Origin of the sequence: Streptomyces sp. NPDC096012, from assembly GCF_040426375.1 — a bacterium.
GTDB lineage: Bacteria > Actinomycetota > Actinomycetes > Streptomycetales > Streptomycetaceae > Streptomyces.
Map to the genome: position 1 here is coordinate 112,735 of NZ_JBEOTD010000004.1, position 181,295 is coordinate 294,029.

144 protein-coding genes, 3 tRNA genes and 4 pseudogenes (1 of these 151 running past the window's edge) are annotated in these 181,295 nt (G+C 73.1%); 70 read left to right on the forward strand and 81 right to left on the reverse strand.

Going from position 1 to position 181,295, the window contains the following annotated elements; all coding sequences use genetic code 11:
- Positions 1-278, reverse strand: partial view of a pirin family protein gene (locus tag ABVB68_RS06360; RefSeq protein WP_353600046.1) — the beginning only. 376 nt of this gene lie to the left of the window's left edge; only the first 278 of its 654 coding nucleotides appear in the window; it begins with the start codon at positions 276-278; its stop codon lies beyond the left edge, outside the window.
- 152 nt (positions 279-430) lie between these two features.
- On the opposite strand from ABVB68_RS06360, the gene ABVB68_RS06365 reads away from it, so the two are divergent.
- The 5 genes from ABVB68_RS06365 (at position 431) to ABVB68_RS06385 (ending at position 5,429) form a co-directional block, all read left to right on the forward strand.
- Entirely contained in the window at positions 431-1,636 is a 1,206-nt protein-coding gene (locus ABVB68_RS06365) for a PucR family transcriptional regulator (protein ID WP_353599867.1), read from the forward strand.
- 89 nt (positions 1,637-1,725) lie between these two features.
- Entirely contained in the window at positions 1,726-2,652 is a 927-nt protein-coding gene (locus ABVB68_RS06370; protein ID WP_353599868.1) for an ACP S-malonyltransferase, read from the forward strand.
- Positions 2,653-2,662: 10 nt separating this feature from the next.
- Positions 2,663-3,694, forward strand: coding sequence for a ketoacyl-ACP synthase III (locus ABVB68_RS06375; protein ID WP_353599869.1), 1,032 nt, complete (start codon positions 2,663-2,665; stop codon positions 3,692-3,694).
- A 105-nt stretch (positions 3,695-3,799) separates the two neighbouring features.
- Positions 3,800-4,048 (forward strand): acyl carrier protein, encoded by a 249-nt coding sequence (locus tag ABVB68_RS06380; protein ID WP_353599870.1) that lies wholly within the window; start codon positions 3,800-3,802, stop codon positions 4,046-4,048.
- Between the two features lie 85 nt (positions 4,049-4,133).
- On the forward strand, positions 4,134-5,429 hold the full coding sequence (locus tag ABVB68_RS06385) for a beta-ketoacyl-[acyl-carrier-protein] synthase family protein (protein ID WP_353599871.1): 1,296 nt from the start codon (positions 4,134-4,136) through the stop codon (positions 5,427-5,429).
- 517 nt (positions 5,430-5,946) lie between these two features.
- Here ABVB68_RS06385 and ABVB68_RS06390 read toward each other — a convergent pair.
- A complete protein-coding gene (locus ABVB68_RS06390; protein ID WP_353599872.1) occupies positions 5,947-6,441 on the reverse strand; it encodes a DUF3145 domain-containing protein in 495 nt (164 codons plus the stop codon).
- A gap of 268 nt (positions 6,442-6,709) precedes the next feature.
- Here ABVB68_RS06390 and ABVB68_RS06395 point away from each other — a divergent pair, with 268 nt between their 5' ends.
- A complete protein-coding gene (locus ABVB68_RS06395) occupies positions 6,710-7,600 on the forward strand; it encodes an SGNH/GDSL hydrolase family protein (RefSeq protein WP_353599873.1) in 891 nt (296 codons plus the stop codon).
- A 201-nt stretch (positions 7,601-7,801) separates the two neighbouring features.
- Positions 7,802-8,782 carry an aldose epimerase family protein gene (locus tag ABVB68_RS06400; RefSeq protein WP_353599874.1) on the forward strand — a complete coding sequence of 327 codons (981 nt, stop codon included), beginning with the start codon at positions 7,802-7,804 and terminating at the stop codon, positions 8,780-8,782.
- Positions 8,783-8,932: 150 nt separating this feature from the next.
- Here ABVB68_RS06400 and ABVB68_RS06405 read toward each other — a convergent pair whose 3' ends face one another.
- Both ABVB68_RS06405 and ABVB68_RS36865 read right to left on the reverse strand, forming a co-directional pair.
- A complete protein-coding gene (locus ABVB68_RS06405; RefSeq protein WP_353599875.1) occupies positions 8,933-10,159 on the reverse strand; it encodes a tetratricopeptide repeat protein in 1,227 nt (408 codons plus the stop codon).
- 184 nt (positions 10,160-10,343) lie between these two features.
- Positions 10,344-10,847, reverse strand: coding sequence for a fibronectin type III-like domain-contianing protein (locus tag ABVB68_RS36865; protein ID WP_503006025.1), 504 nt, complete (start codon positions 10,845-10,847; stop codon positions 10,344-10,346).
- Positions 10,848-11,052: 205 nt separating this feature from the next.
- On the opposite strand from ABVB68_RS36865, the gene ABVB68_RS06415 reads away from it, so the two are divergent.
- Positions 11,053-12,354 (forward strand): pyroglutamyl-peptidase I, encoded by a 1,302-nt coding sequence (locus tag ABVB68_RS06415; RefSeq protein WP_353599876.1) that lies wholly within the window; start codon positions 11,053-11,055, stop codon positions 12,352-12,354.
- A 116-nt stretch (positions 12,355-12,470) separates the two neighbouring features.
- Here ABVB68_RS06415 and ABVB68_RS06420 read toward each other — a convergent pair whose 3' ends face one another.
- Together ABVB68_RS06420 and ABVB68_RS06425 are read right to left on the reverse strand one after the other, a co-directional pair.
- Positions 12,471-13,283, reverse strand: a complete 813-nt coding sequence (locus ABVB68_RS06420; RefSeq protein ID WP_353599877.1) for an EI24 domain-containing protein — start codon at positions 13,281-13,283, stop codon at positions 12,471-12,473.
- Positions 13,284-13,642: 359 nt separating this feature from the next.
- Positions 13,643-14,080, reverse strand: coding sequence for a MarR family winged helix-turn-helix transcriptional regulator (locus ABVB68_RS06425; protein WP_353599878.1), 438 nt, complete (start codon positions 14,078-14,080; stop codon positions 13,643-13,645).
- A gap of 91 nt (positions 14,081-14,171) precedes the next feature.
- On the opposite strand from ABVB68_RS06425, the gene ABVB68_RS06430 reads away from it, so the two are divergent.
- Together ABVB68_RS06430 and ABVB68_RS06435 are read left to right on the forward strand one after the other, a co-directional pair.
- Positions 14,172-15,194, forward strand: coding sequence for an NADP-dependent oxidoreductase (locus ABVB68_RS06430; RefSeq protein WP_353599879.1), 1,023 nt, complete (start codon positions 14,172-14,174; stop codon positions 15,192-15,194).
- A gap of 99 nt (positions 15,195-15,293) precedes the next feature.
- On the forward strand, positions 15,294-15,713 hold the full coding sequence (locus tag ABVB68_RS06435; protein WP_353599880.1) for an organic hydroperoxide resistance protein: 420 nt from the start codon (positions 15,294-15,296) through the stop codon (positions 15,711-15,713).
- 87 nt (positions 15,714-15,800) lie between these two features.
- On the opposite strand, the gene ABVB68_RS06440 is transcribed toward ABVB68_RS06435, so the two are convergent.
- Both ABVB68_RS06440 and ABVB68_RS06445 read right to left on the reverse strand, forming a co-directional pair.
- Positions 15,801-16,955 (reverse strand): serine hydrolase domain-containing protein, encoded by a 1,155-nt coding sequence (locus tag ABVB68_RS06440; protein ID WP_353599882.1) that lies wholly within the window; start codon positions 16,953-16,955, stop codon positions 15,801-15,803.
- 184 nt (positions 16,956-17,139) lie between these two features.
- On the reverse strand, positions 17,140-18,378 hold the full coding sequence (locus ABVB68_RS06445; RefSeq protein WP_503006026.1) for an SCO2400 family protein: 1,239 nt from the start codon (positions 18,376-18,378) through the stop codon (positions 17,140-17,142).
- A gap of 201 nt (positions 18,379-18,579) precedes the next feature.
- Here ABVB68_RS06445 and ABVB68_RS06450 point away from each other — a divergent pair, with 201 nt between their 5' ends.
- From ABVB68_RS06450 to ABVB68_RS06480, 7 genes are all read left to right on the forward strand, one after another.
- Positions 18,580-19,737, forward strand: coding sequence for a mandelate racemase/muconate lactonizing enzyme family protein (locus tag ABVB68_RS06450; protein WP_353599884.1), 1,158 nt, complete (start codon positions 18,580-18,582; stop codon positions 19,735-19,737).
- A complete protein-coding gene (locus ABVB68_RS06455) occupies positions 19,734-20,738 on the forward strand; it encodes a zinc-dependent alcohol dehydrogenase (RefSeq protein WP_353599885.1) in 1,005 nt (334 codons plus the stop codon). The genes ABVB68_RS06450 and ABVB68_RS06455 overlap by 4 nt, the downstream gene beginning before the upstream one ends.
- Before the next feature lie 239 nt (positions 20,739-20,977).
- The gene (locus ABVB68_RS06460; RefSeq protein ID WP_353599886.1) at positions 20,978-21,946 is read left to right on the forward strand and encodes a hypothetical protein; all 969 of its coding nucleotides are present in this window, start codon (positions 20,978-20,980) and stop codon (positions 21,944-21,946) included.
- 38 nt (positions 21,947-21,984) lie between these two features.
- The gene (chvE, locus tag ABVB68_RS06465) at positions 21,985-23,094 is read left to right on the forward strand and encodes a multiple monosaccharide ABC transporter substrate-binding protein (RefSeq protein WP_353599887.1); all 1,110 of its coding nucleotides are present in this window, start codon (positions 21,985-21,987) and stop codon (positions 23,092-23,094) included.
- A gap of 44 nt (positions 23,095-23,138) precedes the next feature.
- Positions 23,139-24,689, forward strand: coding sequence for a multiple monosaccharide ABC transporter ATP-binding protein (mmsA, locus tag ABVB68_RS06470; RefSeq protein ID WP_353599888.1), 1,551 nt, complete (start codon positions 23,139-23,141; stop codon positions 24,687-24,689).
- Positions 24,686-25,930 carry a multiple monosaccharide ABC transporter permease gene (mmsB, locus tag ABVB68_RS06475; protein ID WP_353599889.1) on the forward strand — a complete coding sequence of 415 codons (1,245 nt, stop codon included), beginning with the start codon at positions 24,686-24,688 and terminating at the stop codon, positions 25,928-25,930. The genes mmsA and mmsB overlap by 4 nt, the downstream gene beginning before the upstream one ends.
- 179 nt (positions 25,931-26,109) lie before the next feature.
- Positions 26,110-27,936 carry a pyridoxal phosphate-dependent aminotransferase gene (locus ABVB68_RS06480; RefSeq protein ID WP_353599890.1) on the forward strand — a complete coding sequence of 609 codons (1,827 nt, stop codon included), beginning with the start codon at positions 26,110-26,112 and terminating at the stop codon, positions 27,934-27,936.
- A gap of 120 nt (positions 27,937-28,056) precedes the next feature.
- Here the strand turns inward: ABVB68_RS06480 and ABVB68_RS06485 are convergent, their stop codons facing one another.
- Complete coding sequence (locus ABVB68_RS06485) at positions 28,057-28,707, reverse strand: DUF4360 domain-containing protein (RefSeq protein ID WP_353599891.1); 651 nt, start codon at positions 28,705-28,707, stop codon at positions 28,057-28,059.
- Positions 28,708-28,953: 246 nt separating this feature from the next.
- Positions 28,954-29,412: an RrF2 family transcriptional regulator gene (locus ABVB68_RS06490; protein WP_353599892.1), complete on the reverse strand. Its 459-nt coding sequence runs from the start codon at positions 29,410-29,412 to the stop codon at positions 28,954-28,956.
- Positions 29,413-29,487: 75 nt separating this feature from the next.
- On the opposite strand from ABVB68_RS06490, the gene ABVB68_RS06495 reads away from it, so the two are divergent.
- The 3 genes from ABVB68_RS06495 to ABVB68_RS06505 all read left to right on the forward strand — a co-directional run bounded on the left by ABVB68_RS06495 (position 29,488) and on the right by ABVB68_RS06505 (position 34,401).
- Positions 29,488-32,493: a glycoside hydrolase family 35 protein gene (locus ABVB68_RS06495; RefSeq protein WP_353599893.1), complete on the forward strand. Its 3,006-nt coding sequence runs from the start codon at positions 29,488-29,490 to the stop codon at positions 32,491-32,493.
- A gap of 85 nt (positions 32,494-32,578) precedes the next feature.
- Complete coding sequence (locus ABVB68_RS06500; RefSeq protein WP_353599894.1) at positions 32,579-33,181, forward strand: toxin-antitoxin system, toxin component family protein; 603 nt, start codon at positions 32,579-32,581, stop codon at positions 33,179-33,181.
- Entirely contained in the window at positions 33,178-34,401 is a 1,224-nt protein-coding gene (locus ABVB68_RS06505) for an MAB_1171c family putative transporter (protein WP_353599895.1), read from the forward strand. The genes ABVB68_RS06500 and ABVB68_RS06505 overlap by 4 nt, the downstream gene beginning before the upstream one ends.
- Positions 34,402-34,427: 26 nt before the next feature.
- Here the strand turns inward: ABVB68_RS06505 and ABVB68_RS06510 are convergent, their stop codons facing one another.
- Positions 34,428-35,273: an SMP-30/gluconolactonase/LRE family protein gene (locus ABVB68_RS06510; RefSeq protein WP_353599896.1), complete on the reverse strand. Its 846-nt coding sequence runs from the start codon at positions 35,271-35,273 to the stop codon at positions 34,428-34,430.
- Entirely contained in the window at positions 35,270-36,043 is a 774-nt protein-coding gene (locus ABVB68_RS06515) for an IclR family transcriptional regulator (protein WP_353599897.1), read from the reverse strand. Before ABVB68_RS06515 ends, ABVB68_RS06510 begins: the two co-directional genes overlap by 4 nt.
- A gap of 117 nt (positions 36,044-36,160) precedes the next feature.
- On the opposite strand from ABVB68_RS06515, the gene ABVB68_RS06520 reads away from it, so the two are divergent.
- Positions 36,161-36,727 carry a hypothetical protein gene (locus ABVB68_RS06520; RefSeq protein WP_503006027.1) on the forward strand — a complete coding sequence of 189 codons (567 nt, stop codon included), beginning with the start codon at positions 36,161-36,163 and terminating at the stop codon, positions 36,725-36,727.
- A gap of 233 nt (positions 36,728-36,960) precedes the next feature.
- Here the strand turns inward: ABVB68_RS06520 and ABVB68_RS06525 are convergent, their stop codons facing one another.
- The gene (locus ABVB68_RS06525) at positions 36,961-37,839 is read right to left on the reverse strand and encodes an ATP-grasp domain-containing protein (RefSeq protein WP_353599899.1); all 879 of its coding nucleotides are present in this window, start codon (positions 37,837-37,839) and stop codon (positions 36,961-36,963) included.
- A 131-nt stretch (positions 37,840-37,970) separates the two neighbouring features.
- Between ABVB68_RS06525 and ABVB68_RS06530 the strand changes: the two genes are divergently transcribed.
- The 3 genes from ABVB68_RS06530 to ABVB68_RS06540 all read left to right on the forward strand — a co-directional run bounded on the left by ABVB68_RS06530 (position 37,971) and on the right by ABVB68_RS06540 (position 42,382).
- Entirely contained in the window at positions 37,971-39,005 is a 1,035-nt protein-coding gene (locus ABVB68_RS06530) for a protein phosphatase 2C domain-containing protein (RefSeq protein ID WP_353599900.1), read from the forward strand.
- A 196-nt stretch (positions 39,006-39,201) separates the two neighbouring features.
- Positions 39,202-40,647: an acyl-CoA synthetase gene (locus ABVB68_RS06535; RefSeq protein ID WP_353599901.1), complete on the forward strand. Its 1,446-nt coding sequence runs from the start codon at positions 39,202-39,204 to the stop codon at positions 40,645-40,647.
- A complete protein-coding gene (locus ABVB68_RS06540) occupies positions 40,640-42,382 on the forward strand; it encodes a carboxyl transferase domain-containing protein (RefSeq protein ID WP_353599902.1) in 1,743 nt (580 codons plus the stop codon). Before ABVB68_RS06535 ends, ABVB68_RS06540 begins: the two co-directional genes overlap by 8 nt.
- Here ABVB68_RS06540 and ABVB68_RS06545 read toward each other — a convergent pair.
- The gene (locus tag ABVB68_RS06545) at positions 42,357-45,989 is read right to left on the reverse strand and encodes a S8 family serine peptidase (RefSeq protein WP_353599903.1); all 3,633 of its coding nucleotides are present in this window, start codon (positions 45,987-45,989) and stop codon (positions 42,357-42,359) included. The genes ABVB68_RS06540 and ABVB68_RS06545 overlap by 26 nt on opposite strands.
- Positions 45,990-46,215: 226 nt before the next feature.
- Between ABVB68_RS06545 and ABVB68_RS06550 the strand changes: the two genes are divergently transcribed.
- From ABVB68_RS06550 to ABVB68_RS06570, 5 genes are all read left to right on the forward strand, one after another.
- Positions 46,216-46,707 carry a CU044_2847 family protein gene (locus tag ABVB68_RS06550; RefSeq protein WP_353599904.1) on the forward strand — a complete coding sequence of 164 codons (492 nt, stop codon included), beginning with the start codon at positions 46,216-46,218 and terminating at the stop codon, positions 46,705-46,707.
- On the forward strand, positions 46,707-48,740 hold the full coding sequence (locus ABVB68_RS06555; protein WP_353600047.1) for a VMAP-C domain-containing protein: 2,034 nt from the start codon (positions 46,707-46,709) through the stop codon (positions 48,738-48,740). Before ABVB68_RS06550 ends, ABVB68_RS06555 begins: the two co-directional genes overlap by 1 nt.
- Positions 48,741-48,836: 96 nt before the next feature.
- Positions 48,837-49,904, forward strand: coding sequence for an AAA family ATPase (locus tag ABVB68_RS06560; protein ID WP_353599905.1), 1,068 nt, complete (start codon positions 48,837-48,839; stop codon positions 49,902-49,904).
- The gene (locus ABVB68_RS06565) at positions 49,894-53,847 is read left to right on the forward strand and encodes an SAV_2336 N-terminal domain-related protein (protein WP_353599906.1); all 3,954 of its coding nucleotides are present in this window, start codon (positions 49,894-49,896) and stop codon (positions 53,845-53,847) included. The genes ABVB68_RS06560 and ABVB68_RS06565 overlap by 11 nt, the downstream gene beginning before the upstream one ends.
- Before the next feature lie 156 nt (positions 53,848-54,003).
- Complete coding sequence (locus ABVB68_RS06570) at positions 54,004-55,041, forward strand: rod shape-determining protein (RefSeq protein ID WP_353599907.1); 1,038 nt, start codon at positions 54,004-54,006, stop codon at positions 55,039-55,041.
- Positions 55,042-55,347: 306 nt separating this feature from the next.
- Here ABVB68_RS06570 and ABVB68_RS06575 read toward each other — a convergent pair whose 3' ends face one another.
- The 9 genes from ABVB68_RS06575 to ABVB68_RS06615 all read right to left on the reverse strand — a co-directional run bounded on the left by ABVB68_RS06575 (position 55,348) and on the right by ABVB68_RS06615 (position 64,426).
- The gene (locus tag ABVB68_RS06575; RefSeq protein WP_353599908.1) at positions 55,348-56,574 is read right to left on the reverse strand and encodes a cytochrome P450 family protein; all 1,227 of its coding nucleotides are present in this window, start codon (positions 56,572-56,574) and stop codon (positions 55,348-55,350) included.
- 12 nt (positions 56,575-56,586) lie between these two features.
- A complete protein-coding gene (locus tag ABVB68_RS06580; protein WP_353599909.1) occupies positions 56,587-57,807 on the reverse strand; it encodes a cytochrome P450 in 1,221 nt (406 codons plus the stop codon).
- Positions 57,804-58,433, reverse strand: a complete 630-nt coding sequence (locus tag ABVB68_RS06585; RefSeq protein WP_353599910.1) for a GTP-binding protein — start codon at positions 58,431-58,433, stop codon at positions 57,804-57,806. Before ABVB68_RS06585 ends, ABVB68_RS06580 begins: the two co-directional genes overlap by 4 nt.
- A complete protein-coding gene (locus ABVB68_RS06590; protein ID WP_353599911.1) occupies positions 58,411-58,764 on the reverse strand; it encodes a DUF742 domain-containing protein in 354 nt (117 codons plus the stop codon). The genes ABVB68_RS06585 and ABVB68_RS06590 overlap by 23 nt, the downstream gene beginning before the upstream one ends.
- Complete coding sequence (locus tag ABVB68_RS06595) at positions 58,761-59,183, reverse strand: roadblock/LC7 domain-containing protein (protein ID WP_353599912.1); 423 nt, start codon at positions 59,181-59,183, stop codon at positions 58,761-58,763. Before ABVB68_RS06595 ends, ABVB68_RS06590 begins: the two co-directional genes overlap by 4 nt.
- Before the next feature lie 2 nt (positions 59,184-59,185).
- The gene (locus ABVB68_RS06600) at positions 59,186-60,583 is read right to left on the reverse strand and encodes an ATP-binding protein (RefSeq protein WP_353599913.1); all 1,398 of its coding nucleotides are present in this window, start codon (positions 60,581-60,583) and stop codon (positions 59,186-59,188) included.
- 513 nt (positions 60,584-61,096) lie between these two features.
- Positions 61,097-63,037 (reverse strand): HEXXH motif domain-containing protein, encoded by a 1,941-nt coding sequence (locus ABVB68_RS06605; RefSeq protein WP_353599914.1) that lies wholly within the window; start codon positions 63,035-63,037, stop codon positions 61,097-61,099.
- Positions 63,038-63,059: 22 nt separating this feature from the next.
- Positions 63,060-63,239 (reverse strand): hypothetical protein, encoded by a 180-nt coding sequence (locus ABVB68_RS06610; RefSeq protein WP_353599915.1) that lies wholly within the window; start codon positions 63,237-63,239, stop codon positions 63,060-63,062.
- Between the two features lie 86 nt (positions 63,240-63,325).
- Positions 63,326-64,426, reverse strand: a complete 1,101-nt coding sequence (locus tag ABVB68_RS06615) for an effector-associated domain 2-containing protein (protein WP_353599916.1) — start codon at positions 64,424-64,426, stop codon at positions 63,326-63,328.
- Positions 64,427-64,760: 334 nt separating this feature from the next.
- Here ABVB68_RS06615 and ABVB68_RS06620 point away from each other — a divergent pair, with 334 nt between their 5' ends.
- Positions 64,761-66,089, forward strand: coding sequence for a cation:proton antiporter (locus tag ABVB68_RS06620; RefSeq protein ID WP_353599917.1), 1,329 nt, complete (start codon positions 64,761-64,763; stop codon positions 66,087-66,089).
- 162 nt (positions 66,090-66,251) lie between these two features.
- Here the strand turns inward: ABVB68_RS06620 and fxsT are convergent, their stop codons facing one another.
- The 6 genes from fxsT to ABVB68_RS06650 form a co-directional block, all read right to left on the reverse strand.
- The gene (gene fxsT / locus ABVB68_RS06625; protein ID WP_353599918.1) at positions 66,252-70,793 is read right to left on the reverse strand and encodes an FxSxx-COOH system tetratricopeptide repeat protein; all 4,542 of its coding nucleotides are present in this window, start codon (positions 70,791-70,793) and stop codon (positions 66,252-66,254) included.
- The gene (locus ABVB68_RS06630; RefSeq protein WP_353599919.1) at positions 70,793-71,923 is read right to left on the reverse strand and encodes an AAA family ATPase; all 1,131 of its coding nucleotides are present in this window, start codon (positions 71,921-71,923) and stop codon (positions 70,793-70,795) included. Before ABVB68_RS06630 ends, fxsT begins: the two co-directional genes overlap by 1 nt.
- Positions 71,920-73,374, reverse strand: coding sequence for a VMAP-C domain-containing protein (locus ABVB68_RS06635; RefSeq protein WP_353599920.1), 1,455 nt, complete (start codon positions 73,372-73,374; stop codon positions 71,920-71,922). Before ABVB68_RS06635 ends, ABVB68_RS06630 begins: the two co-directional genes overlap by 4 nt.
- A 408-nt stretch (positions 73,375-73,782) precedes the next feature.
- Positions 73,783-73,859, reverse strand: a tRNA-Ile gene (locus ABVB68_RS06640).
- A gap of 176 nt (positions 73,860-74,035) precedes the next feature.
- Positions 74,036-74,108, reverse strand: a tRNA-Asn gene (locus ABVB68_RS06645).
- Between the two features lie 6 nt (positions 74,109-74,114).
- Positions 74,115-74,187, reverse strand: a tRNA-Asn gene (locus ABVB68_RS06650).
- Positions 74,188-74,347: 160 nt separating this feature from the next.
- On the opposite strand from ABVB68_RS06650, the gene ABVB68_RS06655 reads away from it, so the two are divergent.
- From ABVB68_RS06655 to ABVB68_RS06670, 4 genes are all read left to right on the forward strand, one after another.
- On the forward strand, positions 74,348-74,653 hold the full coding sequence (locus ABVB68_RS06655; protein ID WP_353599921.1) for a YtxH domain-containing protein: 306 nt from the start codon (positions 74,348-74,350) through the stop codon (positions 74,651-74,653).
- Positions 74,654-74,715: 62 nt separating this feature from the next.
- Positions 74,716-76,170: an FGGY family carbohydrate kinase gene (locus ABVB68_RS06660; protein ID WP_353599922.1), complete on the forward strand. Its 1,455-nt coding sequence runs from the start codon at positions 74,716-74,718 to the stop codon at positions 76,168-76,170.
- Between the two features lie 180 nt (positions 76,171-76,350).
- Positions 76,351-78,084 carry an ABC transporter ATP-binding protein gene (locus ABVB68_RS06665; protein ID WP_353599923.1) on the forward strand — a complete coding sequence of 578 codons (1,734 nt, stop codon included), beginning with the start codon at positions 76,351-76,353 and terminating at the stop codon, positions 78,082-78,084.
- Positions 78,084-80,012, forward strand: a complete 1,929-nt coding sequence (locus ABVB68_RS06670; RefSeq protein ID WP_353599924.1) for an ABC transporter ATP-binding protein — start codon at positions 78,084-78,086, stop codon at positions 80,010-80,012. The genes ABVB68_RS06665 and ABVB68_RS06670 overlap by 1 nt, the downstream gene beginning before the upstream one ends.
- A 38-nt stretch (positions 80,013-80,050) precedes the next feature.
- Here the strand turns inward: ABVB68_RS06670 and ABVB68_RS06675 are convergent.
- The 5 genes and pseudogenes from ABVB68_RS06675 to ABVB68_RS06695 all read right to left on the reverse strand — a co-directional run bounded on the left by ABVB68_RS06675 (position 80,051) and on the right by ABVB68_RS06695 (position 87,499).
- A pseudogene (locus ABVB68_RS06675) lies at positions 80,051-81,260 on the reverse strand (RNA polymerase sigma factor).
- A 385-nt stretch (positions 81,261-81,645) separates the two neighbouring features.
- The gene (gene dnaG, locus ABVB68_RS06680) at positions 81,646-83,541 is read right to left on the reverse strand and encodes a DNA primase (protein WP_353599925.1); all 1,896 of its coding nucleotides are present in this window, start codon (positions 83,539-83,541) and stop codon (positions 81,646-81,648) included.
- A gap of 115 nt (positions 83,542-83,656) precedes the next feature.
- On the reverse strand, positions 83,657-84,919 hold the full coding sequence (locus ABVB68_RS06685) for an NAD(P)/FAD-dependent oxidoreductase (protein WP_353599926.1): 1,263 nt from the start codon (positions 84,917-84,919) through the stop codon (positions 83,657-83,659).
- 104 nt (positions 84,920-85,023) lie between these two features.
- On the reverse strand, positions 85,024-86,298 hold the full coding sequence (locus tag ABVB68_RS06690) for a deoxyguanosinetriphosphate triphosphohydrolase (RefSeq protein ID WP_353599927.1): 1,275 nt from the start codon (positions 86,296-86,298) through the stop codon (positions 85,024-85,026).
- Between the two features lie 277 nt (positions 86,299-86,575).
- Entirely contained in the window at positions 86,576-87,499 is a 924-nt protein-coding gene (locus ABVB68_RS06695) for a sirohydrochlorin chelatase (protein ID WP_353599928.1), read from the reverse strand.
- A gap of 158 nt (positions 87,500-87,657) precedes the next feature.
- Here ABVB68_RS06695 and ABVB68_RS06700 point away from each other — a divergent pair, with 158 nt between their 5' ends.
- Both ABVB68_RS06700 and ABVB68_RS06705 read left to right on the forward strand, forming a co-directional pair.
- The gene (locus ABVB68_RS06700) at positions 87,658-88,338 is read left to right on the forward strand and encodes a SanA/YdcF family protein (RefSeq protein WP_353599929.1); all 681 of its coding nucleotides are present in this window, start codon (positions 87,658-87,660) and stop codon (positions 88,336-88,338) included.
- Between the two features lie 362 nt (positions 88,339-88,700).
- On the forward strand, positions 88,701-89,531 hold the full coding sequence (locus ABVB68_RS06705) for an arylamine N-acetyltransferase family protein (protein ID WP_353599930.1): 831 nt from the start codon (positions 88,701-88,703) through the stop codon (positions 89,529-89,531).
- A gap of 227 nt (positions 89,532-89,758) precedes the next feature.
- Here ABVB68_RS06705 and ABVB68_RS06710 read toward each other — a convergent pair whose 3' ends face one another.
- Positions 89,759-90,187, reverse strand: coding sequence for a gamma-glutamylcyclotransferase family protein (locus ABVB68_RS06710; RefSeq protein WP_353599931.1), 429 nt, complete (start codon positions 90,185-90,187; stop codon positions 89,759-89,761).
- 139 nt (positions 90,188-90,326) lie between these two features.
- On the opposite strand from ABVB68_RS06710, the gene ABVB68_RS06715 reads away from it, so the two are divergent.
- The 3 genes from ABVB68_RS06715 (at position 90,327) to ABVB68_RS06725 (ending at position 93,958) form a co-directional block, all read left to right on the forward strand.
- Positions 90,327-91,976, forward strand: a complete 1,650-nt coding sequence (locus ABVB68_RS06715; protein WP_353599932.1) for a M4 family metallopeptidase — start codon at positions 90,327-90,329, stop codon at positions 91,974-91,976.
- A 671-nt stretch (positions 91,977-92,647) separates the two neighbouring features.
- A complete protein-coding gene (locus ABVB68_RS06720) occupies positions 92,648-93,214 on the forward strand; it encodes a GVDTG sorting domain-containing protein (RefSeq protein WP_353599933.1) in 567 nt (188 codons plus the stop codon).
- A 117-nt stretch (positions 93,215-93,331) separates the two neighbouring features.
- Complete coding sequence (locus tag ABVB68_RS06725; protein WP_353599934.1) at positions 93,332-93,958, forward strand: class F sortase; 627 nt, start codon at positions 93,332-93,334, stop codon at positions 93,956-93,958.
- 245 nt (positions 93,959-94,203) lie between these two features.
- Here ABVB68_RS06725 and ABVB68_RS06730 read toward each other — a convergent pair whose 3' ends face one another.
- Complete coding sequence (locus tag ABVB68_RS06730; RefSeq protein WP_353599935.1) at positions 94,204-94,986, reverse strand: sulfite exporter TauE/SafE family protein; 783 nt, start codon at positions 94,984-94,986, stop codon at positions 94,204-94,206.
- Between the two features lie 285 nt (positions 94,987-95,271).
- Here ABVB68_RS06730 and nirB point away from each other — a divergent pair, with 285 nt between their 5' ends.
- A complete protein-coding gene (gene nirB, locus ABVB68_RS06735) occupies positions 95,272-97,890 on the forward strand; it encodes a nitrite reductase large subunit NirB (protein ID WP_353599936.1) in 2,619 nt (872 codons plus the stop codon).
- The gene (gene nirD / locus ABVB68_RS06740) at positions 97,887-98,294 is read left to right on the forward strand and encodes a nitrite reductase small subunit NirD (RefSeq protein ID WP_353599937.1); all 408 of its coding nucleotides are present in this window, start codon (positions 97,887-97,889) and stop codon (positions 98,292-98,294) included. Before nirB ends, nirD begins: the two co-directional genes overlap by 4 nt.
- On the opposite strand, the gene ABVB68_RS06745 is transcribed toward nirD, so the two are convergent.
- The 7 genes from ABVB68_RS06745 to ABVB68_RS06775 form a co-directional block, all read right to left on the reverse strand.
- Positions 98,291-99,124 (reverse strand): carbohydrate ABC transporter permease, encoded by an 834-nt coding sequence (locus ABVB68_RS06745; protein WP_353599938.1) that lies wholly within the window; start codon positions 99,122-99,124, stop codon positions 98,291-98,293. The two genes, nirD and ABVB68_RS06745, sit on opposite strands and share 4 nt — an antisense overlap.
- On the reverse strand, positions 99,117-100,019 hold the full coding sequence (locus tag ABVB68_RS06750) for a carbohydrate ABC transporter permease (protein ID WP_353599939.1): 903 nt from the start codon (positions 100,017-100,019) through the stop codon (positions 99,117-99,119). The genes ABVB68_RS06745 and ABVB68_RS06750 overlap by 8 nt, the downstream gene beginning before the upstream one ends.
- Positions 100,016-101,263 (reverse strand): ABC transporter substrate-binding protein, encoded by a 1,248-nt coding sequence (locus tag ABVB68_RS06755; RefSeq protein WP_353599940.1) that lies wholly within the window; start codon positions 101,261-101,263, stop codon positions 100,016-100,018. Before ABVB68_RS06755 ends, ABVB68_RS06750 begins: the two co-directional genes overlap by 4 nt.
- 335 nt (positions 101,264-101,598) lie before the next feature.
- Positions 101,599-101,988 (reverse strand): VOC family protein, encoded by a 390-nt coding sequence (locus ABVB68_RS06760; protein ID WP_353599941.1) that lies wholly within the window; start codon positions 101,986-101,988, stop codon positions 101,599-101,601.
- Positions 101,989-102,232: 244 nt separating this feature from the next.
- Positions 102,233-103,894 (reverse strand): alkaline phosphatase family protein, encoded by a 1,662-nt coding sequence (locus ABVB68_RS06765; RefSeq protein WP_353599942.1) that lies wholly within the window; start codon positions 103,892-103,894, stop codon positions 102,233-102,235.
- Between the two features lie 466 nt (positions 103,895-104,360).
- A complete protein-coding gene (locus ABVB68_RS06770; RefSeq protein ID WP_353599943.1) occupies positions 104,361-105,113 on the reverse strand; it encodes an alpha/beta fold hydrolase in 753 nt (250 codons plus the stop codon).
- A 60-nt stretch (positions 105,114-105,173) separates the two neighbouring features.
- Positions 105,174-105,971: an alpha/beta fold hydrolase gene (locus ABVB68_RS06775; RefSeq protein WP_353599944.1), complete on the reverse strand. Its 798-nt coding sequence runs from the start codon at positions 105,969-105,971 to the stop codon at positions 105,174-105,176.
- Between ABVB68_RS06775 and ABVB68_RS06780 the strand changes: the two genes are divergently transcribed.
- The gene (locus ABVB68_RS06780; RefSeq protein ID WP_353599945.1) at positions 105,885-106,670 is read left to right on the forward strand and encodes a tyrosine-type recombinase/integrase; all 786 of its coding nucleotides are present in this window, start codon (positions 105,885-105,887) and stop codon (positions 106,668-106,670) included. The two genes, ABVB68_RS06775 and ABVB68_RS06780, sit on opposite strands and share 87 nt — an antisense overlap.
- 3 nt (positions 106,671-106,673) lie before the next feature.
- Here ABVB68_RS06780 and ABVB68_RS06785 read toward each other — a convergent pair.
- The 4 genes and pseudogenes from ABVB68_RS06785 to ABVB68_RS06800 all read right to left on the reverse strand — a co-directional run.
- A pseudogene (locus ABVB68_RS06785) lies at positions 106,674-106,958 on the reverse strand (hypothetical protein); the annotation flags it as partial.
- Between the two features lie 252 nt (positions 106,959-107,210).
- Positions 107,211-107,837 carry a hypothetical protein gene (locus ABVB68_RS06790; RefSeq protein WP_353599946.1) on the reverse strand — a complete coding sequence of 209 codons (627 nt, stop codon included), beginning with the start codon at positions 107,835-107,837 and terminating at the stop codon, positions 107,211-107,213.
- 703 nt (positions 107,838-108,540) lie between these two features.
- The gene (gene ppdK, locus ABVB68_RS06795) at positions 108,541-111,261 is read right to left on the reverse strand and encodes a pyruvate, phosphate dikinase (protein ID WP_353599947.1); all 2,721 of its coding nucleotides are present in this window, start codon (positions 111,259-111,261) and stop codon (positions 108,541-108,543) included.
- A gap of 451 nt (positions 111,262-111,712) precedes the next feature.
- Positions 111,713-112,933 (reverse strand): ROK family transcriptional regulator, encoded by a 1,221-nt coding sequence (locus tag ABVB68_RS06800; protein ID WP_353599948.1) that lies wholly within the window; start codon positions 112,931-112,933, stop codon positions 111,713-111,715.
- A gap of 123 nt (positions 112,934-113,056) precedes the next feature.
- On the opposite strand from ABVB68_RS06800, the gene ABVB68_RS06805 reads away from it, so the two are divergent.
- From ABVB68_RS06805 to ABVB68_RS06815, 3 genes are all read left to right on the forward strand, one after another.
- Positions 113,057-114,853 (forward strand): MGH1-like glycoside hydrolase domain-containing protein, encoded by a 1,797-nt coding sequence (locus tag ABVB68_RS06805; protein WP_353599949.1) that lies wholly within the window; start codon positions 113,057-113,059, stop codon positions 114,851-114,853.
- The gene (locus ABVB68_RS06810) at positions 114,850-116,787 is read left to right on the forward strand and encodes an amylo-alpha-1,6-glucosidase (RefSeq protein ID WP_353599950.1); all 1,938 of its coding nucleotides are present in this window, start codon (positions 114,850-114,852) and stop codon (positions 116,785-116,787) included. The genes ABVB68_RS06805 and ABVB68_RS06810 overlap by 4 nt, the downstream gene beginning before the upstream one ends.
- A 331-nt stretch (positions 116,788-117,118) precedes the next feature.
- Positions 117,119-118,825, forward strand: a complete 1,707-nt coding sequence (locus tag ABVB68_RS06815) for an LTA synthase family protein (RefSeq protein ID WP_503006031.1) — start codon at positions 117,119-117,121, stop codon at positions 118,823-118,825.
- On the opposite strand, the gene dusB is transcribed toward ABVB68_RS06815, so the two are convergent.
- Complete coding sequence (dusB, locus tag ABVB68_RS06820) at positions 118,826-119,959, reverse strand: tRNA dihydrouridine synthase DusB (RefSeq protein WP_353599951.1); 1,134 nt, start codon at positions 119,957-119,959, stop codon at positions 118,826-118,828.
- A gap of 275 nt (positions 119,960-120,234) precedes the next feature.
- On the opposite strand from dusB, the gene ABVB68_RS06825 reads away from it, so the two are divergent.
- The gene (locus tag ABVB68_RS06825) at positions 120,235-121,686 is read left to right on the forward strand and encodes an MFS transporter (protein ID WP_353599952.1); all 1,452 of its coding nucleotides are present in this window, start codon (positions 120,235-120,237) and stop codon (positions 121,684-121,686) included.
- 217 nt (positions 121,687-121,903) lie between these two features.
- On the opposite strand, the gene ABVB68_RS06830 is transcribed toward ABVB68_RS06825, so the two are convergent.
- Positions 121,904-122,779, reverse strand: a complete 876-nt coding sequence (locus tag ABVB68_RS06830) for a helix-turn-helix transcriptional regulator (RefSeq protein ID WP_353599953.1) — start codon at positions 122,777-122,779, stop codon at positions 121,904-121,906.
- Between the two features lie 120 nt (positions 122,780-122,899).
- Between ABVB68_RS06830 and ABVB68_RS06835 the strand changes: the two genes are divergently transcribed.
- From ABVB68_RS06835 to ABVB68_RS06845, 3 genes are all read left to right on the forward strand, one after another.
- Positions 122,900-124,324 carry an MFS transporter gene (locus ABVB68_RS06835; RefSeq protein WP_353599954.1) on the forward strand — a complete coding sequence of 475 codons (1,425 nt, stop codon included), beginning with the start codon at positions 122,900-122,902 and terminating at the stop codon, positions 124,322-124,324.
- Positions 124,325-124,398: 74 nt separating this feature from the next.
- Complete coding sequence (locus tag ABVB68_RS06840; protein WP_353600050.1) at positions 124,399-124,656, forward strand: hypothetical protein; 258 nt, start codon at positions 124,399-124,401, stop codon at positions 124,654-124,656.
- A gap of 133 nt (positions 124,657-124,789) precedes the next feature.
- Positions 124,790-125,188: a hypothetical protein gene (locus tag ABVB68_RS06845; RefSeq protein WP_353599955.1), complete on the forward strand. Its 399-nt coding sequence runs from the start codon at positions 124,790-124,792 to the stop codon at positions 125,186-125,188.
- Here the strand turns inward: ABVB68_RS06845 and ABVB68_RS06850 are convergent.
- Together ABVB68_RS06850 and ABVB68_RS06855 are read right to left on the reverse strand one after the other, a co-directional pair.
- Positions 125,169-125,765 carry a TetR/AcrR family transcriptional regulator gene (locus ABVB68_RS06850; protein WP_353599956.1) on the reverse strand — a complete coding sequence of 199 codons (597 nt, stop codon included), beginning with the start codon at positions 125,763-125,765 and terminating at the stop codon, positions 125,169-125,171. The genes ABVB68_RS06845 and ABVB68_RS06850 overlap by 20 nt on opposite strands.
- 26 nt (positions 125,766-125,791) lie before the next feature.
- Positions 125,792-126,802 (reverse strand): aldo/keto reductase, encoded by a 1,011-nt coding sequence (locus ABVB68_RS06855; protein WP_353599957.1) that lies wholly within the window; start codon positions 126,800-126,802, stop codon positions 125,792-125,794.
- Positions 126,803-126,968: 166 nt separating this feature from the next.
- Between ABVB68_RS06855 and ABVB68_RS06860 the strand changes: the two genes are divergently transcribed.
- Positions 126,969-128,021, forward strand: a complete 1,053-nt coding sequence (locus ABVB68_RS06860; protein ID WP_353599958.1) for a chitinase — start codon at positions 126,969-126,971, stop codon at positions 128,019-128,021.
- Positions 128,022-128,186: 165 nt separating this feature from the next.
- Here ABVB68_RS06860 and ABVB68_RS06865 read toward each other — a convergent pair whose 3' ends face one another.
- Positions 128,187-129,569: a glycine--tRNA ligase gene (locus ABVB68_RS06865; RefSeq protein WP_353599959.1), complete on the reverse strand. Its 1,383-nt coding sequence runs from the start codon at positions 129,567-129,569 to the stop codon at positions 128,187-128,189.
- 161 nt (positions 129,570-129,730) lie between these two features.
- Here ABVB68_RS06865 and ABVB68_RS06870 point away from each other — a divergent pair, with 161 nt between their 5' ends.
- The 4 genes from ABVB68_RS06870 to ABVB68_RS06885 all read left to right on the forward strand — a co-directional run bounded on the left by ABVB68_RS06870 (position 129,731) and on the right by ABVB68_RS06885 (position 132,849).
- Positions 129,731-130,687 (forward strand): metal ABC transporter substrate-binding protein, encoded by a 957-nt coding sequence (locus ABVB68_RS06870; protein WP_353599960.1) that lies wholly within the window; start codon positions 129,731-129,733, stop codon positions 130,685-130,687.
- Positions 130,688-130,707: 20 nt separating this feature from the next.
- Positions 130,708-131,475: a metal ABC transporter ATP-binding protein gene (locus ABVB68_RS06875; RefSeq protein WP_353599961.1), complete on the forward strand. Its 768-nt coding sequence runs from the start codon at positions 130,708-130,710 to the stop codon at positions 131,473-131,475.
- Complete coding sequence (locus ABVB68_RS06880) at positions 131,475-132,377, forward strand: metal ABC transporter permease (protein WP_353599962.1); 903 nt, start codon at positions 131,475-131,477, stop codon at positions 132,375-132,377. The genes ABVB68_RS06875 and ABVB68_RS06880 overlap by 1 nt, the downstream gene beginning before the upstream one ends.
- Positions 132,378-132,438: 61 nt before the next feature.
- The gene (locus ABVB68_RS06885; RefSeq protein WP_353599963.1) at positions 132,439-132,849 is read left to right on the forward strand and encodes a Fur family transcriptional regulator; all 411 of its coding nucleotides are present in this window, start codon (positions 132,439-132,441) and stop codon (positions 132,847-132,849) included.
- Positions 132,850-133,308: 459 nt separating this feature from the next.
- Here the strand turns inward: ABVB68_RS06885 and ABVB68_RS06890 are convergent, their stop codons facing one another.
- From ABVB68_RS06890 to ABVB68_RS06905, 4 genes are all read right to left on the reverse strand, one after another.
- Positions 133,309-134,157, reverse strand: a complete 849-nt coding sequence (locus ABVB68_RS06890) for an isoprenyl transferase (RefSeq protein ID WP_353599964.1) — start codon at positions 134,155-134,157, stop codon at positions 133,309-133,311.
- A gap of 36 nt (positions 134,158-134,193) precedes the next feature.
- On the reverse strand, positions 134,194-134,943 hold the full coding sequence (gene recO, locus ABVB68_RS06895; protein WP_353599965.1) for a DNA repair protein RecO: 750 nt from the start codon (positions 134,941-134,943) through the stop codon (positions 134,194-134,196).
- Between the two features lie 49 nt (positions 134,944-134,992).
- Positions 134,993-135,208: a hypothetical protein gene (locus ABVB68_RS06900; RefSeq protein WP_353599966.1), complete on the reverse strand. Its 216-nt coding sequence runs from the start codon at positions 135,206-135,208 to the stop codon at positions 134,993-134,995.
- A 345-nt stretch (positions 135,209-135,553) separates the two neighbouring features.
- Positions 135,554-138,184, reverse strand: coding sequence for a type 1 periplasmic-binding domain-containing protein (locus ABVB68_RS06905; protein ID WP_353599967.1), 2,631 nt, complete (start codon positions 138,182-138,184; stop codon positions 135,554-135,556).
- A 277-nt stretch (positions 138,185-138,461) separates the two neighbouring features.
- Here ABVB68_RS06905 and ABVB68_RS06910 point away from each other — a divergent pair, with 277 nt between their 5' ends.
- From ABVB68_RS06910 to ABVB68_RS06930, 5 genes are read left to right on the forward strand one after another with little or no spacing between them, the layout of a single operon-like run.
- Complete coding sequence (locus tag ABVB68_RS06910) at positions 138,462-140,087, forward strand: ABC transporter substrate-binding protein (protein ID WP_353599968.1); 1,626 nt, start codon at positions 138,462-138,464, stop codon at positions 140,085-140,087.
- 4 nt (positions 140,088-140,091) lie between these two features.
- The gene (locus ABVB68_RS06915; protein WP_353599969.1) at positions 140,092-141,048 is read left to right on the forward strand and encodes an ABC transporter permease; all 957 of its coding nucleotides are present in this window, start codon (positions 140,092-140,094) and stop codon (positions 141,046-141,048) included.
- Positions 141,048-143,027 carry a dipeptide/oligopeptide/nickel ABC transporter permease/ATP-binding protein gene (locus tag ABVB68_RS06920; RefSeq protein WP_353599970.1) on the forward strand — a complete coding sequence of 660 codons (1,980 nt, stop codon included), beginning with the start codon at positions 141,048-141,050 and terminating at the stop codon, positions 143,025-143,027. The genes ABVB68_RS06915 and ABVB68_RS06920 overlap by 1 nt, the downstream gene beginning before the upstream one ends.
- The gene (locus ABVB68_RS06925; protein ID WP_353599971.1) at positions 143,024-144,022 is read left to right on the forward strand and encodes an oligopeptide/dipeptide ABC transporter ATP-binding protein; all 999 of its coding nucleotides are present in this window, start codon (positions 143,024-143,026) and stop codon (positions 144,020-144,022) included. The genes ABVB68_RS06920 and ABVB68_RS06925 overlap by 4 nt, the downstream gene beginning before the upstream one ends.
- On the forward strand, positions 144,023-144,949 hold the full coding sequence (locus ABVB68_RS06930) for a dihydrodipicolinate synthase family protein (protein WP_353599972.1): 927 nt from the start codon (positions 144,023-144,025) through the stop codon (positions 144,947-144,949). It begins immediately after the preceding gene.
- On the opposite strand, the gene ABVB68_RS06935 is transcribed toward ABVB68_RS06930, so the two are convergent.
- The 3 genes from ABVB68_RS06935 to leuA form a co-directional block, all read right to left on the reverse strand.
- Positions 144,946-146,142, reverse strand: a complete 1,197-nt coding sequence (locus ABVB68_RS06935) for a sialidase family protein (protein ID WP_353599973.1) — start codon at positions 146,140-146,142, stop codon at positions 144,946-144,948. The two genes, ABVB68_RS06930 and ABVB68_RS06935, sit on opposite strands and share 4 nt — an antisense overlap.
- Positions 146,143-146,645: 503 nt before the next feature.
- Entirely contained in the window at positions 146,646-147,341 is a 696-nt protein-coding gene (locus ABVB68_RS06940) for a tellurite resistance TerB family protein (protein WP_353599974.1), read from the reverse strand.
- A gap of 183 nt (positions 147,342-147,524) precedes the next feature.
- Entirely contained in the window at positions 147,525-149,246 is a 1,722-nt protein-coding gene (leuA, locus tag ABVB68_RS06945) for a 2-isopropylmalate synthase (protein WP_353599975.1), read from the reverse strand.
- 321 nt (positions 149,247-149,567) lie between these two features.
- Between leuA and ABVB68_RS06950 the strand changes: the two genes are divergently transcribed.
- Both ABVB68_RS06950 and ABVB68_RS06955 read left to right on the forward strand, forming a co-directional pair.
- Complete coding sequence (locus ABVB68_RS06950) at positions 149,568-150,638, forward strand: M4 family metallopeptidase (protein WP_353599976.1); 1,071 nt, start codon at positions 149,568-149,570, stop codon at positions 150,636-150,638.
- A 21-nt stretch (positions 150,639-150,659) separates the two neighbouring features.
- On the forward strand, positions 150,660-150,926 hold the full coding sequence (locus ABVB68_RS06955; protein WP_353599977.1) for a protealysin inhibitor emfourin: 267 nt from the start codon (positions 150,660-150,662) through the stop codon (positions 150,924-150,926).
- Here ABVB68_RS06955 and ABVB68_RS06960 read toward each other — a convergent pair.
- Positions 150,923-151,468: a GNAT family N-acetyltransferase gene (locus ABVB68_RS06960; RefSeq protein ID WP_353599978.1), complete on the reverse strand. Its 546-nt coding sequence runs from the start codon at positions 151,466-151,468 to the stop codon at positions 150,923-150,925. The genes ABVB68_RS06955 and ABVB68_RS06960 overlap by 4 nt on opposite strands.
- A gap of 81 nt (positions 151,469-151,549) precedes the next feature.
- Here ABVB68_RS06960 and ABVB68_RS06965 point away from each other — a divergent pair, with 81 nt between their 5' ends.
- Together ABVB68_RS06965 and ABVB68_RS06970 are read left to right on the forward strand one after the other, a co-directional pair.
- Positions 151,550-152,863 carry a GH1 family beta-glucosidase gene (locus tag ABVB68_RS06965; protein WP_353599979.1) on the forward strand — a complete coding sequence of 438 codons (1,314 nt, stop codon included), beginning with the start codon at positions 151,550-151,552 and terminating at the stop codon, positions 152,861-152,863.
- On the forward strand, positions 152,860-154,113 hold the full coding sequence (locus ABVB68_RS06970; protein ID WP_353599980.1) for an MFS transporter: 1,254 nt from the start codon (positions 152,860-152,862) through the stop codon (positions 154,111-154,113). Before ABVB68_RS06965 ends, ABVB68_RS06970 begins: the two co-directional genes overlap by 4 nt.
- Positions 154,114-154,162: 49 nt before the next feature.
- Here ABVB68_RS06970 and ABVB68_RS06975 read toward each other — a convergent pair whose 3' ends face one another.
- Complete coding sequence (locus ABVB68_RS06975; protein ID WP_503006028.1) at positions 154,163-154,330, reverse strand: hypothetical protein; 168 nt, start codon at positions 154,328-154,330, stop codon at positions 154,163-154,165.
- Positions 154,331-154,348: 18 nt separating this feature from the next.
- Here ABVB68_RS06975 and ABVB68_RS06980 point away from each other — a divergent pair.
- Positions 154,349-154,450, forward strand: a pseudogene (locus ABVB68_RS06980) (transcriptional regulator); the annotation flags it as partial.
- On the opposite strand, the gene era reads toward ABVB68_RS06980, so the two are convergent.
- Positions 154,447-155,400, reverse strand: coding sequence for a GTPase Era (era, locus tag ABVB68_RS06985; RefSeq protein WP_353599981.1), 954 nt, complete (start codon positions 155,398-155,400; stop codon positions 154,447-154,449). The pseudogene ABVB68_RS06980 and the gene era sit on opposite strands and share 4 nt — an antisense overlap.
- Positions 155,401-155,575: 175 nt before the next feature.
- Here era and ABVB68_RS06990 point away from each other — a divergent pair, with 175 nt between their 5' ends.
- Together ABVB68_RS06990 and ABVB68_RS06995 are read left to right on the forward strand one after the other, a co-directional pair.
- Positions 155,576-156,886: an ammonium transporter gene (locus ABVB68_RS06990; protein ID WP_353599982.1), complete on the forward strand. Its 1,311-nt coding sequence runs from the start codon at positions 155,576-155,578 to the stop codon at positions 156,884-156,886.
- Positions 156,883-157,221: a P-II family nitrogen regulator gene (locus ABVB68_RS06995; RefSeq protein ID WP_353599983.1), complete on the forward strand. Its 339-nt coding sequence runs from the start codon at positions 156,883-156,885 to the stop codon at positions 157,219-157,221. Before ABVB68_RS06990 ends, ABVB68_RS06995 begins: the two co-directional genes overlap by 4 nt.
- On the opposite strand, the gene ABVB68_RS07000 is transcribed toward ABVB68_RS06995, so the two are convergent.
- Both ABVB68_RS07000 and ABVB68_RS07005 read right to left on the reverse strand, forming a co-directional pair.
- Positions 157,115-158,140, reverse strand: a complete 1,026-nt coding sequence (locus tag ABVB68_RS07000) for a WxL protein peptidoglycan domain-containing protein (protein ID WP_353599984.1) — start codon at positions 158,138-158,140, stop codon at positions 157,115-157,117. The genes ABVB68_RS06995 and ABVB68_RS07000 overlap by 107 nt on opposite strands.
- Before the next feature lie 95 nt (positions 158,141-158,235).
- Positions 158,236-159,564, reverse strand: a complete 1,329-nt coding sequence (locus ABVB68_RS07005; RefSeq protein ID WP_353599985.1) for a beta-xylosidase — start codon at positions 159,562-159,564, stop codon at positions 158,236-158,238.
- An 88-nt stretch (positions 159,565-159,652) separates the two neighbouring features.
- On the opposite strand from ABVB68_RS07005, the gene ABVB68_RS07010 reads away from it, so the two are divergent.
- Positions 159,653-159,967, forward strand: a complete 315-nt coding sequence (locus ABVB68_RS07010) for a hypothetical protein (protein ID WP_353599986.1) — start codon at positions 159,653-159,655, stop codon at positions 159,965-159,967.
- On the opposite strand, the gene ABVB68_RS07015 is transcribed toward ABVB68_RS07010, so the two are convergent.
- The 7 genes from ABVB68_RS07015 to ABVB68_RS07045 form a co-directional block, all read right to left on the reverse strand.
- A complete protein-coding gene (locus ABVB68_RS07015; protein ID WP_353599987.1) occupies positions 159,948-160,301 on the reverse strand; it encodes a cytidine deaminase-like protein in 354 nt (117 codons plus the stop codon). The two genes, ABVB68_RS07010 and ABVB68_RS07015, sit on opposite strands and share 20 nt — an antisense overlap.
- Positions 160,302-160,364: 63 nt before the next feature.
- Complete coding sequence (locus ABVB68_RS07020; RefSeq protein ID WP_353599988.1) at positions 160,365-161,384, reverse strand: S66 family peptidase; 1,020 nt, start codon at positions 161,382-161,384, stop codon at positions 160,365-160,367.
- A gap of 157 nt (positions 161,385-161,541) precedes the next feature.
- Positions 161,542-161,901 (reverse strand): MmcQ/YjbR family DNA-binding protein, encoded by a 360-nt coding sequence (locus ABVB68_RS07025; protein WP_353599989.1) that lies wholly within the window; start codon positions 161,899-161,901, stop codon positions 161,542-161,544.
- Positions 161,898-163,199: a hemolysin family protein gene (locus ABVB68_RS07030; RefSeq protein ID WP_353599990.1), complete on the reverse strand. Its 1,302-nt coding sequence runs from the start codon at positions 163,197-163,199 to the stop codon at positions 161,898-161,900. Before ABVB68_RS07030 ends, ABVB68_RS07025 begins: the two co-directional genes overlap by 4 nt.
- A gap of 9 nt (positions 163,200-163,208) precedes the next feature.
- The gene (gene ybeY, locus ABVB68_RS07035) at positions 163,209-163,706 is read right to left on the reverse strand and encodes an rRNA maturation RNase YbeY (protein WP_353599991.1); all 498 of its coding nucleotides are present in this window, start codon (positions 163,704-163,706) and stop codon (positions 163,209-163,211) included.
- A gap of 15 nt (positions 163,707-163,721) precedes the next feature.
- Positions 163,722-164,792, reverse strand: a complete 1,071-nt coding sequence (locus ABVB68_RS07040; protein ID WP_353599992.1) for a PhoH family protein — start codon at positions 164,790-164,792, stop codon at positions 163,722-163,724.
- A gap of 427 nt (positions 164,793-165,219) precedes the next feature.
- Positions 165,220-166,368, reverse strand: a complete 1,149-nt coding sequence (locus ABVB68_RS07045) for a carbohydrate kinase family protein (RefSeq protein ID WP_353599993.1) — start codon at positions 166,366-166,368, stop codon at positions 165,220-165,222.
- A 642-nt stretch (positions 166,369-167,010) separates the two neighbouring features.
- Here ABVB68_RS07045 and ABVB68_RS07050 point away from each other — a divergent pair.
- Positions 167,011-168,276, forward strand: a complete 1,266-nt coding sequence (locus ABVB68_RS07050; RefSeq protein ID WP_353599994.1) for an MFS transporter — start codon at positions 167,011-167,013, stop codon at positions 168,274-168,276.
- Here the strand turns inward: ABVB68_RS07050 and ABVB68_RS07055 are convergent.
- From ABVB68_RS07055 to hrcA, 10 genes and pseudogenes are all read right to left on the reverse strand, one after another.
- On the reverse strand, positions 168,228-169,232 hold the full coding sequence (locus ABVB68_RS07055; RefSeq protein WP_353599995.1) for an adenosine deaminase: 1,005 nt from the start codon (positions 169,230-169,232) through the stop codon (positions 168,228-168,230). The two genes, ABVB68_RS07050 and ABVB68_RS07055, sit on opposite strands and share 49 nt — an antisense overlap.
- Positions 169,233-169,270: 38 nt before the next feature.
- Positions 169,271-170,176, reverse strand: a complete 906-nt coding sequence (locus ABVB68_RS07060) for a ribonuclease Z (RefSeq protein WP_353599996.1) — start codon at positions 170,174-170,176, stop codon at positions 169,271-169,273.
- A gap of 6 nt (positions 170,177-170,182) precedes the next feature.
- The gene (locus ABVB68_RS07065; RefSeq protein ID WP_353599997.1) at positions 170,183-170,536 is read right to left on the reverse strand and encodes a histidine triad nucleotide-binding protein; all 354 of its coding nucleotides are present in this window, start codon (positions 170,534-170,536) and stop codon (positions 170,183-170,185) included.
- A gap of 41 nt (positions 170,537-170,577) precedes the next feature.
- A pseudogene (locus ABVB68_RS07070) lies at positions 170,578-173,768 on the reverse strand (S41 family peptidase).
- A gap of 118 nt (positions 173,769-173,886) precedes the next feature.
- Positions 173,887-174,354, reverse strand: a complete 468-nt coding sequence (locus tag ABVB68_RS07075) for a hypothetical protein (protein WP_353600051.1) — start codon at positions 174,352-174,354, stop codon at positions 173,887-173,889.
- 208 nt (positions 174,355-174,562) lie between these two features.
- A complete protein-coding gene (locus ABVB68_RS07080) occupies positions 174,563-174,955 on the reverse strand; it encodes a VOC family protein (RefSeq protein ID WP_353599998.1) in 393 nt (130 codons plus the stop codon).
- 19 nt (positions 174,956-174,974) lie between these two features.
- Entirely contained in the window at positions 174,975-175,715 is a 741-nt protein-coding gene (locus ABVB68_RS07085; protein ID WP_353599999.1) for a 16S rRNA (uracil(1498)-N(3))-methyltransferase, read from the reverse strand.
- The gene (locus ABVB68_RS07090; protein ID WP_353600000.1) at positions 175,712-176,800 is read right to left on the reverse strand and encodes a nitronate monooxygenase; all 1,089 of its coding nucleotides are present in this window, start codon (positions 176,798-176,800) and stop codon (positions 175,712-175,714) included. Before ABVB68_RS07090 ends, ABVB68_RS07085 begins: the two co-directional genes overlap by 4 nt.
- A 100-nt stretch (positions 176,801-176,900) precedes the next feature.
- The gene (gene dnaJ / locus ABVB68_RS07095; RefSeq protein ID WP_353600001.1) at positions 176,901-178,037 is read right to left on the reverse strand and encodes a molecular chaperone DnaJ; all 1,137 of its coding nucleotides are present in this window, start codon (positions 178,035-178,037) and stop codon (positions 176,901-176,903) included.
- Positions 178,038-179,054, reverse strand: a complete 1,017-nt coding sequence (hrcA, locus tag ABVB68_RS07100; RefSeq protein ID WP_353600002.1) for a heat-inducible transcriptional repressor HrcA — start codon at positions 179,052-179,054, stop codon at positions 178,038-178,040.
- Between the two features lie 173 nt (positions 179,055-179,227).
- Here hrcA and ABVB68_RS07105 point away from each other — a divergent pair, with 173 nt between their 5' ends.
- Positions 179,228-179,962, forward strand: a complete 735-nt coding sequence (locus tag ABVB68_RS07105) for an MBL fold metallo-hydrolase (protein WP_353600003.1) — start codon at positions 179,228-179,230, stop codon at positions 179,960-179,962.
- Between the two features lie 97 nt (positions 179,963-180,059).
- Positions 180,060-180,866 carry a DUF3097 domain-containing protein gene (locus ABVB68_RS07110; protein WP_353600004.1) on the forward strand — a complete coding sequence of 269 codons (807 nt, stop codon included), beginning with the start codon at positions 180,060-180,062 and terminating at the stop codon, positions 180,864-180,866.
- Positions 180,867-181,295: the final 429 nt, after the last annotated feature.

Here is a 181,295-nt window from a genome sequence, read left to right on the forward strand (position 1 = left end):
TGCTGGAGGTCTCCGGGCCGGACGGTCGTCTCGTGGCCGGTGGAATCCCGGTGGGTCAGCTCGCCCTCCACCACCCAGGTCACGATCTCGGTGTGGCTGTGCGGGTGTTCGTCGAAGCCGGCACCGGGGGCGAGCCGCTCCTCGTTGCAGGCGATCACCGCTCCGAAGCGCAGGTTGTCCGGGTCGTAGTGCGGGCCGAAGGAGAAGGCGTGGCGGGAGTCGATGCCGCTCTCCCGGTCCCCTCCGCGATAGCGCTCACCGGCGCGCCGTACGTCCATCACGACGCCAACGGTAGCCCCCGGACCCACGGCCGACAGCACCCCCGGCACCGCCGGCGCGGTGCCGTCGCGCCCCGGCGACAGGGGGCGGCGGTGGCCGGGGGGTGACCCGGCGGCACAGGGGGACGGCCCGATAAGGCAGTCTTGTCCACGTGCCCGAACCCGAATCCCACAGCAGCGATCCCGCAGCGCACGGCGTCCACCAGCACTCCGCGACCCTGAAGCGGCTGGAGAAGTCCTCCGGCAGCCTCGCCGCCCAGGCCATCGCGCGCATGGACGAGACCCTGCCGTGGTACCGGGCCATGCCACCGGAGAACCGTTCCTGGATCGGGCTCGTGGCCCAGGCGGGCATCGCGGCCTTCACCGAGTGGTTCCGGCGCCCGGACGCCCCGCAGGCGATCTCCACGGACGTGTTCGGAACCGCGCCGCGCGAGCTGACCCGGGCCATCACGCTGCGGCAGACCGTGGAGATGGTGCGCACCACCATCGAGGTCATGGAGAGCGCCATCGACGAGGTGGCCGCGCCCGGCGACGAGCGCGTGCTCCGGGAGGCGCTGCTGGTGTACGCCCGGGAGATCGCCTTCGCCACCGCCCAGGTGTACGCGCAGGCCGCCGAGGCACGCGGTGCCTGGGACGCGCGGCTGGAGTCGCTGGTGGTGAACGCGGTGCTCAGCGGCGAGGCCGACGAGGGGGCGGTCAGCCGGGCCGCCGCGCTCGGCTGGAACTCGCCCGAGCACGTCTGCGTGGTGCTCGGGACCGCGCCCGAAGGGGACAGTGAACTGACCGTCGAGGCCATCCGGCGGGCCGCCCGGCACGCCAAGCTCCAGGTGCTGACCGGGGTGCTCGGGGCCCGGCTCGTGGTGATCGCCGGGGGCAGCGACAACCCGCTCGCCGTGGCCAGGTCGCTGATCGGGCCGTTCGCCGCCGGACCGGTCGTGGCCGGGCCCGTCGTACCGGATCTGCTGGCCGCCACGCGGTCCGCGCAGGCCGCCGCCGCGGGGCTGAAGGCGTGTTCCGCCTGGCAGGACGCGCCGCGGCCGGTCCTGGCGGACGATCTGCTGCCGGAGCGCGCCATGGCGGGCGATCCGGGCGCCCGGGAGCAGCTGGTGGAGGAGATCTACAGACCGCTGGAGGAAGCGGGCTCGGCACTGCTGGAAACATTGAGTGTCTACCTCGAGCAGGCGAGCAGCCTGGAAGGCGCGGCACGGATGCTCTTCGTTCACCCGAACACCGTGCGCTACCGGCTCCGACGTGTGACTGATGTCACCGGATGGTCGCCCTCCGATGTACGATCCGCCTTCACACTGCGGATCGCGCTCATCCTGGGGCGTCTGGCCGACGGCGAGGCTCAACCGTAGGGTTTTGTCGAGGGCCCACAAAAGCCCTCCCCGTTCTTCGTCCCTGTCCCCACGGGCGGCCGTGGCCGTCCCCAAGAGAGAGTGTGAGAGTGCTCGTACTCGTCGCTCCCGGCCAGGGCGCCCAGACGCCCGGCTTCCTGACTCCCTGGCTCGAACTGCCCGGTGCCGCGGACCGCGTGGCCGCGTGGTCGGACGCCATCGGCCTGGACCTCGCCCGCTACGGCACCGAGGCCGACGCCGACGCCATCCGGGACACCGCGGTGGCCCAGCCGCTGCTGGTCGCCGCCGGCATCCTGTCCGCCGCGGCACTCGGTGACATCTCCGACATCGGTCCCGGCGCGGTCGCCGGGCACAGCGTCGGCGAGATCACCGCCGCCGCCTTCGCCGGTGTCCTGGACGAGACCGCCGCCCTGCGCCTGGTCCGCAAGCGGGGTCTGGCCATGGCCGACGCCGCCGCGATCACCGCGACCGGCATGTCGGCGCTGCTCGGCGGCGACCCCGAGACGTCGGTAGCGCACCTGGAGAAGCTCGGCCTGACCCCGGCGAACATCAACGGTGCGGGCCAGATCGTCGCCGCCGGCACGCTGGAGCAGCTGGCCGCGCTGAACGAGGACAAGCCCGAGGGTGTCCGCAAGGTCGTCCCGCTGAAGGTCGCGGGCGCCTTCCACACCTCTCACATGGCGCCCGCCGTCGAGACGCTGGCCAAGGCCGCCGAGGAGCTGGCACCGGCCGACCCGAAGGTCACCTACGTCTCCAACAGGGACGGCCGGCCCGTCGCCACCGGCGCCGAAGTGCTGGAGCGCCTGGTCGGCCAGGTCGCCAACCCCGTGCGCTGGGATCTGTGCATGGAGACCTTCAAGGAGCTGGGCGTCACCGCGCTCGTCGAGGTGTGCCCCGGCGGCACCCTGACCGGCCTGGCCAAGCGGGCGCTTCCCGGAGTGCAGACGCTGGCCCTCAAGACCCCTGACGATCTCGACGCGGCCCGCGCGCTCATCTCCGAGCACGCAGGTGCCTAAGGAGCCGTACATGGCGAAGATCAGGCCCAGCAAGGGCGCCCCGTACGCGCGCATCCTCGGTGTCGGCGGTTACCGGCCGACCCGGGTGGTGCCCAACGAGGTGATCCTCGAGACGATCGACTCGTCCGACGAGTGGATCCGCTCGCGCTCCGGCATCGAGACCCGGCACTGGGCGGGACCCGAGGAGACGGTGGCCGCGATGGCCGTCGAGGCCTCCGGCAAGGCGATCGCGGACGCCGGCATCGACGCCGAGCAGATCGGTGCCGTGGTCGTCTCGACCGTCTCGCACTTCAGCCAGACCCCGGCCGTCGCCACCGAGATCGCCGACAAGCTGGGCACGAACAAGGCGGCCGCCTTCGACATCTCGGCCGGCTGCGCGGGCTTCGGCTACGGCCTGACCCTCGCCAAGGGCATGGTGGTGGAAGGTTCCGCCGAGTACGTGCTCGTCATCGGTGTGGAGCGGCTGAGCGACCTGACCGACCTGGAGGACCGGGCCACGGCCTTCCTGTTCGGCGACGGCGCCGGCGCGGTCGTGGTCGGACCCGCCCAGGAGCCGGCCATCGGCCCCACCGTGTGGGGTTCCGAGGGCGACAAGTCCGGGACGATCAAGCAGACCGTCCCGTGGGACCGCTTCCGGCTCGGCGACCTCGCCGAACTGCCCCTGGACAGCGCGGGGAACGTCAAGTTCCCCGCGATCACGCAGGAAGGCCAGGCGGTGTTCCGCTGGGCCGTGTTCGAGATGGCGAAGGTCGCCCAGCAGGCGCTGGACGCGGCCGGAATCACCGCGGACGAACTGGACGTCTTCATCCCGCACCAGGCCAACGTGCGGATCATCGACTCGATGGTGAAGACACTGAAGCTGCCGGAGCACGTCATGGTCGCCCGTGACATCCGCACCACCGGCAACACCTCGGCCGCCTCGATCCCGCTCGCGATGGAGCGGCTCCTGGCGACCGGGGAGGCGAAGAGTGGCGACACCGCGCTCGTCATCGGATTCGGGGCGGGTCTCGTCTACGCCGCCACGGTCGTTACCCTCCCCTAGGCACTCCGTGCCGGATCATGCGATCCGGTGCGGCAGCAGCACCGCCTGCCGCTCGCGCGGCGGGCGCCGTAAAACCGTCTGGATTATCGAGAAGGAGCGCCTCACATGGCCGCCACTCAGGAAGAGATCGTCGCCGGTCTCGCCGAGATCGTGAACGAGATCGCCGGGATCCCCACCGAGGACGTCCAGCTGGACAAGTCCTTCACCGACGACCTGGACGTCGACTCGCTGTCCATGGTCGAGGTCGTCGTCGCCGCCGAAGAGCGCTTCGACGTGAAGATCCCGGACGACGACGTCAAGAACCTCAAGACCGTCGGTGACGCCACCGACTACATCCTGAAGAACCAGGCCTGAGCCACCCCTTAGGCCCCAGGCTGCAAGGCCCCGCCACCCGGCGGTGGCGCCGTCGAATCCCGTATCCGTTGGAGAAAGAATTCCCGTGAGCCCGACCAATCGCACCGTGGTCGTCACCGGTATCGGCGCAACCACACCGCTGGGTGGCGACGCAGTTTCCACTTGGGAGGGTCTGATCGCCGGCAAGTCCGGCGTCAAGCCCCTGGAGCAGGACTGGGCGGCCGAGCAGGCCGTCCGTATCGCGGCCCCGGTCGCCGTGGAGCCTTCCGAGGTCATTCCGCGGCCGCAGGCCCGCAGGCTGGACCGCTCGGCGCAGTTCGCCCTGATCGCGGCTCAGGAGGCCTGGAGGGACGCGGGCTTCACCGGCAAGGCCGGCGAGGCGGCGGCCGACGGCTCCGCACCGGGCGCCAGTGTCGACCCGGACCGGCTGGGTGCCGTCATCGCCTCCGGCATCGGTGGCGTCACGACGCTGCTCGACCAGTACGACGTGCTCAAGGAGAAGGGCGTACGCCGCGTCTCCCCGCACACCGTCCCCATGCTGATGCCCAACGGCCCGTCGGCCAACGTGGGCCTGCTCGTGGGCGCCCGGGCGGGCGTGCACACGCCGGTCTCCGCGTGCGCCTCGGGCGCCGAGGCCATCGGCTACGCCATCGAGATGATCCGTACCGGTCGCGCCGACGTCGTCGTCGCCGGCGGTACCGAGGCGGCCATCCACCCGCTGCCGATCGCCGCGTTCGGCAACATGATGGCGATGTCCAAGAACAACGACGACCCGCAGGGCGCCTCGCGTCCCTACGACGTCGACCGCGACGGCTTCGTCCTCGGCGAGGGCGCCGGAGTGCTCGTCCTGGAGTCCGCGGAGCACGCCGCCAAGCGCGGTGCCCGCGTCTACGCGGAGGCCGTCGGGCAGGGCATCTCCGCCGACAGCCACGACATCGTGCAGCCGGAGCCCGAGGGCCGCGGCATCTCGCACGCGCTGCAGAACCTGCTGGACAACACCGGCCTGAACCCGGCCGAGATCGTCCACGTCAACGCGCACGCCACCTCGACGCCGGCCGGTGACGTCGCCGAGCTGAAGGCGCTGCGGAAGGTGCTGGGCGACGACGCCGACCACATCGCGGTGTCCGCGACCAAGTCCATGACGGGGCATCTGCTCGGTGGCGCGGGCGGTGTGGAGTCGGTGGCGACCGTGCTCGCGCTGTACCACCGGGTGGCGCCGCCGACCATCAACATCGAGAACCTCGACCCCGAGGCCGAGGCGAATGCGGACGTGGTCCGCGACGAGGCGCGCAAGCTGCCGGTCGAGGGCCGGATCGCCGCGCTGAACGACTCGTTCGGCTTCGGCGGGCACAACGTGGTCCTGGCGTTCAGGACCGTCTGAGTGCGGATGCGCTGACGGCCCGGTCTCCTTGGCGGAGACCGGGCCGTCGCCGTTTTCTGGGGTTGGCCGCTGCCGGTGCGGGGCGCTTGTGGCCGGGTGCGGGTGCGCTGCGGCGGGTGGCCGCCGGTGCGGGGCGCTTGTGGCCGGTCGCCGCCGAGTGCGGGTCCGTTGTGGCCGGTCGCCGCCGGGTGCGGGTGCGCTGTGGCGGATGGCTGCCGGTGCGGGTCGCTTGTGGCCGGTCGCCGCCGAGTGCGGGTGCGTTGTGGCCGGTCGCCGCCGGGTGCGGGTGCGCTGTGGCGGATGGCTGCCGGGTGCGGGTGCGTTGTGGCCGGTCGCGCCGTTCCCCGCGCCCCTGTCGGGGCCGCTGTCCCGCCCCCGCTGTCGCGTCGTTCCCTACGCCCCTGTAGGGGCCGCTGTCCCGCCTCTGTCGCGCCGTTCCCCGCTGTCGGGGCCGCTGTGTCCCGCTCCCTCTGGCGCGCGGTTGCCCTTGCTCCTTGAGGGCGCTGGGGGCCGGGAGTCAGACCACCTGGTGGAGCCAGCGGACCGGGGCGCCCTCGCCCGCGTACCTGAACGGTTCCAGTTCGTCGTCCCAGGGCTTGCCGAGGAGCTTGGCGATCTCCGCCTCCAGGTCCGTCTCGCCGCCCTGAGAGCGCGTCAGGGCCGCGCGGAGCCGGTCCTCGGGGATGAGGATGTCGCCGTGGATGCCGGTGACGGCGTGGAAGATGCCGAGGTCGGGGGTGCAGCTGTAGCGCTCGCCCTCGGCCGTCGGACAGGGTTCGGCGGTGACCTCGAAGCGCAGCAGGTGCCAGCCGCGCAGCGCCGAGGCGAGTTTGGAGGCCGTACCGGCCTCGCCCTGCCAGGAGAACTCCGAGCGCCAGGTGCCGGGGGCCGCGGGCTGCCGGATCCAGTCGAGGCTGACGCGCGTGCCGAGCACCCCTGCGACGGCCCACTCGACGTGCGGGCACAGCGCGCGCGGCGCGGAGTGCACGTACAGAACTCCACGTGTCGTCACCGGGACCTCCGGACAGAGCGGGACATCTTGCGGACTGGCCGGGTGGCAGTACCACGACGACCACCCTGATGGCGAGGCTACCCTGCGGCGGGGCAAGGAGTGTGACGTACCGTCGGTCCCGGCGCCAGGAAACCCCCGCCATTCACCCAGGGGGACGCTTGTACGGGGGTCAGCCGTTCCGCCGGACCCGGCCGGGAACCCTCGCGCGTTGTTATGTGGGGGGAGCGCCGAGGAAGCACCGGAGCCACGACGAGGGGATCACCAGGGGATGCGGAAGCGAAGCCGCCGTACACGGACGCTGCCGGCCGTCGTGGCGGCCGCCGTGCTGGGCCTCGCCGGATGCGACGCCGGCGGGGGTCCGCCCGCGCCGGAGGCGAGCAGGGCGCGGGCCGCGAAGCCCGCCCCGGTGTGGGACCGCAGCCCGGACTCGATCGCCGCGGTCGGCGACTCCATCACGCGCGGCTTCGACGCGTGCGCGGTGCTGTCGGACTGCCCCGAGGTGTCGTGGGCGACGGGCAGCGACTCCGAGGTGGACAGCCTGGCGGTGCGGCTGCTGGGGGTGACCGGCGCGGCGGAGCGCAGCTGGAACTACGCGGTGACCGGCGCCCGGATGGCCGATCTGCCGGAGCAGATGGCCCAGGCGGCCGTGCGCGGCCCGGATCTGGTGACGGTGATGGTCGGGGCGAACGACGCCTGCCGGCGGTCGGTGTCGGCGATGACGTCGGTCGCCGACTTCCGCGCGGACTTCGAGGAGGCGCTGGCCACGCTGCGTTCCTCGCTGCCCAGGACGCAGGTGTACGTGGCGAGCGTGCCGAACCTCAAACGGCTGTGGTCCGAGGGCCGGTCGAACGCGCTGGGCAAGGAGGTGTGGAAGCTGGGCATCTGCCCGTCGATGCTGGGCGAGGCGGACGACCTGACCAGCGCGGCCACCGCGCGCCGGGACCGGGTGCAGCAGCGGGTGGTGGAGTACAACAAGGTGCTGAAGGAGGTCTGCGCCAAGGACCGCCGCTGCCGCTTCGACGGCAACGCGGTCTACGACTACGACTTCGGCACCGATCAGCTCAGCCACTGGGACTGGTTCCACCCGAGCCGGGACGGCCAGGCCCGGCTCGCGTCGATCGCGTACCGGACGATCACCGCACCGGACCCGGTTGCCTAGGTCCTGTCTGACCATTCGCGTCGTCGCCCGAAGGGCGGCCGCGCGGCGTCAGGTGCGTGCTCTCGGCGTGCCGGCCCCAGGCCCTCGTACTGGACGTACTCGGGTCTGGGGCCGGTGCGGCGAGAGTGCGTGCATGGCGTCGCGCGGCAGACGCGAATGGTCGGACAGGGCCTAGGGTGCCGATCGCCTAGGGTTTTCCACATGAGCGAACTTTTCGGCACACTTTCCGACGGCACCGAGGTCCACCGCTGGGCGCTGGAACGCGCGGGGACCCGGGTGGAGGTCTTGACCTACGGCGGGATCGTGCGGTCGGTGGAGGTCCCGGACCGGGCGGGGCGCAGGGCGAACGTGGTGCTGGGGTTCGCCGGTCTGGACGGCTATCTCGCGCATCCCGAGCCGCACTTCGGCGCCCTGATCGGCCGGTACGCCAACCGGATCGCGGGCGCCCGCTTCACCCTGGACGACCGGGTCTACGCGCTGGAGCCGAACGACGGGCACAACTCCCTGCACGGCGGCACCCGCGGCTTCGGCAACCGGGTGTGGGCGGCCGAGCCGATCGAGCACGGGGTGCGGCTGAGCCGGGTGAGCGCGCACGGCGAGGAGGGCTTCCCGGGGCGGCTGGAGGTGTCGGCGGAGTACACGCTGGACGCGTCGGGCGCGCTGCGGATCGCCTACGAGGCGGTGACGGACGCCCCGACGGTGGTCAACCTGACCAATCACAGCTACTTCAACCTCGCCGGCCATGACGCGGGCCAGGCCGGTGGGCACGAACTGCGGCTCGCCGCGTCCCGCTTCACCCCGGTCGACGCGGACCTGATCCCGACCGGGTCGCTGGAGGACGTGTCCGGCTCGCGCTTCGACTTCCGCGAGGCCCGCAAGGTCGGCTCGGGCTACGACCACAACTTCGTGCTGGACAAGGGGGTCACCGAGATGCCGCAGGAGGTGGCCGAGCTGCACGAGCCGGCGTCCGGGCGGACCCTGACCGTGGCGACGACCGAGCCGGGCGTGCAGCTCTACACGGCCGACCACCTCTCGGCCCCCTTCGCCCCGGGCGACGGCATCGCCCTGGAGACCCAGCACTTCCCCGACTCCCCCAACCGGCCGCGGTTCCCCCGCACGGAACTGCGGCCGGGCGAGACGTACCGCTCTCAGACGGTGTACGGCTTCGGCGTCCGCGACTGAGCGGGTACGGCTGCGGCGGCACGGCCACGGCGGCGGGAGCCGGGGCCGTACGGCTGCAGCGGCCGGAGCCGGGGCCGTACGGCTGCGGCCGCCGGAGCCGGGGCTGTACGGCCGCGGCCGCCGGCGCCGTTGCCGGGGCGCTGTCCCGGCCTACTGCGGGTCGTCGGAGAGCACGGGCTCCAGGAGCTTGCGGCGCCGTCCCCAGCGCTTGTTCTCCGCGGGGTTGTCCGCCTGTGCCGCCGGCGCGTCGTCCGCGGGTACGAGCGTGACGACCTCCGGGTGCGCGGTGAACTCCGACGACGACTGGGCGGCGCAGGCCGTGGGGACGGGGACGTCCACGACGAGCGGCACCAGCCGCTCGCTGTGACCCCTGCCGTCGCCCCTGGCGTCGGGCTGGACCTTGGGCTCGCCCGGGTTCCGGCCCTTGCGCACCCGCCACAGGCCCCGGGACTGCAGAGCGGTGCCGAGGTTGTTCAGGACCCGGCCCTCGTCGTCGCCGAGTTCGGTGAAGCGGGCGGCGGCCTGCTGGTGGGCGTCGATGGCCTCGTCGAACCGGCGTACCTGCTGCAACGCCATGCCCAGGTTGTTCAGGGCGCGTCCTTCGCCCTCGCCGTCACCGAGTTCCGTGAAGCGGGCGGCGGCCTGCTGATGCGCCTCGATGGCCTCGTCGAAACGGCGCACCTGCTGCAACGCCGTACCCAGATTGTTCAGCGCCCGGCCCTCACCGTCATGGTCACCCAGCTCCGCGAACCGCACGGAGGCCTGCTGGTGCGCCTCGATCGCCTCGTCGAAACGGCGCACCTGCTGCAACGCCGTACCCAGATTGTTCAGCGCCCGGCCCTCACCGTCATGGTCACCCAGCTCCGCGAACCGGGCGGAGGCCTGCTGGTGGGCGTCGATGGCCTCGTCGAACCGGCGCACCTGCTGCAACGCGGTGCCCAGATTGTTCAGCGCCTGAGCCTCGCGGTGCCGGTCCCCCAGCTCCGCGAAACAGCAGGCGGCCTGCTGGTGCGCCTCGATCGCCTCGCCGAACCGGCGCACCTGCTGCAACGCAGTACCCAGATTGTTCAGCGCCTGACCCTCGCGGTGCCGGTCCCCCAGCTCCGCGAAACAGCAGGCGGCCTGCTGGTGCGCCTCGATCGCCTCGTCGAACCGCTGGACCTGCTGCAGCGCCGTGCCCAGGTTGTTCAGCGCCTGGCCTTCGCCATGGTGCTCCGCCAGCTCGCGGCAGGTGACGAGGTCCTGCTGGTGGGCCGCGATGGCGTCGTCGAACCGCTGGACCTGCTGAAGGGCGACCCCGAGGCTGTTCAGTGCCCGGCTCTCGCCATGACGCTCACCCAGCTCGCGGCAAATTATCAGATCCTGCTGATAGCTCATGGTGTTCTCCTGGGGGTAGCGCCGTCCGTGACGACATCCCCAGCAATCCGCCGGACGGGCGGCCCCGCAACCGGTCCGGCACGGCCGGCACCCAACCGAATGGCACATTCGCCTGTCTGGCGGACCCGCGCGGGCACGGCGGGCTCCCTCGCCCCCGGGGAGGCCGTGAGCCCCGGTCCAGGGGTCAGGTCCCGGACCGGGGCTGCTCGGGGGGACTTGTCCCGGATCCGACGTTAATCGGCGCGGTGAGCCCGCGGTCGGCGATCGAGCGTCCGGCGGCGATCTCGTACGAACCCTTCACACACGCCCACGTCTTCGCCGTCCCGTCCCGGACCCCGAAAGCGCGGCGCGCGAGCTGGACGGTGACCTCCACGCTCTCGCCGGAGCCGGCCCGGGCGGACGCGAAGCAGGCCCGCCGTACGCCGGGCGTTCGCCGGGGCGGACTCGGCAGACACGAAACAGGCCGGCCTACGCGCCGGGCGTTCGCCGGGCCGGACTCGGCGGACGCGAAGCAGGCCTGCCGTACGCCGGGCGTTCGCCGGGGCCCGCCTCGGCGGACACGAAACAGGACGGCCTGCACGTCGGGCGTTCGCCGGAGCCGGACTCGGCGGACACGAAACAAGCCGACCTGCACGCCAAGCGTTCGCCGGAGCCGGACTCTGCGGACACGAAACAGGACGGCCTGCACGCCGGGCGCCCGGTGCCGGTCCGGCCCGGAGCGCGTCGGACAACCAGGTTGTGCACGGCGGAGCGGTCGGTTGCTGCGGCCGCGGGACGAGCCAGGCCGGCCGAGGGGCCGCCGGGTGCACCATGGCGCCGGCAGCCTGCGTCACGCGATACTGCCGCCGTCCACCGCACCACGCGCCCCACAGCGACGGAAGGACCCACCCACCTTGACACCCCTACGCACCGGGCTGGGCGTTCTCGCCCTGGCCCTGCTGGCCGGCCTGTCCGCCCCCGCCGCCACGGCCTCCGCCACTCCGGGGGCCACGGCGGCCTCCTCCCCCACCGTCGAGGAACAGCGCCTCGGCGGTGCCGTACCGCGGGAGATCCTGCGCCGCTCCGGATTCGACGGCGTCGCACCGGAGTTCGGCCGCGAACTGGCACACGCGCACTCCTACGCGCAGGCCCGGCACCTCGTCGACCGGGAGGGATCCACGCTGTGGCGGCGGGCCGTGGACCGGGCACAGGGAAGGGGCCCGGCGGGCGGTGACCTGAGCCGGGACGACGACCGGCCGCTGTACTGGGCCCGGCTGGGGATGACGCGTGAGGTGCGCACCTGGGAACCGGCGTTCGGCCTCGGTGACCGGCAGCGGGCCGCGCTCTTGGACCGGCTGGAGCGGACCTCGCGGGGGCAGACCGACATCCGCTACCCGGCGAAGGGACACCCGAGGCGGGTCCTGGTCACCGGGTTCGACCCGTTCACCCTGGACCGGGACATCCGCATATCCAACCCGTCCGGGGCCAGTGCGCTCGCGCTCGACGGCACGGTGATCCGGACGGCCCGGGGCCCGGCGCGCATCGAGACGGCGGTGTTCCCGGTGCGCTGGCAGGACTTCGCGGACGGCGCGGTGGAGCGGGCGCTGCGGCCGCACCTGCCGGAGACCGACCTCTTCACGACCGTGAGCCAGGGCCGCGTCGGCCGGTTCGACATCGAGCGCACCAACGGTGCCTGGCGGGGCGGCTTCCCGGACAACGACGGCGTCTCCCGGACGGAGACCGTGCCGGTCGCCGACCCGGCCGCACAGCCCCAGTGGACGACGACGACCCTGCCGTACGCCGCCGTGGTGGCCGCGCACACGGGGCGCTTCCCGGTCTACGACCACACCGAGGTGACCGAGATACCCGCGGGCGGCTCCTCCCCCGTCGTGCGGCCGGACGGCCCGACGCCCGGCTCGACGGCCCGGGCCGGAGGCGGCGGCGACTACCTCTCCAACGAGATCGCCTACCGGGCCACGCTGCTGCGGGACCGCCTCGGCCTGCACGACACCCTGCCCGGCGGGCATCTGCACACGCCCGTGCTGCAGTTCGGCGCCGGGAACACGGACCCGGCGACGGGGACCGTGACCGATCCCGGGTTCGTACGCAACCGGCTGGACATCATCGACCAGGTGCGGTCGATCGTGACCGTGGCGGCCGGCGCGCCGGACACGCGCGCCGCGGACCCCGCCGGGAGGCGGCGGACGCACGGCTGACCACGGCGGGAGGCCGCGGCGCACGGCTGACCACGGCGGGAGGCCGCGGCGCACGGCTGAGCACGGCGGGAGGCTGCGGGAGCACGGCTGAGCACGGCGGGAGGCGCGTGTCCGGGTCAGCGGGTGGCGTCCTCCGTGCCGGGCACCGTGCCGGGCGCGGCGGGCGCGGGCTCGCCGTCGGCGTTCTCCTCGCCCAGCAGGTCGCGGGCGAGGAGCGTGGCGCCCGCGACCGCGCCCGGCATCAGGAACACCGCGACGAACGGCACCAGGAAGGCCAGGCCCAGAGGCGTTCCAAAGCCCCAGACCAGGCTCTTGCGGGAGCGGAGCAGGGCGAGCCGGGCGCGCAGCTCCACGCCCCGGCGCTGCAGGGCGACGCCGGCCAGTTCCTCGGTGAGGAAGAAGCCGGTGACGAGGAAGCCGAGCACGGGTACGACGGTCTGCCCGACGAACGGCAGGAATCCGAGGGCGAACAGCAGCACGCCCCACAGAGCGGCCCGAAGCAGGACGCGCAGGCTGTCGCGGGCCGAGATCCACAGTTCGCGCCAGAGCGGCAGCCCGGACCGCGGGGCGCTGCCGTCGGGCGAGACGTCGGCGTCGACGCGTTCCGAGAGGTTCTCGTAGAAGGGCTGGCCGATCAGCAGGGTGACGGCGGTGAAGGTGAGCACCGCCAGGAGCAGCCCGAGGGCGAACAGGACGGCCGTCAGGAAACCGCGGAACAGCCCCTGCCAGGGGCTGGACCAGTCGTCGGCGAACGGGGTGGACCAGGCGACCGCGTCGTCGCCCCACACGGCGAGCGCGACCAGCGCCGCCGCGTAGAGGACCAGCGTGATCAGGCCGGGCAGCAGGCCCAGGCCGTAACTGCGGCCGTGCCGGGAGACCCAGCGCTGGCCCTTCAGCAGATAACCGAACCCCACCCCGAGATCGCGCATGACGCAGACTTTACCCAAGGGCGGTTCCACGACCGCGGGCACCGACGGCCTCGGCGGCGCGGCCGCAGTCGCCGAGCCGGAGCCGCAGGTGCGGGCGCGGTCGCGGGCGCCGAGCCGAAGCCGCGGTCGCGACGGCCGGGCCACAGCCAAGGCGGTCGCGGTGGCCCGGCGGCCCGGAGCCGCAGGTGCGGCCGCGGTCGCGCTGGCCGGGCCGACCGGAGCCAGAGGTGCGGGCGCGGGCGCCGAGCCGCGGGTGCGGGTGCGGGCGCCGAGCCGCGGGTGCGGGTGCGGGCGCCGAGCCGCGGGTGCGGGTGCGGGCGCCGAGCCGCGGGTGCGGGTGCGGGCGCCGAGCCGGAGGCTCAGACGCCGAGCATCCGGCGCAGCAGGTCGCGCAGGGAGCGCCGCTCGTCCACGGAGAGCCCGGCGAGGGGCTCACGGGCGAAGTGCAGGCCCTCGCGCAGGTCCCGGGCGACCCGCAGGCCCTCCTCGGTGGCGGCGGCCACCTTCACCCGGCGGTCGGCCGGGTCGGGGCGGCGCTCCACCAGGCCGCGGGTCTCCAGGCGGTCCACTATCCCTGTGACGTTCGAGGGCTCGCACTTGAGCTTGTGGGCCAGCTTGCGCATCGGCAGCGGCTCCAGCGAGAGCAGGCTGAGGAGCCGGGCCTGCGGGCCGGTCAGCGTGTGCTCGCCCGCCGCCTTCTCGTAGTCCGCGTAGAAACGGGCCACGACGTCACCGATCAGCTCGACGACCTCCATGGTGAGGGCGTCGGCGGGGTGTGGCTTCGATGGGGTGGACATACTCACCAGAATACCCGGTTACTTGACATCCTGAAATATTCAGGTGCAGGGTTGTTTCAGGTACTGAAATATCTGAGGAAGGCCACGCACCATGTCCGAGTCCCCCGCACTCCCCTCCGTAAGCCGCGAGTGGCACCTGCGCAGCCGTCCGGTCGGCTGGCCGAAGCCCGAGGACTTCGCCCTGGTCGAGGCGCCGGTCCCGACCCCGGGCGAGGGTCAGATCCTGGTCCGTAACACCTACCTCTCCGTCGACCCCTACATGCGCGGGAGGATGTCGGCCGCGAAGTCGTACGCCGAGCCGTTCGAGCTGGGCAAGGTCATGCAGGGCGGCGCGGTCGGCGAGGTCGTCGCCTCCAACGCCGAGGGCATCGCGGTCGGCGACCACGTGCTGCACTTCTTCGGCTGGCGCGAGTACGCGGCCCTGGACGCGAAGCACGCCGTCAAGGTCGACCCGCAGGCCGCGCCGGAGTCCACGTACCTCGGCGTGCTCGGCATGACCGGTCTGACCGCCTACGCCGGACTGCTGCGCACCGCCTCCTTCAAGGAGGGCGACGTCGTCTTCGTCTCCGGCGCCGCGGGTGCCGTGGGCAGCCAGGTCGGGCAGCTCGCCAAGCTCAAGGGCGCCTCGCGGGTCATCGGCTCGGCCGGTTCCGACGAGAAGGTCAAGCTGCTGGTGGACGAGTACGGCTTCGACGCCGCGTTCAACTACAAGAACGGCGCGGTGAGCGAGCAGCTGCGGGAGGCGGCGCCCGACGGCATCGACGTCTACTTCGACAACGTCGGAGGCGACCACCTGGAGGCCGCCATCGGCTCGCTCAACCAGGGCGGCCGGATCGCCGTCTGCGGCATGATCTCGGTCTACAACGACACCGAGCCCGCCCCCGGCCCGCGCAACCTGGCGCGCCTGATCCAGACCCGCGGCCGCATCGAGGGCTTCCTGGTCGGCGACCACTACGACCTGCAGCCCCAGTTCGTCCAGGAGGTCGGCCCCTGGGTCGCCTCGGGCGCGCTGAAGTACCGCGAGACGGTCGTCGAGGGCATCGAGAACAACGTGGAGGCGTTCCTCGGGGTCCTGCGCGGCGACAACACCGGCAAGATGATCGTCAAGCTCTGAGCCTCTGGCCTTGACTTTCCGGCATGCGGTAGCTTCTTTCCGAAATCCGCCGTCGATCGTGGGCGCGAGTCGCGGCGGACCGAGGAAGAGGACAACCGCATGCCCATTCAGCAGTCCGACGTCCTGTACACCGCCGTCGCCACCGCCGAGAACGGCCGCGACGGCCGCGTCGCCACCGACGACGGCACGCTCGACGTCGTCGTGAACCCGCCGAAGGAGATGGGCGGCAGCGGCGCCGGAACCAACCCGGAGCAGCTGTTCGCCGCCGGCTACAGCGCCTGCTTCCAGGGCGCGCTCGCCGTGGTCGCCCGGCAGGAGGGCGCCGACGTCTCCGGCTCGACCGTCACCGCGAAGGTCGGCATCGGCAGGAACGAGGACGGTTTCGGGATCATCGTGGAGATCTCGGCGGACATTCCCGGTGTCGACCGGGCCGCCGCGCGGGCGCTGGTGGACAAGGCCCACCAGGTCTGCCCGTACTCGAAGGCGACACGCGGCAACATCACCGTGACGCTGGTCTGAGGTCGGTCGTTGCGTACAACGGCAGCCGCATCCCTGGACGTGGGATGCGGCTGCTGTGCGTGCGCGTGGCGACGTGACAGGGCGAGGTCACTTCACCGCCGCGCGGTGCAGGGCCGCCGCCAGCCTGTTGTTCTCCGGGGCCGCGCCGCCCGGGAACGCGAAGCGGCGGCGGGTGTAGCCGTAGGCGAGGCCGCTGCGCGGGTCGGCGAACGCCTGCACGCCGTTCACGCCGCTGTGCCCGAACGCGCCGGCGCCGAGGAACGGGTGCCAGGTGTCGGCGGTCGCCTGGAAGCCCAGGCCGAAGGACTTGTGGGCGCGACCCACCAGGTCGTGGCCGACGGAGTGGATCTGCCCGAACTCCGCGACCGTGTCCTCCTTGAGCAGCGGGGCCTTGCCGTCGACCTCGCTGATGGCCGCCGCGTACATCCCCGCCAGGCCGCGCGCGGAGGCGACCCCGCCGACGGACGCGGGACCCCGGGCGCGGATCAGCCGCTCGTTGGCCAGGCCCTCCAGATCGGTAGGCTCCGCGCCGTGCCGGTTGAAGGCGATCGCGGCCAGGGTGTGCGGGCCGGTCGGCAGCTCGTCGAGGAGCGCCTGCTGCGCGGGGGTCGGCAGCATCGGCCGGACGGTGCGGAAGCGCGGCTCCAGGTCGGCCGGCAGGCCCAGGTGGAAGCCGAGTCCGTAGGGCGCGCGGATCCGCTCCTCGTACAGCTCCTGCAGGGTACGGCCGGTCGCCCGCCGCACCACCTCGCCGGTCAGCGCGCCGATGACCAGGGCGTGGTAGCCGAAGGCCAGGCCGGGGCGCCAGAACGGCCGCTGGTCGGCGAGGCGTTCGGCGATCGACCGGTCGTCGGCCAGTTCCTCGAGGGTGAAGCCGGTGTCGGTGCCGATCAGACCCGCGCGGTGCGCCAGCAGCTCCCGCAGGGTCAGCGCGCCCTTGCCCTCGGCGGCGAACTCCGGCCAGTAGTAGGTGACCTTCCGGTCCAGCTCCAGCGTGCCGTCCTGCACGAGCATCGCCGCGACCAGGTGGGCCGCACCCTTCGTGGCCGAGTACACGCCGTAGAGCGAGTCGCCCGCCGCACCCTCGCCCGCCCACAGGTCCGCGACCCGGCGGCCGTGGACGTAGGCGCACAACTGGCCCTCGTAGTCGTCCCGTTCCGCGGCGACGAAGGCGGCGAACTCCTCGCGCACCGCCTCGAAGCCCTCGGCGACCGTGCCGTGGACGGTGATCTCCCGCGTCATCCGCTCTCCTCAACCGATCCGCTGCTCGCTGCTCCCCCTCGGTACGGCACCCGTCCCCGCTTCGAGCCTTCCCGAGATCGGTACGGCGGGACGCACCCGTTCGACTCAACCGTCACGAGGGCCCGAGGGTGTCGGCGATGCCCCGGATGGCGCAGGGGACGGCGCGGGAGACCCGGCGGCACGGTCAGGTGCACCACCACAGGAAGCGGTTGCAGGTCCTGGTGGGCGAGGGTTTCGGGGCGGGCTCGGAGACGGTGGCGGTCGGGGTCGGAGCGGGGGCCGGATCGCTCGTGCCCGGGGAGGCGGGGGCGGTGGCGGTCGCACCGGCGCCCGAGCTGGCCGGCGCCTGCGGCCGGCCGGTGTCCTCCGCGGACGGGGAGGCGGAGTCCTTCGCCCCGGGGGACCCGGAGGCGGACGCGGAGGCGGACGCGGAGGCGTCCGGCGAGGCGGAGGCACCGCGCGAGGCGCCGTCGGCGCCGTTCGCACCCTCGAGCGGGGCGGCCGTACGGCCCGGTGCCGCGGGGGACGAACCGCCGTTCGCCGCGGTGTCGCCGGACGCGGCCGGCGGATCGCTGGAGAAGGGCGAGAAGGGCGCGTCCTTGCCCAGTTCGGCGAGGCTGAGGCCGCCCGTGGCCAGCACGAAGCCCGCGGCGACCAGCAGGGCACGGCGACGGCGCCGCCGGTGCGCGGCGGCCTTGCGGTCACGCCTGCTGGAGTCGGCGTCGGCGGGGCCCACGGTGACGTCGTCGAGCGCCGCGACGGTGTCGCGCGCCCTGCGGTCGGGTCTGCCGGAGCCGGTCTCGGCGGGGCCCGCGGTGTCGCGCGCCTTGCGCCGGGCCGCCCGGCCACCGCCCTCGTGCCCGCCGTCCCGCGGCTCCGGCTCCGCCGCGTCCTCCGCCCCGGCCGCGTGCTCCGGTTCCTCGGTGGCCGCGGGCTCCTCCGGCTCCCAGGACGCCCGGGGCCCGTTCGGCTCATGCTCCGGAAGGGCGCCGTACTGCTGGGTGCCGCCGTACTCCGGGGTGCCGCCGTAGCCCTGAGCGACGTCGTACCCCTGAGCGGCGGCATGGTGGCCCTGAGCGGCGTGGTGCCCCTGCGCGGTGTCGTACCCCTGCGCGGCCTCGTACCCCTGGGCGGCGTGGTGCCCCTGCACGGTGTCGTACCCCTGCGCGGCCTCGTACCCCTGGGCGGCGTGGTGCCCCTGCGCGGTGCCGTACCCCTGGGCGGCCTCGTACCCCTGGGCGGTGTCGTAGCCCTGGGCGGCGTGGTGCCCCTGCGCGGGACCCTGTCCGCCGTAGGTCTCGCCGGCGCTCGCGTAGGCGGGCGGTGCCGGTGCGGGCACGACCGGCCCTGGGGCCGGTGCGCCGCAGCCCGGGCAGGCGAGGGCGCCGTTGAGGTGCCGTCGGCACGGGTGGCAGAAGTCCATGACGCGGGAAGACTAAGGTCCGCGCCGGTCACGTTCCTAGGCAGCCCTGTGAAGGTTTGGTGGGGGAGCGCAATATTTCCCACAAGCCGCCCCGAAACCGTTACCCGCCCGACCCATTGACACCCTCACCGCCCCCTCCTTACTGTCACGCCAACATTTCGAACGTGTGACGAAATCTCGAACAGCTGAGAGGCAACCGCCGTGCGCATCACCGGAATCAGCACACACGTGGTCGGGACCCCGTGGCGCAACCTGACCTATGTCCGGGTGCACACCGACGAGGGGATCACGGGAGTCGGCGAGACCCGGATGCTCGGGCGCACCGACGCGCTGATCGGCTACCTGCGGGAGGCCGAGACCAACCACGTGCGCGGCTCGGATCCGTTCGCCGTGGAGGATCTCGTGCGCCGGATGAAATACGGCGACTACGGCCGCGCCGGTGAGATCGTCATGTCCGGCATCGCGGTCGTCGAGATGGCGTGCTGGGACATCAAGGGCAAGGCGCTCGGCGTGCCGGTCTGGCAGCTGCTCGGCGGGAAGGTCACCGACCGCGTCAAGGCGTACGCCAACGGGTGGTACACGACCGAGCGAACGCCGGAGGCCTACCACAAGGCCGCCCAGGGGGTGATGGAGCGCGGCTACCGGGCGCTGAAGATCGATCCGTTCGGCACCGGGCACTTCGAACTCGACCACGCGCAGACCCGGTACGCCGTCTCGCTCATCGAGGCCGTGCGCGACGCGATCGGCCCGGACGCCGAGCTGATGCTGGAGATGCACGGCCGCTTCTCCCCCGCCACCGCGGTCCGCCTCGCCCGGGAACTCGCCCCCTTCGAGCCCGCCTGGCTGGAGGAGCCCGTGCCGCCGGAGAACCTCAAGGCGCTGCAGAAGGTCGCCGCCAAGGTCGACGTCCCGATCGCCACCGGTGAACGCGTGCACGACCGGATCGAGTTCCGCGAGCTGTTCGAGAACCAGGCCGCGGACATCCTCCAGCCCGACGTCGGCCACATCGGCGGCATCTGGGAGACCCGCAAGCTGGCCGCGACCGCCGAGGCCCACTACATGCTCGTCGCCCCGCACAACGTGGGCGGGCCGGTGCTGACCGCCGCCTCGCTCCAAGTCGGCTTCACCACCCCGAACTTCAAGATCCTCGAACACTTCAACGACTTCGCGGACGCCGAGATCAAGAAGGTGGTCAAGGGCGCTCCCCAGGTCGTCGACGGGTACTTCCAGCTGTCGCACGAGCCCGGTCTGGGTGTCGAACTGGACGTCGACGCGGCCGCGGAGTTCCCGCAGCAACAGGCCCGGTTCGACCTGTGGGCCGAGGGCTGGGAGCAGCGCAGGCCGAAGGGGACCGTGTGAGCTTCCAGGTGGTGGTCGAGGCGCCCGGGGCGCACCGGGTCGAGGCCCACACGCCCCGGCGGCCCGGTCCCGGCGAGGCGCTGGTCACCGTGCACGCGGCCGGCATCTGCGGCAGCGACCGCGAGGTGTACGGGGGCAACCGGCCCGAGGGGTACGTGCGCTACCCGCTCGTCCCCGGCCACGAGTGGTCCGGCACGGTCGGGGCGGTGGGCGCCGGAGTGCCCGCGACCCTCGTCGGCCGCAAGGTCGTCGGTGAGGGCTTCCGCAACTGCCAGGTGTGCGAGCGCTGTCACGCGGGCGACACCACCCTGTGCACGGACGGCTACGAGGAGACCGGCTTCACCCGGCCGGGTGCCATGGCCGCCACGCTCACGCTGCCCGCGCGGCTGCTGCACGTCCTGCCGGACGACGCCGACCTGACCGCCGCCGCGCTGCTGGAGCCGGCCGCCTGCGTCGCCGCCGCCGCGCTCAAGGCGGGCGCCCGGCCGGGCGAGCGGGTCGCGGTGGTCGGCACCGGCACGCTGGGGATGCTCGCGGTGCAGTTCCTGAAGGCCGTCTCGCCGGCGGAGCTGCTGGTCGTGGGCGTCCGGGACGACCGGGAGGCGCTGGCCCGGCGGTTCGGGGCCACCGGCTTCCGCACCACGGACCAGGAGGCACCCGGCGACTTCGACGTCGTCGTCGAGGCCGCCGGCTCCGCGACGGCCGCGCGCACCGCCGCCGCGCTGCTCCGGCGCGGTGGACGCCTGGTCCTGACCGGCATCCCGGCGCCGGGCGCGGACGGGCTCGACCCGGCCGACCTCGTCGTACGGCAGCTGGAGACGCACACCGTCTTCGGGGCGCCGCCACCGGCCTGGGCGTACGCCGTGCGGATGTTCGGCGCCGGGTTGCTCGATCCGCTGCCGCTGGTCACGCACGAGCTGCCGCTGACCGAGTTCCCGCGGGCCATCGAGCTGGTGGGGAACGGGGATCCGGGGGTGGGCAAGGTGCTGCTCCGCCCCTGACCGTACGCCGGCCGGGCCGCCACCCGACGGCGCCCCGGCCGGCCCGCCCCCGGGCCCTCCCGCCGCCCCGGGCCCGCTCCTCCGGTCCGCTCCCTTCCCTCCGCCCGGAGGCCGCTCCGTCACCCCACGCGCCCCACGCCCCCTCAAGCCTCCGTTCCACCCTCCCCCGCGCCCCATCCCACGCCCCCCTGCCCAGGGGCGCGAACCTTGTCCGAGATATCGAACGTGAAGGACTGCTCGTGACCGAAGCCCACGCCCCGGCGGCCCGCAGGCCGGGCGAGCACGTGCTCGCCGCACTCGGCCTGGGGGCGCCCGCCCCGGACCCGGCCGACGCCTCCGCCCACAGCTTCCCGGGCGGCGGCCGCTGGCGCACCGAGGTCCCCTCCTGCGAGGGTCCCGAAGCGCTGGCGGTCGTGCTGGAGGAGGCCTCCCGCCTCGATGTGCCGATCCACCGGATCAGCCAGGGCAGCGGCGTGTGGATGCTCACCGACGCCGAGATCACCGAGATGGTCGGGGCCGCCGGCGAACGCGTCGTGGAACTCTGCCTGTTCACCGGCCCGCGCGGCACCTGGGACACCGGCGGTGCGGTGCGGTCCGACTCACGGGGGGCCGGGCTGCGCGCACGCGGTCACGACGCCGTGGCCGGCTGCGTCGAGGACGCCGTCCGCGCCACCGAACTGGGCGTCAAGTGCCTTCTGGTCGCCGACGAGGGCGTGCTGTGGACCCTGCACCGGGCCCGGACGGAAGGCATCCTCCCGGCCGACACCACGCTCAAGGTCTCGGCACTGATCGGCCCGGTCAACCCGGCCTCGTACGCCGTCTTCGAGCGGCTCGGCGCCGACTCCGTCAACGTGCCGAGCGATCTGACGCCCGATCACCTCACGGAGATCCGGCGGGTCTCGGGCGCCCCCATGGATCTGTACATCGAGGCCCCCGACGACCTCGGCGGCTACGTGCGGATGTACGAGGTGGCCGAGCTGATCCGGCGCGGCGCGCCGCTCTACCTGAAGTTCGGTCTGTCCAAGGCGCCCGGCATCTACCCGTGGGGCGCCCATCTCAGGGACCTGACCCTGGACACCGCCCGGGAGCGGGTACGGCGCGGCCGGCTCGCCCTGGACCTGCTCGCCCGGCACGGCGCGGACGGCGGCATGGCGCCGCTCGGCTCGCGGCTGCCCGGCCCGCTGAACCGCTTCCCCAGCAACGCGTGACCCCCAGCCCACGACGAACCGACCAAGGACTGATCACCATGCGCAACCACAGAACCGCAATCGCCGGGACGGCCGCGGCCGCCTCGCTCGCCCTGGCCCTGACCGCCTGCGGGCAGAGCGGCGCGGGCGGCAGCAAGGAGAAACAGGGCGACGCCAAGGGCGGCACCATCGGCGTCGCGATGCCGACCAAGTCCTCCGAACGCTGGATCAGCGACGGCGCCAACGTCGTCAAGGACCTCCAGGCCAAGGGCTACAAGACCAAGCTGGTCTACGGCGAGGACGACCCCGAGCAGCAGGTCTCGCAGATCGAGAACCTGATCACCCAGGGCGTCAAGGGCCTGATCGTCGCGGCGATCGACAACAAGTCCCTCGACCACGTCCTGCAGGAGGCCGCGGACGCCCACATCCCGGTCATCTCCTACGACCGTCTGATCCTCGGCACCCGGAACGTCGACTACTACGCGTCCTTCGACAACGAGAAGGTCGGCAGGCTGCAGGGCACCTACATCGTGCACAAGCTCGGCCTGGACAGCGGCAAGAAGGGGCCGTTCTCCATCGAGCTGTTCGCCGGCTCCAACGACGACAACAACACGCGCTACTTCTTCGAGGGCGCGATGAGCGTGCTGAAGCCGTACCTGGACGACAAACGGCTGGTCGTCCGCTCCGGGCAGACCGCGCTCAACAAGGTCACCACCCTGCGCTGGGACGGCGCCACCGCCCAGCGGCGCATGGACGACATCCTCACCTCCTCGTACAAGAGCGAACGGGTCGACGCCGTCCTCTCCCCCTACGACGGCATCTCCATCGGCGTCCTGTCCGCGCTGAAGTCGGACGGCTACGGCTCGGGGAACAAGCCGCTCCCGGTGATCACCGGTCAGGACGCGGAGCTGGCCTCCGTGAAGTCGATCATCGCGGGTGAGCAGACGCAGACCGTCTACAAGGACCTCCGCAAGCTCGCCGAGGTCGCCTCCACGATGCTGGACGACGTCCTCAACGGCAGGAAGCCGAAGGTCAACGACGTGAAGTCGTACGACAACGGCGCCAAGGTCGTCCCCTCCTACCTGCTCCAGCCGGTCAGCGTCGACAGGTCCAACTACGAAGAGGTCCTGGTCAAGGGCGGCTACTACACCGACGCCCAGCTCAGGTGACCCGACCGAACCGACCGACCCCACACCGACCGGAAGGCACGACCATGGCGGGACCCGTCCTGGAAATGCGCTCGATCGTCAAGACCTTTCCCGGTGTCACGGCGCTCTCCGACGTCACGCTGACGGTACGTCAGGGTGAGGTCCACGCCATCTGCGGCGAGAACGGCGCCGGGAAGTCCACCCTGATGAAGGTGCTCTCCGGCGTCCACCCGTACGGCAGTTACGAGGGCGAGATCCTCTTCGAGTCGGCGGTCTGCCGATTCAAGGACATCCGGGCCAGCGAGCAGCACGGCATCGTCATCATCCACCAGGAGCTGGCGCTGGTGCCGTACCTCTCCATCGCCGAGAACATCTTCCTCGGCAACGAGCACGCCACGCGCGGCCTCATCGACTGGGACGGCACCCTCGGGCACGCCGCCGAGCTGCTGCGCCGGGTCGGTCTGACCGACCACCCGCAGACCCGGGTGGCCGACATCGGCGTGGGCAGGCAGCAGCTCGTGGAGATCGCCAAGGCGCTGTCGAAGAAGGTGAAGCTGCTCATCCTGGACGAGCCGACCGCGGCCCTGAACGACGAGGACAGCGGCAAACTCCTCGACCTGATACTGGAGTTGAAGGCCCAGGGCATCACCTCGATCATCATCTCGCACAAGCTGGGCGAGATCCGCCGGGTCGCCGACTCGGTGACGATCCTGCGCGACGGACGCTCCATCGAGACCCTCGACGTGACCGACCCGGGGACCACCGAGGACCGGATCATCAGCGGCATGGTCGGCCGCGACCTCGACCACCGCTTCCCCGAGCGCACCGCGCACCGGACGGACGAGGCGGCGCCCCCGGCGCTGGAGATCCGCGACTGGAGCGTGCACCACCCGATCGACCGGCAGCGCAGGGTGGTCGACGGCGCGTCGATCAGGGTGCGCCGCGGGGAGATCGTCGGCATCGCGGGCCTCATGGGCGCCGGCCGCACCGAACTCGCCATGAGCGTCTTCGGCCGCTCCTACGGCCGTTACGCGGGCGGCACGGTGCTCAAGGACGGCGAGGAGATCCGCACCAGGACCGTCGCGGAGGCGATCGGGCACGGCATCGCCTACGTCACCGAGGACCGCAAGCACTACGGCCTCAACCTGATCGACACCGTCAACCGGAACATCTCGCTGACGGCCCTGCACAAGGTCGCGCGGCGGGGCGTCGTCGACGAGCACGAGGAGCGGCAGGTCGCCGAGCGGTTCCGCACGTCGATGAACATCAAGGCGCCGACCGTCTTCGAGCCGGTGGGCAGGTTGTCGGGCGGCAACCAGCAGAAGGTCGTCCTCAGCAAGTGGATCTTCGCGGAGCCCGACGTGCTGATCCTGGACGAGCCCACGCGGGGCATCGACGTCGGCGCCAAGTACGAGATCTACACGGTCATCGACAAGCTGGCGGCCGAGGGCAGGGCGGTCGTCTTCATCTCCTCCGAACTGCCCGAGCTGCTCGGCATGTGCGACCGCGTCTACACGATGGCGGCGGGCCGGGTGACCGGCGAGTTCTCCCGGGCCGAGGCCTCTCAGGAATCGCTGATGCGCCAGATGACGAAGGACAAGGAGGTGACCCGATGAGCACGGACGTGTCCGCCAGGACCCCGGCACCGGCGCCCCCGGGCAGGGGCGGTGAGGCGGCCCCCGGCGCTCTGCTGCGGCTGGTGCTGGCCGGGCTGCGCACCAACATGCGGCAGTACGGCATGCTGATCGCGCTCGGCCTGATCGTGGCCCTGTTCGCGGTGTGGACCGGGGGCGACCTGCTGCTGCCCCACAACGTCTCCAACCTGGTGCTGCAGAACAGCCACATCCTGATCCTCGCGATCGGCATGATGCTGGTGATCATCGCGGGCCACATCGATCTGTCGGTCGGCTCGCTGACGGCGTTCGTCGGCGCGTTCGCGGCCGTCCTGACGGTCCAGCACGGTGTCGGCTGGCCGCTCGCCGTGGTGCTGTGCCTGCTGGTGGGCGCGGTGGCCGGTGCGGTGCAGGGCTACATGATCGCCTACTTCGGCATACCGTCGTTCATCGTCACCCTCGCCGGCATGCTGATCTTCCGCGGTCTGACGGAGATCTTCCTGCAGGGGCAGACCCTCGGGCCGTTCCCGCGCGGTCTGCAGAAGATGGGCAACGGCTTCCTGCCGGAGGTCGGCCCCAGCACCAACTACCACAACCTCACGCTGCTGCTGGGCCTCGTCCTGATCGTCTTCTCGGTCCTGCAGGAGGTCCGCGACCGCAGGCGCCAGCGGAAGTTCTCACTCGACGTGCCCCCCAGGAGCCTGTTCCTGCTCAAGCTCGTCGCCCTCACCTCGGCGATCCTCGTCGTCACGCTGCTGCTGGCCAGCTACAAGGGCGCCCCGATCGTGCTGCTCGTCCTCGGCGTGCTGGTCGTCGGCTACGGCTACCTGATGCGCAACTCGGTGTTCGGCCGGCACATCTACGCGATCGGCGGCAACCTGCCGGCCGCCAAGCTGTCCGGCGTCAAGGACAAGAAGGTCACCTTCCTGGTCTTCCTGAACATGGGCGTGCTCGCGGCCCTGGCGGGACTGGTGGTCGCCGCCCGCCTCAACGCGTCCTCGCCGAAGGCCGGGCTCAACTTCGAACTGGAGGCCATCGCCTCGTCGTTCATCGGCGGCGCCTCCATGAGCGGCGGTGTGGGCACCGTCCTCGGCGCGATCATCGGCGGTCTCGTCCTCGGCGTGCTGAACAACGGCATGAACCTGCTCAGCGTCGGCACCGACTGGCAGCAGGTCATCAAGGGCCTGGCCCTGCTGGTGGCGGTCGGGTTCGACGTGTGGAACAAGCGCAAGTCCGGCTCCTAGTCCGGATCGGGCCCCGCCGGAGCCGCGGCGGGGCCCGTTCCAGCCGTACCGGACGAGGATGCACGCGTGCGGGGCGTGAACCGGCTCACACGGGGGGTGAGTTGAACGGCACTGCCGTCCCTCCCGTATCCAAGGGCGGCCTGTGCTCCCCCGCACGGGCCGCCTGAACGGAGGTCCCCTTGGCCGGCAACGTCACCTCGTTGTTCCGCGGCACCGCCGCGCACAGCCCCTCGATGGCGGCGCTGGCCCGGGAGGGCGGCGACGGGACCGGCCCGGTGGACTTCTGCATCCCCTGCAACCCCTACTTCCCCACCGCGGCCATGTTCGACGAGATGTCGGCCCGGCTGCGCGAGATCGTCACGTACTACCCCAGCGGCGCCGAGACCATCACCGCGGAGCTGTGCAGTCTGCTGCAGCTGCCGCCGAGCTGTGTGGCGATGGGCAACGGCTCCACGGAACTGATCACCTGGCTGGACCACCTCCTCGTCCGGGAGTCCCTGGCGATCCCGGTGCCCACCTTCGGCCGCTGGACCGACCAGCCGATGGAGACCGGCAAGCGGGTCGACATGTTCCCGCTGCAGGAGGCGAGCGGCTTCGCCCTGGACCTCGCCCAGTACACCCAGTTCATTCGCGCCCGCGGCACGCGCGTGGCCGTGATCTGCAACCCGAACAACCCCGACGGCGGATACGTGCGCAAGCAGTCGGTGGTCCAGTTCATGGACGCCATGGCCGATCTGGACCTGGTGATCGTCGACGAGTCCTTCCTGGAGTTCGCCGACGCGGAGGCCGAGCCGAGCGTCGTGCAGGAGGCGATGCTCCGCCCGAACGTCGTGGTCCTGCGCAGCCTGGGCAAGAACTTCGGCCTGCACGGCATACGCTTCGGCTACCTGGTCGCCAACCCGGCGCTCGCGGGCAGGGTCCGCTCGATGCTGCCCAAGTGGAACCTCAACTCCTTCGCCGAGCACGTGGTGTTCATGCTGAAGGAGCACGGCGCCGAGTACGCGCAGAGTCTGCTGCAGGTGCGCCGCGACCGGCTGGAGATGGCCAGCCACCTCTCGGCGCTCCCCGGGCTCACGATCTACCCGTCCCAGGGCAACTTCCTGTTCGTCCGCCTTCCCGTCGGGGCCGAGGGCACCGTGGTCCGTGACCGGCTGCTCACCGGGCACCGGATCCTGGTCCGCGAGTGCGGCAACAAGATCGGCTCCTCCAGCCGCTTCCTGAGACTCGTGGTGCGCCCCCAGGTCGACGTGCGTCGCCTGGTGTCCGGCCTGGAGCAGGTGCTCTACGGGTCCAGGAGGGGAACCGCCGTACCCGGGCCGGGCGCCGGGACCAGCTACAGCTCGGGTACGGCGGCGATCGACCGGCTGATGAGCGAGACCAACGGGGCCGGTCTGCGCGGGCTCGACGCCCAGGCCGTCGCCGCGGCCGCTCCCGCTCCGGCCGTCGGCACCGGCATGCCGCTCCCCGCCGCCGTACCGCCCGGCGCCGGGATGCCGATGCCGGCGGCTGCCCGGCCGGCCCCGGCCCCCGCTCCGGCACCCATGCAGACGCCTGCGCCTGCGCCGGTGCCCGCGCCCATGCAGGTGCCGGAACCGATGCGGGAACCGATGCGGGTGCCCGCGCCTGCGCCCATGCAGGTGCCGGAACCGATGCGGGTGCCCGCGCCCGCGCCCATGCAGGTGCCGGAACCGATGCGGGTGCCCGCGCCGATGCCGGTCCAGCAGCCGATGAGTCCGGCGCCCGCACCGCAACCGGCCACGCGGCCGGGCCCGGTGCCGACGCCCGCCGTGCCGGCACCGCCCCCATTGCCGGTGCCGGCACCCGCGGCCGCCGTCACGCCCACCCCGCCCGGCGTCCCGGCCCGCGGCGGTCTCACCGCGGCCCAGGTGCGGGGCATGACGGCCCCCGCCCCCGCCCCCGCCACCGGCCTGACCCCGGCCCCGGCGACGGGCTGGCCGAACGCCCAGAGCTGGCCGAACGCGGCGGGAATGGGACAGGCCGGCTAGGGCCTGTCCGGCCCTTCCCGTCCGCCGCGCTCCGGGCGGCGACGCGAACGGCCGGACAGGCCCCAGCGCCTCGTGCGACGCCGGCCCAGGGGCGGTCGGCGTCGCACGGCCGGTGGAGCACTACTGCTTGGGACACTGCTTCCACGCCAGGTGGTAGACCGTGCTGATGTCTCCGTCGGTGGAGTCCATCGTCATGAAGCTGACCTTGCCGGGGTTGGCGCTGCCCGCGTTCACCCTCAGTTCGGTGTTGATGTTGAAGTTGCGCAGCACACCGCAGGGCGCCCAGACCAGTTGGGCCCAGTCGGTGCTGTCGGTGGCCTGCCAGTCGTCGTTGTAGGCGCCGGTGAAGGGGTGGGTTCTCGGCACGGTGCTCGAGGAGCCCTGGAAGTAGTACGAGGCCTTCTGCGCGGCGGTCGCGCCGGGCTGGAGCGAGAGGAAGCCCCGGTAGTCCGCCTTGGCGACGGCGTAGGTGAAGCCCTGCGGGACATGGACCACCAGGTTGAGCTGGCAGTTCTTGCGGAAGGCGGTGGGGTCGGAGTTGCCGCCGGCCTGGGCCAGGTAGTCGCTGTACGTCACCGTGAAGGCGGTGTTGTCCGGCGACACCGCCACGGCGGCCGTACCCGCCGGGCAGCCGGAGCCGTTCACCGTCGCCACGTCGATGACGATCTTGTCCGGGGGCGGGTCGTCGAACACGGAGGACGGGTTCTGGGTGGGTAGCGCGGTGGTGAGGAGAGCGGCTACGGCGCCGCTCAGGAGGAGTCCACCAGCCATGGTTTCTCCCGGTTGAGTGGGTGGGGGGTTGGTCCTCCGGCCCTCCGTTCGACTGCGAAGAAACCGTGTGAAACCTGTGAAGGAGGGGGAGGCGAGGGAATCGTAGGAAGGCCCGCCCCGGCCCGACAGGGTCAACTCAGGCCATTCACACCGGGGTTTTCACGGGCCCGTCGGCCTACACACCGTCTCCGGGCCCTCCCCGGCCCGACACACCGCCTCCGGCTCCTGCTCGACCCGACACACCGTCTAGGGGTTCTCCCAGGCCGCCGGTTCCGCCGCCAGGGCACGGACCGGCCCGGGCAGCGCGTCCGCCGCGAGGTCGGCGAGGGTGACGCCCTCCAGGATCCGGCGGACGTTGGCGCGCAGGGCGATCCACAGGGGCAGCAGCGGCCGGGCCGTGCCGGTGTAGGCGAGGCCGGTGGGGCGTTCGCCGCGGACCGAGACGATGGGGCCGTCGACACCCCGGATGACGTCGGCGACCGTGATCGCCGCCGCGTCCCGGGCGAGCCGGTAACCGCCGCCCCCGCCACGCCGGCTGTCGACGATCCCGGCCCGCCGCAGGTCGCCCAGGATTCCTTCCAGGAACTTGTGGGGAATGTCCTGAACCGCGGCGATCTCCTCCGCCTTCACGGGGCCGCCACCCTGCCGTACGGCGAGCTCCAGAACCGCCCGTACCGCGTAATCCGCCCGCGCCGAGATCCTCATGCGTCCATTGTGGGGCGTACCTCCGTGGACAATGGCCGCACCCGCGCCCCGTAAGATCGCCCGGGAGGATGCACCTTGGCGCTCAGCAGACGTAACTTCAGTGCCCTGGCCGGTTCGGCCGCGCTCGGCCTCGCGCTGGGCGGCAGCGGCGGCCCCGGGGCGCCTTCGGCGTACGCGGGCGGTGGTGTGCCGACCGGACCGGCGCCCGCCCCGCCCGGCGCCGACGGCAGGCGGCACACCGTCGGGTACGACCGGCACTCCCTGATCGTGGACGGCAGACGGCTGGTGGTGTGGTCCGGCGAGCTGCATCCCTTCCGGCTGCCGAGCCCTTCCCTGTGGCGGGACGTGCTGCAGAAGATGCGGGCCCACGGCTACAACGCCGTCAGCATCTACGTGGCCTGGAACTACCACTCCCCCGCGCCCGGCCGGTACGACTTCACCGGCGTCCGGGATCTGGACCTGTTCCTGCGCACGGCCGCCGAGACGGGGCTCTACGTCATCCTGCGGCCCGGTCCGTACATCAACGCCGAGGTCGACGGCGGCGGCTTCCCGGGCTGGCTGACCGCCACGAAGGGCGCCGCCCGCACCGCCGACCCGACCTACCTGTCGTACGTGGACGAGTGGTTCACGCAGGTCGACCGGATCGCCCGGAAGCACCTGTTCACGCACGGCACCGGTACGGTCCTGCTCTACCAGATCGAGAACGAGTACGACTCCCACGTCACCGAGGCCACCGGCCGCGCCTACATGTCCCACCTGTACCGGAAGGTGCGCGCCGACGGCATCGACGTTCCGCTGTTCCACAACGACAAGGGCCGCAACGGCTACTGGGTGCCCGGGTCCTTCGACACCGGCGGGGAGCGGGGCGGCTGGCTGTACGGGTTCGACGGCTACCCGTCGCCGTCCAAGACCCCGCCGGACTGGGGGCACTACGGGCCCGGCGGGATGAAGGGCGGGGCCACCGCCTCGCCGTCCACGCCCGGGTTCGTGCCGGAGTTCGGCGGCGGCTGGTTCGACCCCTGGGGCGGGGCGGAGTTCGACGGCAAGGGGTACGCCGAGTCGCGGCGCACCCGGGACGCGGCCTACGAGCGCCGCTTCTACCTGACGAACCTCGCCAACGGCATCACCCTGCACAACGTGTACATGACCTTCGGCGGGACGTCGTGGGGCTGGCTGCCCGCACCGGTCGTGTACACCTCCTACGACTACGGCGCCGCCATCGACGAGGGCCGGGGTGTCACCGCCAAGATCGCGCCGATGCACCAGCTCGGGCATCTGCTGCAGCGCGTGCCCGACTTCGCCCGGCTGGACCGTGCGGCGGAGGTGAAGGCGGCGGGCCTGAAGGTGTACCACCTGGTCAACCCGGACACCGGCGCCCATGTGTACATCGCCCGCAACGACGGCCCGGACGACGTCACCACCGAGCTGCCGACCGACGCCGGCGACCTGCGGATCACCGTGCCCGGCAAGGACGCCAGGCTGCTGACCACCGGCCTGTCCCTGGGCCGGCGGACCCTGAAGTACTCCACCGCCCAACCCGTCATGTGCCTGACGGCCGGGCGGCGCGACATCGCGCTGTTCTCGGGGCGGCACGGCGACATGGCGGACCTGGTGCTGAAGTGCCCGGTCGAGCCGAGCGTCCAGCGGCTGGACCCGGAGGCCGCCTGGGTCTACGACCGGGACGAACTGCGGGTGAACGCGCCCCTCGGCGAGGGCGGGCTGACCCGGGTCCTGGTGCAGAAGGGCGAGAGCGAGACCCCGCTGCTGCTGCTCTTCGCCGACGACGACACCGCGGTGCGGATGTTCCCCTACGACACCCCGTCCGGGACCCTGCTGGTGTACGGACCGAAGCTGCTGCGCCACGCCGAGGTGCGGGGTTCGAAGGTCATCCTGACGGGCGACGTCACCGAGGCGACGGCGGTCGAGGTGTGGGGTCCGCGCGGGGTCGACACCCTGGTGTGGAACGGGCGCGTCCTGCCCACCCGGGTCACCGGCTCCGGCAGCCTGATGAGCACCGGCCCGCTGCCGGCCGTCCCCGAGGTGCGGCTGCCCGGGCTGGGCGGCTGGCGGATGCGGAGGGAGAACCCGGAGGCGAGCCCGAGCTTCGACGACTCGGCGTGGCAGGTCGCCGGCAGGACGTCGTCGTACAGCACCACGCCGGTGCCGGACGGCGGGCCGGTGCTGTTCGCCGACGACTACGGCTTCCACTACGGGGACGTCTGGTACCGGGGGACCTTCACCGACTCCAGCGGCCTCGAGGAGATCGCGCTCGCCTACAGCGCCGGCACGCAGGGCCTGCTGATGGCGTGGCTGGACGGCGAACCGCTGGGCACGCACCGGATGCCGGTGCCGGACAAGTCCACCGTCCGCCGGGGCAGCTGGACGGCCACGGCCGTCCTGCCGGTACGGCGGCGCCTGCGCTCGCCCGGCCGGCACGTGCTGTCGGTGCTGGTCCGGCGCATGCAGCACGACCAGGACGGCAAGGCCCTCGACACCCACAAGGCGGCCCGCGGACTGACGGCGGCCTCCTTCACGGGGGTGGCCCCGGACGTCACCTGGCGCATCCAGGGCGAGGCGGCCGTGGACCCGGTGCGCGGCCCGATGAACAACGGCGGCCTGTACGGGGAGCGGGAGGGCTGGCACCTGCCCGGCTTCCCGGACCGGGACTGGGAGGCGGTCACCTTCCCGCGGAGCCCGCGGTACCAGGGGGTGACGTGGTACCGGACCACCTTCCGGCTGTCGGTGCCGGCCGACATCGACGCCTCGATCGGCCTGACCCTGGAGGACGACCCGTACCGCGCCTACCGGGCGCAGATCTTCCTCAACGGCTGGAACATGGGCCAGTACATCAACAACGTCGGCCCGCAGCACACCTTCGTCCTGCCCAACGGCATCCTGCGCACCCGGGGCACCAACACCCTGGCACTGGCGGTCCTCTCGGAGTTCACCACCCTGTCCGGACCCGGCAGGGTGGGCCTGACCCTGCTGGGCAGCGCGGCCGGCGGGGTACCGGTGACCCCGGTGCCCTCCCCCGGCCACCGAGCCCCCACCGGACCCACGCGCCCTGTGGTGCCCCGTTGAACGAGCGCCACGGGACCACATGACGCGGACACTTCCGGGCGCGTACGCTCGGACCGGCCGCAGACCGCGGTGGGAAGGGAGACCGATGAGCTTCGGGGGTGCGCGGGAACGGGCGGCACGCCTGGTCGTACGGCTGCGGCGCTCCCGCTCGGGCCCGGCGATGCGCTCCCTGGCCGCCGACCTCGCCGCGGCGGTCCGGGCCCGGTCCGCTTCGCCCGACGGTGTACGGCAGTTGGGCCGGGCGCTGTGCGAGGAGATGAGTGCGCTGCGCGGCGGCCGGCCGGTGGAGCTGCGTTTCGAGCGGTTCCCGGACGAGATCGAGGTCACCGGACTCTGCGTGGAGTTCGCCGACTTCGACCTGGTCATCGTCGAGGAGCGGGCCGAAGCCGTACAGCAACTGGTCATCCTCGGACACGAGCTGTGGCATCTGCACGCCGGGCACCGCCACCACCACCAGGCCGGGGCCGCGGCGGTCCGCGCCCTCGCCGAGACGCCCGGCTGGCGGGACATGGCGCTGACGGTGGCCGCCCGCAACGGCTCCCGTGAGGCCGACGAGGCCGAGGCGGACGACTTCGGGCACCGTCTGGCCACCCTGTTCCGTTCCCATGTGACCGGCTCGGGCGACGCCCCGCCGAGTCCCGCGCAACGCATCCTCGGGTACCGCGGACGGGGAGTGGCCGCGCGGTGACCGGGCTGGCCCTCGAACCCTCGGCCTTACTGGACCGGTTCTACATCTCCTTCTGGATCCCCGCCGCGCTGCTCACCGTCGCCCTGGCCATCAAGCTGCCCTCCATCATCCGGCTGTGGCGGGACCCGCTGATGCGCGCGGTCGGCGGACTGCTGCTGCTGGCCTGCGCGGTGTTCGTGTTCTGCACGCCGTCCATGATCGCCCGGGTGAACCGGCTGACCGGCGTGCCCAACTTCTCGGCGCCGCTGTGCTATTCGCTCATCACCGCGCTGTCCGGTGCCTGCCTGCTGCTGATCGTCACCTGGCGCAACGGCCGGGCCGACCGCTCGGCGGCCAACCGGCACGTACGGCGCCGGGTGGTCCGGGCGTACGTGGGCGTGATCATCGCGCTGTGGGGGCTGTTCCTGCTCGCCGACGTGCCCGTGGAGCGCATCCGGGACCTGGACACGTACTACGCCGAGACGCCCTTCATACGCGAGGAGATCCTGCTCTACCTCGTCGCACACGGCGCGGCCTGCCTGATCGCCTCCCGCCTCATCTGGAACTGGGCCCACGCCGACGGGCTGGACGCCTGGCTGCGCTGGGGGCTGAAGCTGCTGGGCGCCGGGTGCGTGCTGAACCTGGTCTTCAGCGGGTCGAAGCTGACCGCCGTCGTCGCGCACTGGTGCGGGCGCGACCTGGACTGGCTGAGCACGAACCTGGCGCCGCCGGTCGCCTCGCTGGCGGCCATCCTGGTCGCGGCCGGCTTCATCCTGCCGCACGCCGGCCAGTACCTGCACGACCGCTGGCGGGTGCGGCGCGCCCACCGCGAACTGGGCCGGCTCTACCGGCTGATGCGGGCCGCGAGCGGCGACCGGGTGCCGTTCGTGCTGCGGGCCACGCCGGAGCTGCGGCTGACCCGGCGCGAGACGTTCATCCGGGACGCGCTGCTGCAACTGGCCCGGCACATCGACCCGGGCCTCGGGCTGCGCTCCTACGAGGCCGCGCTCGCCCTCGGCCATCCGCCGGAGCGGGCGCGGGCGCTGGCCGCCGCGGTGGGCATCCTGGACGCGCTGGACGGAGCCGGCGCCCGGACGCCGGAGCCGGCGTCCGGACCCGACCTCGCGAGCCTGCTCCAGGAGATCACCGCCATCTCCCGCGCGCTGGGCCGCGTCGAGGACCTCACGGCGGTCCGGTCCCTGGCCACGCTGGAGAAGGACACGGCGGCGGGGGTCCCGTAGGCGGATGCCTGCCGGCCCGGTCCCGGTCAGCCGCCGAACGCCGGCTGGGGGAGGCCCAGGCCCGCGCCGGGCAGGACCAGCAGGGCGCCGTCGAGGGGGCGCGGGGCCGCAAGGCCGGTGCGGGCCGTCGTCACGTACAGGTCGGTGAGGCCGGCGCCGCCGAACGCGCAGGCCGTCGTGCGCCGTGCCGGCAGGGTGATCACCCGGTCGAGTTCGCCGGCGGGCGTGTAGCGGCGCACCGCTCCCCCATCCCACAGCGCCACCCACACGCACCCGTCCGCGTCGACCGTGAGGCCGTCCGGGAAGCCCGCGCCCTCCTCGATGACGGCGAACGGGCGGCGGTTGCGCACACCGCCCTCGTCGTGGTCGAAGACGTCCACGCGGCCCGTCGGGGTGTCGACGTAGTACATGAGGCGGCCGTCCGGACTCCAGCCGGTGCCGTTGCTGACCGTGACGTCCGGCAGGACCGTGCACACGGCACCGTCCCCGGTCAGCCGGGACAGCGTGCCGCCACCCGCCGCCTCGTCGTAGCGCATCGTGCCCGCCCAGAGGGAGCCGTCCGGGGCCACCGCCGCGTCGTTGGCGCGGCGGCCGGCGACCGGCTCGCGGTGCAGCCAGCGGAAGGTGCCGTCGGGGTCCAGCAGGCCGACGCCGTCGCGGAGGTTGAGCACCAGGCCGCCGCCCGCCCGGGGCTTGGCCGCGCCGACGTGCTGCTCGGTCGTGCGGACCGTGCGCCGGCCCGTGCCGGGGTCGTAGGTGTGCACGCGCATGCCCAGGACGTCGAGCCAGATCAGCCGGCCGGACGCCGGGTCCCAGGTGGGGCCCTCGCCCAGCGTCGCCCCGGCCCGTACCGCCACCTCGTACGCCGTCATGCCGCGCTCCGGTGGCCCAGCCGCTCCGACAGCTCGGCCGCGCCCCGCACCGCGAGCCGCTCCAGCTCCGCCCGCCGCTCCTCGCTCCAGCGGATCATGGGCACGGAGATGGACAGGGCGGCGACGACCTGGCCGGTGCGGTCGCGGACCGGCGCGGCCACGCAGGAGACGTCCGGGTTGGACTCGCGGTTCTCCACCGCGACGCCCCGCTGCCGGATCCCCGCCAGGGCCTCGCGCAGCGCGGCGGGGTCGGTGATGCTGTTCGGGGTCATCGCGGTCAGCTCCGCGCCGTCCGGCACGCGTGCGGCCAGCTCCCGCTCCGGGAGCGCGGCGAGCAGCATCTTGCCGACGGAGGTGCAGTGGGCGGGGAGCCGCCGGCCGGCCGCGGAGACCATGCGCACGGCGTGCGTGGAGTCGACCTTGGCGATGTAGATGACGTCGGTGCCCTCGAGGATGGCCACGTGCACCGTCTCGTCGCAGGTCTCGGCGACCGAGCGGGCCACCTGCTGGCCCTCCGCGGCGAGGTCGAGCTGCTCGGCGTAACGGCTGCCGAGCTGGTACGGGCGTACGCCGAGCCGATAGCGTCCGGGCTGTCCGGGCACCTGCACGATGTACGAGCGTGCGGCGAGCGTGGTGACCAGCTCGTGCACGGTGGTGCGCGGCAGCTGCAGCCTGCGCACGATGTCGGGGGCGGAGAGCGTCCCGTCCCCGTCGAGGAACAGCTCGAGGATGTCGAGAGCCCGGGTCACGGCAGGTACGAGGCGTCCCACGACCGACCCCCTCCTTTGTTCGAAATATCAACAACCGATCGGTATGGCGAACACAGGCTAGTCAGGGAAGGTCGCGCGGGGCAATGGCGGGAACCGGCCCCCACCGCGGCGGGCACCATGGGTGCCATGCAACTCGACTTCCAGCTGGTGCTGCTGCGGCGCATGGCCGACCACAATCCGGACCTGGTGGAGGGGGCCCGCCGCCGGCTCGGGGCGTCGATCGCGGACATGCGGGAGGCCAACAGGCGCTGGCAGGCCATGGTCCGTTCGCCGCGGTCGCGGTCCGCCGCCGCCCGGTACCGTTCGGTGCTCGGCGAGCCGGAGTCCGTCGTACCGCGCCGCCTCGGTGACGTGCCCTGCGAGGCGCGCCGCTGGAGGCTGCCCCTCTGGCCCGACCTGCGTTTCGAGGTGCTCGTCGGGCCCGACGGGGCGGTGTGGAACGAGTGGCTGGTGCGGGCACCGGACGCGCCGCCGCCCGCCCTGGCCACCCTGGAGGACCTCGTCCCCTGGTCCTGCACGGCGGACGAGGCCGCCCGCGCCTTCGCCCCGGCCCGCCCGCTGGAGGGGACGGCGCCCACCCGGTGGGGGCTCGCCTTCACGGCCCCCGGCCGGGACGGCGTACCGCACGAGGTGGTCGCCGAGTTCACCTGGGGACTGCTCCAGCGCACGACGGTGGTCACCTGACCGCCCTCCGGCGGCCGGCCGTGCCGGGCGTGCCGGGCGTGCCGGGCGTGCCGGGCGTGCCGGGCGTGCCGGGCGAAGACGAGAACGCCCGTGGGCGCCGTTCCCCGGCACGCACCGTGGCCGCCGGCCACGGCCTGCCGAGCCCGCCCGCCCACACGGCGTCAGCGGCGTGCGTACCACGACCGGTCCCTCCCGCGGCCGGTGCTGACCGGTGGACCTCCCCGGTCACGGCCCTAACCGCGGGCGGCCCTCGCCAGGATGGCCTCGGTCGCGCGGGGCAGGGAGGCCGGGTGGAGCTGGAGGAACCAGTTCGGCTCGACCAGTTCCAGCTCCATCAGCCGGGGTTCGCCGTCCTCCCCGTCGACGAGGTCCACGCGCGCGTACAGCAGCCCGCTGCCACCGCCGGGTACGGCCGCCAGGGCCCGCTCGGCCACGGCGAGTTCGGCGTCCGTGGGCTGCCAGGGCCGCAGGTCCGGGTGGGCCACCTTGTCGGCGTCGTAGGGCGTGCCCGGGGTGAGGACGGCGCCCTTGCGGCTGGCGTGCAGCAGGCCGCCGCCGAAGAACTGCAGGGCGCGCTCCCCGCTGACGTCGATGCCCCGCACGTAGGGCTGCACCATCGCGGTGAACCCCTCCGCGTGCATCCGCGCGAGCTGCCGCAGCGCGGTGTCGTGCTCGGCGGGGGTGTAGCGGGCGGCGAACCGGGCGCCCGCGCCGGAGGTGGGCTTGACGACGTACTCGTGGCCTTCGGGCAGGTCGGCGGGGTTACCCGGGGCGATGTAACGGGTGGGGACGGTGGGCACGCCGGCCGCCGCGAGGTCGCCCAGGTACCGCTTGTCGGTGTTCCAGCGCACCACCGGGGCCGGGTTGGCGATCCGGGTCAGCGCGCCGACCCGCTCCACCCAGGCGGTGAACTCCCCGGCCCGCCAGCTGTAGTCCCAGGTGGAGTGGATGACGACCAGGTCGTAGCCGGCCCAGTCCGCGTCCGGGTCGTCCCAGTGGCGGGGCTCCGCCTCCGCGCCCGCGGCCCTCAGGGCCCGCACCAGCACCGGCAGACCGGTGTGCCTGCCCGGCTCGGCTCCGGGGTCGTACGTGGCGAGGGCGATGCGGGGCACGGCGGACTCCCTGTCGTACGGCGGTTCGATCACCGGCGAGGCTAACAACCGCCACCGGAACCGGGACAGGGCGGTTGACCTTCACCTTCGGTGAAGCCCCAGCATCGGGGGCGGACGAGGAGGAGCGCGGGATGCACAGCGAGTTCCTGACCATCGGGGCGTTCGCCAGGGCCAGCCGGCTGTCGCCGAAGGCGCTGCGGCTGTACGACGAGCTGGAGTTGCTGCGGCCCGCCAGGGTCGACCCCGGCACCGGGTACCGCTACTACACCGCCGCGCAGCTGCGGCAGGCCAGGCTCGTGGCCTGGCTGCGGCGGCTGGAGATGCCGCTCGCACAGATCCGCGCCGTGTGCGCGCTGGAGGCGGTGGACGCCGCGCGGGCGATCGGGGCGTACTGGGCGCGCGTGGAGGCGGAGACCGCCGTACGGCGGGACCTGGCCGCGTTCCTCGTCGACCAGCTGACCGGAGAGTCGAGAAGGGACCGCGTCATCATGATCGAACTGCGTCACTCCGCCCATTCCGACCGCGGGCGGGTCCGCCCGGCCAACCAGGACGCCGTGTACGCGGGCCGCAGGCTGCTGGTGGTGGCCGACGGTTTCGGCCCGGCGGGAGCGCCCGCGAGCAGCGCCGCGGTGGAGGCGCTGCGGTACCTGGACGAGGGCGAGGAGCCGGGCGGGGACGGTGTGCTGCACCTGCTGGAGGACGCGGTGCGCTCGGCCGGTGAGGCCGTACGGGACGTGGCGGGCGACGAGGCCGGCACCACGCTGACGGCACTGCTCAGCACGGGCGCGCAGGTGGCCCTCGTCCACCTCGGGGACTCGCGGGCGTACCTGCTGCGGGACGGGGAGCTGGTGCGGATCACGCGCGACCACCGGGTGTCGGCCCGCTCGCTGAGGCTGGTCAAGGCGCTGACCGGCCGGATGAACCCGGTGCCGGATCTGCGCCTGCAGGAGGCCCGGGCGGGCGACCGGTTCCTGCTGTGCTCGGACGGGCTGACCGAGGTGGTGACCGACGAACGGATCAAGTCGCTGCTCGCCGGGCGGACGGAGCCCGAGGACGCCGTGCGGGCGCTGGTCCACGAGGCCGACGCGGCCGGCGGCCCCGACAACGTGACGTGCGTCGTCGCCGACGTCGTCCCACCGCCCCACGCCGCCGTGCCGACCGGCTGAGAGGGGCGCACCGGGCATGGCGCCCGGACGCGACCCGCGGGCTCCGGTTCGCCGCCTGCCGGTTGCCGCCGGTTGCCGTGGACGAGCCGCAGGTCGGTCGGGCTCGGCACGGTCGTGGTGGGGAAGGGTCCTGGTGTAGGAAGGGTGCTGTCGTCACCGATGGCCGACGGTGGGTCGGCGGTTAGGAGTGCGCCACGTGTCCTCCCTCTTCCCCGCGCTGGTGGACGGTCCGGGCGACCGGGTCGCCCTGCGGTTCGGCGAGCGGACGTCGACGTACGGCGCCCTCGCCGGGGCCGCCGGTGCGCTGGCCGGGCGGTTGCGGGGCAGCGGCCGGGTCGCCGTGTGGGCCACCCCGGAGCTGGAGACCGCCGTCGCGGTGACGGGCGCGCTGCTCGCCGGGGTGGCCGCGGTGCCGCTGAACCCCAAGTCGGGCGAGAAGGAGCTGGCGCACATCCTGGCCGACAGCGCTCCGCCCCTCGTCCTGATCGCCCCCGGCACCGAACTGCCCCCGGTGCTGGACCACCTGGAGCGGATCGAGGTCGACGCCCAGGCGTCCGGCGCGGTGCCTGACGTGCCGGTGCCCGACGGCGACCCGGCGCTGATCGTCTACACCTCCGGCACCACCGGCCCGCCCAAGGGCGCGGTGCTCCCGCGCCGGGCGCTCGCCGCGACCCTGGACGCCCTCGCCGACGCCTGGCAGTGGACCGGGGACGACGTGCTGGTGCACGGGCTGCCCCTGTTCCACGTGCACGGGCTCGTCCTGGGCGTGCTCGGCCCCCTGCGGCGCGGCGGGTCGGTGCGGCACCTGGGGCGGTTCAGCACCGAGGGAGTGGCACGGGAGCTGAACGACGGCGCGACCATGCTCTTCGGGGTGCCGACGATGTACCACCGCATCGCCGAGACGCTGCCGCGGGACCCGGAGCTGGCCGAGGCGCTCGGCAGGGCCCGGCTGCTCGTCTCCGGCTCGGCCGCGCTGCCCGTGCACGACCACGAGCGCATCGCGGCGGCGACCGGGCGGCGGGTGATCGAGCGGTACGGCATGACCGAGACGCTGATGAACACCAGTGTCCGGGCCGACGGGGAGGCCCGGGCCGGCACGGTCGGGGTGCCGCTGCCGGGCGTGGAGCTACGGCTGGTCGAGGAGGACGGCACGCCGATCGCCGGGTACGACGGGGAGAGCGTCGGCGAGATCCAGGTGCGCGGCCCGAACCTGTTCACCGCGTACCTGAACCGGCCGGACGCCACGGCCGCCGCGTTCACCGCGGACGGCTGGTTCCGCACCGGGGACATGGCGGTGCGCGAGCCGGACGGGTACGTCCGCATCGTCGGGCGCAAGGCCACCGACCTGATCAAGAGCGGCGGCTACAAGATCGGGGCGGGCGAGATCGAGAACGCCCTGCTGGAGCACCCCGGGGTGCGCGAGGCCGCGGTCACCGGGGAGCCGGACGCCGACCTGGGCGAGCGGATCGTGGCGTGGATCGTCCCGGCCGACCCGCAGGCCCCGCCCACGGCCGAGGAGTTGGCGGACCACGTGGCCCGGCGGCTGGCCCCGCACAAGCGGCCGCGGGTCGTCCGGCACCTGGACGCGCTGCCCCGCAACGACATGGGGAAGATCATGAAGCGGGCCCTGGCGGATGCCTGAGCGGCGTTCAGCACGAGGGATCCTCGCCCTCCTCGCGGACCCCGGGAGCCTCCTGGAGATCCCGTGCGCCGACCGGGAGCCGCGGCCGGACGGGCCGCTCGGCTGGCGGGGCTACGACGCCTCCCGCGCCCGTGCCGCCGAGCGCACCGGAGAGGACGAGTCGGTCGTGTGCGCGGACGCCCGGATCGAGGGCGCCCGCGCGGTGCTGATCGTCTTCGAGTTCGGCTTCCTGGGCGGTTCGCTGGGCGAGCGCACCGGCGACCGGCTGGAGGCGGCGTACGGATACGCCCGGGAGCACCGGCTGCCGGTCGTGCCGTTGATCGCGACCGGGGGCAGCCGGATGCAGGAGGGCATGATCGCGCTCACCCAACTGCAGCGGGTGGCCCGGCAGTCGGCACTCACCCGGGAGGCGGGGCTGGCCCAGATCGCCGTCCTGCGGGACCCGACGACGGGCGGCGGCTGGGCCACGCTGGGTGCGGGCGCGGACGTCGTGCTGGCCCTGTCCGGCGCCCAGGTGGGCTTCGCCGGCTCCCGGGTCCGGCCACCGGACGCCGACCCGGCCGCGTACACGGCCGAGGCCCAGGTCGCCGCGGGTTCGGCGGACGCGGTGGTGGATCCGGGGGAACTGAGGAGCGTGCTGGGCTCCTGGCTGCGCCTGCTGTCCCACGACACACGGCACCGCCCCGCCGACCCGCCCGGCACCCGGGCGTCCGGCCCTGCGGAGGCCGAGACGGACGCCGAACCCCCGCAGGCCGGGGCGGGCATCGAACCCCCGGAGACCGAGGCGGGCACCGAACCCCCGGAGGCCGGGGCGGGCGTCGAACCCCCGCAGGCCGAGGCGGGCATCGAACTCCCAACGGCCGAGGCAGACGTCGAACCCCCGCAGGCCAAGGCAGGCGCCGAACCCCCGACGGCCGAGGCGGGCATCGAACTCCCAACGGCCGAGGCAGACGTCGAACCCCCGCAGGCCAAGGCAGACGTCGAACCCCCGACGGCCAAGGCAGGCGCCGAACCCCCGGAAGCCGGGGCGGGCGTCGAACCCGCTCCCGTTCCGGGGGCCCTCGGTGCCGCCGGGCTGCCGGTCAGCGGCTGGGAGGCCGTTCGCCGGGCCCGGGCTCGCGAACGGCCGCGCGCCGGGGCCTATCTGGACGCCTACTTCACGCACCGGCTCGCCGTCAGCGGTGACCGGTGCGGCGGCAGCGACCCCGACGGCATGCTCTGCGGGTTCGGTGAGCGGGACGGCCGTACCGTGGCGTTCGCGGCCCAGACCGGTACGGCGACCCGGCCCGCCGGGTACCGCACCGCGGCCCGGCTGATCCGGCTGGCGGACCGGCTCGGCATCCCGGTGCTGACGCTGGTGGACACGCCGGGCGCCGCGAACGACGCGGAGGCGGAGCGGCAGGGCGCCGGGGCGGCGATCGCCGAGGTGTTCGGGGCGGTGGCCGCGGCCCGGGTCCCGGTCACCACGCTGGTCGTCGGCGAGGGCGGCTCGGGCGGGGCGCTCGCGCTGGCCGCGCCCGGCAACACCTGGGCCACGCCGGACAGTTACTTCTCGGTGATCGCCCCGGAACTCGCCGCCGCCATCCTCAAGCGAACGCCGCGGGAGGCGGAGGCGACCGCCGGGCAGTTGCGGATCCGGCCGCAGGACCTGGTGGAGCTGGGGGTGGTCCGGGGTGTCGTCGGCCCCGCGGGCCACCCCCCGCCCCGGGTCACCTCACCGACACCGCCCGGATGATCTCCTGAGCGACCGAGCCGCCCCTGTCGTCGTGGGCCGAGGCCCGCAGCGAGACGGAGCCGGCGCCGCGCGGCACGGTCAGCGTGCCCCGCCAGGAGGCTCCGGCACCGGCGGTGAGCCGGACCTGCCGCCAGGTGGCGCCGTCGTCGTACGACACCTCCAGCCGGCCGCCGCCGAGTCTGCCGGTGCCGGCGGCGTTCGCCACGTACGCGGCGCCGAGCGTGACCGGTGCCCGCCGCCCGCCGGGCACGGCGCCCGCGAGATCGGTGTCGATGTCGAAGGCGAGGTTGATCAGCGGCAGATACGTCCAGCGGTCCTCCGGTGTGGCCGCCGAGCGGAAGGTCCACTCGGTGTGGCCCTCGGTGGCGAGCTTCCAGCGGCCCGCGTCCAGCGCGGTGTCGGTGACCACCTCGTAGGTGTGCTCGTCGGCGGGGGCGTCCCACACATAGGCGGCCGAGCCGGTCCCCTGGTCGACCGGCGTGCCGTCGAGACGGACGGCGGTGGTCTGCCTCATCCCGCTGTCCTCGCTCCACACGTCGCCGAAGCCGGTGTGGTCGGGCCCGGAGTCGCCCCAGCCGGGGGTGTTCAGCTGGATCCGGTTCCCGGAGCGTTGCTGGCCCCAGCCGAGCCCGGAGCCCAGCCACGGATGCCACACCGGCCGGAACCAGTTCAGCGCCGGCCGGGTGCCGCCGTCGTAGCGGACCAGTCCGCTGCGCTCCTCCAGCGCGCCGTCGCCGGCCGTGACCGACTCGTGCCACAGCTGGCCGGGTTCGGTGGAGACGTAGTCCGTGCGCTCGGCGGGCAGCGCGACGCGTTCCGGGAAGCCGAGGCCGACGGGGAAGGTGTCGGTGATCGAGTACCGGAACTCGCCGCCGCTCGCCGGCAGCGCCGAGTGGAACCTGACGTGTGCGGCGGCCAGTCGGTGCCGCGACGGCGTGAAGGCGAGGGACCGGTCGGGGATCGCTCCCCGGTGGCCCTCGGAGAGGTCGTACACGTACGGGGAGTCGGCCGTGCCGGTCATGTCGACCCGGCCGGCCGCCCGCAGGCGTGCCGCGTCGGCCGTGTTCACCGTGGCGATCTGCAGTGGCCGGTCGGCGTTGTCGTCCGTGCCCCACCAGGCCGTCAGCCGGCCGGGCCGGTCGTCCGTCACGAACAGCGCCCTGGCGCCCGCGTCCTGGGCGGCGGCGGCGAGCGCGGCCGGGTCGGCGCCGTCGGCGAGGCGGGCGAGCACGGCCTTGCCGGACACACCGGTCAGGGGCCCGTCGCCGGCGTCCACGAGGGGAAGCCTCGTACGGCCCTCGATCAGCGTGCCGCCCGCCTGGACGGTCGCCTCACCGACCCCCCGGACCCGCAGCATGGGCGCGGCCAGCCGCCACACGGTCCGGTACTCGAAGCCGCCCTCGCCGACCTTCCTGGTGGGGGCGGCGAAGACGCTGTCGTAGGTGAGGGGCACCTGGACCGCGCCGAACAGGTCGGCGCCGTTCGCCGTGCGGTCGTACTCCATGAGGAGCTGACGGGTCTCGGTGCGCCGGTCCACGTGCGCGGCGACCTCCCGCAGCTCGCGGCCGTCCAGGGTGACTTCGCGGTTCCGGTCGAGGGTGACCTCGGGAGCGGCGAGGAAGCCGAGGCCGAGGGAGTCGGCGCCGTGGCTGCCGCGCACGTCGAGGAAGGAGGTGAGGGAGTAGGTGCCGGGCTCCAGGCGCAGTTCGAGCGTGCCGGAGTCGCCGACCCGGGCGGGCTCGGGGTCCTGGCCGGCGGCGAGGCGCTGCACGGTGAGGTCGGCGGCGGCGGGTGCGCCTGCCCGGTCCCTGACGTGGACGGTGAGCGTGTACCGCTCCTCCTCCTTGACCAGTCCGAACGCCGTGTGCGCGACCGTGGCCCCGGCCGGGTCGGCGGCCACGATCTGCCCGCTGGTCTCGCCGGTCGGCGCCTTCGACGCGTCGCCGGTGACGGTGGTGGAGGCGGTGCCGTGGGCGGGGACGGTGAGGGAGGTGGCGGCGAGGGTGGCGACGCCTTCCGGAGCGCCCCGCACGGACAGCTTCAGGGGGACCGGTTCGGCGGAGGTGTTGGTGTAGGTGACGGTCCGGGTGACGGGCTTGTCGGTGTCGTACGGCCAGCTGTGGAAGCCGAGGTCGGCGCTGCCGGTGGCGGTGACCCGGGCGTGCACCGCGTCCGGGACGCTGACCCGGCCCGCGCCCAGGGTGTAGGCGGGGGCGTCGAGTTGGGCGGAGGTGGACAGCAGGGCGTCCTTGAGCCGGGCACCGGTCCAGTCGGGATGCTCCTCGGCGAGCAGGGCAGCCACGCCGGCGACGTGCGGGGCCGCCATGGAGGTGCCGCTCATGGCGGTGTAGGGGCCGCTGCCGGGGGCGAACCGCGAGCGGGCGGCGAGGATGTCGACGCCGGGGGCCGAGAGGTCGGGCTTCAGGGCGTGGTCGCCGTAGCGGGGGCCGGCGCTGGTGAAGTAGGCGGCCTGGTCGTCGCCGTCCACCGCGCCCACGGTGAGGGCCGAGTCGGCGGCGCCGGGCGAGCCGATGGACGACGGGGCGCCGGTGTTGCCCGCCGCGACGACGAAGAGCGCGCCGGTCTCCTTCGAGAGGGTGTTCACCGCCTCGGCCATCGGGTCGGTGCCGTCGCTGGGTTCGCTGGAGCCGAGGCTCAGGGTGACGATCCTGGCGTGCACGTCCCGGGCCGCCCACTCCATCCCGGCGATGATCTGGGACTCGCTGCCCGAGCCCTCGTCGCCGAGCACCTTGCCGACGGCGAGCGTCGCGTCCGGCGCGACCCCCTTCTCCTTGCCGTCGGAGGCCGCTCCGCTGCCGCCGACCGTGGAGGTGACGTGAGTGCCGTGGCCGTTGCGGTCGGTGACCTCCTGGCCCTCGACGAAGCTCCTGGTGGCGGTGGTCCGGCCCACCAGGTCGGGGTGGGTCTGGTCGACGCCCGTGTCGAGGACGGCGACCGTGACCCCCTTGCCGGTGAGTCCCGCGTCCCAGCCGGTCCGGGTGCCGATCTGGGCGTTGCTCCGGGCCATGTCGGCCTTCACCCGCCCGTCGAGCCACACCTTGCCGACGATGCCGCCCCGCGTGAACGACAGCCAGAAGGTACGGCCCTTGTCCGCCTCGACGGCGGCTCCGCGCACGCTGGCCAGCGTGCGGGTCTTCTCGGCACCGGCGGGGGTCGCCGTCCGCGCGCCCCTGGCGTACGTCACGATCAGCGGCAGCGCGTCCGCCTTCGCGTCGGTCAGGCCCTGCCGGATCAGCCCGCTCACGTCGAACAGCCGCCGGTCCAGGGTGCCGGCCCGCAGGTACGGCAGCGCCTCGTCCGGTACGACGGTGAGCCGGCCGCCCGCCACTTGGGTGCGTACGGCACCGGTGGCCCCGGGCGGCCGCCGTACGGTGACCGTCCGCTTGCCCTGCCCGAGGCCGGTGACCGTCACCCGGTCGCCGGTGACGAGGGTGACGGTCGTGGGGGTGGTGGGGGTGCTCCCGGTGATGCGGGCGGGCGGCACCGCCTGCCGCGCTGCCGCCGGGCCCGTGGGCAGCATGACGCTCACCAGTCCCGCCGCCAGCAGTGCGGTACCGCGTCTGCCCGCTCCTCGTCGTCGGCTCATCCACGCCTCTTCTCGTATGGGTCGAGTGGGTCGCGTGCTGCGAAGAGTGTCGGGCAGCCGATGTGACAACGTTGTTGAAGAAACGTGGCGGGTTGGCGCAGTGGCGGGTTCTCGCCAGTCCCGGTGGATGTCCCGCCACGGACCCGCAAAGATGTGACTCCCGAAGCACCGTCCGTAACATGGAAGTTGGTCACGAGTGGGGTACGACGGGGGAGCGAGCGGCGCGATGGACGGATTGATGGAGTTCAAGACCGAGGACGGCGCGCTCGTCGTGGTGGAGGAAGCCGCCGGCAGACCCGGCGCCCGTCTGGTCTCGCGCGGCGACGGACCGGCGCAGGCGGCACGCACGTTCGAGGGCGCGCTGGAGGGCGTACGCGGGGCGGCGGCCGCCGCGCTGCGGGTCTTCCGGGACGGGAGCCTGTGCCCCGACGCGGTGGAGATCGAGTTCGGGGTACGGCTGTCCGCGGAGGCCGGTGCCGTCATCGCGAAGGGTTCGACGGAGGGCCATCTGGTCGTGAAGCTCAGCTGGTCCCCCGGACCGCCGTCGGCGCGAACGGCCCCGGGCCGGACCGTGCCGGAGCAGAGCGGGCCGGGACAGACGGTGCCCGAGCAGACGGTGCCCGAGCAGAACGGGCCGGGACAGACGGTGCCGGGGCAGAGCGCGGCGCACGGCGGGCCGGGGCGGATCGTGCCGGGCCCGGAGTCCCCCGAACGGTGATGGACAGCGCCGCCTGGCACGCCCGGATCGTCTGCGGCAACGAGGTGGGCGCCGGATTCCTGGTCGCCGGCCGCCGGGTGCTCACCTGTGCCCATGTCGTCAGATGGAGCGAACGGGCGGCGGTGACCGTCACCTTCCCGCACGCCAGGGAGCTGGGCGAGCTGAGCGCGTCGGTCGTCGTCCACGGCGGCTGGGCGGGCGAGGCGACCGACCCCGGCGACGTCGCCGTACTCGAACTGGACCGGGACGTCCGCCTCGCCCCGGCCGGCTTCGCACCGCCCGACGCCGCCTACACCGAGCCGTACCCCAGGCTGATCGCCTACGGCTTCCCCGAGGGCTACGACGAGGGGACCCTCGCCGAGTACCAGGCCGTCTCGGGCCAGTTGATCGCCGGGGAGTGGCTGGAGCTGGTGGCGTGGCACGGGCACGGGCAGCCGCTGGAGGCCGGGTTCAGCGGGGCGGCGGCGACCCTGCCCGACGGCAGGGTGGTCGGCATGGTCACCGCCAGCTCGGGCACGCCCGAGGTGCGCAAGGGCCGCATGCTGCCGCTGGACGTCATGGCCCGGTACTGGCCCGAGCTGGGGGAACTGGTGCCCACGCCCGGCCACCGGGACGACGCCCGCCGGCGGTTGTACACGCTGCTGCGGCGGGTCGCGGGCGCCGGCCGGGCGGGTGATCCGAACCGGCTGTACACGGCCGCCGTCGGCGCCTTCGGGCCGCCCCTGCCACCGGGCGGGTTCTCCTCGCTGTGGGCGGCTGCCGCGTACGTGCAGTGGGAGGTCCCGGACCCGGAGGCCGTGAACCGGTTCGCCGACCGGCTCCTCGACCTGCTGGACCGCGGCCCGGACCGGTCAGTGCGGCGCCAGGCACTCTCGGCGGCTTTGGCGTCCTCCGGGCCCTCGGCGTCCTCCGGGCCCTTCGCGGCCTCCGGGTCACCCACGGCCTCCGGGTCTCTCATGTCCTCGGGCTCCCCGGTGTCTTCGGGGTCTCCCCCGGCGTCGGAGTCCCCCGTGCCGCCCGGATCTTCCGCGCCCCGCGCCTCCTCGGCCTGGTCACCGGTCGTCGTGGAGATCGATCACAGTGGAGCCGGTCCCGACCAGGTGACCGTGGAGGTGTCCGCGTACCGCGACGGGCAGCGCCGGCCGGTGGGCGCGGGGCGGCTGCCGCGGTCCGGGGTGCGCGCCTACGTCCAGAGCCGTATCGACGAGGCCGTGGCCCACCTCGCCCCGCACGCCGACGAGCTGGTGACGTTCGTCCTGCCGCGCGAGTGGCTCAACGAGGCGGTGGCCCGCTGGGAGTGCAGCGCCGAGGACAGCACGCCCCTCGGCTGCGCCTACCCCCTCGTGGTCACCGACCGCGCCCGCCACCACAGCGGCCGGCTGCGTCACCAGTTGCACAAGAAGTGGCAGCGGCTGGACTCCTTAGAGGGGGTCGAGGTGCACCGCATCGAGTGCGGCACGCAGGAGCGGCCGCCGAGCCTGCGCAAACGACTGTGGGACGGCGACGCCGGGCTGGCCGGCTTCGCGGCCCCGCCCGCGGCGGCACGGCAGTACTTCGAGGTCGGTCTCACCGTGCCCGTCCCGGTCCTGCTCTGGTCCCGGACCGGCTGCCCCGGCACCGGGCATGAGAACGCACCCTGCGCCGGGAGCGGCCACGGGGCCGAGGCCCGGACCGCACCCGAGGACCCGGCCGGCAGCGGTCACGGGATCCCGCCCGGGGCCGGGCACGAGCATCCGCGCGGGTCCGGGCACGAGCATCCGCCGGGGTCCGGGCACGGGACCGGGCACGAGGCTTCGCCCGGGACCGGACACGAGGATCCGCGGTGCCCCGGAAACGCGTTCCTGGACCAGCTCACCGCCTCGGTCGCCGATGTGCCCGCCGCCGAACTCCCCCGCCACATCCTGTCGTTGCGCCTGACCGCCGACGCCGCCGACGAGCCGGAGCTGCACTGGGCGAGAGACCTGCAACTGCTCTGGGACGACCCGCGCTGCTTCCCCGAGCCGGCCGCGAGCCTCCACTCCCCCGTCGCCTGACCGACCGGACCACCCCCGTCACCCGCCGCCCCCGTCGCCTGACCGACCGGACCACCCACCGACCGCACGAGCGCCCCCCACGGAGAAGAAGAGCCCATGCCCCTGTGGCCCGTCTACACCGGTACGAACGAGCCGCACGACGGCATCACGCAACTCCCCCCGCCGCCACCCTGGCGGGCGTTCGACGGCGGGCCGCCGCTCCGGGTGCCGGACGCGGCCGCCGACTCCGCCGCCGTCTCGCCCGACCGCATGCACCGCGCCGAGACCTACCAGGCCACGGAACAGACGGTCGAACTGGTCAACGCGGCCCTGTATCTGCGCCGTCCGCTGCTGGTCACCGGCCCGCCCGGCACCGGCAAGTCCTCACTGGCGTACGCGGTCGCCCGGGAACTGCGGCTCGGCCCGGTACTGCGCTGGAACATCACCAGCCGCAGCACCCTCCACGACGGGCTCTACCAGTACGACCCGCTCTCGCGGCTGTACGCGGCCCGGCAGGAGGCCGCCCGGCCGGGCCGGGCGGCGCAGGCGGACGGGACGGCGGGGGCGGACCAGGCGGCGGGGGAAGACGGGTCGGGCATCGAGCACCATCTGCGCCTGGGCCCCCTCGGCACCGCCCTGCTGCCGTACGCCCGGCCCCGCGCGCTGCTGATCGACGAGATCGACAAGAGCGACCTCGACCTGCCGAACGACCTGCTGAACGTGCTGGAGGAGGGGCAGTACGAGATCCCCGAGCTGGTGCGCGCCTCCCGGCTCGCCCCGGACGGCGTCGCCGACGTGCTGGTCGACGGTGCCGAGGAGCGGGTCCCGGTGGCCCGCGGCCGGGTCCGCTGCCGGGCCTTCCCCTTCGTCGTCCTCACCAGCAACGGCGAACGCGAGTTCCCGCCCGCCTTCCTGCGCCGCTGTGTCACGCTGCATCTGCGGCAGCCGGACGACCGGCACCTCGCCGAGATCGTCCGCGCCCACCTGGGCGAACCCGACGCGTACGCACGGAGCCTGATCGAGCGGTTCCTGTCCCGGGCGGGCGTCGGCGACCTGGCCACCGACCAGCTCCTGAACGCGATCTACCTGGCCCGCTCCGCCGGCCTGGACGCCGAGTCCCTCGACCGGCTGGCCGAACAGCTGATGCCGTACCTGGGGCAGAGCGTGCAGCCCGATGTCTTCTGAGTGCTCCGGCTCCCCGGACCCCGTGGGGCGGCTGGCCGACGTCCTGACCCGGGCGTCCCAAGGGGTCCAGGGGTCCCAGGGGGCCCGTCCCACGCCGCTCGAACTGGCCGAACTGCTGTGGCTGGCCGGTCACATGATCCCCGCGGACTCCGGCCGCACGGCCGCGGACCAGGACGCCACCGTCCACGACACCACCGGCCCCGACGCCGGCGGGCAGACGGTCCCGGAGCAGGGACCGCCGTCCCGGTCACCGTCCGCCGAGCCGCCGTCGCCCCGGGCGTCTCCGGAACGGCACCCGGAGCCGGAACCCGCACCGGCCCCCGGACCGGCCGGACGGTCCCTCGTGCCGTCGGCCCGCGTCCCCCTCCACCTCCCCTCCCGCCTGCCCGCCCCGGAGGCGGGGCGGCCCCACACCACCCTCCTGGCCCCGGCGCCCCCGATGCTGCGCCATCCGCTCGCGCTGCAACGCGCGCTGCGCCCGCTGGGACGCCGTGTGGAGGCACCCGTGGGCCACGAGCTCGACGAGCGGGCGACCGCCGACCGCATCGCCCGCCTCGGCGCCGCGCCCGAGTGGTGGCTGCCCGTGACGCGCCCGCCGAGAGAGCGCTGGCTGCGCCTGAACCTGGTGTACGACACCGGTCCCACCATGCCGGTGTGGCGCCCCCTGATCCGCGAACTGCACACGGCCCTGGCCCAGTCGGGCGTCTTCCGCACGGTCGCCCTGTACCGCGCCGCGGCCGACGGCACGGTGCGCGGCCCCGGCGCGTACGCCCCCGGCGACGGCCGTACCGTCACCCTGCTGATCAGCGACTGCATGGGCCCGCAGTGGCGGGAGGGCCCCGCGGGCACCCTGTGGTACGCCACCCTGCACCGCTGGGCACGCCGGATGCCGCTGGCCGTCGTACAGCCCCTCCCTGAGCACCTGTGGCGGGACACGGCCCTGCCCACCACTCCCGGCCGCCTGTCGGCCCCGCACCCCGCGGCCCCCACGGCGACGCTCGCGTTCACCCCGTACGAACCCGACGACCGCGACGAACGCGACGAGCCGGGGGAACTGGACGGGCCGTACGGACGGTACGGACACGACGGGGCCTACGGGCACGACGGGCCGTGCGGGCGGTACGGACACGACGGGGTCCACGGGCACGACGCGCCGTACAGGCGGCCCGGACACGACGAGGCCTACGGGCACGACGCGCCGTACGGGCCGTACGGGCGGTCCGGGCACGACGATCCGTACGGGCCCTATGGACGGTCCGGGCATGCCGAGCCGTCCCGGTCCGGTCCGACCGGCCGTGCCGTCCCCCTGCCCGTGCTGGAGCCGGGGCCCCGCTGGCTGGCGCACTGGGCCGCGCTGCTCACCACGCCGGGCGGTGCCGAATACCCGGCGGCGGTGGCCCGGTTGGGGCGGCCGCTGCCGGCGGACGCCGAGGACCGTACGGACGTCGGGCTGCTGTCCGCGGAGGAGCTGGTGCTGCGGTTCCGCGCGACCGCCTCCCCCGAGGCGGTCCGGCTCGCCGCACACCTGGCCGTGGGGCGCCCTGATCTGCCGGTCATGCGGCTGGTCCAGGCCGCCGTGGAACCCGATCCACGCCCCCGGCACCTGGCGGAGGTCATACTCAGCGGGATGCTCACCGCCGTCCCGGGCGGCCCGCTCGGCTCCTACGCCTTCCGGGACGGCGTACGGGATCTGCTCCTGCTCGGCCTGCCCCGCACCGCCCGCAACCGCACCACCGAACTGCTGGAGCGCATGGGCGAGTTCATCGACCGGCGGGCGGGACGGGCACCCGGCGAGTTCCGGGCGTCGGTCCCTTCCACGCGGGGGGCCGGCACGGCCGTGGAGGGCGACCCGTTCGCCACGGTGAGCCAGGACAGCGTGCGCCGGCTCTCCCCGGCGGACATCGCGGACCAGCCGGCCGACCCACGGGAAGAACCGGTCGGCGCCGAGGAAGAGGCGGCCGACGCACGGGAAGAACTGCTCGAAGCCGAGGAAGAGGCGGCCGACCCACGGGAAGAACCGGTCGGCACCGGGGAACAGCCGGCCGACGCACGGGACGAACCAGTCGGCACCGGGGAACAGCCGGCCGACGCACGGGAAGAACTGCTCGAAGCCGAGGAGGAGGCGGCCGGCGCCGAGGGTCGGGCGGCCGGCGCACGGGGAGCGATCGACGCCGGGGAGCCGGTCGGCGCCGCGGAGCAACTCGCCGACGCCGAGGCGCAGCGAGCCGACGCCGAGGGGGCGGCGGTGGGGCCGGGAGAGGAGGATGTCGTCGGCCGGTCGGGGATCCTCTTCACGGCCGACGCGCTCGCCGGCCGCCCCGAAGCCCGCATCACCCTCGAAGCCGCCGTGCACGAGATCCTCGCGCGCGGCTCCCTCACGCCCCGCCAGTACGAGGTGGAGGTCCGCCCGGACGGCTACCTCGTGCACACCGAGCCCGGCGCGTACCTGCTGCCCGTCCTCGTCGCCGTCCTGCGCGAACTGCCCCGGGCCCGTGCCCGGCTCACCGACCCGCCCCGTCTGCGGGTGACGTTCGGGCGGCCGCCCGCCGGGCCGCCACCGGCGGCCGCGGACGTCATGGTCGTCGTACCGCCCGCGCTGTACGACGCCTTCACCGCCAGTTCCGCCGCCCAGGGCACCCTGCGCTTCCGGCCGCTCTACCGCGACGAGGCCCCCGACACCGCGCCGGTCGCCTGGTACTGCCCCCTCGCACCGTTGTCCGCCGAGCCGCGGGACAGCGGCCTGGTCCAAGGGCCCCTCATCACCCACGACCTGCGCGAGCTCGGCATCCCCACCCCCGGCCGCACGGCGATCGTCCACACCACGCCCGACGGCCCGCTGACCGTGCTCGACCCGATCCGGCCGTACGGCTCGCGTCCGCCTCGCCCCGAGACGTACTACTCGGTCGACCTCACCCCCCACCGGGCCCGGCACACGGTGTCGCTGCCGAGTTCCGGCCCGGGCGTGTTCACGGCCGTGGTGGAGCTGTCCTGGCACGTCGACGACCCGGTCGCCTTCGTCCGCGCCGAGATCACCGGCGTCCTCGGCGTGCTGCTGGAGCATCTGCGCGGTGCGGCCACCCGCATCACCCGCCGTCATCCGCTGCGCCGGGCGGCGGCGGCCCAGCGCCAGGTGAACACTGCGGTACGCAACTGGCCGGTGCCCGGGCTCAGCGTGTCGTACACCGTGCAGCTGGCCCCGGAGGGGAAACTCGCGACGGCGCCGGAGCGGTCTGTCCCCTCGCGGCGCCGGCTGGCGTCCCTCCTCGGCGGCGCCGAGACCGTGCTGATCGGCTTCGAGGGTCCGCTCGCCCGGCTGTTCCCGGCGCAGGCGGCGCGCGCGGCCGTCCTCGACCTGCTGTCCCTCGTGGCCGAGCACCGCGCGGCGCAGGACGCACCGGCGGTCCGGCCGCTGCCCGTCCCCGGTGCCGGCGGCCGGGAGGCCTTCGCGCACCCGCTGGACCTGCTGCGGGCCTACGCCCACGACCGGCTCGGCCCCCGGCTGAGGTCGCGCCTCGACGAGCTCGAGATCGCCGCCGCCCCCGACGCGCCCACCACGCACCGCTCCCTCGCGCTCGTCCGCGCCCTGCACGGGTCCGGCCGGCGGGTCGGCGTGGTGACGGACGTGTCCTCCCGGGCCGCGCACCGCTGCCTGGAGCCCTACCGCCTGCCTCTCGCGGGCATCCACGGCCGCCACGACGACCTCGACCTGCTGATGCCGAACCCCGACTGCCTGCTGCGTGCCGCGAGCGCGCTCGGGGCGCCGGTCCGCTCCGGCGTCCTGATCAGCTCCTCGGTCGCGGAACTGACCGCCGCCCAGCAGCTCGGCCTGCACTTCGTCGGCTACGCCCCCACCGCCGCCGGGCGCCGGCGCCTGCGCGACGGAGGCAGCGACATCACCGTGTCCTCCCTCGAGCCGCTGCTGGAGGCGGTTCGCGCCCTGTGACCTGCCGACACACCGTAAAGGGCGGGAAAACCCCCCGTTCAGCGGCACCCCGCCCGGCCGTCCCCGGAAGGCGCCCGTTCCCGCCGCCGCGCAGGATGCAGACATAGGCCCGCCGACCGGCCGGGCGTCCGAGGCCGGGCACTAGGGAGGTTCGCCGTGACCGTCAGTCTGGAGCAGTTGCGCCGCTGCCATTTCGCCGTCGACCTGGGTGCGGCGCGCACCCGGATGTACGTGAAGGGCGCCGGTCTCGTCGTCGACCAGCCCTCGGTGGCGGCGGTCAACACCCGTACCGGCGCGCTCATCGCGGTGGGCGATTTCGCGGAGAAGATGACGGGGCGGACACCGCACTACATCCGGGTCGTACGGCCCGTCTCCGGTGGCACGGTGGTCGACATCGAGATGGCCCAGCGGATGCTGCGGCAGTTGCTCGGCGACAGGATGCGCCGCACACTGCGCCGCAAGCCCCGGCTGCGCGCGGCGGCCTGCATCCCGCACGCCGCCGACCCGCTGGCCCAGCGGGCGACCATCGAGACGCTGGTCGGGCTGGGGGCGCGCCGGGTCGAGCTGGTGGACACGCTGATCGCGGCCGCCGTGGGCTGCGGGCTGCCGGTGGAGCGGGCCGAGGCCACCATGATCATGATGTGCGGGGCGACGACCACGGAGGTCGCGGTGCTCTCGCTCGGGTCGATCGTCACCGCCGCGCGGGTCCCGGTGGGCGGGGAGGCCGTGGACCACGCGATCGTGCAGCTGCTGCGGCACGAGCACGAGCTGATGCTGCCCAGCCAGTCCGTGCGGCCGCTGCAGCTGGCGCTGTCCGGCAACGGGCTCACCCCGCAGGGACCGCTCTCGACGGAGATCCACGGGCTGGACGTGTCGACGGGTCTCGCCCGCAGCGTGCGCATCGACACCGCGACCGTGCGGGATGCCATCCAGACCCCGCTGACGTCGGTCCTCGACGGGATCGGCAGGGTGCTGCGCGACTGCCCGCCCGACCTGGTGGCGGACCTCGCGGACCGCGGGCTCACGATGGTCGGCGGCTCGGCGCTGCTGCCCGGCTTCGACCAGATGCTGCGGCAGGCCACCGGCATGCCGGTGCAGATCGCCGAGCGGCCCGACATCTGCGCGGCCCAGGGCCTGGGCGCCATGCTGGAGGGCCGGATCGAGCCGCTGGTCCTGAACCCCCTGGCCGCCTGAACCCGACCCTTCAGTACGGCAGGATGCGCCCCGAGGGCGTCCGGCGGTCGATCTCCTGTCCTCGCGGGGCGGCAGGCCGCCGGCTCACACGCACCCGGATCCGACGGTCCATGACGCCCTCCTCGTGCCGGTACGGCCCCGGCGGGTGGACGCCGGTAGGTGGTGCGTGCCCACGCCACGGCCCGTTCAAGCGCGATCAGGTCAAGTAGTGGACGCCTCAAGGGCGTTGGCGAGCGGATCAGGACCGCGGCGGTGCCCTGGTGCGGCAGGCCGGATCCGTCCGGGCCCGGCCTGCCGCTCCCGGCGCTACGCGGGGGTGAGGACGACGGGGAGTTCCTGGTGGCCGTTGCTGATCAGGGAGGCCACCGGCCGCAGTTCACCGGCCGGGACCGCGAGGGACAGCCCGGGGAAGCGGTCGAAGAGCTGCCGCAGGGCCTCGGCGACCTCCAGGCGGGCCAGCGGGGCGCCGAGGCAGAAGTGCACCCCGTGTCCGAAGGCCAGGTGGTCCTTGACGGCACGGGTGACGTCGAAGGCGTCGGCGCTGTCACCGTGCCAGTCGGGGTGGCGGTTGGCTGCGGCGTACGAGGCGAGGACGGCATCGCCCCGGGCGATGGTCCGGCCGTCGGGCAGCTCGATGTCGGTGACGGCGTAGCGCAGCGGAAGATGCTTGACGGCGGGCTCGTGCCGCAGGGTCTCCTCCACGACGTCGTACCAGCCCGCCTTGCCGGCGCGGACGAGTTCGAGCTGGCCGGGCTGGGTCAGCATGGCGACGACGGCCTGGTCGATCACGTTGACGGTGGTCTCGTAACCGGCGCTGATCATCAGCAGGAGCGTGTCGCGCAGTTCCTCGGCGGTGAAGCCGCTGCCGTCCGACTCCTCGTCCCGGGCCGCGATGAGCAGGGAGGTCATGTCGTCGCCGGGGTCGGCGGTCTTCGTGGCGATCAGCTCGTCCAGGACGCCGTAGAGGCGCACGGCGTTGGCCTGGGACTGCTCCGGGGAGAGCGTGGTGTCGAAGACCCCGTCGACGAGCTGCCGGAAGCCGGCCCGCTGGTCCCGCGGAACACCCATGAGGTGGCCGATCACGGCGATGGGCAGCGGGTAGGCCAGGTGCTCGCGCAGGTCCACGGTCTGCCCGGCGGGGGTCGCGGCGAGGCCGTCGATCAGCTCGGTGACCATGTCCTCGACGGCCGGGCGCAGTTCGTCGATGCGCCGGGCGCTGAAGGCGGGGGCGACCATCCGCCGCAGCCTGCGGTGGTCGGCGCCGTAGGCGGTGAACATGTTCTTCACCGCGATCCACAGGGCGAGCGGCCAGGTCGTGGCCCGCTGCTCGAACTCGGGCCAGTGGGCGCGGGCGTCCTTGGAGACGGCGGGGCTGGTCAGCAGTTGTTTGAGCAGGGCGGGGTCGGTGACGGCCCAGGCGCGGACGCCGAGGAGGTCCACCGGGGCCGCCGGCCCCATGGCGCGCAGGGCGCGGTGCTCCTCCTGGGCGGTGGCGCCGGTCGGGTCGAGGACGAGCGGGGTGTTCGGTGTCATGACCGTTCTCCTTCAGACGACAGCGGGGAAGCGGACGGGCAGCATCTCCAGGGCGCGGTGGAACGGGCCCGGCCGCCAAGCCAGTTCGGACTCGGGGCAGGCCAGGTCGAGCTCGGGAAGCGCGTCGAGGAGGCAGGTGATGGCTGTCTCGGCGATGAGGTAGGCGTGGGTCCGCGCCGGGCAGGTGTGCGGGCCGATGCTCCAGGACAGGTGGGCGCGGTTGCCGGTGAGTGCGGTGGCACCCAGGCCGGCGGTGACGGCCGGGTCGTTGTTGCAGGCGGCCATGGAGATGACGACGGGCTGGTGGGCGGGGAGCAGCACGCCCTCGATGTCGATCGGGTACGGCGGGTAGGTGATGCAGTAGTTGGCCATCGGCGGGTCGGTGTACAGGACGGTGTCGAGGGCGTCCCGGACGGGCTGCCCGGCGTGCAGGCCGGCCGAGAACTGGTCGTCGGTGAGGATCCTGAGCACGGTGTTGCTGATCAGGTTGGTCAACGGCTCGATACCCGCGCCGTACAGCGTGACGAGCTGGTGGGACATCTCGACGTCGTCCAGGCCGGCGGCATGGGCGATCAGCCGTGAGGTGACGTCGTCCCCGGGCTCCCTGCGTCGCAGGGCGACGAGTTCGGCCAGCGCCAGGCCGAGCAACTCGTTGCCGCGGGCGGCGGTCTCGGCCTCCGACTCGAAGATCATGGCCATGCTCTCGGCGATGCGCCGGCCGAGCTCGTCGGGGCAGCCCAGCAGGGTGCTCAGGACGCGGAAGGCGATGGGCCAGGAGTACTGGGTGAGCAGGTCGGCGTGGCCCTGGGCGCTGAACTCGCCGATGGCGGCGGAGGCGACCTTCTCCACCAGGGCGCGCAGTTCGTGCTGGTCGACCGCCTGCAGGCTCGCGGTGTTGGCCGCCCGGTAGCGGGTGTGCTCGGCGCCGGACGAGCGCAGCGCGTTGGGGCGCCATTCCATCATCGGCCGGACCGGGCAGGTCTCGGGCACGGTCTGCTGCCAGATCCGCGGGTCGGCGGGGAAGTGCAGCGGGTCGTTGAGGATGCGCCGGGCCTGGTGGAAGCCGATGACCAGGGTGGCGGGGACGCCGGGGGCGAGGTCCACGGGGACCAGTGGGCCGAAGACGCGGCGCATCCGCTCGTAGGCCGCGTGCGGGTCGTCGGCGAACGCGGCGTCGTGCAGCGCGAAGCGCGTCGGGGGGCTCGCGCTGCCGGCGGGGACGGGGGTGGTCATGAACGGGGCTCCACGAGTGAGGCGGCGGAGGTGTGACGGGTGGTCAGGAACTCGGTCAGGGTGATGAGCGCGTGCACGCAGGACCGTCGGTCGCGTGCGTCGCACTCGGTCAGCGGTGTGTCGGGGTCCAGCGCGAGCGCCTGCCTGATCTCGTGCAGGGGGTAGCGGGGCGCTTCGGGGAAGACGTTGATGGCGACGGCGTACGGCGTCTGCTGCTCCTCGAGCAGGCTCAGCACCTCGTGGCAGCCGTCGAGGTCCCGGGTGTCGACGAGGACCAGGGCGCCCAGCGCGCCTTCGGTCAGCCCTTCCCACAGGGGGCGGAACCGGGTCTGGCCCGGGGTGCCGAACAGGTAGAGCACCAGGCGGTCGCCGAGCAGATGGATGCGGCCGAAGTCCATGGCGACCGTCGTGGTCGTCTTGTGCGGGGTGCCGCGCAGATCGTCCACGCCGACGCTGGCCTCGGTGATCGGTTCCTCCATCCGCAGCGGCGTCACCTCGGAGACGCTGCCGACGAAGGTGGTCTTGCCGACCCCGAAGGCCCCGGCGACGACGATCTTCGCCGACCGGTTGACGGCGGGGGCCAGGTAGTGGGGAGCGGGCCGGTCAGACCAGTTCGCGGAGTCCACGCAGCACCTCCTGTAGCAGGTCGAGTCCTGGCCGGCCCTCCTGGACGGGGGCCGGGCTGGTCAGATGGCCGCTGTCCATCAGCGCGGAGACGATGATCCGGACAGTGGAGGGCGGCAGTTCCAGCGCGGCGGCGATGTCCGCCACGGCCAGGCCGCCGCGCCCGCCGGCGAACAGGCGCATCACCCGGCGGGCGTCCGGGCCGAGCGTTTCCACGGGCCCGGAGGCGGCGATGAGCACCGTCTCCAGGCGTACATCCCGGCTGGGGCGGTTCCGTCCGCCGGTGCGGACGTAGGGCCTGATCAGGTCCGGGTCGTGCCGCGGACCGCTCACGTCGCGGTGCCGCCGTCCGCGGCGGGGCGGCGCTCGGCGACTTCCAGCTCGTGGCCGAGCCTGGTCGCCAGCCGCACCATGTGGTGGGTGATCAGGCCGACGTCGCTCTCGGGGCCGGTGGTGACGACGGAGAGCATGGAGTTCTTCGCGGCCGCCGTCGTCAGCCCGATGCGGCCCTGCGACTCGATGAGCAGCTGGCACATGCCCTTGCCGCCGACGTGCTCGTCCCACGCCTTGCCGGCGGCGCGCAGGGACGCGGTCACGGCGGCGAGTTTCTCGGCGTCCTCCTGGCCGATCGTCTGCGTGCGGGCCTGCAGCAGGCCGTCGCTGCTCATCAGCACCGCGTACGCGACGCCCTCGACGGAGCCGAGTTCCTGGTCGAGCAGCCATCCCAGGCTGTTGCTGTGCGTGTCGCGCATGGTCAGTGTCCTTCGGTGGGTCCGGTGGTTTCCTCGGTCTGGCGTCCCTGGCGGGTACCGGCCGCCCAGGCGGCGGCGACGCTCGGCCGGCCCGGTACGACCGGTGCCTCGGACGGCGCGGGCGGCACGCTGCGGGCCCGGGCCGGGCGCTGCCGGACGGTCAGTCCGCTGGCGGTGGTCCGGGCGGGCGACGGCACCGCGTCGCCCTGGGAGCCGGGTGCGGCCGGTGCCGCGGGGAGCGCCGGGGGCAGGGGTACGGCGGCATGGCCGGGGCCGGCCGCACGCTCGGGGGCCGCGGCGGGCCCGCCGGCAGCGGGGAAGACCAGGAGGTTCTTCGGCAGCACGAGGACGGCCCGGGTTCCCTGGTAGATGTTGGGCGCGGTCAGCTCGACCCGGAAGCCGTAGTTCTCGGCGAGCAGCGAGGCGACGCGCAGGCCCGTCTGCGGGTGGGCGCCGAGTTGCGTGATCTCGTCGCGCTGCTTGCCGGACATGATGTCGCTGGCCCACAGCAGCCGTTCGTCGTCCATCCGCAGACCGGCGTCGTCCACGACGAGGAAGCAGGCGTGATGGCCCTCCTCCACGGAGACGTGCACGCGGGCGGCCGGCGGCGAGTAGCGCAGGGCGTTGTCCAGCAGCAACGCCAGGGTGTGTACGACGGCTTCGACCGCGCGGCTCTGCACCGCGACGGTGTCCAGCTCGTGGTGCTCGACCCGCTGGTAGCCCTCGATCCGGCCCATGGCCGCGCGGATCACGTCGGTCAGGGAGGTGCGCGGCCAGCGCCGGGAGAGCTTGTCGCCGGCCAGTACCGCGTAGCCCTGCGCGGTGAGCAGCATCTGCTGGGCGATGTGGTCGATGTGCACGAGGGTCGCGTACGCCTCGTCGTCCTGGTGGGAGCGCACGCCCTGGCTGATCTCCCGGCTCAGCCGGGAGGCCCGGGCCACCACGCTGGACGCGAAGCTGCGCACGGCCGCCCGGGTGGCCTCCTGCGACTCCCGCCGCGCCTTCGCGATCTCCTCGTCGGCCTCGGCGCGCAGCTGGGCGGCGTACTGGTCGGCGGCGGCCTGCGCGGTCTCGCGGATCCGCGTCACGCTGGCGGTCACCTGCCCGGTGAGGTCGCGCAGCCGGTCGGCGAGGGCCGTACGGGCCAGCTGCGGGGGCAGGGTGAGGGGGCCACCGCGGTGCTCGCCGGACTCCGCGGCGGTGGCCAGTGCCGGTATGTGGGCGACGAGTTGTGCCACCACGTATTCGGCGGCACCCAGCTGCTGGGTGAGCTGCTGCGCCCGGCCCTGCATGTCGTCGGCCCTGCCGCGCTCGCGCCGGTACGCGCGGTGGAAGTGCCAGGCGGTCCCCGCGGCCGCCAGGGCGACCGCGGCACTGACGGCCAGTATCAGGTCGGTCATCGAGTCCTCTCCAAGGTGTCCGGCTCGCGGACCGGTCGGCGCTGGGGGGCAGGACCGGTCGAGGTGGTGCCACCGGCTGCCGCGACGGCATCGCTCTGGATGCGGGCATGACAGACAAAGAGCCGGAAGGGCCGCGGGCCCGCGCTCGCACGGGCGTCCCTGGAGGCCGACCGGGCGAGGTCCGGCCCGGCGCCGGTGAAGGGGGAGGCGGAGACGACGGTTGTGCCGGCCGCGCCGCCGGTGGCCCCGGGGGCCCTGGTACGGCCGAGGTGAACGGACCTGCCGGGTAAGGCAGGGAGGGCGGCGGGCACTGTGTCCTCCGGGTACGCGGTCCTGTCGTCCTGCGTCACATCCGTGACGCCCCCCGGCGGCCGTTTCCGGTCTCGGCCGAGCTTATCGGCAAACCGGCGCGCTGTTCGACGCTCTCGGCCCGGAACCCTGTGAAAGATCGATAACAGTGCGTCGCGGCCGTCCCCTGTGGGCCCGTTCTCCTTCCTATGTCCCGAACCGGCCCTATTGGAACCGGTGTTGGCGGGATCCGGCCAGGCCGGCGGCGAGCCAGCGGGCCACCTGCCGCGGGTCGGCCGCCGTACCGGCGATGCGCAGTTCGCGGTGGAGCGCGCGGGGCAGCTCGGGGCGCTCGAGCAGCACTCCGGCGGCGGGGTCGGCGGCGGCGAGGGCGAGGAGGAGGCCGGTCCACGCCTCCGGGGCGTCCGGGTCGTCGGCCAGCAGCCCGGCGTAGGCGTCGGCGGCGGACGGCTCCCGGGCGACGAGGGCACAGTCAGCGGCGGACGGGGTCCGGGTGACGGGGGCACGGTCGGCGGCGGACGGGGTCCGGGTGACGGGGGCACGGTCGGCGGCGGACGGGGTCCGGGTGACGGGGGCACGGTCGGCGGCGGCCGGCTGGGGCAGGTCACCGTCGGGCGGGGCGGCGAGTGCGCGCCGGATCAGGTCGGTTCGGGCATGGGTCCAGGGGGCGGCGGGGTCGGGGACGACCACGGACCCGCCGATCCGGCAGTCGGCCGGGGCGCCCGCGGAGAAGGCCCTGGCCAGGGCGCGGACGTCGTCCGGGGCGGGGCTCAGGTGCCGGATCCGCCAGCCGGTGCGGTGGTCGGTGGCGGCGAATTCGGCGTGGGCGGCGAGGTCCGGCCGGATCCGCCCGTCGGCCCACCAGGAGGGCAGCCGCCCGGCCATCCCCCGCAGGAACCGGCGCCCGTGCGCGGTCAGCCCGGGATCGGCGCCGAGAACGCGCAGGGCGTCCTGCGTCTGCCGCCTGCGTAAGGCGAACTCGAACTCGGCGAGCGGGCGTTCGGCCCGCGGCACCTCGTCCAGGTGGCGGCACCAGAAGTCGGTGATGCCCAGGAACGCGTACGCGCCCTGGAGCAGGCCGCTCAGCGGCCGGGGGTCGTCGCGCCACGGGGCGTAGTGCCGTTCGGCTCCCTCGTCCTGTTCCAGCGTCAGCAGGTGCAGCAGCGCGCCCAGTTTGGTGTGCTGGAACTCGTGGACCAGGGTGACCGCCAGGGTGACCGGATCGGGTGGCAGCGAGGCCAGCATGCCGCCGAAGGCGTCGCCGGAGGACGCGCTGACGACCACCCCGGCCCGTGCCGGCCGTACCGCCGTGATGGTGCGCAGCCCCTCCGCGACGGCGCCGGCCATGTCCGGGTCGGCGCGCGCGAGCAGCGTCATCGCGTGGCCGAACCGCTCCTGCCAGCATGCGGTCTCGTCCTTGCCGAGGCGCTCCGGGGGCAGTGGTTCGCCGAGGTCCCGGTAGGGGTCGATGTCGTCCAGCCGGACCTCCACCGGCCGCCCCGCCACCTCGGCCCGCAGCCTGCGCAGCCCCTGCCATCCCGGGGCGTCGCCGTCGGGGTCGCCGGGCGGCTCCGGCGGGCCCACGCACGCGCCGTACGGATCGACCCGGAGCCCGCCCCGCTCCACCACCGCCTCCGCCGTGCCCCAGTGCGGCCGGCCCGGTAAGCGGGCCAGGCCGAGCGTGGGGAACATCGCGGCGCCGTCCCGCAACGGCACGGTGGTGCGCAGGGGCAGCCCGGCTCGCAGCGCCGCGACGCAGCACACCGCGTGCAGATGGCCGAGGTCGGTCCACAGCGGCCCGTCCCCCCAGGCCGTGCCGGACAGCCGCCGCAGGCTGTGCGCCAGCCAGATGCCGACCTGGGGATGGAGCAGCAGTTCCCGGAAGTCCCGCGGGGCCCGCTCCTGGGCCCGGGTGAGGATGTCCCACGCACTGTCCACGGGTGGCAGCGGGCCGAGCGCGCCGGGGGTCGCGGCGATGGTGTCGAGCAGCGCCCTGAGCAGCAGCAGGCGCCTGCTGTACTCGGTGGTCCGCAGGAACCGGATCAGGTCGGGGCCGCCGCGGCCCGCGGCCAGGTCCTCGAAGTGCGCCGAGGGAACGAGGTGGTGCGCCGCCCGGGCGGGTCCGGAACGTCCGTCGGTCTGCACGGGTCTCCTCCCCCGGGGACCGTCAGTCGGCCCGTCCGGGGGTGGGGTCGCCGGCGAAGTTGATCCGCGGCCGTTCCACCTGCCGCAGCAACCGGTCGAGTGAGCGCGCGTAGACGTCCGGCTGCTGCGCGCGCAGGACGGACAGCGGGATGTCGCTGAGATCGACCAGCTCCGATCCCATGAACTCCGCGGACGTATCCATGCGACATCCCCCTGAGAACGCCCTTCATCCCGATGACTTCATGATGACGCATGGCGGAAGTGTTCGGGAAGAGCGTGATCAGCCGGTCAGGCGCCCTGTTCCGGCGGCAGCCAGCGGGCCGCCCAGTCCTTCAGCTCACGCTGCTCCAGCGCCCCCGGCTCGACCATGGCGACCGCGTCGACCAGAGCGGCCAGGCCTCCCGGATGGCGGCGGCAGGTACGGACGATGCTGATGATGTCCGGACGCGGCGCCCCCAGCCGGGGGATGGCGCCGGACAGGTCGGCGGGCAGCATGCCGAGCACGAGCTGGCGCTGGTCCCTGTCCGTCATGCCGGGCCAGCCGGCCAGCAGGTTGATCAAGTCGGTCAGCGCCGCGTCCGGTACCGGCTCCTCCCGGCGCCGCGCGGCGGGGAAGGTCAACTGGCGTACGTCGCTGGCCCAGGACCGGTACCACAGAGAGGTCGGCCGCTGCTCCCCCTCGGCGAACCCCTCGATCACGGTCTGCGCGACCGCGTTCATGTCCGGTGGCCAGCACGGGCCGTCCGCCGCGGTGAGGGCGGCGAGCGCGGCCCGGGAGAACGCCCCGGTCTGCCGCCCGGGGTCGTTGGCCGCGCGCTGCCCCGGGCCGGACGCCAGCAGGACGAACTGCTCCCGGCCCGGCAACCGGTCGCCGCCCGGCGGGAGTTCGGCGGGCAGCGACCGGGTGGGACCGAGCTCCTCGACGAAGGTCTGGCAGGAGTCCACCAGCCAGATCTGGCGCCGGAAACCGGGCAGCAGATCGGTGCTGAAGGCGTTCAGCCAGGCGTCCAGGTCCAGGTTCCGCTTGTCGTCCGCGGCGGCGTCGGCGTAGAAGAGCCTGCGGTGACCGTGCGGGTCGGTGACGCCGTGGCCGCCCCAGAACACCCACAGCAGATCCCCGTCCAGGGCGGGCAGCCGGCGCGTGAGCACCTCCTGCACCGCCTCCCGCCCTGCGGTGCCCGCGGTGACGCCGGCGTCCGGTCCGCCTGCCGAGGGCAGCGGGGCGAGCCGCAGGAAGATGTTGGCGGCGGGCACCGAGCGGGCGCGCAGCCAGGCGGCGAACCGGCGGGCGTCGGCGGCCGGCCCCGGCAGGTCCCAGGACGGTCCGGCGGCGTAGCGTTCCACGCCGACGACGACGGCGTACGTGCGCTCCGGGCGGGCGGCGGTCACGGCAGCTCCCGCGCGGGGACGCGGTGCGGCTCCGGGTGGCCGGAGTTGCCGTCCGGACGGAGCGTCGGCCTCACGCCCGCATACCGATAAAACGAAGATATGCGCGTTTCCGGCCGTACCGAACTCACGCCCTGTCGGACGCGTTTTGGAGTTCCACTCGATCCCGGCTCGCGCACTCGCGTGCCGTGGAGGAATAACACCGTCGCCACCGCTGCTCCCCACCCATGACGGCATATACCAAGTGCACTCAACAATAGGCCGTTCACCGAGTGCCCGGCTACACTCCGTATGGACTGTGCCACAGTGTGCGGCATGTGCCGGAAGGGGGCTGCCGGTGAGCGCCGACTCCATGGTCACCCACGTCGCCGCCGCTCTCGCGGTGGTGATCACGGCCTCCTACGCCCTGGGCGCGGTGGCACGCAGGCTCGGCCAGCCGGCGGTCATCGGGGAGTTATGCGCGGGCGTCGCGCTCGGTCCCAGCCTGCTGGGCCTCGCACCGGGGCGGCTCTACGAAAACCTCTTCCCGGAGCAGATCCAGCCCATTCTGACCGCCCTGGCACAAGTGGCGCTGGTGTTCTTCCTCTTCGCCGTCGGCTATGAACTGGACTTGCGTCTGCTGCGCGGCAAAGGCACGGTGACCGCCGTCTCCCTGGGCGGGTTCGCCTTTCCCATGCTGCTGGGCGCCGGAGTCGTCCTGCTCTTTCCCGGAGGATTCGCCTCCGCCAACGGCGGACATCCGGTCGACACGGCGTTCACCCTGTATATCGCGGTCGCCCTGTCCATCACGGCGGTTCCCGTGCTGGCCGGCATCATCAGGGACCAGGGGCTGGCCGGGAGCAGGCCGGGCACGATCGCCATGGCCTCCGCCGGTGTCATCGACGCCCTGAGCTGGCCGGTGCTGGCCGTGGTCCTGGTGGGCGGCGCGCACGGCTCGGCACGGACCTGGACTCTCCGACTGGCTCTGCTGGCCCTGTACGTGCTGGCGATGCTGTGCGTCGTACGGCCCCTGCTCGTGCGGTGGATGCGCAGGCCCGGTGCGCTGATGACCAATCACGCCCCCGTCGCCGTCGCCGTGGCGCTGGCATCGGCCTGCGTCACCAACGCGCTGGGGCTGCACGTGATCTTCGGTGCGCTGCTGGCCGGGATCATCATGCCCCGCCAGCCCGACGGCGTCCCCGACAACCAGTTGCTGCGCCCGCTGCAGGAGACCGGTGGCCTGCTGCTGCCGGTGTTCTTCGCGATCTCCGGGATGGCGGTCAGGCTCGACGGGCTCGCCGCGTCCGACCTGCTGCTCCTGCTGGTGATATGCGCCGCCGCGGTAGTGGGCAAGGTGACCGCCGGCTCGCTGGCGGCCCGCGTCGCGCGCATGTCCTGGCGCGACGCCCTGACCATCGGCGTGCTGCTCAACACCCGGGGGCTGACCGAACTCGTCGTCCTGAACGTCGGCTTGCAGGCCGGGATGATCGGCCCTCGGCTGTACGCGCTGCTGGTCGTGATGGCGCTCGTCACCACGGCGGCGACCGGGCCGCTGCTCGGGCCGCTGCGCCGCCCGGCCCGACGCCCCGGGGCCGGGAGCGACGGCGAGCGGACCCCGGGCAGCCGGCCCGGACCCGGCCCGGACCAGTCACCCAGCGCCGACGCCGAACCGGCACCGCAGCCGTAGGGCCTGTCGCCACCGCCCCGCGCCGGCCGGACGCACCCCACCCGGCCGGCTCGCCCACTGCCGGCCGGGCTTCCGGGACTTCCCTCCGGCTCGCCCGCTCCCCATCGGCGAACGACCGGCCGGTGAAAGCGCCGGCCGGCGCGGACTCGGCCGGCCGGGGACCTAGAAGGGCACCGGGGCGATGTCGACGTCGGCCCGCTGGCTGCTGGCGGCGGCGACGGTCGCCGGGTGGCTCTCGCCGAGGGTACGGCGGAAGCGCCGCACGGTCTCGGCGTGCAGCGTCGTGGCCTCGTCCTCGCGGCCCAGCGCGCGCAGGTCGAGGACCAGGTTGTTGGCACAGGCCAGCGTGGTCGGGTGGTCCTCGCCGTGGATGCGGGTCAGGACCCGCAGGGCCTCCTCGTCCAGTTCCAGGGCCTGCTCATGACGCCCCTCCGCACTGCGCTGGTTCGCCATGCCGATGACCGTGGTCAGGGTGAGGACGTGCTCGTCGCCCAGCGACTCGCGCAGGCCCGGCAGCGCCACCTCGAGGTGTTCCCCGGCGGCGGCGAGGTCCCCCAGGTGGCGCAGGGTGATGGCCACGTTCGTCCGGGCCGACAAGGTGTACGGGTGGCTGCCGCCGAGCTGGGCCGTATAGCGGTCGATGGTCGCCTCGCCGAGTTCCCTGGAACGCCTCAGCTGGCCGTCCTGCCGCAGGTCGTTGACCAGGTTGGCCGCGCAGGCGACGGCGTCCGGGTGCTCGGCGCCGTAACGGGTCTCGAACTTCGACAGGGCCGACTCCGCGAGCCGCAGGGCGCCGTCGTGGTCCCCCGCGCGCCGCCGGCACACCGCCAGCACCCGGGCGCAGCTGATGCTGGCGGGGTTGTCCTCGCCGTAGTTGTCGACATAGCGGGCGTAGACGTCCTCCTGGTGCGCGACGGCTTGCACGTAGTCGCCGGTCTCGCGCATGTCGATGGACAGGCCGCTGAGCGTGCTCAGGGTGTCGAGGTGGTTCTCGCCGAGCGTGAGCGCGCGCAGCCCGGCCGTCTCCGTGTCGTGTTCGCGCGCCTCCTGGTACAGGCCCATCAGCCGCAGGCCGACGCCCAGGCTGTGGGCGGCGCGGAGCGTGGCCGGGTCGTCCTCGCCGAAGGCCCGCAGGGAGCGTTCGTACACCGACCGGTTGATCTCCAGCGCCCGCGCGATCTCCGCCCTCAGCCGCAGTCCGCTGCAGAGCTGGATGAGGGCGTCCAGGGTGCCCTCGTCGTCCTCGCCCGCGACCCGGATGTAGATGTCCGCGGTGCGCTGCATCATCTCGGTGGCCTCCCGGTACTCACCGAGCACGCGCAGGACGAAGGCCAGCCACTTCGCCATCTCCAGCGTCTGCTGGTCCTCGGCGCCGAACTTCTCGGTCCAGATCTCCACCGCCTCGCGTGCCATCGACGCCGCGCCGTCGTGGTCGCCCCAGATGTAGAGGAACTCCACCATGCCCCGCACCAGGCCGCGCACCCAGGGGGAGTCGCACTCCACGGCGCGCGACACCACGACGTGCGGCAGCAACGCCTGGTAGCGCGGCCACAGTTCACGCGATCCCGGGCCGTTGGGGTTGGCGTCCGCCAGGAGCAGGTGCGCGCCGTGCCGCATGTCCGCCTGCTGCTGCGGGGACATGCGGTTGACCAGCACCGCCTGGACCAGGCGGTGCAGCTGGATGGTGTCGTGCCGGTGCTCGATCCGGGCCAGCGCGTAGACGTTGATCTCCCGGATGGCCCGGCCGAGCTTGATCGGGTGGCGCAGCGCCTCGTCCAGCTCGGGGGCGATGGTGGTGCTGCGCGAGTTGTTGAACAGGCTCCGGGAGATCGGCTCGGGCGCGAAGAACGAGCTGACCTGGAGGAGTTGGAGCGCGGCGGGGTTGCGCTGCTCGAGCTGGCGCAGCGAGACGTCCCAGGCCGCGGCCACCGACATCGGATAGTCCGGCGAGGGGACGAGTTCGAGCATCAGTTCGGCGATCTTCTCGTTGATCAGCCGCAGGTACTCGGGTACGGACATCCCCGTGACCGCCTGCCAGGCCGCCGCCTGCTCGATGGCGAGCGGCAGGTCGCCCAGTGCCTCGGCGAGCCGGTCGGCGTCTCCGTCGCTCAGGTCGCGGGCGCGGCGGCGGAGCAGCGCCTTGCTCTCCTCGCGGGTGAACACGTCGACGGACAGTGTCCTGGCCACCCGGTCCCACTCCTGGTTCCGGGAGGTGATGAGGATCTTGCCGGTGCCGCCGGTCGGGAAGTACGGGCGTACGGCCTCGACGTTCTCGGCGTTGTCGAACACCAGGAGCCACCGGCTGTACGGATGCCCGCGGCGCAGGGCCTCGCGGACCGCGGGGACCGCCCGGTTGGCCTCGCTGCTGACGTTCAGGCCCAGTCGGTGGGCGAGTTCGGTGAGCGCGGTCAGGATCATCGTCGGCTGCTCGGACGGGACCCACCACACGACGTCGTAGTCGGACGCGTACCGGTACACGTATTCGATGGCGATCTGCGACTTCCCGACACCGCCCATGCCGTGCAGGGCGTGCGGCAGCACGGCGGAGGTGTCGCCGGTCACCAGCTGTTCCCGCACCTGGGCGAGCAGGTCCTCCCGGCCGACGAAATTGGGGTTGTTCGGTGGGACGTTGCCCCAGATCGCGGGCACGGAACCGCGCGCCGGGAGCTGGGACGGCTGCTGTGCGCCCGGCCCCGGGATCTGCGTACCGCGCGACGGCCCGGCGCCCGGCTGCCCGTCGGGACTCGGTACCGGAATCCCCCGGGGCGGGGTGATGTCGGCGGTACCCCCGTCTTCGCGCTGGTGCTGACTGGCGGTGGTGTCGGTCATGATCAGGCCGTCCGTGTCGGGATTTATGTGTTCATTACTGACATCGTGGACCATGTGCTCCGTGTTCTGCGTGATCGACGCTCCAGGCAGAGCCCCTTCCAGGGCTGCGCTGATCCGTCGGGCGCGGAGCAGGTAGGGCCCCGAGAGGGCACGCAGTACAGCCAGCTCCACCCGCACGAACGGCAGGCTCTCCGCCGTCACCTGAGGATCGGGCACCTCTTCCGGGGCGAGCAGCGCGCCGTGCAGCCGGCGGGCCGCCTCGAAACGGTCACCGTAGAAATCGGACACCGAACTCACCACGCGCGCGGTGTCCGCGCGCATCGCGGCGGACAGCAACTCCTCGCGCGCGCCGTCGACGAAGTCCAGGGGGAGGCGGGAGTCCTCTGCCTGCGGTTCGCCGGGCGGGGTCTGTTCGACGAGGCCGCTCAGGAACAGCTCGGCCAGATGCACCGGTTGGGCCTCCGGCACCAGCTTGCGCTGTACGTCCCGCACCAGGCGGGGTTCGAGGATCGCGGCGGCCAGATGGGTGGCCAGCCGGAAGGCGGTGGGCGTCGCGTGGCTGCGGAAGCGCCGGATGCGCTCGCGCACCGAGGGCGCCGGAGGGTCGGACGGGGGCTCGCGGACCTCCGGTCCGGGCCGCTCCGGAACGCCCAGCAGCAGCACGTTGGCGTCGACCCAGCCGGGCTCGTCCCCGGCCACGAGAGCGGCCCACCGGCCCAGCCAGTCGGCGTCCAGCTCCAGCACCGGGACGGCCACCGTCCACTTGTCGGGCGGCGGGTCGAACGGGTCGCGCCATTCCATGGGGAAGTCCACGGACAGCTCGGTGTTGCGGGCCCCCGCGCGCGGGCTGCGCAGGCGCACCTGCCGGGGGACCAGGCCGGTGCGGTGCCAGTCCCGCTGGGACAGCAGGTGCACCACGGCCACCGGTCCGGCCGCCGACCACAGCTCCAGAGCCTGCCGGCCGGCCTCGGTCCGCCACAGCGGCCCCAGGCCGTCGGTGAGCACGAGGACGATCCGGCGCCCGGTCCGGTCCACCAGCTCGCCGGGGACGCCGGCGCGGCCGTCGCCGGCGTCCGGGCCGAGCAGCACCGCCTCCGGCCCCTCGGGGCCCTCGCGCACCCCCAGCCGGCGCACCCGTACATCGCGGAAGGCGCCCAGCCGCTCCGCCAGCGCGGTGAACTCCGTGATCGTCTGCCGCCAGATCATCATGGTCGCGTGGTCGTCCACGACCAGCACCAGGTCGAAGCGGCGTTCGTCCGCCGACCGCACGTACGGCAGCCACAGGCCGTCCTCGGCGGCGTGCTCGGCGGTGGCCTCCTCGTCCAGCTCGACGTCGAACGCCGAGGGCACCACCTGCTTCAGCGGCCGCAGCCGACGGCTGATCTCCGGCGCGTCCGGCAGATCGGGTCCGGGCGCCGCCTCCTCGGCCCGGAGGTAGGCGACCCTGAGGCCCGGTCCGGCCCCCGGCACGGACACCGCCGGGCCCACGGACCGCGGCAGCGACGGCACGACGGCCGACCCGTCCGGCGGCGGCAGCTCCGGCCACGCGGCACCGGCCGCCCCGCCCCTGCCGCGGTCCGGCCCGCCGTCCGCCGCGCGATCGCCGTCCCCCGCGGGGCCCGTCCGCGCGCGGTCCGCGGCACCGGGAGACCCGCCGGGACCGGTCCCGTCCGCAGGCGGCCGCCCGGACTGCCCGGACTGCCCCGGCAGGTCGGGCACGTCGGGCAGCCCGGAGAGCCCCGGCGGCGTGGACGGCCGGGGCCGGGGCGGGCCGGCGGACGGGGGCAGCCGCGCCGCCAGCGTCTGGTAGGCGTGCAGCCACAGCGCCTCCGCCAGCTCGAAGGGCTCCGGGTACCGGCCCGGCTCGTCACCCATCAGGGCGCTCCCGACAGTTCGCGCCAGAGAGCCTCCAGCAGCTCGCCCCAGGACTCGTCCTCCTCACGGACGCCGGCCGTGCGCAGATAGACGGCGTTGAGCAACTGGTCCGTGGCCAGTCCGCCGTTCTCCCGGCTGCGCTCCACGAACGCGCGGATCAGGGCGTCGTGCCGGCCGTCCTGGTCCCGGAAGTGGGAGGCGATCATGGCGGCGAGCTGGTCCTCGCGCGGCGGTGAGACATTCAGCCTGACGCAGCGGCGCAGGAAGGCCGGCGGGAACTGCCGCTCCCCGTTGCTGGTGATGACGACGAAGGGGAAGGCCCGGCAGCGCACCCGGCCGTCGGTCACCGTGACCGTGCCGTCCGGGTCGTCCGTGAACACCTGCGCGTTCCCCTCCCGGCGGCGGGCGCGGACCAGCTCCGGGATGTCGTACGAGCCGTTCTCCAGTACATGGAGGAGGTCGCTGGGCAGGTCGATGTCGCTCTTGTCCAGCTCGTCGATGAGCAGGACGCGGGGCAGCTCGTAGGGCAGGAGGGCGGTGCCGAGCGGGCCGAGCCGCACGAAGTCCCCGATGCGCGGCTCCCCGCTCTCCCCGCCGCTGCCGGCCGGTCCGGCCGCGCCCTGCGGTGTGCCCGGTGCTCCGGAGGGTGCCGGGGCGCCGGCCGGGCCACGGGCGAGCGAGGCCTGGGCCCGGCCGATGGCGTCGTACTCGTACAGACCGGAGCGCAGGGTGCTCCGGGAGGTGATGCCCCAGTGCAGTACGCGGCCGAGGCCCAGCTCGCGCGCGACGAGATAGGCCAGGGTCGACTTGCCGATGCCGGGCCGGCCCGTCACGAGCAGCGGGCGGCGCAGCAGCAGGGCCGTGTTGATCATGTCGATGTCGTGCGGGTTCTGCCGGGGGGTGGCGCGGCCCACGGCACCGAGCCGGCGGTCGGTCTCGGCGCTCTCGGCCGGCACGGGCGGCAGCACCGGGCCGCCGTCGAAGTTCCGCCAGGCGGGCGGCGGGGGCAGTACGTCGGCCAGGCGGATGTCGGTCAGCGGCTGGCCGGTGCCGCGGTAGAGCCACCAGCTGCGACTGCTGACGGTCCCTCCGTTCCCGTTGCTGTGGACCGGGTGATGGACACCGCTCATGAATCCCCCTCGGCGTTGTGTCCGCCACGCGCGCTCCCGGGATCCGTCTCCGGGGAGGACCAGTCGACGATGCGGTTCGGGTCGTCGAAGAGAACCGCGAGATGGCGGCCCGCGTGCGCGTCCCGTTGCGACGCTGCGGCGGTGGCCGCTTCGTTCCGCAACTGCTGGACGCGCTGCGGCAGTTCGATCGCTTTTCCTTTGATGAGCTTTTTGACCCGCCGCCGGAACTCACCCGGCGGCGCCGGCCGGCGGTCCCAGACCGCCAGCGGCACCCCGGCGCGCAGCGCGGCCTCCAGCGAGGCCTGGCTGCCACCGGGTCCCGGCAGCGGGGGCGCGTTGAGCGCGACGGAGACCAGTCGTTCGTCGGCGGTCAGCCTGCTGGTCCACTGGACGGGGTCGTGACCGCGCCGGCCCGTGGTGTCCCAGTGGCAGACGATGCCGGCGTCCGCCGTCATCTGCTGCCAGCGGTTGTGCCACCGCCGGTGGAACTCCCGGGCCCGCATGCGCTCCAGGCTGCGCAGCACCACCGGATAGCTCAGGCACAGCGCGGTCGCGGACGAGGACTGCGAGGCCATCGGCAGCCATTCCATCGGGTGGTTCAGCAGATGGAACGGCAGCACGAATTCCAGCACCGGCCGGCCGGGGCGCCCGGCCCACTCCTTCTCGGCGCGGACGACCAGCCGCTCCACGGTGGCCTCCACGTCACTCAGGGCCACGATCTGGTCCTCTCCGCGCTCCGGCCGCCAGGGGCCCGGACGTATCTGACGCCAGTGGGACAGCAGATAGCGGTCCGGGCTCATCCCGTGTCTGCTCAGCTGGATAACGAGACAGGCGGGAGCTGGTTGTGCCGTCGGGGCCTGTGCGATCTCCGCGCGCAGCGCCTTGAGCTGGGCGCCGAGGCCGAGCTTGGCGGCCTGGGCGTCGTTCCATTCGCGCAGGCCGTCGGCGACGGGCCGGTGGGCGTCGGAGTCCTCGAGCGCGGCGAGCACGTGCTCGACCAGTGCCGTCACGGGGAGCAGGCCGTCGGCGCGGGCGTTGACGCCGGCGAGGAAGTCGAAGGCCTCGCGGAGAGTGGACAGCCGCCGGTCCGGGAGCGCCAGGTCACCGGCCGCCGCGTACAGCAGCCCGCGTACGTCGAGGTGGCGGACGCGGGCCAGCAGCGCGTGCACCTCCCGTAACTCGGCCTCGGACAGGACCGCCAGCACCGGGGAGGTGACGACGAGTTCCCGGATCCTGAGCACGGGGGTGGAATTGGGTGCGTAGTCGTGCAGGGTGGCGACCAGCTCGGGCAGCCCGCGGGGCTCCTGCAGGCAGGCGCGGACGATCTCCAGCATCTCCAGCCGGGTCCGGCCGTGCCGCCGGATGTTGCCCAGCTCGGGTAACCGGCTCGCCAGCATACTGATCAAGAGATCGCGCCCCTCCGGTGCATCGAGTCCGGTCACCGCGCACATCTGATCAACAAGCTCACGCTCGAGCCCTGGCGCATGACCGCCATTTCCTTCGCCGTACAAGCGCTCCCCCGTCTCGGCCCGGGCCTCCCAACCTCCCGTCGGGGCAGGGCAGACCGGGCTCCGCCGCCCTGTGTCCAGGGTATGGCCCACGCCTGACACGTCGCCACCCTGTGCGACGGGTTGGATACCCGGGGAGCGGCACCGGCGGGCCCGGGTGAGGAGTCGTCACGCCTCCGGGACACACACGCGCCCGGCGGACCGGATGAAGGGGAGGAGATCGACCGGCGGGACCGGCGGAGCCGGCCGGAGCGGTTCGGCGGCGAGGGCCCGATAAGGGCGAGGCACCGCGCCTGCCCGGCCCTTCGGCAATGCCGGTGCAGGTGAAAACGTTCCTGCACCGACGAGCGGTGGTGGGGCGGGTGGGACTCGAACCCACGGCCGACGGATTATGAGTCCGCTGCTCTAACCGGCTGAGCTACCGCCCCATAGCGGCGTGTCGCGTACATGTGTGCGCGCCGTCTGCCGCAGCATAGCCGCTCATACGATCTCCTGCTTCGGATGGTCGGCTTCCGCGCTGCTCATGACCTTGAGGACATCGCCGCAGGCGCGACGGTTCCCGCGGACATGAAAAAGGACCCCGGAGGGGTCCTCGTTCAGCGTGCTCCCCCGACTGGACTCGAACCAGTAACCTGCCGGTTAACAGCCGGCTGCTCTGCCAATTGAGCTACGGAGGACCGAAGCTCCCCCGACTGGACTCGAACCAGTAACCTGCCGGTTAACAGCCGGCTGCTCTGCCAATTGAGCTACGGAGGATCGCCTCGATTGCATCGAACGCACCTACCCGGGTATTCGCCAGGGGGCGGGCGCTCGCTGCGACACATACATTAGCGCAAGCAGGGGGGTGCTCCGCCAATCGGTATCCCCCCGGCGCCGACGCCGCACCAGAGACCTACGCAAGAGAAGGGTGGCAGCCATGCGCTACCGGCTCACGTTCGTCGCCGGACTGGCCCTCGGTTACGTACTCGGCACGAGGGCCGGACGCGAGCGCTACGAGCAGCTGAAGAAGTCCGCTCAGCGGATCGCGCAGAACCCGGCCGTCCGCAACACCGCGGAGAGCGCCGCCCAGCAGGGCCGCGTCTACGCCGGCAAGGCCTTCCACACGGTCAGCGACAAGGTCGGCGACCGCGTCCCGGCCTCGGTCGCCCAGCGGGTCCGCTCGCTTCGCGAGCGCAACATCAACGGCACGCCGGAGGACGACTGGGGCACGAGCAACACCTAGCGGTGACCGCCGCGGGGCGCCCTCGGCCGAAGCAGCCGCGCGGGTACGGCAAAATCCTCGGTATGGGGATAGTCGCCGGGTTGGACAGCTCGCCCGATTTCACTCGCATCGTCGTCTGCGACACGGACACGGGCGCCGTGCTCAGGCAGGGGTATGCCCCGCATCCGGTCGAGGCGCCGGACGGCGGCGGCCGGCCCAGTGACGTCGACCCGCAGGCCTGGCTGCTGTCCCTGGGCGAGGCGGCCGGGGGCGGACTGCTGGAGGGCGTGCAGGCGATCGGCGTCTCCGCCCAGCAGAACGCCCTGGTCCCGCTGGACGCCCAGGGCAACACCGTGCGCCCGGCGATGGTCGGCGGCGACAAGCGCGCCCAGGTGGCGGCGGCCGACCTGGTCGACGCCCTGGGCGGCCGGGAGGCCTGGGCGCAGGCGGTCGGCTGCGCCCCGCAGGCCGCACAGCCGGTCACCAAGCTGCGCTGGCTCGCCAAGAACGAACCCGAGAACGCGCTGCGCACGGCCGTCCTGCTGCAGGCGCACGACTGGCTGGTCTGGCAGCTGCTCGGGCGGCCGGTACGGCGGACCACCGATCGCGGTGGCGCCTCGGGCACCGGGTACTGGTCCGCGGCCACCGGCGGCTACCGGCCCGAACTGGTCGAGCTGGCCCTCGGCCACCAGGCGATGCTGCCCGAGGTGATCGGCCCGGCGGACGCGGCCGGCACCACCCCGGAGGGCCTGCTGATCTCCGCCGGCACCGGGGAGACCATGTCCGCCGCGTTCGGGCTCGGGATGGGGCTCGGGGACGCCGTCGTCTCCCTCGGGGCGTCCGGATCCGTGATGGCCGTGCACCGGGAGGCGCTCGCCGACCAGTCCGGGATGATCACCTCGCTCGCCGACGCCACCGGCATGCACCTGCCGGTCGTCACCACCCTGAACGCCGTACGGGCCCTGCGCGGCACCGCCGAACTCCTCGGGCTGCCGGATCTGGAGAGCCTGTCCGACCTGGCGATGAAGTCGACGCCCGGTTCGCACGGGCTGGTGCTGCTCCCCTATCTGGAGGGCGAGCGGACGCCGAATCTGCCGCACACCGCGGGGACGCTGGCGGGGCTGCGCCGCGAGTCGATGAAGCCCGAGCATCTGGCGCGGGCCGCGTTCGAGGGCATGCTGTGCGGGCTCGGCGACGCGCTGGACGTGCTGCGCGGGCGGGGCGTGGAGGTACGGCGGATCTTCCTGCTGGGGCCGGCCGCCGAGCTGCCCGCCGTGCAGGCGGCGGCGCCCGCGCTGTTCGGTGTGCAGGTCGTGGTGCCGCAGCCCGCGGACTACGCGGCGATCGGTGCCGCCCGGCAGGCCGCATGGGCGCTCGGCGTGTCGCGGGGCACCCTCGATCCGCGCACCCCGCCGGCCTGGCAGGGCGCGGCGGCACAGGTGCTGGAGCCGGGCGACGAGCTGGCCGTCGGCCAGGCGGTACGGCAGCAGTTCACGGCGGTGCGGGAGCAGACCCACCCCGGCGCGTTCCAGCTGTAGGCCGCGAGCCGGTTCCGGGCCGCGGTCCGGGGGACGGCGCCGGCCGGAGGTCCGCCGGACCCGTAAGGCGGTACGCGGTTCGGCCCTCGGGTTAATCGGTTGAGGTAACACGGGTGGAGTGCCCGACGATAGGGGCCAGGGGCACACCCCGCCCCCACCGCCGACTCCGAGAGACACAGCGTGCTCATACGACTTCTGCGGACCTATCTCAGGCCCTACAGGAAACCCATCGCCCACCTGGTGCTGCTGCAGTTCCTGCAGACCTGCGCCACCCTCTACCTGCCCACCCTGAACGCGGACATCATCGACAAGGGCGTCGTGAAGGGGGACACGGGATACATCCTGTCCTTCGGCGCCCTCATGATCGGCATCTCGCTGGTACAGGTGGTGTGCAACATCGGTGCCGTGTACTACGGCGCCCGGACCGCCTCGGCGCTCGGCCGGGACGTGCGCGGCGCGGTCTTCGACCGGGTGCAGTCCTTCTCCGCCCGCGAGGTGGGCCACTTCGGGGCGCCCTCACTCATCACCCGTACGACGAACGACGTACAGCAGGTCCAGATGCTGGCCCTGATGACGTTCACGCTGATGGTGTCGGCGCCCATCATGTGCGTCGGCGGCATCGTCCTCGCCCTCGGACTGGACGTGCCGCTGTCCGCGGTGCTCGTCGCGGTGGTCCCGGTGCTCGGCATCTGCGTCACGCTGATCGTGCGCCGGCTGCGGCCGCTGTTCAGGGCGATGCAGGTCCGGCTCGACACGGTGAACCGGGTGCTGCGCGAGCAGATCACCGGCAACCGCGTGATCCGCGCCTTCGTCCGCGACGAGTACGAGCAGGGCCGGTTCGGACGGGCCAACGGCGAGCTGACCGACATGCAGCTGGCCACCGGCCGGATGCTGGCGCTGATGTTCCCGATGGTCATGACGGTGGTGAACGTCTCGTCGATCGCGGTGGTGTGGTTCGGCGCACACCGCATCGACAGCGGGCAGATGGCGATCGGCGACCTCACGGCGTTCCTCGCCTACCTGATGCAGATCGTCATGTCCGTGATGATGGCCACCTTCATGTTCATGATGGTGCCGCGCGCCGAGGTGTGCGCCGAGCGCATCCAGGAGGTCCTGACGACCGACTCGAGCGTGGTGCCGCCGGTGGCACCGGTCACCGAGCTGCGCCGGCACGGCCTGCTGGAGATCCGGGACGCGGGCTTCCGCTATCCGGGTGCCGAGGAGCCGGTGCTGAAGGGCATCGACCTGACGGCCCGGCCGGGCGAGACGACGGCCGTGATCGGATCCACCGGCAGCGGGAAGTCGACGCTGCTCGGGCTCGTCCCCCGGCTGTTCGACGCCACCGAGGGCGTGGTGCTGGTCGACGGCGTGGACGTGCGGGACGTCGAGCCGAGGCTGCTGGCGCGCACGGTCGGGCTCGTGCCGCAGAAGCCGTACCTGTTCGCGGGCACCGTCGCCACCAACCTGCGCTACGGAAATCCGGACGCCACCGACGAGGAGCTGTGGCACGCGCTGGAGGTGGCGCAGGCCAAGGGCTTCGTGAGCCGGCTGGAGGGCGGCCTGGACGCGCCCATCGCGCAGGGCGGCACGAACGTCTCGGGTGGTCAGCGCCAGCGCCTGGCCATCGCCCGCACGCTGGTGCAGCGCCCGGAGATCTACCTCTTCGACGACTCCTTCTCCGCGCTCGACTACGCCACGGACGCCGCGCTGCGCGGCGCCCTCACCGCGGAGACCGCCGAGGCGACCGTCGTCATCGTCGCCCAGCGGGTGGCGACCATCCGGGACGCCGACCGGATCATCGTGCTGGACGAGGGCCGGGTCGTCGGCTCCGGACGGCACCACGAGCTGATGGCGTCCAACGAGACCTACCGGGAGATCGTGCTCTCCCAGCTGACGGAAGCGGAGGCCGCCTGATGGCCGGGCCCATGGGACGCATGATGGCCGGGGGCGGCCCCGACCAGCGCTCGATGGACTTCAAGGGGTCGGGCAGACGGCTCGTCGCCCAGTTCAGGCCCGAACGGACCACCCTCTACGGCCTGCTGCTGTGCACGGTCGTCAGCGTCGGCCTGAGCGTGGTCGGCCCGAAGATCCTGGGCAGGGCCACCGACCTGGTCTTCGCCGGCATCATCGGCCGCCGGATGCCGGCCGGGGCCACCAAGGAGCAGGTGCTCCGGTCGATGCACGAGCGCGGCCAGGGCCAGGTCGCGGACATGCTCAAGGGCACCGACTTCACCCCCGGCCAGGGCATCGACTTCCATGCCGTGGGGAACGTCCTGCTGGTCGCGCTCGGCACCTTCCTGGCCGCCGGCCTGCTGATGGCCGTCGCGACCAGGCTGACCAACCGGGCCGTGAACCGGACGATGTACCGGCTGCGGGAGGACGTGCAGGGCAAGCTGTCGCGGCTGCCGCTGTCGTACTTCGACAAGCGGCAGCGCGGCGAGGTGCTCTCCCGCGCCACCAACGACATCGACAACATCGGGCAGACCCTCCAGCAGTCGATGGGGCAGCTGATCAACTCGCTGCTGACCATCGTCGGCGTGCTCGCGATGATGTTCTGGGTGTCCTGGATCCTCGCCCTGGTCGCCCTCGCCACCGTGCCGCTGTCGTTCGTGGTGGCCACCCGGGTCGGCAAGCGCTCGCAGCCGCACTTCGTGCAGCAGTGGCGCACCACCGGCAAGCTCAACGCCCACATCGAGGAGATGTACACCGGGCACACCCTGGTGAAGGTGTTCGGGCGCCAGGACGAGTCGGCGCAGCAGTTCGCCGAGCAGAACGAGGCGCTGTACGAGGCGGGGTTCAAGGCCCAGTTCAACAGCGGTGTGATGCAGCCGCTGATGATGTTCGTCTCGAACCTCAACTACGTGCTGGTGGCGGTCGTCGGCGGCCTCAGGGTCGCGTCCGGTGCCCTGTCCATCGGCGACGTCCAGGCCTTCATCCAGTACTCGCGGCAGTTCTCGATGCCGCTGACGCAGGTCGCGTCGATGGCCAACCTGGTGCAGTCCGGTGTCGCCTCGGCCGAGCGGGTCTTCGAACTCCTGGACGCGGAGGAGCAGGAGGCGGATCCGGTACCGGGCGAGCGGCCGCAGGAGCTGACCGGGCGGGTCCGCCTGGAGCACGTGTCGTTCCGGTACGACCCGGACAAGCCGCTGATCGAGGACCTGTCGCTCACCGTGGAGCCGGGCCACACGGTCGCCATCGTCGGCCCGACCGGCGCCGGCAAGACCACGCTGGTGAACCTGCTGATGCGGTTCTACGACGTCTCCGGCGGGCGCATCACCCTCGACGGCGTGGACATCGGGAGGATGTCCCGGGACGAACTGCGGTCCGGCATCGGCATGGTGCTCCAGGACACCTGGCTGTTCGGCGGCACCATCGCGGAGAACATCGCGTACGGCGCCGCGCGGGAGGTCACCCGGGGCGAGATCGAGGAGGCGGCGCGGGCCGCGCACGCCGACCGGTTCGTGCGCACCCTGCCCGACGGGTACGACACCGTCATCGACGACGAGGGCACGGGGGTCAGCGCCGGTGAGAAGCAGCTCATCACCATCGCGCGGGCGTTCCTGTCCGACCCGGTGATCCTGGTGCTGGACGAGGCGACGAGTTCGGTGGACACCCGCACCGAGGTGCTGATCCAGAAGGCGATGTCCAAGCTCGCCGCGGGGCGGACGTCGTTCGTGATCGCGCACCGGCTGTCGACGATCCGGGACGCGGACACGATCCTCGTGATGGAGAACGGGTCCATCGTCGAACAGGGCGCGCACGCGGAGCTGCTGGCCGCGGGCGGCGCGTACGCCCGGCTGTACCAGGCGCAGTTCGCGCAGGCCGTGGCCGAGGTGGACTAGGGCGTGGGCTCGGCGGGGGCCGCGGCGGCGGCCCCCGCTCAGTCCAGGTAGCCCCTCAGCTGGTCCGCGAAGGCGTGGTCCCGCAGCTTGTTCAGGGTCTTGGACTCGATCTGCCGTATCCGTTCGCGGGTCACCCCGAACAGGCGGCCTATCTCCTCCAGGGTGCGGGGGCGGCCGTCGATGAGGCCGTAGCGGAGCTGGACGACCTTGCGCTCGCGTTCGCCCAGCGTGGTCAGGACCGCGTCCAGGTGCTGCCTGAGCAGCAGGAACGCGGCGGACTCCACCGGGCTCGCCGCGTCGCCGTCCTCGATGAGGTCGCCGAGGGCCACGTCGTCCTCCTCGCCGACCGGGGCGTGCAGCGACACCGGCTCCTGGGCGAGGCGCAGCACCTCGCCGACCCGCTCGGGCGGCAGCTCCAGGTGCGCCGCGACCTCTTCGGCGGTCGGCTCGCAGCCCCGCTCCTGGAGCATGCGGCGCTGGACGCGGACCACCCGGTTGATCAGCTCCACGACGTGCACCGGGACGCGGATGGTGCGGGCCTGGTCGGCCAGGGCCCGGGACATGGCCTGGCGGATCCACCAGGTGGCGTAGGTGGAGAACTTGTAGCCGCGCGCGTAGTCGAACTTCTCCACCGCCCGGATCAGCCCGAGGTTGCCCTCCTGGACCAGGTCGAGCATGGTCAGGCCGCGGCCGACGTACCGCTTGGCGACGGAGACCACGAGCCGCAGGTTGGCCTCGATCAGCCGGCGCTTGGCCATCCGGCCCAGGACCACGAGCCGGTCCAGGTCCTCCGCCAGCCGGCTGTCCAGGTCGGGCGTGGTGCTCAGCTTCTCCTCGGCGAACAGGCCGGCCTCGACCCGGCGGGCGAGGTCGACCTCCTCCGCCGCGGTGAGCAGCGGGATGCGGCCGATCTCGCGCAGGTACTGGCGGAACAGGTCGGCGGAGGGGCCGCCGGTCTCGGCCCGGGTGGCGGCCGGTGCGCCGGCGGGCTCGGTGGCCTCCAGCGGCTCGTCGGCTTCCGCGGGCTCCTCGACGAGTGCCTCGGCCGGGGGCTCGGCCGGCTCGGCGGGCCCCCCTTCCGGGTGCAGCGCGCCGCGGCTCTGCGGGGGCACGGCCACGAGGACGTCCGGCTCCGCGTCCGGCTCGTCCCCGGCGGTACCGGTGACGCTGTCGGTCTGGGTGAGGGTCTGGGTCTGCACGGGGGCGACCTCCAGGATGATCGCTGCTGAAGGTGTGCGGCAGCGGCACTTCGGGAGTGGAGAGTCGACGGCCTGCGCTCCGAGGACTCGGGCACCGCCACCCAGTGTGGAGTACGACACATCCCCGCCACGAGGGGCGTGCGGTGACTTTTTGCGTCCGGACCGTGACCGGCTGCTGATCCGGGCGGGGGAACCGGGCGCCCCGTTCGGCTCCGATCAGGGAGGATCCCCAGGTGCCCGGCCTTGTCTACGCAACCCGGGTGACCGTCGGTTGTGCCGGCTGCGTGAGGAGGTCCTGCCGCACGACGTCGGGGAAGAGCGGCCGCCGCCGTCGAGTGGCGCCACCTCGTCGTCGGGCACCCGCAGTTCGCGGAACTGGAGCGGGAGTTCGCGCGGCGGCCGGTGCGGGCGTGACGCTCGCGTCCGAGCCGGCGTCAGAGGGCGGCGGCGCCGCGCGTCTTCAGTGCCTGGTCGTACTGCTGCAGGACCCACAGTTCGTTCCCCGCCGCGGCCAGCTCGGCCGGATCGCCGCCCGCCTCCAGGCGCCGGACGGTGATCTGGATCTCCCGGACGCGGCGCTCCACGGCACGGCGGCGGACGGTCACGAGCTGTTCGCCCGCGTAGTTCTCGTCCACGGTCCTGCGCATGATCGCCTCCACGGCCAGCTCCGTGACCATGGCGCGAACCGCGTCGTCGGGGGCCGCCGCGCGCACGCGGACCAGGTACTCCTGGGCGTCCTGCACGCCGGACTCGGCGCCGCCCGCGTCCAGGATGGCCTGGCGCACGGCGGCGTAGGGGGCGGCGGTGAACTCGTCGACGCCGTACGCGTCGAAGGCCGGGGAGACCAGTTCGGGGCGTTGCAGGGCGAGCTTGAGGAGTTCGCGCTCGGTGGCGTAGACGGGATTGCGCAGCTGGAGCGCGGGGCCCCCGGTGACGGGGCGGGCGGCGGACTCGTACGCCTGCGGGCTCGCGGGGGCCGGTCCCTTGCCGCCGCGCTCGCGCGCCCAGCGGGCCAGCTGGGCCACGCGCCGGACCACGAACTGGGTGTCGAGGATGCCGAGCATGCCGGCCAGTTCGACGGCGACCTCGTGCTGGGCGCCGGTGTTCTTGATACGGGCGACGATCGGGGCGGCCTCGTCCAGGGCGGCGGCGCGGCCGGCCGGGGTGTCGAGGTCGTAGCGGCTCATGATCTGGCGGAGCGCGAACTCGAAGAGCGGGGTGCGGGGTTCGGCGAGCTCGGCGACCGCCTCGTCGCCCTTGGCCAGGCGCAGCTCGCAGGGGTCCATGCCGTCGGGAGCGATGGCGATGTACGTCTCGGCGGCGAACTTCTGGTCGTCCTCGAAGGCGCGCAGGGCGGCCTTCTGTCCGGCCGCGTCGCCGTCGAAGGTGAAGATCACCCGGGCCGAGCCGTTGTCCATCAGCAGCCGGCGCAGGATCTTGATGTGCTCGCTGCCGAAGGCCGTGCCGCAGGTCGCGATGGCCGTCGTCACGCCGGCCAGATGGCAGGCCATGACGTCGGTGTAGCCCTCGACGACGACGGCCCGGCTGGTCTTGGCGATCTCCTTCTTCGCCAGGTCGATGCCGTACAGCACCTGGCTCTTGCGGTAGATCGCCGTGTCGGGGGTGTTGAGGTACTTCGGGCCGTTGTCCGCCTCGTACAGCTTGCGGGCGCCGAAGCCGACGACCTCGCCGCCGATGTCCCGGATGGGCCACATCAGCCGGCCCCGGAAGCGGTCGATGGGGCCGCGGCGGCCCTCCTGGGACAGCCCGGAGAGGACCAGTTCCTTGTCGGTGAAGCCCTTGCCGCGCAGGTGGCGGGTGAGGTGGTCCCAGCCCTGGGGGCTGTAGCCGACGCCGAAGTGGACGGCTGCGGCCTGGTCGAAGCCGCGCTCGGCGAGGAAGATCCGGCCGGTCTCGGCCTCGGGGGTGGTGGCGAGCTGCTCCGCGTACCACTGGGCGGCGATTCTGTGCGCCTCGACCAGGCGGATGCGCTCGCCGCGCTGGTGGGCCGGGTTGTACCCGCCCTCCTCGTAGCGCAGGGTGATGCCGGCCTGGGCGGCGAGGCGCTCGACCGCCTCCGAGAAGGAGAGGTGGTCCACCTTCATCACGAAGGTGATGGTGTCGCCACCCTCCTGGCAGCCGAAGCAGTGGAAGAGTCCCTTGCTCGGGCTGACCTGGAAGGACGGCGACTTCTCGTCGTGGAACGGGCACAGGCCCTTGAGGTTCCCCCCGCCCGCGTTGCGCAGCTGGAGGTACTCGGAGACCACGGCGTCGATCGGGACCGCGTCCCGTACCGCCTTCACGTCCTCGTCGTTGATCCGTCCTGCCACGCGTGAATTCTACGGGGGCGGACCGACACACCTGGGACGCGTGCGGCGCCTTCGAAGGCGCGGGGAGCCGCGCGGGCGCCCGGCAGCCGTACGCCTGCCGGGCCCGGCGGCCCGCCTAGGCGAGCGACTCCAGCGGCAGGTGCGGATCGGCCAGCGCTTCGAGGTCCACCGGCTCCGCTGCCCGGACCAGCCGCTGGATGTGCTCTGTGACATCCCACACGTTCACGTTCATCCCGGCCAGCACGCGTCCCTCCTTCACCCAGAACGCGATGAACTCGCGCTTGCCCGCGTCGCCCCGGATCACCACCTCGTCGTAGGACCCCGGCGGCGCCCAGCCGCTGTACTCCATCCCCAGGTCGTACTGGTCGGTGAAGAAGTACGGGACGCGGTCGTGGACGACGTCCTGGCCGAGCATCGCGCGGGCGGCGGCCGGGCCGCCGTTCAGCGCGTTCGCCCAGTGCTCGACCCGCAGCCGGGTGCCGGACGGGGCGAACGGGAAGGAGGCGACGTCGCCGGCGGCGTAGACGTCGGGGTCGGAGGTGCGCAGCCGCTCGTCGACGACGATGCCGCCGCCCTGCGACCGGTCGGCGATCTCCAGTCCCGCCGCCTCGGCGAGGCCGGTCCGGGGAGCCGCGCCGATCGCCGCGAGGACGTCGTGCGCCGGGTGCTCCTCGCCGTCGTCGGTGCGGGCCGCGAGGACCATGCCGTCCTGGCCGATGATCTCGGTGAGCTGCACCCCGAAGTGGAAGCGCACGCCGTGCTCGCGGTGCAGTTCGGCGAAGACGTTGCCCAGTTCGGGTCCGAGGGCGCCGTGCAGCGGGGTCGGGGCCGGTTCGATCACCGTGACCTCGGCACCGTACTCGCGGGCCGCCGCGGCGACCTCCAGGCCGATCCAGCCGGCGCCCGCGATCACCAGGTGCCCGTTGTCCCGGCCCAGGGAGGTCAGCACCCCCTTGAGGCGCTCCGCGTGCGCGAGGCGGCGCAGGTGGTGGACGCCCGCGAGGCCGGTGCCGGGGATGTCGAGCCGGCGCGGCTCGGCGCCGGTGACGAGGAGGAGCTTGTCGTAGCGGACGAGGGTGCCGTCGTCGCCGTAGCGGACGGTCTTCGCCGCACGGTCGATACGGTCCACGGTCTGACCGAGGTGCAGCTCGATGTCGTTCTGCGCGTACCAGGCGGGTTCGTGGACGAAGACGCTGTCGCGTTCCTTCTTGCCGAGCAGGTAGCCCTTGGACAGCGGAGGGCGCTCGTAGGGGTGGTCGCGCTCGTCGCAGATCAGTATCACCCGGCCGGTGAAGCCCTCCGCCCGGAGCGTCTCGGCCGCCTTGGCGCCGGCGAGGCCGCCTCCGACGATGACGAATGTCTGATCCGCGTCGACCACTTGATGCCTCCTGGTAAGGGTGCCGCCATATGCGAGCGTCCCGCACGCGGCGTGTTGCGGGAAGAGGGGGTGCCCCGATCAGGCCACCCCGCGTCACGTTCCTCCTACATATGCCCGGTCAGTCTCGCGTGCAGCGAACGCGCGGAGGCGTCGGTGAGGGACGCGATCTGATCGACGATCACCCGCTTGCGCGCGTGGTCGTCGGGCGCCCGCTCGAACAGCGTCCGGAACTGCGGGTCCAGCCCCTCGGGGGCGCGGGCGGTGAGTGCCTCGGCCAGTTCCGCGACGATCACCCGCTGGTCGGCGCGCAGCCGCTCCTGCTCGGCCCGCTGCATCACGTACCGGTCGGCGACCGCCTTGAGCACCGCGCACTCCATGCGGGCCTCGCGGGGTACGACGAGTTCGGCGCCGTAGCGGGTGAGCCGGCCGGTGCCGTACGCCGCGCGCGTGGCGCCCTCGGCGGCCAGGCAGAACCGGCCGATGAGCTGACTGGTGGCGTCCTTCAGCCGGGCCTGGGCGACCGCCGTGCCGTCGTAGCCGTGCGGCCACCACTCCTGGTCCTGCAGGCGGTCCAGCGCGGCGGCCAGTTCGGCGGGATCGGTGCCCGCGGGCACGTACCGGCCGACGGCGACCTCGAACACCGCCTGCCGTTCGGGCTCCGCGTGCAGGCAGTTGGGGTCGATGTGACCGGCGTGCAGGCCGTCCTCGACGTCGTGGACCGAGTAGGCCACGTCGTCCGACCAGTCCATGACCTGGGCCTCGAAGCAGATGCGGGTGCCGGGGGCGGTCTCGCGGACCCAGTCGAAGACCGGGCGGTCGTCCTCGTACACACCGAACTTCGCCGACGCCGGGTCGGACGGGTGGGCGCCGCGCCGCCAGGGGTACTTGGTCGCGGCGTCGAGGGTGGCGCGGGTGAGGTTGAGGCCGACGGAGCCCTCCGAGGTGAAGCGCTTGGGCTCGATCCGGGTGAGGAGTCTCAGGGACTGGGCGTTGCCCTCGAAACCGCCGCAGTCGTCGGCGAAGCGGTTCAGGGCCTGTTCGCCGTTGTGGCCGAAGGGGGGGTGGCCGAGGTCGTGGGCGAGGCAGGCCGCCTCGACCAGGTCGGGGTCGCAGCCCAGGGCCGCGCCCAGCTCCCGCCCGACCTGGGCGCATTCCAGGGAGTGGGTGAGCCGGGTGCGCGGGCTGGCGTCCCAGGCCTGGCTGCGGGTCCCCGGGGTGACCACCTGGGTCTTGCCGGCCAGGCGGCGCAGCGCCGAGCTGTGCAGGATGCGGGCGCGGTCGCGCTGGAAGGCGGTACGGCCCGGGCGCTTGTCGGGCTCGGGGGCCCAGCGGTCGGCTGACGCCGGGTCATAGGCCGAAGAGGGTGCGGTGCCTTCCATGATTCGACAGTAAGCGCAGGCAGTGACAATCGGGGCGCCGGGGGGCCTGGTCGACTGCCGAATTCTGTCGGTTGGCGGGGGGTGGGTGTCGATCGCCGAGTGCCGGGTGTCGGTTGTCGGAGGTCAGGTGCCGGGGGTCGGTTGCGGGATCAGGCCGGGGGTCGGGTGCGGATCGCCGAGTGCCGGGTGTCAGCTGTCGGAGGTCGGGTGCCGGGGTCTGCTGCCGAGTGTCGGTTGTCGGAGGTCGGGTGCCGGGGGTCGGGGGTCGGATGCGGGATCAGGCCGGGGTGAGTTCCGCCTGTTCCCTCGCCCGCGCCCGGTCGTAGCGGTGGAGCACCAGGCGGGCCATCGCCTCGTGGGCTCCCAGCGGGGCCGCGGCGATCCACGGGGCCGCCTGCGCGCACTGGGTCGCGAAACGGCCGGGAGCCGTGAAGTACGACGCCACCGCCACCCGGTCTCTGCCGCCGGCCGCCAGCGCCCGCAACGCGTCCGGGACCGTCGGGGCCGCCGCCGAGGCGTACGCGGGGACCACCGGGACGCCCAGCCGGTCCGCCAGGAGGCGGGCCGTGCGGCGCGTGCCGGTGGCCGCGGCGGGCACCCGGGAGCCCGCCGCGGCCAGGACGACCGCGCTGCTACGGCGGACCGCCTCGTCCTGGCCCGGCTGCCAGCCGGCCTCCGCGAGGCGGTCGTGCAGGACCTCCACGAGGAGCGGGTGCGGGCCGAGCGGTGCGGCCACGCGGGTGCGCGCCGGCGCCGCGGCCGCCGTCCCGGGAATGTCCTGGTCGACGTGGTGGCCGCGGTTGAGCAGGAGCGGGACCAGGATGCCGGGGGTGTCGCCGAGGGCGGCGAGCGTCCGCGGGAGCAGCGGCTCGGTCAGCTCGATGTGGCCCAGGTGGACGGCGAGGGCGGGGCGCAGCTCGCGTACCCGGGCCAGCAGGGCCCTTACGGTGCCGAGCGCGCGCGGGTCGCGGCTGCCGTGGGCGACCAGGACGAGGGCGGGCGCCGCCGGGTGGAGACCGAGGACGGGAGCGGGCGCCGCCGGGGAGTGACCGAGGACGAGGGCGGTCGCCGCCGGGTGCCGGCCGGGCGGCGGGGTGGGCCGGAGCGGGCCGGCCGGTTCGCCGCCGACCGCCGCCGTGAGGTGCGCCGTGCCGCGCGGGTGGAGGCGGGGCCCGGGGCGGGGAGGAGGGGACGCCGTCATGGAAGGAGCCTGGCGGGCCGAGGTTGCGTCGCCGTTGCCGTGCCGTCACGGAGGTTTGCCGCGGCCTCACTCCGGGCGGAGGCGGCGCGTGAGGGAAACCGGGACGGGGCGGCGGGCGTCCTCCTGTTCGGAACCGATCACCTTCTCCGGGGGGCCGTATGAAGATCCGTCGACCGCGGCTGCCGCGGACCCGTGCCGGGCGACGGCGGCTGCTGCAGGCCGTGATGGCCGGGTGCGTACTGGCGCTGCTGCCGTCGACCTGGCTGTACGTGTCCACGGCCGATCGGCTGCGGACGACGGCGGACGCGCCCTCCGCGCCGGTCGCCGTGGTGTTCGGGGCCGGGCTGTGGAAAGGCGGGAAGCCGTCGCCGTACCTCGCGCACCGGCTGGACGCCGCGGCCACGCTGTACCGGCACGGCCGGATCGAGGTCGTCCTCGTCACCGGGGACAACAGCCGCGAGGACTACGACGAGCCCGACGCGATGCGCGGCTACCTCACCGCGCACGGGGTGCCGGACGGGCGGATCGTGAGCGACTACGCGGGCTTCGACACCTGGGACTCGTGTGTGCGGGCCAGGAAGATCTTCGGGGTCGACCGGGCGGTGCTGATCAGCCAGGGCTTCCACATCCGGCGGGCGGTGGCGCTGTGCGAGGCGGCCGGGGTCGACTCGTACGGGGTCGGTGTCGACGACGAGCACGACGTGACCTGGTACTACGGCGGCACCCGCGAGGTGTTCGCGGCGGGCAAGGCGGCACTGGACGCGGTCTTCCGCCCGGACCCGCGTTTCCTCGGCCCGCGTGAGCCCGGGGTGGCGCGTGCGCTGGCCTCGGAGCGGTGACCGGCCGAGCGGATCGGGGAGCGGCCGGGCGGGACCGGGCGGGACCGTGACCGGCCGGGCGTGACCGGCCGGACGTGACCGGGCGGGGGCGGGACCGGGCGGGCCGGACCGGGCGGGGGCGAGACCGGCCGGACGTGACCGGGGAGCGGCCGGGCGAGGGCGGTGACCGGCCGGACGGGGGCCATGACCAGCCGGGCGGAACCGGGGAGCGGCCCGGCGGACCGGCCCCGGAGCGGCCCCTGGGTGAGGCGCGAGCGCTCGGGGGCCGGGGGCGGCCGGGAAAGAGGCGCGAGCACCCGCGACCGGGCAGGGACGCGAACACCCGTGACCGGCGGCGGCCGGGGCTCGCGTAGATTCGGGGTATGTCCGACTTCGGGAAGTCCGACCTCGACGCCTATCTGAGCCGCATCGGGTGGGAGGGCGACGGCGGGACCGGCCTTGCGACCCTGCGGGGGGTGCATCTGGCGCACGCCCTCGCCCTGCCCTTCGAGAACCTGGACGCCCTGTCCGGCAGGGCCCCGTCGCTCGACACGGCCGATCTGGTGGCCAAGATGATCCACGGCCGGCGCGGGGGTTACTGCTACGAGCACAACATCCTGCTGTGGCGGGCGCTGGAAGCGCTCGGATTCCGGGTGACCGCGCTGGCGGCGCGGGTGCTGCTGGGGGCCGCGACGCCGGAGAGCCGGCCGCGTACGCACGCGATGCTGCGGGTCGAGGTGCCGGACGCCGGCCGGCCGTACCTGGCGGACGTCGGGTTCGGGGCGGCCGGATCGCTGCTGGAGCCGGTGCCGCTGGCCCTCGGCGTGGAGTTCGAGGGCGGCGGGCGCCGGCACCGGTTCACGGTCCTGGAGCACGAGGGGCCGCTGGAACTGTGGGCGCTGCAGGCGTACGACCCGGTGGCGCGGGAGTGGGTGAGCCAGTACGCGTTCACGCTGGAACCGTTCACCGCCTCGGACTTCGAGGTGTTCAACTGGCACGTCGGCACGAATCCGCGTTCGCCGTTCACCCTCCGCGCCTATCTGCAGCGGACCACCGCCGAGCGTCACCTCTCCCTGGACGGAGCCCTGTTGACCGAGACCCGGGCCGACGGCACGGTGACCGCTCGCGAGCTGACGGACGAGGCGGAGGCGCGTCACGTGGTGTCGGAGGAGTTCGGGATCGCGGTGCCGGACGGACTGAAGCTGCTGGGCTGAGCCGGCGTCGGCCGAGCCGGTCACCGAAGCCGCGCCGAGCCCCAGCCAAGAGGCGGCCAAGCCCGTCACCGCCGAAGCCGCACCGAGCCCCGGACAGAGGCGGCCGAGCCGGTCACCAAAGCCGCGCCGAGCCCCAGCCAAGAGGCGGCCAAGCCCGTCACCGCCGAAGCCGCACCGAGCCCCGGACAGAGGCGGCCGAGCCGGTCGGCGATGCCGCCGCGCTTCCGTCAGCGGCGGGACAGCCAGTCGCCGCCCTCGATGGGGGTTCCCGCCGAGCGCAGCCGGGCGGCGACGCGCGGGGCGGCCAGGTAGACCCAGGCCGGGACCGCGCTGCCGTCGGCGCGTACGACGTCCCGGGTGACGCGGACGTACAGGTTGCCCGGATCGCCCGGCGCGTACTCCTCCAGCCGGTCCAGGGCCGCCAGCAGGTCCTCGTACGTCTCGGGCCGGGCGGTCACCAGTTCCCCCCGCACCTCTCCCCCGGCCCGTTCGACGGCGTAGGGGTAGCCGGGTCCGTCGTACAGCACGGCGTCGTGCAGGCGGCCCGGTTCCTCCGCGGCGGTCCGGCCGCGCAGGAACAGGTCGTGGTTGCCCTCGCCGGGCCGGAGGGTGCCGTAGACGAAGAAGGGCAGCGGCCGGGGATCCTCGGCGGTCACGGAAACGATTCTGTACCCCCTCCGGCTCGTCACACATCTCCATGGAGGCGCTATGGACATGGCTTGTCATGCCCTTTTAAATCGCTGTCACCACCAGCGCCACCCCACGCCCCAGTTGTGCGCCTCCCCGAGGAGACAGATGAGCCGGATACGGCAGCACGCCCGAGGAACCCGCCGCCTCGCCACCGCCGGCGTCGCGGTCACCACCGCGACCCTGCTGGCCGCCGCCCTCTCCCCCGCCGCCCACGCCGACGGCAGACCGACCCGGGCCACCGCGATCGAGAACGCCGCGTCGGCGCTCCTCGCCCACGCCACCGGCCTGGGCCTCAGCTCCGCCCAGGGCACCGGTGTCCGGGACGTGATCGTGGACCGGGACGGCACGCAGCACGTCCGTTACGACCGCACCTACCGCGGACTCCCCGTCCTCGGCGGCGACTTCGTCGTCCACCTGGCGCCCGACGGCGGATACCGCGGCGCCGACCGCGCCACCCGCGACCGGATCGCCCTGCCCTCCGTCACTCCGCGGGTGTCCGGCCCGAAGGCCGCCGCCCTCGCGGTGGACGCGCTGCGCGCCGCCGGCTCCGGCGGACGGCTGAAGCAGGTGAAGGCCAAGCCGGAGCTGGTCGTCGACGCCCTGCACGGTTCGCCGAGGCTGGCCTGGCGGACCACCGCCGCCGGCCTGGACTCGCTCGGCAACCCGGTCGCCCGCACCGTGCTCACCGACGCCCGCGCCGGCGCGCAGATCGACGCCTGGGACAGCATCGAGACGGCCGCCGGTGACGGCAAGTCGCTCTACAGCTCGACGGTGCCGCTGGAGACCACCCAGTCCGGATCGACGTACCAGCTCAAGGACCCGACGCGGGGCAACACCTACACCGGTGACGCCGCGGGCAAGACGGACCTGTGCGTCTTCGGCATCTGCATGAGCCGGGCCCCCGCGACCGTGTTCACCGACGCCGACAACCACTGGGGCACGGGCACCACCGCGGACCGCGCCTCGGCCGCGGTCGACGCCCAGTACGGCACCAACGAGACCTGGGACTACTACAAGAACGTCCAGGGCCGCAACGGCATCGCCGGCGACGGCAAGGGCTCGTACAACCGCGTCCACTACGGCAGCAACTACAACAACGCCTTCTGGGACGACAGTTGCTTCTGCATGACGTACGGCGACGGCGACGGGACCACCTTCGGTCCGCTGGTCGCCCTCGACGTCGCGGGGCACGAGATGACGCACGGCGTGACGTCGAAGACGGCCGCGCTGACCTACTCGGGCGAGTCCGGCGGACTGAACGAGGCCACGTCCGACATCCTCGGCACGATGGTGGAGTGGTACGCGAACAACTCCTCCGACACCGGTGACTACCTCATCGGCGAGAAGATCGTGAAGCCCGGGTTCGGCAAGGCGGCCCTGCGCTTCATGGACAAGCCGTCCAGGGACGGCAGCTCCGCGGACTACTGGAGCAGTTCGGTCGGGAACCTGGACGTCCACTACTCCTCGGGCGTCGCCAACCACTTCGCGTACCTCCTCGCGGAGGGCAGCGGCGCGAAGACCATCAACGGGGTCAGCTACGACTCGCCGACGTACAACGGCTCCGCGGTCACCGGCATCGGCCGGGACAAGGTCGGCAAGATCTGGTACCGGGCGCTGACCGTCTACATGACGTCCTCGACCGACTACAAGGCGGCGCGGACGGCGACCCTCAACGCCGCGAAGGACCTCTACGGCGCCGGAGGCGCGGAGTACAACGCGGTGGCCGCCGCCTGGAGCGCGGTCAACGTGAACTGACCCGACGGCGACGACACGGAGGCCGGTACCCCGCGCGGGCACCGGCCTCAGTGGTGCGCGCGGGGGGCGCCCGTGTGCGCGGGGGCGCCGCCCGTGTGCGCGGGGGCGCCGCCCGACCGTTCGTCGGCCTCCCGGGCCCCTGGACCCCCGGGCCTCCCGGACGCCGCGTCGCCGCGTCGCCGCGTCGCGGGGCCGCGGGGTCGCGGGGTCGCGGGGGCGCGGGGTCGCGGGCTGGCGGGTGGCACGCGCCTCTCCCGCCGCCACCGCCGGGACCGCCGCCACCGCCGGGGCCGCCGGGCCGCCGGGCCGCCGGGCCGCCGGGCCGCCGGGCCGCCGGGCCGCCGGGCGCACGCGTACCCCGGCTCCGCCACCGGTGTCACCGGGCGGCACACGCACCCCCGGTGCAGCCGCCGGGGCCGGGCGGGGGCGGCGCTGACGGCGCGTCACCCGTTCACCGGTGCCCGCCGCTCCATTCGTGTGCTTTTCATACCGCAGCCTTCCACGCCCCTTCGTTCCCCCCATGACCTGCCCGAACCCGGTACGCACTAGCCCGTGCGGGGGGCGCGGCCGCCACCCGTTCACCGCATTTCTGACGGCCACTCAGGAAGCGCGCACGCCCGGAAGCCACTTATCTCGGTAGGGCACGAGTCGGACAAGCTCTGGGGAGCACCATGCGAGGCATCGCCCGTCTGCTGACCGGTACCGCGCTCGCCGTGGCCGTCGCGGGACCCGCCCACGCCGGCGACGCCGTCCGGACGACGGCCCAGCTCCACGGCGCGCGAGCCGAAGCCGGCTCCCCCGCCGGCAGCCTGGCGGTGTACCCCGCCACCGTGTCACCCGGGGACCAGGTCTCGGCGAACACCGCCGCCTGCGGGGACAAGGGCTCCGCCACCGGGGACGCGAGCGCGGTCGGCGCCGGCACGTTCCCGCTGGCGCCCGGCACGCACGAGGGGGAGGCCGTCGGCCAGTTCCGGGTGCCGCCGAGCGCGCAGCCGGGGACGTACGAGATCGTCGCCACCTGCGCCGAGGGCGGCCGGCAGGTGAAGGGCGACCTGCTGGTGGCACTCACCCCGGTGCTCGGCCAGCAGTTGCAACCACGGGGAAGCGTGAAGACGGGGGTCGGCGGCGCACTCGGTCGCGACCCCGTGCAGACCGCGGCGGGTGTGGCGGCTCTGGCCGTCGCCGCCGCGGGCGGTACCTGGCTCCTGCATCGCCGGGCGAGAGGCGACGGGATCTGACGGACACCCTCCGCTGTCCGTCCGCCGGTACCGCACGTCCCACCCCCTCCGGGTCCGATGCCCCTCGCGGCCCGGAGGGGGCGGGGGCCTTCGCAGTCCTCCGGGAGAGGGGTTCAGATGCGCAGGAGTGCCAGGCTCCCAGACGCCGCCATAGCCGCGGTCACCGTCGTGGCCCTCGGTTCGGGGGTGTGGCTGCTCGGCGGCGCCGGGACGGCCGCGCCACCGCAGCCGTCGGCCGTCGAGGGCCGCCCCGACCCGGGAGGTGAGCCGCTCGCTGCCCTCGCCCTCGAGCCCTCCCCGCCCACTCGAATCCGCATCCCCGCGATCGGGGTGAACGCCCCGCTGATGGGCCTGGCCCTCACCGGCTCGGGCAGCCTGGACGTGCCGCCCGCCAAGGAGAAGAACCTCGCCGGCTGGTACGAGGCCGGCACCATGCCCGGCGAGACGGGCACCGCGATCGTCGCCGGCCACGTGGACAACGCCGACGGCCCCGCCGTCTTCTACGACCTCGGCGCGCTCAAGCGGGGCGCCCGCATCGAGGTGGACCGCCGGGACGGATCGGTGGCCGTGTTCACCGTGGACGCGGTGGAGGTGTACGCGGCGCGCGACTTCCCCGACGAGAAGGTGTACGGCGCGGCCCCCCGGCCCGAACTGCGCGTCATCACCTGCGGCGGCGGCTACTCGAGGACGACCGGCTACCAGGGCAACGTGGTGGTGTTCGCGCGCCTGACGGGCAGCCGCTGACGGGGGTCGCCGTCCCGGGGGCCGACGGCACCGCGGCCATGACCTGCGCCGCGGCCCGGGGAGAGTCCGCGCGCCCCGGAGAGTCCGCGTGTGCCGGGGAGAGTCCACGGGTCCCGGGGAGAGTCCGCGTGTGCCGGGGAGAGTCCACGGGTCCCGGGGAGAGTCCGCGTGTGCCGGGGAGAACCCACCGGCCTCCGGGGCGGAACCCGCCGTACCCCGGGGGCGAACCCACCCGCCGCCCCCGGTCAGGCCACCCACTGCTCGTACACCAGGTTCGTCACCAGCGCGAGGACGACCGTCAGCAGGACGATCCGGACGAAGCCGCTGCCCCGCTTGAGGGCGGTGTGCGCGCCGAGGGTGCCGCCCACGAGGTTGAAGAGGGCGAGCAGCGCGGCGAACCGCCACAGCACCGTGCCCTGCCAGGCGAACGTGGCGAGGGCGCCGGCATTGGTGCAGCAGTTGACGATCTTCGCGGTGGCGGAGGCGGTGACCAGGTCGAGACGGAGGACCGCGGTCAGCGCGAGGACCAGGAAGGTGCCGGTGCCGGGTCCGATCAGGCCGTCGTAGCAGCCGATGCCGAGGCCGGCCAGGCCGATCGCGGCGAGCCGCCGGCGGCGGGTGGCGGGACCGGTGGCGGGGGCCGTGCCGAAGGCGGGGCGCAGGATCACGAACGCGGCGACGGCGAGCAGCACCACCATGATCACCGGCTTGAGGACGTCCGTGCTCATGCCGGCCGCGAAGAAGGCGCCCGCCGAGGAGCCGGCGAGGGCGGCGAGACCGATGCGTACGGCCGTGCCGACCTCCACCGGTGCCCTGCGGGCGTAGGTGACCGCGGCGCCGCCGGTGCCGCAGATGGCGATCGCCTTGTTGGTGCCCAGCGCGTACGCGGCCGGGGTGGCGGCGGGGAGCCCGAGCAGCAGGGCCGGCAACAGCAGCAGCCCGCCCCCGCCGACCACCGCGTCGATCCAGCCGGCCGCGAGGGCGGCCAGGCACAGCAGGGCTACGACGGTCAGGGGTATGTCGGGCATGATCGCGACCCTAGGAAGCGGTCGGATGTGCCGTCCACGCATCTGAGCGGATTCTGAGGCTTCCGGCCTGGTCCGGGGCCTTCTCACCGCCCTCCCGAGCGACGGCAGGGGACCCTCACACCGTCCGCGGGCCCCCGCTGAGCGCAGCGTTCCGCGCGGGAAACAGCGGGGATCCCACCGGGAAACGTCCGGATCCCACGCTCGGGGACATGACCTCGAAAGCGGGTGGGGCGGTGAGCGGCACCGGCCCCTGCGCCACCCGCTCACCCACGACGGAGGCTCCTGATGTCCACGACGGCCCTTCGTGACCGGGCACGCCCCACGATCGTGCTCGTCGGCCACGGCATGGTCGGCCAGCGCTTCCTCGAAGCGCTGGCCGAGCACGGCACGACCGCGACGCACCGCGTGGTCGTGCTGTGCGAGGAGCCGCGTCCGGCCTATGACCGGGTGCGGCTGACCTCCTACTTCGCGGGCCGCACACCCGGCGAACTGTCCCTGGCGGACCCGGCGTTCATCGCTGCGCACGGCATCGAGCTGCACGTGGGCGATCCGGCCGAGAGCGTCGACCGCGCCGCGCGCACCGTGACGGCCCGCAGCGGGCTCACCGTCGACTACGACGTCCTCGTCCTGGCCACCGGCTCCAACCCGTTCGTCCCGCCGGTGCCCGGCAGGGACGCCGAGGGCTGCTTCGTCTACCGCACGATCGAGGACCTGCTCGCCATCGAGGCGTACGCCGGGTCGGGGGCGGCGACGGGCGCCGTGGTCGGTGGCGGGCTGCTGGGACTGGAGGCGGCCGGCGCGCTGGACGGGCTCGGACTGGCCACGCACATCGTGGAGTTCGCGCCGCGCCTGATGCCGGTGCAGGTCGACACGGGCGGCGGCGCGGCACTGCTGCGCACCGTCGAGGGCATGGGCCTGACCGTGCACACCGGCACGGGCACCCAGGAGATCGTCACCGGCCCGGACGGCGCGGTCACCGGGATGAAGCTGTCCGACGGCTCCGAACTCGCCGTCGACATGGTGGTGTTCAGCGCCGGCGTACGGCCGCGCGACGAGCTGGCCCGTTCCTGCGGCCTCGCGGTCGGCGAGCGCGGCGGCATCACGGTGGACGAACGGTGCCGCACGGTCACCGACCCGCGGGTGTTCGCCATCGGCGAGTGCGCGCAGGCCGCGGACGGCCGGGTCTACGGCCTGGTGGCGCCGGGCTACGAGCAGGCGGCGACGGCCGCGGCCGCCATCGCCGGTGCCGGACGGGCGTCCTTCACCGGCGCCGACCTGTCCACCAAGCTGAAGCTGCTCGGCGTGGACGTGGCCTCCTTCGGCGACGCGCACGGCACCACCGAGGACTGCCTGGACGTCGTGTACTCCGACTCCCGCGCGGGGCTGTACAAGAAGCTGGTCGTCGCCCCCGACGGCACCCTGCTCGGCGGCATCCTGGTCGGCGACGCGGAGGCGTACGGCACGCTGCGCGCGCTGACCGGTTCGGTGCCGCCGGTCTCCCCCGAGTCCCTGGTCCTGCCCGCCGGAGCGGACGCGGGCGCCCGGCTCGGCCCGTCCGCCCTCCCGGACGAGGCGGTGATCTGCTCGTGCCACAACGTCGGCAAGGGCACGATCCGGACCGCGGTGACCGAGCACCGGTGCACCTCCGTGACCGAGGTGTCGAAGTGCACCAGGGCCGGCACCGGCTGCGGCGGTTGCGTCAAGGTGCTCGGCCAACTGGTCACCGCCGAAATGGAGGCGTCCGGCGTCGAGGTGGACAAGGGCCTGTGCGGCTGCTTCGCGCAGACCCGCGAGGAGCTGTACGAGATCGTCCTCGCCCTGCGCGTCACCTCCTACCGGGACCTGCTGGACCGCTACGGCCGGGAGGGCACCCAGGGCGGCGACGGCTGCGACGTCTGCAAGCCGGCCGTCGGCTCGATCATCGCCTCCCTCGCCCCGGCGATCGGCGCGAGCGGCTACGTCCTGGACGGCGAGCAGGCCGCGCTGCAGGACACCAACGACCACTTCCTGGCCAACCTGCAGAAGAACGGCTCGTACTCCGTGGTGCCGCGCATCCCGGGCGGCGAGATCGCACCCGAGAAGTTGATCGTCATCGGGGAGATCGCCCGCGACTTCGGCCTCTACACGAAGATCACCGGCGGTCAGCGGATCGACATGTTCGGCGCCCGGGTGGAGCAGCTGCCGTTGATCTGGGCCCGCCTGGTCGACGCCGGTTTCGAGTCCGGGCACGCCTACGGCAAGTCGCTGCGCACGGTGAAGTCCTGTGTCGGCCGGACCTGGTGCCGCTACGGTGTGCAGGACTCCGTCCGGATGGCGATCGACCTGGAGCTGCGCTACCGGGGCCTGAGGTCGCCGCACAAGCTCAAGTCGGCGGTCTCCGGGTGCGTCCGGGAATGCGCCGAGGCCCGGTCCAAGGACTTCGGGGTCATCGCCACCGCGGGCGGCTGGAACCTGTACGTCGGCGGCAACGGCGGCGCCACCCCGCGGCACGCGGACCTCCTCGCCCAGGACCTGTCGGATGCCGAACTCGTCCGGCTGATCGACCGGTTCCTGATGTTCTACATCCGCACCGCCGACCGCCTGGAGCGCACCTCGGCCTGGCTGGAGCGGATCCCCGGCGGCCTGGACCACGTGCGGGAGGTGGTGGTGCGCGACTCGCTCGGCATCTGCGCGGAACTGGAGGCGCTGATGGCCGCGCACGTCGGCGCCTACCGGGACGAGTGGGCGCAGACCGTGAACGACCCCGAGAAGCTGGCCCGGTTCGTGTCCTTCGTCAACGCACCGGGCACCCCGGACCCGGTCGTCGCCTTCGTCCCCGAGCGCGACCAGATCAAGCCCGACCTGCCGCTGCTCACCATCGGCACGCGGCCCGCCGACGTCCTGGAAGGAACCGCCCAGCGATGAGCCCGACCCTCGAGCGCACCGGCCTGAAGGTGCAACTGCTGCTGTCCGGCGGCTGGTTCACGGTCTGCGGCCTGGAGGCGCTGACGCCCGGCCGCGGAGTGGCCGCCCTGCTGCCGGGCGGCCGCCAGGCGGCCGTCTTCCGGGACCGCTCCGACCGTCTGTACGCCATCGACAACGTCGACCCGTTCACCGGCGCCGCCGTCCTCTCCCGGGGGCTGACCGGCAGCTGCGAGGGCCGCCCGTTCGTGGCGTCCCCGCTGCTGAAGCAGCGCTTCGACCTGGCCGGCGGGCAGTGTCTGGACGACGAGTCGGTGCGGGTGACCGCGTACCGGGTGCGGAGGGCCGGGCCCCACGCTCCCGCCGCACCCGAGCGTTCGCCCCAGGAGGATCTCCGGCCGGCCTAGTCGATCCCCGACCGCTCCACTCCCGCCACGATCCACCGCTGGAAGCACAGGAACACCAGCAGCAGCGGCAGGATCGACACGGCCGCCGCCACGAACAGCTCGTGCAGCCGGACGACCTGGGACGTGGTGAACGACGACAGCGCCACCTGCACCGTCCAGGCGTCCCGGTCCTGCCCGATCACCAGCGGCCACAGGAAGGAGTTCCACGCGCCGAGGAACACGATCGTCCCGACGGCCGCGAACACCGGCCGCGCGTTCGGCACGACCACCAGCCAGTACGTGCGCCAGTGGCCGAGCCCGTCTACCTGCGCCGCGTCCTCCAGCTCCCGTGGGAAACCGAGGAAGTACTGCCGGAAGACGAAGCAGGCGAAGGCGGAGAACAGGGTCGGCACGATCAGGCCGCGCAGGGTGGAGATCCAGCCCAGCGACGACACCAGCACGAAGCTCGGCACGAAGGTGACGGCGGCCGGGACCAGCAGGGTGCCGAGGATGCCGTAGAAGACCTTGTTCGCGTGCCGGTAGGGGATGCGGGCCAGGCCGTAGCCCGCGAGGGAGGCCGGCAGCAGCGTGCCGAGCGTCGTCGCCACGGCGATCAGGGCGGAGTTGAGCAGGGAGCGGGCGAAGGGGACGGACGGGTCGTCGAACAGCTCCCGGACGTTCCCCCACCTCCACTCGCCGGGCAGGAAGGTCCACTCGGGCGAGGTGATGTCCCGCTCGGTGGACAGGCCGTTGCGGACCAGCAGGTAGAACGGGATCAGGAAGAGCAGGGCGAGCACGATCAGCAGCACCAGCCGCAGCGCCCGCCCGGTGCGCACCAGGGCGTCATCCATCGGCGTCCGTCCTTCCCAGCTTCAGCCACCGCGCCTGCCCCACGGTGACGACGGCGATGATCAGCGCCAGGATCACCGCGCCCGCGCTGCCGAGCCCCAGGTCCTGCCCCTGGCCGAGGGCGAGGTAGTAGAGGTAGACCAGTGGCGGCCGGGCGTAGGGCGGATAGCCGCGCGCGTCGGAGAGCAGGTTGTAGAACTCGTCGAAGGCCTGGAAGGCGCCCACGACGAGCAGCAGCACCACCGCCACCGAGGTGGCCCGCAGCTGCGGCAGGGTGATGTGCCGCAGCACCGTCCAGCCGGGCCGGGCCCCGTCCACGGCGGCCGCCTCGTACAGCACCGGGTCGATGCGCTGCAGCCCCGCGAGGAACAGGATCATGTAGAACCCGGCCTGCAGCCACAGCCGTACGGTGACGACGACCAGCCAGTACCAGGGCGGATGGGTCGTGGACAGCCAGGCCACCGGTTCGCCGCCGAACCACCCCAGCACGGTGTTGGCCAGCCCGAACCGCACCCCGTTGAAGACCGACATCTTCCAGATCAGGGCGGCCACGACATAACTGCAGGCCGCGGGGAGGAAGAACACCGACCGGAAGAAGGCCCGGGCGCGCCCGACGCGGTTGACCATCAGGGCGAGGGAGAGGGCGAACACGAAGGTGGCGGGCACGATGAAGGCGGTGAAGACGAGGAAGGTCCACAGGCTGTCGACGAACGCCTGGTCATGCAGCATCGTCGTGTAGTTGTCCAGGCCGACGAAGTGCGTGGGCGTGACGGTGTTGTGCGCGTCGAAGAAGCTCAGGCCCACGCTCCACAGCAGCGGAACGTACGTGAACAGCGCCAGCCCGAGTGCGAACGGCCCGACGAACACCCAGAACCACAGGGCCTGCCGGCGCCTCACGACTTCTTCTTCACGCGGTCGAGTTCGCCCGACACCTTCCCCACGACCGCCCTCAGCTCACGGTCCGGATCGGCCCCGTCCTTGATGATCCGGCTGAGCGCGTCCTGGTACGCGGTCTGGCTGGCCGGGGTCCACAGCAGCGGCTGGGCGTAGCCGTGGTCGGTGGTGAACCGGACGGCGTCGGCGGCCGCGCCCTTCCTCAGCCCGGCGGCCTTCCTGGCGAGGGAGATCCGGGCGGGGATGTGGAATCCGTAGGACAGCGCGAAGTCCTGCTGGTAGTCGGTGCGTTCGACCCAGAGCCACTTCACGTACTCCTCGGCCGCCTCCCGGTGCCCGGTGCGCGTGCTGACTGCGGCGCCGTAGGCCCCGACGGGTACGGCGGGCCGGCCCTGGGGCCCGTCGCCGGGGAAGGGCAACACCCCGAAGTCGTCGCCGAGTTCCTTCTGCACCTGGGGCAGCGCCCACAGTCCGGACCACTGCATCGCGGTCAGTCCCTGGACGAAGGCGGACGGGTCGGACCAGTCGGTGGGCGCGCCGAGGAGCAGCGACCTGCCGGCGTACAGCCGGTGCAGCTTGCCGAGGGTGCGGGCGGCCGCGGGGTCGTCGAAGCCGGGCCTGGCGTCGTCGGTGACGAGCTGGAGTCCGGCCGCGTACAGGGGGGTTCCGCCGAGCACCCCGGCGCCGCCGTCGTTGCCGAGGAAGAGCCCCTTGACCTTGCCGGTGGTGAGCGCCCCCGCAGCGTCGACCAGGCCGTCCAGGGTGGTGGGCGGCTCGACTCCGGCGTCCCTCAGCAGGCTCTTGCGGTAGTAGAGCAGCTGCGTGTCGATGACCTGCGGGACGGCCCAGATCCTGCCGTCGTACGTCTTCGGGGTGAGTACGGCCGGATTGAAGTCGTCCCTCACCCCTGCCAGCAGCGCGGTGAGGTCGGCCACCTGACCGCCCTGGATCTGGTCCAGCGTCGGCCCGTTGACCTCGAAGACGTCGGGCCCGGAGTCGGTCAGGAGGGCGGCGGCGGTCTGCTGGTCGTAGTTCCCCGGCCGCCACTGGACGGTGACGTGGGCCTTCTTGAAGGCGGCGGCGTACCGCTGGACCGCCTGCTCGGTGCCGGGCTCGCCGTACTGGTGGTACCACTGCGAGAGCTGCGGCCCGGAACCGCCGCCGCCGCGCCCGGTGTTCGCCCCACACGCCGTGAGCAGTCCGGCACCCACGCCGGCGGCGAGCAGGTTCCTGCGGCTGATCGTCATCTGTGCCCCCTGACGTCCGTCATCGATGCACGGCCCAACGATCAACCATGCGCGCCGATTACGAAAGGGGTGTTGCGGCGGTGTGTCACACAGCGGGGGTCTCTCGGGACACATCCCGAAGTGGCCTCCGTCAGGCCGGCTTTCCGGTCCTCTTCCGCCTCCCACAAGGGGGTGCGGACGTCGATCGTGATCGACGTCCGTTCCATGGGCGGGGTAGTAGTCGCGGGGCGCGACCGTAGGGCACATCGTGCACATCAGGTACATCGGGGCACATCGGGCACAGGCAGCGTCGAGGGCCGCACCGCCCGCCGAGGTGCGGCCCTCGACGCATGTGCTTACGAGGTCCAGCCGCCGTACGGGACGGTGATGAGTTCCATGGCGTGGCCCGCCGGGTCCATGAAGTACACGCCGCGGCCGCCGTCGTTGTGGTTGATCGTGCCGGGCTGTCGCCGGTGCGGGTCGGCGTAGTGCTCGATGCCGCGCTGCCTGATCCGCGCGTACGCCGCGTCGAACTCCTCCTCCGAGATCAGGAAAGCGTAGTGCTGGGGGGTGATCCGGTCCGCGGGGATCGTGGCGAAGTCCAGCGTGACGCCGTTGCTCAGGCCGACCGCGATGAAAGGACCCCACTCGGCGGTGATCTCGAGGCCCAGCAGTTCCGCGAAGAACTCCGCGGACTCCCGGTTGTCGCGGGCGTGGACGATCGTGTGGTTCAACTCAACTGACAAGGAATGCCTCCGAGGGCACGTCCCGACACCTCCATGCCTCACCCAGCCGGTGATCGACACGCGATGTCGCGGTCGATCCTAATCGTTGTCGCCCACGAAGGGGGACCGGGGCGACGGCTTTCAGCGGGCTCGTGCTTGCGGGCAGGCCGTGGCACGTCCAGCGCTTGACGGCACGCACGCGCGGGCGGGCCTCACGCTGTTCTGCGCGCGGCCCACCCGCGCCGGAATCACCGGTTGCCCAGGGTCAACGGACCGGCAGCACCTGGGTGTGGTCCTTCTGGACGGCCTGGAGGTTGTCGGGGTTCAGGCCCAGGAGGGACAGGATCGTCGGCGCGATCTGGGTGGTCTCGACCTGACGGGACCTCGTGACACCCGCGGGGGTGCCGGCGCCGGAGATGACGAGCGGGACGTTCAAGTCATCGGCGTGGGCGCCGCCGTGCTCGGCGATCTTCTTCTTACCGCCGGTGTAGACGACGCCGTACTTGGCGATGCCGAACAGGTCCGGCACCCGCGCGTCACCGGGCTTGACGCCGAAGTACGCGGCGGCGTCCTTGCCCGCGTAGACCTTGCTGAGGCCACTGGTGGTGAACGCCTTGGCATGGCCGTTGATGTCGTTGCCCTGGCCGCTCTGGGCGAGCAGGTACCGCTTGGCGAACGACGCGGCCTCGGCGGAGCGATCGTTCAACCACAGCAGCATGCCGTCGTCGTCCACAGAGTGCGCGACAAGGTCACCGGCGCCCGGGTGCTTCTTCTTCCAGGCTGCGTTGAGACCGTCGACCAGCGGGCCGTCGTCGATCCGGGTCAGGGCACCGGGGTCGGTCGGCGACTGGCCGTGCTTGGCGGACAGGACGATGTCCGTGCTGGAGGCCAGGCCCTTGGCCTGGATCTCCTTGACCAACGCGCCGACCTCGGTGTTGACGAAGTCGAGGTTCTTCCGCAACAGCGGGCCGGGGACGCCCTTGGTCGCGTAGCCGCCCTTGAGGCCCTCGGAGGTGGGGAGCTTCTGGGCGGTGGAGACCGACTGGAAGTTCATGCCGAAGATCGCCGGGGTGCCGACCCTGTGGCCGCGGGAGTGGTCGTAGCCGTCGATCTCGTTGAGGACGGCCTGGACCTTGTAGTTGTCGTACTGCTCGGTGGCCTTGTTGTCGGTGGTCCAGTCGTTACCCGCCGGGTAGCCGTCGGCGTCGCTGTTGATCTCCGGGGAGAACTGGTCCTGGATGCCCGTGCCGGACGGGCCGTTGAGGATGTCGTACGCGATGTGCTTGTCCGACCACGCGGTACGCAGACCGGCGTCGCGAGCCACGTTGAAGACCGTGTTCACCTGCAGGTACGAGTGCGGGTAGACCGGCTTGCAGGTCGTGGGGTCGACCGGCAGCTTGCCCGGGTCGAGCAGACTCTGCGGCCGGCCGGTCATCCGCAGGATGCTGCCGGGCAGGTTCTTGAGGCCCTGGCCGGCGTCGAGGGAAGCCTTGTTCCTGTCCAGGTCCTCGGTGAGGTCCACCTCGACACCGGGCTTGGCGGTCTTGCAGTTGGTGGTACCGGCCGGGAGCAGCGCGTGGTCGTACGTGTCGTCGTAGTAGACGCCGGTCGTGCCCGGGCCCCCGCCGGTGACCTGGGCGGTCATACCGGGAAAGGAGTCCGAGGGGATGGTGGTGTGCGCGTTGCTGTAGTGCACGCCGCCCTTCACCAGCCGGGCCAGCGCGGAGCCGGGGTGGCGGGCGATGTACCAGGCCAGATCCGACTGGTGCAGACCGTCGACGGACAGGAGGAGGACGTGCTTGGCGACGGCGGGCTTCTGCGGCGCGGCGAAGGCGCCGGTGAGCTCCGACGCCGCGGCGAGTGAGCCTCCGGCGAGGGTCGTGGCGAGACCGAGGGCGGCGGCCAGTCGTATGGATCGGCGGGTCACAACTCACTCCAGTTGCTCTTGATGACGCGGGCAGCGATGCGGATCATGGGTAATCGACAGCTCTGTCGCGGCAACGACCGGAATCTGAACGTTTGATAAACCCGTCGTGGTTGCCCCTCCAATGTAAGACCGTGGGCCCGCGGCGCCGGAGCGACGGAAGTGAAGCAGGCACTGGCCTGGTCCCGCCTGCACGAAGGTCGCGGCCGAGCACGTTGAGAAGACGTTGAGAAGACGTTGAGCAGGGCGGGGCGGACGGGAAGGCGCAGGTTCCGCGATCACGGAGTGGCGATGCTCTGTGATCACGGGAGACCTGTGCCTGCGCTGCCATGCGACGCCGGCCCTCGCGACGCGTCCCAGACACCGGCCATGACCGGTCGCCTGCCTGCGCGGCGACAAATCACCACTGGGTCCTGTCTGACAATTGGCGTCGTCGCCCGAAGGGCGGCCGCGAATTGTCAGACAGGGCCTAGCCCTCTGGGACGTATATCTCCCGTAGGAAATCCAGGAGGATCCGGGTGAATTCCTCCGGCTGCTCCATGGTCGTGTAGTGGGCGGCACGGTCCAGCTGCGTGATGCGACCGTTGGGGACGGCGTCGATCAGGGCGGTGACGGTGTCGAGGCAACCGCGTGTGTCCAGGGCGCCGTTGATGGCCAGGACCGGGACGGTGATGTCCTTGGCGCGAGAGGCGACGTCTTCGACCGGAACGCAGTGGTTCGGCTCGTCCGGGGTGTGCTTCATGACGGTGCGTAGCGCCATCTCCCGTACGTGGCGCACGATCTCGGGATCGATGTCGTCGAGCCGGCGGATCTGGGTCTCGGTGCCGTCGATGCGGAGCGTGATCCCTTCGGCTGCGGCGTGGGCGAGGACATCGGCCGGCGTGTGCAGGCGCGGTCCCCGCCGGTCGGGGACGGCGAAGCCACGCGCGGCCGGCAGCGGACGGATCTCGCCGATCGCCCTGGTGAGGGGGGACCGCTCCAGGCCGTGGAGCTCGGCGAGGACGGCGTGCGGGAGTTGGTGACGCAGGTGGACCGGGGTGACCGACACCCGGTCGGTGAAGACGAGGTCGTGCTTCGGCCCGGCGCCAGGCCGCTGCCCGCCGGTGCCGCCGCGCCGCTCGTGCGGTGCGGACTCACGGCGCGCGGTCCACGGCCCGGCCGGCTCGTCGATCGAACCGCCGGGATGTGCACGGGAGATGCCGGTGAAGGCAGGATGAGACAAGGCCGCACGGGCCCGTTCCTTCGTCCTCGCACAGGAGGAACCCGCGCGGCTCTCTCCCCATTACGGGCCACTTGGGCGCTGTCGCCGGTTGTGGTCCGAGAGCGCCGCCGCGGTGGCGCGGGCGAAGTCTTCCGGGTTGTCCAGCATGATGTTGTGCCCGCAGTCCGGGATGGAGACCACGGTCACCCCGGCTTCGGTGAGCGCATCGGTTCCCGGGAGCGGGCCGTCGGCCTCGGGCAACAGGTAGGTGCGGGGGATTTTCAGGTCCAGCAGAAGCTCACGCATGGTGGGGACGGTGCCGCGGGTGAGGTGGACCGCGCTGCGATGCAGGGCCTCCCGGCCTGCCAGGCGCATGGTGGACCACCAGTGGGAACCAGCCCGGTCGCGGATCTCTTCCCAGCCGCCCGCCAGGAACTCCTCCTCGGAGTACGCGGCGATGCCGCTGCTGCCCGCGGCGCCCGGTGCGGGCGGGATCGGGTCAAGGTTGGCGTCGACCAGGACCAGGCGGGAGACCAGATGGGGGTGCCGGGCGGCCAGGACGATGGCCACCGAGCCACCCATGCTGTGCGCGATCAGCTCGGCGCCCATGACACCCGCGCTGTTCAGGGCCGCGGCAAGGGCATCGGCGTGGGATTCCAGGGTGTAGTCGAAGTCGGTCGGCCGGTCGCTGATGCCGTGCCCGAGCAAGTCGATCAACAGCGAACGACGTCCGGCGAGCAGAGGATGAACCGCGACTTCCGCGAAGTAGGCCGGCGACGTGGCGCCCAGACCATGGACGTAGACGCGGGACGGCTCCTGTCCCGGCAGCTCGACCCAGCGGATCTGGCCGCCCTCGGGCGTCACGGCGGCACTGCGCACAGCCTGATCCCCTCCACTTCGGATCGTCGGAGAGACGAGAGTAGCCACCGGGCCTCAGCACACCATCACCGCCTACGGCAGTGGACGCGGCGTGGGCACCAGAAGCCTCAAGCCTCGATCAAGACACCCCACCCGATTTCGTTCACCACGTCGGTACCGGCGCCCTACGACTTCCCGGCCGAGCACCGGATCCGCCTGCGGACCACCCATCCGATCGCAGGTCCAACGACAGCCAACGCCACCGTCCACGACCTGCGCCACTTCTACGCGTCCGTGCTGATCAAGAACGGGGCGACGCCGAAGCAAGTACAGATGCGGTTGGGCCACGCCAAGTCGTCGATCACACTGAACGTCTACACCCACCTGTGGGAGGCGGACGAGGATCGGACGGCCGGCATGATGGAGGCCGCTCTCGGTGATGTGCCCTGGGGTTGGGGTAATCGGTGTCCCATGGGGGCACTGAGTGAGGCGAAGATCGCATTGGCCGACTGGCGTTCACGGACACCGCGTTCGGTGCGATTGGCGGTGGTGATCCCGTTGTTGATCGCCGTCTGGACTGCCTGCGCCGTGTTCTGGCATGTGGTGCTGGACCACGCGTGGCTGGACTCGTTCGTGTTCGTGTTCGTCATGGGGGTGGCGCAGGTGGCAGTGCAGTTGTGGATGGACCGCCGGCAGAAGCAACGGCAGCGCGACCAATGAGGGTCAGCGGTGGAAGTGGTTGCGCTTGATCACGGCCTTGCGGATGTTGACCGTGGCCCCGCCGCTCCGGTGGCCGCTCGCGCTGAGCACCTGCACGGCGATCCAGCCGCCGAAGAGGACAGCGGCGAGGGTGATGAGCTGGGTGATCAGGGCGGTGAGGGCGGTGATGAAGGTGGTGAGCAGCAGCAGTCCGCCACACACGGCGAGGAAGCCGACGCCTCCGAGGGCGATGTTCACCCCCGCGCCGGAGATGACCGGCTTGGCCGCGACCGGTCCCGGCCCTCGGGGCCTTCGTCAGTGGGGATGTCCTCTGGCACGCCGCCCACAACCAACAGGTCAAGGTCCGGCTCGATGAGTGGCTGGCGGCCGACGAGTGATCTCCGCTGGGCCGTCTCTGGTCCGCCCGAGGTCACTCGACGCCGACCGCTCAACGACAGAAGCCCACGGCATCTGAACTGGTCAGATCCGTGGGCTTCTTCAGTCCTGCTGGCCAGCCAGACCGGTGATCAGTAGACCGCCTAATGAGATCGTGGGGAAGGCTTAGGCGTGCATCTGTTCGTCGGTGGCCGAGCGACGGCCTCCGTACGAGGTGACCAATGCGTCAGAGACGGCCGCCGCGTCTGCGTCGGCTACGTCCGCCGGGTACTCCGGCAGAAGGTCGTCCCAGACCGGCAGCCACGACCCATACAGCTGGGCGTGACCCTCGGGCCGAGCGAAGAACCAGATGTGCAGGTGTGCAGCTCCGTCCCCGATCCGGTAGACGTGGGCTCGGGAGATATGCGGAAGTGCCTGCACATGGCGAACGATGTGAGTGGTGAGCACCCCGAGTTCGGCGGCCATTTCGTCCGGCAGATCCGCCAAGTCGTAGTGGTCTCGGGAGTACAGCATCAGCACCAGAGGCACACCGACGCCCGTGACCCGGGTCAGTCGCCATCGTTCGTTGAACCAGATGCCTTCGTCTCGGGCGCGGCAGAGGTCGCAGTTCGCCGGGTCCTCTCCGTGCCGTTCCGGCTCGGGCAGAACGGGCGGGCGCAACGGCGTGACGCGAAGTCCCTCAGGTTCGAACGGGCTTATCTCCCAGCTGGTCATCCGCGCCAACGGAAGCCGAAGCTCACCATCCGCGGCCGCACGTGCGTGGTCGTAGAACTCATCAGGTCGCAAAGCCATGATCGGAGACTAACCTGGCCCATAGGCGCCCTGACCGTGCCAGACGCGTGCCAGATCGTGCGAACATGCTGGAACACCGGGAGCCAAGCCACTTTGGGGCCGTGTACAGCCCGCACAGTCTGACATCAGCGGTTGACATCAACGCCGCCGGACGACGACGGACCGACTCAGCCGCAGACGGACCGAGAATCGCCCACAACGATGCGTCTGGGCAGGTGGCAGGTCACGGTGATCGAACTCCTAAAGCGGTGCTCACGCACGAGCGCCCTTCCGGGCCGTCCTCGGGCCGGGGAAGGGCGCTCGATGGTGACCAACGTCGACAGGTGCCGACAGCTCGGCAGCAGGTCCGAGCGTTGATCGAGTAGGCAGCCGCAGGTCACGGCCGCCGGTGATCAGTTGCGGCTGTAGAGAACGGCCGCAGGTGCGCCCCCTGGCGACCACCACCACACGTGACAAACCCAAGCCACACCCCCAGGGCACAACGAGGGCACAACAGCTCCGCGCAGGTTCAACGACAACCAACGCCAGCAAACTCCGTTTGGCCTGGTCAGCGCCGTAGCTTGACAGTCCCCCCACCCCATGCACGAAGAGGCGGCACCCCCGCACAGGGTGTCGCCCCTTCTCTTTCGTGCTCCGGAGCCGCCGCCGATCGGTGAGGGTCGGGGACCGGCGGCGGCTCCGGGGTTCGTGCGGCCCGCAGGGCCTAGCGGTGGTCGCTGCCCGTCGACTGGGTCGCCGCGCGGCCGGCCTCCAGGCGGGCCACCGGGATGCGGAACGGGGAGCAGGAGACGTAGTCCAGACCCACCTCGTGGAAGAAGTGGACCGACTCCGGGTCACCGCCGTGCTCGCCGCAGACACCGAGCTTGAGGTCGGGGCGGGTACGACGGCCCGCCTCCGCCGCCGCCTTCACCAGGGATCCGACGCCGTCCTTGTCGATCGTCTCGAACGGGCTGACGCCGAAGATGCCCTTCTCCAGGTACGCCGTGAAGAACGAGGCCTCCACGTCGTCGCGGCTGAAGCCCCACACCGTCTGGGTCAGGTCGTTCGTGCCGAAGGAGAAGAACTGCGCCGCCTCCGCGATCTGGCCGGCCGTCAGCGCGGCGCGCGGCAGCTCGATCATCGTGCCGATCGCCAGCTTGAGCGCCGTACCGGTCGCCGCCTCGACCTCCGCGATGACCTGGTCCGCCTCCTCGCGGACGATCTCCAGTTCCTGCACCGTGCCGACGAGCGGGATCATGATCTCGGCACGCGGGTCGCCCTTGGCGGCCTTGCGCTCGGCCGCGGCCTCGGCGATGGCGCGGACCTGCATGGTGAACAGGCCGGGGATGACCAGGCCGAGGCGGACACCGCGCAGGCCCAGCATGGGGTTCTGCTCGTGCAGCCGGTGCACGGCCTGGAGCAGGCGCAGGTCGTTCTCGTGCGGCTCCTGGCGGGACTCGGCCAGGGCCACGCGCACGGAGAGTTCGGTGATGTCGGGCAGGAACTCGTGCAGCGGCGGGTCCAGGAGACGGACCGTCACCGGCAGGCCGTCCATCGCCTCGAACAGCTCGACGAAGTCCTTCTTCTGGAGCGGCAGCAGCTCCGACAGGGCGGCCTCGCGCTCCTCCTCGGTGTCGGCGAGGATCAGCTTCTCGACCATCTCGCGGCGCTCGCCGAGGAACATGTGCTCCGTGCGGCACAGGCCGATGCCCTGGGCGCCGAAGCGGCGCGCCCGCAGCGCGTCCTCGGCGTTGTCGGCGTTGGCGCGCACCCGCAGCCGGCGCTTGCGGTCGGCGAAGGCCATCATGCGGTGGACCGCCTCGACCAGCTCGTCGGCGTCGTCGGCGCCCGGGTGCATCCGGCCCTCGAAGTACTCCACCACCGGGGACGGGACGACCGGGACCTCACCGAGGTAGACCTTGCCGCTGGAGCCGTCGATGGAGATGACGTCGCCCTCCTCCACGACGTGCCCGCCGGGGACCGTCATGCGGCGGCGCTTGGTGTCGACCTCCAGCTCCTCGGCGCCGCAGACACAGGTCTTGCCCATGCCGCGCGCGACGACGGCCGCGTGGGAGGTCTTGCCGCCGCGCGAGGTGAGGATGCCCTCGGCGGCGATCATGCCGTCCAGGTCGTCGGGGTTGGTCTCCCGGCGGACCAGGATGACCTTCTCGCCCGAGCGGGACCACTTCACGGCCGTGTACGAGTCGAAGACCGCCTTGCCGACCGCCGCGCCCGGCGAGGCCGCGATGCCCCGGCCGACCTGCTCGCTCCTGGCCTCGTCGTCGAACCGCGGGAACATCAGCTGCGCCAGCTGGGCGCCGGTGACGCGCTGCAGCGCCTCCGTCTCGTCGATCAGGCCCTGGTCGACGAGCTGGGTGGCGATACGGAAGGCGGCACCGGCGGTGCGCTTGCCGACGCGGGTCTGGAGCATCCAGAGCTGGCCGCGCTCGATGGTGAACTCGATGTCGCAGAGATCCTTGTAGTGGTTCTCCAGGGTCTCCATGATCTGCATGAGCTGGTCGTACGACTTCTTGTCGATCTGCTCCAGCTCCGCCAGCGCGACGGTGTTGCGGATGCCCGCCACGACGTCCTCGCCCTGAGCGTTCTGCAGGTAGTCGCCGTAGACGCCCTGGTGGCCGGAGGCGGGGTCGCGGGTGAAGGCCACGCCGGTGCCGGAGTCGGGCCCGAGGTTGCCGAACACCATGGAGCAGACGTTGACGGCCGTGCCCAGGTCGTGCGGGATGCGCTCCTGCCGGCGGTACAGCTTCGCGCGGTCGCCGTTCCACGAGTCGAAGACCGCCTTGATGGCGAGGTCCATCTGCTCGCGCGGGTCCTGCGGGAAGTCCCGGCCGGCCTCCTTCTTGACGATCTTCTTGAAGGCGGTGACCAGCTTCTTGAGGTCCGCCGCGTCCAGATCGGTGTCGACCGTGACCTTCTTGGCGTCCTTGGCCTTCTCGAGGACCTCCTCGAAGAGGTCGCCGTCGACGCCGAGGACGGTCTTGCCGAACATCTGGATGAGGCGGCGGTAGGAGTCCCACGCGAAGCGGTCGTCGCCGGCCTGCTTGGCCAGGCCCTGCACCGACTTGTCGGAGAGGCCGATGTTCAGGACGGTGTCCATCATGCCGGGCATGGAGAACTTGGCACCGGAGCGGACCGAGACGAGCAGGGGGTCGTCGGCCTGGCCGAGCTTCTTGCCCATCTTCTGCTCGAGGGCGTCGAGGTGCGCACTCACCTCGTCACGCAGTGCCGCGGGCTCCTCACCGCTGTCCAGGTAGACCTTGCAGGCCTCCGTGGTGATGGTGAAGCCGGGAGGGACCGGGAGACCCAGGTTGGTCATCTCGGCGAGGTTGGCACCCTTGCCGCCGAGGAGGTCCTTGAGGTCCTTGTTGCCCTCGGTGAAGTCGTAAACGAACTTCGCTACGTGGGGTTCTTTGTTTTCCGACACGGGTCTCGACTCCTTGAGGCCACGGTGGCTGCCCTGACGGCGAGGAACATACCCAGATCGAAGGTCCGTGGGTACGTCTACTTGCGCGTCATACGCCCGTAACCACCCGTCCGCCAGCGGATCGAAAGTCAAGGCTTGGCAAGCCACGGGGCGCCGATGTTTTCACTTCTTGAACGCACACGTCTTCCTCGGGGCCGTTTCCCGCTCGCATGAGCGGGGTCAAGCACGATTGAGTTCGATCGATGAACGATCAGGAGGTGGCACCCAGTGCCACCCTTTGGAGAAGTGCAGTCGCTCTTGATCCGCTCGTTTGAGCGCAACCCTTATCAAAGGTGGCGAGAATCACGCTGTCACAGCGCCCCGGATTTCACCATGCGGACGTGCTCCGGGACCGGCCGGGAACGCGGACCACACCCGTCACAGGACCGCTGGAGGCCTGTGACCGGCGCCGTCACACGCCCATCGCCGTGAGCCGCTCCTCCGCCCGGGCCGGCGCGTACAGATGCTCCACGACCAGGGCGCCCGCTCCGATGAGCGCGGCCCGCTCGCCGAGCCGGGAGGTGACGACGTCCAGGTGGGCCGTGGAGCGGGGCAGCGCCCGCTGGTAGAGCAGTTCCCGCACACCGGTGAGGAAGGAGGTCCCGGCCAGGTCGCCCGCGATCATCAGCACGCCCGGGTTCAGCAGGGTCACCACCGTCGCCAGCACGTCACCGACCCGGCGCCCGGCCTCCCGGGCCAGCGCGGCGGCCTGCGGGTGCCCGGCGGCCAGCAGGTCCCGCACGTCCGAGCCGGAGGAAGCCGGCACGCCCGACTCGGCCAGCCGGCGGGCCACGGCACCGCCGCTGGCGACGGCGGCCAGGCAGCCGTGCGAGCCGCACCGGCACAGCGCGTCCGCGCCGACCCTGATGTGCCCGATGTCGCCCGCGCCGCCGTCGGCGCCGCGGTAGAGCGAGCCGTCGACCACGACCCCGGCGCCGATCCCGGTCGACACCTTGACCAGCACGAACGCCCGGCAGTCCGGATACCCGGCGCGCTGCTCGCCGTAGGCCATGAGGTTGGCATCGTTGTCCACGAGGACCGGCACGGCCGGGGCGCCGGTGTGCTCGGTGAAGGCGCGGGACAGGCGGCCTCTTATGTCGTAGCCGTCCCAGCCGGGCATGATCGGGGGCTGGACGACCCGGCCGGTCTCGCCGTCCACCGGGCCGGGCACCGCGAGCCCGATCCCGCAGACTCCCGCCGCCGGACGCCCGGACTTCTCCAGCAACCCGGCGAACCGGCGCCCGAGCTCCCCGAGCACCGTCTCCGGCCCGTCCTCGATCGCCAGCGCGCCGGCGTGCTCGGCCAGGATCTCGCCGGTCAGGGTGAGCACGGCCGCGCGGGCGTGCCGGGTGTCGAGGTCGGCGACGAGGACCACGGCGTGGGAGTCGTCGAACTCCAGGGTGACGGCGGGGCGGCCGCCCAGCGGTGAGCCGACCGGGCCGCCGGCGCCCTCGCGCAGCCAACCCGCCCGGAACAGCCGGTCCAGGCGCTGGCCGACGGTGGCCCGGGACAGTCCGGTCGCCTGCTGGAGCGCACCGCGGGTCACGGCCCGTCCGCTGCGCACCAGTTCGAGCAGATCGCCGGCACCCGCCTGGCTCCCGCTCCTGCCGGTCCTGCCCGGACGTCCGGTCATGCGCGCCCCCTTGTGCTTCTCAACCCTGCGCTACATATTGGGTTTTGCTTGTTAAATAGACGTAACCCGACGGTGTCCGCAGCCAAACCCCGGCCGGACGTCCTATTCTCCGGGGAGCCCCGAGTGGACCGCACCGCCCAGCTCAGCGCCCGGCCCGCGCAGCCCGGGACCGCCTGCGGCCCCCCGCTGTCCGGCACGTCCCTGCACCGCAGGGCGGCCCGGGTGCTCGACGCGAACTGGACGGGCCGCTCCACGGTCCCCTCCCGGAGCCTGTATCCGCACCAGTGGTCGTGGGACTCGGCGTTCATCGCGATCGGCCTGCGGCACGTGTCGCCGCTGCGGGCGCAGACCGAGCTGGAGACCCTGCTGGCGGCCCAGTGGGCCGACGGCCGCGTCCCGCACATCGTCTTCAACCCCTCCGTACCGCTCGGCGCCTATTTCCCCGGCCCCGACTTCTGGCGCTCCGGCACCGCGGGCCGCGGCGCGGGCGCTCCGCGCACCGTACAGACGTCCGGCATCGTGCAGCCACCGGTGCACGCCCTGGCCGCCTGGCTGGTGCACCAGGCCGACCCCGGCCTGTCCCGGGCCCGGGGCTTCCTCGCCCGGGTCCACCCCCGGCTGGCCGCCTGGCACCGGTACCTGCTGCACCGGCGCGACCTGGGCGGCGGCGGGCTGGTGTCCGTGGTCCACCCCTGGGAGCAGGGCATGGACAACAGCCCCTGCTGGGACGCCCCGCTCGCCCGCGTCACCCCGGCCCCGGCCCACTCCTTCCGCCGTGCCGACCTCGACCACGGCGCGGCCGCCGGCCGGCCGACGGACCTGGACTACGGGCGGTACGTGCGGCTGGCGGCCGACTACCGGGACGCGGGATACGCGGACGAGCCGGGCGGGGCGGCGGCGAGTGCGGGCGGGACGGCGGCGAGCGCAGGCGTGGCGGACAGGACGGCGGCGGGCGCGGACGGGACGGCGGCGAGCGCAGGCGTGGCGGACGGGACGGCGGCGGGCGCGGACGGGACGGCGGCGGGCACGGCCCTGCCGGACGGGACGGCGGCGGGCAGGACGGCCGCGGTCGCGGCGGACGGGACGGCGGACCCCGCCGCGGCAGGCGGAGCAGCGGGCACTGCCGTGGCCGGCAGGGTGACGGCCGGCAGAGCGGCCGCCGGCACGGTGGCGGCCGGCAGGACGTCGGCCGGGGGCGGCGGTGGCCCGCGGACGTGTGCGTTCGCCGTCGAGGACCCGGCGTTCAACGCGCTCCTCATCGCCTCCGAGCACGCGCTGGCGCGGATCGCCGAGGAACTGGGCGCGTCCGGCACCGCCCGGCGCGCGCGGGCCGCGCGGCTGACGACGGCGCTGGTGGAGCGGCTGTGGGAGCCGGCGGCCGGCATCTTCCTGTGCCGGGACCTGCACGGCGAGGGGCTGATCGGCGAGCGCGGCGTCGGCGGACTGGTCCCGCTGCTGCTGCCGGACCTGCCCCCGGACATCGCCGCCGCCCTCGTCCGCACCGTCCAGGGGCCCCACTTCTCGGTCGGCGACCGCGCCCTGCTCGTCCCCAGCTACGACCTCCTCGGTGAGGCCTTCGACCCGCACCGGTACTGGCGCGGCCCCGCCTGGTTCAACACCGCCTGGCTGCTGGAGCGCGGGCTGCGCACGCACGGCGAGCGGGAGCGGGCCGACGCCCTGCGCGAGGCGGTGCTGGACCTCGCCGGCGGCACCGGTTTCGCGGAGTACGTCGATCCGTGCACGGGTGAGGCCTGCGGCGCGGCCGGCTTCAGCTGGACGGCCGCCCTGGCGCTCGATCTGCTGCACCGGCGGCCTGCACCGCGAGAGCGTCAAACACTGGACAAGAGCCCCCAAAAGGGCGTGTCCCGCACGGGCACCGGCACGTTCGGCAGGAGTGACGAAGGAGGGGACCGGGGATGACGGACCGGCATCATCTGCTCGTGCACGGGGCGACGTTCGCCGCCGTGGGCGACCGGGGCGACATCAGCGGAGTGCGGGGCGGCGGCTCCCCGGACGGGTTGTTCGTACGGGACGCCCGGCACCTCAGCCGCTGGCAGCTCACCGTCGACGGCGCGGTTCCGGAGGTGCTCAGCCCGGTGGCCGACGGGGACGCGACGCGCTGCGTGCTGGTCCCGCGCGGCGGCCGGCTGGATCCGCCGGCGCACACCCTCTTCCGGGAACAGGCCGTCTGCGACAGCGCGTTCGTCGAGTCGCTGCGGGTGACGAGCAACCGCCCGGCGCCCACCACCATCCGGCTCGCCCTCACCGTCGACGCCGACTTCTCCGACCAGTTCGAACTGCGCGCCGACCACCGCACCTACGTCAAGCCCGGCGCCCTGCGCTCCCGGCAAGTCCTCGCGGACGGAATCGAGTTCACCTACCGGCGCGCCGAGTGGCGGTCCTGCACGACCATCACGGCCGATCCGGCGCCCGACGCCGTGGAGGAGACGGGCACCGGCGCCCGCCGCCTGGTGTGGTCCCTCGACCTGGCGGCGCACGGCGCGACGACGCTGCTGCTGCGGGTGATCGCCCGCCCGCACGGCGAGAAGCGGGCCCTGCGCGTGCCGCGCGATCCGGCCGCCGTGCGCGAGCAACGGCTGGCCCGGGAGGGTGAGTTCGCCGAGGGCGTGGCCTTCCCGGCCGGCTGGCCGGAGCTGGCGGCGGCCTGCGCGCAGGGACTGGCCGACCTGGCCGTGCTGCAGGTGCCGGCCACCGGGCCGGACGGCGAGGAGCTGAGCGTGCCGGCCGCGGGCGCCCCGTGGTTCCTCACGCTGCTGGGCCGGGACGCCCTGCTCACCTCGCTGTTCGCGCTGCCGTACCGCCCGGGGATGGCCGCCGCCACCCTCCTGGCGCTCGCCGCGGCCCAGGCCACCGGCGCGGGCCGGGCCCCGGCCGCCCAGCCGGGAAAGATCGTGCACGAGGTGCGGCACGGCGAGCTGGCGCACTTCGGGCAGGTGCCGTACGGGCGCTACTACGGCTCGGTCGACGCCACCCCGCTGTTCCTTATCCTGCTCGGCGCGTACGTCGAGCGGACGGGGGACACGGCCCTGGCCCGCCGTCTGGAGCCGCACGCACGCGCCGCGGTCGGCTGGATGCTCGACCACGGCGGCCTCACCTCGCGCGGCTACCTCGTCCACCGTGCCGACGAGGGCGGCCTTGCCAACCAGAACTGGAAGGACTCCCCCGGCGCGATCTGCTGCGCCGACGGCACCCGGCCCAGCGGGGCGGTGATGGCGGCGGGCGCCCAGGGCTACGCGTACGACGCGCTGCGGCGCACGGCCTGGGTGGCGCGCACGGGGTGGGCCGACCGGACGTACGCGGCGCTGCTCGAGCAGACGGCGGCCGATCTGCGGGACCGCTTCCAGCGGGAGTTCTGGATGCGGGAGCACTCCTTCCCGGCGCTCGCGCTGGACGGCGAGGGCCGCCGGATCGACGCGCTGGCCTCCGACGCCGGGCATCTGCTGTGGTCGGGGCTGCTGGACAAGGAGTACGGCGAGGTGGTGGGCCGGCGGCTGCTCGAACCGGACTTCTTCTCCGGCTGGGGCGTGCGCACGCTCGCCGCGGGGCAGCCGGCGTACCACCCGCTCTCCCGCCACCGCGGCTCGGTCTGGCCGCACGACAACGCGCTGATCACGCTGGGGCTGGCCCGCTACGGGCTGCACGACGAGGCCCGTACGGTCGCCCACGCGCTGGTCGGGGCGGCGACGGCGGCGGGCCATCGGCTGCCCGGGGTGCTGGCGGGGTACGGCCGCGACACCCACCCCGAGCCGGTGCCCTCCTCGCACGCCTGCGTCCGGGACTCCCGCTCGGCCGCGGCACCACTGGCCCTGCTGACGGCGGTGGGCGGAGCGTAGGAGGACACGCCGGGAGGCACTCCGCACCCCGCCTTCCCCCGCGCGGTTCCTCGCGGTCGTGGCCCCGGAGTCCCCCGCTCCCCCTCCAAATCGCTCGGGGCGCCGGGGTTTGCCCGGTGTTTGCCGAGGGCCGTGAACGGGGGTCTGGCGGGAGCCGTACGGGACTGCATCACGGGTCTCGCACGGAAGGACCTCCGGGTTGTCTCAGCACACGGGCACACGCCAGTCATCGCTCACGGCCGGAAAGGCCGACGGTGACACCCCGGAAGACACGCGACAACAGGAGCCCGAGGCATCGGGGAACGTCCCCGGGGAGGCCCGCACCGGCACCCTGGGGCTCTTCCGGCGCTCCTGGGCCGCGTGGTCGGCGCGGATACGGAGCCGGCGGGAGCGGCATCCCACGGCGGCCCGGGTCCTCTCGCTCACCGTCACCGTGCTCGCCGCGGTGCTCGTGCTCGCCGCGCTCGTGCTGCCGAACACCGTCGCGGGGCTCGGGCCGGCCAAGTTCGTGCGCCTGCCGGGGGAAGCCGTCATCGGGGCCGCCGTGCTGCTCGCGCTGCCGCGCCGGCCCCGCGTGGTGCTGGCGGCGGTGTCCGGGGTGGTGCTCGGGGCCATGACCGTGCTGAACCTGCTCGACATGGGCTTCAACCAGTACCTCGGCCGCAGCTTCAACGTCATCCTCGACTGGGAGCTGTTCGGCGACGCGCGGTCGTACCTGGAGGACTCCCTCGGCCGGGGCGCCACCCTCGCCGCCGTGGCCGGTGTGATCACCCTGGTCCTGCTGCTGCTCGTGCTGCCGGCGCTGTCCATGGTCCGCCTCGCCGAGCTGCTCGCCCGGCACCCCGCCACCGCGACCCGGGGCACGCTGATCGCCGGGGTCGTCTGGATCACCTGCTCGTCGCTCGGCCTGCAGCCGGCCGGGGTGCCGATCGCGTCCGCCCGCACCGCCGAGGCGCTGAAGATCCAGGCCCGCCGGGTGTCGAGCACCCTGAAGGACGAGGCGGAGTTCCGGAAGGTGGCCCGGGTCGACGCCTTCGGCAACACCCCGGGCAGCCAGCTGGTCCCGGATCTGCGCGGCAAGGACGTCGTCTTCACGTTCATCGAGAGCTACGGCCGCAGCGCGATCGAGGATCCCCTCATGGCGCCCGGCGTCGACCGGACCCTCGCCGCCCGGACCCGGGCGCTGGACAAGGCGGGGTTCCACGCCAGGAGCGGCTGGCTGACCTCGGCCACCTACGGCGGCAGCAGCTGGCTCGGGCACTCCACCACCATGTCGGGCCTGTGGATCAGCAACCAGCAGCGCTACCGCACCGTCATGGCCAGCGACCACCTGAGCCTGACGGAGGCGTTCAAGAAGACCGGCGCGTTCGACACGGTCGGCGTCATGCCGGGCGTGCAGAAGGGGTGGCCGGAGCAGAAGTGGTACGGCCTGGACAAGGTCTACAACGCCTTCCAGCTCGGCTACCGGGGCCCGAAGTTCAGCTGGTCGACCATGCCCGACCAGTACGCGCTGCAGCAGTACCAGGAGCGGGTGCACAGCAAGCCGCCGACCGCCGGCAGGTCGCGGATGTCGCTGCTCATCCTGACCTCCAGCCATCAGCCCTGGGCGCCCATCCCCAAGGCGGTCGGCTGGGACCAGCTCGGCGACGGCTCGGTCTTCAAGGACATCCAGGCGGCGGGCGCCAAGCCGGCCGACGTCATCGCCGACACGACCAGGTCCCGTCAGGAGTACGGCAAGTCGATCCAGTACTCGGTGACCGCGCTGACCGAGTGGCTGGAACGCTACGGCTCCAAGGACACCGTGCTGGTCTTCCTCGGCGACCACCAGCCCAACGCCCGCGTCAGCGGCAACCACGCCAGCCGTGACGTGCCGGTCTCGATCGTCGCCAAGGACCCCAGGATGCTGGACAAGGTGGCCGGCTGGGGCTGGACGGACGGCCTGCGGCCCGCCCACGACGCCCCGGTCTGGAAGATGAGCGCCTTCCGGGACCGCTTCCTGACCGCGTTCGGCTCGACACCGCACCCCAGGAAGGGCTGATCAGCCACCCGACGTGTCGAGTTCCGCGTCCTCGCCCACGCCCGCGCAGTCGTAGGGGTCCTTCAGCCAGCCGTCCGGCAGGACGACCCGGTTGTTGCCCGACGTACGGCCGCGCGGGCCGTCGGCGCCGGCCGGCCACGGCTGGTCCAGGTCCAGTTCGTCGAGACCGGCCCGCAGTTCCCGGAGCGAGGACGTGATCGCGAGCCGCTTGCGCATCTCGGAGCCGACCGCGAAGCCCTTCAGGTACCAGGCGACGTGCTTGCGGAAGTCGACCACGCCCTTGGTCTCGTCGCCGAGCCACTCCCCGAGCAGCGTGGCGTGCCGCACCATGACGTCGGCCACCTCGCGGAGGGCGGGACGGGCGACGTCCTGCGGGCGCCCCTCGAACGCCGCCACCAGGTCGGCGAACAGCCACGGCCGCCCCAGGCAGCCGCGGCCCACGACCACCCCGTCGCACCCGGTCTCCGCCACCATCCGCAGCGCGTCCCCGGCCGACCAGATGTCGCCGTTGCCGAGGACGGGGATCTCCGGGACGTGCTCCTTCAGGCGGGCGATGGCGTCCCAGTCGGCGGTGCCGCCGTAGTGCTGGGCGGCGGTACGGCCGTGCAGGGCGATGGCCGTGACCCCTTCCTCCACGGCGATCCGGCCGGCGTCGAGGAAGGTGATGTGGTCGTCGTCGATGCCCTTGCGCATCTTCATGGTCACCGGCAGGTCGCCGGCGCCCGAGACCGCCTCGCGCAGGATCGCCCGCAGCAGGTTGCGCTTGTAGGGAAGGGCCGAGCCACCGCCCTTGCGCGTGACCTTCGGAACGGGGCAGCCGAAGTTCAGGTCGATGTGGTCGGCCAGGTCCTCCTCCGCGATCATGCGGACGGCCTTGCCGACGGTCGCCGGGTCGACGCCGTACAGCTGGATCGAGCGGGGCCGCTCGCTGGCGTCGAACCGGATCAGCTGCATGGTCTTCTCGTTGCGCTCGACCAGCGCCCGGGTCGTGATCATCTCGCTGACGAACAGGCCCTTGCCGCCGCTGAACTCCCGGCACAGGGTGCGGAAGGGCGCGTTGGTGATCCCGGCCATGGGTGCGAGCACGACGGGCGGCGCCACGGCGTGCGGGCCGATGGAGAGCGGGTGGGTCATCGCGGGGCTCCGGGACGGTGTACGGCACAGGGCAAGCACCCATTGTCCCTCACCGCGCGGACCACTCTTCCGCCCGCTCCCCCGGCCGGTCCTCGCCCACCCCGCTCCGTCACCGGCCGGCGTGCCCGGCCCAGGCCGCCGGGACTACCCGGCCCGCGGTCGCCCTCGGTACGGGGGCGGGACGGAACGGCAGGTAACAGCGCATATCGGTCCGGCAAGTTGATGTACTGCTCATTAGTTAGACGCACTATCGAAATCCGCGTACGATTCCTACCATGCATGACTTGAGCCACCGTCGACGTCTGCTCGTGCTCGCGATCTGCTGCATGAGCCTGCTGATCGTGAGCCTCGACAACACCGTGCTGAACGTCGCGCTGCCCTCCCTGCAACGCGACCTGCACGCGGACACCTCCGGCCTGCAGTGGACGATCGACGCCTACACGCTCGTCCTGGCCTCCCTGCTGATGCTCTCCGGCTCGACGGCCGACCGCATCGGCCGCAAGAAGGTCTTCATGGCCGGCCTGGTGATCTTCTCCGCCGGCTCGCTGCTCTGCTCCCTGGCGCCCAGCCTGGAACTGCTCGTGGTGTTCCGGATGATGCAGGCGGTGGGCGGCTCGATGCTCAACCCGGTCGCGATGTCGATCATCACCAACACCTTCACGGACACCCGGGAGCGCGCCCGCGCGATAGGCGTGTGGGGTGCGGTGGTCGGCATATCCATGGCGGCGGGCCCGCTGGTCGGCGGCCTGCTGGTGCAGTCCGTGAGCTGGCGCTCGATCTTCTGGGTCAACCTCCCGGTCGGCCTCGCGGCCCTCCTCCTCACCCTCCGCTTCGTCCCCGAGTCCCGCGCGCCCAAGGCGCGTCGCCCCGACCCGGTCGGCCAGCTGCTGGTGATCGCCCTGTTCGGCTCGCTGACGTACGCGATCATCGAGGCGCCGGGCGCGGGCCCGGCCACCTCGGCCCCGTTCGCCGCGATCGCTCTGGCCGCCCTGCTGGCGCTGCTGTGGTACGAGCCCCGGCGCGCCGAACCCCTCGTCGACCTGCACTTCTTCCGCTCCGCGCCGTTCAGCGGGGCGACCGTGATCGCGGTCAGCGCCTTCGCCGCGCTGGGCGGCTTCCTCTTCCTGTCGACCCTGTACCTGCAGAACGTGCGCGGCCTGGACGCCCTGCACGCCGGCCTGTGGATGCTGCCGATGGCCACGCCGACGTTCCTGTGCGCCCCGCTGTCCGGCCGGCTGGTCGGCACCCGGGGCCCGCGTCTGCCGCTGCTGGTGGCGGGCACGGCGCTGACGGTGAGCGGCGTGCTGTTCGCGGTCTTCGACGCGGAGACGTCGAACACCACCCTCGTGGTCGGTTACGTCCTGTTCGGCATCGGCTTCGGCTTCGTCAACGCGCCGATCACCAACACGGCCGTGTCGGGCATGCCGCGCGCCCAGGCCGGGGTCGCCGCCGCGGTCGCCTCCACGAGCAGGCAGCTGGGCCAGACCCTCGGCGTCGCGGTGGTCGGCGCCGTCCTGGCGTCCGGCATCGGCTCGTCCCCGTACCGGCACGCGTTCGTCTCGGCTGCCCGCCCCGGCTGGTGGATCCTCGCCGCGTGCGGCCTGGCCGTGCTCGTCCTCGGCCTGTTCACCACCGGCCGCTGGGCCCGCCGCACGGCCGAGCGGACGGCCGGCCTGCTCCAGTCGCCGGAAGTCCGCCGGCCCGTGGAAGCCTCCCACGGCGCCTGAGCACGGGCCCTCGGCGCACGCCCCGACCACCGGCCCTCGGCGCACGCCCCGACCACCGGCCCTCGGCGCGCACCCTGACCACCGGCCCTCGGCGCACGCCCCGACCACGGGCCCTCGGCGCGCACCCTGACCACCGGACCTCGGCGCGCCTGGCCCCCCGGTCACCGCCGCGCCCGGCCGCCGGCTCCCGCCGTCCCGCCGTCCCGCCCGGAGCCGGTCAGCCACCCCGTGCCACCTCGTACAGCTTCTCCAGCCGCCGCCGGGTCTCCTCGTCCACCGGGGTGTACGTGACCATGCGGGCGCCCTGCTCGGGCCCCAGCCACAGGTCGGTGTGCTCCAGGGTGAGCCGGCCCACGTGGGGGTTGCGGAACTCCCTGGTCCGGGAGCGGGTGCCGACCACCTCGTGGCGCCGCCAGTTCTCCCGGAACGCCGGGCACTCCTGCAGCCGCTCCAGGAGCTTCCTCCAGGCGGGCTCGCCGAGATGACCGGCCAGGTCGGCCCGCAGCCGGGCGGCCATCAGCCGCTGGGTCTCCTCCAGGTGGACGACCGCCGCCTGGCACTCCGGGTCCGTGTACACCAGGAGCAGGCAGTTGCGGTCCTCGGGCGGGAGCGCGTCCAGGTCGCTCAGCAGCCGGCCGTAGGTGCGGTTGTAGGCGAGGACGTCGTACCGGCTGTTCTGGATGCAGGCCGGGAGGGGCTCCAGCCGGCGCAGCATCTCGCGCAGCGCGGGCGTCACGTTCGGGGTGTCGGCGGCCGGCTCCGGGTCCGTGGCGCCGGCCAGCCGGAAGAGGTGGGCGCGCTCGCCGGGGTCCAGCCGCAGGGTGCGCGCGAGGGCGTCGACGACCTGCGCGGAGACCTGTATGTCGCGGGCCTGTTCGATCCAGGTGTACCAGGTGACACCGACCGCGGAGAGCTGGGCGACCTCCTCCCGGCGCAGCCCGGGGGTCCGGCGCCGGGCGCCGCGCGGGAGGCCCACCTGCTCCGGGGCGAGCCGCTCACGGCGGCTGCGCAGGAAGGCGGCCAGTTCGTGCCGGCGGATCTGGGAGCCGCGGCCGTTCGACCGCGCGGCGCTCTCCCGGGCCATGGTCGTCATGCGTCCAGGGTGCCGGGACCGTCACCCCGTTTCCAGGTGCTCCCCCGGTATCCGGGTAGTTCTTCTACCAGGATCAAGACACTCTGGCAGCGGAGCTGGACGGGGACTCAAGCTCGGGGGATGAGCGAACCCGTCACCACGGCCGTCCGTCCGGTGGCAGCGCCGTCCGCGCTCGGCGGGCTCGGCCTGTTCACCGTGCTGCTGGCCGCTTCGCTGCCGTTGGTCGACTTCTTCATCATCAACGTCGCCCTGCCGACCGTCGGCTCCGATCTGGACGCGGGCGAGGCCGTGCTGGAGCTGGTCGTCGCCGGATACGGGGTCGCCTACGCGGTGCTGCTCGTGCTCGGCGGGCGGCTCGGGGACTCGTTCGGGCGGCGCCGGCTGTTCCTCGGTGGGATGGCCGCCTTCGGGCTCACCTCTCTGGTGTGCGGGCTCGCGCCCACCGCCTGGACCCTGGTCGTGGCCAGGGTCGCGCAGGGCGCCTCGGCCGCGGCGATGCTGCCCCAGGTGCTGGCCACCATCCAGGCGACCACCACCGGAGCGCGCCGGGCGAAGGCCATGAGCCTGTTCGGCGCCACCGCCGGGCTCTCGATGGTGGCGGGGCAGGTCCTCGGCGGTGTGCTCGTCGCCGCCGACATCGCCGGGACCGGCTGGCGGGCGGTCTTCCTGGTGAACGTGCCCGTGGTCGTCGCCGGGCTGGCGCTCGCCGTCCGGCTCGTGCCCGAGACCCGCTCGCAGCGTCCGGAGCCCGTCGACGGGCCCGGCACGGTGCTGCTCGCGCTGTCCCTGCTGACGCTGCTCGTCCCGCTCACCGAGGGCCGGGCGGCGGGCTGGCCCCTGTGGACGTGGCTGTCGCTGGCGGCCTTCCCGTTCGCCGCGGCCGCGTTCTGGGCGGTGGAGCGGCGGGCGGACCGGGCGGGGCGGACTCCGCTGGTGCCGCCGAGTCTGCTGGCGCTCGTCTCGCTGCGGCGCGGGCTGGCGCTGATGCTGCCGTTCGCCGTCGGCTTCAGCGGGTTCATGTTCGTGATCGCGCTGGCGCTGCAGCGGGGGGCCGGTCTCGCCCCGGTGCCGGCCGGGCTCGCGCTCGCGCCGATGGCCGTGGTGCACCTGCTGGTCTCGCTCGCGGGTCCCCGGCTGATCAGGCGGTACGGCACCCGGGTGGTGACCGCCGGCGCCGCGGTGCAGGGCGCGGGCATCCTGCTGATCGTGCTGGCCGCCTGGCGCACCTGGCCGCATCCGGACTTCTGGTCGCTGCTGCCGGGCACCGCCCTGGCCGGTGCCGGACAGGCGCTGCAACTGCCCAATCTGCTGTGGATCGTGATGTCCGAGGTGCCCGCCGAGCGGGCCGGCGTCGGCAGCGGTGTGATGGTCACCACCCAGCAGTCCGCGCTGGCCCTGGGCGTGGCCACGCTCGGCACGCTGTTCCTGGTCCTGGTGCCGCATCTGGGCGTGCGGGACGCGCTGGTCACGACGCTGCTGGTGCAGGTCGGCGGGATCGTGCTGACGGGTCTGCTCAGCCTGCGGCTGCCCCGCGAGGTCGGCTGAGCCGAGGGCACGCCTCGGCCAACTCGGTGTGAAGCCACCCCCGTCGGCGCCGGTCCTGGCGCACACTCCTTGCCATCGGGTCGCCGGACCCGCGAGCGGGGAGGCGCCATGCCAGGGGCAACACCACCAGCAAGGTCAGCAGATGGGACGGGCACGGCCGCGAGCACGTCGTCCGGGTGCAGCGCACGGGTGTGCAGCGCACGATCAGGTGCGACACCTGCGGCTGGCGGCGGGGCGCGCAGTTCCTGCCGTGGCTGAAGGCGGAGGAGCACCTGGCCGAGGCCCACCAGGCGACGGTCGACCCGGCGGCGGCCCGGCAACCGTCCCGCTGAGGATGCGGCGCGCCGCCCGCCTGCTGACCTGGGCTCTTGTGCGGGGCGGGCGGGCTCCGGGCTGTCCCGAGTGGCCGCTCGCGGGCGCCGGGCCCAGCCTGGGAGAGGTCCATCCGAGCGACAGGAGGCGCGTATGACCTCGGTACTCCGCCACCGCTCCAGCCGTGTGCTGGGCGCCGGCGCTCTGTCGGTGGCACTGTTCTGCGGCGGGACGGCCGGTGCCGTCGCCGCCGGCAGCGCGTCGAGCCCGGGCGACAGCTCCGGCTCGATCACCGTCAAGGCCGACAAGTCGACGGTGAAGGCCGGCGACAAGGTGCGCTTCACCGGCCGCACCAAGGGCCTCAAGATCGGCACCCCGCTGGTGCTCCAGCACGAGAAGTCCGGCAAGTGGACGAGCCTGAAGGCCACCGCCAAGGTCAGGAACGGCAGCTCGTACGTCCTGGTCGGCAAGTTGAACACCAAGGGCACGGAACATCTGCGGATCGCGGCCGGAAAGGTGCACTCCCCGACGGTCACCGTGAAGGTGAAGTGAGCCCCCGTATCAGCAGGTCCACCACGGCCGTGAACTCCTCGTCGATGCCGGGGGCGGTCCACTCCCGGGCGTAGCAGGGGTCGTGGAAGCGGCCGGTGGCGTGGAAGACGGCCCGGGCCGCGGCGGCCGGGTCGGGCGCCAGGAAGGTGCCCGACCCGGTCCCGTCCGCGATGATCCGGGTCAGCTGCGCGGTCAGGTCGGCGAGGTGCTCGCCGACGACCGTGCCGTTCTCGCCGGCCAGCACCGTGTACGTGGCGAACAGTTCGGGGTCGTCGCCCGCCTTGTGCCGCTTGGCCTCGAAGAGGGCCGCGAGCCAGGCCCGCAGCCGCTCCTCGGGGGCGTCGCCGGCCTCGGTGATCCCGGCGAGCCGCCGTGAGGTGCGGTCCAGCCAGCGTTTGGTGACCGCCTCCCGCAGCGCCGCCTTGGTCCGGAAGTGCCGGTAGACGCTGCCGTGGCTGACGCCGAGCGCGCGGGCCACGTCGACCACGGTGGCCTTGGCCGGCCCGTGGCGGCGCAGCACCTCCTCGGTCGCCTCGAGGATGCGCTCGGCGGTCAGGGTCTCGGTGGTCGGTGCCATGTCCTAGACGGTACCGGGCGGCGGGTTCAGCGCTCGCTGTCGAGCATGGCCATCTGGGCGGGGGCGTACCGCTCGCCGGCCGCCGCGTCCGCCGGTACGGCGGCCTCGACGGCGTCGAGGTCGGCCGCGTCCAGGGTGACGTCCAGGGCGCCCAGGGCCTCGCCGAGCCGTTCCCGGGTGCGTGCGCCGACGAGCGGCACGATGTCCTCCCCGCGGGAGAGCACCCAGGCGATGGCGATCTGCGCGACCGTGGCGCCCTTCTGCTCGGCGATCTTGCGCAGGGACTCGACGAGGGTGAGGTTGTGCTGGAGGTTCTCGCCCTGGAAGCGCGGCGACTGGGCGCGGAAGTCGTGCGCGGCGAACTTCTGGCCGGCCGTGAGGTGGCCGGAGATCAGGCCGCGGGAGAGGACGCCGTAGGCGGTGACGGCGATGCCCAGCTCGCGGAGGGTGGGCAGGATCTCCCGCTCGGGACCGCGGGAGATGAGCGCGTACTCGATCTGGAGGTCGGCGATCGGGGCGGTGGCGGCGGCCCGGCGGATGGTGTCGGGGCCGACCTCGCTGAGCCCGATGTGCCGGACGTACCCCTTCTCGACCAGTTCGGCGATCGCGCCGACGGTCTCCTCGATCGGCACGTCGGGGTCGAGCCGGGCGGGGCGGTAGACGTCGATGTGGTCGACGCCGAGGCGCTGGAGGGAGTACGCGGCGAAGGTCTTCACCGCGGCCGGGCTCCCGTCGAAGCCGTACCAGGCTCCGTCCGGGCCGCGCTGGGCGCCGAACTTCACGCTGAGCAGCGCGTTCTCGCGCAGGGCGGCCGGGGCGGTGCGCAGTGCCTCGGCGACCAGCAGTTCGTTGTGGCCCATGCCGTAGAAGTCGCCGGTGTCGAGCAGGGTCACGCCGGCGTCCAGGGCGGCGTGGATGGTGGCGATGGACTCGGCGCGGTCCGACTCGCCGTACATGCCGGACATGCCCATGCAGCCGAGGCCGAGGGGGAAGACCCGGGGGCCGGTGGTGCCGAGGTCTCGGGTTCGTGTCGTCATGCCTCCACCCTGCCATGACAGCTGACAGATTTCAATATCTGTCATTCCATCTTCGTCAGCGGCCGTATCGCCGACCGCGCCGATTGGTCCAGACCTATTGACGAGAGGTCTGGACCAGAGCACTGTCATGCCTACGACACCTCGCGATCCCCCACCGGGAGGCCCGATGCTCCGCCGCACCCTGCGTCTGCTCACCGCCGCCCTCGCCACGGCCGTCCTCACCCCGCTGGCGATCGCCGCCGCGCCCAGCGCCTCCGCCGCCGACACCTGCGCGGTGAAGCCGCGCCCGGCCGGCAAGGTGCTCCAGGGCTACTGGGAGAACTGGGACGGCTCCGCCAACGGCGTCCACCCGCCCTTCGGCTGGACGCCGATCACCGACTCCCGCATCCCCGCGCACGGCTACAACGTGATCAACGCCGCCTTCCCGGTGATCCGTTCGGACGGCACGGCCCTGTGGGAGGACGGCATGGACTCCGGCGTGAAGGTGGCCACGCCCGCGGAGATGTGCCAGGCCAAGGCGTCCGGCCAGACGATCCTGCTGTCCATCGGCGGGGCGGCGGCCGGCATCGACCTGTCGTCCTCGGCCGTCGCCGACCGCTTCGTGGCGACCATCGTGCCGATCCTGAAGAAGTACAACTTCGACGGCATCGACATCGACATCGAGACGGGCCTGACGGGCAGCGGGAACATCACCCAGCTCTCCGCGTCCCAGGCCAACCTGGTCCGCATCATCGACGGGATCCTGGCCAGGATGCCGTCGGGCTTCGGCCTGACGATGGCCCCGGAGACCGCGTACGTCACCGGCGGCAGCGTCACCTACGGCTCGATCTGGGGCGCGTATCTGCCGATCGTCAAGAAGTACGCGGACAACGGCCGCCTGTGGTGGCTGAACATGCAGTACTACAACGGCAGCATGTACGGCTGCTCCGGCGACTCCTACTCGGCCGGCACGGTAGAGGGCTTCACCGCCCAGACCGACTGCCTGAACAAGGGCCTGGTGGTGCAGGGCACGACGATCAAGGTGCCCTACGACAGGCAGGTCCCGGGCCTGCCCGCCCAGTCGGGCGCGGGCGGCGGCTACATGTCACCGTCCCTCGTCTCCCAGGCCTGGAAGCACTACGGCACCTCGCTCAAGGGCCTGATGACCTGGTCGGTCAACTGGGACGGCGCGAAGAACTGGACGTTCGGCGACAACGTCAGGGCGCTGCAGGGCCGTTGAGCCGGCCGCCCGGCGCTCCCGGCGGCGTTCCGGTGGACCGCCGCCGGGAGGGTCCGGGGGCCGGCGGAAAACAGCCCACCCACCGGCCGATCGAGGCGGCCGGTGGGTGGGCGGAGGCCGTGAGGCCCGGGGAGAGGCTCCCCGGGCCGGCGGGTGCGGCGAGGGTCAGCAGCCGACGAGGCGCTGCGCCAGGTAGCCCTCGATCTGGTCGAGGGACACCCGCTCCTGCTTCATCGAGTCGCGCTCGCGCACGGTGACGGCGTTGTCCTCGAGCGTGTCGAAGTCGACGGTCACGCAGAACGGCGTACCGATCTCGTCCTGGCGGCGGTAGCGGCGGCCGATGGCGCCGGCGTCGTCGAACTCGATGTTCCAGTTCTGCCGCAGCGCCTGGGCGAGGCCCTTGGCCTTCGGGGACAGCTCCGGGTTGCGGGACAGCGGCAGGACGGCCACCTTCACCGGGGCCAGGCGGTGGTCCAGGCGCAGCACGGTGCGCTTCTCCATCTTGCCCTTGGCGTTGGGCGCCTCGTCCTCGACGTAGGCGTCGAGCAGGAACGCCAGCATCGCGCGGCCGACACCGGCCGCGGGCTCGATGACGTACGGCGTCCAGCGCTCGCCGGCCTCCTGGTCGAAGTAGGAGAGGTCCTGGCCGGAGGCCTTGGAGTGGGCGCCGAGGTCATAGTCGGTGCGGTTGGCGACACCCTCGAGCTCGCCCCACTCGCTGCCGCCGAACTGGAAGCGGTACTCGATGTCGGCGGTGCGCTTGGAGTAGTGGGAGAGCTTCTCCTTCGGGTGCTCGTACCACCGCATGTTCTCCGTGCGCAGGCCCAGGCCGGTGTACCAGTTCCAGCGCTGCTCCATCCAGTACTCCTGCCACTTCTCGTCCTCGCCCGGCTTGACGAAGAACTCCATCTCCATCTGCTCGAACTCGCGGGTGCGGAAGATGAAGTTGCCGGGCGTGATCTCGTTGCGGAAGGACTTGCCCATCTGCGCGATGCCGAACGGCGGCTTGCGGCGCGAGGTGGTCTGCACCTGGCCGAAGTTGGTGAAGATGCCCTGGGCGGTCTCGGGGCGCAGGTAGGCGACGGAGCCGGAGTCCTGGGTGGGGCCGAGGTGCGTCGACAGCAGGCCGGAGAACTGCTTGGGCTCGGTGAACTGACCCTTGTTGCCGCAGTTCGGGCAGTTGACGTCCGCCAGGCCGTTCGCCGGGGCGTGGCCCTTCTTCTCCTCGTAGGCCTCTTCCAGGTGGTCCGCGCGGAACCGCTTGTGGCACGAGGTGCACTCGGTCAGCGGGTCCGTGAACGTGGCGACGTGACCGGAGGCGACCCAGACCTCGGGGGCCAGGATGACGGACGAGTCGATACCGACGACGTCCTCGCGCGACGTCACCATGTAGCGCCACCACTGGCGCTTGATGTTCTCCTTGAGCTCGACACCCAGCGGTCCGTAGTCCCAGGCGGCACGCTGTCCGCCGTAGATCTCACTGCACGGGAAAACGAAGCCACGGCGCTTGCTCAGGCTGACGATGGTGTCGATCTTGTCGGCGGCCACGGTGCTCTCTTCATTACGACGACGGGCGTTGAAGCGAGATGCTTCCAGCGAATGATTCAGGTTACCGGCGCAGGCTCCCCCACGACCAAATCGGCCCCTGCTTACAGCGTCTCACGAGGGCTTGTTGACAACGGTTTCCATAATTGTTGAAAATGACTCTCATGAACGTACGACGACGCCTCATATCGACGGCCGCGGCGACCGCTGTCACCGCCCTCGGCCTCGGCTCCCTCACCGCCTGCTCCGGCGGCTCCGCGGCGGCCAACACCAGCAGGTTCGACGTCGTCGCCTCGTTCTACCCGACGGCCTTCCTCGCCGAGCAGATCGGCGGGAAGCACGTCCACGTCACCAGTCTCACCTCCCCCGGCCAGGAACCGCACGACCTGGAGCTCAGCACCCGGCAGATCGCGGGCCTGCAGGAGACCGACGCGGTGCTCTACCTCAAGGGCCTCCAGCCCTCCGTCGACGAGGCGGTGGCCCAGTCCTCGGTCGGGACGAAGATCGACGCGGCCTCGTTCACCACGCTGGAGAAGCACGGCAACGAGGTCGGCGGCCACGCGGCCGCGCACGACACCCACCGGGGCGAGGAGTCCGGCGGCCGGGACCCGCACATCTGGCTCGACCCGGTGCGCTACGCCGAGGTCGCCCGGGGAGTCGGCAGGGCCTTCGAGAAGGCCGACCCCGAGCACGCGGCCGACTACGCGAAGAACACCGCGAACCTGGTGAAGCGGCTGGACGACCTGGACACGCGGTTCAGGGACGGACTCACCGGTACCCGGACGAAGACCTTCATCACCACACACGCCGCCTTCGGCTACCTCGCCGAGCGCTACGGCCTCACCGAGGAGGCCATCAACGGCCTCGACCCCGAGTCGGAGCCCAGCGCCGCGCGCGTGAAGGACCTGGAGAAGCTGGCCGCGGCCGACGGCGTCACCACCGTCTTCTACGAAACGCTGGTCAGCGACAAGACCGCGAAGACGGTCGCGCACGACGCGGGACTGAGGACGGACGTCCTCGACCCGATCGAGGGCATCACGAAGAGGTCCCGGGGCACCGACTACTTCTCGGTCCAGGAGGCCAACCTCAAGGCGCTGCGGCAGTCGCTGGGCGCGAAGTGACCGGCACGGAGGGCGACACCATGGGCGAACCCGTCATAGCGATGCGCGCGGTGAGCGCGGAACTGGGCGCGCGCCCGGTCCTGCGCGGCATCGACCTCACCGTCGGCCGCGGCGAGGTCGTCGCGCTCCTCGGCGCCAACGGCTCCGGCAAGTCGACGGCCGTGCGCAGCATCATCGGCCAGGTGCCCGTCAGCTCCGGCACCATCGAGCTGTTCGGCACCCCGCGCCGGTCCTTCCGCGACTGGGCGCGCGTGGGCTACGTGCCGCAGCGCACCACCGCCGCGGGCGGGGTCCCGGCGACGGTGACCGAGATCGTCTCCGCCGGCCGGCTGTCCCGCACCCGCTTCGGTGTCTTCCGCAAGCCCGACCGGGAGGCCGTGCGCCACGCCCTGGAGCTGGTCGGCATGGCCGACCGCGCCAAGGACACCGTGACCGCCCTGTCCGGCGGCCAGCACCAGCGGGTGCTGATCGCCCGCGCCCTGGCCGCCGAGCCCGAACTGCTGATCATGGACGAGCCGATGGCGGGCGTCGACCTGGCCAGCCAGGAGGTGCTCGCCCGGACGCTGCGGCAGCAGGTGGACACCGGCACGAGCGTCCTCCTAATACTGCACGAACTGGGCCCGCTGGAGCCCTTGATCGACCGGGCGGTCGTCCTGCGGGACGGCTGCGTGCTGCACGACGGCCCGCCGCCCAGCGCGGTCGGCCAGCACGCCCTGCCCGGCCACGACCACGTGCACCCGCACGCACCCGCGGGCGCCGAACCGATCCGCACGGGACTGCTGAGCTGATGGAATTCCTGAACTACGCCTTCATGCAGCGGGCGCTGCTGGCCGCCGTGCTGGTCGGCGTCACCGCGCCCGCGGTCGGCATCTACCTGGTCCAGCGCCGCCAGGCCCTGATGGGCGACGGCATCGGGCACGTGGCCATGACGGGCGTCGGACTCGGCTTCCTGCTGTCCACCTCCCCGGTGTGGATGGCGACCGCCGTCTCCGTGCTCGGCGCGGTCCTGATGGAACTGATCCGCTGGTACGGCAGGACCCGCGGCGACATCGCCCTCGCCATGCTCTTCTACGGCGGCATGGCCGGCGGGGTGATGCTGATCAACCTGGCGCCGGGCGGCTCCAACGCCAACCTGACGTCGTACCTGTTCGGCTCCCTGTCGACGGTGTCGCAGTCCGACGTGAGCGCGGTCTGCGTGCTCGCGGCGTTGGTGCTGATCGTCACGCTGGGCCTGCGCCGCCAGCTGTTCGCGGTCAGCCAGGACGAGGAGTTCGCGCGGGTCACGGGCCTGCCGGTGCGCGCGCTGAACCTGCTGACGGCGGTCACCGCCGCGGTGACCGTGACGGTCGCCATGCGGGTGGTGGGCCTTCTACTGGTGTCCGCCCTGATGGTCGTGCCGGTGGCCGCCGCGCAGCAGCTCAGCCGCAGCTTCGCCGCCACGTTCGCGATCGCCGTGGCGATCGGTGTGACCGTGACCGTCGGCGGCACGGTCACGTCGTACTACCAGGACGTGCCGCCCGGCGCGACGATCGTCCTGCTGACCATCGCCGCCTTCGTCGCACTGACGGTCCTGGCCACCCCGCTGGCCCGCCGACGCGCCCGTGCCGCCGTCGCGGCACAGCCCACCGGGGACCCGGCGGAGTGCTCGATTCCGGCCACGCGAGGGGCCGGAGGCGGGGTCGGCGTCTGACCGCGCACCGCCTGGGCTGGCACAATGGCCCCGGCAGACGCCAGACGTGAGGAGGCAACCGGTGACCACCGCTGGACAGCCCGTGAAGGGCCGCGCGACACGTCAGCGTGCCGCCGTGGCGGCGGCCCTGGACGAGGTCGACGAGTTCCGCAGCGCGCAGGATCTGCACGACATGCTCAAGCACAAGGGCGACTCCGTCGGGCTCACCACCGTCTACCGGACCCTGCAGTCCCTCGCCGAGGCCGGCGAGGTCGACGTCCTGCGCACCTCCGACGGCGAGTCCGTCTACCGCCGTTGCTCCTCCGGCGAGCACCACCACCACCTGGTCTGCCGCACCTGCGGCAAGGCGGTCGAGGTGGAGGGCCCCGCGGTGGAGAAGTGGGCGGAGGCGATCGCCGCGGAGCACGGGTACGTCAACGTCGCCCACACCGTGGAGATCTTCGGCACCTGCGCGGACTGCGCGTCCGACTGAACACCGGCTCCGGGGGCGTCGCGGGGTGCGGGGGCATCGTGACGGGCGGGTGCGGGACCGTTGGTCGCCGGTGCGGGAGGCTTCTTGACGCCGGGTGCGGGACCGGTCCGTCGCCGGGTACGAGGAGCTTCTCGACGCCGGGTGCGGGACCGGTCCGTCGCCGGGTACGAGGAGCTTCTCGACGCCGGGTACGGGACCGGTCCGTCGCCGGGTACGAGGAGCTTCTCGACGCCGGGTACGGGACCGTTGGTCGCCGGGTGCGGGACCGTCGTGGCTGGTCGCGCGGTTCCCCGCGCCCCTGGGGAGCCGCGGTGCCCCCGGCTTGCGGACACCGCGACTCATCTCGCCTTCGGCGCACGGCCGCTCCCAGGGCGGTGTGCCGTGAGCGGGTTCGCGGTCCCGCGTCTCCCGCCTGCCGCGCCCGCTGAGGCGGCCGCGGCCCGCGTGGGCCGCCGATGGCTACGAGGTGGCGTCACCCCTCATGGCGGCCTCCATGGCGATCAGTTCCTCGTTCGGGACGGCACCGCCGAACCGCCGGTCGCGGGAGGCGAACTCGATGCAGGCCCGCCACAGGTCGCGCCGGTCGAAGTCGGGCCACAGCACGTCCTGGAAGACCATCTCGGCGTACGCGCTCTGCCAGAGCAGGTAGTTGGAGGTGCGCTGTTCACCGCTCGGGCGCAGGAAGAGGTCGACGTCCGGCATGTCCGGGTAGTACAGGTACTTGGCGAGGGTCTTCTCGTTGACCTTCGACGGGTCGAGGCGGCCGGCCTTCACGTCCTCGGCCAGCGCCTGGGCGGCGTCCGCGATCTCGGCCCGGCCGCCGTAGTTCATGCAGAAGTACAGGGTGAGCAGGTCGTTGTCCTTGGTCTGCTCCTGGGCCACCTGCAGCTCCTTGGCGACCGACTTCCACAGCTTGGGCATGCGGCCCACCCAGCGCACCCGGATGCCGAGCTCGTCGAGCTGGTCGCGGGTCCGGCGGATGAAGTCGCGGTTGAAGTTCATCAGGAAGCGCACCTCGTCGGGCGAGCGCTTCCAGTTCTCGGTGGAGAAGGCGTACAGGGAGATGTTGCGCACACCGGCCTCGATCGAGCCCTGGAGCACGTCCAGCACCCGCTCGGCACCGACCTTGTGCCCCTCGGTGCGCGGCAGCCCGCGCTCCTTGGCCCACCGGCCGTTGCCGTCCATGACGATCGCCACGTGGTTCGGGACCAGCTCGCCGGGGAGCTTCGGCGCACGGGCGCCCGACGGGTGCGGCTCCGGCGCCCGGTACTCACGCTGCCGGCGCCCGAGGATCCCGCGTACCACCATGTGCTTCTCGTCTCCCTCTGCGATCTACGGGTTTCGCTACGTCTTCTCGACGTACCGGAGCGAGCGCAGTCCGCGCTCCAGATGCCAGTGCAGGTAGGCGGACACCAGCCCGCCGCCCTCCCGGACATATCGCGGCTCGCACGCGTCCGCCGTCTCCCAGTCTCCCGTAAGCAGGGCGCCGAGCAGAACCAGGGTCTGCGGGGAGGGTACGACGCTGCCGGGGACCCGGCAGTCGACGCAGACCGAGCCGCCGGAGGCGACCGAGAAGAACCGGTTCGGGCCGGGCATGCCGCATTTCGCGCAGTCGCCGAAGCTGGGCGCGTAGCCGTTGACGGCGAGGGAGCGCAGCAGGAAGGCGTCGAGCACGAGGTGCGGCGCGTGCTCGCCCCGGGCCAGCGTCCGCAGGGCGCCCACCAGCAGCAGATACTGCTGCACGGCCGGCTCGCCCTCGTGGTCGGTGAACCGCTCGGCGGTCTCCAGCATGGCCGTGCCGGCGGTGTAGCGGGTGTAGTCGGTGACGATCCCGCCTCCGTACGGGGCGATCGTCTCGCTCTGCGTGCACAGCGGCAGTCCGCGCCCGACCAGCTCGCTCCCCCGCGCGAAGAACTGCACGTCCACGTGGGAGAAGGGCTCCAGCCGGGCCCCGAACTTCGACTTGGTCCGCCGCACCCCGCGCGCCACGGCCCGCACCCGCCCGTGCCCGCGCGTGAGCAGCGTGATGATCCGGTCCGCCTCACCCAGCTTCTGGGTGCGCAGCACGATGCCGTCGTCGCGGAACAGGCTCATGGCACCATTCTCGCCCATGCGCGGAGCGGCCAGGGCGCCGGCGGCCCGTTCAGGGCACCTCGCCGCGGTCGCGTGCCCTGGTGTACGCCGTCCGGGCACTGTGCTGTTCGGTGGGGGTGGCGTCGCGTACGGCGGTGGGTTCGGCGTCCCATTCGCGGCCCCCGCCGTACGGTCTCAGCTGGACGTAGGGGCCCTCGTGCCCCATGACGATCCCGACCCGGCCGGTGCGGGTGTCCACGACATGGCTGCCGATGGGTGGTTTCACCGCGCCGCCTCCGTCCCGGTCACCGCGAGCCCCCGCCGCTCGGTCTCCTCCAACGTCTCCTCCGCCCCTCGCCACGACACCGCTGCCCCGAGTGTGTGGTCCGTCCCGCCCTCAGCGTGCTCCCCTTTCCGGCCGGGTTTCACGCTTCGCACATCTCGCGTGACGCTCTGCCTCTACACTCGACGGCGTTCTGTGCCCCATCGGCAAGTGCCGTGCCGGACAAAGGGGTTGGCGGTGACCGGCGGTGCGCGGTGGCGAAGTCCGGCGGTGCGCGGCCGCGGTGACCGCCGGTGCGCGGTGCCGCACGGGAACGGCCGGGGCCGGGCGCGGCGCCCCCGGGAGCGGCTAGGGCGATGGCGAGGCCGGGGTGAAGACCTCGCAGTTCGTGGACGGTCTCCTCATCGGCCAGACCAGTGCGTCGAAGCGGACGTCCTTCCTCGCGGGGTCGAGGCTGACGACGGCGACCGCCTTGTTGTACGGGCTGCCGTTGTTGTCCAGGCAGATCATGCCCGTCGAGCCGGCGACCCCGTTCACGGAGTAGAGGTTCGCCCCCTGCCGGGCCACGGCCGCGAGCGGGGGCACGGCGTCGCTCCCCGTGCGGTACGCCTTCTTGATCTCCTGCACGGCCGTGTACACCGAGTCGTGGGAGGTCATCGCCCGGGAGTCGGTCCACCGGACGGCGCCGCCCATCGCATCGCCCAGCTCGGAGTTCAGCCGCTCGAGCTGCGTCATCTCCTGCCCGGCCGGGGCGTAGAAGGAGCGCGCGGCGCCCGTCAGCCCGCTGTCGCGCCAGGCGTCGGGATGCCCCGGGGCGGCGTACTGGACGACGACCTTCAGCCGGTTCCGGCTGTCCCGTGCGCCGAGGTCCTGCCAGTCCTTGCCGTCCAGCTGGAGGGCGACCGTGGAGGCCCCGGAGCCGGTGACGACCTTGTAGTTCTGCCGGGCACAGGGCGACTGGGCCATGGCGCTGAGGAAGATCCGCAGGTGGAGCGGGCGGCCGGCGAAGTAGATGGTCCGCGCCCCCGTGTCGCAGACGGCGGGCAGCATCTGCGCGAACTGGTCGGCCGTGTCCCCGGGCTCCTCGGGGCCCGGCGAGGTGAACACCCGGTTCTTGGTGGGGATCGTCACCGCCTTGCGGAAGGCGGCGGCGAGCGAGGCGTTGTAGGTGTCGCCGCGGCGGTCGTCCACGACCAGGACGGAGTCGCCCGCCGAGGTGCCGCGGTTGTAGCGGACAAGGGCGGTGGCCTGCTCCGTGTTGGTCGGGACGATACGGACCATCCCGGGGTAGCGCTCCCGCTCCGCGCCTCCTGGCTCCCCCGGCTCGTTGCTCAGGTCGTCGGCGGTGAGGGGACCGCCGACGACGGGGATGCCGTGGTCCCCGGTGAGGCTGTGCAGAGCGAGCCTGGTGCTGTCGACGCTGAGGTTGAACCCGGTGACCGCGCGCAGGTTCTGGCCCGGGTCGCGGGACATGGCGACGAGCGTGTCGGTGACCGGCCTCCAGTGGGCGTAGTACCGGCCGGGGTTGGCGAGGACGAGCCGGATCGCGGGCCTGAGGGCGCCCCACTTGCGGCTGTGGTTGGCCTCGTACTGGGCGAGGTAGGCGCCCTTCACCTCGTTGACCACCTGCCTCTTCTCGGGCTCGGTGGCGGGCGTCATCGGCAGCATGAGCGCCACCGTCGCGTACAGGCCCGTCCGCTCGGCCCTGTCGTTCTCCTTCGCGATCTCGCGGGAGACCTTGGCCAGGCCGGGCAGGAAGGCGTCCCCCGAGGCACCGTCGGTGACGCCGACGCACTGGCCGTCCGCCGCGGCCAGCCTCGGCCGCAGGGACACGCCCTGTCCGCAGTGGAGGCCGCCCGCGACGGTGGGGCCCACCACCAGCCCGGCGGCCACCAGGCCCAGCACGGCCGCACCGCAGAGGGCGGTGGCCACCGGCCCGCCGCCGGCCAGGTCCAGCTGCCGGCCGGCCCCCTCGGCCTCCTCCGGGCCGGGCAGCTCGAACGCGGTCCGGCCCGACCGCGCGCCGCTCACCACGGCCTCGACGACGGCGATCTCCTCGCCCGGTCCGGCGCCGGTGTGGGCCACCACGACAGGGCAGCTCCGGCGGGGCACGGGCCTGCCCACCTGGCCGTCCCGCAGGTGCCGCAGCAGCGCACCGCTCGCGGTACCCGGCGCGGCATCCGGCAGCAGCAGCAGCGGCAGCCGGGACCGGTTCAGCCGGCGCCCCAGGTGGTAGTAGGCGTCGATGTCCGCCAGGAACGCGTCCGTCAGCCACTGGTCCCAGGTCTCACGCGGCTCGTCCCGCACCCGGCACAGGGCCAGGTACATCATCTGCGGTCCGGAGGCGGCCAGCTTCTTCTGCAGCCAGGTGCGCGCGGGCCGGTGCACCCACAGGTGCCGCACGAGCCACTCGGCCAGGGGCACCAGCGTCAGGCCGGCGAGCACCGCTCCGGTGGTGTACAGGGCCGCCGCGCCCCTCAGGTCCTCCTGGAGCGCGTGGCCCCGCAGCCGGTTGAGTTCGTTGAGCAGGCCGCCCCGCTCGTCGTAGGCCGCGCGCTCGCAGCCGCGCTGCAGTTCCTGGACCCGCGCGGCGCCGCAGCCGCCCTCGGGGTCGAGCCAGGCCCGGTACGCCCGCTCCATCATCCGGAAGCGGCGGAACCGTATCGGGCGCCGGCGCCGGCACATGCCCCGGATGCCGTACCAGTCGGCGGCTTTGCCCAGCAGCTCGGCCACACAGAGGGCGCGGGACGCCTCGCCCCAGAACTCCCCGGGATGGTTGACGGGCAGCCGGTTGCCGTTCTCGGCGAGGGCGAGCATCAGCGTCAGGGCGTCCCCGTCGGCGCCGCCGCGCAGCTCCACCACGACCGGCTCCGCTGCCCGGCCCCGCACTCGACGGCGCCCCCACCACCGCCCGGCCCCGGCCAGCTCCGTCACCGCCTCGGCGAGAACCCCCGCCGCACCCGACCAGACGCGCCCCATGACTGCCCGCTCCCCCGCTGCACGTGCTTCCCACGCCGTGTCCGGGAACCTACCGCCACAGGACCCCCACTGAACGGCAATCCACCTAGAAATCATGACAGTTGTCGACACCCGAGGACCGTCGTCGGGCCGGCCTGTGGCGGCTACGCCATTCGTGTAGGCCGCCTTGACCCCCTCCGGGGGCCCTCTTATGGTCGCGCTACCGACCGGACGTAGGACGTAGGACGTCGTATCTCCCACCTCCCTCCCCCTCCCCCACCCGACCGCAGGAGGACCCGTGCGCGACGACGACGTGACCCCCGCCGCACCGGCACCGCGCCGCCGGTCGGTACTGAAGTGCGCCGGAGCGCTGGGGGCGGGCGCCGTACTGGCGGGCTGCTCCGCCGGACCGGAGTCCACGAACGACACCGGGCACGGCGGCAGCGGCAGGAACCGGACGCTGACCGCCGTGATCGGGTACGGCAACGACGGCAGCTGGGACCCGACCCAGACCGCGTCGGCGTTCGCGATGGCGGCCAACAACCACATCTACGAGGGGCTGCTGGACACCGACCCCATCACCCGGGTGCCGTATCCGGCGCTGGGCACCGAGGTGCCGGCGGATCCGGGGGCCACGACCTGGCGGTTCACCATCCGCCCGGGGGCCGCCTTCCACGACGGCAGGCCCGTCACCGCCGACGACGTGGTGTTCGTCTTCGACCGGATCCTGGACCCGAAGACGCAGACCCTCGCCAAGGGGTTCTTCGCCGGCTGGCTGGAGAGCGTGCGGAAGGCGGACGCCCGGACCGTCGAGCTGAAGCTCAGGTTCCCCTTCCCCGACGGCCTCTCCCGGCTCACCCTCGCCAAGATCATGCCGAAGCACGTGTTCTCCCGGCCCGGCGCCTGGGACGACGCCCTCAGAGGGCTGGCCGTGGGCTCGGGGCCGTACCGGCAGACCGCGCACCACCCGAAGTCCAACACCACCTTCGAGGCGTTCACCGCCTACAACGGCCCGCGCAAGCCCGCCTTCCGGAAGATGAACTGGCTGACGATGACGGACGCGGCACCGCGCGTCGCGCGGATCTCCGGAACCGGGGCCGGCGCCCAGATCGCCGACAACATCCCCTACGCCAACATCCCCCGCCTGGAGCAGGGCGGCCTCGAGGTCGCGGGCGGCGCCGGGATGAACAACCTCTTCCTGATGTTCAACACCCGGCACAAGCCCTTCGACGACGTCCGGGTGCGGCAGGCGCTGCACTACGCCATCGACAGCGAGAAGATGGTGCGGGTCGCGCTGAAGGGGCACGGCAGGCCCGCGTCCTCGTTCCTCGACGAGGGCAACCCCGGCCACCGGCGGGCCAAGACCGTGTACGACCACGACCCGGCGAAGGCGAAGGCACTGCTGAAGGCCGCCGGGGTGGAGGACCTCAGGGTCGAGATCCTCGCGGTCGACGTCAGCTGGATCGTCGACTGCCTGCCGACCATCAAGTCGTCCTGGGACGCCATCGGGGTGCGGACCACCCTCGCGCCGCGGGAGACCACGGCGGTGTTCACCAGGATGGACCAGAAACAGGACTACCAGGTGGTGGCGGCGGCCTCCAACCCGAACCAGTTCGGGCTCGACGCCGACCTGATCATGCACTACAACTACGGCCCCGAGAACCTGTGGATGGGGTACACGCGATGGGCCGGCGACCCCGTCGCCCGGCGGCTCTTCGAGGACATGGACCGGGCCACCCGGGAACCGGACCCCGCGAGGAAGAAGGCGATGGTCCAGGACTACATCGACGTCGTCGCCGAGCAGGCCGTGCTGTATCCGGTCGTCCACAACGAGCTGATGACGGCCTGGGACCCGCGCAAGCTCACCGGCATCAGGGCACAGCCCTACCCGGGCGTCAATCTCCTCCGGGCCCAGTGGGCCTGACGGCATGACGGCCGTCGTCCGGATCCTGCTGCGCCGGGTCGCCCTGCTCGTGCCGCTGCTGCTCGGGATCGTGCTGTTCGTGTTCCTGGTGATGCGGTTCTCCGACGTGGACCCGGCGTCCGCGTTCTTCCAGGGCGCCAATCCGACACCCCGGCAGCTGCACGACTTCCGGGAGCGCAACGGGCTGCTGGACCCGCTGCCCGTGCGCTACGTCCACTTCGTCGGCAACGTGCTCCACGGCGACCTCGGCACCAGCGCCCTGACCCGCGCCCCGGTGGTCGACCAGGTCACCACCGCGCTGCCGCTCACCCTGCAGCTGACCTTCCTGGGGCTCGGCGTCGCGGTGGTGCTGGCGCTGGCCGGAGGGGTCACGGCGGCCGTCCACCGGGACCGGCTGCCGGACCAGGCCATCCGGGTCGTCTCACTGGTCGGGGTCGCCGCGCCCGGGTTCTGGCTGGCGCTGCTGATGATCCAGTACCTGGCGGTGGACCGGGGCTGGTTCCCGGCAGGCGGTTACGTCAACCCGGCCGACTCCGTCACCGGGTGGCTGCGCACCATGGCCCTGCCGGCCCTCGCGCTCTCCCTGCCGGTGGCCGCGCAGCTGACCCGGATCGTGCGCACGTCGGTGGTGGAGGAGCTGGACAAGGACTACGTCCGTACGGCGATCGGGAGCGGGCTGCCGCCCCGGGTGGTGGTCGGCCGCAACGTCCTCAGGAACGCCCTGGTCAATCCCCTGACCGTGCTCGGTCTGCGGGTCGGCTATCTGCTCGGCGGCGCGGTCGTCATCGAGACGATCTTCTCCCTGCCCGGCATGGGCAAGCTGATGATCGACGCCGTGCGGAACGGCGACCCGGCGGTCGTCCAGGGCGTCGTCCTGACCACGGCGACCGGGTTCGTGGTCGTCAACCTCGTCATCGACATCCTCTGCCTGCTCGTCAACCCACGTCTCAGGGCGGCCTGATGGTCACACGCGCGAGCCTCACCGAGCGGCTCTCCCGGCCCGGCGTCCGGCTCCGGGGATGGCGCCGGCTGCCGCTGCCGTCGAAGGCCGCCGTCTGCTTCCTGGCCCTGGTCGTCCTGGTCGCCGTACTCGCCCCGGTGCTCGCCCCGGACGACCCCCTCGAGCAACTGGATCCGGTCGGCGGCAGCGGGCACCCGTCCGCCGCCCACTGGATGGGGCAGGACAGCCTCGGCCGGGACGTCCTCAGCCGGCTGATGCACGGCGCCCGCTGGTCGCTGGCCATCGGACTCGGGGCGACCGCGCTCGCCCTGGTCGCGGGCGCGCTGCTCGGGGCGCTGGCCGCCACCTCCCGCAAGGCCGTGGACGAGACGCTGATGCGCTGCCTGGACGTGGTGATGGCGTTCCCGGGCATCGCGCTGGCCGCCGTGCTGGTGGCCGTGTTCGGCGGCGGGATCGGCGTGCTGATCTGCGCCATCGCCTTCCTGTTCACCCCGCCCGTCGCCCGGGTCGTACGGGCCAACGTGCTGGACCAGTACGGCGAGGACTACGTCACCGCCGAGCGGGTCATCGGCGCCCGCACCCCGCACATCGTGCTGCGGCACGTGGCCGTCAACTGTGCCGCCCCGGTGCTGGTGTTCTGCACGGTCCAGGTCGCCGAGGCCATCGTCTTCGAGGCGTCGCTGTCCTTCGTCGGCGCGGGCGTGCGGCCCCCGGACCCGTCCTGGGGCAGTGTCATCGCCGACGGCAGGGACATGGTGCTGACCGGCGGCTGGTGGGCGACCGTCTTCCCCGGCCTGCTGATCCTGTGCACGGTGCTGTCGCTGAACATCCTCTCCGAGGGCGTCTCGGACGCCTGGGCCGCGCCCGCCCCCCGGGAGGTCGAGGTGCCGGAGGACCGCCCCCAGGCGGCCCCTCGGGCGGGCGGTGGCGAGGTGCTGCGGCTGCCCGGTCTCGCCGAGGCGGCCCGGCGGCTGCGCGCCCGGGCCCGGCCGCTGCCCGACCGGGGCGGACAGCCGGTGCTCGCCGTGGAGAACCTCACCATCGGCTTCCCCGGCCGGCACCGGGGCGTGGACGTCGTCGACGGCGTCAGCTTCGACGTGCATCCCGGTGAGGTGCTGGGCCTGGTGGGCGAGTCGGGCTGCGGGAAGTCGCTGACCGCGCTGACCGTCATGGGACTGCAGCCGAAGGGCGCCCGGATCCGCGGCCGGGTGCGCTTCGGGCAGCGCGACCTGCTCGCCGAGCCGATGCGGGTGCGGCGCCGGCTGCTCGGGCACGAGATGGCGATGGTCCACCAGGACGCCCTGTCCTCGCTGAACCCGGCCATGACCATCCGCGCGCAGCTGAAGCAGCTGGTACGGCGGGGCGGCCGGCGCGGCCCGCGGGAACTGCTGGCGCTGGTCGGCCTCGACCCGGAGCGCACCCTGCGCAGCTACCCGCACGAACTCTCCGGCGGGCAGCGGCAGCGGGTGCTCATCGCGATGGCCCTCTCCCGCGACCCGCGGCTGATCGTCGCCGACGAGCCGACGACCGCCCTGGACGTCACCGTGCAGGCCCAGGTGATGGAGCTGCTGCTCCGGCTGCGCGCGGAGCTGGGCTTCGCGCTGATCCTCGTCTCGCACGATCTGGCGCTGGTCGCCGACGTCACCGACCGGGTGGTGGTGATGTACGGCGGCCGGATCGTGGAGAGCGGGGTGACCGCCGACCTGGTGGCGGCCCCGGCCCACCACTACACGCGCGGGCTGCTCGGCAGCGTGCTCTCGCTGGAGTCGGCCCAGGAACGGCTGACGCAGATCAGGGGGGCCGTGCCGGCTCCGGCCGACTTCCCGGCGGGCTGCCGGTTCGCCGACCGCTGCCCGCTCGCCACCGAGGTGTGCCACGCGACCGCCCCGGTCCTCGCGGGCACCGCCGCGCACACGGCCGCCTGCCACCACCCGGCGGTGGAGCCGACGTCCGCGGAGAGCGAGGAGGCCCTGCGATGATCGTCGAGGTGCGTGACGCCCATGTCGTCCACAGGGCCCGCGGCGGCGGCCTGTTCACCCGCGACCGGGTGTACGCGCTCACCGGTGCCGGTCTGCGCGTCGCCCCCGGCGAGACGGTCGGCGTGGTCGGCGAGTCGGGTTGCGGCAAGTCGACCCTGGCGAAGGTGCTGGTCGGCATCCAGCGGCCGACCTCGGGGACGGTGTCGTTCAGGGGCCGGGACCTGTGGGCGATGCCGCCCGCCGAACGCCGGGCCACGGTCGGCGCGGGCACCGGCCTGATCTTCCAGGACCCGTCGACGGCCCTGAACCGCCGGCTGCCGGTGCGGCACATCCTGCGCGACCCGCTCGACGTCCACCGGCGCGGCACCAAGGCCGCGCGGGAGGACCGGGTCGAGGAGCTGATGGCCCTCGTGGGGCTGCCCCGGGCCCTCGCCGGCGCCCTGCCCGGACAGCTGTCGGGCGGCCAGCGGCAGCGCGTCGCCATCGCCCGCGCCCTCGCCCTGGAGCCCGCGCTGGTCGTCGCCGACGAGCCGACCAGCGCCCTGGACGTCTCGGTCCGCGCGCAGATCCTGAACCTGCTGCTCGATCTGAAGGAGCGCCTCGGGCTGGCCCTGGTCTTCGTCTCGCACGACATCCAGACGGTCCGGCGGATGAGCGACCGGGTGATCACCATGTACCTCGGCCGGATCGTCGAGGAGACCCCGGCCGGCCGGGTCACCGACGGCGCCCGGCACCCGTACACCCGCGCCCTGTTCTCCGCGGCGCCCGGCCTGCTGGACCCCCTCGACCCGATCCCGCTGACCGGGCCGGTGCCCTCGGCGACCCGGCCGCCGAGCGGCTGCCCGTTCCGCACCCGCTGCTGGAAGGCCGACGACATGTGTGCCGGGTCGATGCCGGAGTTCTCGGCCGCGTCACACCCCGGACACCGCTACCGCTGTCACCATCCTGTGGAGGAGGACCAGCCGACCCGAGACCTAGCGCGCCAGGAGCCCTGAATGACCTTCCCCACCCCTCTCACCGGTGTCGTCCCGCCCGTCTGCACACCCCTGACGCCGGAGCGCGAGGTGGACGTGCGCTCGCTGCTCCGGCTGGTCGACCATCTGGTGGAGGCGGGGGTGCACGGGCTGTTCCTGCTCGGCTCGACCTCGGAGGCCGCCTTCCTGACGGACCGGCAGCGCACGCAGGTCGTGCAGGCCGTCACCGGGCACGTCGGCGGACAGCTGCCCGTGCTCGCCGGCGCGATCGACATGACCACCCCGCGCGTGCTGGACCACGTCTCGGCGGTCACCGCGGCCGGCGCGGGGGCCGTCGTCGTCACCGCCCCCTTCTACGCCCGCACCCACCGGGCGGAGATCGTCCACCACTACCGCCGGATCGCGGCCGCCAGCCCGGTCCCGGTGATCGCCTACGACATCCCCGTCGCGGTGCACACCAAGCTCCCCGCCGATCTGGTGCTGGGGCTCGCCGGAGACGGCGTCCTGAGCGGGATCAAGGACTCCAGCGGGGATCTGGCGGCCTTCCGGGAGCTCGTCGTGGGCGCCCGCGCGCACGCCGGCTTCAGCGTCCTGACCGGCTCCGAGCTGATCGCCGACGCCGCCCTGGAGCTGGGCGCCGACGGGGCGGTGCCGGGCCTGGCCAACGTCGACCCGCACGGCTACGTCCGGCTCTACCGGCAGTGCCGGGCGGGCGACCGGGGGGCCGCGCGGGCCGAGCAGGAGCGGCTGTGCGTGCTGTTCGGCATCACCGGCGTCGGCGACCCGGCCCGGATGGGCGGCGGTTCCTCGGCGCTCGGCGCGTTCAAGGCGGCGCTGCACCTGCGCGGGATCATCGACTGCCCGGTGACGGCGGAGCCGCAGGTCCCGCTCTCCGGCGACGAGGTCGAGCGGATCGGCAAGTTCCTGGCGGCGGCGGGGCTGCTCTAGTACAGGCGCAGTCGGCGGAACCGAAGGGTCTCGTAGGGGCCGTTGGCGCCGGTCTCGTAGAGGATGCCGGCCGTGCCGCGGCCCAGCTGGACCAGGTCGGAGTAGGCGGCCGGCCGGTCCGAGAGGGTGAGCAGCCTGGTGAAGGTGCGGCCGGCGTCCGTGCTGGACCAGAGCGCCATCGCCCGGCGGGCGTCCGGCACGGACGGGCCGGAGAAGAGCAGGGGCGCGGCGGCTCCGGAGAGCTGCAGGACGCTGCCTTGGACCACCGGGACCTCGTTCAGGGTGGGCTGGGCGGCGTAGGGGCGGTCGAGGGTGCGGCCGCCGTCGCCGGAGTAGGTGTCGAGGCGGTTGCCGGGCGCCCGGCCGTTCTGGTCGCGGGCGCTGAGGTACAGGCGCCCGTCGGGGAGCTGGGCCGCGCTGGACTCGTTGGCGTTGGTCACGCCGTCGTAGTCCGCGTCCACGAAGCCGAGGTGCCAGGTGCGGCCGCCGTCGTCGCTGTACAGGGCGTGGCCGCCGTAGTACCTGGACTCCCGTCCGGTGTCCCGGGAGCCCGCGGGCGGGGCGGCGGAGTGGTCGGCGGGGACGAGGAGCCGGCCGGCGTGCGGGCCCCGGGTGAGGGCGACGGCGTGGCCGGGGCCGGTGGCGTACCAGCGCCAGCCGGGCGGCTTCACCTGGGCCGTGATGTCCGCCGGGGGTGTGAAGTGGCGGCCGTCGTCCCAGCTGCGCTGCACGAAGACCCGGCGGCCCAGCTCGGGCGCGACCTCACCGCGCATGATCTGCGCCTCCGTCACGGTCCCGGCGTTGGCGCAGCTCACCAGGACGACCGCGCCGGTGCGCGGGTCGACGACCGGCGCCGGGTTGCCCCGGGTGTGCCCCCGGCCCGCGGCCACCACCGTCAGCCGGCCCCAGGTGCAGCCGCCGTCGGTGGAGCGGCGCAGCACGACGTCGATGTCGCCGGTGTCGCCCGCGCCGTCGTGCCGGCCCTCGGCGAAGGCCAGGACCGTGCCACGCCGGGTCGTCACCGCGGCGGGAATGCGATAGGTGTCGTAGCCGCCCCGCCCGGACACGTACGGCACGGAGGAGGCGCAGCCGGACGCGGCGCGCCCGTCCGCGTGCGCGTGGGCCTGCGCCGGGACGGCGAGCGAGGTGAAGAAGGCGAGGGCGGCGAGGAGGGAGCGGTTCAGCGGTGTCACAGGCTCATGTCTCCCCGCGATCGCCGGTCCCGACTCATGACGAACGAGGACGAACCGGATACGGTCACGGACGCCGGGGGGGCCGCCCCCGGGGACGACGGACGGGGCCGGTGACGGCCGCCGGGGACGGGGCCGGGCGGCCGGGGCCGGGCGAGGCGACGGGCGGATCCGGTGACGGACGGTGGGAGCGCCCGCGAGGCGACGGGCAGGGCCGGTGACGGACGCCGGGGCCGCCCCCGGGACGACGGACAGGTCTGGTGACGGCCCCAGGGGCCGGGGCCGGGCGAGGCGACGGACGGGTCCGGTCACGGACGGCGGGAACGCCCCCGGGACGACGGACAGGTCTGGTGACGGCCCCAGGGGCCGGGCAAGGCGACGGGCAGGTCCGGTCGCGGACGGCGGGACCACCCCCGAGACGACGGACAGGTGCGGTGACGGGCGCCCGGGCGGCGGGCGGGTCAGGTCGCGGGCGCCGGGGCCGCCCGCGAGGGCGACGGTGTGGGTCAGGACGGGGTGCGTGCCGCGGCCAGCAGGCGGGTGACGTCGTCGGCGCGGATCGTGAGGGCCGCGCCGATCGTGGTGAGGGCGTCGCGTTCGGCGGGGGTGTAGGGGCCGTCGGCCAGGGCGATGCGGGCGGCCTGCAGCAGCAGGGACTCGCGGCCGGGCGTGGCCAGGTGCGGGGCCAGCGGGTCGAGGGCCTCGTGCAGCTCTATCGTCAGGCCGGCCCCGCAGGGCTGCCCGAAGACCCGTCCGGTGTCGGCGGCGAGCGCCTCGACCAGTTCGGCCAGCTGGTCCTCCGTGCAGGCGTCGAAGCCGGCGCAGCGCACCACGCCGGCGGCCGTCTCCAGGGCCGTACGCGAGCAGGTGCCGCCCGCGGCGAGCACGGCGAGCGCGACGGTGTGCACGGCGTCGCGGAGCATCGCCGAGAACCGGCGGGTGGTGGGATGGTCGAGGACGTCGGTGCCGAAGTGCCGGTGACAGGAGGCGCACTCCACGACCGGTCCGGTCGCCCCGCGGGACAGCACCGGCACGCCGAGCACGGTGAGGCGCCGGCGTCCGGTGAGCCGCTGGTAGTTGCGGTCGCCTCCGCAGCCGGTGCAGAAGAACTCGCCGTCTCCCGCGGGTGTCCACGCGGTGCGGGTGCCCAGGATGCGCGCAGCCCTGGCGGCACGGCCGTCTCGTCCCCGTACTGGCAGCACGTCGCACCTCCGTAACCGCACGGCAACATCGCCGCGCTGGCGTGATGTTAGCCACATCACGGAGGCTGAGTCAGTACCCCGGAAGAGACCTTTCCGTGACCTCGGGGGTTCGATGGCCGAGAAACGACGGGCCCCGGCCGCCGTAGACGACGGCCGGGGCCTCGAAACCACCGGTCAGAGGGGTCAGCGGGTCGCGCGGTTGACGGCCGAGACGACCGCCTTCAGCGACGCACGCGTCGTGTTCGCGTCGATGCCGATACCCCACAGGATCTTGTCGTCGATCGCGCACTCGATGTAGGAGGCGGCCTGGGCGGAGGCGCCCTCGCTCATCGTGTGCTCCTGGTAGTCCAGCAGGCGTACGTCGATGCCGAGGGACTGCAGGGCGTCGAAGAAGGCCGAGATCGGACCGTTGCCGGAGCCGGTCAGGACGGTGTCCTCGCCGTCCACGGTCGCCTCGACGGTCAGGGTGTCGACCCCGTCCGTGTCCGTCGTCGACTGGCCGGTGCGGACCTGGATGCGGCCCCAGGGGTTCTGCGGGTTCGGCAGGTACTCGTCCCGGAAGACCGCCCAGATGTCCTTCGGCGTGATCTCGCCGCCCTCGGCGTCCGTCTTCGCCTGGATGATCTTCGAGAACTCGATCTGCATCCGGCGGGGCAGCTCCAGCTTGTGGTCGTTCTTCAGGACGTAGGAGACACCGCCCTTGCCGGACTGGGAGTTGACCCGGATGACGGCCTCGTAGGAGCGGCCGACGTCCTTGGGGTCGATCGGCAGGTACGGCACCGCCCACTCGAGGTCGTCGACCGTGACGCCCTTGGCCTTCGCCTCGGCCTCCATCGCGTCGAAACCCTTCTTGATGGCGTCCTGGTGGGAGCCGGAGAAGGACGTGTAGACCAGGTCGCCCACGTACGGGTGGCGCGGGTGGACCTCCATCTGGTTGCAGTACTCCCACGTACGGCGGATCTCGTCGATGTCGGAGAAGTCGATCTGCGGGTCGACGCCCTGGGAGAAGAGGTTCATGCCCAGGGTGACCAGGTCGACGTTGCCGGTGCGCTCGCCCTGCCCGAACAGGCAGCCCTCGATGCGGTCGGCGCCGGCCATCAGCGCCAGCTCGGCCGCCGCCACGGCCGTACCGCGGTCGTTGTGCGGGTGGACGGACAGGCAGACGTGCTCGCGGCGGGAGAGGTTGCGGTGCATCCACTCGAAGCGGTCCGCGTGCGTGGACGGGGTCGAACGCTCCACGGTGGCGGGCAGGTTGAGGATGATCTCGCGGCCCGGGCCCGGCTGGTAGACGTCCATCACCGCCTCGCAGACCTCCAGCGCGAAGTCCAGCTCGGTGTCGGTGAAGATCTCGGGGCTGTACTGGTAGCCGAAGTCCGTCTCCGGGCCCAGCAGTTTCTCGGCGTACTCCATCACCAGGCGGGTGCCGTCGACGGCGATCTGCCTGATGTCGTCCTTGGAGGCGCGGAAGACGACGCGGCGGAAGACCGGGGCGGTGGCGTTGTACAGGTGGACGGTGGCCCGGCGGGCGCCCTTCAGGGACTCCACGGTCCGCTCGATCAGGTCCTCACGGGCCTGGGTCAGCACGGAGATGGTGACGTCCTCGGGGATCGCGCCCTCCTCCTCGATGATGGAGCGCACGAAGTCGAAGTCGGTCTGGCCGGAGGCGGGGAAGCCGACCTCGATCTCCTTGTAGCCCATCTTGACCAGCTGGTCGAACATCCGGCGCTTGCGCTCGGGCGACATCGGGTCGATCAGGGACTGGTTGCCGTCACGCAGGTCGGTGGAGAGCCAGCGGGGAGCGGCGGTGATCCGCTTCTCGGGCCAGGTGCGGTCCGGGATGTCGACCTGGTCGTAGCGGCCGTACTTGTGGATCGGCAGGGAACTGGGCTGCTGGCGGTTGACCATGATGCGTAAGGCTCCTCAGGGGGTGCCGGAAGGACGGCCGACGACGCAACGCCAAGCTCCGCGGGGAGGGAGTCGGCCTCGACTACAGGCCCTCGCCGCGGCAGCTAAGAAGAAGCAGCCCGAAACGCATGATGCTTCGCAGCCTAGCCGAGCCTCCCCGGGGGCGGGGACGCGTTCCAGTATGCGGGACCGGCCTCACAAAAGGTGCAAATAGTGCGCCGTACCACACCGTCACAGAGAGTCGCGGCCACTGTCCCGGTATTTCACCAATCATGGTGGCACCTAGTGACATCCGCGTCACTCAGTGCAATGGTGCCCGGCATGACGACCAACGGGGGCTCCCAGCCCGTCTTCTGCACGATCGTGCCGCCGCACGTCCTCGACCGGCTCGCCCGGTCCGAGGACCCCGCGCTCGCCGGACCGGCCCGCCGGTCCCTGGAGCACGACGCCTACCAGCGCACCAAGCGCCGCCTGACCACGGTGATCGGTGCGCCCGCCGTGGCCGCGCCCGCCGGTGCCGCCGCCGACCGGCCGCACCGCACCGTCTACGACGCCGCGCACACCCAGGACCTGCCCGGCACCGAGGTCCGCGCGGAGGGCTCGGACGCCGGGCCCGACGCCACCGTCAACCGCGCCTACGCGGGCCTCGGCGCCACCTTCGAGCTGTACCTGAAGGTGTACGGCCGGCACTCCATCGACGACGACGGGCTGCCCCTGGACGCCACCGTGCACTTCGGCGAGGGCTACGACAACGCCTTCTGGAACGGCGAGCAGATGGTGTTCGGCGACGGGGACGGCGAGGTCTTCCTCGACTTCACCATCCCGGTCGACGTGATCGGCCACGAGCTGACCCACGGCGTCACCCAGCACACCGCCAACCTGGCCTACTTCGGCCAGTCGGGGGCGCTCAACGAGTCGGTCTCCGACGTCTTCGGCTCACTGATCAAGCAGTACACGCTGCGTCAGACCGCCGCCGAGGCCGACTGGCTGATCGGCGCGGGACTCCTCGCCCCGCGCGTCACCGGCACCGCGCTGCGCTCGATGAAGGCGCCGGGCACGGCCTACGACGACGACGTGCTCGGCAAGGACCCGCAGCCGGCGACGATGGACCACTACGTCCGCACCGGCCGCGACAACGGCGGCGTGCACATCAACTCCGGCATCCCCAACCACGCCTTCTACCTGGCCGCCGCCGCCCTCGGCGGCTACGCCTGGGAGAAGGCCGGCCAGATCTGGTACGACGTGCTGACCGGCGGCGAGCTGAAGGAGGAGGCCCTGTTCGCCGACTTCGCCACGCTGACGGTGAAGGCGGCACGGGAGCGGTTCGGCGCCGGGGACGAGCTCCAGGCGGTGCGGAAGGCCTGGGAACAGGTGGGGGTGCGGACGCTGTAGTTCCGTACTACACAGGGACCCATGCGTATTCGAGTACGGCGCACAGGCGGCTTCGCGGGCATCGAGCGCCGGGCCGAGGTGGACACCTCGGGCCGGCCCGACGCCCACGAGTGGCAGACCCTGGCCGAGCGCGCGCTGGCCTCCGCCGGCCGCACGCCCCCGGCCGGGGTGCCCGACGGCTTCCACTACGAGATCACGGTGGACGGCCGCACGGTCCACACGGCCGACCCCCGGCTGACCGAGGACGAACGGGCGTTGATCACACGAGTGCTGAAGGAGGGCGCCTAACGGCGCTGCCACTCCTCGCGGAGCAGGCCGAACTCCACGGTGTCGTACCACTCCTCGCCCACCCGCACGGCCGCCCGACGCCGGCCCTCCTCCACGAAACCCAGGCCGCGGAAGGCCCGGATCGCGCGCTCGTTCCCGCTCCAGGTGTCCAGGTCGACCCGCCGCAGCCGGCAGGTGCCGAACAGATGGCCCAGCAGCAGTGCCAGGGCCTCGGAGCCGTGCCCGCCGCCCCAGCGGTCGCGCTCGCCGATGGTGATCCCGACGGTCGCCCGGCCCGCGAAGGTGTCGAGGTCCCGGTAGTCGGCCATGCCGACGGGGTGGCCGCCGGCCAGCTCCTCGACGGTGAAGGTGGCCCCGTCGCGCGGGTCCTCGCGCAGCCGGGCCTGGTGGAAGGGTTCCACGGCCTCCCGGGTCACCGGGCCGAAGTGCGGATGGCCTCCGGTGGCCCAGTGCGCCACCTCCGGGTCGTTGCGCCAGCGCAGCTGAGCGTCCAGGTCGTCGGCGCGCAGCGCGCGCAGTCGCACAAGCTTTCCCTCGAGCATCGGGTGATCATAGGCCGCGGCCGCGACCGGCTTTTCGGGTGCGGGCGTTGACCTCCCTTACCGGGGGTAAGGATCCCGGCCATGGCGACCGACGCAGGCGACCCGATGCCCCGCTTCCCGGACGGCTTCCTGTGGGGGGTGTCGACCTCGGCCCATCAGATCGAGGGGGCGGCCGAGGAGCGCGAGGCTTCCGTGTGGGACGTGTTCACGGCCGAGCCGGGGCGGGTGAAGGACGGCTCGACGGCCGCCGTGGCCTGCGACCACTACCACCGCTACCCGCAGGACGTGGCCCTCCTCGCCGGTCTCGGCGTGGACGCCTACCGCTTCTCGGTCTCCTGGCCCCGGGTGAACTCCCCCGGCGGCCTGGACTTCTACGACCGCCTGGTGGACGAGCTGTGCGCGGCGGGCGTACGGCCCGTGCCGACCCTCTTCCACTGGGACCTGCCCGCCTCGCTGGACTGGCTCCGGCGGGACACGGCGGCCCGGTTCGCCGAGCACGTGAGCGTGGTGGCCGAGCGCCTCGGCGACCGGGTCGCGAAGTGGATCACCCTCAACGAGCCCGCGGAACACACCCTCCTCGGGCACGCGCTCGGCGCGCACGCCCCCGGCAAGCGGCTCCTCTTCGACGCCCTGCCGGTCGCCCACCACCAGCTCCTCGCCCACGGGCTCGCGGTGCGGGCCCTGCGCGCGGCCGGGGCACGGGACGTCGGCATCGCCAACTCCCACGGCCCGGTCTGGCCCGCCTCGGCCGAGCAGGCCGACGTGGAGGCGGCGGACTTCTACGACCTCCTGCTCAACCGGCTGTTCGCCGAGCCGGTGATCCTCGGCCGGTACCCGGACGGCATGGCCGAACTGATGCCGGGGGACGTGGAGTCGGACCTCGGCGTCATCGCCGAGCCGGTCGACTGGTACGGCGTCAACTACTACGCGCCGTCCAGGGTCGGGGCCCCCGGGAGCGGCGACACCGAGTACGGCGGGCTCACGCTGCCGGCCGGACTGCCCTTCTCCGTGCGGGAGATCGAGGGCCGTGCGGTGACCGACTTCGGCTGGCCGGTCGTCCCGGAAGGACTCACCGAGCTGCTGTGCGGTTTCCGCGAGCGTTACGGCGACCGGCTCCCGCCGATCGTCATCACCGAGAACGGCTGCTCCTACGAGGGCGTCGACGACCAGGACCGCATCGCCTACCTGGACGCCCATCTCCGGGCCCTGCACGCGGCCCTGGAGGCCGGGGTGGACGTGCGCGGCTACTTCGTGTGGTCCCTGCTGGACAACTTCGAGTGGGCGGAGGGGTACGCGCGCCGCTTCGGGCTGGTCCACGTCGACTTCACCACCCAGGAGCGCACCCCGAAGGCGTCCTACCACTGGTTCCGGGACGTGCTGCGGAACCGGGGATGACCACCGCCCGCGGCCCGGCCGCCCTGGCCGAGCCCACCGAGCCGGTCGGCCGGGGCTGGACGGCCGCGCTGTCGCTGGCCAACGGGGCGGTCTGGGTGGGCTGGTTCGGCCCGCTGCAGATCCTGCTGGCCTCCCAGGCGGGGGACTTCGCGCCCGGCTCCGGGATGACGAAGGAGACGATGCTGGCCTGGGTGACGGGCGTGGGCGCGGTGGTCTCCCTGGTCGCCAACCCCTTCTTCGGCGCCCTGTCGGACCGTACGACCGCCCGCCGGGGCCGCCGTACGCCGTGGATCGTGGCCGGGGCGGCGGGCGGCGCGCTGTCCCTGCTGCTGCTCGCGGACGCGGGCGGGCCGTGGACGATGACGCTGGGCTGGTGCCTGGTGCAGCTCACGCTGAACGCGGCCTTCGCGGCGGTGACGGCCGCCGTCCCGGACCGGGTGCCGCGGCGGCAGCGGGGCACGGTGGGCGGCTGGCTGGGGGCCGCGCAGATCCTCGGCGTGGTCGGCGGCACCGGCCTGGCCACGGCGGCCGGCGGGGTGCGCGCCGGGTACGCGGCGTGCGCGGTGTGCACCGTGGCGGGCGTGCTGCCGTACGTCCTCGGGTACGGCGATCCACGCCTGGCGAAGGAGGACCGGCCCGGCTGGTCGTGGCGGTCCTTCCTGTCGGGCTTCTGGCTGAGCCCGCGGCGCTTTCCCGACCTCGGCTGGGCCTGGCTGACCCGCTTCCTGATCAACCTCGGCAACTCGCTCGTCCTGCTCTACCTCCTGTACTACCTCCGCGACGGCCTGCACCGCCCCGATCCCGGCCGCGGCGTGCTGATCCTGACGGCCGTCAACAGCCTGACGCTGGTGGCGACGGTCGTGGTGGGCGGGGTCTGGTCCGACCGGGTGGGCCGGCGCAAGCCGTTCGTCGTCTGGTCGGGCGTGCTGATGGCCGTCGCCACGGCCGCTCTGGCCGTCCGTCAGACCTGGCCGGCCACGGTCGTGGCGGCGGCGGTCCTGGGGGTCGGTTTCGGGGTGTTCACCTCGGTCGACTTCGCGCTGATGACGGACGTCCTGCCGACGGCCCTGGACCGGGGCAAGGACCTCGGCGTGATCAACGTGGCCAACGCCCTGCCCCAGGTCGCCGCCCCCGCCCTGGCCGCCCCGATCGTCACCCACCTCGGCGGCTACCGGGTGCTCTACCTGGTGGCGGCGGCGACCGGGCTGGCCGGGGCGGTGCTGGTGGGCCGGATCCGCGGGACGGACTGAGCGGCTGAGCGGACTCGGCCGACTGGACGGACCGGACCGACGGCCCGGTTCACAGGGCGCCGGCGTCGCGGGCGGACCACACCGTCGGGTAGTACGGCCGGTAACCCAGCTCGCGGCGGATGCGGTCGGTGGAGACCACTCCGTACCAGGGGTCGGGGTCGACGCCCTCCTCGGGGACGGCGGCGCCGAGGAGCTGGTGGAGTTCGAGGACGGTCACCGGGCCGTCGTCGGCGATGTTGTAGACGCGGCCCGCCCGGGGACGGAGTCGTACGAGCGGCTGCAGCTGCTGAGGGTGGTGGGGCTGCAGGACCTGGCGCCGCGGGGCGCCTTCGGCTAGAAGCCCAGCTTGCGCAGCTGCTTCGGGTCGCGCTGCCAGTCCTTCGCGACCTTCACGTGCAGGTCGAGGAAGACCGGCGTGCCCAGGAGCGCCTCGATCTGCTTGCGGGACTTGATGCCGACGTCCTTGAGCCGCTTGCCCTTGGGGCCGATGATGATGCCCTTCTGGCTGGGGCGCTCGATGTAGACGTTGGCGTGGATGTCCAGCAGCGGCTTGTCCGCCGGACGGTCCTCGCGCGGGAGCATCTCCTCCACGACCACGGCGATGGAGTGCGGCAGCTCGTCCCGGACGCCCTCCAGCGCGGCCTCGCGGATGAGTTCCGCGATCATGACCTGCTCGGGCTCGTCGGTGAGGTCGCCCTCGGGGTAGAGGGCCGGGCCCTCGGGCAGCAGCGGGATCAGCAGGTCGGCCAGCAGGTCCACCTGCTTGGCGCCCACCGCCGACACCGGCACGATCTGGGCCCACTCGATGCCCAGGTCCTTGCCCAGCTGGTCGACGGCGATCAGCTGCTCGGCGAGGGTCTTGGAGTCCACCAGGTCGGTCTTGGTGACGATGGCGACCTTCGGGGACTTCTTGATCCCGGCCAGTTCCTTGGCGATGAACCGGTCACCGGGACCGAGCTTCTCGTTCGCCGGGAGGCAGAAGCCGATCACGTCGACCTCGGCCCAGGTGGTGCGGACGACGTCGTTGAGCCGCTCGCCGAGCAGCGTGCGCGGCTTGTGCAGGCCCGGGGTGTCCACGAGGATCAGCTGCGCGTCCGGCCGGTGCACGATCCCGCGCACCGTGTGCCGCGTGGTCTGCGGCTGGTTGGCCGTGATCGCCACCTTCTGCCCGACCAGAGCGTTCGTGAGGGTGGACTTGCCCGCGTTGGGGCGGCCCACGAAGCAGGCGAAGCCGGCGCGGTGGACGGACTCGGCCGGCTCTGGGGATGACGGGGTACGAACGCTCATGGCGTTCATTGTCCCTGATCCACGGGAGCGCGCCGCACCAGCCGCCCTACGGCCTCCGCACGGCCGCCCCGCACGAAACCCCCACGCAACGAAACGTCACGGAAACACACCTGTACGCGACCGGTAACGCGCACCCGTGAGCCTCTGACGAGCCCCCGCACCGCTGGAGACGCCCGTGACCCTCGCCGCAGCCCACGTCGACACCGGCGACACCGCCTGGCTGCTCGCCGCCACCGCCCTCGTCCTGCTGATGACCCCGGGTCTGGCCCTGTTCTACGGCGGCATGGTCCGCACGAAGAGCGTCCTCAACATGCTGATGATGAGCTTCGTGTCGATCGCCCTGGTCACCGTGGTGTGGCTGGTGGCCGGTTACTCGCTGGCCTTCGGCGACGACACCTTCGCGGGTCTCATCGGGGGCCTGGATCACGCGGGCATGCGCGGCCTGGGTCCGGGCAGCGTGCACGGCACGGTCCCCACCCTCCTGTTCGCCACCTTCCAGCTGACGTTCGCCATCGTCACGGCCGCCCTGGTCAGCGGTGCCGTCGCCGACCGGACGAGGTTCTCGGCCTGGCTGGTCCTCGTGCCCCTGTGGACGCTGCTCGTATACGTTCCCGTGACCCACTGGGTGTGGGGCCCGGGTGGCTGGATCCGGGACGGGCTCGGCGCGCTCGACTTCGCGGGCGGGCTGCCCGTGGAGATCACCTCCGGCGCCTCCGGACTCGCCCTGTGCCTGGTCCTGGGCCCCCGGCTGGGCTTCAAGAAGGAAGCCATGCGCCCGCACAACCTGCCCATGGTGGTGCTCGGTGCCGGTCTGCTCTGGTTCGGCTGGTTCGGCTTCAACGCGGGCTCCGCGCTCGGCGCGAACGGCCTCGCGGCCGCCGCGTTCCTCAACACCCTGGCCGCCGGCTGCACCGGCCTGCTCGGCTGGCTCTTCGTCGAGCAGCGGCGCGACGGCCACCCGACCACCCTGGGCGCGGCCTCGGGCGCGGTGGCCGGCCTGGTCGCGATCACCCCGGCGTGCGGCACCGTCTCGCTGCTCGGCGCGCTGGTCGTGGGCCTCGCCGCCGGTGTCGTCTGCTCCTCCGCCGTGAGCTGGAAGTTCAGGCTGAACTACGACGACTCCCTGGACGTCGTCGGCGTCCACCTGGTCGGCGGCGTCATCGGCACCGTGCTGATCGGCCTGTTCGCCGAGAAGGCGATGACCGGCGGCGCCGAGGGGCTCCTGCACGGCGGCGGTCTGGCCCCGCTCGGCAGGCAGCTGCTCGCCGTGGCCGTCGTCGGGGTGTACGCGTTCGCGGTGACGTACGGCCTCGGCACGCTGATCGACAAGGCGATGGGCCTGCGCGCGAGCGAGGAGCAGGAGCGCACCGGCCTGGATCTCACGGTGCACGCCGAGACGGCCTACGATCACGGGGTCCTGGGCCATGGCGCCCCGGTCTCCCACTCCGTCCCGCACGCCGCCCAGAAGGTCGATACGCAGCCATGAAGCTCATCACCGCGATCGTCAAGCCGTACCGTCTGGACGAGGTCAAGAACGCGCTGCAGGAACTGGGTGTGCACGGTCTGACCGTGACCGAGGCGAGCGGCTACGGACGGCAGCGCGGGCACACCGAGGTGTACCGGGGCGCCGAGTACCGGGTCGACCTGGTGCCGAAGGCGCGTATCGAGGTCGTGGTGGAGGACGCGGTGGCGGACGGCGTGATCGACGCGATCGTCAGGGCCGCGCGGACGGGGAAGATCGGGGACGGGAAGGTGTGGGCCGTTCCGGTGGAGACCGTCGTGCGGGTGCGGACCGGCGAGCGCGGCCCCGACGCGCTCTGACCAGCAGTCCCCCGGCCACCGCGGCGGCGGACACCAGGGTCACCAGCAGCCAGGGCAGCGCCAGGAAGGCGGCGCTCGCCGACTGGCGGGTGCCCGGTGCGTGCGCGGTCAGCGTCACCTCGGCCCGGTCGAGCTGCGGCGCCCCGGGCCAGGCCTCGGTGAGCCGCACCCGCTGTCCGGGCAGCAGCTCGGCGGGCACCCGGGTCAGGTCGCGGCTCAGCAGCGTGCGCCCGAACAGCCCGCGCGCCGTCAGCTCGACCTTGGGGCGGAGGGTGACGTTCCCGGTGTTGCGCAGGGTGTAGGAGATGGTCGCCGTGCTGTCGCCGAGGCCCGGCACGAGGGGCTGATGGTGGCTGATCCGCAGCTGCCCGACCGAGAGGGCGGGGAGCGTGGGGCCCCCGACCCGGAGGTAGACCCTGGCACCGACGGCCCGCCGCACGCCGAGCGCGAGCCGTCCGCTGCCGGGGTCGACGCGTTCGTCCAGCGCGACGACGGCGCCCGGGTGGTCGCCGGGTCCGGCTCCCGCGGGGACGCGCAGGGTGAAGGGCACGGTGACGGTCCGGTGGCCGGGCACGGTGATCCGGGACTTCGCGGGCTTCGCCCAGACGCCCACCCCGTGCATGCGTTCCCCGGCGCTGCGCACGGCGAAACCGCCGTCGCGGGCGGTGTTGTAGGCGTCGGCCGCGTAGAGCCGGAAGGTGAGCGGACGGCCGGTCTTGTTCTGGACGGCGACCCGGTCGGTGAGGGTCTGCCCGGGGTCGGCGGAGAGGTAGAAGTAGGGGCGCGCGGCGACCTGCGAGGCGACCGGGTAGACGGACCAGCTGCCGTTGTCGGCGGCCCGCGCGGGGGCGGCGAGGGCACCGAGGGTGCCGAGGAGGAGCGGGAGCAGGCTCAGGAGGAGGACGTACGGCTTGCGCATGGGTGCGGACCCCCCGTGGGCTCGGTGGTGGCGGTCGGGCGGGTGCGGCCCCGGTCGTTGGGCGGGGCGCCCGGCCACCGGTGTCGGGGTGCGGGTCAGCTGAGGGTGAGGGTCAGGACGCCGGAGTACGAGCCGGGAGGCGTGAACGCCGGTACGTCGAGGGAGAGTCCGGCGTCGACGGTGAACTCACCGCCGGTGACCGTGCCGTCGGGGGTCGACGCGAGGGTCGCTCCCGAGCCGCCCACGGCGCCCGCCGAACCGGCCCTGCAGGTGCTGGGGCTCCCGGGTGCGGTCGCGCAGGCCGGGGTCCAGCTGAGCCGGGCGGCGTCGATCTTGGCGCCGGGTCCGGTGAAGTCGGTGACCTTGCCGGTCAGGGACCAGCCCGCGGGCCCGCCGCGGAAGTCCTTGACGGTGACCGTCCGCAGGGCGCCGGCCGAGGCCCCGCCCGTGCCGAAGTCGACGGCCGACAGCGCGACGGAGTCCCCGGCCTGCGACATGGACAGGGTGCCCGCCCTGACGGTGGTGGTCAGCTTCTGGCTGCCGTCCGGGACGGGCGTGTCGTCGTGGACCACGTAGGCCGCGGGGCCCGCGCCCTTGTCCGCGTTCCAGGAGGCGCCCTCGTAGGCCACGATGCCGGTCGTGGTCCTGTCGTTGACGACCAGTGAACCGCTGAAGGCTCCCTGGGCGTTCGCGGTCACGGTGGCGGTGTCCGCGGTCTGGGTGGCGCCGGCCCGCCCGGCCAGGGTGACGGTCGCGCCGGGGGTGAAGTTCGCCCCGCTGACGGTGACACCCGCACCGGGGGCACCGGCGGCGGAACCGAGCGAGACGGAGCGGGTGTTGGCCGGGGTGCCGTCGGTCGCCGTGATGGTCTGGGACGCCGGGGCGGGCGGGTCGGTGACCGTGCAGGGGGTGTCCAGCTCCAGGATGTAGCTGGTGTGGATGTTGTAGTCGCCGGGCGAGAGGGTGATCTGCCCGGCCTTGGTGACGGTGAACGTGCCGGTCATGGAGAAGGACGGGAAGGTGGCCTTCCCCGGCACCGGCGGGTTCTTCTTCGGTCCGGCGACGGTGACGCCGCCGGACTGGGCGCCGCCCAGGGTGACCTTGCCGGTCGGGGTCATGATGTCGGCCGGCAGGGCCAGGTCGGTGGGGTTGCCGGCGGCGGCCGTGACCACGGTGTAGGTCACGGTGACCGTGTCGCCGACCTTCGGGGCGGCGTTGTCCACCGACACGCTCGCGGTGGTGGTGCCGTCGATCGGCGGAAGACCCGAGACGGCGGGCGGTATGCAGTGCGTGGCGAAGTCCACGTCGGTGGGGGCGGCGCCGGCCGGACAGGCCAGCGCGCCGCCCGCGGTGACCGCGAGCGCGGTCGCCCCGAGCAGTGACGCCCAGCGCCACCGTCGGGATCTTCGGGGTGTCGAACCCATGGGCCCCCTCCTGAGGGTTGCGGGCGCAGCGGCTCGTCTGCGCCGACAGGGGGCATTGATGTGGAGCGGGGGTGAGAAGTCAATGGAGATGCCGCAGGAACCTGACGGATCATCAGTTTCCGCGGCATCGGGAGCAGATCGCTGGCTGAAGACGCAGGGGCCGGGCGACCGCGGACCGCTCGCCTTGCAGGTCACGGTGACCCCGGAGATCACCGTCCGCAGCGAGCCGCCGGAGGCGTCCGGGCTGTCCCCGGCGGCGACGGTGCCGCTGAGCGGACCGACGCCGGCCGGTGCGCCGCTGTTCATGGCCGGATTCCTCGTCCCGCCGAACACGACCGTGCCGCCGCCCGCCCGGGCCATGGTGAGGGTGGAGGTGATCCGCCTCAGCCGGCGGAGAGGGTGAGCCGGACCGTTCCGTCGGCCCCGGCGAGCAGGACGGGCGTCTGCGCGCCCCCGAGGTCGGCGACGGCGGCCAGGTCCTCGGCCGGTACCTCCTCCGCGTCACTGACGACCGCCGCCGCCTCCAGGGACCGCGCGCCCGAGGCCACGGCCATCGCCACCGCGGTGCGCAGCGCGCTCAGCCGCAGCGAGGCGAGTCCCACCGTCCCGGCGACGTACGTACGCCCCGTCTCGTCCCGTACGGCCGCACCCTCGGGCACGCCGTTGCGGGCCCGCGCGGAACGGGCCAGGGTGACGATCTTGCGGTCCTCGGGATCAAGCGCGCTGCTGTCGGTCATGCCCAGAGCATACGAAGCCCGCGCCCGCCCATCCGGTCACGGGGTGCCCCGGACCCGCCGCGGTCAGTCGAGGGTCTGGACGATCTCGCTGCGCCCGGCCGTGTGCAGCACCCGGCCGCGCGCGCCGTTCACCAGCGGCAGCCAGGGCGCGACGTGCCCGCACTCCACGTCGGCGACGATCGGCACGCCGAGGGGGCCGAGGGCGTCGAGCACGGCCTCGTGCTGGCTGAGCGTGCGGCCGCCGGGGGCGTGGGTGCGGCCCACGAGGACGGCGACCGCACGGTCGAAGAACCCGGCGAGGCGCATGCCGTGCAGATTGCGGCAGATGGTGAACGCGTTGTCCTCGCAGGCCTCGACGTACACGAGCAGCCCCGCGTCGCCGGCGAAGGAGTCGGTGCCCAGATAGGGGGTGCCGGCGAGGTTGGCGAGGGTCTCGATGCAGCCGCCGATCAGCCGGCCCTCGACGTCGACGTCGCCGGTGCCGTCGAGGCGGGTCCAGGAGCCCTCGGCGTCCAGGGTGAGGTCCCGGATCCCGGGGTGCGCGACCCAGTCGTCGTAGCCGCCGGAGCGGTGCCGGCCGGGCGGGGTCTGGGTGAACGCCCGGCCCGGCGCCGCGGTGACGATGTCCAGCCAGGACACGAGCCCCTCGGGCGTGCGGTAGGGGGTGTCCATGAGGTTGTTGCCGTGCACGGTCGCGACACCGGTGAGCAGGGTCAGCGGGGTGCTCAGGGTGGACATGTCCGAGTAGCCGACGAGCCAGGTCGGCTCGGCCCGCCCGATCCGCTCGAAGTCCAGCAGCGGCAGCAGGTCGATCGCGGTCTCCCCGCCCCACGGGGGCACCACGGCCCGGATCGCCGGGTCGGTCAGCATCGCGGTCAGTTCGGCGGCGCGCTCGGCGGCCGGGGCGCTGACGTGGGTCGAGCCGTCCATGCACCGGCCGACGGCGACCTCGTACCCACGCGACTCGATCTCCCGGATCGCGACGTCGAGCCGTCCCCGGAGGGCCTCGGCCACGCCGCTGGACGGGCAGGTGACACCTATACGGTCACCGGGGCGCAGGGGGTCGGGATATCGCACGGTCATGCGCCGGATTCTCGCAGACGGCCGGTAGGTCCCGGCAACGTGTTTACGGCGGGGCCGGGCACGGCCGCCCGGCGTTCAACGCAGCCGCAGCCGCCCGGCGTTCACGACCGGCCAGGACCCGGCGTTCACGACCGGCCCAGGGCCGGCCGGCCGACGCTCAGGACCGGTCCAGGCGCAGCCGTTCGGCCCGGGGCAGACCCGCGACGACGAGGTCGTAGGAGTCCTCGATCAGCTCGCGGACCAGCGTGTCCGGGAGGCCGCCGTCGGCCGTGACGGTGTTCCAGTGCCGCTTGTTCATGTGCCAGCCGGGGACGATCAGCCCCTCGTGGTCGCCGCGCAGCCGGACCGCGTCGTCCGGATCGCACTTGAGGTTGACCGTCAGGGGCCGCGCTCCCAGGTTCGCCAGGGCGAACATCTTGTCCAGCACCTTGAAGACCGAGGTCTCCGGGTTGAACGGGAAGTCCTCCTCGGCCGCGTTGAAGGACAGGCAGAAGGCGCGCAGCTCTTTCGGGGTCACTCGGGCTTGTCCTCCTCGGTGACGGGTGCGGGGACCGGTTCCACCAGGACCGTGACGATCTTGTTCCGGCGCCCGGCCGCGGCCTCCGCCGTCAGTCTCAGCCGGCGCTCGTCGGGCAGTTCCACCTCGGCGGAGGCGCCGGCGATGGGTACCCGGCCGAGGGCCTTGGCGAGCAGTCCGCCGACCGTCTCCACGTCCTCGTCGTCGTACTCCTCCAGGCCGTACAGCTCACCGAGATCGGTGATGTCGAGGCGGGCGGTGACCCGGTACCGCTCGTCACCGAGGTCCTCGACGGGCGGGAGCTCCCGGTCGTACTCGTCGGTGATCTCGCCGACGATCTCCTCCACGATGTCCTCGATGGTGACGATGCCGGCCGTGCCGCCGTACTCGTCGATCACGACGGCGACGTGGTTGCGGTCCTTCTGCATCTCGCGCAGCAGATCGCCGGCGTTCTTGGTGTCGGGCACGAAGACGGCCGGGCGCATGGCCGTGGACACCAGGTCGCCCTCGGCCTCCCGGCTGATGTGCGTCTTGCGGACCAGGTCCTTCAGGTACACGATCCCGACGATGTCGTCCTCGCTCTCCCCGGTGACCGGGATCCGGGAGAACCCGGAGCGCAGGGCGAGGGTGAGGGCCTGCCGGATGGTCTTGTACCGCTCGATGACGACCAGGTCGGTGCGCGGGACCATCACCTCGCGCACCAGCGTGTCGCCCAGCTCGAAGACCGAGTGCACCATCCGGCGCTCCTCGTCCTCGATCAGGGACTCCTTCTCGGCGAGGTCGACCAGCGCGCGCAGCTCCGCCTCGGAGGCGAAGGGACCGCGCCGGAAGCCCCGGCCGGGCGTCAGGGCGTTGCCGATGAGGATCAGCAGGGACGGGATGGGGCCCATGATCCGGGCCAGCGGCAGCAGCACGTAGGCCGCCGCGGTCGCGGTGTTCAGCGGGTGCTGGCGGCCGATGGTGCGCGGGGAGACGCCCACGGCGACGTACGACACCAGGACCATCACGCCGATGGCGACGAGCAGGGCCTGCCAGGTCTTCTGGAACTCCTGCAGGCAGGCGTAGGTGACCAGGGCCGCGGCCGCCATCTCGCAGGTGACGCGGACCAGCAGGGCCACGTTCAGGTAGCGGGTGGGGTCGGCGGCGATCTGGGCGAGCCTGTCGCTGCCGCGGCGGCCGGACTTCACGGCCTCCTCGGCGCGGAAGCTGGAGACACGCGCGAGGCCCGCCTCCGCGCAGGCGGCGAGCCAGGCGACGACGACCAGGGCGATCGCGCCGACCACGATCTGCACGGACATCGGAACCGCTTACGAGACGGTCGGCGCCGGTGACGGCCCGGTCAGGCCGCGCTCACCGCGCCATCCGTCCACGATGGCCGCCTGGAGCCCGAACATCTCGGCCTTCTCGTCGGGCTCCTCGTGGTCGTATCCGAGCAGGTGCAGCACGCCGTGGACGGTGAGCAGCTGGAGCTCCTCGTCCATGGAGTGCTGCGTGTCCGCCTCGGCGCCCTGCTTGGCGGCGACCTCCGGGCACAGCACGATGTCGCCGAGGAGCCCCTGCGGCGGCTCCTCCTCGTCCTTGCCGGGCGGCCGCAGTTCGTCCATCGGGAAGGACATGACATCCGTCGGACCCGGCAGGTCCATCCACTGGATGTGCAGCTGCTCCATGGCGTCGGCGTCCACGACGATCACCGAGAGCTCGGAGAGCGGGTGGATGCGCATCCGAGCGAGGGCGTAGCGGGCGATGTCGAGGATCGCCTGCTCGTCCACCTCGGTGCCGGACTCGTTGTTGACGTCGATCGACATGGTGTTGCCGTGTCTCTACTTCCCCTTGTGCCCGGACCGGCCCCGGCCGCCCTTGTGGGTGCCGTTCTCGGTGCCGTGCTCACTGTCGTACTGCTCGTACGCGTCGACGATACGGCCCACCAGCCTGTGCCGTACGACATCCTGCGACGACAGCCGCGAGAAGTGGACGTCGTCGACGCCCTCCAGGATGTCCTGCACCTGCCGGAGACCGCTCTTGGTCCCGTTCGGCAGGTCGACCTGGGTGACGTCGCCGGTGATGACGATCTTCGAGTCGAAGCCGAGGCGGGTGAGGAACATCTTCATCTGCTCGGGGCTGGTGTTCTGGGCCTCGTCCAGGATGATGAAGGCGTCGTTGAGGGTACGGCCGCGCATGTAGGCCAGCGGCGCGACCTCGATCGTGCCCGCCGCCATCAGCCGCGGGATCGAGTCGGGGTCGAGCATGTCGTGCAGCGCGTCGTACAGCGGGCGCAGGTAGGGGTCGATCTTCTCGTAGAGCGTGCCGGGCAGGAAGCCGAGCCGCTCGCCGGCCTCGACCGCCGGACGGGTCAGGATGATCCGGTTGACCTGCTTGGACTGCAGGGCCTGCACGGCCTTGGCCATGGCGAGATAGGTCTTGCCGGTACCGGCGGGGCCGATGCCGAAGACGATCGTGTGCTTGTCGATCGCGTCGACGTACCGCTTCTGGTTGAGGGTCTTCGGGCGGATCGTGCGGCCGCGCGAGGACAGGATGTTCTGCGTCAGCACCTGGGCCGGGGTCTCCGGCCCGTCGTTCGTGCCGTTCTCGCTCGCCTTGAGCATGGCGATCGAGCGTTCCACCGCGTCCTCCGTCATCGGCTGTCCGGTGCGGAGCACCAGCATCATCTCGTCGAAAACACGTGAGATCAGGGCGACGTCGGCGGGGTCGCCGACCGCGCTGATCTCGTTTCCCCGGACATGGATGTCGGCCGCCGGGAAGGCCCTCTCGATAACGCGCAGGAGGGAGTCGCCGGAACCCAGCACGGTCACCATGGGGTGCTGGGCGGGGACGGTGAGCTCTGCTCTTGCCTGCTCCTGCGCGGGGGTGCGAGCTGTGGGTGTCTGTGTCATGGGCCGGCGCTTAAGGCCTGCGCTTCCTCCTCGTCACGGCCGCACGGCTGAGGGCGGCCTACCGGGTTCCAGAGTACGCCGGAGGGCTGACAAGCCCGTAGGACTTTTCGAACCCCCTCCCGCACGGGGGCCGGGCCGCGGCCCTCCGCCACGGGCCCGGCCCGGCCCCAGCGGACGGCCGAAGCAGCGGCTCGCGGGGACGGCCGAAGCAGCGGCGCCTCCGCACGGCCGACCCGCGACCCCTGCGGACGGCCGCCCCTCGGCCCCTCCGCACGACCGAACCGCGCCCCCTCCGCACGGCCGACCCGCGGCCCCTGCGGACAGCCGCCCCTCGCCCCCTCCGCACGGGCCGAAGCCGGGCACGGCCGCCCGGGGTCCGCCGGGGAACCCTCGCGGCCGGGGGCCGCCCAGGGTTTCCCCCCGCCCGTCAGCCGGACCTGCGGAAGCCGATGGTCGGCACCGCCCGCCGCAGTGGCCAGGGCCGGTCCAGTTCCTCCTCCTCCGGCACCAGCCCCTCGAGGAACGCGTACCGCCGCAACGCCGCCGGATCCTGCCCCTCCACCGACTGCACCCGCCGCCACCACGCCCCGATCTCCGACCATCCCGGCGCCGACAGCGATCCCCCGAACTCCTGCACCGACAGGGCGGCCGTGAGCCCGGCGAACGCCAGCCGGTCGGCCAGCGGCCACCCCGCGAGGGAGCCCGTGACGAACCCGGCGACGAACACGTCCCCCGCGCCCGTCGGGTCCAGCGCCTCCACCGCGATCGCGGGCACCTCGGCGGCCTCACCCGTGCGCCGGTCCACCGCATAGGCCCCCTCCTCGCCGAGGGTCACCACGGCCACCGGCACGTACGCGGTCAGCGCGTGCGCGGCCACCCGCGGGCAGTCGGCGCCGGTGTACCGCTTCGCCTCCTCCGCGTTGGGCAGGAACGCCTCGCAGTGCCGCAGGTCGGTGAGCCCCGCGAGATCCCACGCGCCGGTGTCGTCCCAGCCGACGTCGGCGAAGATCCGGGCGCCGTCGGCGGCGGCCTGGGCGATCCACGGCGCCGTCGTGCCGGGCGTGAGCGAGGCCACGGCCGCGCGGGCGCGGGGCGGGCAGTCGGGCGCCGTCTCCTCCGGGGGCGGCTCGTGCCCGTGGGACACCATAGTCCGCTCGCCCTCGTACGCCATGGAGACGGTCACCGGCGAGTGCCAGCCGGGCACGGTCCGCGAGGCCGACAGGTCGATGCCCTCGCCCCGGGCGAGCGCGTCCCAGCAGTACTCGCCGTAGTGGTCGTCGCCGAACGCCGCCGCGAGGGAGGTCTTCAGGCCGAGGCGGGCCAGGGCGGCGGCCATGTTGGCGACCCCGCCGGGGCTGGAACCCATGCCCCGGGCCCAGGACTCGGTGCCGCGCACGGGCGCCGAGTCCAGGCCGGTGAAGATGATGTCGAGGAAGACCGTGCCCGTGAGGTAGACGTCCCAGGGCGGGTCGCCTGGCGTGCGCAGCGCGGCGAGCGGGTCGACCCGGGCCTGACGGCGCCCGGTCTGTGTGAGGTGTTCCGGTTCCTCTCCGGCGGTGAGGTGCGACGGGGTCACGGTGCGCTCCCTGGCGTGGTGCGGTTCTGGCCAGTGTGCACCAGTTCACGCCGGGCCCGTCCGTGCCGGCCGTCACCGGCGGGGGCATCACCGGAGTGCCGCCCGGTTCGGCCGCGCGCCGCCGCCGCGCCGTCCCCGTGGCGCGGCGCTCCGGGCCGGTACGGCCGGTGCGTACCAGGGGTGTTGGGGGCGGTCAGGGTGAGGCGCCGGCCGCACGGGGTCACCGTGGCCGCTCTGAAGGCTGGCGACGGCCGGGGCGGGACAAGAAAGAGCCCCGTCCCGCAGACAGCGGGACGGGGCTCACCAGGAGCGCCGGGCAGGCCTTGCACCTGCATCTCCCCGCAGGAAGCGGGGCGTCTTTCCTTGGACCACCAACGCACGGTCCGGCACCGGGTGTTCCGGCGACCGCGACGTGATCAACTATAGCGCACATCCGGCCGGGCCACGAAGAGCGACGGAAGCGCTCACGTCTACCCCGTCGAGTCACCCGCAAACGCGGCAGTGATCGGGATCACTCATCCCAACCTTCTTCCACAACCGCGTGCTTGATACAACTAGCTCGCGCGTTCCTGTCCGTCGACGGTCGTCGCCCCTCCCCTCTTCCGAGCCGCTCGGCTCCTTCCGCCTGCCCTGGGAACGCCCGTGTCCGCCTCCCGCACCCTGCCCTGGCCCCTCGTCGCCCTTTTCACGGCCGGGTATCTCGCTCCCTATCTGCTGCCGACCACCGTCGGCAGACTCGACAGCGGGCTGCCGCTCACCGCCACCGAGGCCGGCGCCATCGGCAGTGCCCTGCTGCTGAGTTCGGCCGTGGCGGGGTTCCTGCTGGCGTCCCGGGTGGACCGGACGGGGCCCCGCACGCTCGCCCGCGCCGGCCTCGCCCTCGCCGTCACCGGGTACGGCGCCGCCGCGCTCACCGGAGCCGTCCCGGCAGTCGTCGCGGGCGCGCTCGTCGGCGGGTTCGGCTCGGGCACGGTCACCGCGGTGGCCGCGAGCGGCATCGCGGCCCTCGGGGGGTCCCCCGCCCGGACCGAGCCGAGAGCCTGGGGGAGCGACCCGCACAGCGTCACCACGCTGGGCCTGCTCGGCGTCTCCGCCCTCGCCGGCGCCCTCTACCTGACGATCCCCCACCTCGGCCCGGGCCACGGCCTGCCGCTGGCCGCCCTCGCGCTGACCGCGCTCGCCGCCTGGCCCTTCACCGGCCGCCTGCCCGCCGGCACGGTCCCGGCCCGCACCCCCCTCGGGCACGGCCGGCTCCCCCGTCTCCGCACCGGCCTGCTGCTGGCCGCCGCCATGCCCTGCTGGTCCCTCGCCCAGAACTCCCTCTGGGGTGTCAGCGGTCGCATCGGCCTCGCCCAGGCCCATCTCACCGAGGTCACCGTCGGCGCGGTCTTCGCGGTCGCGCTCGGTGCCGGACTGCTCGGGGTGCTGGGCGCGGGCGCGCTCGGCCCGCGGCTGGGCCGGGCGGTGCCGATCGGCGCCGGTACCGCGCTCATCGCCGGCTGCATCGCGCTCAGCGCGTCGGCCAGGGACCTGCCCGCCTTCGCCGCCGGCGAGATCTCCTGGAACCTGCTCTACCCGGTCGTGCTGTCGTACGTCATCGGGCTCGCCGCCTCCCTGGACCCGCGGGGCCGCTGGGCGGTCCTGGTCGGCTCGGCCTCGTCCCTGGGCACGGCGGCGGGCCCGCTGGCCGGGAGCGTGCTGGCGGGATGGGCCGGGTTCCCGGTGATGGGTCTCCTGCTCGGCGCGGGGCTGCTGGTGACCGCCGTGCCGATGACGGTGGTGGCCCTGCGCTCGGGCAGGCGTCTCCTGCCGGTCGTCGAACTCCCGGTGCGGACGCCCGCCGTGCCCGCCCGGTCCGCCTACGACACCGCGTCCCCGAACTCGTACGCCGCCACCTCGGCGAGGTAGCGGGCGCGCCGCTCCTCGTCGTCCTCGAGGAAGGCGGCCAGGAAGGAGTTGCGGGCCAGCTCCCGCAGCCGCTCCTCGGTGAGCCCCAAAGACGCCTCGACGGCTGCGAAGTTGTCACCGGCGTACCCGCCGAAGTACGCCGGGTCGTCGGAGTTGACCGTGCACAGCAGGCCGGCGTCGAGCATGGCCGGCAGCGGGTGGTCGGCCAGGGTGTCCACGGTGCGCAGCCGGACGTTGGACAGCGGGCAGAGGGTGAGCGGGATCCGGTCCCGGACCAGCCGCTCGACCAGCGCCGGGTCCTCCACGCAGCGCAGGCCGTGGTCGACGCGCTCCACACCGAGCACGTCCAGCGCCTCGGTGATGTACTCCGGCGGCCCCTCCTCACCGGCGTGCGCCACGCGGCGCAGCCCGAGCGCCGCGGCGGCCTCGTACACCTCGCGGAACTTCACCGGCGGATGCCCGACCTCGGCCGAGTCCAGGCCGACCCCGGTGATCCGGTCCAGGTACGGTTCGGCGGCCGCGAGGGTCTCCCGTGCCGACTCGGCCGACTCGTCCCGCAGGAAGCAGAGGATGAGCCGGGTGGACACCCCGTGGTTCTCCTCGCTGTGCCCGAGCGCCCGCCACAGCCCCTCCACGACCGTGCCCATGGACACGCCCCGGGCCAGGTGGGCCTGCGGGTCGAAGAAGATCTCCGCGTGCCGTACGCCCTGCGCGGCGGCCCGGGCCAGATAGGCGTTCGCCAGGTCCGCGAAGTCCCTCTCGGTGCGCAGGACGGCCATCAGCTCGTAGTAGAGGTCGAGGAAGGACTGGAGGTCCTCGAAGCGGTAGGCCTCGCGCAGTGCTTCGGTGTCGGCGTAGGGCAGCTCGACGCCGTTGCGGGCGGCCAGCTCGAACGCCAGCTCGGGCTCCAGGGTGCCTTCGATGTGGAGGTGCAGTTCTGCTTTCGGGAGGGGCATCGAAGCATCGTACGACCCACCCCCGCCGGCCTGCGGTTTCACCGCCGTTTGGGGACCGGGACCCGCTGCAGGTCGTGCGCCACCGTCAGCTCTCCCGCGAACCCGGCCGCCCGCGCCTGCCGCTCGAACTCCCCGGGGTCCGAGTAGCGCTGGCTGAAGTGGGTGAGGACGAGGTGCCGCACGCCCGCGTCCCGGGCCACGGCGGCCGCCTGCCCGGCCGTCAGGTGGCCGTGGTCGGCGGCGAGCCGGATGTCCTCGTCGAGGAAGGTGGACTCGATGACGAGCAGGTCGCAGTCCTCGGCGAGCGCGTGCACCCCCTCGCAGAGCCTGGTGTCCATGACGAACGCGAACCGCTGGCCGCGCCGCACCTCGCTGACGTCCTCCAGCGTCACGTCCCCGAGCCGGCCCTCGCGCTGCAGCCGGCCCACGTCCGGCCCCCCGATCCCGTGCGCGGCGAGGCGCTCGGGCAGCATGCGGCGCCCGTCGGGTTCGGTCAGCCGGTAGCCGTAGGACTCGACCGGGTGCGACAGCCTGCGGGCCTGGAGGGTGTACGACGGGGTCACCGCGAGGGTGCCGTCGGCGGCGACCGGGGCCTCGGTGAGGCGGACCGTCTCCCGGTAGGCCGTGGCGTACCGCAGCCGGTCGAAGTAGCGCTGCCCGGAGCGCGGGTAGTGCGCGGTGACCTCGTGCGGGACCTGGTCGAGGTTGATCCGCTGGATGACCCCGGCGAGGCCGAGGCTGTGGTCACCGTGGAAGTGCGTGACGCACAGCCGGTTCAGGTCGTGCGCGGCGACCCCGGCGCGCAGCATCTGCCGCTGGGTGCCCTCGCCGGGGTCGAACAGGATGCCCTCGCCGTCCCACCTCAGCAGGTAGCCGTTGTGGTTGCGGTGCCGGGTCGGCACCTGGCTGGCGGTGCCGAGGACCACCAGTTCGCGGACGGACATGGCGAGTTATCCGGGAGGCCATTCCAGGCCACGGCCGCCGAGGACGTGCGCGTGGGCGTGCCAGACGGTCTGGCCGGCGCCGCTTCCGGTGTTGAAGACGGTGCGGTAGCTGTCGAGCTTCTCGCCCGCGGCGACCTCCGCGGTCTCGCGCAGGACGTCGGCGCAGAGCTGGGGGGCGCCGGCGGCCAGGGCGGCCGCGTTCTCGTAGTGCGCCTTGGGGATCACCAGCACGTGGGTGGGCGCCTGGGGGTTTATGTCCCGGAACGCGACGGTCGTTTCGGTCTCGCGGACGATGGTCGCCGGGATGGCACCCGCGACGATCTTGCAGAACAGGCAGTCGTCCTGCGGTTCGCCGGCCATACGCTGCGCTCGCTTTCGCCGATGATCGGTACGGGGGCATGCTAGTCGTTCGGGTGCGGGTCCGCGGAGGGCGGTGGCGCGGCCGTCCGCGCCCCCGGGGCCGGCAGGTCGGGCGGCGTTCTCGCGGGGCTGGTCTCCAGTGACTCCAGCGCGAGCCGGATCGCCTCGTCCAGCTGGGCGTCCCTGCCCGCCGCCCAGTCCTGGGGGCGCTGGACGACCTCCACGTCCGGGTCGACGCCGTGGTTCTCCACGTCCCAGCCGGGGCCGTCCAGCCAGATCGCGTACTTGGGCTGGGTGACCAGGGTGCCGTCGACGAGGTGGTAGCGGCTGTCGATGCCGATGACACCGCCCCAGGTGCGGGTGCCGACGACCGGGCCGATGCCGAGGGCCCGGATGGCCGCGTTGACGATGTCGCCGTCGGAGCCGGAGAACTCGTTGGCGACGGCGACGACGGGGCCGCGGGGCGCGTCGAGCGGATAGCTGGTGGGGCGCATGCCGCGGGCCAGGTCCCAGCCGACGATCCGGCGGGCCAGCTTCTCGACCACGAGCTGGGAGGTGTGGCCGCCGCGGTTCTCCCGGACGTCGACCACGAGCCCCTCCCGGGCGACCTCCACGCGCAGGTCGCGGTGGATCTGCGCCCAGCCGGGGGCCTGCATGTCGGGGACGTGGAGGTAGCCGAGCCGGCCGCCGGAGGCCGCGTGGACGTGGGCGCGGCGGCCGGCGACCCAGGCGTGGTAGCGCAGCGGCTCCTCGTCGGCCACGGGGACGACGACCGTGTGGCGCGGTTCGCCGCCGCCCGCCGGGGAGACGGTCAGCTCCACGGGGTGGCCCGCGGTGCCGGCGAGCAGCGGGCCCGGTCCGGTCACCGGGTCGACGGGGTGCCCTGCGACGGCGATGATCGCGTCGCCGGGGCGTACGGCGACGCCGGGCGCGGCCAGCGGGGAGCGGGCGTCCGGGTCGGAGGTCTCGGAGGGCAGGATCCGGTCGATGCGCCAGCTTCCGTCCGCGTGCCGGGAGATGTCGGCGCCGAGCAGGCCGTGCCGGCCGCCGTGGCCGGACCGCGGGGTGACGTACGCGTGCGAGGTGCCGAGTTCGCCGTGCACCTCCCACAGCAGGTCGACCAGATCGCTGTGGGTGGCGAGCCGGGCCAGCAGTGGCCGGTAGCGGGCGAGGACGCCGTCCCAGTCGACGCCGCCGAGGTCGGGCCGCCAGAAGTGGTCGCGCATCAGGCGGCCGGTCTCGTCGTACATCTGCCGCCACTCGGCGGCCGGGTCGACGCTCTGCCGGACGCGGGCGAGGTCGACCGTGACGCTGGTGTCGCCGTCGTCGTCGGCACCGGTACGGCGGTCGCCGGGGACCACCCGCAGCCGGCCGCCGCCCCACACCAGGACGCGCCGGCCGTCGCCGCTGACCTCGAAGTGGTCGGCGTCGCCTACCAGCGGCTCCAGGCGGCGCTGGACCAGGTCGTAGCGCTCCAGCTCGGTCTGCGGATCGGGGTCCTCGGGATGGGCGCGGGCGGCGCCGAGGACGCCGTGCACGGGGTGGCGCAGCCACAGGACGCCGTCCTTGGCGGCGCGCAGCGCGGAGTAGCGCCCGGCCTCGACCGGGAAGGGCACGATCCGGTCGGCGAGGCCGTCGAGGTCGATGCGGGTGGCGGGGGCGCCCTCGCTGTCGGGGGTCTCGTCCTTGTCGGGGGTCTCGAAGGGGCGGCCGTGCCGTTGCGGGCCGAACGGGGACGGGGTGGTGGCGGCCAGCGTGATCAGGTGCGGCCGGGCACCGACCACGAACGCGAGATCGAAGGCGTGCTCGTCGTAGACCGGGTCGAAGGCGCGGTTGGAGAGGAAGGCGAGGTGTCTGCCGTCGAGGGTGAAGGCGGGGGCGTAGTCCTGGAAGCGCAGCGGTGTCGCCTCGGTGACCGACAGGTCGGTGGTGTGCGCGATGCGCAGCTGGGACAGCGGGCGGGGGCCGGGGTGGGCCCAGGCCAGCCAGGCGGAGTCGGGTGAGAAGGCGAGCCCGCAGACCTCGCCGTCGTCGCTGCGGTCGACCTCGCGGACCTCGCCGGTCTCCCGCTCGACGAGCAGCAGCCGTCCGTCGTGCGCGGCGACGGCGGCCCGGCCGCCGTCGGGTGACACGGCCAGTTCCAGGACCCGGCCGAGCTGTCCGGCGGCGAGCCGGCGGGGCGGGGCGCCGGGGACGGTCCCGGTCGCGGGGGCGAACTCCAGGGCGTCCTCGCCCTCCGCGTCCGTCACCCACACCGCCCACTCCTCGCCCTCGGCGCGGAAGGCGCGGGGCAGCCGGGCGCGGACGCCGGGGGTGGCGGCGAGGGCGCGGGCGGGGCCGGAGCGGTGGGTGACCCAGTGGACGCCGCCGCGCACACAGACGGCGCTGCCCCGGGCGGTGTGGCCGGGCGAGGCCTCCGTGAACCAGTGGGAGGCGTTCACCGGATACGGGCACAGGTCCGGGCGGGGTCCGCCGAGCCGGACCCCGAGGCGGCGGGGCTCGGCGCCCTCCAGGTCGTCCAGCAGCCACAGTTCGCCCGCCGAGGCGTACAGCGGCTGCCGTCCCCGGCCGCGTGCCGGGCGTAGAAGCCGTCCAGCGGGGTGTGGCGGCGCAGGTCGGAGCCGTCGGGCAGGGAGGAGTACAGCGCGCCGGTGCCCTCGTGGTCGCTGAGGAACGCGATCCGGTCCCGCACCCACACCGGGCACTCGATGTTCCCGTCGAGCTCCGGGTGGAGCCGTACGAACTCGCCGTCGCCGTCCGGGTCGATCCACAACTTGCCCGCCGTGCCGCCGCGGTAGCGCTTCCAGTAGGCGGCCTCGAGGCCCATCGGCGCGGACAGCAGCACGGTGGCCGGCCCGAAGGCCACGTCGCCGACCGGTCCGTACGGCAGGGTCTCGGCCGGTCCGCCGTCCAGCGGGACGGCGTGCGCCCAGGTGTGCCGGAAGCTGTGCCGGCCCTGCGCGCCGAGGGCGAGCACCCGCCCGTCCGCCGTCCAGCCGCGCACCTGGGTACGGCGGTTGCCCCAGTACGTCAGGCGCTCGGCCGGGCCCCCGTCGACGGGGGCGACGTGCACCTCGGGTGCGCCGTCCCGGGTGGAGGTCCAGGCGAGATGCCGCCCGTCCGGCGAGATCCGGGGCAGGGTCACCGGCACGTTGTCGGCGCTCACCCGCCAGGCGCGGCCGCCGTCGAGGGGCGCGAGCCAGACGTCGTCCTCGGCGACGAACGTCACCAAGTCGCCGTGCAGGTGGGGGAATCGGAGATAGCCGGAGGTCGCCGTGGTTCCCGTCGAAGCACCCTGAGTCACCCCGTCACTGTACGCAGTGGCCGGTGCGTCCCGCTTCCCGTTCCGATCACTTGCCCTCGACGGGGCGGCAGCCGGGGTCGTTCCCGCACCAGACGGTCCGGGTCACGGTGACCGTCACGGTCGGCCGCGGCTGCCCCACGGTGGGCGGCCGGTACGTCGGCCCGGGGGGCGTGGCGTCGCAGTCGCCCAGCCCGCGGACGTGGAACACCCGTCTGCCGCCGACCTCGGCCGTCAGGTCCCCGCGCACGCAGGCGCCGTCGACGGCCTTGGTCACCCTGCCGGTGACGGTGATCTTCCGCCTGTCCCTGGTCTCACCCCGGCAGTCGACGGAGACGACGGTGGTCTCGCTCGGCGACGGCGACTTCCCCACCGCGGGGCCGCCCTTGCCGTAACCGCCGGTGCAGGTGAGCCAGTTGACGTCCACGTGCTCGCGTTCGAGCTGCGCCGTCGCGGTGGTGTCGGTGGTGTAGGCGGCGGTCGCGGAGCTGAGATCGCCCGGCCGGCACGCCGCCATGGCGCCCCCCGTCACCACGACCAGGCCCGCGACGGCGGCCGCCCGCGTCGCACGCCGCCCTCGGGTCCCCGGCGTCCCTGCCGCCCGTGGTGTCCGTACCGCCCATGCCGTCCATGCCCCCATGCAGGGCAGCGTGCCACCGCCGCGGACGGCACGAAAGACCACATACGGCCAGTCACCCTTTCGTGTCCCGGGCCCGCCGGTGCCCTCAGCCGCGCAGCAGCAGCCACTCCTGGAGTTCCACCAGGTTGCCCTCCGGGTCCTTGAGGTGGGCGACGCGCATGCGGTCGGTCATGGGGGCCGGCCCGTGCAGCAGGGTCGCGCCCCGGGAGGTGATCTCCGCGCAGTAGGTGTCGAGATCGTCCACGCGCAGCACGACCATGGAACGGTGGCCGGTGGCGCTCTCGCCCACCTCCCGCAGGAACTCCACCATCATCACCCGGTCCTGCAGCGCGATCCCGGCGGAACCGGCGTGCGGGCTGAACTTCTCGTACGGCCCCTCGGTCGCGCCGGACTGCGGCTTGAGACCGAGGACGTCGGCGTAGAAGCGGTAGCAGGAGGCGAAGTCGGTGACGAGGAGCCGGACTTGGGCGAGTTCCACGGTGTGTCCCCCAGGCGGGTCAGGACCAGCGGCCGGTACGGCCCAGCAGCAGGGCCGCGGCGGCGGTGCCGGCGGTGGATGTACGCAACACGGTAGGACCGAGGACGTACGGCCGCGCACCCGCCTCCGCGAAAACGGCCAGCTCCTCGGGGGAGACACCGCCCTCGGGGCCGACGACCAGCACGATCTCGCCCCGGGCGGGCAGTTCGGCGGTGGCGAGCCGCTCGGCGCCGCTCTCGTGCAGGACGGCGGCGAAGTCCGCCCCGGCCAGCAGCGCGGCGACCTGCCTGGTCGTCGCCGCGTCCGCGACCTCGGGGAAGCGCACCCGGCGGGACTGCTTGCCGGCCTCGCGGGCGGTGGCCCGCCACTTGCCGAGGGCCTTCAGCCCGCGCTCGCCCTTCCACTGGGTGATGCACCGGGACGCCTGCCAGGGCACGACGGCGTCGACGCCGACCTCGGTCATCGTCTCGACGGCCAGCTCGCCGCGGTCGCCCTTGGGCAGCGCCTGGACGACCGTGATCCGCGGCACCGCCGGGGGCTCCTCGTGGACGGGATCCAGGTCACCGACCACCAGGCGGTCCTTGCCCTCGGCCGCCTTGACGACGCCCTCGGCCCACCGGCCGCGCCCGTCGGTGAGGACCACGTCCTCGCCGGCCCGCAGCCGCTTCACGGACACCGCGTGCCGGCCCTCGGGCCCGTCGAGCACGAACTCCGGCCCGACGCTGTCGAGTCGGTCGACGACGAAGACGGGCGCGGTCATCGCCGGTCACCTCCGGGCCCCGGCAGCTCCGACAACGCTGTCCTGGCGTCGGCGAGTTCGGCCGCCAGCAGCTCCACCAGCCGGCCGGCGGGCAGCTCCCGGGCCAGCCGGTGTCCCTGCCCGGCCCACAGCGCCATGCCCTGCGCGTCCCCGGCCTTGGCGGCGGCCTTGCGCAGCGGGGCGGTGAGGTGGTTGATCTCCGGGTACGCGGCGGGGGCGTACGGTCCGTGCTCGCGCAGGAACCGGTTGACCAGGCCGCGCGCCGGGCGTCCGGTGAAGGCGCGGGTCAGCTCGGTACGCACGAACAGCGGGTTGGTCAGCGCCTGTTTGTGCTGCTCGTGGGCGCCGGACTCGGGGGTGGCGAGGAAGGCGGTGCCCAGCTGGGCCGCGCTCGCGCCCGCCGCGAGGACGGCGGCGATCTGGCCGCCGCGCATGATGCCGCCGGCGGCGACGACGGGGATGCCCACGGCCTCGCGGATCTGCGCGATCAGCGACAGCAGCCCGATGCCGGAGCCGTCGTTCTCCGGGACGTCCCGGTGCGTTCCCTGGTGACCGCCGGCCTCCACGCCCTGCGCGATCACCGCGTCGGCCCCGGCCCGCTCGACCGCGCGCGCCTCCTCGGCGGTGGTGGCGGTGACGAGCGTGACGGTTCCCGCCCGGCGCAGCGACTGCAGCGCCTCCCGGCTCGGGACGCCGAAGTGGAAGGAGACGACCGGCACCGGGTTGTCGAGGAGGACGGCGAGCTTGGCGTCGTAGCCGTCGTCCCGGCCGCTGTCCGGATCGCCCAGCTCGGTCTCGTACCAGGCGGCCTCGCCGGCCAGCTGGTGGGCGTAGACCTCGACGGCACCCGACTCGGCGTGCTCGGGCTGGGGCATGAACACGTTCACACCGAAGGGGCGGCTGGTGAGCCCCCGCAGCTGCTTGATCTCCTGGTACATGCCGTCGGCGGTCTTGTATCCGGCGGCGAGGAACCCGAGACCACCGGCCTCGCAGACGGAGGCGGCGAGCTGCGGGACGGAGACACCGCCCGCCATGGGGGCCTGCACGATCGGGTGGGGAAAGAGATCGGTCAGCGCGGAGGACATGAGCGCATGTTGTCACGTCCTCCGAACAAGTCCGAATCCGGGCGTCGCACGGCATAGGACAGGGGCATGAGGGGTACCGGGGCACCCCTCGCACCGCCGTTCACCGCCCGTTGAAGGCGTCCTTCAGCCGTGAGAACAACCCCTGCTGACCGGGCTGGAACTGCCCCTGCGGCCGCTCCTCGCCGCGCAGCTTGGCCAGCTCGCGCAGCAGCCGCTCCTGCTCCGGGTCGAGCTTGCCCGGGGTCTGCACCTCGACGTGGACGATCAGGTCGCCCCGGCCGCCACCGCGCAGATGCGTGATGCCGCGGTCGTGCAACGGGATCGACTGGCCGGACTGGGTGCCGGGCCGGATGTCGACCTCCTCCATGCCGTCCAGCGTCTCCAGCGGCACCTTGGTGCCGAGGGCCGCCGCCGTCATCGGGATCGTGACCGTGCAGTGCAGGTCGTCACCGCGGCGCTGGAACATCGCGTGCGGCAGCTCGTGGATCTCGACGTACAGGTCGCCGGCCGGGCCGCCGCCGGGACCGACCTCGCCCTCACCGGCGAGCTGGATGCGGGTGCCGTTGTCGACACCGGCCGGGATCTTCACGGTGAGCGTGCGCCGCGAGCGGACGCGGCCGTCGCCGGCGCACTCCGGGCACGGGGTCGGGACCACCGTGCCGAAGCCCTGGCACTGGGGGCAGGGCCGCGAGGTCATGACCTGGCCCAGGAAGGACCGGGTGACCTGCGAGACCTCACCGCGGCCGCGGCACATGTCGCAGGTCTGGGCGGAGGTGCCCGGCGCCGCGCCCTCGCCGTTGCAGGTGTTGCAGACGACCGCGGTGTCGACCTGGATGTCCTTGGTCGTCCCGAAGGCCGCCTCGTCCAGCTCGATCTCGATCCGGATCATCGCGTCCTGGCCGCGCCGGGTGCGCGAGCGCGGCCCGCGCTGCGACGCCGTACCGAAGAACGCGTCCATGATGTCCGAGAAGTTGCCGAAGCCGCCGGCCCCGAAACCGCCCGCGCCCGCGCCGCCCGACTGGGAGAGCGGGTCGCCGCCGAGGTCGTAGACCTGCTTCTTCTGCGGGTCCGACAGCACCTCGTAAGCGGCGTTGATCTCCTTGAACCGCTCCTGGGTCTTCGGATCGGGGTTGACGTCCGGGTGCAGCTCGCGCGCGAGCCGACGGAACGCCTTCTTGATCTCATCCTGCGACGCGTCGCGGCGCACGCCGAGAACGGCGTAGTAGTCCGTGGCCACTTACGACTCCGCCAGGATCTGTCCGACGTACCGTGCCACTGCGCGTACCGCTCCCATCGTTCCCGGGTAGTCCATGCGGGTCGGTCCGACCACGCCGAGCTTGGCGACCGCCTCGCTGCCCGAACCGTAACCGACCGACACGACGGACGTGGAGTTGAGTCCTTCATGGGCGTTCTCGTGGCCGATGCGCACGGTCACGCCCGGATCCTTCGCCTCGCCCAGGAGCTTGAGGAGCACGACCTGCTCCTCGAGGGCCTCCAGGACGGGCCGGATCGTGAGGGGAAAGTCATGCCCGAAGCGGGTGAGATTGGCGGTGCCGCCGATCATCAGCCGCTCCTCGTTCTCCTCGACCAGTGTCTCCAGCAGGGTGGAGAGCACGGTGGAGACCGTACCGCGGTCCTCGGCCTCGAAGCCTTCCGGCAGGTCCTCGACCAGCATCGGCACGTCCGCGAACCGGCGGCCCGCGACCCGGCTGTTCAGCCGCGCCCGCAGATCGGCCAGCGAGGAGTCGCCGAACGGCGCCGGGCAGTCGACCATCCGCTGCTCGACCCGGCCGGTGTCCGTGATCAGCACCAGCATCAGGCGCGCGGGAGCCAGCGAGAGCAGCTCCACGTGCCGGACGGTGGACCGGGTCAGGGACGGGTACTGCACGACGGCGACCTGCCGGGTCAGCTGCGCGAGCAGCCGCACCGTGCGCGCCACGACGTCGTCGAGGTCGACGGCGCCCTCCAGGAAGTTCTGGATCGCCCGCCGCTCGGGCCCGGTCATCGGCTTCACGCCCGCGAGCTTGTCCACGAACAGGCGGTAGCCCTTGTCGGTGGGGATGCGCCCGGCGCTGGTGTGCGGCTGCGCGATGTACCCCTCGTCCTCCAGGGCCGCCATGTCGTTGCGCACGGTCGCCGGGGAGACGCCGAGGCTGTGCCGCTCGGTGAGCGCCTTCGAACCGACCGGCTCCTCGGTACCCACATAGTCCTGGACGATGGCGCGCAGGACCTGAAGCCTGCGTTCACTCAGCATCCGCGCGCACCTCCAGCACGTCGTCCCCAGTCGCCTCGGGGCGTCCTCCTGGCACTCTTCCCTCGCGAGTGCCAGCATCCCCCGGCCCAGTGTACGGCTGTCGGGTACACACAAGGCAAGGTCGTCCCCCGCGGTATCGCGTCCGCTCCGGGTCGTACCGCTAGCGTCGCGGTATGACGGTGACTTGGGAAGAGCTGGGGTGGGAGAGGCTGGCCGCCGGCGTCGGGCGGTGCCGACTGCCCGGCTGGGACTGCACGGTGGGGCTGGTCCTCGGCGAGGGTACGGCACTGATGGTCGACGCCGGCTCGAGCGTCGCCGAGGGGGCGCGGCTGCGGGCGCAGGCGCAGCGGCTTTCCGGCGGCCGTGTGACCCATCTCGCGCTCACCCACCCCCACTTCGACCACGTCTTCGGGGCCGCCGCGTTCGCCGGGACGGAGGGGTACGGGGCGGTGGGCGTCGACGCGGTGTTCGCGTACGGCCGCGAGGAGCTGCGCGCGGACGCGATCAGGAACGGTCTGCCGCAGGCCGACGCGGACGAGGCGGTGGACGCGCTCGCCCCGCCCCGGCACCTGGTCTCCGGCGAGTGGACCCTCGGCCTCGGCGGCGGCCACCAGGCCCTGCTGGCCAACGTGGGGCCCGGGCACACCGCGCACGACCTGGCGGTCCTGGTCCCCGGCTCGGTGTCCGGCGGGCCGGAGGTCGTCTTCTGCGGCGACCTGGTCGAGGAGTCGGGTGAGCCCCAGGCGGGCCCGGACGCGGTCCCGTCCCGCTGGCCGGACGCGCTCGACCGCCTCCTCTCCCTGGGCGGCGAGGACGCGCTCTTCGTCCCCGGCCACGGGGCCGTCGTCGACGCGGCCTTCGTGCGCCGCCAACGCGACGACCTGGCAACGCGGTTCGGTGTGACCTGAGACACATTCCCCGGGGCCGCGTGAGCTGTGCCGCTCCGGACGGTGGGTTTCGGCGTGTCGTGGGCTGCGGCATCCGGGTTCTCCTATCGTCATCCGAATGCGCCAGTACTCCGCCGACCTGACCCCGCCGTGGAAGAAGCCGAAGCCCGTGCCGGAAGTGCCGGCCGAGCCGGGCCTGGTGGTGGAGGAACCCGGCAGCGGGTTCTGCGGGGCGGTGATCCGCTGCGAGGCGGGCACGGTGACCCTGGAGGACCGCTTCGGCAAGCACCGGGTGTTCCCGATGGAGCCGCGCGGCTTCCTGCTGGAGGGCAGGGTGGTCACCCTGGTGAGGCCCGCCGCGGGCCCGGCACGGCCCACCCGCACGGCCTCCGGCTCGGTCGCCGTCCCCGGCGCACGCGCGCGTGTGGCCCGCGCCGGCCGCATCTACGTGGAGGGCCGGCACGACGCCGAGCTGGTCGAGAAGGTGTGGGGCGACGACCTGCGCATCGAGGGCGTGGTCGTGGAGTACCTGGAGGGCGTGGACGACCTGCCCGCGATCGTCGCCGAGTTCGGGCCGGGGCCGGACGCCCGGCTGGGCGTGCTCGTGGACCACCTGGTGCCGGGTTCGAAGGAGTGGCGCATCGCGCAGGCGGTGACCAGCGAGCACGCCCTGGTCGTCGGCCACCCGTACATCGACATCTGGGAGGCGGTGAAGCCGGCCGCCCTGGGGATCCCCGGCTGGCCCCGGGTCCCGCGCGGCCAGGACTGGAAGACGGGGGTGTGCCGGGCCCTGGGGTGGCCGCAGAACACGGGGGCCGCCTGGCAGGCGATCCTGGGGCGCGTGGGGTCGTACAAGGACCTGGAGCCGGAACTGCTGGGCCGGGTGGAGGAGCTGATCGACTTCGTCACGTCCGGCGAGGGCTGACCGCCCGGGGCGAGCCTCCGGGGCCGGGACCGACGTCCGCGGCGCACGTCAGAGCCAGGGCTGACCTCTGCGGCACGCGTCCAGACGGGAACCGGTCCCCGCGGCGCGCGTCCGAGACGGGAACGATCCCCACGGCACGCGTCCGAGGCCAGGGCCGGCCTCCGCAAGCGACTCGGCGGCGAGGGCTGACCGCCCGCGAGGAGCCGACCCCGGCGGCGAGGGCCGGTCACCGTGGCGGGAGCCGAACCGGTGGCCGGGCGCCGCCCTCCCCCGGGCCCTGTCAGTCCACCAGACCCCGTCAGCCCACCGGGCCCCGTCCAGTCCACCAGGCCCCGTCAGCCCACCGGGCCCCGTCCAGTCCACCAGGCCCCGTCAGCCCACCGGGCCCCGTCCAGTCCACCAGGCCCCGTCAGCCCACCGGGCCCCGTC

What these genes read in the sequence shown, in the direction of transcription:
- ABVB68_RS06375 (WP_353599869.1), top strand. Translation starts at nt 2,663, where the DNA reads ATGGCGAAGATCAGGCCCAGCAAGGGCGCCCCGTACGCGCGCATCCTC.
- ABVB68_RS06380 (WP_353599870.1), top strand. Translation starts at nt 3,800, where the DNA reads ATGGCCGCCACTCAGGAAGAGATCGTCGCCGGTCTCGCCGAGATCGTG.
- ABVB68_RS06395 (WP_353599873.1), top strand. Translation starts at nt 6,710, where the DNA reads ATGCGGAAGCGAAGCCGCCGTACACGGACGCTGCCGGCCGTCGTGGCG.
- ABVB68_RS06400 (WP_353599874.1), top strand. Translation starts at nt 7,802, where the DNA reads ATGAGCGAACTTTTCGGCACACTTTCCGACGGCACCGAGGTCCACCGC.
- ABVB68_RS06405 (WP_353599875.1), bottom strand. Translation starts at nt 10,159, where the DNA reads ATGAGCTATCAGCAGGATCTGATAATTTGCCGCGAGCTGGGTGAGCGT.
- ABVB68_RS06420 (WP_353599877.1), bottom strand. Translation starts at nt 13,283, where the DNA reads ATGCGCGATCTCGGGGTGGGGTTCGGTTATCTGCTGAAGGGCCAGCGC.
- ABVB68_RS06425 (WP_353599878.1), bottom strand. Translation starts at nt 14,080, where the DNA reads ATGTCCACCCCATCGAAGCCACACCCCGCCGACGCCCTCACCATGGAG.
- ABVB68_RS06430 (WP_353599879.1), top strand. Translation starts at nt 14,172, where the DNA reads ATGTCCGAGTCCCCCGCACTCCCCTCCGTAAGCCGCGAGTGGCACCTG.
- ABVB68_RS06435 (WP_353599880.1), top strand. Translation starts at nt 15,294, where the DNA reads ATGCCCATTCAGCAGTCCGACGTCCTGTACACCGCCGTCGCCACCGCC.
- ABVB68_RS06440 (WP_353599882.1), bottom strand. Translation starts at nt 16,955, where the DNA reads ATGACGCGGGAGATCACCGTCCACGGCACGGTCGCCGAGGGCTTCGAG.
- ABVB68_RS06445 (WP_503006026.1), bottom strand. Translation starts at nt 18,378, where the DNA reads ATGGACTTCTGCCACCCGTGCCGACGGCACCTCAACGGCGCCCTCGCC.
- chvE (WP_353599887.1), top strand. Translation starts at nt 21,985, where the DNA reads ATGCGCAACCACAGAACCGCAATCGCCGGGACGGCCGCGGCCGCCTCG.
- mmsA (WP_353599888.1), top strand. Translation starts at nt 23,139, where the DNA reads ATGGCGGGACCCGTCCTGGAAATGCGCTCGATCGTCAAGACCTTTCCC.
- mmsB (WP_353599889.1), top strand. Translation starts at nt 24,686, where the DNA reads ATGAGCACGGACGTGTCCGCCAGGACCCCGGCACCGGCGCCCCCGGGC.
- ABVB68_RS06485 (WP_353599891.1), bottom strand. Translation starts at nt 28,707, where the DNA reads ATGGCTGGTGGACTCCTCCTGAGCGGCGCCGTAGCCGCTCTCCTCACC.
- ABVB68_RS06490 (WP_353599892.1), bottom strand. Translation starts at nt 29,412, where the DNA reads ATGAGGATCTCGGCGCGGGCGGATTACGCGGTACGGGCGGTTCTGGAG.
- ABVB68_RS06500 (WP_353599894.1), top strand. Translation starts at nt 32,579, where the DNA reads ATGAGCTTCGGGGGTGCGCGGGAACGGGCGGCACGCCTGGTCGTACGG.
- ABVB68_RS06510 (WP_353599896.1), bottom strand. Translation starts at nt 35,273, where the DNA reads ATGACGGCGTACGAGGTGGCGGTACGGGCCGGGGCGACGCTGGGCGAG.
- ABVB68_RS06520 (WP_503006027.1), top strand. Translation starts at nt 36,161, where the DNA reads ATGGGTGCCATGCAACTCGACTTCCAGCTGGTGCTGCTGCGGCGCATG.
- ABVB68_RS06530 (WP_353599900.1), top strand. Translation starts at nt 37,971, where the DNA reads ATGCACAGCGAGTTCCTGACCATCGGGGCGTTCGCCAGGGCCAGCCGG.
- ABVB68_RS06540 (WP_353599902.1), top strand. Translation starts at nt 40,640, where the DNA reads ATGCCTGAGCGGCGTTCAGCACGAGGGATCCTCGCCCTCCTCGCGGAC.
- ABVB68_RS06545 (WP_353599903.1), bottom strand. Translation starts at nt 45,989, where the DNA reads ATGAGCCGACGACGAGGAGCGGGCAGACGCGGTACCGCACTGCTGGCG.
- ABVB68_RS06550 (WP_353599904.1), top strand. Translation starts at nt 46,216, where the DNA reads ATGGACGGATTGATGGAGTTCAAGACCGAGGACGGCGCGCTCGTCGTG.
- ABVB68_RS06555 (WP_353600047.1), top strand. Translation starts at nt 46,707, where the DNA reads ATGGACAGCGCCGCCTGGCACGCCCGGATCGTCTGCGGCAACGAGGTG.
- ABVB68_RS06560 (WP_353599905.1), top strand. Translation starts at nt 48,837, where the DNA reads ATGCCCCTGTGGCCCGTCTACACCGGTACGAACGAGCCGCACGACGGC.
- ABVB68_RS06565 (WP_353599906.1), top strand. Translation starts at nt 49,894, where the DNA reads ATGTCTTCTGAGTGCTCCGGCTCCCCGGACCCCGTGGGGCGGCTGGCC.
- ABVB68_RS06575 (WP_353599908.1), bottom strand. Translation starts at nt 56,574, where the DNA reads ATGACACCGAACACCCCGCTCGTCCTCGACCCGACCGGCGCCACCGCC.
- ABVB68_RS06580 (WP_353599909.1), bottom strand. Translation starts at nt 57,807, where the DNA reads ATGACCACCCCCGTCCCCGCCGGCAGCGCGAGCCCCCCGACGCGCTTC.
- ABVB68_RS06595 (WP_353599912.1), bottom strand. Translation starts at nt 59,183, where the DNA reads ATGCGCGACACGCACAGCAACAGCCTGGGATGGCTGCTCGACCAGGAA.
- ABVB68_RS06600 (WP_353599913.1), bottom strand. Translation starts at nt 60,583, where the DNA reads ATGACCGACCTGATACTGGCCGTCAGTGCCGCGGTCGCCCTGGCGGCC.
- ABVB68_RS06610 (WP_353599915.1), bottom strand. Translation starts at nt 63,239, where the DNA reads ATGGATACGTCCGCGGAGTTCATGGGATCGGAGCTGGTCGATCTCAGC.
- fxsT (WP_353599918.1), bottom strand. Translation starts at nt 70,793, where the DNA reads ATGGGTGACGAGCCGGGCCGGTACCCGGAGCCCTTCGAGCTGGCGGAG.
- ABVB68_RS06630 (WP_353599919.1), bottom strand. Translation starts at nt 71,923, where the DNA reads ATGAGCGGTGTCCATCACCCGGTCCACAGCAACGGGAACGGAGGGACC.
- ABVB68_RS06635 (WP_353599920.1), bottom strand. Translation starts at nt 73,374, where the DNA reads ATGTGCGCGGTGACCGGACTCGATGCACCGGAGGGGCGCGATCTCTTG.
- ABVB68_RS06655 (WP_353599921.1), top strand. Translation starts at nt 74,348, where the DNA reads ATGCGCTACCGGCTCACGTTCGTCGCCGGACTGGCCCTCGGTTACGTA.
- ABVB68_RS06660 (WP_353599922.1), top strand. Translation starts at nt 74,716, where the DNA reads ATGGGGATAGTCGCCGGGTTGGACAGCTCGCCCGATTTCACTCGCATC.
- ABVB68_RS06670 (WP_353599924.1), top strand. Translation starts at nt 78,084, where the DNA reads ATGGCCGGGCCCATGGGACGCATGATGGCCGGGGGCGGCCCCGACCAG.
- ABVB68_RS06690 (WP_353599927.1), bottom strand. Translation starts at nt 86,298, where the DNA reads ATGGAAGGCACCGCACCCTCTTCGGCCTATGACCCGGCGTCAGCCGAC.
- ABVB68_RS06695 (WP_353599928.1), bottom strand. Translation starts at nt 87,499, where the DNA reads ATGACGGCGTCCCCTCCTCCCCGCCCCGGGCCCCGCCTCCACCCGCGC.
- ABVB68_RS06700 (WP_353599929.1), top strand. Translation starts at nt 87,658, where the DNA reads ATGAAGATCCGTCGACCGCGGCTGCCGCGGACCCGTGCCGGGCGACGG.
- ABVB68_RS06705 (WP_353599930.1), top strand. Translation starts at nt 88,701, where the DNA reads ATGTCCGACTTCGGGAAGTCCGACCTCGACGCCTATCTGAGCCGCATC.
- ABVB68_RS06715 (WP_353599932.1), top strand. Translation starts at nt 90,327, where the DNA reads ATGAGCCGGATACGGCAGCACGCCCGAGGAACCCGCCGCCTCGCCACC.
- ABVB68_RS06720 (WP_353599933.1), top strand. Translation starts at nt 92,648, where the DNA reads ATGCGAGGCATCGCCCGTCTGCTGACCGGTACCGCGCTCGCCGTGGCC.
- ABVB68_RS06725 (WP_353599934.1), top strand. Translation starts at nt 93,332, where the DNA reads ATGCGCAGGAGTGCCAGGCTCCCAGACGCCGCCATAGCCGCGGTCACC.
- ABVB68_RS06730 (WP_353599935.1), bottom strand. Translation starts at nt 94,986, where the DNA reads ATGCCCGACATACCCCTGACCGTCGTAGCCCTGCTGTGCCTGGCCGCC.
- nirB (WP_353599936.1), top strand. Translation starts at nt 95,272, where the DNA reads ATGTCCACGACGGCCCTTCGTGACCGGGCACGCCCCACGATCGTGCTC.
- nirD (WP_353599937.1), top strand. Translation starts at nt 97,887, where the DNA reads ATGAGCCCGACCCTCGAGCGCACCGGCCTGAAGGTGCAACTGCTGCTG.
- ABVB68_RS06745 (WP_353599938.1), bottom strand. Translation starts at nt 99,124, where the DNA reads ATGGATGACGCCCTGGTGCGCACCGGGCGGGCGCTGCGGCTGGTGCTG.
- ABVB68_RS06755 (WP_353599940.1), bottom strand. Translation starts at nt 101,263, where the DNA reads ATGACGATCAGCCGCAGGAACCTGCTCGCCGCCGGCGTGGGTGCCGGA.
- ABVB68_RS06780 (WP_353599945.1), top strand. Translation starts at nt 105,885, where the DNA reads ATGGACGTAGACGCGGGACGGCTCCTGTCCCGGCAGCTCGACCCAGCG.
- ABVB68_RS06790 (WP_353599946.1), bottom strand. Translation starts at nt 107,837, where the DNA reads ATGGCTTTGCGACCTGATGAGTTCTACGACCACGCACGTGCGGCCGCG.
- ABVB68_RS06800 (WP_353599948.1), bottom strand. Translation starts at nt 112,933, where the DNA reads ATGACCGGACGTCCGGGCAGGACCGGCAGGAGCGGGAGCCAGGCGGGT.
- ABVB68_RS06810 (WP_353599950.1), top strand. Translation starts at nt 114,850, where the DNA reads ATGACGGACCGGCATCATCTGCTCGTGCACGGGGCGACGTTCGCCGCC.
- dusB (WP_353599951.1), bottom strand. Translation starts at nt 119,959, where the DNA reads ATGACCCACCCGCTCTCCATCGGCCCGCACGCCGTGGCGCCGCCCGTC.
- ABVB68_RS06825 (WP_353599952.1), top strand. Translation starts at nt 120,235, where the DNA reads ATGCATGACTTGAGCCACCGTCGACGTCTGCTCGTGCTCGCGATCTGC.
- ABVB68_RS06830 (WP_353599953.1), bottom strand. Translation starts at nt 122,779, where the DNA reads ATGACGACCATGGCCCGGGAGAGCGCCGCGCGGTCGAACGGCCGCGGC.
- ABVB68_RS06835 (WP_353599954.1), top strand. Translation starts at nt 122,900, where the DNA reads ATGAGCGAACCCGTCACCACGGCCGTCCGTCCGGTGGCAGCGCCGTCC.
- ABVB68_RS06845 (WP_353599955.1), top strand. Translation starts at nt 124,790, where the DNA reads ATGACCTCGGTACTCCGCCACCGCTCCAGCCGTGTGCTGGGCGCCGGC.
- ABVB68_RS06850 (WP_353599956.1), bottom strand. Translation starts at nt 125,765, where the DNA reads ATGGCACCGACCACCGAGACCCTGACCGCCGAGCGCATCCTCGAGGCG.
- ABVB68_RS06855 (WP_353599957.1), bottom strand. Translation starts at nt 126,802, where the DNA reads ATGACGACACGAACCCGAGACCTCGGCACCACCGGCCCCCGGGTCTTC.
- ABVB68_RS06860 (WP_353599958.1), top strand. Translation starts at nt 126,969, where the DNA reads ATGCTCCGCCGCACCCTGCGTCTGCTCACCGCCGCCCTCGCCACGGCC.
- ABVB68_RS06870 (WP_353599960.1), top strand. Translation starts at nt 129,731, where the DNA reads ATGAACGTACGACGACGCCTCATATCGACGGCCGCGGCGACCGCTGTC.
- ABVB68_RS06875 (WP_353599961.1), top strand. Translation starts at nt 130,708, where the DNA reads ATGGGCGAACCCGTCATAGCGATGCGCGCGGTGAGCGCGGAACTGGGC.
- ABVB68_RS06880 (WP_353599962.1), top strand. Translation starts at nt 131,475, where the DNA reads ATGGAATTCCTGAACTACGCCTTCATGCAGCGGGCGCTGCTGGCCGCC.
- ABVB68_RS06890 (WP_353599964.1), bottom strand. Translation starts at nt 134,157, where the DNA reads ATGGTGGTACGCGGGATCCTCGGGCGCCGGCAGCGTGAGTACCGGGCG.
- recO (WP_353599965.1), bottom strand. Translation starts at nt 134,943, where the DNA reads ATGAGCCTGTTCCGCGACGACGGCATCGTGCTGCGCACCCAGAAGCTG.
- ABVB68_RS06905 (WP_353599967.1), bottom strand. Translation starts at nt 138,184, where the DNA reads ATGGGGCGCGTCTGGTCGGGTGCGGCGGGGGTTCTCGCCGAGGCGGTG.
- ABVB68_RS06915 (WP_353599969.1), top strand. Translation starts at nt 140,092, where the DNA reads ATGACGGCCGTCGTCCGGATCCTGCTGCGCCGGGTCGCCCTGCTCGTG.
- ABVB68_RS06920 (WP_353599970.1), top strand. Translation starts at nt 141,048, where the DNA reads ATGGTCACACGCGCGAGCCTCACCGAGCGGCTCTCCCGGCCCGGCGTC.
- ABVB68_RS06925 (WP_353599971.1), top strand. Translation starts at nt 143,024, where the DNA reads ATGATCGTCGAGGTGCGTGACGCCCATGTCGTCCACAGGGCCCGCGGC.
- ABVB68_RS06930 (WP_353599972.1), top strand. Translation starts at nt 144,023, where the DNA reads ATGACCTTCCCCACCCCTCTCACCGGTGTCGTCCCGCCCGTCTGCACA.
- leuA (WP_353599975.1), bottom strand. Translation starts at nt 149,246, where the DNA reads ATGGTCAACCGCCAGCAGCCCAGTTCCCTGCCGATCCACAAGTACGGC.
- ABVB68_RS06950 (WP_353599976.1), top strand. Translation starts at nt 149,568, where the DNA reads ATGACGACCAACGGGGGCTCCCAGCCCGTCTTCTGCACGATCGTGCCG.
- ABVB68_RS06955 (WP_353599977.1), top strand. Translation starts at nt 150,660, where the DNA reads ATGCGTATTCGAGTACGGCGCACAGGCGGCTTCGCGGGCATCGAGCGC.
- ABVB68_RS06960 (WP_353599978.1), bottom strand. Translation starts at nt 151,468, where the DNA reads ATGCTCGAGGGAAAGCTTGTGCGACTGCGCGCGCTGCGCGCCGACGAC.
- ABVB68_RS06965 (WP_353599979.1), top strand. Translation starts at nt 151,550, where the DNA reads ATGGCGACCGACGCAGGCGACCCGATGCCCCGCTTCCCGGACGGCTTC.
- ABVB68_RS06970 (WP_353599980.1), top strand. Translation starts at nt 152,860, where the DNA reads ATGACCACCGCCCGCGGCCCGGCCGCCCTGGCCGAGCCCACCGAGCCG.
- era (WP_353599981.1), bottom strand. Translation starts at nt 155,400, where the DNA reads ATGAGCGTTCGTACCCCGTCATCCCCAGAGCCGGCCGAGTCCGTCCAC.
- ABVB68_RS06995 (WP_353599983.1), top strand. Translation starts at nt 156,883, where the DNA reads ATGAAGCTCATCACCGCGATCGTCAAGCCGTACCGTCTGGACGAGGTC.
- ABVB68_RS07000 (WP_353599984.1), bottom strand. Translation starts at nt 158,140, where the DNA reads ATGCGCAAGCCGTACGTCCTCCTCCTGAGCCTGCTCCCGCTCCTCCTC.
- ABVB68_RS07005 (WP_353599985.1), bottom strand. Translation starts at nt 159,564, where the DNA reads ATGGGTTCGACACCCCGAAGATCCCGACGGTGGCGCTGGGCGTCACTG.
- ABVB68_RS07010 (WP_353599986.1), top strand. Translation starts at nt 159,653, where the DNA reads ATGCCGCAGGAACCTGACGGATCATCAGTTTCCGCGGCATCGGGAGCA.
- ABVB68_RS07015 (WP_353599987.1), bottom strand. Translation starts at nt 160,301, where the DNA reads ATGACCGACAGCAGCGCGCTTGATCCCGAGGACCGCAAGATCGTCACC.
- ABVB68_RS07020 (WP_353599988.1), bottom strand. Translation starts at nt 161,384, where the DNA reads ATGACCGTGCGATATCCCGACCCCCTGCGCCCCGGTGACCGTATAGGT.
- ABVB68_RS07030 (WP_353599990.1), bottom strand. Translation starts at nt 163,199, where the DNA reads ATGTCCGTGCAGATCGTGGTCGGCGCGATCGCCCTGGTCGTCGTCGCC.
- ybeY (WP_353599991.1), bottom strand. Translation starts at nt 163,706, where the DNA reads ATGTCGATCGACGTCAACAACGAGTCCGGCACCGAGGTGGACGAGCAG.
- ABVB68_RS07040 (WP_353599992.1), bottom strand. Translation starts at nt 164,792, where the DNA reads ATGACACAGACACCCACAGCTCGCACCCCCGCGCAGGAGCAGGCAAGA.
- ABVB68_RS07055 (WP_353599995.1), bottom strand. Translation starts at nt 169,232, where the DNA reads ATGCCCCTCCCGAAAGCAGAACTGCACCTCCACATCGAAGGCACCCTG.
- ABVB68_RS07060 (WP_353599996.1), bottom strand. Translation starts at nt 170,176, where the DNA reads ATGTCCGTCCGCGAACTGGTGGTCCTCGGCACCGCCAGCCAGGTGCCG.
- ABVB68_RS07065 (WP_353599997.1), bottom strand. Translation starts at nt 170,536, where the DNA reads ATGGCCGGCGAACCGCAGGACGACTGCCTGTTCTGCAAGATCGTCGCG.
- ABVB68_RS07075 (WP_353600051.1), bottom strand. Translation starts at nt 174,354, where the DNA reads ATGGCGGCGTGCCGGCCGGGCGATCTCAGCTCCGCGACCGCCGCCTAC.
- ABVB68_RS07085 (WP_353599999.1), bottom strand. Translation starts at nt 175,715, where the DNA reads ATGACCGCGCCCGTCTTCGTCGTCGACCGACTCGACAGCGTCGGGCCG.
- ABVB68_RS07090 (WP_353600000.1), bottom strand. Translation starts at nt 176,800, where the DNA reads ATGTCCTCCGCGCTGACCGATCTCTTTCCCCACCCGATCGTGCAGGCC.
- hrcA (WP_353600002.1), bottom strand. Translation starts at nt 179,054, where the DNA reads ATGCTGAGTGAACGCAGGCTTCAGGTCCTGCGCGCCATCGTCCAGGAC.
- ABVB68_RS07105 (WP_353600003.1), top strand. Translation starts at nt 179,228, where the DNA reads ATGACGGTGACTTGGGAAGAGCTGGGGTGGGAGAGGCTGGCCGCCGGC.
- ABVB68_RS07110 (WP_353600004.1), top strand. Translation starts at nt 180,060, where the DNA reads ATGCGCCAGTACTCCGCCGACCTGACCCCGCCGTGGAAGAAGCCGAAG.